The organism is Streptoalloteichus tenebrarius, from assembly GCF_024171885.1.
Classification (GTDB): domain Bacteria; phylum Actinomycetota; class Actinomycetes; order Mycobacteriales; family Pseudonocardiaceae; genus Streptoalloteichus; species Streptoalloteichus tenebrarius.
Window position 1 is genome coordinate 1 of the sequence record NZ_JAMTCP010000006.1, and the last position, 224,473, is coordinate 224,473.

The 224,473-nt window shown below is 72.4% G+C and carries 211 protein-coding genes, 7 tRNA genes, 1 other RNA gene, 1 pseudogene and 1 riboswitch; of the genes and pseudogenes, 89 read left to right on the plus strand and 131 right to left on the minus strand.

Translation table 11 applies throughout. From position 1 onward, the window contains the following. Positions 1–288, plus strand: a pseudogene (locus LX15_RS08000) (integrase core domain-containing protein); the annotation flags it as partial. Here LX15_RS08000 and LX15_RS08005 read toward each other — a convergent pair. Next, positions 285–1,469 carry a PrsW family intramembrane metalloprotease gene (locus LX15_RS08005; protein ID WP_253669051.1) on the minus strand — a complete coding sequence of 395 codons (1,185 nt, stop codon included), beginning with the start codon at positions 1,467–1,469 and terminating at the stop codon, positions 285–287. The pseudogene LX15_RS08000 and the gene LX15_RS08005 sit on opposite strands and share 4 nt — an antisense overlap. 121 nt (positions 1,470–1,590) lie before the next feature. Between LX15_RS08005 and LX15_RS08010 the strand changes: the two genes are divergently transcribed. Then, positions 1,591–2,613, plus strand: a complete 1,023-nt coding sequence (locus LX15_RS08010; protein WP_253668866.1) for an SAM-dependent methyltransferase — start codon at positions 1,591–1,593, stop codon at positions 2,611–2,613. Between the two features lie 62 nt (positions 2,614–2,675). Beyond that, a complete protein-coding gene (locus LX15_RS08015) occupies positions 2,676–3,830 on the plus strand; it encodes an NADH-quinone oxidoreductase subunit D (protein WP_253668867.1) in 1,155 nt (384 codons plus the stop codon). Positions 3,831–3,971: 141 nt separating this feature from the next. Here LX15_RS08015 and LX15_RS08020 read toward each other — a convergent pair whose 3' ends face one another. From LX15_RS08020 to dacB, 11 genes are all read right to left on the minus strand, one after another. Continuing rightward, a complete protein-coding gene (locus tag LX15_RS08020; RefSeq protein WP_253668868.1) occupies positions 3,972–5,534 on the minus strand; it encodes a DUF6779 domain-containing protein in 1,563 nt (520 codons plus the stop codon). Positions 5,535–5,570: 36 nt separating this feature from the next. Further along, positions 5,571–6,041, minus strand: a complete 471-nt coding sequence (locus LX15_RS08025) for a DUF3180 domain-containing protein (protein ID WP_253668869.1) — start codon at positions 6,039–6,041, stop codon at positions 5,571–5,573. Positions 6,042–6,108: 67 nt separating this feature from the next. Further along, positions 6,109–6,612 carry a 2-amino-4-hydroxy-6-hydroxymethyldihydropteridine diphosphokinase gene (gene folK / locus LX15_RS08030; protein WP_253668870.1) on the minus strand — a complete coding sequence of 168 codons (504 nt, stop codon included), beginning with the start codon at positions 6,610–6,612 and terminating at the stop codon, positions 6,109–6,111. After that, on the minus strand, positions 6,609–6,998 hold the full coding sequence (gene folB / locus LX15_RS08035; RefSeq protein ID WP_253668871.1) for a dihydroneopterin aldolase: 390 nt from the start codon (positions 6,996–6,998) through the stop codon (positions 6,609–6,611). The genes folK and folB overlap by 4 nt, the downstream gene beginning before the upstream one ends. Before the next feature lie 165 nt (positions 6,999–7,163). After that, positions 7,164–8,009, minus strand: coding sequence for a dihydropteroate synthase (gene folP, locus LX15_RS08040; protein WP_253669052.1), 846 nt, complete (start codon positions 8,007–8,009; stop codon positions 7,164–7,166). 2 nt (positions 8,010–8,011) lie between these two features. Then, positions 8,012–8,641 carry a GTP cyclohydrolase I FolE gene (folE, locus tag LX15_RS08045; RefSeq protein WP_372502482.1) on the minus strand — a complete coding sequence of 210 codons (630 nt, stop codon included), beginning with the start codon at positions 8,639–8,641 and terminating at the stop codon, positions 8,012–8,014. 28 nt (positions 8,642–8,669) lie between these two features. Then, positions 8,670–11,093, minus strand: coding sequence for an ATP-dependent zinc metalloprotease FtsH (gene ftsH / locus LX15_RS08050; RefSeq protein ID WP_253668872.1), 2,424 nt, complete (start codon positions 11,091–11,093; stop codon positions 8,670–8,672). 382 nt (positions 11,094–11,475) lie between these two features. Beyond that, entirely contained in the window at positions 11,476–12,027 is a 552-nt protein-coding gene (gene hpt, locus LX15_RS08055; RefSeq protein ID WP_253668873.1) for a hypoxanthine phosphoribosyltransferase, read from the minus strand. 126 nt (positions 12,028–12,153) lie between these two features. Continuing rightward, complete coding sequence (gene tilS / locus LX15_RS08060) at positions 12,154–13,197, minus strand: tRNA lysidine(34) synthetase TilS (protein WP_253668874.1); 1,044 nt, start codon at positions 13,195–13,197, stop codon at positions 12,154–12,156. Positions 13,198–13,200: 3 nt separating this feature from the next. After that, complete coding sequence (locus tag LX15_RS08065; RefSeq protein WP_253668875.1) at positions 13,201–14,274, minus strand: Rv3626c family coenzyme F420 biosynthesis-associated protein; 1,074 nt, start codon at positions 14,272–14,274, stop codon at positions 13,201–13,203. 185 nt (positions 14,275–14,459) lie between these two features. Continuing rightward, positions 14,460–16,823: a D-alanyl-D-alanine carboxypeptidase/D-alanyl-D-alanine endopeptidase gene (gene dacB / locus LX15_RS08070; RefSeq protein WP_253668876.1), complete on the minus strand. Its 2,364-nt coding sequence runs from the start codon at positions 16,821–16,823 to the stop codon at positions 14,460–14,462. A gap of 260 nt (positions 16,824–17,083) precedes the next feature. Between dacB and LX15_RS08075 the strand changes: the two genes are divergently transcribed. After that, the gene (locus LX15_RS08075; RefSeq protein WP_253668877.1) at positions 17,084–17,575 is read left to right on the plus strand and encodes an inorganic diphosphatase; all 492 of its coding nucleotides are present in this window, start codon (positions 17,084–17,086) and stop codon (positions 17,573–17,575) included. Positions 17,576–17,694: 119 nt separating this feature from the next. Here LX15_RS08075 and LX15_RS08080 read toward each other — a convergent pair whose 3' ends face one another. The 4 genes from LX15_RS08080 to LX15_RS08095 all read right to left on the minus strand — a co-directional run bounded on the left by LX15_RS08080 (position 17,695) and on the right by LX15_RS08095 (position 22,323). Beyond that, a complete protein-coding gene (locus LX15_RS08080; protein ID WP_253668878.1) occupies positions 17,695–19,386 on the minus strand; it encodes an MDR family MFS transporter in 1,692 nt (563 codons plus the stop codon). Next, entirely contained in the window at positions 19,386–19,976 is a 591-nt protein-coding gene (locus tag LX15_RS08085) for a MarR family winged helix-turn-helix transcriptional regulator (protein ID WP_253668879.1), read from the minus strand. Before LX15_RS08085 ends, LX15_RS08080 begins: the two co-directional genes overlap by 1 nt. A 336-nt stretch (positions 19,977–20,312) precedes the next feature. After that, on the minus strand, positions 20,313–21,575 hold the full coding sequence (gene glyA / locus LX15_RS08090) for a serine hydroxymethyltransferase (protein WP_253668880.1): 1,263 nt from the start codon (positions 21,573–21,575) through the stop codon (positions 20,313–20,315). 30 nt (positions 21,576–21,605) lie between these two features. After that, a riboswitch (ZMP/ZTP riboswitch) is annotated at positions 21,606–21,692 on the minus strand. A 157-nt stretch (positions 21,693–21,849) separates the two neighbouring features. Next, the gene (locus LX15_RS08095) at positions 21,850–22,323 is read right to left on the minus strand and encodes a MarR family winged helix-turn-helix transcriptional regulator (protein ID WP_253668881.1); all 474 of its coding nucleotides are present in this window, start codon (positions 22,321–22,323) and stop codon (positions 21,850–21,852) included. A gap of 83 nt (positions 22,324–22,406) precedes the next feature. Between LX15_RS08095 and LX15_RS08100 the strand changes: the two genes are divergently transcribed. Then, positions 22,407–22,823, plus strand: coding sequence for a hypothetical protein (locus LX15_RS08100; protein WP_253668882.1), 417 nt, complete (start codon positions 22,407–22,409; stop codon positions 22,821–22,823). 106 nt (positions 22,824–22,929) lie between these two features. After that, positions 22,930–23,382, plus strand: a complete 453-nt coding sequence (locus LX15_RS08105) for a DUF4442 domain-containing protein (RefSeq protein ID WP_253668883.1) — start codon at positions 22,930–22,932, stop codon at positions 23,380–23,382. Here the strand turns inward: LX15_RS08105 and LX15_RS08110 are convergent. The 5 genes from LX15_RS08110 to LX15_RS08130 form a co-directional block, all read right to left on the minus strand. Then, the gene (locus LX15_RS08110) at positions 23,366–23,803 is read right to left on the minus strand and encodes a CGNR zinc finger domain-containing protein (protein WP_253668884.1); all 438 of its coding nucleotides are present in this window, start codon (positions 23,801–23,803) and stop codon (positions 23,366–23,368) included. The two genes, LX15_RS08105 and LX15_RS08110, sit on opposite strands and share 17 nt — an antisense overlap. Continuing rightward, complete coding sequence (locus LX15_RS08115; protein WP_253668885.1) at positions 23,803–24,228, minus strand: uL11 family ribosomal protein; 426 nt, start codon at positions 24,226–24,228, stop codon at positions 23,803–23,805. The genes LX15_RS08110 and LX15_RS08115 overlap by 1 nt, the downstream gene beginning before the upstream one ends. Before the next feature lie 397 nt (positions 24,229–24,625). Beyond that, positions 24,626–25,618, minus strand: coding sequence for a 2-hydroxyacid dehydrogenase (locus LX15_RS08120; RefSeq protein WP_308213426.1), 993 nt, complete (start codon positions 25,616–25,618; stop codon positions 24,626–24,628). A gap of 69 nt (positions 25,619–25,687) precedes the next feature. Continuing rightward, a complete protein-coding gene (locus LX15_RS08125) occupies positions 25,688–26,068 on the minus strand; it encodes a PH domain-containing protein (RefSeq protein WP_253668886.1) in 381 nt (126 codons plus the stop codon). Between the two features lie 127 nt (positions 26,069–26,195). Beyond that, complete coding sequence (locus LX15_RS08130; protein WP_253668887.1) at positions 26,196–26,579, minus strand: hypothetical protein; 384 nt, start codon at positions 26,577–26,579, stop codon at positions 26,196–26,198. A gap of 78 nt (positions 26,580–26,657) precedes the next feature. Here LX15_RS08130 and LX15_RS08135 point away from each other — a divergent pair, with 78 nt between their 5' ends. Then, positions 26,658–27,083, plus strand: coding sequence for a TIGR03668 family PPOX class F420-dependent oxidoreductase (locus LX15_RS08135; protein WP_301304250.1), 426 nt, complete (start codon positions 26,658–26,660; stop codon positions 27,081–27,083). A 14-nt stretch (positions 27,084–27,097) separates the two neighbouring features. Here LX15_RS08135 and LX15_RS08140 read toward each other — a convergent pair whose 3' ends face one another. Together LX15_RS08140 and LX15_RS08145 are read right to left on the minus strand one after the other, a co-directional pair. Beyond that, positions 27,098–27,862: a MerR family transcriptional regulator gene (locus tag LX15_RS08140; protein WP_253668889.1), complete on the minus strand. Its 765-nt coding sequence runs from the start codon at positions 27,860–27,862 to the stop codon at positions 27,098–27,100. Between the two features lie 234 nt (positions 27,863–28,096). Beyond that, a complete protein-coding gene (locus LX15_RS08145) occupies positions 28,097–29,347 on the minus strand; it encodes a hypothetical protein (RefSeq protein ID WP_253668890.1) in 1,251 nt (416 codons plus the stop codon). A 273-nt stretch (positions 29,348–29,620) separates the two neighbouring features. Between LX15_RS08145 and LX15_RS08150 the strand changes: the two genes are divergently transcribed. From LX15_RS08150 to LX15_RS08165, 4 genes are all read left to right on the plus strand, one after another. After that, complete coding sequence (locus tag LX15_RS08150; RefSeq protein WP_253668891.1) at positions 29,621–29,830, plus strand: hypothetical protein; 210 nt, start codon at positions 29,621–29,623, stop codon at positions 29,828–29,830. 1,395 nt (positions 29,831–31,225) lie between these two features. Next, positions 31,226–31,411 carry a hypothetical protein gene (locus LX15_RS08155; protein ID WP_253668892.1) on the plus strand — a complete coding sequence of 62 codons (186 nt, stop codon included), beginning with the start codon at positions 31,226–31,228 and terminating at the stop codon, positions 31,409–31,411. Positions 31,412–31,765: 354 nt separating this feature from the next. Beyond that, positions 31,766–32,032, plus strand: a complete 267-nt coding sequence (locus LX15_RS08160) for a hypothetical protein (RefSeq protein WP_253669055.1) — start codon at positions 31,766–31,768, stop codon at positions 32,030–32,032. Further along, entirely contained in the window at positions 31,960–32,217 is a 258-nt protein-coding gene (locus LX15_RS08165; protein ID WP_253669071.1) for a hypothetical protein, read from the plus strand. The genes LX15_RS08160 and LX15_RS08165 overlap by 73 nt, the downstream gene beginning before the upstream one ends. Here LX15_RS08165 and LX15_RS08170 read toward each other — a convergent pair. The 5 genes from LX15_RS08170 to LX15_RS08190 form a co-directional block, all read right to left on the minus strand. Continuing rightward, positions 32,211–32,687: an NUDIX hydrolase gene (locus LX15_RS08170; protein ID WP_253668893.1), complete on the minus strand. Its 477-nt coding sequence runs from the start codon at positions 32,685–32,687 to the stop codon at positions 32,211–32,213. The genes LX15_RS08165 and LX15_RS08170 overlap by 7 nt on opposite strands. An 80-nt stretch (positions 32,688–32,767) precedes the next feature. Then, positions 32,768–33,418 (minus strand): YdcF family protein, encoded by a 651-nt coding sequence (locus tag LX15_RS08175; RefSeq protein WP_253668894.1) that lies wholly within the window; start codon positions 33,416–33,418, stop codon positions 32,768–32,770. A 284-nt stretch (positions 33,419–33,702) separates the two neighbouring features. Continuing rightward, positions 33,703–34,935, minus strand: a complete 1,233-nt coding sequence (locus tag LX15_RS08180) for a helix-turn-helix domain-containing protein (protein WP_253668895.1) — start codon at positions 34,933–34,935, stop codon at positions 33,703–33,705. A 258-nt stretch (positions 34,936–35,193) separates the two neighbouring features. Beyond that, positions 35,194–35,991, minus strand: a complete 798-nt coding sequence (locus tag LX15_RS08185; protein ID WP_253669056.1) for an inositol monophosphatase family protein — start codon at positions 35,989–35,991, stop codon at positions 35,194–35,196. A gap of 8 nt (positions 35,992–35,999) precedes the next feature. Beyond that, entirely contained in the window at positions 36,000–36,896 is an 897-nt protein-coding gene (locus LX15_RS08190) for a DUF5919 domain-containing protein (RefSeq protein WP_253668896.1), read from the minus strand. Positions 36,897–37,170: 274 nt separating this feature from the next. Here LX15_RS08190 and LX15_RS08195 point away from each other — a divergent pair, with 274 nt between their 5' ends. From LX15_RS08195 to LX15_RS08255, 13 genes are all read left to right on the plus strand, one after another. Next, positions 37,171–37,611, plus strand: a complete 441-nt coding sequence (locus tag LX15_RS08195) for a hypothetical protein (protein ID WP_253668897.1) — start codon at positions 37,171–37,173, stop codon at positions 37,609–37,611. 250 nt (positions 37,612–37,861) lie between these two features. After that, the gene (locus tag LX15_RS08200) at positions 37,862–38,182 is read left to right on the plus strand and encodes a WhiB family transcriptional regulator (RefSeq protein ID WP_253668898.1); all 321 of its coding nucleotides are present in this window, start codon (positions 37,862–37,864) and stop codon (positions 38,180–38,182) included. Further along, the gene (locus tag LX15_RS08205) at positions 38,182–38,682 is read left to right on the plus strand and encodes a hypothetical protein (protein ID WP_253668899.1); all 501 of its coding nucleotides are present in this window, start codon (positions 38,182–38,184) and stop codon (positions 38,680–38,682) included. The genes LX15_RS08200 and LX15_RS08205 overlap by 1 nt, the downstream gene beginning before the upstream one ends. A gap of 64 nt (positions 38,683–38,746) precedes the next feature. Further along, entirely contained in the window at positions 38,747–39,604 is an 858-nt protein-coding gene (locus LX15_RS08210) for a hypothetical protein (protein ID WP_253668900.1), read from the plus strand. Between the two features lie 7 nt (positions 39,605–39,611). Further along, on the plus strand, positions 39,612–40,130 hold the full coding sequence (locus tag LX15_RS32310) for a hypothetical protein (RefSeq protein ID WP_301304230.1): 519 nt from the start codon (positions 39,612–39,614) through the stop codon (positions 40,128–40,130). 2 nt (positions 40,131–40,132) lie between these two features. After that, on the plus strand, positions 40,133–40,426 hold the full coding sequence (locus tag LX15_RS08220) for a hypothetical protein (protein ID WP_253668901.1): 294 nt from the start codon (positions 40,133–40,135) through the stop codon (positions 40,424–40,426). Next, complete coding sequence (locus tag LX15_RS08225; protein ID WP_253668902.1) at positions 40,426–40,677, plus strand: hypothetical protein; 252 nt, start codon at positions 40,426–40,428, stop codon at positions 40,675–40,677. The genes LX15_RS08220 and LX15_RS08225 overlap by 1 nt, the downstream gene beginning before the upstream one ends. Beyond that, entirely contained in the window at positions 40,674–40,919 is a 246-nt protein-coding gene (locus LX15_RS08230; protein WP_253668903.1) for a hypothetical protein, read from the plus strand. Before LX15_RS08225 ends, LX15_RS08230 begins: the two co-directional genes overlap by 4 nt. Further along, positions 40,916–41,137 (plus strand): hypothetical protein, encoded by a 222-nt coding sequence (locus LX15_RS08235; protein ID WP_253668904.1) that lies wholly within the window; start codon positions 40,916–40,918, stop codon positions 41,135–41,137. Before LX15_RS08230 ends, LX15_RS08235 begins: the two co-directional genes overlap by 4 nt. A 165-nt stretch (positions 41,138–41,302) precedes the next feature. Then, positions 41,303–42,901 (plus strand): FtsK/SpoIIIE domain-containing protein, encoded by a 1,599-nt coding sequence (locus tag LX15_RS08240; protein WP_253668905.1) that lies wholly within the window; start codon positions 41,303–41,305, stop codon positions 42,899–42,901. A 60-nt stretch (positions 42,902–42,961) separates the two neighbouring features. After that, positions 42,962–44,656, plus strand: a complete 1,695-nt coding sequence (locus tag LX15_RS08245; RefSeq protein WP_372502491.1) for a replication initiator — start codon at positions 42,962–42,964, stop codon at positions 44,654–44,656. 16 nt (positions 44,657–44,672) lie between these two features. Beyond that, positions 44,673–44,954, plus strand: a complete 282-nt coding sequence (locus LX15_RS08250) for a helix-turn-helix domain-containing protein (RefSeq protein WP_253668907.1) — start codon at positions 44,673–44,675, stop codon at positions 44,952–44,954. Next, a complete protein-coding gene (locus LX15_RS08255; protein ID WP_253668908.1) occupies positions 44,854–46,152 on the plus strand; it encodes a tyrosine-type recombinase/integrase in 1,299 nt (432 codons plus the stop codon). The genes LX15_RS08250 and LX15_RS08255 overlap by 101 nt, the downstream gene beginning before the upstream one ends. Positions 46,153–46,244: 92 nt before the next feature. On the opposite strand, the gene LX15_RS08260 is transcribed toward LX15_RS08255, so the two are convergent. Then, positions 46,245–46,321, minus strand: a tRNA-Thr gene (locus LX15_RS08260). 479 nt (positions 46,322–46,800) lie between these two features. Between LX15_RS08260 and LX15_RS08265 the strand changes: the two genes are divergently transcribed. Further along, positions 46,801–47,592, plus strand: a complete 792-nt coding sequence (locus LX15_RS08265) for an SDR family oxidoreductase (RefSeq protein ID WP_253668909.1) — start codon at positions 46,801–46,803, stop codon at positions 47,590–47,592. Between the two features lie 19 nt (positions 47,593–47,611). On the opposite strand, the gene LX15_RS08270 is transcribed toward LX15_RS08265, so the two are convergent. The 6 genes from LX15_RS08270 to LX15_RS08295 all read right to left on the minus strand — a co-directional run bounded on the left by LX15_RS08270 (position 47,612) and on the right by LX15_RS08295 (position 58,616). After that, complete coding sequence (locus LX15_RS08270; protein ID WP_253668910.1) at positions 47,612–48,829, minus strand: DNA polymerase III subunit delta'; 1,218 nt, start codon at positions 48,827–48,829, stop codon at positions 47,612–47,614. Between the two features lie 38 nt (positions 48,830–48,867). Beyond that, positions 48,868–50,982, minus strand: coding sequence for a bifunctional MFS transporter/dTMP kinase (locus tag LX15_RS08275; protein ID WP_372502492.1), 2,115 nt, complete (start codon positions 50,980–50,982; stop codon positions 48,868–48,870). A 351-nt stretch (positions 50,983–51,333) separates the two neighbouring features. Continuing rightward, on the minus strand, positions 51,334–54,057 hold the full coding sequence (gene topA / locus LX15_RS08280) for a type I DNA topoisomerase (RefSeq protein ID WP_253668912.1): 2,724 nt from the start codon (positions 54,055–54,057) through the stop codon (positions 51,334–51,336). Positions 54,058–54,449: 392 nt separating this feature from the next. Continuing rightward, positions 54,450–55,031 (minus strand): hypothetical protein, encoded by a 582-nt coding sequence (locus tag LX15_RS08285; RefSeq protein ID WP_253668913.1) that lies wholly within the window; start codon positions 55,029–55,031, stop codon positions 54,450–54,452. Between the two features lie 348 nt (positions 55,032–55,379). Beyond that, entirely contained in the window at positions 55,380–56,027 is a 648-nt protein-coding gene (locus LX15_RS08290) for a hypothetical protein (protein WP_253668914.1), read from the minus strand. A gap of 300 nt (positions 56,028–56,327) precedes the next feature. Next, on the minus strand, positions 56,328–58,616 hold the full coding sequence (locus tag LX15_RS08295) for a sodium-translocating pyrophosphatase (protein WP_253668915.1): 2,289 nt from the start codon (positions 58,614–58,616) through the stop codon (positions 56,328–56,330). 377 nt (positions 58,617–58,993) lie between these two features. Between LX15_RS08295 and sftH the strand changes: the two genes are divergently transcribed. Further along, positions 58,994–61,339, plus strand: coding sequence for a DEAD/DEAH box helicase (gene sftH, locus LX15_RS08300; RefSeq protein ID WP_253668916.1), 2,346 nt, complete (start codon positions 58,994–58,996; stop codon positions 61,337–61,339). Between the two features lie 67 nt (positions 61,340–61,406). Here the strand turns inward: sftH and LX15_RS08305 are convergent, their stop codons facing one another. The 8 genes from LX15_RS08305 to ssd all read right to left on the minus strand — a co-directional run bounded on the left by LX15_RS08305 (position 61,407) and on the right by ssd (position 67,761). Then, a complete protein-coding gene (locus LX15_RS08305) occupies positions 61,407–62,045 on the minus strand; it encodes a bifunctional DNA primase/polymerase (RefSeq protein ID WP_253668917.1) in 639 nt (212 codons plus the stop codon). 715 nt (positions 62,046–62,760) lie between these two features. Continuing rightward, positions 62,761–63,171: an Rv3654c family TadE-like protein gene (locus LX15_RS08310; RefSeq protein ID WP_308213427.1), complete on the minus strand. Its 411-nt coding sequence runs from the start codon at positions 63,169–63,171 to the stop codon at positions 62,761–62,763. Next, the gene (locus tag LX15_RS08315; RefSeq protein ID WP_308213428.1) at positions 63,168–63,677 is read right to left on the minus strand and encodes a TadE family type IV pilus minor pilin; all 510 of its coding nucleotides are present in this window, start codon (positions 63,675–63,677) and stop codon (positions 63,168–63,170) included. The genes LX15_RS08310 and LX15_RS08315 overlap by 4 nt, the downstream gene beginning before the upstream one ends. Next, positions 63,677–63,868 (minus strand): DUF4244 domain-containing protein, encoded by a 192-nt coding sequence (locus LX15_RS08320; protein WP_301304234.1) that lies wholly within the window; start codon positions 63,866–63,868, stop codon positions 63,677–63,679. Before LX15_RS08320 ends, LX15_RS08315 begins: the two co-directional genes overlap by 1 nt. Before the next feature lie 80 nt (positions 63,869–63,948). Then, the gene (locus LX15_RS08325; RefSeq protein WP_253668921.1) at positions 63,949–64,677 is read right to left on the minus strand and encodes a type II secretion system F family protein; all 729 of its coding nucleotides are present in this window, start codon (positions 64,675–64,677) and stop codon (positions 63,949–63,951) included. Then, positions 64,674–65,501, minus strand: coding sequence for a type II secretion system F family protein (locus LX15_RS08330; protein ID WP_253668922.1), 828 nt, complete (start codon positions 65,499–65,501; stop codon positions 64,674–64,676). The genes LX15_RS08325 and LX15_RS08330 overlap by 4 nt, the downstream gene beginning before the upstream one ends. After that, on the minus strand, positions 65,495–66,682 hold the full coding sequence (locus LX15_RS08335) for a TadA family conjugal transfer-associated ATPase (RefSeq protein ID WP_253668923.1): 1,188 nt from the start codon (positions 66,680–66,682) through the stop codon (positions 65,495–65,497). The genes LX15_RS08330 and LX15_RS08335 overlap by 7 nt, the downstream gene beginning before the upstream one ends. Next, on the minus strand, positions 66,679–67,761 hold the full coding sequence (ssd, locus tag LX15_RS08340; protein WP_253668924.1) for a septum site-determining protein Ssd: 1,083 nt from the start codon (positions 67,759–67,761) through the stop codon (positions 66,679–66,681). Before ssd ends, LX15_RS08335 begins: the two co-directional genes overlap by 4 nt. A 568-nt stretch (positions 67,762–68,329) precedes the next feature. Here ssd and LX15_RS08345 point away from each other — a divergent pair. The 4 genes from LX15_RS08345 (at position 68,330) to LX15_RS08360 (ending at position 74,663) form a co-directional block, all read left to right on the plus strand. Further along, complete coding sequence (locus LX15_RS08345) at positions 68,330–69,181, plus strand: HAD family hydrolase (protein WP_253668925.1); 852 nt, start codon at positions 68,330–68,332, stop codon at positions 69,179–69,181. Between the two features lie 636 nt (positions 69,182–69,817). Further along, positions 69,818–71,626, plus strand: coding sequence for a glycoside hydrolase family 3 protein (locus LX15_RS08350; protein WP_253668926.1), 1,809 nt, complete (start codon positions 69,818–69,820; stop codon positions 71,624–71,626). A gap of 8 nt (positions 71,627–71,634) precedes the next feature. Further along, positions 71,635–72,903, plus strand: a complete 1,269-nt coding sequence (locus LX15_RS08355; RefSeq protein WP_253668927.1) for an exo-beta-N-acetylmuramidase NamZ family protein — start codon at positions 71,635–71,637, stop codon at positions 72,901–72,903. A gap of 8 nt (positions 72,904–72,911) precedes the next feature. Next, positions 72,912–74,663 carry a serine hydrolase domain-containing protein gene (locus LX15_RS08360; RefSeq protein WP_253668928.1) on the plus strand — a complete coding sequence of 584 codons (1,752 nt, stop codon included), beginning with the start codon at positions 72,912–72,914 and terminating at the stop codon, positions 74,661–74,663. Here the strand turns inward: LX15_RS08360 and LX15_RS08365 are convergent. Genes LX15_RS08365 through LX15_RS08380 form a run of 4 tightly spaced genes read right to left on the minus strand, consistent with a single transcriptional unit; the run spans position 74,660 to position 77,794 of the window. After that, positions 74,660–75,445 carry an ESX secretion-associated protein EspG gene (locus LX15_RS08365; RefSeq protein ID WP_253668929.1) on the minus strand — a complete coding sequence of 262 codons (786 nt, stop codon included), beginning with the start codon at positions 75,443–75,445 and terminating at the stop codon, positions 74,660–74,662. The genes LX15_RS08360 and LX15_RS08365 overlap by 4 nt on opposite strands. Positions 75,446–75,455: 10 nt before the next feature. After that, positions 75,456–76,790, minus strand: coding sequence for a hypothetical protein (locus tag LX15_RS08370; protein ID WP_253668930.1), 1,335 nt, complete (start codon positions 76,788–76,790; stop codon positions 75,456–75,458). A gap of 11 nt (positions 76,791–76,801) precedes the next feature. Then, on the minus strand, positions 76,802–77,401 hold the full coding sequence (locus LX15_RS08375) for a DUF3558 domain-containing protein (protein ID WP_253668931.1): 600 nt from the start codon (positions 77,399–77,401) through the stop codon (positions 76,802–76,804). A gap of 36 nt (positions 77,402–77,437) precedes the next feature. After that, the gene (locus tag LX15_RS08380) at positions 77,438–77,794 is read right to left on the minus strand and encodes a hypothetical protein (RefSeq protein WP_253668932.1); all 357 of its coding nucleotides are present in this window, start codon (positions 77,792–77,794) and stop codon (positions 77,438–77,440) included. A gap of 370 nt (positions 77,795–78,164) precedes the next feature. Here LX15_RS08380 and LX15_RS08385 point away from each other — a divergent pair, with 370 nt between their 5' ends. Both LX15_RS08385 and murQ read left to right on the plus strand, forming a co-directional pair. Further along, the gene (locus tag LX15_RS08385; RefSeq protein WP_253668933.1) at positions 78,165–79,100 is read left to right on the plus strand and encodes a MurR/RpiR family transcriptional regulator; all 936 of its coding nucleotides are present in this window, start codon (positions 78,165–78,167) and stop codon (positions 79,098–79,100) included. After that, complete coding sequence (gene murQ / locus LX15_RS08390; RefSeq protein WP_253668934.1) at positions 79,097–80,029, plus strand: N-acetylmuramic acid 6-phosphate etherase; 933 nt, start codon at positions 79,097–79,099, stop codon at positions 80,027–80,029. Before LX15_RS08385 ends, murQ begins: the two co-directional genes overlap by 4 nt. Here the strand turns inward: murQ and LX15_RS08395 are convergent. Next, positions 79,984–81,153: an MFS transporter gene (locus tag LX15_RS08395; RefSeq protein ID WP_253668935.1), complete on the minus strand. Its 1,170-nt coding sequence runs from the start codon at positions 81,151–81,153 to the stop codon at positions 79,984–79,986. The two genes, murQ and LX15_RS08395, sit on opposite strands and share 46 nt — an antisense overlap. 99 nt (positions 81,154–81,252) lie before the next feature. Here LX15_RS08395 and LX15_RS08400 point away from each other — a divergent pair, with 99 nt between their 5' ends. Continuing rightward, complete coding sequence (locus tag LX15_RS08400; protein ID WP_253668936.1) at positions 81,253–81,606, plus strand: ArsR/SmtB family transcription factor; 354 nt, start codon at positions 81,253–81,255, stop codon at positions 81,604–81,606. Here the strand turns inward: LX15_RS08400 and LX15_RS08405 are convergent. Both LX15_RS08405 and LX15_RS08410 read right to left on the minus strand, forming a co-directional pair. Then, positions 81,570–81,776 (minus strand): DUF5988 family protein, encoded by a 207-nt coding sequence (locus LX15_RS08405; RefSeq protein ID WP_200797352.1) that lies wholly within the window; start codon positions 81,774–81,776, stop codon positions 81,570–81,572. The two genes, LX15_RS08400 and LX15_RS08405, sit on opposite strands and share 37 nt — an antisense overlap. Before the next feature lie 156 nt (positions 81,777–81,932). Then, positions 81,933–82,688, minus strand: a complete 756-nt coding sequence (locus tag LX15_RS08410) for a Fic family protein (protein ID WP_253668937.1) — start codon at positions 82,686–82,688, stop codon at positions 81,933–81,935. 92 nt (positions 82,689–82,780) lie between these two features. Between LX15_RS08410 and LX15_RS08415 the strand changes: the two genes are divergently transcribed. Continuing rightward, positions 82,781–83,410 carry a GNAT family N-acetyltransferase gene (locus tag LX15_RS08415; RefSeq protein ID WP_253668938.1) on the plus strand — a complete coding sequence of 210 codons (630 nt, stop codon included), beginning with the start codon at positions 82,781–82,783 and terminating at the stop codon, positions 83,408–83,410. 162 nt (positions 83,411–83,572) lie between these two features. Further along, positions 83,573–85,564, plus strand: a complete 1,992-nt coding sequence (gene acs, locus LX15_RS08420; RefSeq protein ID WP_253668939.1) for an acetate--CoA ligase — start codon at positions 83,573–83,575, stop codon at positions 85,562–85,564. 86 nt (positions 85,565–85,650) lie between these two features. On the opposite strand, the gene LX15_RS33035 is transcribed toward acs, so the two are convergent. Then, positions 85,651–86,442 (minus strand): sulfite exporter TauE/SafE family protein, encoded by a 792-nt coding sequence (locus tag LX15_RS33035; RefSeq protein ID WP_253668940.1) that lies wholly within the window; start codon positions 86,440–86,442, stop codon positions 85,651–85,653. A 192-nt stretch (positions 86,443–86,634) separates the two neighbouring features. On the opposite strand from LX15_RS33035, the gene nhaA reads away from it, so the two are divergent. The 3 genes from nhaA to LX15_RS08440 all read left to right on the plus strand — a co-directional run bounded on the left by nhaA (position 86,635) and on the right by LX15_RS08440 (position 89,470). Continuing rightward, the gene (gene nhaA, locus LX15_RS08430) at positions 86,635–87,828 is read left to right on the plus strand and encodes a Na+/H+ antiporter NhaA (protein WP_253669057.1); all 1,194 of its coding nucleotides are present in this window, start codon (positions 86,635–86,637) and stop codon (positions 87,826–87,828) included. 160 nt (positions 87,829–87,988) lie between these two features. Beyond that, entirely contained in the window at positions 87,989–88,522 is a 534-nt protein-coding gene (locus tag LX15_RS08435) for a phage holin family protein (RefSeq protein ID WP_253668941.1), read from the plus strand. 15 nt (positions 88,523–88,537) lie between these two features. Next, positions 88,538–89,470: an alpha/beta fold hydrolase gene (locus tag LX15_RS08440; protein WP_253668942.1), complete on the plus strand. Its 933-nt coding sequence runs from the start codon at positions 88,538–88,540 to the stop codon at positions 89,468–89,470. A gap of 18 nt (positions 89,471–89,488) precedes the next feature. Here the strand turns inward: LX15_RS08440 and LX15_RS08445 are convergent, their stop codons facing one another. Genes LX15_RS08445 through nth form a run of 4 tightly spaced genes read right to left on the minus strand, consistent with a single transcriptional unit; the run spans position 89,489 to position 92,722 of the window. Next, positions 89,489–90,673 (minus strand): MarP family serine protease, encoded by a 1,185-nt coding sequence (locus LX15_RS08445; protein WP_253668943.1) that lies wholly within the window; start codon positions 90,671–90,673, stop codon positions 89,489–89,491. Then, entirely contained in the window at positions 90,670–91,371 is a 702-nt protein-coding gene (locus tag LX15_RS08450; RefSeq protein ID WP_253668944.1) for an NUDIX hydrolase, read from the minus strand. Before LX15_RS08450 ends, LX15_RS08445 begins: the two co-directional genes overlap by 4 nt. Continuing rightward, the gene (locus LX15_RS08455; RefSeq protein WP_253668945.1) at positions 91,371–92,024 is read right to left on the minus strand and encodes a TlpA family protein disulfide reductase; all 654 of its coding nucleotides are present in this window, start codon (positions 92,022–92,024) and stop codon (positions 91,371–91,373) included. The genes LX15_RS08450 and LX15_RS08455 overlap by 1 nt, the downstream gene beginning before the upstream one ends. Continuing rightward, a complete protein-coding gene (nth, locus tag LX15_RS08460; RefSeq protein WP_253669058.1) occupies positions 92,021–92,722 on the minus strand; it encodes an endonuclease III in 702 nt (233 codons plus the stop codon). Before nth ends, LX15_RS08455 begins: the two co-directional genes overlap by 4 nt. A 237-nt stretch (positions 92,723–92,959) precedes the next feature. Here nth and LX15_RS08465 point away from each other — a divergent pair, with 237 nt between their 5' ends. From LX15_RS08465 to LX15_RS08475, 3 genes are all read left to right on the plus strand, one after another. Next, a complete protein-coding gene (locus LX15_RS08465; protein WP_253668946.1) occupies positions 92,960–93,208 on the plus strand; it encodes a hypothetical protein in 249 nt (82 codons plus the stop codon). 172 nt (positions 93,209–93,380) lie between these two features. Further along, positions 93,381–94,055 (plus strand): Crp/Fnr family transcriptional regulator, encoded by a 675-nt coding sequence (locus LX15_RS08470; RefSeq protein ID WP_073479947.1) that lies wholly within the window; start codon positions 93,381–93,383, stop codon positions 94,053–94,055. A 1,035-nt stretch (positions 94,056–95,090) separates the two neighbouring features. After that, entirely contained in the window at positions 95,091–96,353 is a 1,263-nt protein-coding gene (locus LX15_RS08475) for an MFS transporter (RefSeq protein ID WP_253668947.1), read from the plus strand. 116 nt (positions 96,354–96,469) lie between these two features. Here LX15_RS08475 and LX15_RS08480 read toward each other — a convergent pair whose 3' ends face one another. Then, positions 96,470–97,966 carry a CehA/McbA family metallohydrolase gene (locus tag LX15_RS08480; protein ID WP_253668948.1) on the minus strand — a complete coding sequence of 499 codons (1,497 nt, stop codon included), beginning with the start codon at positions 97,964–97,966 and terminating at the stop codon, positions 96,470–96,472. A 106-nt stretch (positions 97,967–98,072) separates the two neighbouring features. On the opposite strand from LX15_RS08480, the gene dnaN reads away from it, so the two are divergent. Then, positions 98,073–99,218, plus strand: coding sequence for a DNA polymerase III subunit beta (dnaN, locus tag LX15_RS08485; RefSeq protein ID WP_253668949.1), 1,146 nt, complete (start codon positions 98,073–98,075; stop codon positions 99,216–99,218). On the opposite strand, the gene LX15_RS08490 is transcribed toward dnaN, so the two are convergent. Next, entirely contained in the window at positions 99,196–100,395 is a 1,200-nt protein-coding gene (locus LX15_RS08490; RefSeq protein ID WP_253668950.1) for an MFS transporter, read from the minus strand. The two genes, dnaN and LX15_RS08490, sit on opposite strands and share 23 nt — an antisense overlap. Before the next feature lie 55 nt (positions 100,396–100,450). On the opposite strand from LX15_RS08490, the gene LX15_RS08495 reads away from it, so the two are divergent. After that, a complete protein-coding gene (locus LX15_RS08495) occupies positions 100,451–100,996 on the plus strand; it encodes a CGNR zinc finger domain-containing protein (RefSeq protein WP_253668951.1) in 546 nt (181 codons plus the stop codon). A 73-nt stretch (positions 100,997–101,069) separates the two neighbouring features. Here the strand turns inward: LX15_RS08495 and LX15_RS08500 are convergent, their stop codons facing one another. After that, the gene (locus tag LX15_RS08500) at positions 101,070–101,888 is read right to left on the minus strand and encodes an MBL fold metallo-hydrolase (protein WP_253668952.1); all 819 of its coding nucleotides are present in this window, start codon (positions 101,886–101,888) and stop codon (positions 101,070–101,072) included. Beyond that, positions 101,885–102,760, minus strand: coding sequence for an NUDIX hydrolase (locus LX15_RS08505; protein ID WP_372502523.1), 876 nt, complete (start codon positions 102,758–102,760; stop codon positions 101,885–101,887). The genes LX15_RS08500 and LX15_RS08505 overlap by 4 nt, the downstream gene beginning before the upstream one ends. A gap of 245 nt (positions 102,761–103,005) precedes the next feature. On the opposite strand from LX15_RS08505, the gene LX15_RS08510 reads away from it, so the two are divergent. Together LX15_RS08510 and LX15_RS08515 are read left to right on the plus strand one after the other, a co-directional pair. Next, positions 103,006–103,902, plus strand: coding sequence for a Gfo/Idh/MocA family protein (locus LX15_RS08510; protein ID WP_253668953.1), 897 nt, complete (start codon positions 103,006–103,008; stop codon positions 103,900–103,902). 82 nt (positions 103,903–103,984) lie between these two features. Beyond that, a complete protein-coding gene (locus tag LX15_RS08515; protein WP_253668954.1) occupies positions 103,985–105,250 on the plus strand; it encodes a tetratricopeptide repeat protein in 1,266 nt (421 codons plus the stop codon). A gap of 39 nt (positions 105,251–105,289) precedes the next feature. Here LX15_RS08515 and LX15_RS08520 read toward each other — a convergent pair whose 3' ends face one another. From LX15_RS08520 to sp36, 4 genes are all read right to left on the minus strand, one after another. After that, positions 105,290–106,393 carry a hypothetical protein gene (locus LX15_RS08520; RefSeq protein WP_253668955.1) on the minus strand — a complete coding sequence of 368 codons (1,104 nt, stop codon included), beginning with the start codon at positions 106,391–106,393 and terminating at the stop codon, positions 105,290–105,292. Positions 106,394–106,474: 81 nt separating this feature from the next. Beyond that, a complete protein-coding gene (locus tag LX15_RS08525) occupies positions 106,475–107,074 on the minus strand; it encodes a hypothetical protein (RefSeq protein ID WP_253668956.1) in 600 nt (199 codons plus the stop codon). Positions 107,075–107,078: 4 nt separating this feature from the next. After that, complete coding sequence (locus tag LX15_RS08530; protein WP_253669060.1) at positions 107,079–107,516, minus strand: RidA family protein; 438 nt, start codon at positions 107,514–107,516, stop codon at positions 107,079–107,081. Positions 107,517–107,538: 22 nt separating this feature from the next. Continuing rightward, positions 107,539–107,697 (minus strand): Sp36 family protein, encoded by a 159-nt coding sequence (gene sp36, locus LX15_RS08535; RefSeq protein ID WP_253668957.1) that lies wholly within the window; start codon positions 107,695–107,697, stop codon positions 107,539–107,541. Positions 107,698–107,803: 106 nt separating this feature from the next. Here sp36 and LX15_RS08540 point away from each other — a divergent pair, with 106 nt between their 5' ends. The 3 genes from LX15_RS08540 (at position 107,804) to bagB (ending at position 110,270) form a co-directional block, all read left to right on the plus strand. After that, on the plus strand, positions 107,804–108,055 hold the full coding sequence (locus LX15_RS08540; RefSeq protein ID WP_253668958.1) for a hypothetical protein: 252 nt from the start codon (positions 107,804–107,806) through the stop codon (positions 108,053–108,055). A gap of 71 nt (positions 108,056–108,126) precedes the next feature. Continuing rightward, complete coding sequence (gene bagA / locus LX15_RS08545) at positions 108,127–109,131, plus strand: ATPase BagA (RefSeq protein WP_253668959.1); 1,005 nt, start codon at positions 108,127–108,129, stop codon at positions 109,129–109,131. Continuing rightward, positions 109,128–110,270, plus strand: a complete 1,143-nt coding sequence (gene bagB, locus LX15_RS08550; protein ID WP_253668960.1) for an ATPase BagB — start codon at positions 109,128–109,130, stop codon at positions 110,268–110,270. The genes bagA and bagB overlap by 4 nt, the downstream gene beginning before the upstream one ends. Positions 110,271–110,675: 405 nt before the next feature. Here bagB and LX15_RS08555 read toward each other — a convergent pair whose 3' ends face one another. Further along, on the minus strand, positions 110,676–110,975 hold the full coding sequence (locus LX15_RS08555) for a WhiB family transcriptional regulator (protein WP_253668961.1): 300 nt from the start codon (positions 110,973–110,975) through the stop codon (positions 110,676–110,678). 224 nt (positions 110,976–111,199) lie between these two features. Here LX15_RS08555 and LX15_RS08560 point away from each other — a divergent pair, with 224 nt between their 5' ends. After that, positions 111,200–113,716 carry a penicillin-binding protein gene (locus LX15_RS08560; RefSeq protein ID WP_253668962.1) on the plus strand — a complete coding sequence of 839 codons (2,517 nt, stop codon included), beginning with the start codon at positions 111,200–111,202 and terminating at the stop codon, positions 113,714–113,716. Between the two features lie 122 nt (positions 113,717–113,838). On the opposite strand, the gene LX15_RS08565 is transcribed toward LX15_RS08560, so the two are convergent. Continuing rightward, positions 113,839–114,309 carry a GatB/YqeY domain-containing protein gene (locus tag LX15_RS08565; protein ID WP_253668963.1) on the minus strand — a complete coding sequence of 157 codons (471 nt, stop codon included), beginning with the start codon at positions 114,307–114,309 and terminating at the stop codon, positions 113,839–113,841. Positions 114,310–114,870: 561 nt separating this feature from the next. Here LX15_RS08565 and LX15_RS08570 point away from each other — a divergent pair. From LX15_RS08570 to LX15_RS08585, 4 genes are all read left to right on the plus strand, one after another. Further along, positions 114,871–115,833, plus strand: a complete 963-nt coding sequence (locus LX15_RS08570; protein ID WP_253668964.1) for a metallophosphoesterase — start codon at positions 114,871–114,873, stop codon at positions 115,831–115,833. Positions 115,834–115,849: 16 nt separating this feature from the next. Then, positions 115,850–115,923: transfer RNA gene (locus tag LX15_RS08575), tRNA-Pro, on the plus strand. A gap of 89 nt (positions 115,924–116,012) precedes the next feature. Further along, complete coding sequence (locus LX15_RS08580) at positions 116,013–116,816, plus strand: class I SAM-dependent methyltransferase (RefSeq protein WP_253668965.1); 804 nt, start codon at positions 116,013–116,015, stop codon at positions 116,814–116,816. Positions 116,817–116,874: 58 nt separating this feature from the next. Continuing rightward, complete coding sequence (locus LX15_RS08585; protein WP_253668966.1) at positions 116,875–118,713, plus strand: S9 family peptidase; 1,839 nt, start codon at positions 116,875–116,877, stop codon at positions 118,711–118,713. Positions 118,714–118,851: 138 nt separating this feature from the next. Here the strand turns inward: LX15_RS08585 and LX15_RS08590 are convergent, their stop codons facing one another. From LX15_RS08590 to LX15_RS08605, 4 genes are all read right to left on the minus strand, one after another. Then, positions 118,852–119,340, minus strand: coding sequence for a Dps family protein (locus LX15_RS08590; protein ID WP_253668967.1), 489 nt, complete (start codon positions 119,338–119,340; stop codon positions 118,852–118,854). A gap of 119 nt (positions 119,341–119,459) precedes the next feature. After that, positions 119,460–120,041 carry an NADPH-dependent FMN reductase gene (locus LX15_RS08595; RefSeq protein ID WP_253668968.1) on the minus strand — a complete coding sequence of 194 codons (582 nt, stop codon included), beginning with the start codon at positions 120,039–120,041 and terminating at the stop codon, positions 119,460–119,462. 1,175 nt (positions 120,042–121,216) lie between these two features. Beyond that, on the minus strand, positions 121,217–122,662 hold the full coding sequence (locus tag LX15_RS08600) for a catalase (protein WP_253668969.1): 1,446 nt from the start codon (positions 122,660–122,662) through the stop codon (positions 121,217–121,219). After that, positions 122,659–123,159: a Fur family transcriptional regulator gene (locus tag LX15_RS08605; RefSeq protein WP_253668970.1), complete on the minus strand. Its 501-nt coding sequence runs from the start codon at positions 123,157–123,159 to the stop codon at positions 122,659–122,661. The genes LX15_RS08600 and LX15_RS08605 overlap by 4 nt, the downstream gene beginning before the upstream one ends. A 135-nt stretch (positions 123,160–123,294) precedes the next feature. On the opposite strand from LX15_RS08605, the gene LX15_RS08610 reads away from it, so the two are divergent. Next, complete coding sequence (locus LX15_RS08610; RefSeq protein WP_253668971.1) at positions 123,295–124,503, plus strand: MFS transporter; 1,209 nt, start codon at positions 123,295–123,297, stop codon at positions 124,501–124,503. 134 nt (positions 124,504–124,637) lie between these two features. On the opposite strand, the gene LX15_RS08615 is transcribed toward LX15_RS08610, so the two are convergent. After that, positions 124,638–126,152, minus strand: coding sequence for a gluconokinase (locus tag LX15_RS08615; protein WP_253668972.1), 1,515 nt, complete (start codon positions 126,150–126,152; stop codon positions 124,638–124,640). Between the two features lie 168 nt (positions 126,153–126,320). On the opposite strand from LX15_RS08615, the gene LX15_RS08620 reads away from it, so the two are divergent. Then, entirely contained in the window at positions 126,321–126,896 is a 576-nt protein-coding gene (locus tag LX15_RS08620; protein ID WP_253668973.1) for a hypothetical protein, read from the plus strand. Between the two features lie 78 nt (positions 126,897–126,974). Here LX15_RS08620 and LX15_RS08625 read toward each other — a convergent pair whose 3' ends face one another. Together LX15_RS08625 and LX15_RS08630 are read right to left on the minus strand one after the other, a co-directional pair. Continuing rightward, positions 126,975–128,048, minus strand: coding sequence for an aspartate-semialdehyde dehydrogenase (locus tag LX15_RS08625; RefSeq protein ID WP_253668974.1), 1,074 nt, complete (start codon positions 128,046–128,048; stop codon positions 126,975–126,977). A 7-nt stretch (positions 128,049–128,055) separates the two neighbouring features. Next, positions 128,056–129,321, minus strand: a complete 1,266-nt coding sequence (locus LX15_RS08630) for an aspartate kinase (RefSeq protein ID WP_253668975.1) — start codon at positions 129,319–129,321, stop codon at positions 128,056–128,058. Between the two features lie 203 nt (positions 129,322–129,524). Here LX15_RS08630 and LX15_RS08635 point away from each other — a divergent pair, with 203 nt between their 5' ends. From LX15_RS08635 to LX15_RS08650, 4 genes are all read left to right on the plus strand, one after another. Then, a complete protein-coding gene (locus tag LX15_RS08635; RefSeq protein WP_253668976.1) occupies positions 129,525–130,754 on the plus strand; it encodes a glycosyltransferase family protein in 1,230 nt (409 codons plus the stop codon). Positions 130,755–130,777: 23 nt separating this feature from the next. After that, positions 130,778–131,392 carry a nitroreductase family protein gene (locus LX15_RS08640; protein WP_253668977.1) on the plus strand — a complete coding sequence of 205 codons (615 nt, stop codon included), beginning with the start codon at positions 130,778–130,780 and terminating at the stop codon, positions 131,390–131,392. Between the two features lie 365 nt (positions 131,393–131,757). Next, complete coding sequence (gene leuA / locus LX15_RS08645; protein WP_253668978.1) at positions 131,758–133,551, plus strand: 2-isopropylmalate synthase; 1,794 nt, start codon at positions 131,758–131,760, stop codon at positions 133,549–133,551. A 69-nt stretch (positions 133,552–133,620) separates the two neighbouring features. Then, positions 133,621–134,634, plus strand: a complete 1,014-nt coding sequence (locus tag LX15_RS08650; protein WP_253668979.1) for a DNA topoisomerase IB — start codon at positions 133,621–133,623, stop codon at positions 134,632–134,634. Between the two features lie 12 nt (positions 134,635–134,646). Here the strand turns inward: LX15_RS08650 and LX15_RS08655 are convergent, their stop codons facing one another. The 9 genes from LX15_RS08655 to LX15_RS08695 all read right to left on the minus strand — a co-directional run bounded on the left by LX15_RS08655 (position 134,647) and on the right by LX15_RS08695 (position 142,976). Beyond that, positions 134,647–135,288 (minus strand): class II aldolase/adducin family protein, encoded by a 642-nt coding sequence (locus LX15_RS08655; protein WP_253668980.1) that lies wholly within the window; start codon positions 135,286–135,288, stop codon positions 134,647–134,649. A 100-nt stretch (positions 135,289–135,388) separates the two neighbouring features. Next, positions 135,389–136,486: an ABC transporter ATP-binding protein gene (locus LX15_RS08660; protein ID WP_372502524.1), complete on the minus strand. Its 1,098-nt coding sequence runs from the start codon at positions 136,484–136,486 to the stop codon at positions 135,389–135,391. Between the two features lie 47 nt (positions 136,487–136,533). Then, positions 136,534–137,520, minus strand: coding sequence for an ABC transporter ATP-binding protein (locus tag LX15_RS08665; RefSeq protein ID WP_253668982.1), 987 nt, complete (start codon positions 137,518–137,520; stop codon positions 136,534–136,536). Between the two features lie 20 nt (positions 137,521–137,540). Then, the gene (locus LX15_RS08670) at positions 137,541–138,470 is read right to left on the minus strand and encodes an ABC transporter permease (RefSeq protein WP_253669061.1); all 930 of its coding nucleotides are present in this window, start codon (positions 138,468–138,470) and stop codon (positions 137,541–137,543) included. 52 nt (positions 138,471–138,522) lie between these two features. Further along, on the minus strand, positions 138,523–139,533 hold the full coding sequence (locus tag LX15_RS08675; RefSeq protein WP_253668983.1) for an ABC transporter permease: 1,011 nt from the start codon (positions 139,531–139,533) through the stop codon (positions 138,523–138,525). 28 nt (positions 139,534–139,561) lie between these two features. After that, positions 139,562–141,262: an ABC transporter substrate-binding protein gene (locus LX15_RS08680; protein ID WP_253668984.1), complete on the minus strand. Its 1,701-nt coding sequence runs from the start codon at positions 141,260–141,262 to the stop codon at positions 139,562–139,564. A 127-nt stretch (positions 141,263–141,389) separates the two neighbouring features. Then, entirely contained in the window at positions 141,390–141,995 is a 606-nt protein-coding gene (locus tag LX15_RS08685) for a uridine kinase family protein (RefSeq protein ID WP_253668985.1), read from the minus strand. Next, entirely contained in the window at positions 141,992–142,588 is a 597-nt protein-coding gene (gene recR / locus LX15_RS08690; protein WP_253668986.1) for a recombination mediator RecR, read from the minus strand. Before recR ends, LX15_RS08685 begins: the two co-directional genes overlap by 4 nt. 16 nt (positions 142,589–142,604) lie before the next feature. After that, complete coding sequence (locus LX15_RS08695; protein WP_372502506.1) at positions 142,605–142,976, minus strand: YbaB/EbfC family nucleoid-associated protein; 372 nt, start codon at positions 142,974–142,976, stop codon at positions 142,605–142,607. Between the two features lie 380 nt (positions 142,977–143,356). On the opposite strand from LX15_RS08695, the gene LX15_RS08700 reads away from it, so the two are divergent. Next, complete coding sequence (locus LX15_RS08700; protein ID WP_253668987.1) at positions 143,357–145,192, plus strand: S9 family peptidase; 1,836 nt, start codon at positions 143,357–143,359, stop codon at positions 145,190–145,192. Between the two features lie 54 nt (positions 145,193–145,246). On the opposite strand, the gene LX15_RS08705 is transcribed toward LX15_RS08700, so the two are convergent. Further along, on the minus strand, positions 145,247–147,343 hold the full coding sequence (locus LX15_RS08705; RefSeq protein WP_253668988.1) for a DNA polymerase III subunit gamma and tau: 2,097 nt from the start codon (positions 147,341–147,343) through the stop codon (positions 145,247–145,249). 36 nt (positions 147,344–147,379) lie between these two features. Further along, positions 147,380–147,474: signal recognition particle sRNA small type (gene ffs, locus LX15_RS08710), an RNA gene on the minus strand. Positions 147,475–147,809: 335 nt separating this feature from the next. On the opposite strand from ffs, the gene LX15_RS32325 reads away from it, so the two are divergent. Both LX15_RS32325 and LX15_RS08720 read left to right on the plus strand, forming a co-directional pair. Then, positions 147,810–148,442, plus strand: coding sequence for a lytic transglycosylase domain-containing protein (locus tag LX15_RS32325; RefSeq protein ID WP_301304236.1), 633 nt, complete (start codon positions 147,810–147,812; stop codon positions 148,440–148,442). 65 nt (positions 148,443–148,507) lie between these two features. Beyond that, a tRNA-Ser gene (locus LX15_RS08720) sits at positions 148,508–148,595 on the plus strand. 424 nt (positions 148,596–149,019) lie between these two features. On the opposite strand, the gene LX15_RS08725 is transcribed toward LX15_RS08720, so the two are convergent. The 10 genes from LX15_RS08725 to LX15_RS08770 all read right to left on the minus strand — a co-directional run bounded on the left by LX15_RS08725 (position 149,020) and on the right by LX15_RS08770 (position 155,720). Continuing rightward, on the minus strand, positions 149,020–149,403 hold the full coding sequence (locus LX15_RS08725) for a hypothetical protein (protein WP_253668989.1): 384 nt from the start codon (positions 149,401–149,403) through the stop codon (positions 149,020–149,022). A gap of 19 nt (positions 149,404–149,422) precedes the next feature. After that, complete coding sequence (locus LX15_RS08730) at positions 149,423–151,891, minus strand: DUF8508 domain-containing protein (RefSeq protein WP_308213430.1); 2,469 nt, start codon at positions 151,889–151,891, stop codon at positions 149,423–149,425. 190 nt (positions 151,892–152,081) lie between these two features. Next, positions 152,082–152,168: transfer RNA gene (locus tag LX15_RS08735), tRNA-Ser, on the minus strand. Positions 152,169–152,264: 96 nt separating this feature from the next. Then, complete coding sequence (locus LX15_RS08740) at positions 152,265–152,621, minus strand: hypothetical protein (protein ID WP_253668990.1); 357 nt, start codon at positions 152,619–152,621, stop codon at positions 152,265–152,267. Then, positions 152,618–153,046: an Asp23/Gls24 family envelope stress response protein gene (locus LX15_RS08745; RefSeq protein WP_253668991.1), complete on the minus strand. Its 429-nt coding sequence runs from the start codon at positions 153,044–153,046 to the stop codon at positions 152,618–152,620. Before LX15_RS08745 ends, LX15_RS08740 begins: the two co-directional genes overlap by 4 nt. Next, complete coding sequence (locus tag LX15_RS08750) at positions 153,043–153,621, minus strand: Asp23/Gls24 family envelope stress response protein (RefSeq protein WP_253668992.1); 579 nt, start codon at positions 153,619–153,621, stop codon at positions 153,043–153,045. The genes LX15_RS08745 and LX15_RS08750 overlap by 4 nt, the downstream gene beginning before the upstream one ends. After that, on the minus strand, positions 153,612–154,196 hold the full coding sequence (locus LX15_RS08755) for an RNA polymerase sigma factor (RefSeq protein ID WP_308213431.1): 585 nt from the start codon (positions 154,194–154,196) through the stop codon (positions 153,612–153,614). The genes LX15_RS08750 and LX15_RS08755 overlap by 10 nt, the downstream gene beginning before the upstream one ends. A gap of 238 nt (positions 154,197–154,434) precedes the next feature. Continuing rightward, positions 154,435–154,650: a CsbD family protein gene (locus tag LX15_RS08760; protein WP_253668993.1), complete on the minus strand. Its 216-nt coding sequence runs from the start codon at positions 154,648–154,650 to the stop codon at positions 154,435–154,437. A 108-nt stretch (positions 154,651–154,758) separates the two neighbouring features. Next, complete coding sequence (gene tadA, locus LX15_RS08765; RefSeq protein WP_253668994.1) at positions 154,759–155,235, minus strand: tRNA adenosine(34) deaminase TadA; 477 nt, start codon at positions 155,233–155,235, stop codon at positions 154,759–154,761. Then, the gene (locus LX15_RS08770) at positions 155,232–155,720 is read right to left on the minus strand and encodes a tRNA adenosine deaminase-associated protein (protein WP_253668995.1); all 489 of its coding nucleotides are present in this window, start codon (positions 155,718–155,720) and stop codon (positions 155,232–155,234) included. The genes tadA and LX15_RS08770 overlap by 4 nt, the downstream gene beginning before the upstream one ends. A 79-nt stretch (positions 155,721–155,799) precedes the next feature. Between LX15_RS08770 and LX15_RS08775 the strand changes: the two genes are divergently transcribed. From LX15_RS08775 to LX15_RS08785, 3 genes are all read left to right on the plus strand, one after another. Then, positions 155,800–157,062: a M20 metallopeptidase family protein gene (locus tag LX15_RS08775; protein ID WP_253668996.1), complete on the plus strand. Its 1,263-nt coding sequence runs from the start codon at positions 155,800–155,802 to the stop codon at positions 157,060–157,062. A gap of 59 nt (positions 157,063–157,121) precedes the next feature. Beyond that, positions 157,122–158,132 carry a prephenate dehydrogenase gene (locus LX15_RS08780; protein WP_372502509.1) on the plus strand — a complete coding sequence of 337 codons (1,011 nt, stop codon included), beginning with the start codon at positions 157,122–157,124 and terminating at the stop codon, positions 158,130–158,132. 188 nt (positions 158,133–158,320) lie between these two features. Continuing rightward, a complete protein-coding gene (locus tag LX15_RS08785) occupies positions 158,321–159,520 on the plus strand; it encodes a thiolase family protein (RefSeq protein WP_253668997.1) in 1,200 nt (399 codons plus the stop codon). A 200-nt stretch (positions 159,521–159,720) separates the two neighbouring features. On the opposite strand, the gene LX15_RS08790 is transcribed toward LX15_RS08785, so the two are convergent. From LX15_RS08790 to LX15_RS08800, 3 genes are all read right to left on the minus strand, one after another. Further along, positions 159,721–160,308 carry a putative glycolipid-binding domain-containing protein gene (locus LX15_RS08790; protein WP_253668998.1) on the minus strand — a complete coding sequence of 196 codons (588 nt, stop codon included), beginning with the start codon at positions 160,306–160,308 and terminating at the stop codon, positions 159,721–159,723. Between the two features lie 24 nt (positions 160,309–160,332). Continuing rightward, positions 160,333–160,524 (minus strand): antitoxin, encoded by a 192-nt coding sequence (locus LX15_RS08795; protein WP_253668999.1) that lies wholly within the window; start codon positions 160,522–160,524, stop codon positions 160,333–160,335. Positions 160,525–160,934: 410 nt separating this feature from the next. Further along, positions 160,935–162,137 carry a Cys-Gln thioester bond-forming surface protein gene (locus LX15_RS08800; protein ID WP_253669000.1) on the minus strand — a complete coding sequence of 401 codons (1,203 nt, stop codon included), beginning with the start codon at positions 162,135–162,137 and terminating at the stop codon, positions 160,935–160,937. Positions 162,138–162,633: 496 nt separating this feature from the next. Between LX15_RS08800 and LX15_RS08805 the strand changes: the two genes are divergently transcribed. Further along, entirely contained in the window at positions 162,634–162,906 is a 273-nt protein-coding gene (locus LX15_RS08805) for a hypothetical protein (RefSeq protein WP_253669001.1), read from the plus strand. A gap of 494 nt (positions 162,907–163,400) precedes the next feature. Here LX15_RS08805 and LX15_RS08810 read toward each other — a convergent pair. The 4 genes from LX15_RS08810 to LX15_RS08825 form a co-directional block, all read right to left on the minus strand. Continuing rightward, positions 163,401–163,473: transfer RNA gene (locus LX15_RS08810), tRNA-Arg, on the minus strand. Positions 163,474–163,505: 32 nt separating this feature from the next. Beyond that, positions 163,506–163,596 (minus strand) — tRNA-Ser (locus LX15_RS08815). Between the two features lie 190 nt (positions 163,597–163,786). Further along, on the minus strand, positions 163,787–165,820 hold the full coding sequence (locus tag LX15_RS08820; protein ID WP_253669002.1) for an acetoacetate--CoA ligase: 2,034 nt from the start codon (positions 165,818–165,820) through the stop codon (positions 163,787–163,789). A gap of 173 nt (positions 165,821–165,993) precedes the next feature. Further along, positions 165,994–166,698 carry a dienelactone hydrolase family protein gene (locus tag LX15_RS08825; RefSeq protein ID WP_253669003.1) on the minus strand — a complete coding sequence of 235 codons (705 nt, stop codon included), beginning with the start codon at positions 166,696–166,698 and terminating at the stop codon, positions 165,994–165,996. Between the two features lie 123 nt (positions 166,699–166,821). Here LX15_RS08825 and hisC point away from each other — a divergent pair, with 123 nt between their 5' ends. Then, on the plus strand, positions 166,822–167,874 hold the full coding sequence (gene hisC / locus LX15_RS08830) for a histidinol-phosphate transaminase (RefSeq protein ID WP_253669004.1): 1,053 nt from the start codon (positions 166,822–166,824) through the stop codon (positions 167,872–167,874). A gap of 144 nt (positions 167,875–168,018) precedes the next feature. On the opposite strand, the gene LX15_RS08835 is transcribed toward hisC, so the two are convergent. Together LX15_RS08835 and LX15_RS08840 are read right to left on the minus strand one after the other, a co-directional pair. Beyond that, complete coding sequence (locus LX15_RS08835) at positions 168,019–168,486, minus strand: PIN domain-containing protein (protein ID WP_253669005.1); 468 nt, start codon at positions 168,484–168,486, stop codon at positions 168,019–168,021. Then, entirely contained in the window at positions 168,483–168,752 is a 270-nt protein-coding gene (locus tag LX15_RS08840) for a hypothetical protein (RefSeq protein WP_253669006.1), read from the minus strand. Before LX15_RS08840 ends, LX15_RS08835 begins: the two co-directional genes overlap by 4 nt. Positions 168,753–169,045: 293 nt before the next feature. On the opposite strand from LX15_RS08840, the gene LX15_RS08845 reads away from it, so the two are divergent. Next, the gene (locus LX15_RS08845) at positions 169,046–170,254 is read left to right on the plus strand and encodes a beta-ketoacyl-[acyl-carrier-protein] synthase family protein (RefSeq protein WP_253669007.1); all 1,209 of its coding nucleotides are present in this window, start codon (positions 169,046–169,048) and stop codon (positions 170,252–170,254) included. 57 nt (positions 170,255–170,311) lie between these two features. Here LX15_RS08845 and LX15_RS08850 read toward each other — a convergent pair whose 3' ends face one another. Together LX15_RS08850 and LX15_RS32330 are read right to left on the minus strand one after the other, a co-directional pair. Further along, positions 170,312–171,211: a putative protein N(5)-glutamine methyltransferase gene (locus LX15_RS08850; RefSeq protein WP_253669008.1), complete on the minus strand. Its 900-nt coding sequence runs from the start codon at positions 171,209–171,211 to the stop codon at positions 170,312–170,314. A 252-nt stretch (positions 171,212–171,463) separates the two neighbouring features. Next, positions 171,464–171,586, minus strand: coding sequence for a hypothetical protein (locus LX15_RS32330; RefSeq protein WP_301304237.1), 123 nt, complete (start codon positions 171,584–171,586; stop codon positions 171,464–171,466). Positions 171,587–172,119: 533 nt separating this feature from the next. On the opposite strand from LX15_RS32330, the gene LX15_RS08855 reads away from it, so the two are divergent. Then, positions 172,120–172,368, plus strand: a complete 249-nt coding sequence (locus tag LX15_RS08855; protein ID WP_253669009.1) for a hypothetical protein — start codon at positions 172,120–172,122, stop codon at positions 172,366–172,368. 149 nt (positions 172,369–172,517) lie between these two features. On the opposite strand, the gene LX15_RS08860 is transcribed toward LX15_RS08855, so the two are convergent. From LX15_RS08860 to LX15_RS08885, 6 genes are all read right to left on the minus strand, one after another. Continuing rightward, positions 172,518–173,042, minus strand: a complete 525-nt coding sequence (locus LX15_RS08860; RefSeq protein WP_253669010.1) for a DUF6624 domain-containing protein — start codon at positions 173,040–173,042, stop codon at positions 172,518–172,520. A gap of 52 nt (positions 173,043–173,094) precedes the next feature. Then, positions 173,095–173,985: a methyltransferase domain-containing protein gene (locus LX15_RS08865; protein ID WP_253669011.1), complete on the minus strand. Its 891-nt coding sequence runs from the start codon at positions 173,983–173,985 to the stop codon at positions 173,095–173,097. A 322-nt stretch (positions 173,986–174,307) separates the two neighbouring features. Beyond that, complete coding sequence (gene tgmB / locus LX15_RS08870) at positions 174,308–175,264, minus strand: ATP-grasp ribosomal peptide maturase (RefSeq protein ID WP_253669012.1); 957 nt, start codon at positions 175,262–175,264, stop codon at positions 174,308–174,310. Continuing rightward, positions 175,265–175,528, minus strand: a complete 264-nt coding sequence (locus LX15_RS08875; RefSeq protein WP_253669013.1) for a hypothetical protein — start codon at positions 175,526–175,528, stop codon at positions 175,265–175,267. A gap of 317 nt (positions 175,529–175,845) precedes the next feature. After that, complete coding sequence (locus tag LX15_RS08880) at positions 175,846–176,310, minus strand: hypothetical protein (RefSeq protein ID WP_253669014.1); 465 nt, start codon at positions 176,308–176,310, stop codon at positions 175,846–175,848. Positions 176,311–176,566: 256 nt separating this feature from the next. Beyond that, positions 176,567–177,187: a bifunctional DNA primase/polymerase gene (locus LX15_RS08885; protein ID WP_372502514.1), complete on the minus strand. Its 621-nt coding sequence runs from the start codon at positions 177,185–177,187 to the stop codon at positions 176,567–176,569. A 149-nt stretch (positions 177,188–177,336) separates the two neighbouring features. Between LX15_RS08885 and LX15_RS08890 the strand changes: the two genes are divergently transcribed. From LX15_RS08890 to LX15_RS33495, 3 genes are all read left to right on the plus strand, one after another. After that, entirely contained in the window at positions 177,337–178,542 is a 1,206-nt protein-coding gene (locus tag LX15_RS08890) for a helix-turn-helix domain-containing protein (protein WP_253669016.1), read from the plus strand. Positions 178,543–178,859: 317 nt separating this feature from the next. Beyond that, positions 178,860–179,603 (plus strand): GntR family transcriptional regulator, encoded by a 744-nt coding sequence (locus LX15_RS08895; protein ID WP_253669017.1) that lies wholly within the window; start codon positions 178,860–178,862, stop codon positions 179,601–179,603. Between the two features lie 235 nt (positions 179,604–179,838). Continuing rightward, positions 179,839–180,624 (plus strand): DUF397 domain-containing protein, encoded by a 786-nt coding sequence (locus LX15_RS33495; protein WP_372502515.1) that lies wholly within the window; start codon positions 179,839–179,841, stop codon positions 180,622–180,624. Positions 180,625–180,872: 248 nt separating this feature from the next. On the opposite strand, the gene LX15_RS08905 is transcribed toward LX15_RS33495, so the two are convergent. From LX15_RS08905 to LX15_RS08920, 4 genes are all read right to left on the minus strand, one after another. Further along, positions 180,873–181,178, minus strand: coding sequence for a hypothetical protein (locus LX15_RS08905; RefSeq protein WP_253669018.1), 306 nt, complete (start codon positions 181,176–181,178; stop codon positions 180,873–180,875). Next, positions 181,175–181,348 carry a hypothetical protein gene (locus LX15_RS08910; RefSeq protein WP_253669019.1) on the minus strand — a complete coding sequence of 58 codons (174 nt, stop codon included), beginning with the start codon at positions 181,346–181,348 and terminating at the stop codon, positions 181,175–181,177. The genes LX15_RS08905 and LX15_RS08910 overlap by 4 nt, the downstream gene beginning before the upstream one ends. 120 nt (positions 181,349–181,468) lie before the next feature. Beyond that, positions 181,469–181,553, minus strand: a tRNA-Ser gene (locus LX15_RS08915). Positions 181,554–181,585: 32 nt separating this feature from the next. Continuing rightward, on the minus strand, positions 181,586–182,017 hold the full coding sequence (locus LX15_RS08920; protein WP_253669068.1) for a MarR family winged helix-turn-helix transcriptional regulator: 432 nt from the start codon (positions 182,015–182,017) through the stop codon (positions 181,586–181,588). A gap of 181 nt (positions 182,018–182,198) precedes the next feature. On the opposite strand from LX15_RS08920, the gene LX15_RS08925 reads away from it, so the two are divergent. Further along, complete coding sequence (locus LX15_RS08925) at positions 182,199–183,920, plus strand: bifunctional metallophosphatase/5'-nucleotidase (RefSeq protein ID WP_253669020.1); 1,722 nt, start codon at positions 182,199–182,201, stop codon at positions 183,918–183,920. 90 nt (positions 183,921–184,010) lie between these two features. Here the strand turns inward: LX15_RS08925 and LX15_RS08930 are convergent, their stop codons facing one another. Next, complete coding sequence (locus LX15_RS08930; protein ID WP_308213432.1) at positions 184,011–184,619, minus strand: MarR family winged helix-turn-helix transcriptional regulator; 609 nt, start codon at positions 184,617–184,619, stop codon at positions 184,011–184,013. A 94-nt stretch (positions 184,620–184,713) separates the two neighbouring features. Here LX15_RS08930 and LX15_RS08935 point away from each other — a divergent pair, with 94 nt between their 5' ends. Beyond that, positions 184,714–185,685: an EamA family transporter gene (locus LX15_RS08935; protein WP_253669021.1), complete on the plus strand. Its 972-nt coding sequence runs from the start codon at positions 184,714–184,716 to the stop codon at positions 185,683–185,685. Here LX15_RS08935 and LX15_RS08940 read toward each other — a convergent pair. Next, positions 185,599–186,756: an endonuclease/exonuclease/phosphatase family protein gene (locus LX15_RS08940; protein WP_253669070.1), complete on the minus strand. Its 1,158-nt coding sequence runs from the start codon at positions 186,754–186,756 to the stop codon at positions 185,599–185,601. The genes LX15_RS08935 and LX15_RS08940 overlap by 87 nt on opposite strands. Positions 186,757–187,022: 266 nt before the next feature. Next, positions 187,023–188,198: an alpha-hydroxy-acid oxidizing protein gene (locus LX15_RS08945; RefSeq protein ID WP_253669022.1), complete on the minus strand. Its 1,176-nt coding sequence runs from the start codon at positions 188,196–188,198 to the stop codon at positions 187,023–187,025. Between the two features lie 351 nt (positions 188,199–188,549). On the opposite strand from LX15_RS08945, the gene ypfJ reads away from it, so the two are divergent. Beyond that, positions 188,550–189,482 carry a KPN_02809 family neutral zinc metallopeptidase gene (gene ypfJ, locus LX15_RS08950; RefSeq protein WP_253669023.1) on the plus strand — a complete coding sequence of 311 codons (933 nt, stop codon included), beginning with the start codon at positions 188,550–188,552 and terminating at the stop codon, positions 189,480–189,482. Between the two features lie 161 nt (positions 189,483–189,643). Here ypfJ and LX15_RS08955 read toward each other — a convergent pair whose 3' ends face one another. Next, a complete protein-coding gene (locus tag LX15_RS08955) occupies positions 189,644–191,173 on the minus strand; it encodes a M28 family metallopeptidase (RefSeq protein WP_253669024.1) in 1,530 nt (509 codons plus the stop codon). An 89-nt stretch (positions 191,174–191,262) separates the two neighbouring features. Beyond that, positions 191,263–191,934 carry a GNAT family N-acetyltransferase gene (locus LX15_RS08960; protein ID WP_253669025.1) on the minus strand — a complete coding sequence of 224 codons (672 nt, stop codon included), beginning with the start codon at positions 191,932–191,934 and terminating at the stop codon, positions 191,263–191,265. A 63-nt stretch (positions 191,935–191,997) separates the two neighbouring features. On the opposite strand from LX15_RS08960, the gene LX15_RS08965 reads away from it, so the two are divergent. Beyond that, positions 191,998–192,987 carry an NAD(P)H-quinone oxidoreductase gene (locus tag LX15_RS08965; protein ID WP_253669026.1) on the plus strand — a complete coding sequence of 330 codons (990 nt, stop codon included), beginning with the start codon at positions 191,998–192,000 and terminating at the stop codon, positions 192,985–192,987. A 210-nt stretch (positions 192,988–193,197) separates the two neighbouring features. Here LX15_RS08965 and LX15_RS08970 read toward each other — a convergent pair whose 3' ends face one another. Further along, positions 193,198–193,893, minus strand: a complete 696-nt coding sequence (locus LX15_RS08970) for a class I SAM-dependent methyltransferase (protein WP_253669027.1) — start codon at positions 193,891–193,893, stop codon at positions 193,198–193,200. A 55-nt stretch (positions 193,894–193,948) separates the two neighbouring features. Further along, on the minus strand, positions 193,949–195,148 hold the full coding sequence (locus tag LX15_RS08975; RefSeq protein WP_253669028.1) for a cysteine desulfurase-like protein: 1,200 nt from the start codon (positions 195,146–195,148) through the stop codon (positions 193,949–193,951). A gap of 116 nt (positions 195,149–195,264) precedes the next feature. On the opposite strand from LX15_RS08975, the gene LX15_RS08980 reads away from it, so the two are divergent. From LX15_RS08980 to LX15_RS09005, 6 genes are all read left to right on the plus strand, one after another. Further along, positions 195,265–195,822 carry a bacterial proteasome activator family protein gene (locus LX15_RS08980; RefSeq protein ID WP_253669029.1) on the plus strand — a complete coding sequence of 186 codons (558 nt, stop codon included), beginning with the start codon at positions 195,265–195,267 and terminating at the stop codon, positions 195,820–195,822. A 591-nt stretch (positions 195,823–196,413) separates the two neighbouring features. After that, the gene (locus LX15_RS08985; RefSeq protein WP_253669030.1) at positions 196,414–197,274 is read left to right on the plus strand and encodes a TylF/MycF/NovP-related O-methyltransferase; all 861 of its coding nucleotides are present in this window, start codon (positions 196,414–196,416) and stop codon (positions 197,272–197,274) included. Between the two features lie 47 nt (positions 197,275–197,321). Next, entirely contained in the window at positions 197,322–198,191 is an 870-nt protein-coding gene (wzm, locus tag LX15_RS08990) for a galactan export ABC transporter permease subunit Wzm/RfbD (RefSeq protein ID WP_253669031.1), read from the plus strand. Between the two features lie 15 nt (positions 198,192–198,206). After that, on the plus strand, positions 198,207–199,007 hold the full coding sequence (gene wzt, locus LX15_RS08995; RefSeq protein WP_253669032.1) for a galactan export ABC transporter ATP-binding subunit Wzt/RfbE: 801 nt from the start codon (positions 198,207–198,209) through the stop codon (positions 199,005–199,007). Next, a complete protein-coding gene (gene glfT1 / locus LX15_RS09000; RefSeq protein WP_253669033.1) occupies positions 199,004–199,945 on the plus strand; it encodes a galactofuranosyltransferase GlfT1 in 942 nt (313 codons plus the stop codon). Before wzt ends, glfT1 begins: the two co-directional genes overlap by 4 nt. A gap of 230 nt (positions 199,946–200,175) precedes the next feature. After that, on the plus strand, positions 200,176–200,424 hold the full coding sequence (locus LX15_RS09005) for a hypothetical protein (RefSeq protein ID WP_253669034.1): 249 nt from the start codon (positions 200,176–200,178) through the stop codon (positions 200,422–200,424). Positions 200,425–200,541: 117 nt separating this feature from the next. On the opposite strand, the gene LX15_RS09010 is transcribed toward LX15_RS09005, so the two are convergent. The 5 genes from LX15_RS09010 to LX15_RS09030 all read right to left on the minus strand — a co-directional run bounded on the left by LX15_RS09010 (position 200,542) and on the right by LX15_RS09030 (position 208,404). Next, positions 200,542–202,794, minus strand: a complete 2,253-nt coding sequence (locus tag LX15_RS09010) for a putative glycosyltransferase family protein (protein WP_253669035.1) — start codon at positions 202,792–202,794, stop codon at positions 200,542–200,544. Between the two features lie 147 nt (positions 202,795–202,941). Next, a complete protein-coding gene (gene glf / locus LX15_RS09015; protein WP_253669036.1) occupies positions 202,942–204,156 on the minus strand; it encodes a UDP-galactopyranose mutase in 1,215 nt (404 codons plus the stop codon). Continuing rightward, positions 204,153–206,417: a glycosyltransferase family protein gene (locus tag LX15_RS09020; RefSeq protein ID WP_253669037.1), complete on the minus strand. Its 2,265-nt coding sequence runs from the start codon at positions 206,415–206,417 to the stop codon at positions 204,153–204,155. Before LX15_RS09020 ends, glf begins: the two co-directional genes overlap by 4 nt. Continuing rightward, positions 206,414–206,938: a GtrA family protein gene (locus LX15_RS09025; protein WP_253669038.1), complete on the minus strand. Its 525-nt coding sequence runs from the start codon at positions 206,936–206,938 to the stop codon at positions 206,414–206,416. Before LX15_RS09025 ends, LX15_RS09020 begins: the two co-directional genes overlap by 4 nt. Continuing rightward, positions 206,935–208,404, minus strand: coding sequence for a glycosyltransferase family 2 protein (locus LX15_RS09030; RefSeq protein ID WP_253669039.1), 1,470 nt, complete (start codon positions 208,402–208,404; stop codon positions 206,935–206,937). Before LX15_RS09030 ends, LX15_RS09025 begins: the two co-directional genes overlap by 4 nt. Before the next feature lie 232 nt (positions 208,405–208,636). On the opposite strand from LX15_RS09030, the gene LX15_RS09035 reads away from it, so the two are divergent. Further along, on the plus strand, positions 208,637–210,601 hold the full coding sequence (locus tag LX15_RS09035) for a PIG-L family deacetylase (protein WP_253669040.1): 1,965 nt from the start codon (positions 208,637–208,639) through the stop codon (positions 210,599–210,601). Between the two features lie 638 nt (positions 210,602–211,239). Here LX15_RS09035 and LX15_RS09040 read toward each other — a convergent pair. The 3 genes from LX15_RS09040 to lhgD all read right to left on the minus strand — a co-directional run bounded on the left by LX15_RS09040 (position 211,240) and on the right by lhgD (position 215,243). Beyond that, positions 211,240–212,148: a glycosyltransferase family 2 protein gene (locus tag LX15_RS09040; protein WP_253669041.1), complete on the minus strand. Its 909-nt coding sequence runs from the start codon at positions 212,146–212,148 to the stop codon at positions 211,240–211,242. Next, positions 212,145–213,791, minus strand: coding sequence for a glycosyltransferase (locus LX15_RS09045; protein ID WP_253669042.1), 1,647 nt, complete (start codon positions 213,789–213,791; stop codon positions 212,145–212,147). Before LX15_RS09045 ends, LX15_RS09040 begins: the two co-directional genes overlap by 4 nt. A 264-nt stretch (positions 213,792–214,055) precedes the next feature. Then, positions 214,056–215,243, minus strand: a complete 1,188-nt coding sequence (gene lhgD, locus LX15_RS09050) for an L-2-hydroxyglutarate dehydrogenase (protein WP_253669043.1) — start codon at positions 215,241–215,243, stop codon at positions 214,056–214,058. Between the two features lie 121 nt (positions 215,244–215,364). Here lhgD and LX15_RS09055 point away from each other — a divergent pair, with 121 nt between their 5' ends. The 6 genes from LX15_RS09055 to LX15_RS09080 all read left to right on the plus strand — a co-directional run bounded on the left by LX15_RS09055 (position 215,365) and on the right by LX15_RS09080 (position 221,124). Next, positions 215,365–216,522 (plus strand): DegT/DnrJ/EryC1/StrS family aminotransferase, encoded by a 1,158-nt coding sequence (locus tag LX15_RS09055; protein ID WP_253669044.1) that lies wholly within the window; start codon positions 215,365–215,367, stop codon positions 216,520–216,522. A gap of 70 nt (positions 216,523–216,592) precedes the next feature. Further along, the gene (locus tag LX15_RS09060) at positions 216,593–217,528 is read left to right on the plus strand and encodes an NAD-dependent epimerase/dehydratase family protein (RefSeq protein WP_253669045.1); all 936 of its coding nucleotides are present in this window, start codon (positions 216,593–216,595) and stop codon (positions 217,526–217,528) included. Continuing rightward, positions 217,525–218,010 (plus strand): acyltransferase, encoded by a 486-nt coding sequence (locus LX15_RS09065; RefSeq protein WP_308213433.1) that lies wholly within the window; start codon positions 217,525–217,527, stop codon positions 218,008–218,010. Before LX15_RS09060 ends, LX15_RS09065 begins: the two co-directional genes overlap by 4 nt. A 607-nt stretch (positions 218,011–218,617) precedes the next feature. Continuing rightward, on the plus strand, positions 218,618–219,679 hold the full coding sequence (locus LX15_RS09070; protein ID WP_253669046.1) for an ATP-grasp domain-containing protein: 1,062 nt from the start codon (positions 218,618–218,620) through the stop codon (positions 219,677–219,679). Next, the gene (locus LX15_RS09075; RefSeq protein WP_253669047.1) at positions 219,676–220,311 is read left to right on the plus strand and encodes an HAD family hydrolase; all 636 of its coding nucleotides are present in this window, start codon (positions 219,676–219,678) and stop codon (positions 220,309–220,311) included. Before LX15_RS09070 ends, LX15_RS09075 begins: the two co-directional genes overlap by 4 nt. Positions 220,312–220,320: 9 nt before the next feature. Continuing rightward, the gene (locus tag LX15_RS09080; protein WP_253669048.1) at positions 220,321–221,124 is read left to right on the plus strand and encodes a polysaccharide deacetylase WbmS family protein; all 804 of its coding nucleotides are present in this window, start codon (positions 220,321–220,323) and stop codon (positions 221,122–221,124) included. A 75-nt stretch (positions 221,125–221,199) separates the two neighbouring features. On the opposite strand, the gene LX15_RS09085 is transcribed toward LX15_RS09080, so the two are convergent. After that, positions 221,200–223,338 carry a N,N-dimethylformamidase beta subunit family domain-containing protein gene (locus tag LX15_RS09085; RefSeq protein WP_253669049.1) on the minus strand — a complete coding sequence of 713 codons (2,139 nt, stop codon included), beginning with the start codon at positions 223,336–223,338 and terminating at the stop codon, positions 221,200–221,202. Between the two features lie 86 nt (positions 223,339–223,424). After that, on the minus strand, positions 223,425–224,473 hold a 1,049-nt coding region (locus LX15_RS09090; RefSeq protein ID WP_253669050.1), incomplete at its 5' end, for an FG-GAP repeat domain-containing protein.

The window sequence follows — 224,473 nt, forward strand, 5'->3', positions numbered from 1 at the left end:
CAACGGCGCCTGCTACCGCTCACACGTGTGGCGGGACTGCCTGGCCACGAACGGGATCGTCCACCACCGCACCCGCCCGCGCCGGCCAGGAGACCAACGGCAAGGTCGAACGGTTCAACCGCGCTCTGATCAACGGGTGGGCCTAGGCCCGTCCCTACCGGTCAGCAACCGAACGCCGTGCGGCACTGCCGCGATGGCCGCACACCGACCATCACCACCGCGGTCACCGCGCACTCGGGTCTCTCACCCGCCAGCCGCGTTCCTCACCTCTCGGGACAGCACACCTAGGCGGTGGCGTGGCCCCGGCTCGCCGTCGTGCTCGCGACCACGACCGCCCTGGCCTCGCGCAGGGCCGCGAGCAGTTCCTCCTGCCGCCGCTCGGCCTCGGTCCCGGTGGTGCCCCGGTCGACGCGGTGCCGCAGGAACGCGAGTTCCGTGGCCGTGGACTGGTAGGCGGCGACGGCCCTGGCCGCGACGTCGCCCCCGCGTCGGCGCACCGCCCGTCGCCAGGCGCGACGGCTGGGCAGGCTGCCGAGCAGCGCGACCTCGCTGCTGGGGATCCAGCCCCGCTCGGCGAAACCAGGGAGCTGGGCGGCCAGGATGCGCTGCTCGCGCCGGCGCTGCCACACGACGAGCGCGGCCGTCCCGCCGAAGATCGGCACCATGACGAGGAAGTAGAAGTTGATGAACACCGCGCCGCTGCCGAGGGTCGCCGAGCCGTTCCACAGCGCGTGCAGCACGACGGCCAGGAGGTAGCCCAGCAGCGGCGCGAGCCACCGCGCGCTGCGGCTCCGCGCCGCCGCCGCGACCCCCACCCCGAGGCCAGTCATCACCGTGAACAGCGGGTGCGCGAACGGCGCGAGCACACCGCGCAGCACGAACACCGCGACCACGCCCTGGCTCATGCCGCCGAAGCCGCCCTCGGAGAAGGCGCGGCCGAAGTAGAAGATGTTCTCGGTGAAGGCGAACCCGGCCGCGGTGAGGCCGGCGTAGACGACCCCGTCGACCAGGCCGTCGAACTCCTGACGCCACTTCCACAGCAACGCGACCACGAACACGCCCTTCGTGGCCTCCTCGACGAACGGCGCGGCGACGACGGCCTTGACGGTGTCGCCGCCGTCGGCGCCCAGCACGGCGTCGGCGAGCACCTGGGCGCTGTCGTTGAGCAGCAACGACGTGATGGTCGCGACGCAGGCGCCCCACAGGAACGCCAGGAGCATCAGCTTCGGCGGTTCCGGCTCCCACCGGTCGATCCACAGGAACGTGCCGACCACGGGGCCGACGGGCAGCGCCGCGGCGGCGGCGCCGACGAGCACCGCGGCCAGGCCCACCCGGTCGGTGGCCACCCCGAGCAGCACCAGCCCGCACACCCCGAGGGCGATCATCCCGACGACGGGGAGCAGCACGACTGTCCGGCGGCGGGGACGGCGGACCAACCGGTCGGGCGGGTTCGACGGCGCTGCGGTGATCACGAACAAGCACCCTACGTGGCGGCGGGTGTGCCGCGGCTTCGTCCACCACACCGGGGGAACGCGCTCGGGGACGGCGACGCGCGCCGCCGCGGCCTCCTCGGTTCCGTACGGTCGTGCGGTGGCACGGGACTGGCAGCGGGCATGGCAGGACGCGCTCTACGGGCCGGAGGGGTTCTTCCGCCGAGGGGAGCGCCCCTCGGCGCACTTCCGCACCGCGCCGCTGGTCGGGCCGGAGTTCGCCGAGGCCGTGCTGGCCCTGCTCGACCGGGTCGACGCCGGTCTGGGCCGGCCGGAGCGGCTGGACTTCGTGGACGTGGGCGCGGGGGGTGGGGAGCTGGCGGCCGCCGTGGCGGACCTCGCGCCGGTCGCGCTGCGCCGGCGGTTGCGGGTGGTCGCGGTGGAGGTCCGGCCGCCGGACGAGGGCCCGGCGGCCGTGGACTGGCGTCGGGAACCACCTGAAGAGGTGACAGGTCTGGTGCTCGGGCACGAGTGGCTGGACGCGGTGCCCTGCCCCGTCGTCACCCTCCACTGTGGACAGATATGTCACGTGACCGTGGACTCCGAGGGGCGGGAGGGCGTCGGTGATCCGGTGTCCGACGCCCACCGGGCGTGGCTGGACCGCTGGTGGCCACTGTGGACGGAGGGGCAACGCGCCGAGGCCGGGGTCGAGCGCGACGCGGCGTGGGCCGACGCGGTGCGGCGGGTCCGGGCGGGCGCCGCCCTCGCCGTCGACTACGGCCACCGGCGCGCCGACCGCGTGGGCGGCCGGCACCGGTCGGGGACCCTCGCGGCCTTCCGGGGCGGCCGGTCGGTCCGGCCCGTCCCCGACGGGAGCCGCGACATCACGGCGCACGTGGCGTTGGACGCCTGCCTCGACGCCGGGACGCGGGCCGGCGCGTCGAGCGGGGTGCTGGTCGGCCAACGGGAGGCGCTCGCCGCCCTGGGCCTGACCGGCACGGCCCCGCCGCCCGCGCTGGCCGCCACCGATCCCGCCGGGTGGCTCGCCGCGACCGCCAGGGCCGGCCGCGTCGCCGAGCTGCGCGACCCCACCGGGCTGGGGCGGTTCGGCTGGTTGCTCCAGACGACGGCGGGGGCGCGCGCCGAGGAGTTGCTGCCCGGCCTGCCGCCCTGGCGCCCGTAGCGGGGTCGGGCGGCGACCGGGGCCGGAGCGACCCGGTCGGCCCTCGTGCGAGCATGACCACCGTGACCAGGCAGGAGACAGTCGGCGTCGGCGCGGGAGCCGCCCACCTCGGGGTGGATCGGGTGATCGACCTCGGCCCGTTGCACCCCTCGGCGCACGGGGCCTACCGGCTGCGGCTCACCCTGGAGGGCCCGGACGAGCGCCCGGTGGTGGCCCGCGCCGAACCCCTGGTCGGCCACCTGCACCGGGGCGCGGAGAAGCTGTTCGAGGTCAGGGACTACCGCCAGGTCCTCACCCTGGCCAACCGCCACGACTGGCTGGCCGCGTTCTGCAACGAGGTGGCCGTCGCCACCGCCGTGGAGCGGATGACCGGGATGGACGTCCCGCCCCGCGCGGTGTGGCTGCGCACCCTGCTCTGCGAGCTGAACCGGCTGATGGCGCACCTGGTGTTCCTGGCGCCGCTCACGCGCGCGCTCGTGGGCGAGCCCACCGCCGGCACGGTCGCCGCCCAGCGCGGCCGCGAGGCGGTGCAGGGCGTGCTGGAGGCGGCCTCCGGCGGCCGCATCCACTTCATGGCCAGCCGGATCGGCGGCCTGCGGGAGGACGTGCCGGCCGGCTGGGCGGACGCCACCCGCCATGCTCTGTCCACTGTGGAGGAAGCACTGCCCGCGATTGTTGCGTCCACTGTGGACGATGACGCGTTCGTGGAGCGCCACGCGGGAGTGGGCGTGCTGCGCGGGGAGGACGCGCTCGACCTCGGCGTGACCGGGCCGGCCGCGCGCGCGAGCGGCGTCGACCTCGACCTGCGCCGGGACGACCCCGGCCTCGCCTACGGGGAGCTGTCGGTGCGCCCCGTGCTCGACACGGCCGGCGACGCCCTGGCCAGGGTCCGCTGCCTGCTCGGGGAGGTCGGGCAGTCCGTCCGGCTGGCGCGGGAATGCCTGGACCGGCTGCCCTCCGGGCCGGTCAACGTGCGACTGCCCAAGGCGGTCAAGGCGCCGGAGGGCTCGGTCTACACGTGGGTGGAGGCCCCGCTGGGGATCTCCGGCGTGCACCTGTCCTCGCGCGGCGAGAAGACCCCGTGGCGGCTGAAGCTGCGCACCCCGTCGTTCAACAACGTGCAGGCGCTGGCCCGCCTGCTGCCCGGGACGCCGGTGGCCGACCTGCCGGCCGTGCTCGGGTCGTTCGCCCTCGTCGTCGGCGACATCGACAAGTAGCGGCCGGCAGGACTCCCCCGAGACAGGAGGACGCCCCCACGGTGGCCGACAACGGGCCGCCGTGGGGGCGTCCCACCGTGATGACGGTTCTCGGACGGTCCAGTCGTCCTCGCGACCGGCTCAGTCGTCCCCGCGACCGGCTCAGTCGTCCCCGCGACGTCGCCGGCGTCGCGGTGTCTCGGCCGCCCCGCCGTGCGCGGCGAGCAGCTCGGTCACCGACCGGCCGGAGGCGTGCGCCCCGGCGGGCTCGGACTCCTCGGCCCGCGCGCCGTGCGCGCTCGCCGCCGGCTCGGCGCGGTCGGACTCCTCCGGCGACCACCCGCCGACCACGCCCCACGTCGGCCCGGCGGCGTCGGACTCGTCGTCGCGGTGCCGACGCCCGCCACCAACCCCCGGCGCGGCGACCATCCGCGTCCGCTCGTCGGCGACCGACGACACCGGCTCGGCGGGACCCGCGACGCGCGGCGCCTCGGCCCTGGCAGCGGGGGGCACGCCCACCAGGTCGGGCCCCACCAGCTCGGTGCGCGGCTCGGCCGGCGCCGGCTCGCGGAGCCGCCGCGCGGCGGGGGCCTCCTGGTCCAGCGGCGGCCCGACCACCTCGGGCGCCTGCGGCTCCCCAGGGCGGCGGGGCGGCTCCACCGTCGGCCGCACCGGGTCGCGGCGCTGCTCCGGCCGGCTCGGCGTGGGCATCGGCTCGTGCCGGATGACCTCGGTGCGCGCCGCCTCGGCCTTGAGCATCTGCGTCCTCGGCTCCGGCGGCGCCTTGACCGCCGGCTTGGGCTTGGGCGCCTGCGGCTTCACGGTCTGCGCCCTGGCCGGCTGCGGCTTGACCGGCTGCGCCTTCGGCGGGTGCGGCTTGACCTGCTGGCCCTTCGGCGGCTGCGCCGGCTCCCTGCGCACGGTCGGGCCGGGCCGCACCGGCTCCCGGCGCACCGGCTGCCGCTGGCGGTCCAGCCGCTCCGGCTCGGGTCGCTTGGGCCCCGGCTGCTTGCCGACCGGCTGTTTGGGCACGGGCTGCTTGAGGTCGGGGCGCTTGGGCTCGACCCGCTTGACCTCCGGTCGCACCGGGCGCTGCTCCTTGCGGCCGGGCGAGTCCGCCCTGATCGGGCCGAGGAGCTGGGTGACCTCCTCGGGGTCCACGGTGTCGACCGCGTTGCCCGCCGGCAGCCCGCGCCGGTCCCCGCCGCCCTCGACGATCCGGTCCTCGCCCACGGCGAGCAACCGCGCCTGGTCCGACAACGACCGCATGCGCGTGGACTCCGCCCGCAACGCGACCCGCTCGACCAGGACCTCGCCGCCCAGCAGCGCCTCCAGGTTCTCCCGCAGCGTGCGCAGCTCGGAGCGCAACGCCGTCAGGTCCTCCCTGGCCTCCTCCTCGAGTCGGCGCCGGGTCTCGGCCTCGACCTCCAGCTCGTACTCCCGCCGGGCGGCCACCTCGCGCTCCAGTTCGAGCTCGTAGACCGTGCGCAGTTCGGCCGCGTCGTCGTCGCGCTCCATCACCTCGCGGCGGTACCTGGCCGCGACGAACGCGCCGACCAGCGCCGCCCACAGCGCCGCGACCATGCCCAGCCGCAGCCACCGGGCGTCGTTGCTGAGGACGAGGACCGCCGTGGCGCCCGCGGCGAGGACCAGCATCACCAGCCAGACCCAGGGGGAACCACGGCCGCTCGTGCGCTCACGGGTCGCACCGCCGGAGCCGCTCATGCTCATTACGGTACCCGGGGGTTATCAGTCCGAGACCTACTCGCGTCCGTTCGGCGCATCACGGTCCTCCGGCCCTTCGGGCGTCTTGCAGCAGTACTCCAACCACAACGCCGCACCCAGCAACAGCAACGCGCAGACCACACCGATGATCGCCGTCGTGCTGTCCCGCGCGGCGGACGCCAGGTCTCCCCGGCGCGGCAGAACATAGCCCAGCACGCCGGCCCACACACCCACCATGAGGGCGCCCAGGAGCGACGAGGCCTTGGCCAGCGCCACCGACCGGGCGGCGGTCAACGGCTGCACGGGACGGGTACCCGGCCGGCGGTGGATCCGCGCCCGGAGCGCGAAACCCAGCACGACCTCCACGACTGCCAGCAGGAACAGCGTGACGCCCGCGAACGTGGGGAGCGCGGGCAGCGAGCCGTAGGCCAGCCGCACCACCAGGTGCGTCACCACGCCGGCGACCAGGGCCACCCAGACAAGATCACGCGCTCTGGTGAACCTCACGGCAGCTCCCTCCCCGTCGTCCGTCGTGCCCGTCGTCCCCGGAGGCCCGGTCCCTCCCGGTCCACGCTCAGTGTCCGACCCCCAGCGCGAGGTCGTCCCTGCGACGCACGCCCGCCCGCTCGTCCTCGGGCAGCGCGGCCAGCAGCGCGGCCACCGGGCCGTGGCCCGGCAGCTCCGCCGTCGGCTCCACGTCCAGCCACGGCCGCAGCACGAACGCCCGTTCGTGTGCTCTCGGGTGCGGCAGCACCAGCTCGGGCTCGTCGGAGACGACACCCTCGACGTGCACGACGTCCACGTCCAGTGTGCGGGGACCCCACCGCACGTCGCGGGTGCGGCCGGCCGCGCGCTCGCAGGCCCACGCCCGCTCCAGCCAGCCCCGCGCGGTCACCTCGGGGTCGTCCACGACGACGACCGCGTTCAGGTAGTCGTCCTGGGGCACCGGGCCCCACGGGGCCGTCTCGTAGACCGGGGAGACGGCCCGCACCGCGGGCCCCAGCGTCTCCAGCGCCAACCGCAGGTGGCCCACGCGGTCACCCAGGTTGGAGCCGACGGACAGCACCGCCCGGGTCACGCCGGCACCACCCTGCCTCGACCGCCCTTGCGCGAGCGGCGGATGGTGACCGCCACGTCGGCGAAGTCCAGCGGGATCGGCGCGGAGGGCTTGTGGATGGTGACCTCGACGGCGTGCGCCCGCTCGTCCGCCATCACCTCGTCGGCGATCCGGCCGGCGACGGTCTCGATCAGGTCGCACGGCTCGCCGCCGACGATGGCCGCGGCGCGTTCGGCCAGCTCGCCGTAGTGCAGCGTGTGCGCCAGGTCGTCGGTGGCGGCGGCCCGGTCGAGGTCGATCCAGACCACGATGTCGACCAGGAAGTCCTGGCCGTCCCGCCGCTCGTGCTCGAACACCCCGTGGTGTCCCCGCACGCGCAGCCCGGTCAGCGTGATCCGGTCGGTCATGCCATCGCCTCCCTGCCGAGGGTCCCCGGGCGCCACCCGCCGGGTCGAGCCGTCACCTCGCTGTTCGAGTGACACTCGTTCGCGCAAGACCGGCGGCGGGGAACCATGATCAACTATTGCGGTCCGTCGGGGCCCGCCCTGGCCGGGCGGCCCACCACGACCCGCTCACGACGCGACCAGCCGGCCGCCCCACGCGTGCGCCACGGCGACCGCGTCCAGCGAGGCGTCCACGTCGTGCACCCGCACGCCCCACGCGCCCGCCGCCGCCGACAACGCCGAGACCACCGCGGTCGCGAGCTCCCGCCCGTCCGGCGGCCGCGGCCGCCCGTCGGCGTCGGCGAGCAACGCCCCGAGGAACCGCTTGCGCGACGCGCCGACCAACACCGGCAGCCCCAGCGCGAGCAGCGCGTCCAACCTGTTCAGCAACGCCCAGTTGTGCGCGGCGTTCTTGGCGAAGCCGAGCCCGGGGTCCAGCACCAGCGCCGCCGGGTCCACCCCGGCGGCCAGCGCGGCGTCCACCCGCGCCCGCAGCTCGTCCCGCACCTCGACGACCACGTCGGTGTACCGGGCCAGGTCGTTCATCCGCCGGCTGTGCCCGCGCCAGTGCATGAGGACCCACGGCACGCCCGCCTCGGCGACCAGGGGCGCCATCCGCTCGTCGGCCAGGCCACCCGACACGTCGTTGACGACCGTCGCGCCGGCCTCCAGCGCCGCCTCGGCCACCTCGGCCCGCATGGTGTCCACGCTGACCGGCACGCCCTCGGCGACCAGCTCGCGGATCACCGGCACCACCCTGGCCGCCTCCACCGCGGGCGCCACCCGGTCCGCGCCCGGCCGCGTGGACTCCCCGCCCACGTCGACCAGGTCGGCGCCCCGCCGGAACATCGCGACGCCGTGCCGCACGGCGTCGTCCCGGTCGAGGTAGCGCCCGCCGTCGGAGAACGAGTCGGGGGTCACGTTGAGCACGCCCACGACGGCGCACCGGCCCGGCTGGGGCAACAGGGGGTGCACGCTCACCGCCGCTGGTTGATCAACGCCAGGGCCTCGGCCCTGGAGGAGGCCGACGAGCGCAGCAGGCCGCGGACGGCCGACGTCGTCGTCTTCGAACCGGCCTTGCGGATGCCCCGCATGCCCATGCACAGGTGCTCGGCCTCGACCACGACGATGACGCCCCTCGGGTCGAGCTTGCGCACCAGGGCGTCGGCGATCTGCGAGGTGAGCCGCTCCTGCACCTGCGGCCGCTTCGCGTAGAGGTCCACCAGGCGGGCGAGCTTGGACAGCCCGGTCACCCTGCCGCGCTCGTTCGGGATGTAGCCGACGTGGGCGACCCCGTGGAACGGCAGCAGGTGGTGCTCGCAGGTGCTGTACATCGGGATGTCGGTGACCAGGACGAGCTCCTCGTGGCTCTCGTCGAAGGTCCGGTTCAACACCGCGTCCGGGTCGGTGTGCAGGCCCGCGAACAGCTCGCGGTAGGCCCTGGCGACCCGCGCCGGGGTGTCCCGCAGGCCCTCCCGGTCCGGGTTCTCGCCGCAGGCGAGCAGCAGCTCGCGCACCGCGGCCTCGGCGCGGGCCTGGTCGAACGCCCGCCGGCGGGGCAGTGCCCCGCCGGCGGCGTTGGTGACGTCGTCGACCGTGCTGGTCACAGGGTCCTCCGCAGGTAGAGACCGCAGGTCAGCGGCCGTCCCACGAATCGTTGTCGATCCGACGGGTCTGGTCGCCCTCCGGCCGAGCCTGCGGCCGGCTCTGGTCGGGCTGGCCCTGACCGGGAGCCTGGCCCTGGGCCTGGCCCGGCTGCTGGGCGCCCGGCTGCCACTCGCCGGAGCCCCACGAGGCCGGCGGCCAGTCCCTGCCGGTGGGCGTGGTGGCCGGCGTCCACCCGGGGGGCGCGCCGTAGTACGGCGGGCCCTGCGGGTTGGGCTGCTGGACGCCCTGCGGGGCGACCGGCGGCGTCGGCATCTGGGCGGTCGGCGGGTACGGCGTGGGAGCGCCCTGGCCGCCCTGCGGCGGGGCGACCGGAGCCGGCGCGCCGTGTGGCTGCTGCTGGGGCGGCGGCGGGAACGCGCCGACCCCGTTCTGGCCGGGGGACGTCGGCTGCGGCGACGGCAGCTCGTTCCCGCCGGGGGCGGTGCCGACCGGGGTCGGCTCCTTCTCCTCCACCGGCGGCCACGGCTCGCCGCGCTCCCTGGCCAGCTCCGCCGGGGTCTTGATCGGCGGCTGGTCGGACGGCGTGCGCCCGCCGAAGTCGTTGAACAGCGTGATCCTCGGGCGCTTGCTGACGTCGGCGAAGATCCGCTCCAGGTCCTTGCGCTGGAGGGTCTCCTTCTCGATCAGCTCCAGGGTCAGCGCGTCGAGCTGCGCCCGGTAGGTGTTGAGGATCTCCCACGCCTCGGTGTGCGCGGCCTCGATGAGCTTGCGCACCTCCTCGTCGATCTCGTGCGCGACCTCGAGGGAGTAGTTCGGCGCGTGGGCCATCGCCCGGCCGAGGAAGGGCTCGCCCTCCTGCTCGCCGTACTTCACCGCGCCCAGCCTGGCGCTCATGCCGTACTCCATCACCATCGCGCGGGCGATCTTGGTCGCCTGCTCGATGTCGGAGGACGCGCCGGTGGTCGGCTCGTGGAAGACCAGCTCCTCGGCGGCCCGGCCGCCGAGCGCGAACACCAGCCGGCCGATCATCTCGGAGCGGGTCATGACCTGCTTGTCGTCCTCGGGGACGACCAGGGCGTGGCCGCCGGTGCGGCCGCGCGGCAGGATCGTGACCTTGTACACCGGCTCCAGGTCCGGCATGGCCCACGCGGCCAGGGTGTGGCCGGCCTCGTGGTAGGCGGTGATCTTCTTCTCGTGCTCGGAGATCACCCGGCTCTTGCGCGCGGGGCCGCCGATCACCCGGTCGACCGCCTCCTCCAGCGCGGGGCCGGTGATGATCGTGCCGTGCTGGCGCGCGGTGAGCAGCGCGGCCTCGTTGATCACGTTGGCCAGGTCGGCGCCCGACATGCCCACGGTGCGCTTGGCCAGCCCGTCGAGGTCCACGTCCTGGGCCAACGGCTTGCCCTTGGCGTGCACGCGCAGGATGGCCTGGCGGCCGCGCAGGTCGGGCGAGGACACCGGGATCTGCCGGTCGAAGCGGCCGGGGCGCAGCAGCGCCGGGTCCAGGATGTCCGGCCGGTTCGTGGCGGCGATGAGGATGATGCCGCCGCGCGAGTCGAAGCCGTCCATCTCGACGAGGAGCTGGTTCAGCGTCTGCTCGCGCTCGTCGTGGCCGCCGCCGAGGCCGGCGCCGCGGTGCCGGCCGACGGCGTCGATCTCGTCGACGAAGATGATGCAGGGCGCGTTCTGCTTGGCCTGCTCGAACAGGTCCCGGACCCGGGAGGCGCCGACGCCGACGAACATCTCGACGAAGTCGGAGCCGGAGATCGAGTAGAACGGCACCCCGGCCTCGCCGGCCACGGCGCGGGCCAGCAGCGTCTTGCCGGTGCCCGGAGGGCCGTAGAGCAGGACGCCCTTGGGGATCTTGGCGCCGAGCGCCTGGTACCGGCCGGGGTTCTGGAGGAAGTCCTTGATCTCCTGGAGCTCCTCCACGGCCTCGTCGGCCCCGGCGACGTCGGCGAAGGTGGTCTTCGGCATGTCCTTGGAGAGCTGCTTGGCCCGGGACTTGCCGAAGTTCAGGACGCGGTTCCCGCCGCCCTGGACGTTGTTCATCATCCACATCAGCAGCAGCAACAGCAGGCCGAGCGGGATGATGTAGATCAGGATCTGGAACAGCAGGGACTCCTGCGTCACCTTGGTGTTCCAGCCCTTGTCCATGTTCTTGGCGTTGGTCAGGGACTGGACGACCTGGTCGACGGCGCCGGCCGGGTACTGCGTGATCAGCCGGTCGCTGCCGTCGACAGGCGACTTCAGGGTGAGCCTGAGCCGCTGCTCCTTGTCCTCGAGCGTGGCTTCCTGGACGTTGTTGTTCGCAAGCTGCTCGATGGCCTTCGAGGTGCCGACCTGCTTGTACGCGCGTGTGTCGTCGAGCAGGTAACTGAAGGACATGTAGAGCAGCACCACCGCCAGGATCCAGAGCAGTGGGTTGCGGAGCAGGCGCTTGCGGTCCATCCAACTGCGGCCGCGGTGCGGCCTCGACCCTCCCTGACTTGCATGTCGGGCGACGGGGTCCCACCGCCCGCGGGCTGGACGGGACCTCCGATCTGACCAGCGTACCGCCCGGCCCAGCGGGGCTTCTCCCGACGAGTGGCGATGGGCGGGTTCTTCCGGCCGTCCGTCCCCCAGCGCAACGGGCGTGGTGCGGCTGGTGTTCCCGCGGTGAGCGGAGGAACTGGCGACGTCGACGGTGCGTGCCCGTTCCCCGACGTTCGGTCACCGAACGCCGTCGGGGCGCGTGACGCAGCTCACGCCCTTTTCGGACGTCCCTCCACGGATCGGGCGCGGGAGACGGCCGGGGACGGCGGGGCGCCGGTCCGGGCGCCCCGCCGCGCCCTCACGAGTAGACCCTGGGGTCCAGCGTGCCGATGTACGGCAGGTCGCGGTACCGCTCGCCGTAGTCCAGCCCGTAGCCGACCACGAACTCGTTCGGGATGTCGAAGCCCACGTACCGCACCGGCACGTCGACCTTGACCGCGTCCGGCTTGCGCAGGAGCGTGCACACCTCCAGGGAGGCGGGTCGACGCGAGGCGAGGTTCTTCAACAACCACGACAGCGTCAGGCCGGAGTCGATGATGTCCTCGACGATCAGCACGTCCCGACCGGCGATGTCCCGGTCCAGGTCCTTCAGGATGCGCACGACCCCCGAGGACGAGGTCGACGAGCCGTAGGAGCTGACCGCCATGAATTCGAGCTGCGCGGGGACCGGGAGGGCCCTGGCGAAGTCGGTCATGAACATGACGGCGCCCTTGAGCACGCCCACGAGCAGCAGGTCCGACGGCCGGCCCTCGGCCGGGTAGTCGGCCGCCACCTGCTTGGCCAGTTCGTCGATCTTGTCGCGGATCTGCTGCTCGGAGATCAGCACGGAGGCGATGTCGCCCTCGTACACGGCCGGCTTCCCCTCTCCCTCGCCGGAAGGACTGCGTCTACGCCGCCGCCCGCTCCCCCGGAGCACCCGCACCCGGTTCGGCGCCGACACCTCGCGCCCGGGACCGGCCCACGGCCACCGCCTGGCTCAGCCCCGCTGCTGCGGACGGTCGAGGTGCAGCCTGCCATGCGCCCGCCGCACCACCAAGCCGCCCGGCAACGCGACCCCGCCCTGCCCCCGCCACGCGCCCAGGAGGGCGTCCACCCGACGGAGGTGCTGGTCAGTGAGACCCGTCACTCCCCTCCCCAGAAGCCAAGCACGCAGGGCGCGGCGGCGCAGCGCGACGGGGGCGGCGGCGAGGGTCGGCGCGTCCACCCCCGCGCCCTCCGTCTCCGACCCCGTGTCCAAGCCCACGTCCGTCGTGTCGGCCCCGTCCCCGGCCCCGGCCGCGCCCAGCGCGTCGGCCAACAACCCGGCCGCGAGCTGGTCCAACGCCTCCGCGTCCTCCCGAAGCTGGGCCGCGGTCCTGGCCAACGCCTCGGCCACGCCGCCGCGCAGGACCTCCTCCAGCAGCGGCAGCACCTCCCGGCGCAGGCGGACCCGGGTGAACCGGGGGTCGGCGTTGTGCGGGTCGTCCCAGGGGCGCAGCCCGAGCGCCGCGCAGGCGGCGGCGGTCGTGGTCCTCGACACGTCCAGGAACGGGCGGGCCCACGGCGGGTCCAGCGGCCGCATCCCGGCGATGGAGCGGGGGCCGGAGCCCCGGCCGAGCCCCAGCAGCACGGTCTCGGCCTGGTCGTTCCTGGTGTGCCCCAGGAGCACGAGCGCGCCGGGCGGGCGGGCCGCGTCGAGCGCGGCGTAGCGGGCGCGTCGGGCGGCGGCCTCCGGCCCGCCCCGGCCCGTCACCCGCACGGTGAGCACCCGCGCCTCCGCGCAGCCCAGCTCCCGCAGCCGCGAGGCGGCCTCCTCGGCGATCCCCGCCGAGCCGGGTTGCAGGCCGTGGTCGACGACCAGCCCGTGCACGGAGAGGTCGCGGTGCCGGGCGACGTGCGTGGCGGCGGCCGCGAGCGCGAGCGAGTCCGCGCCGCCGGAGCAGGCCACGGCGACCGCGCCCGAGCGCAGGTGCTCGGGCGCGGTGTCGAGGAGTCGACGCACCGCCGTCCTGGTGGCGGCGACGGCGGGGTGGGGTCCCACGGCCTACCCGTGCACCCGCCGCACCCACGCCGAGGGGTCGGCGATCTCCGCCCTGGTCGGCAGGGTGTCCCTGCTGGTCCACACCGCGTTGAAGCCGTCCATCCCGACGGCGTCGACGACGTGCCTGGTGAACTCCGCGCCCTGGGCGTACTGGCGGACCTTGGCGTCCACGCCGAGCAGCGCGCGCAGCACGCGGTCGGCGAGCCCCCCGCCTCTCCGCCGGGCGGTGAACCGGGCGCGGATGGTGGCGACGCTGGGCACGACGGCGGGGCCGACGGCGTCCATGACGTGGTCGGCGTGCCCTTCGAGCAGCGTCGACAGCGCGATGAGCCGGTCGAGTACGGCGCGTTGCTCGGGGGCCTGGAGCAGCTCGACCAGGGCCGCTGTGGGGCCGCCGACGCGCTCGCGGCGCAACAGCTCCCTGACGGCCTCCGGGAGGCGGGACAGCGCGCCCACGGCGGTGTCGTCGAGGCGCTCCAGCAGGTGGCCGACCTCGGCGGCGAAGTGGTCGCGCAGCCAGGGCACGGCGGTGAACTGGAGGCGGTGGGTGGCCTCGTGCAGGCAGACCCACATGCGGAAGTCCTCGGGCGGCACGTCCAGCGCGCGCTGGGCGGCGACCACGTTGGGCGCGACGAGCAGCAGCCGACCGCCCCCGTCGGGGCCCCCGAACGGGTCGTACTGGCCGAGCACGCGGCTGCCGAGGTAGGCCAGCACCACGCCGGCCTGCACGCCGGCGGTGCCGGAGAGCAGCGCGGGCAGCCGGCCGCCCGGCGCGGGCAGCGCGTCGCCGGTCAGGGCGGCCAGCCCGTCGGCGGCGGCCCGCACCCATCCCGGCCGGTCCACCACCTCGGCCGGCAGCAACGGCAGCCCGTCACCCAACCCGGTGAGTTCCCTGACGTGGCCCTCGGCCTCCCCCGCCAGGTCGCGGAGCCGGGCGACCGTGGCCTCGGCCTCGGCCCTCGGCACGACCGGGCCGGGTCGGACCAGTCGGCTGGCGGTCAGCGCGGCGACGTTCCAGTCGACCGAGGCCGGGCCGTCGGTCGTGGGAAGCGCCCGGGCAGTGGACCCCGCGTTCACACCGGCGACGCTACCCGGCGCCGCCCGGAAGCGCGACGAACCGGACGTACTCCCCGACCATCCCGGGATCGCCACTCGGTCGAGGATGCCCCGAACGAGTCCTCGACCACGCCCCGTCAGGTCCGCGGGCGGTGGGGGCCAGGGTGGGGGCCAGACGGACCCGACGCGCCGGCGGCGGGGCGGCGTCAGCCCTGGCAGCCGCAGCCGCGCAGCGCCGAGGTGATCACGTCCAGCGCGGCCCGCCCCTGCTCCATCTGCGAGCCGTTGGACACCAGGGCGAAGACGAGCAGGCGGTTGTCCCTGTCCAGCACCACGCCGGACAGGCTGTTCACCTGCTTGCCCTCGCTGAGGGTCCCGGTCTTGGCCCTGACCCAGCCCCTGCCCTGCGCCGCGGCCTCGCCGGCCCGGTAGCGGCCGCCGCCGAGGGTGCCGCCGGGCGCGCCGGCGACCGGCAGCCCGCGCAGGAGCGGACGCAGTTTCGCGGTGCGGGCGTCGGCCTTGGGCGAGCCGTCGGGGGCGGCCGCGACGGCGAGGATCTCCGAGAGCACCCTGGCGTTCAGGCGGTTGGCGAGGCCGAGGCCGCTGCCGTCGACGGTCGTCGTGCCGGTGAGGTCGAAACCGTTCTCCGTCAGCGTCTCCCGCACGGCGGCGGTCGCGTTGGCGAAGGTCGTCTCCTTGCCCCTGGCCTTGGCGACCTCCTTGGCCAGCGTCTCGGCGAGCACGTTGTCCGAGATCATCAACGCGGTCTCGACGAGCTGCTGCACCGTGGGCGACCGCACCTCGCCGAGGACCTTGGCCCCGGAGGGCGCGCTGCCCGCCACGACCGACGCGCCGGTGGCGCCGAGCGCCTCGGCCAGCTCGGTCGCGGTCTGCCCGGCCGCGTCCTGGTACCGGGGAGCGTCCTTGTTCAGCGGCATCCTCCTGCCGCCGTCGAGCATGACGGGCGTGATCGGGGTGATGGAGCCGCCCGCGACGTCCCTGGGGTCCCAGGTGTCGCCGGCCGGCCACGGCTCGGCGTAGCGGCTGTTGTCGACGAGCACCCGCTTGACCGGGCCGGTGAGGTGGGGCTTCACCTGTGCCGCGAGGTCGGTGAGCCGGGCGGCGCCGGGGTAGAGCGAGTCCTTGCCGCTGGCGATCGTGGGGTCGCCGCCGCCGACCAGCACGATCGTCTCCGGGTCAGGGCCAGCGACGACCCTGGTCGTGAACCGCGCCTGCGGGTCGAGCGCCAGCAGGGCCGCCGCGACGGTGAGGATCTTGTTCGTCGAGGCGGGCACGATCTGCTCGGTCGGCGACTGCTCCCACAGCACCTCGCCGGTGGCCGGGTCGAGGACGACGCCGGCGAGCTTGGCGAGGTCGGGGTTGGCCAACGGCTGCTGGAGGGCCCTGGCCACGCCGGCCTTCGTGGGCGCCGGCGCGTCCGAGCCCACGCCCCGGATGGCCTGCTTCGCCTCGACGGGCGGGGGCGGGGCCGCCGTGCTGGCGTCGGCGCTGAGCAGCCCGAACCGCCGCGCGACCGGCTTGCCCCAGACCGCGGCCCCGACGGCGAGCCCGGCGACCACCACGAGGGCCACCGCGCCCAGCACGAGCCGCCGACGCCGGCGGGGTCGTCCGGCGGGCGCGGGCTCGCCCTGGTCCGGCGGGGCGGGCTGCTCGCCGGCGGATGGCGGCACGGGGGGCTGAGGCCCGGTGTCCCCTGGCCGGGGTCGCGGAGCCGGCGGCACGGGGCCTTGCCGCTCCGGAGCGGGCGACTGAGGCAGCGTCTGACCGCCGGAGGGGGTCTGGCCGCCGGAGGGGGCGGGTTGCGCAGGGAGCACCCGCACCGGCATGGCCCTGGGCGGCTCGGGCGGCGGCCACGAGGGCTCGGGCCTCTTCATCCGGAGCGTGGCCGGGTCGAGCCGGGCGGTGGCGTTGTCGATCCGCACCGGCTGCTGGTACCGCACGGTGTGCTGGTCGGTCGGCCGCTCGGTCAGCTCGGTGTCGGCCTTCGCCTCGTCCGCGCCGGTCGTGCCCGTGGGGGTCTTCTCGGTGTCGGATGTCCCCGGGTCGCTCTTCCCGGTGTCAGGCGTCCCCGGGTCGGTCTTCCCGGTGCCAGAGGTCCCCGCGTCGTCGGTCCCGGTGCCAGAGGTCCCCGGGTCGGACGTCCCGGTGCCAGGCGTCCCCGGGTCGATCTTCCCGGTGCCAGAGGTCCCCGGGTCGTTGGTCCCCGTGTCGGTCTCCCCGGCCTCAGAGGTCCCCTGGTCGGTCTTCCCGGTGCCGACCAGCTCGATGTCGACCAGCTCGGTGTCGACGTCGACCCGTTCGGTCTTGTCCGGGGCGGGGTCGGGGGCCTCGGCGGGACGGTCCCGCGCGGCCGGCTCCGATCCGGCCGCCGGGGTCGGAGGAGCGGGCGGCCACTCCACCCGCTGGGTCGGAGCGGACCCGTCGACCGGGACCCGCACGGTCTCCTGGTCGGCGCCGGTCGGGCCCGCACCCTCCTGCGCGCCACCGCCGGCCGGCGGCCACCCGCCGTTCGGGGCGTCCTGCTCGCGCGGCTGCTCGGGTCCGGGCACGCGGTCCTCCTCGCTCGGCTTCGTCGTCCCCCTCCGGCCCGGCCCGCCGCACCGGGAGTCCGCCGGGGGAGCCTCCCCGTTCCTGTTGACGCCCGGGGGCCGCCGGCGTTCGGGCCAGCCGACGACGACGTGACGTACGGCACGGTCCGGACGGGGGGTTGCCGCGCGGGTGCGGGCGGATCCGGACGCTTAGTCCACACTAGTGACAACGTGGCGGGCGGGTGTCGCCGCGCGTCGAGGACCTGAAGCGAGGAAATCCGGTGGAGTTCGACGTCACGATCGAGATCCCCAAGGGGGAGCGGAACAAGTACGAGATGGACCACGAGACCGGCCGGATCCGTCTCGACCGGACCCTGTTCACGGCGACGCAGTACCCGGCCGACTACGGCTTCGTGGAGGACACCCTCGGCGAGGACGGCGACCCGCTGGACGCGCTCGTGCTGGTCCAGGAGCCGACCTTCCCCGGCTGCCTCATCCGCTGCCGCGCCATCGGCATGTTCCGGATGACGGACGAGAAGGGCGGCGACGACAAGGTGCTGTGCGTCCCCGCCGAGGACCCGCGCACCGAGCACCTGCGCGACATCCACCACCTGCCCGAGTTCCACAAGCTGGAGATCCAGCACTTCTTCGAGGTCTACAAGGACCTGGAGCCGGGTAAGAGCGTGGAGGGCGCCACCTGGGTCGGCCGCAGCGAGGCCGAGGCCGAGATCCGGCGCTCGTTCGAGCGGCTCAAGGAGCACGGCGGCCACTGAGCCCGCCCGTCCCGCCCGGCGTCGCGCCGGGCGGGACGCGTGCGCCGCGAAACGAACGGGTCCGCCCCGTCACCGACCGGTGACGGGGCGGACCCGTTCTTCGGTACGTCTGCCGCCGATCAGTGGCCGATGGTCGGCATGGCGTCGCGCTCCTCGGACACCCGCTCCAGGTTGGACTTGCTGGGCAGCGGGACCTCCTTCAGGAAGAAGTTGAGCACGAAGGCCACCGCCGTCACGATGGCGCCGGCCAGGAACACCGTGTCCATCGAGCTGGAGAAGCCCTCCAGGAACGGCCTGGCCAGTCGCGGGTCGAGGTTGGCCAGGAACGACGTGTCGTCCAGGGACGGGCCGCCGCCGGTCTGCTGCCCCTTCAGCATCTGGAGCACCGGCTGGTTGGCCGGGTTGCCCAGCACGGCCGGGTCGGCCAGCGCGGCCTTGAACGACGCGCTCTGGGCGGCCTCGCGGAAGGCGTCCGCGATGCGGTCGCCGACCACGCCGAACAGGATCGACATGAACACCGCGGCGCCGACGGTGCCGCCGGTCTGCCGGAAGAACGTGGCGGACGCGGTGGCCACGCCCATGTCCTTCGGCGCGACGTCGTTCTGCACCGCCATGACCAGGGTCTGCATGCACAGGCCGAGGCCGGCGCCCATCAGGACCATGGTCAGGCACGGCTCCCACAGCGGCGTGTCGACGCCGATCCGGGAGAACAGCAGCAGCGAGACCGTCATGGCGCCGGCGCCGATGATCGGGAACACCTTGTAGCGCCCGGTGCGGGAGATCATGGTGCCGCTGATGCCGGTGGCCAGCATGATGCCCAGCGTCAGCGGCACCATGAGCAGGCCGGACTCGGTCGGGCTGGTGCCCTTGACGATCTGGAGGTACAGCGGCAGCGACAGCAGGCCGCCGAACATGCCCATGCCGACGATGAAGTTGAGGATGTTGCCGAGGCTGAACACCGGGCTGCGGAACAGCCGCAGCGGCAGCACCGCCTCGTCGCCCATCCGCCGCTCGGCCAGCACGAACAGCGCCAGGCCCACCACGCCGACCACGTACATCGCGATCGAGTTGCCGGAGGTCCAGCCCCACTCGCGGCCCTGCTCGGCCACGATCAGCAGCGGCACCAGGCCCACGGTGAGGGCCAGCGCGCCCAGGTAGTCCACGCGGTGGTTCACCCGGTTGTGCGGCAGCTTCAGCACCTTGGTCACCACGATCAGCGCGACCACGCCGATCGGCAGGTTGATCAGGAACACCCAGCGCCAGCCGGCGAAGCCGAGGAAGGTGTCCAGGCCGGCGAAGAAGCCGCCGACGACCGGGCCGAGCACCGAGGCCGACCCGAAGACGGCCATGAAGTAGCCCTGGTACCGCCCCCGCTCGCGCGGCGGGATGATGTCACCCATGATCGCGATGGCCAGCGAGAAGAGGCCACCGGCGCCCAGGCCCTGCACCGCGCGGAACGCGGCCAGCTCGTACATGGAGTTCGCCACGCCGCACAGCGCGGAGCCGACGAGGAAGATCGAGATCGACGCGAGGTAGAACGGCCGGCGACCGTAGATGTCGGACAGCTTGCCGTACAGCGGCGTCGAGATCGTGGACGTGATCAGGTAGGCGGTGGTGGCCCACGCCTGGGCGCTCTGCCCGTGGAGCTGGTCGGCGATGGTGCGCATGGCCGCGCTGACGATGGTCTGGTCGAGCGCGGCGAGCAGCATGCCGAGCATCAGCCCGGACAGGATCGTCACGATCTGCCGGTGCGACAACGCACCGGAGCCCCCCGCGGGCGCCGGTACGGCGCGCGCGTCGGTGTCCGACATCAGTTCTCCCCTCCCGAGCGGGCGTCCGCCACCAGCTCGGCGATCAAAGTCGGTAGGTAGTTCTCGTAGGAGGTGGCGAATCGGCCGAGCAGCTCGGCGAACCGCCGCCGGTCGGGCTCCGGCCAGTCCGAGACGATCAGCGCGATGTGCCGGTTGCGCAGCCGTCGGTTGCGCTCCAGCAGGCGCAGGCCCGCCTCCGTGGCGACCAGCACGCTGGCCCGGCCGTCGGCCGGGTCGGCGCGCCGCTCGACCAGCCCGGCCCTGACGAGCTGGCCGACCTGGCGGCTGATCGTCGACGGGTCGGCGTGCACCTTCTCCGCGAGCGCGCCGGAGCGGAGCGGCCCGTGCTCCACGACGGCGCACAGCAGGATGAACGCCGCCTTCTCCAGACCCTCGGGATGCGCCTTCGTCACCTGGGCGTGGGCGTTGCCCATCACCCGCATGAGCCGGATGAGCTGCCGCCCGATGTCATCCCCCAGCAGGAGTTCCGCCTCGGTCAGCTCGCTCGTCCCCGGGGTGTCCGCCCGCCCGGCGTCCACCGTCCCGGGGCCCGACGGGTCCCCCGTCTCCGTCGGTACCGCGTGGCCCACGACACACCTCGTTGCTTGCATCATCCAAGTACTTGGTCGATACAAGCATGCTGTTGGTTACTTGAGTTCCGCAAGTTCTTTCTTTGTGAGCTATGTCCCCGATCGAACTAACGGAGCGCAGCAGTGATCACGCGACGTGACCATTGTTGCGCCGGTCGGGGGTAGGTCCAACTGGTTTTCCCCCGCTCAGGGAGGCCCTCGATCGGGTGGAGGCAGTGCACGGGAAGCTCCAACCCCGAAGCCCCCGATCTTCTTCCCGCACCGTCAGGCACCCGCGCGGTCAGGCGCCGCGCGACCACGCGGCGCCTGACCGGACCGGGGTCGGGTGCGGGGCGCTCAGGCCCAGCCGGGCATCGGGTAACCCGCGAGCAGCTCCGCGACCTCGTCGGCGATCCGGTCGAGAACCGCGTCGTCGCCCCGGTCGGCGGCCTGGATGGCCTCGTCGATCCAGCCGGCCAGCGTCGGCATCTGCTCGACGCCCAGCCCTCGGGTGGTGATGGCCGGGGTGCCCAGCCGGATGCCCGAGGGGTCGAACGGCTTGCGCGTGTCGAAGGGCACCGTGTTGTAGTTCAGCTCGATGCCCGCGCGGTCCAGCGCCTTCGCCGCCGGTTTGCCGCCAATGCCCCTGTTGGTCAGGTCGACCAGGATCAGGTGGTTGTCCGTGCCGCCGGACACCAGGTCGTAGCCCCGCTCAACGAGCGCCTCCGCGAGCGCCCTGGCGTTGGCCACCACGTTGTGCGCGTAGGTCCGGAAGTCCTCGGACGCGGCCTCCCGCAGCGCCACGGCGATGGCGGCCGTGGTGTGGTTGTGCGGCCCGCCCTGGAGACCGGGGAACACCGCCTTGTCCAGGGCCGAGGCGTGCTCGGCGTCCGACATCAGCATCGCGCCCCGGGGGCCGCGCAGCGTCTTGTGGGTCGTGGTCGAGATGACCTGCGCGTGGCCCACCGGCGACGGGTGCGCGCCGCCGGCGATCAGCCCGGCGATGTGCGCGATGTCGGCCACGAGCACCGCGCCGACCTCGCGCGCGATCTCCGCGAACGCGGGGAAGTCGATCGTGCGCGGGATCGCCGTGCCGCCACAGAAGATGATCCTGGGCCGCTCGGCCAGCGCGAGGTCCCGCACCTCGTCCATGTCGACGCGCCCGGTGTCCCTGCGCACGCCGTACCGCACCGCGCGGAACCACTTGCCGGTGGCCGACACGCTCCAGCCGTGGGTCAGGTGGCCGCCCATCGGCAGCGCCATGCCCATCACCGTGTCGCCCGGCTGACAGAAGGCCAGGTAGACGGCCAGGTTGGCCGGCGAGCCGGAGTACGGCTGCACGTTGGCGTGGTCGACGCCGAACAGGTCCTTGGCGCGCTGGACGGCCAGCCGCTCGACCGGGTCGATGACCTGCTGGCCCTCGTAGTACCGGCGGCCTGGGTAGCCCTCGGAGTACTTGTTGGTCAGCACGGTGCCGGTCGCCTCCAGCACCGCCGCGGAGACGTAGTTCTCCGACGGGATCAGGCGGATCTTCCGGTGCTGGCGCTCGGCCTCGGCCTCGACGAGGCGGCCGATCTCGGGGTCGGCGCTGGCGAGGTGCGGGATGGGCGGCTGGTGCATGACTGCCTCCTGGGGGCGCGTGGTGACCCGGCGGAGCACCCAGGCGCACGGTGCCGTTCCGCTCGTTCGCTCCCCGGTGGTTGCTTCCACCCGATCACGCCAGTCGCGACGTCCCGATCCTAGGCGAGGCAGGGGTGCGCGGGGACGACCCGGAGCCGCGACGTGCCCACCGCCACCGACTCCGGCATGTCCGCGCCGACCTGCCAGTGGAACACCCGGGTCGCCCGGATCGTCACCGTGATGAAACTGGCGAAGGCGAGGGGCCGCCGACCGCTCAACGGGCGCGGCGCTCGGCGATCCGGTCGACGAACCGCTGGAGCTGGCGGGAGAACCGCTCCACCTCCGCGTCGGACCAGTCCGAGACCAACTCGGCGAAGATCCGGCGGCGGGACTCCCGCAGGCGTTCGGCGACGCGCCGGCCGTGCGGGGTGAGTTCGACCAGGGCCACGCGGGCGTCGGTCGGGTCGTCCGTGCGGCGCACCACGCCGAGGCGTTCGAGCTGGCTGAGGTGGCGGCTGCCGGTCGTCGGGCCGATCCCCGCCGCCGAGGAGATGTCGGCGACCCTGGCGGGGCCGAGCGTCGCGACGGCGCTGATCACCGGGTAGAGGGCGTCCTCCACCGCCAGTCCCGCCGCGCGCAGCATCTCCCCGTACAGGTGGACCCGGTTGGCCCGTTGCACCATGGCCCCCGCCGCGCGGTCGAGCGCGCTTAGCGCCCGTTCCCGCGTCTCGCCGTCGTCTTCGACCATGCCCCGATGATACGTGCACCTTGCACGCATCATTGTCCGGGGACTAACGTGCATGCTGCACGCATTCTTCACGGGGAGGCGCGATGAGCCAGACCATCCAGGGAATGAGCCCGCGCGAGTTCGTCGCGGCGTTGCTGCGGGACGTGGTACTCGGCGGCGTCGAGGACGTCGAGCAGGCCGTGAGCACCTACTTCGCCCCGGGTTACGAGCAGTACGTCGACGGGAACACGCTCGACCACACCGAGTTCGCGCGCCACGTCCACGCCGTCCGCGAGATCCTCGACCGCGGCGAGGTCGAGGTCCGCGAGGCGCTCTTCGACGGGACCACCCTCGCCGACATCCACACGGTTCGCGCCCGGAAGACCGACGGCAGCCACGTCGAGCTGGAGGTCCACATGTTCGCCGAGATCGACCACGACGGCCGGGTCCGGCGGGTGAGGGAGCTGACCCGGCTCGTGACCGGCGACCAGGCCGACCACTCCCTCGGCCACGTGCGGTAGCCCGGGCGCGCGGGCTCCCCTTCCGGGCACCTTTCCGACCTCCCGTCCGGGACGGAATCCCCCCGCTTCCTTCCCCCCGAAACTACTGACCAGTAACATCCGCGCGGTGGACATCGACAACAAGCAGCTCGGCGAGCTGATGACCCAGGCGGTGCCGTGGGTGCGCACCGCGGGGATCGAGTTCCTGGCCACCGAGCCGGGCAAGGTCGTGGTGGGCCTGCCGGACCACGAGGACACCCGCAACCACGTGGGCGGCCCGCACGCGGCGATGATGTTCGGCGCCGGCGAGACCGCCTCCGGCGCCGTGGTGATGGCGTCGTTCGCCGAGCAGCTCGACCGGGCGACGCCGCTGGTCGCCAGGGCGGAGATCCACTACCGCAAGCTCGCCCTCGGCCCGTTGCGCGCGGAGGCGGTGCTCGGCCGCACGGTCGAGGAGATCGTCGCCGAACTCGACGCCGGGGAGCGGCCGGAGTTCCCCGTCCACGTCACGATCACCAACGGCGAGGGCGTCACCACCGGCGAGCTGACGGTCGTCTGGACCCTCAAGCCCCGCCGCTGACCCCTCGACGGCCCCCTGTCCCGCGGGCGTGGGCCGCACAACGACGCCGGGAACGGCCGTTCGTGCGGTCCACGAACGCGGCGGCACACCCGGGGGCGGCGCACCGTTTCACCCGCTGCCACCCGGTGGCGGAGACCAGCAGGGCCAACGCCCCCGCCGCCACCGCGACCCTGCTCCCCGCGTCCCCGTCGCCGACGACGACCACGCGCCACCGCGCGCCTTCCTGACAGAGCCGGGGCGCGGCGCCGACGCGCGCCAGCACCGCGTTGAGCCGCCGGGCGGCGAGAAGCTCGTCAGGAAGGGCGGCGACCACGTCCGCCAGGCCGCCGCCCCCGGAGGCCATCAGCGACTCGGCGTCGGCCAGGCCGGGATCGAGTTCCCGGAACGGCGGCGCCGTCCACCGCCGCGCTCCCCCGCCCATCAGTCGTCGGCGATCGTCACGCCCATGGACCGGGCGGTGCCGGCGACGATCCGCATGGCCGTGTCCACGTCGTCGGTGTTGAGGTCCGGCAGCTTGCGCGACGCGACCGCCCTGAGCTGCTCCCTCGTCAGCACACCCGCGCTCTCGTGCCCCGGGCGCGAGGACCCCTTCCCGCCCAACGCCTTGCGGATGAGGAACGACGTGGGCGGCGTCTTGTACCGCAGGACGACCGACCGGTCCTCGTGCACGGTGATGACCACCGGCACGACGTCGCCGCGTTGCGCGGCGGTCGCCTCGTCGTACTCCCGCTTGACCCCGATGACGTTGACCCCGGTGGGGCCGAGGGTCTTGCCCAGCTCGGCCATGGAGGCGTTGCCCGCCTCCAGGTTCACCGTGGTCTGGAAGACCTTCCGCTTCGGTGGCATGTCCGTCCCTCCTGCCTCGATCGGCTTCTGGGGCGGACGCTAGGGACTCCCGTCACGTGAGGTTCAAGTCGGAATTCGCTCCTCCTCGCCGGGTTCGCCACCCCCGAGGAAACAGCGCTGTCCACAGTGGACAAGCGAGGCTCCGGCGCCGTCGTCGCCCGACACGGGGCTAGTGTCGGTGTCGGAGTGGACGTCGGTGTCAGGTTTCTTGTGACGCCCGGTGTCGGTACCGGGGTCCTCGTGACGCCCGGTGTCGGTATCGCGTTGTTGTGCCCCCGGTGTCGGTATCGCGTTGTTGTACCTCCGGCGTCGGTGTCGGGGTCGCTGTGGCGGCCGGTAGGGGTAACGGGATTGTTGTGGCCGGCGGTGTCGGCTTCGGTATTCCGTATCGCGCCGGTCAGGCGGTCACGGGAGTGAGCGGCGCCCTGCCCGAGAGGACGGCGGCGACGTTGTCGACGGCGAGCACGCCCATCGCGTCCCTCGTGGCGAGGCCGGCGCTGCCGATGTGCGGCACCAGCACCACGTTGTCCAGCTCCAGCAAACCGGGGTGCACCTCGGGCTCGTCCTCGAACACGTCCAGCCCGGCCCCGGCGATCACGCCGTCCCGCAGTGCCTCGACGAGCGCCGCCTCGTCCACGACCGGGCCGCGCGCGGTGTTCACCAGGATCGCCGTGCGCCTCATCCTGGCCAGCGCAGCCCCGTCGATCAGGTGGTGGGTGTCCGGCGTGAGCGGGCAGTGCAGGCTCACCACGTCGGAGCGCTCCAACAGTTCGTCCATTGTGGAGGGTCGAACGCCGAGCGCGGCCGCCTCGGGCCCGTGCGCGCGGCGACCCGTGGCGAGCACCCGCATCCGGAACGCCCGCGCCCGCCGGGCGACCGCCGTGCCGATCCTGCCGAGCCCCACGATCCCGAGCGTGGCCCCCGCCGAGACGTCCAGGCCGGTGAACATCGTGGGCGCCCAGCTCCACGGGGCGCCCGTCCGCAGGAAACGGTCGGCCTCGACGATCCGGCGGGCGACCGCCAACACGAGCCCGAACGCGAGATCCGCGGTGGCCTCGTCGAGCACACCGGGGGTGTTGGTCACCACGACCCCGCGACGCGCCGCCTCGGCCACGTCGACGTTGTCGAAGCCCACCGCGACGTTGGCCACCACGCGGAGCTGGTCGCCGGCCGCGTCGAGCAGTTCCGCGTCGATCCGCTCGGTCAGCAGGGCGACGACCGCGACCGCGCCGGGCACGCCGGCGAGCAGCTCGGCGCGGGTGGGTGGGCGGTCCGGGTCGGGGTGGACCACGACGGGCACGTCCAGCTCGGCCAGCCGGCGCATGGCCGCGTCGGTGAGCGCGCGGCTGACGTAGACGTGACCGGCCGGGGGCACATGTGTCTCCTGCACGGGTCGGAGCGTGCCCGATCCGCGCGCGGGCGTCGACGTCGTGACGGGGCGGCGTCAGGCGACACCTGGTCACACCGGGTCGGGCAGTCCGGCGGCGTGCCGAACGGCGGCCACGAACACCTCGGCGGCGTGCCGTGGGGAGCGCAGCGCGAGGACGCGCCCCGCCGCGTGGATGGTGACGGTGCTGGGCCGGGCGAGCCGCCGGTCGGCGACGACCCCGCTGAGCTGCCCGTACGGCACGGACGTCGACCACGCCTTGCCCGTGCCGACGATGCGCCGGTCGGTGACGGCCACCAGGACGTTGCCCTGCCCGAGCAGGGGGCCGGCGGCGACGGCGCTGACCCGCTCGTCCGGGGCGAGCATCAGCGCCAGCCGCCGCGCGTCGTCGCCGTGTCGGACGCGCAGGCGGCGCGGCATCGCGGCCAGGCGTTGTTCGAGGTCGGGACGCATGGCCGCAGCGTCTCCTCACTCAGAGGAAGACCACCATCACCCAAATGGACGCACAGAGTTGACACGCCCACTCGAACAGACCAACCCGCGCGGGGCTTTGCTCACGCTCCGCCAGCGGTCTGGTAGGTCAGGCGAGGGCGAGCACCCCGGCGCGGACGGCCGCCGCGAAGTCCTGGGCCTGCCGGAACGGCATGTCCGCGAGGCGCAGCGTGCCGGAGGGCCCGTGCACGGCCACCGCCCCGCCCGCCCGCGAGTCACCCGAGGTGGCCACGTAGGCGACCTCGGCCAACGGAACGGTCAGGACCCGGTCGTCGCCGGCGATCCCGACGAGGCGGCGGTCGGTCACGGCGAGCAGCAGCGTGCCGGAATGGTCGTCCGACCGGCCCGTGGTCACGGCGCGGACCGGCTCACCGGGGACGAGCAGCCCGGCGAGCCGACGCACCCGCGCGCGGTCCTCCGGCTGCCGAGGGACGGGGAGGGTGTCGAGGAGCGGGGCGATGACGTCGGCCACCGCGCCAGGATCGCCGCGCCCCGCCTCCCCGGGAAGGGGCCGACCGGGTGTGATCACGACTACGCTGGGTGCGTGCGGATGGACCCCGCGTCGGCCCGTGGACGGTTCGCCGCCGCCCGCGTCGCCCGGCTCGCCACCGTCGGCGCGGACGGCGCGCCCCACCTCGTGCCGATCGTGTTCGCCGTGGCCGAGAACGACGCCCTCGACGACGTCTGGAGCGCCGTCGACACCAAGCCCAAGGCGTCCCGCTCGCTGCGTCGGCTGCGCGACATCGAGGAGAACCCCGCCGTGAGCCTGCTGGTGGACCACTACGAGGAGGACTGGCGCCGCCTCTGGTGGGTCCGCGCCGACGGGGACGCCGAGATCGTCGGCGGGTGGCCGGAGGCGGAGGACGCCCTGCTCCTGCTGTGCGCCAAGTACCCCCAGTACCAGGACGACCCACCTCCTGGCCCTGTGCTGCGGATCCGCGTGCGCCGGTGGGTCGGCTGGTCCGCCGCCGGCTGACCTCCCGGCGCCGGTCAGCGCGACCGGACCCTGGCCGCGTTCGCCCGGATCGCGTCCCGCACGTACTCGGCGAGCCCGGCCGCCACGACCTCGAAGTTCCGCCGGAACCTCTCGTCGGCGACGTACATCTCGCCGAGCCCTTCGTGGATCTCGTGGGAGCAGTCGTAGAACCAGCGCGTGATGTGCTGGCGGTGCTCCTCCGCGAGGTCCGTCGACCGCTCGCTGTCTGCCGGCACGCCGGCCGCCATCGCCTCGGCGAACCGCCGGGTGACGTCCGCCGCCTCCTCCTTGATCCGCAGCCAGGTGGCCTTGTCGTACCCGGCGACCCTGCGCTGGGACTCGCGGTACGCGTCGGTGCCGCCCCACCGCCGCCGCGCCTCCTCCTCATGGTCCTCGGGGCGGAAGTCCCCGAACACCTCGAACCGCTCCTCCGGGGTCAGTGAGATCCCCATCTGCCGTGCCTCCATCGCGTGCTCGACCGCCGCGACCATCCCCCGCAACCGCGCGAGCCGCTCGGTCAGCAGTCGGTGCTGCCGCCGCAGGTGCGCGAGCGCGTCGACCCCGGGGTCGTCCAGGAGGGTCGCGATCTCCTCCAACGGGAAGCCCAGCTCTCGGTAGAACATGATCTGCTGCAACCGCTCCAGGTCGGACTCCTCGTACCGGCGGTAGCCGGCGGAGGTCCGCCCGCTCGGCGTCAGCAGGCCGATCTCGTCGTAGTGGTGCAGCGTCCGCACCGTCACGCCGGCGAATCCGGCGACCTGGCCGACCGAGTAGCCCATGGCTCCCCTCCCTTGCCCGACCAGCCTCCAACCTCACGTCACGTGAGGGTCAACCCGCTTGTCGACACAGCCCTGCCAGAGCCACCCTTGATTCCCCGAGGCCCCCGTGGAGGTCATCAGGTCCATCGGACGGGCCCCCAGCGCCCAGTGCTCGATGTCGGCGTCTGGGGCAGGGTTGTCGGAGAAGGCTTCGCTGTTCTCAGCCGCGATGGAGCGGACGTGCGCTGCGCGGTGTCAGCTTCCGCAGCCCTCCAGCCGATGGTAGCCGGGAGCCTGGCACGTGAAGGGCCACAGGACGTCCGTGACGCCGGCCCGCTGGAGCAGTCGGGAGACCCAGCCACGGTCAGCCCCGACGGCCTCGGCGATGGCGACCACCAGCGGCGCTTGGACCAGTCCCGCGTTGAGCGTGCTCCGGATCGCCTCGACGGGAGCGCCGACCTTCTCAGCGAGCCTCGCGTAGCTGGTGAAGGGGTCGTGCTTGAAGAGGCAGATGAACAGGTAGAGGGCCAGGGCGCGGCGCTCGGGTGAGGCCGTGACGCGGAGCCCCCGCAGGTGCTGGCTGACCTTCAGCAGCAGGTCGCTGAGCTGACTGATCTCGGTCCCCTCGCCGAGGACCCGCTCGGCCACGGCCTGGACGGGGTCCGTCAGTTGGATCGCCACACCCGTGTGGCGAGCCTCCCGACCAGCGACGGCCAGGGACATGGCGATGAAGGGAACGAACTCGTCGGCCCATCTCTGGACGCTCGCATTGCGAGAGATCTCGTACTCCACCATCCCCATCAACGCTTCCTTCTGGAGCACGACGCGCTGCTCGTTGCGCCGGGCGTCCTCCCAGGCTCGACGAGCGAGGTCCCGTTCCTCGGCGAGGACCCGGGCGGCGCGGATCATGGAGTCCAGATTGCCCTTGTAGAGGACGTTGTCCGCTTGGCTGCGCTCAAGCTCGGCTCGGAGCTTGACGACGACCAGCTCAGTGGCGGCCTCCAGCCGATCATCGTCCAACGGCGGTGTCGGCGATTCGCCGTCCTGGGTGTCCGAACGGGAACCGCCGTCGCGAGCCTGCCTCCACAGGCCCTTCAGGACCTCCAGTTCGCTGTCAACGCCCTCGTCGCAGCAGCAGCGGACGATGACTTCCACGTAGTGCCAGTCGGGGCCGCAAGGGTGACGGTCACTGCCGAGTTGGGCCGAAATCCGCTTCACCGCCCCTTTGATGTGCCGCGAGCGTTCGTCCGGGTGTGCCGACCCGATGTCGGAGGGCATCCCGAGCTTGCCGTGCAGGCCCAACGTGATGGCACGTTCCGCCAACGACCGGAGTGTTCCGGAGGGGCCGAAACGGCTGTGCAGGTGCTGATGCAGCCACGCGATCAGGACGATCGCGGCGTAATTGCGGCCAGCCTCGTACATCTGCTGCACGGTGCGCAGGCGGCGCCCTCCCTTGAAGACGGACTTGTCGGCGTTGTTGGCCTGGTTGTCGGCATCCGCATGCAATGCCGGTGATCCCTTCGCTGTCGGCGCCGACCGTGCAGGTTGTCGGCGGATGCCCGGTAGACCGTGGCCAGACAATCGCGACCACGGCTGACTGGATGTGGCGCTCCCACCTCGGGGCGTTGGTCCCCGGTGCGGGGCGTGAGTGAGGCCGTCATCAGGGCGGCTGGACCAGCGCATCGTTCGCGGGGAACCAGGCCCGAGGCCTGTCGGGCGGATGGCCCGCACTCCGGAGCGCGCTCATCCATCTCGCTCCCGACCGGAAGGAATTCCTTCGTGTCCCTGTGGACCTGGCTGTGGATCGCCGTGCTGCTGGTCCTGTTGCTCATCGCCGTGTACGGCGTGGACCTGCGCGTCCGCCGGCGGACCGGTGTCCGCTCGACGGCATGGGCGCTACGGCCGCGCCGACGCCGAAGCGGTCGCCACCGCCGCCGCGGCGCCCGTCCGTCCCTGTCGCCACCCCCGGACTCCGACGCCGACGCGTAGAACCGCGACCCGGACCTCGTGACCGCCTGGGTTGACAACGCCATGACACGCGGAGCCGACCAGTATGAGCGAACGACTCCCGCTGCTCGTCGCACCGTAACGCGCGCTCACCGCACGGACTGGGCTGGAACATTGCATGTCGGCCTAAATTCATGGCGCTCCGTTCTCCCAACTACCTGATGGCGCCCACCGCGGTTTCGAGGTCTCACATCGCGCGCCGCGGGGCGGGCGCCGTGAGCGGAAGCCAGCTCCCCCCTCCTGGCCACGGGAGGGGGGAGCGTCCACTCAGGCTGAATGTCTCTCTGTAGCCACGTTCATCCGACAGGGAGTCGCTGACCGGTGTGAACGCAGCAGTGAGCGGTTGGTACCCAATAGTCGCACAGGTCACTCCGCAGGGTCGCCGCGAACACGTTGACACAGCGACAACCGACGTAGGGGCAATTGCCAGAAGGGTAGCCCCAGTGCGACCAGGAAGCCGAAAAGGAGGGCCTGACCACCGGTTCGGACCGCCTACCAGGCACTTCGCCCACGTCGCGCCTCACGGCGCCACCGCCAGCCCTCACCCACCCGATGGTTGGTTGACGGTTGGGGGTCACACCATACCGGTGAACGCCGTGATCTCCCTGAGATATCACGATCAGCCGCACCTCCTGATGAGGCGGGCCAGCGCCTACCAGAAAAACTACCTGTTCGAGTGAGAACAATGCCCGCTGGCAGGAATTTCCCCTTCAAATCCAGCGGCACTGTCACTCATAGTGTCCACAGAGGACGGCTCACCCCGCCAGCGCATAGGCCGATCGAGTGACCCAAGAATGAGGTCAGCGGAGCAGAGGCGAATCGCAGACTGCCGAACCCGCGGCCCGGACCGACTTCGGGCCGGTGGCCTCATACGGTTTCCGGCGGACCTCCCGGTTTCCCGCCCAACGCTCCCCGCCCTCGTTGCGCCGGTCTTGCGACCGAGTCCGGAGCGTGAGGCGGGTTCTGACCCCGGACGGGCGCGGAGCGGACGCCGGACTGAGGACCAAGCAGGACAGCGGACACGACGAGGGCCCTTCCGTGATCCGGAAAGGCCCTCGTCGGCTGCTGGAGCCGCCTGTGGGAATCGAACCCACGACCTACGCATTACGAGTTCTGCCGGTGGTCGTTCGCCCTCGTCCGCGAACGTTCCGCCCCTGGTCGGCGGGGTTGTGGTGGACGCACGCGAACGGGGAGGTTCGGGGACGAACTGCAACCCAAACTGCAACCCTGATCAGGGCTCTGACCTGCGCTGCTGCGTCTCCCAGACCTCTTCTCACCTTCCACGCTGTACCCGCTGGCGTCGGTCACGCGGCCCCCCGGCTTGGCTGCGGGTTCCTCGTCGGCCTGGCCCTCGCCGAACCCGGTCCCGGTGCCCGCGTGCCCCGCACGGCCGGTGGCAAGCCGGCCCCCGGCCGGCGCGGCAGCGATCGCCCCGGCCACCCGAGCACGGCGACCACCCACGCGATCGGCACGGTCTGGTGCCGGTGCCCGGCCGTGCCCTCGCTTCGGGAGCTGCGCGCCGCCGGCCGGCTGGCGCACTACGGCACCCGGTGCCCCTTCTGAGAGGGTCGGCCCGGCCGGACGCGTCAGCGGCCCGGCCGGTGCCGCGCCCTCTCAGAACGGGGCCATGGCCGGGCCGCCGCTCTACCGCGCGCCGCCGGCCAGCGGCGCGCCTTGATCCCGTAGAGCGGAATTCGGCAACGAGTTGCCGTGGTGCCTGCTCGTCGCACGGTGGTGGCGACAGGTCGTGGTGGGGCTGCTCGCGTAGCCCTCACCCCGACGGGTGGTTACGTTGCCGGTGTGGAGGTGCTGGGGAACTGGGCGCGGGAGTTGGCGCGGGAGAAGCTGGCTGAGGCGTTGCCTCGGCGGTGGCGACATGTTCAGGGGGTGGCCGCTGAGGCTGAGCGGATCGCGGACGTGTACCAGCCGGACGGTGACCTCCTGGTGGCCGCTGCGCTTCTCCATGACGTGGGTTATGCCCTACGGTCACGGTTACGGGGTTCCACCCCCTCGACGGAGCGCGCTTCCTTCGCGGCATCGGTGCTCCCTCGCGGTTGGTTGCCCTGGTCGCCCGGCACTCCTGTGCCTGGCGGGAGGCGGAGTTGCGGGGCTTGTCGACGGAGCTGGCGGAGTTCCCGGACGAGGGCGGTCCGGTCCGGGACGCGCTGTGGTACTGCGACATGACGACGACGCCGGATGGCGACCCGTGTGGGTTCGATGAACGGGTGGACGAGATCCGGGCACGTTACGGCCCCGAACATGTGGTGGCCCGGTTCATCACTCAGGCGAAGAACGAGATCGGCGCGGCCGTGGAGCGGACGCAGCGACGGCTTGCCTCCGCCGGCCTGACGGTCGGGGAGCGTCAGTAGCTGAAGTAGGGCTCCGATCGACGCTGGAAGCCGTGATCGATCCGGAGGCGGATCGAGGGGTGGATGGTGAGTTCGGGCAGACGTTCCCGCTCCACCCAGTGGACCCGCTTGGACTCGCTGCTTGTGGCCAGTTGGCCGCCGATCGGCGTGGCGCGGAAGCAGATGGAGAACTCCTGGCGGACCTCGCCGTCACTGGTGTACTCGATGACGTGTCGGGGGTCGGTGTAGACGCCGATGATGCTGGTGGGTTCGACGTCGATCCCGGTTTCCTCTTTGACCTCGCGGGCGACGGTTCGGCCGATGGTTTCGCCGATGTCCTGTGCGCCGCCGGGGATGGACCAGAGGTCGTTGTCGGTGCGCTGGATCATGAGCAGGCGCCCGTGCTCGTCCTGCACGAAGGCGGTGACCGCGACGACGATGCTGGTGGCGGCTGGGGCGCTGGGGTCGTTGTAGTAGTCGTTCCGAGCCATGATCTCCCTGCCACCTGGGCGTGTTCCTGGCAAGCACGAAGGGGCGGACCGACGCCCGCCCCTTCCTTTCCCAGTTTGGGCTAGATCAGCCTGCTGGTGTAGCCCGCGGCGACAAGCCGTTCGTAAGCGGCGTGCACCTCGCCGGGCATGTGCTGAGGGATCGCAAAGCCACGCTCGGCGTAGACCGTGATTCGTTGGGTGTCGCCGACCAACATGTCCACCACGCGCTTGGTGTCCCCGATGCTGCGTACGTAGTCGGCCAACGGCAGTGGCCGGGACGAACAGATGACGTCGACTTCGGGCCACAGCTTCTTGCAGGTCGCGTAGGCCCGGCGCTGCTGGTATGGCCGCGAGATCAGGACCAGCGACCGGACCTCGATCCCCTCGCTGGCCAGCAACTTCCGCGTGAGTTCGATGTTCTCCCCGGTGTTCTTGGCGTGGGGCTCCACGAGGATCGCCTCGTCGGGCACACCGAGTTCGAGCGCGTGTTCCCGGTAGTGCACCGCCTCTCCCCTGGGGAAGCGTTCCACAGTGGTGGGCGCGTTCGCGCCCGTGAAGACGATCCGTGGGAACACTCCCTGGTGAAACAGGTCGGCGGCGTGGATCGCCACGCCCAGGTCATGACTGCCCAAGCCAACACCGACGTCGCACGGTCGCAGATCGTGGTGCATGTTGTGGTAGTCCCACAGCGCCTCAACATCGGCGCGGAGGTGTTCCGGCAGCTCGTGCATCTCATGCACTGGTATGCGCCCTTTCGCTCACGTCATGTTGAGTAGCTCGGCCATGCTCGTCACGATCACGTCGGCATGGGCAGAGGACAGCCGCGTGTCCTTGCTGGGCTTGTTGGCAAGAATGAGATTCGCGAACCAGCTTGCATCCGATTTGGATGGCCGATTGGGCAACCCCAACCAGAAATCCCATGTCGCGCATTAGTCGATCTCCTTTGCTCGATGGTCCCTTCTTTGGGATCGAGCCGGTCCATGGAGCGGAATTCGACAACGGGCCTCTAAGCCCGTCACGCGGGTGGGAGTGCGCGGCGGGCGGTGAGAAGGTGGTCAAGCAAGGCTGCGGCGGCCGGGTCCTTGTCGTGCCGTTGGCGAAGTTCGGAGACCATCTCGCCGGTGAGCAGCGCCAGGGACATGACGGAACGCCGGTCGGTGCTCAACGCGTCCTCGGTCCAGCTTTGTGCCGCTTCGAGGTCGCCTTCACGAAGCGCGATGATGGCCAGGGTCAGCCGCGCTTCGAGAGCGCGCATGGGGCTTCGCTCGGTGCCATCGGGACGTTGTGCCAGGTGGATGACTTCGTGGGCGTGCTCTGCGGCCTTCTTGTGCTCACCGACCAGGCGGTAGCAGTCCATGGCGTAGAAGTCCCACTTCGTCGGGTCGATGACGAAGTGGTTCTCGGGCCGCGACGGGCGGTCGTGCTTGTCGAGAAGCCGGAACCCTTCGTCCAACATCTTCTGAACCTGGTCGTGGTCGCCCATTCGGGCGTGTGCCTTGGCGGCCTGGGCGGCGAGTTGGACGGCGACGGAAGCGTGGGGTGCTGCCTGCTGCCCGGCACGGGCGTAGCTGGGGACGGAGCGCAACCGGTCCTGGGTGAGGGCGAACCAGGCGCTTAACTCGTGCGACCAGGCGATGATCTCTCCATGCCCGGTCTCGCGGCCAAGCTGGAAGGCGGCGTTGCGGCTGATCTCGGCGGGCCGTTTGAGCCCCATGTCGTACTCAAGGCAGCCGATGAGCAGCGTGAGCCAGCCGGCGGCGACCAACAGTTCACGGTGCTCCCGGAAAGTCACGCGGCTGTCGAGCAGCTTCGCCGTGTACTCCAGCCACACCTTGGCTTCCCCCCGTAGGGTTGCGGGGTCGCGCCAGGGGTACTCACAGCAGAGGTTTTCGACCGTTCCCCGGAGCTGTTCCAGGGTTTGCGGCCCGACGTCGGTGCGGTGGAGGCGGCGGGCGACGTCGCTGACACTCCACGGCTCGTCGATGGGCAGGACGAGGTCAGGTGCCCGCTCCGCCCGCTCGGGCGGCATGAGCACACCTCGACGGTCGTGTTGTTGCAGGGTGAGAAGAAGGCCGCCGGCCTGGAGGACCGTGTCCAGCAGCCTGGTGGTGGTCTCGTCGGGGATGCTGTTGCCGCTCTCGGCCCTGCTGATCTGGCTCTGGCTCCACTTCGTGGCTCTGGACAGCTCGGCCTGGCTGAGGCCAGCCTGTTGCCGTAGCCTCCGGAGAGCCTGACCGAAGGTCTCCATGCAGCGCATCACCCCAGCTCATGGCCTATGCGCATGCGATGCGCATAGGGCGCATAACGCGGTCATGGGCAGCCTAGTTCGTGATCCTAGGGACGTACACGTCACGTCTGCGGGCTGAGGGCCTGCGCAGCACCCCATGGGGGCGGTCGCATGGGTTTCTACGTCACGGAGGCGTGGGGTGCTGCCTGCTGTCCGGCGCGGGCGTAGCTGGGAACAACCCGTCTCCTCAGCGGGGGAGACGGGTTGCCAGGCGTACCACTAATTAGGTGAACCAGTGCTGACGCGGACGAGCTCAAGAATTCGATCAACCAGGGCTGGGTTGGCCGCGATGGTCTCTGTTGAGCCGACGTTGTGGGGGTTGCCATGGCGGTCAACCACTACTGCCCCGGCTTCTCGTGCGATGAGGACTCCGGCTGCGGTGTCCCACGTTTTGTTCGAGAGAATGACGGTGGCGTCAATTCGGCCGTGCGCGAGCCAGGCGAGGTCGATCGCGGCAGAGCCGAACATTCGGACTCGTTCGACCTGCTCCGCCAAGCGGGCGGTGAGGTTGAGTCGCGCTCTGTTCTTCTCGGCCGCGTCTTGGCCAACGGCGTAGTCGCCAATGGAGACCATCGCGTGGGGAAGGCTGTCCGTCGTGCTGACGTTCAGACGCTTACCGTTGACGAACGAGCCCAACCCCTTGGCGGCCCCGTACTGGAGGTCGAGGAAGGGGAGCGCGATCGCGGAAACCAGGGCTTCTCCGCCCTGGATGAGGGCCAAGGATATGCCCACAAGTGGAACGCCGTGCACAAGGTTGGCCGTGCCGTCCAACGGGTCCAGAACCCAGAATCCATTCTCGACCGTGCCGGCCCCGCTCTGCCCGCCCTCCTCTCCAAGAAAGCCGATCTCTGGAGTGGACTCAAGTAGGAAACCGCGAACTCGCCGCTCTACCTCCAGGTCGATCTCGGTGACGAGGTCTCGATCTCCCTTGGAGTACACCTCCATCGAGCTGGACTCCCGTACTAGCTTGTATCCGATCTGAATCGCTGATTGAGCAACCCCGACCAGAAATCCCATGTCGCGCACTAGCCGATCTCCTTCGCTCGGTCCCACATGGAAGCGAACACCTGACTGAACGTGACGAAGAGCCCTCGCACCCCTTCTTGTTTCTCGATGACAAGGGTCGGGCTCTCCACTCCGCGCGCGTCGGGTAGATAGGGCTGCACAACACACTTACGTCTGTCGATGAGAATGATGTTGAACCGGATCGCCTCGTCGTAGGTCCGAATCCTGAGGCGCGCCCGAGCGCCGTCGGAAAGCTTGCTCGCCAGCCTGCGTAGGGCCTGGATGTTCAGGCTGGTGAGCGTTGCCAAGACTCCCGGCGGGTGCGCTTCTTCGCGCTCGCGAACCTTGATGTTCTCCCCCTCGGGGTCGAGGAACAGGCAGTTGATCTCGGTTCCCGTTTCCAGGGAGTCAATGAGGTTTCTGTCGGAGTACTGTTGGCAGATCATGTTCAACGACAGGCCGGAGACGCATAGTTCTTTGGCCCCATCGAAGAGTTGCTGTGGCGGCATTTGGTGTAGAAACTCGGCACGCGTGGGAAAGACGGCTGTGACGTCCGCGAGCTGAGCGCCCAGGACAAGCGTGGTGCCTGCCGTTGGTGTCGCTGGCGCGTGAGATGGTTTTTCAGATTCGCGTGGCAGGTCGGGCGGATTGTCAATGTCTCCGTCGTAGGGTGAAAGTAGTTGCTCCGCTGTCCAGCCGGGAAACATGCGTTCGAGGATGCGACAGTGGTCCGCGTAGGGGAGGCCGAGAAGCTCCCCGGAAAGCCAACGGTAGAACTGCGCCTTGCTCGGGTGGTGTCCAACAAGGTCGGGCTCGAACTGTCGCGCAACTCTGTCGTACTCCTTACAAAACGCACGGTGCCCTTGGAGGTGCCGCTGTCGGAGCAAGACCTTAAGGAGTGTTGCCGACGTCGTCATCCGCTCTCCTGTGTCGCGTGACGAGACGAGACGAGACTAGCACACAGACGAGACATAGACGATACCACGTGAGACAAAGCGGTTTTAAACGCGACAGCGACGGTGTCGTGATGTGACCACGCGTCCGGTGAAGCTGGTTCCACAGCCGCTGAAGAGCACGGAAGTACCGATGCGGCAACTACGACAAAGCGCGGCATGGAAGCCGTAGAAGTTTCACGATGAGGAGTCACGTCATGGCGATGCCGAAGGGTACCGGTTCGCGATTCCGTTCGAGGTGGCGTTCCCGAAGGGCCTGGTGCTGGTGGGGGAGCTGGGGCCGGACACCGAGTACCAGTCGCGGGAGGACCGGGCGGCGGGCAAGCCGGTGCGGCAGCGGGTGGATGAGGCCACCGGGTTGCGGCAGTGGAAGGGCACGTTCACCGACCCGAGCGCGGAGAAGGAGCGCGACACCACCGTCACGGTGACGTTCCTGGCGGAGGTGCAGCCGGTGCCGACCACGCCGGAGTTGCTGCCGGGAACGGGGATGCGGATGGTCGAGCTGGACGGCTTGGCCGTCGTCCCGCGCGTGGTGGGCAGCGGGGAGTTCAAGACCCAGGGCTGGTCGTACTACGCGACCGGGTTCAAGGCGACTGGCGCTGCGGGCGGCGCGGCGGCGGGTCGGGCTGGTGGCGCGGGGAGCAAGCCGGCGGAGAAGCCGGACGGCAAGGCGGCGTAGCCGATGTACGCGGGGCGGGAGGGCGCGGTCCGGGTCTCCGAGCGGGCGCGTGAGGTCTTGGCGGCCTACGAGGTGGCGGCGCGGGTCGGAAACCGGTCGCTGTGTGACTCCTACGCGCTGTGTCTGGTGCGGTGGGTGTGCACGGTGCTGGGTGTTCGGCCGGGGTTCGCCCGTCTGCTGGTGGACGGCTGGATCGCGCTCACCGTCCCCGCGTCAACCGATGCGGGAGAGGACAACGGTGAACAGCAACATGACCAGTCCGAGCGGCCTGAGCGGGTGCGTGTCCGCCTCGCTGCTGGCCGGGTTGGAGGCCGGGCGGCCGGCGGCCGTTCCGGAGCGGTGGTGGGAGCAGGCGGCGTGCGCGGGTCTGGACCCGCACATGTTCGATGACGCCTCGCCGAGGGCGCGGGCGGTGTGCCGGGGGTGTCTGGTGCGGGTGGCGTGCGCGCGGGACCAACTGGCGTGGGAGGAGGCCTACAAGGTCCGGCGCAGGACGCGGGTGGGGATGTTCGGGGGGTTCACCCCGTACGAGCGGGCGGCGGCCAGTCGCCGGGCACGGGGGGTGGCGTGATGCGTTGGGAGTGGGAGCGGCTGCCGTTGTCGGTGGTGTTGGAGTGCAACCGGATCGTCGCGGAGTCGATGAACGCCCTGGCCGAGCTGGCCGCGCGGGCGAATGAGCCGTTCGAGGCGACGCGCGGGCTGTGGTCGATGGTGATGACCGAGCGGGACCGGTTGACCCTGACGCTGGTGCGCAATGCCGGCCTGGATGAGGACTCCGCCTCGCAGTTGGCGGTGCGGTGGATGCGGGGTGGTTCGTGGCTTCCGCCGGAGGTGGCGGAGTGGGCGAAGACCGTTGAACACCCGGAGTCGGTGGTTCTGGCGCCGCGTGAGATGCGGGACGGGCACGGTGAGCTGCTGGTGGTCCCGGTCGGCGACGACGACCCGGAGCGGTTGTCGGTGGTCTGCCGGCGGTGCGGGTTCGAGATGGCGTCGGGGCCTGCGTCGATGCGGCCGGTGCTGCTGGGCCTGTTCGGCCTCCGTGTGCCCGACACCGATGGGGGTGCGGCGTGAGTTGGGTGTCGGAGTACGTGGTGCTGGATTCGGCGGCGCAGACCCGGGCACGGGGGGTGGGGTGATGCGTCGGGAGTGGGCGCGGCTGCCGCTGTCGGTGGTGCTGGAGTGCAACCGGATCGTCGCGGAGTCGATGAACGCCCTGGGTGAGCTGATCGGACGGGCGCATCAGCCGTTCGAGGCGACGCGCGGGTTGTGGTCGGCGGTGATGACCGAGCAGGACCGGCTGACCCTGACGTTGGTGGGAGACGCCGGCCTGCATACGGACATCGCTTCGGCTCTGGCGGTGCAGTGGATGCGAGGCGGTCCGTGGCTGCCGCCGCAGGTGGCCGAGCAGTCGGAGTCGGTTCTCCTGGCGGCACCTCCGCTGTGGGTTGGTGCTGACGAACTGTTCGTTGTCCCCGTCAATGAGGACGCCCCGGAGTGGTTGTCGGTGATCTGCCGGCGGTGCGGGGCCGAGGTGGAGTCAGGGCCGGCGTCGACGCTGCCTGCCTTGTTGGGTCTGTTTGGGCAACCGCATCAGGGATGCCCGTGGAGGTGTCTCGTGCGTCGGTTGTCGGAGTACGTGGTGCTGGATTCGGCGGCGCAGACCCGGGCGCGGACGGTGCTGCACAACCTGCGGATCTATCAGGACGCGGTGCGGGCGTTGGTTGACGCCGGGACGTCGCTCGGTCCGGAGGGGCTGGAGTCGGAGCAGGACTGGGCGATGGCGTTGGACCGGGCTGCCGACGGGGAGGGGTTGTGGGCGGACCTGGTGGAGGTGGTCACGGCCCGGTGGTTGGCGTGGCGGGCGTTGTGGCGGTCGTTGGAGGAGGACCACAAGCGGTGGTTGGCCGCCCAGCAGCGGGAGGGGGAGTCGTCGGAGACACGACCGGTGCTGCGGCTGCTGAACCCGATGGAGATGCCGGACGGAAGGGAGTGAGGAGACCGTGTCGGTGGCGTTGGCGTGGCGGGTCGCTCGCGACCCGGGGGCGCTGGGTGAGGCGTTAGACGAGGTCGGGCAGGTGGCCACGGCCACGGGTGAGGCCAAGATCAGCCTGCGCTACGCGCGGGTGCAGGTGGCGGTGACCGCGAAGGACGTGGCGGCGGAGTTCGAGGCGGCCCGGCGGTGTCTGGAGGCGGCAGCTCAACGGTTGGGCTCGGCCACCAACGCGGTGCGGGTGGCAGAAGACGAGGTGAGGTCGGTCCGGGACAGGGCAGGGGCGTTGTGCTCGGAGTGGGCGGCTGGGTTGTCGGGGGTCGCGGCGACGGCGGTGGAGGCCCTGGAGGCGGTGGAGACGCTGCGGGCGACGGCGACGGCGTTGGAGGAGATGGCCGGGCAGGCGTTGCGGCGGGCTGAGGACGCGGACCGGTCGCTGCTGGCGGCGTTGAGGGTCGCCGGGGACAAGGTCGACGTGGTGGCGGAGGACCTGGACGCGGTCCGGACCCGGCTGCGGGAGGCGTTGTAGCCATGAAGATCCGTCTGGAGGGAACGCAGAACGAGATCGCGGCGGCGGCAGTGCTCATCGCGCGGGTGCTGAACGTGCGGGAGGTGAGCCGCTTCTACCCCAACCATGGTGAGTCCACGCTCGGGCGGGTCTACCTCACCGTGGGTTCGCCGGTGACCCGGTCGGTGCGGGCGGAGGCGACGCGGTTGGACCGCCGACAGCGGCCGGTGCGGGCGGAGGCGACCCGGTTGGACCGCCCGCAGCGGCCGGCGCTGCCCGGCGGGGAGTCCGGTCGTGACGGCGGGGGCGGTGCGTGATGGCCAGCGTGAGCGCGGCGGACGTGATCGGGGTGATGCGGGACGTGGAGACGTTGAAGGACGCGGCCGTGACCGCCCGGCGGGTGCTCGCGGCGTTGGAGGACGCGGCCGGGGTGGTGGAGCGGGCGCGGGGTGACGTGGCCGGTATCGCCGGCTACGACTCCGGTGCTGGGGCGTTGGCCCGGGAGATCCTGGAGGTCTACGGGCAGGTGAAGCCGATCGCGGACCGCCTGGCGAAGTGGGCCGGGTGAGTGCGGTGTTCCTGGCCAAGCACGCGGAGCGGCGTCGTCGGATGTTCGCGTTGCAGAACGCCGCCCACCGCATCCGGTTGGGGCAGTTCCATCTGCGGCAGGCGGCCACGGCGTTGGCGGCGGCGGAGGTCGGCCCGGAGTCCCCGGAGTGGGAGCGGCTGCATACCGCGATCGGTGCCGCTCACGGGCTGGAGTTGGAGTGGCGGTGGGCCGCCCTCGGTCGGAGGAGGCCACGCCGGTGAACGCGGATGAGGACCTGGCGGTGCTGGGCCGGCTCCTGGGGGAGTTGGACGCCGCGCGGGACGAGTTGCGGGCGGTGACCGCGCCCTTGGTGGACGAGGTGGACGGCCCGGAGTGGGAGGCGGTGGACCGCGTCCGGCGGGGCCTGGGCGAGTTGGCCGCCTGGGTGGAGGACCTGCGGTCACGCGTCATGCGGGAGATCGAGTCCCGCGACCAGTGAGGGAACAACCCATCTGAACCCCTTGTGGCCGGGGCGCGGGTGGTCCGGTGAGTCGTTGGCAGCGAAAGACCGGACTGTCCGTGCCCCTGGCCGGGGTCTCCCGTGGTGTCAGGAGGGTTTCAGGTTATGGGCGCGGGTGGGGACGTGTCCAACATCGTTGCGTGGTTGAGCATCCATGGGGCCACGCTGGTGTGGTTACTGGTCGCGCTCGTCGGCGTGGCCGTGCTCTACAAGATCGCGACGTTGCTGCGGGCGGCCGGGGAGGTCGTCCGGGCGGTGGTCTGGGTGCTGGCGGCACCGTTCGTCGGTGCCTGGTGGGCGGGCAAGGGTCTGTGGTGGCTGGGCCGGCAGGCTCGCCGGTTCTGGCGGACCAGTCTCGGCTTCGTCGGTGCCGGCGGCCTGGTGCTGCTCGTCGGGGTGCCCCCGGCTGGCGTGCTCGCCACGCTCGCCCTGGTGGCGGGGATCGCCGGGTGGTGCTGGTGGTTCGCCTGGCGTGAGTCGTTCACCCACTACATGGCGGGTCCGCTGCGGGGCTGGTGGCGGCGCTGGGCCGTCTACGCCCCACGCTGGGACCGGTGGATGCGCCGGCTGGACCTGGTGGTCAGGGACGTGGTCGCCGAGACCAGCGAGGGTGTGCAGACGGTGGCGGCGGTGGCGGTGCCCCGGCTGGTGTGGGTGCGCTCCGACCCGTGGTGGGACACCCTGCGCGTCGCCCTGGCGGTGGGGCAGGCCCCGGAGGATGTCACCGGCAAGATCTCCCCTCTGCGGGCCGCGCTGCGCTCGGACCGGGTCCTGGTGCGGGAACCGGAACCGGGTGTGGTCGATATCGCGGTGCAACGCCGGGACCTGCTGGCCACCACGATCCCGGCCCTGCCGATCCCGGACGTGGCCGGGGACCAGGTGGACCTGAGGACGGCCACCATTGGGCTGACGGAGTTCGGTGAGGCGTTCACCGTGCCCCTGCTCGGCGGGCACCTCCTCGGGGCCGGGGAGACCGGCGGCGGCAAGAGTTCCCTGCTGTGGTGCCCGATCCGGGCTGTCGCCCCGGCGGTGCGGGACGGCCTGGTCCGGCTGTGGGGGGTGGACCCGAAGGTGCTGGAGATGGCCATGTGCCGGCCGATCTTCCATCGTCTCGGGTTCGGCCCGGTCGACGCGCACGCGATCCTGCTGGAGCTGCTGGACCTGATGCAGCAGCGCAAGCGGGAGTTGGCGGGCCGTTCCCGGCAGGTGACGATCAGTCGGGGCACGCCGCTGGAGCTGCTGTTTCTCGATGAGATCGGCGCGTTGTTGAAGTACCTGGGCACCCGCCAGCAACAGACTGTGCTGGCGCAGCTCCTGGCGCTGGTGCAGACCCAGGGGCGGGCGTTGGGGTTCGGGGTCTCCGCGTTCGTGCAGGACCCCTCGAAGGAGACGGTCCCGGTGCGGGACCTGTTCCCCAACCGGGTGTGTCTGCGGGTGCGGACCTCCTCCCAGGTGGACATGGTCCTGGGTGAGGGCATGCGGGACCTCGGGGCGCTGGCCGACCGCATCCCCCACCACCTGCCCGGCGTCGGCTACGTCCGGTCGGAGGATCAGAAGGAAGCCGTGCGGGTCCGGGCCGCCCACGTCACCGATGACGACCTGGCCGACCTCGTCGCCCTCATCTGCCCCGGCGGGGCCTCGTTGAACTCCCCCATCCCTGAGGAGTACTTGGCCGCCGCGCGGGGCGACGACGGCGACGGCGGTGGCGGTGCGCGCCGGTCGAACCTGCGCCCGGTGGCCTGACCCTCTCTCGGGCTCGCTGCCCGTTTCCTTGCTCCGTGTGACATGTCTCGGGGGACTGTCATGTCTTCGCACGTCATCTCACCGAACACAGTGGACACCGAGTCTGTCCACACTGGTCAGCCTGAGTCGGACGGGTATGAGACCCGGGCGGACCGGCTGCGGAAGCCGAAGGCCTTGGACGTGGCCCGCGCGGTCGCCGAGCAGCACGGCGTGTGCGTGCGGCCGGTGGTCCGCGAACGCGTCGACCTGGACACCGGGCGGATCGACTACGTGCCCGTGCCCTGCGGGTCCACGCTCACGTCGACGTGCCCGCCGTGCGCGGAGAAGAACCGCCGGCTCCGGATGGCCCAGTGCCGGGAGGGCTGGCACCTGGACACCGAACCGGACTTCACTCCCGACCCGCCGACGGCGGAGCAGCGGGAGGTGCTGGAGGTCCGGGCGGACCTGGCCGCCGAGTACACCGAACTCCGCGACGCCGGGGACGTGGTGGGGGCGGAGTCGGTCCGGGACACCGTGGCCGAGCTGGACCAGGTGCTGCGGCAGCTCGGGGTCCGGGGCACGCTCCCGCCCCTCGATCCGCCGATCCGGCCGGTGCGGAAGCGGTCGACCCGTCGGCGGCAGGACGTGCCGAACCTGCCCCGGCGGCCGGTCGCCAAGCGCACGGTGGGGCGGGTGTTCGCCGGGCGCTACCGGCCCTCCACCTTCGTGACCCTGACCTTGGACTCCTACGGCAAGGTCCACCCGGACGGGACCCCGGTTGATCCGGACACCTACGACTACCGGCGGGCCGCGCGGGACGCGGTGCACTTCGCGCGCCTGGTCGACCGGTTCGTGCAGAACCTCCGCCGTGTCGTCGGCTGGGACGTTCAGTACTTCGCCACCGTCGAACCTCAGCGGAGGCTGGCGCCGCACTGGCACGCCGCGATCCGCGGAGCGATCCCCCGCGCGGACCTGCGTGCGGTGGCGGCGGCCACCTACCACCAGGTGTGGTGGCCGCACCATGACGAGCCCGTCTACGGCGGGGACCGGCTGCCGGTGTGGGACGACCGGGCCAAGGGCTTCGTCGACCCCACCACCAGGGTCGGGCTGCCCACCTGGGATGAGGCCCTGGACGCGATCGGGGCCGACCCGGACGCCACCCCGGCCCACACCGTCTTCCTCGGCCCGCAGGTCCACGCCAAGGGCGTCCTGGGCGGCACCGAGGAAGCCGGCCGGCACATCGGCTACCTGACCAAGTACCTGACCAAGTCCATCGATCAGGTGGTGGAGCCGGTTACCGACCGGCAGCGGCGGCACGCGGACCGGCTCCTGGCGGAGCTGAAGGTCACCCCCTGTTCGCCGCGCTGCCCGGTGTGGCTGCTCTACGGGGTCCAACCGAAGGGCGCGCGGCGGTCGATGGAACCCGGCGTGTGCCGGGGCAAGGCCCACCGGGCGACCACCCTGGGCATCCCCGGCCGGCGGGTCCTGGTCTCCCGGAAGTGGTCCGGCAAGTCGGTGGCCGACCACCGGCACGACCGGAAGGCGTTCGTCCTCGCGATGCTCCGCGAGATCGGCATCACCAAGCCCGACACCCCCTCCGCGCGGGTGTCGTGGGCACCGGTGCGGCCCGGTGACCCGGCCGTCCCACCCCGGGACCTACTGCTGCTCAAGGCCGTCGCGGAGCGGGTGCGGTGGCGGCGGGAGTACGACGCCGCCTTGCTGGCCGCCCACGGCCAACCACCCACCGACAGTTCGGCAATCCCACACGCCGCGTGATCACCAAGGGGGAGGTATGGAGAAGCTGTTGTACCGAGTGGAAGACGCTGCCCGGGCGCTGAGCCTGGGTAGGACGCAGGTGTACGCCTTGATCCGAGCGGGCGAGCTGGAGTCGGTAAAGATCGGTTCCAGTCGGCGTATCCCGGTGAGCGCTCTTCAGAAGTTCCTGGCTGGGTTGCGGCGGGAGCTCGCGACTGATGGGCGAGAAGCGCAGTCGGAAGCCGAACGGGCGTTCCAGCATCTATCTGGGGTCCGATGGCTTGTGGCACGGCTACGTGACCATGGGTGTGAAGCCTGACGGCTCACCGGACCGGCGGCACGTGAAGCGGAAGACGGAGAAGGCCGCAACTGACGCTGTTCGTCAACTGGAGCAGCAGCGAGACGCAGGGAAGGTACGCAAGGCCGGGCGGGCACCGACCGTGGCTGAGTGGATGGCGACGTATCTGGACACGATTGCGGCTCAGAAGCTCGCGCCCCGGACATTGGACGACTACTGGTCGAAGACGCGGAACTGGATCATCCCCTGTATCGGGGAGCACCGACTGAACCGGCTGGCTCCGGAGCACCTGGACCATCTGTACGCGCAGATGTACAAGGCCAAGAAGGCTCCTTCGCACGTGCTCAAGGTGCACCGCATCCTGTCGCGAGCACTGAAGATCGCCATGCGCCGGGGCAAGATCGGGCAGAACGTCTGTGACCTGGTGGACCCGCCGACGGTGGATCGACAGGACGCGGACCGACTCCACCGGGACGAGGCCAAGAAGGTCTTGGGGGTGGCCGAGAGGCGGCGCAACGGGGCGCGCTGGTCCGTGGCGTTGGCGTGCGGGCTACGCCAGGGCGAGGCGTTGGGGCTGCGGTGGGAGTTTGTGGACCTGAAGACCGGCGACGTACGGGTCTGGTGGCAGCTTCAGCGAAACACCTGGAAGCATGGCTGCGACGATCCGCACGCCTGCGGGGAACGGTTCCACAAGAAGGCGTGCCCGAAGCGGTGCACCAAGCACAAGGCGGGGTGCCCGAGACCTTGCCCACCGAAGTGCGAGCGGCATGCTCACAAGTGCCCGAAGCGCCAGGGAGGCGGGATGGTCTTCCGCCGGCCGAAGGGCAAGAGCAGGCGGACCGTTACCCTCCCGCCCCCGCTACTGGCCAAGCTCTGTGAGCACAAGATCCGCCAGGACGTGGAGCGGCAGGCAGCCGGGTCGGACTGGGAGGACTGGGACCTGGTGTTCTGCCAGCCCAACGGCAGACCGATTGACCCGAAGGACGACTGGGAAGAGTGGGGCCACCTGCTCGAGGAGGCGGGCGTTCGGTACGTCCGGGTTCACGATGGGCGACACACTGCCGGGACCCTGCTGGTGGAACAGGGTGTGCACATGCGGGTGATTCAGATGATCCTGGGTCACTCCGACGTGCGAACCACGGAGCTGTACACGGTGGCCAGTAACGAGACGACCAGGGATGCGGCGGCCCGGATGGGGTCGGCTCTGTGGGATAGCTGAACAGCGACGGTCAGGGGCGAACTGCAACCCAAACTGCAACCCCAGACGTGACGAGGGCCCTTCCGTGATCCGGAAAGGCCCTCGTCGGCTGCTGGAGCCGCCTGTGGGAATCGAACCCACGACCTACGCATTACGAGTGCGTCGCTCTGGCCGACTGAGCTAAGGCGGCGAGGCGGGACCCAGTGTAGCGGGCGCGAGAAGGGATCACCGACGGGTATCCCCTCCAACGGGGCCAACGTGACCGGAGTCTCACTCCCGTGTCGGCTTCGGCGGCCGGTTCCCCCAGGTCGTGGACATCCGGGCTAGTCCGGACGGATTCCGGATCAGGACCGCGTCCCGCGTGTCGCGGGAAGCCCGTTCGGCCGAGCCGCGCACCGCTGAACGGGCGCGCCCCGCATCCCCGCCGTGACCCCGACGCCTCTGGTCGCCGGCGGTCCAGCCGGCCCCCCACGCCCGGCCGCGGAGGCAGGACGCGGACGGGTGGCTGAGTCGTTACGACGATCACCGGATCAGCCGTCACACACCGTCACCGGAATGTGTTCCCCTGGGAGGGAGCGCACGCGCGAGCGAGCGCTGCCCGGACGCCAACCGGGGATGCGGCCGACCGGTGCCGGGCGCGTTCTCGGCCGTGGAAGCGGGGCAGCGCCAATGAGCACCGAGCTGTTCTCCCTCGTGGGCCGCACCGCGTTGGTGACCGGGGCACGCACCGGCATCGGCAGGGCGATCGCGGTGGGCCTCGCCCGCGCCGGAGCCGACATCGTCCTGCTCAGCCGCACCAGGGACCTCGACGGGGTGGCGGCCGAGGTCGCGGCGACGGGCCGCCGGGTCGAGCGGCTCGCGGTGGACCTGGCGGACCTCCCCGGCGTCGAGCCGGCCGTGTCCCGGCTGCTCGCCAGGCAGCAGATCGACATCCTGGTCAACAACGCCGGCGTCGTCCACCAGGAACAGGCGACCGAACTGGAGCTCCGGCACTGGCGGCGGGTGCTGACGGTGAACCTGGACTCGGTCTTCGTGCTGTCCCAGGCGGTCGGGCGGCAGATGCTGGCCCGCTGCCACGCGGCCGACAACCACCCCCACCGACCGAGCAACGGCAAGATCATCAACATCGCGTCGCTGCTCAGCTTCCAGGGCGGCATCCGGCTGTCGGCGTCCACCGCCAGCAAGAGCGCGGTCGCCGGCCTGACCAAGGCGCTGGCCAACGAGTGGGGGCCGCACGGCGTGCAGGTCAACGCGATCGCCCCCGGGCACATCGCGACCAGGAGCACGGCGCCGATCCGCAGGGACGGCGACCGCGAGGCCGCGATCCGCTCCCGCATCCCCGCCGGCCGCTGGGGCCGGCCCGCCGACCTGGTCGGCGCGGCGATCTTCCTGGCGTCGGCGGCGTCGGACTACGTCAACGGCCACGTCCTGGCGGTGGACGGTGGCTGGTTGGCGCGGTGACCCGGCTCGGGGGGCGCGGTCAGTCGCCCGTGTGCAGGGCGGTGAGCAGCGCCTCGATCGCGATCCGCGGCTTGACGTTGCGCTCCAGCGCCTCACGGCAGGCCAGCACGGCCTCCAGCCGGCGCAGCACCGTCTCCGGCCGCCAGCGGCGGGCGGCGGTGGCGACGTCGTCGGCGTGGTCCGGGTGGGTCAGGGCGGCCCGCGCGCCCGTGGCCGTCACGAGCACGTCGCGGTAGAAGCCGGCCAGGTCGACCAGCGCCCGGTCGAGGGCGTCCCGCTGTGTGCGGGTCGCCCGCGACTTCTGCCGCTTCTCCAGATCCTTGATCGCGCCCTTGGCGCCCCGGGTCGCCGACGCGGTGCCCTTCCCGGTGCCCCCGGCCCCCAGCGCCGTCTCCAGCGCCTGGCGCTCGGCCTCGTCCAGCGCCCCGCTCACCGCGGCCGCCTCGGACTCCGCCGCCCTGACGAGGTCGTCGGCGCGGGCGAAGACGTCGGCGAGCCGACGCAGCCCCAGCGGGGCCGCGAGCACGGCGTCCCGCCGGGCGCGGGCCTCGGGGTCGGTGGCCAGCCGGCGGGCGCGGCCCACGTGACCGCCGCAGACGCTCGCCGCCCACCGGGCGGTGTCCTCGTCCAGCCTGTCCCTGCGGTGCAGCACGTCGGCGATCGCGTCGGCGGACGGCGTGCGCAGCGCGACGACCCGACAGCGCGACCGGATCGTCACCGAGACGTCCTCCGGGTGGTCCGAGGGCGCGCAGAGCAGGAACACGGTCCGCGCCGGCGGCTCCTCGACGGCCTTGAGCAGCGCGTTCGCCGCGCCCTCCGTGAGGCGGTCCGCGTCCTCGACCAGCACCACCTGCCACCGGCCGGTGGTCGGCCGACGCGCGGCGAGCTGCACCAGCGACCGCATCTCCGAGACGGAGATCGACAGGCCGTCGGGCACCACGACCCGCACGTCGGCGTGCGTGCCCGCCATCGCCGTGTGGCAGGCGGCGCACTCGCCGCAACCGGGTCCGCGCTCGTCGGGACGGGTGCACTGGAGCGCGGCGGCGAAGGCCCTTGCCGCGACCGACCGCCCGGAGCCGGGCGGCCCGGTGAACAGCCACGCGTGGGTCATGGCGCCGGGCGCGACGGCCCGGCCCGCCACGAGGTCGTGGGCGGCCCTCGCCGCCGCCCCGAGCACGGCCACGGCCTCGGGCTGTCCGACGACGTCGGCCCACACCCCGTCGGGAGTCATCGTCATGGGCGCCACGGACCCGCTGGGCGCGCTGGACGCGGTCGTCACTGCGCCTCCGCGCCCGCCGCCAGCGAGGACGGCCCGTCCGGCATCACGACCCGCCGCTCGGCCAGCACCGGCCGCACGGCCTCCCGGACGCGCCGGGCCACCTCGTCCGCGGCCCCGTCCCCGTCGACCACGACGTACCGGTCGGGGTCGGCGGCGGCCATCTCGGTGAGGATGCGCTGCACGCGCCAATGGTGCTCCATGCCGTCCCAGCCGTTCGCGTCGGGACGGGCGTCCCCGAGGCCCGCGGGGTCGCGGTCGAGCAGCACGGTGACGTCGGGCCGCAGCCGCCCGGTCGCCCAGTCCGCGAGCCCCTCCAGCTCGGCCGCGCCGAGCCCGCTGGACGCGCCCAGGTGCGCCAGGGGGCTGTCGACGAACCGTTCCATGACGACCAGCGCGCCGGAGGCCAGGGCCGGCCGGATCCGCCGTTCCACCACGTCCGCCCGCACCGCCGCCGCGACCAGCGCGTGCGCCCTGGCCCCGGACAGCGACGCGCCCTCCAGCACGCCCCGCAGCCGCCGCTCGTCCAGCGCCGGGTCCCCGGCGAGGACCACGTCGCGTCCGCCCGCCCGCAGCCACTCGGCGAGCCGCTGGGCCTGGGTGGCGGTGTCGGCGATCGTGTCGCCCTCCACCGCGATCAACAGGCCGCCCCCGCCCCTGCGGCGGTCGTCGCCGCCCCGCAGGGCGTGCAGCAGGTCGGACAGGATCGGCTCGGAGCGCCGGTCGTCCATCTGCCGGTAGGCGACCACGCCGACGACGGCCGCGACGAGCCCGGCCCCCAGCAGCACCGGCCGGGTGCCGTCGATCTGCATCTCCTCGCCGAACACCGTGACCGTGCGCGGCCGCACCAGGCCGACCAGCAGCGGGACCACGGCCGTCGCCCCGAACAGGATGATCTTCATGATGAGCTGGACCATGGCGTTGGTCCGCCCGCGCACCGCGTCCTCGACCTGCGAGCCGATGATCGTCTGCCCTGTCAGGAAGGCCGCGCCGGCGCAGTAGCCGACCAGCGTCACCGCCGCCAGCGCGACCCACAGGTGCGGGGCCAGGGCGACGACGACCAACGCGAGCGCCGCGAGCACGATGGCGATGCCGAACAGCCGGTTGTGCGGCAGGCGCTGGGCCAGGCGGGGCGCGGTGGCCATGCCCAGGCCCAGCCCGAGGAACACCGCGAAGAAGAGCATGCCGTAGGCGGTGTCCCCGCCGGACAGGCTGGCCGCGTACAGCTTGGCGCACGCGATCACCGCACCGCCCGCGGCGAACGCGCCGGCGATCCCGACCAGCAGGCCCCGGATCAACGGGGTGGTGCCGATGAACCGCACGCCCTCGCGGAGCATCGCGAACAGGCCGGGCTGTTCGAGGCCCTCCCTGGGGGTGCCGACGGGGGCCTGTGTCGGCCCGCGTCCCCTCCGCCGCCCGGAGATCTCCTTGATCCGGGTCGCCAGCACCACGGCCGAGGTCAGGTAGAGCAGGCCGTTGATGATCACGATGATGTAGGCGAGACCGAGCTCGCTGCGCAGGTTGAGGGTCGGCCCCACCGCGGAGATCGCCGAGAACAACCCGGCGGCGGTGATCACCGAGATGCCGTAGGTCATCACCAGGCCGAGCTGGTTCGCGGTCTCCACCTGGTCCGGCCGGCGCAACAGGTTCGGGATCGACGAGTCCTTCGCCGGGATCCAGAACAACGCGCAGACGCCGATGAGGAAGTTCGCGATGAGCAGCCACCACAGCTCGCCGACGAACGCGATCGACAGGAACAGGCCGCACCGCAGGAGGTCGGCGACCACCATCACCTTGCGCCGGTCGAACCTGTCCGCGAGCACGCCGCCCAACGGGCCGAGCAACATCGCCGGCAGCAGTTGGGTGGCCACCACGGCGCTGAGCGCGAAACTCTTCACCAGGTAGATGTCGGTCATCTTGGTGACGAGCGCGGACAACGCGAGCAGCGACAACCAGTCACCTATGCTGCACAGGGCGCAAACCATCCACAGTCGACGGAATGCGGGAATGGCGAGAACACTGCGTACCCGGTGCGCGGTGGACGCGCCGGAATCCGCCGGCCGCGCGGAGCCGGAACTCGCGTTCGCGTCCTGACCCGTCCGGATGGTCCTCACCCCCGATCCGACCAGCGAACTTCGTGTTCGCCTGCGCCCAGCGTAGCCGGGGCGGGGGAACGGCAGGACACGGTCGCGTCGGACCTGGTCGGGACGGGCGGCGGGCGTTCTCGGAAAAACGGCGCCCGCGCCGGTCCGCCGCGAAGTCGAGATCGGAATACATCACGTCCCGCGCACCGACCGGTCACGATTCCCGCACGAATTCAAGATCACGAATAGCCGTGTGTTTCTCGCGGAGACCGGCGCGCGGCGGGACGGCGCTCGGGAAGCCGAAACGACCGGTGCCCGGCACCACGTCAGAAGACGCGGCGCCGGGCACCGATGTCGGAGGGCGGTGAAGGACCCGCCCGCTCAGGAGGACTTCGCGGCGGCCTTGCGCCGGGTCGTCGTCTTCTTCTGGGCCGGCCCCTTCGCCCGCTTCTCGGCCAGCAGCTCCGCAGCCCGGTCGAGGGTCAGCGACTCCACGTCGTCCCCCTTGCGCAGCGACGCGTTGGTCTCGCCGTCGGTCACGTAGGGGCCGTAGCGCCCCTCCTTGACCACGATCGGCTTGCCCGAGGTCGGGTCGTCGCCGAGCTCCTTCAACGGCGGCGCGGCCGCGGCGGTGCGCCGGCCCCGCTTCTTCGGCTCGGCGTAGATCTTCAGCGCCTCCTCGATGGTGACGGTGAAGATCTCGTCCTCGCTGGCCAGCGACCGGGAGTCCGACCCCTTCTTCAGGTACGGCCCGTACCGGCCGTTCTGCGCGGTGATCTCCTCACCGCTCTCCGGGTCGACCCCGACCACCCTCGGCAGCGACAGCAGCCGGAGCGCGTCCTCCAGGGTGAGCGTGTCCAGCGACATGGACTTGAACAGGCTGCCGGTGCGCGGCTTCTCCTTCGCGCCCTCCGGCAGCACCTCGGTCACGTACGGGCCGAACCTGCCCTCCTTGGCGACGATCTCGTGCCCGGTGGCCGGGTCGACCCCCAGCGACCGCCCCTCCTGCGGGGTGGCGAACAGCTTCTCGGCGATCTCCGAGGTCAGCTCGTCCGGCGGCAGGTCGTCGGGCAGGTTCGCCCGCTGCGACTCCCCGTCCACCTCGCGCTCCAGGTACGGGCCGTACCGCCCCACCCTGACCACGACCGTGTGCCCGGCGTCGTCGGTGAACAGCGGGATGGAGTTGACCTCCCTGGCGTCGATCTGCTCGACGCTGGAGCCGACGAGCTTCTTCAGCCCGCCCGCACGGCCCACCGAGCCCTCCGGGCCAACCGCGCCGCCGAAGTAGAACCCGGACAGCCAGGTCGTGCGCTCCTGCCGACCGGCCGCGATGGCGTCCAGCTCGTCCTCCAGCGCGGCGGTGAAGTCGTAGTCCACCAGCCGGCCGAAGTGCCGCTCCAGCAGCCCGACCACGGCGAAGGCCACCCACGAGGGCACCAGCGCCGAGCCCTTCTTCCACACGTAGCCGCGGTCCTGGATGGTGCTGATGATCGACGCGTAGGTGGAGGGACGCCCGATGCCCAGCTCCTCCAGCGCCTTGACCAGGCTCGCCTCCGTGTAGCGCGGCGGCGGGTTCGTGGTGTGCCCGTCCGGGGTCAGCTCGGTGGCGTGCACGCCCTGGTCCCGGCGCAGCCGGGGCAGCCGGGTCTCGGCGTCGTCCGCCTCGCCACCGGCCTCGGCGTCCACCGCCTCGACGTAGGCCTTGAGGAACCCGGCGAACGTGATCGTCCGGCCGGACGCGGCGAAGGTGCACTCCTCGCCCGACGCGGCCGTGCCGGTGATCCGCACACTGAGCGTGGTGCCCTTGGCGTCGGCCATCTGCGAGGCGATCGTGCGCTGCCAGATCAGCTCGTAGAGCTTGAACTCGTCGGCCTCCAGCTCCCTGGCCACCTCGCCGGGGGTGCGGAACACCTCGCCGGCCGGCCGGATCGCCTCGTGCGCCTCCTGCGCGTTCTTGACCTTGCGCGTGTACTGGCGGGGCTTGTCGGCCACGTGCTGCGCCCCGTACAGCTCACGCGCCTGCGTCCTGGCCGCCGCGATCGCCGTGTCGGACAGCGTCGTGGAGTCGGTCCGCATGTAGGTGATGTAGCCGTTCTCGTACAGGCGCTGCGCGGTGCGCATCGTCCGCTCCGCCGAGAACCGCAGCTTGCGGCTGGCCTCCTGCTGGAGCGTGGAGGTCATGAACGGCGCGTACGGCTTCCGCGTGTACGGCTTCTCCTCGACGTTGGTCACGACCAGGTCGGCGTCGGCGAGGCCCGCGGCCAGCCGGCGCGCGTCGGCCTCGTCCAGCCGCCGGACCTCGTCGGAGCGCAGCCGGCCGTCCGGGCCGAAGTCCCTGCCGGTCGCCACCCTGGCGCCGTCCACCGCCACCAGGCGGGCGCCGAACGTGCGGGGCTCGTCCTCGCCGCCGGTCGCGCCGTCGGCCCGGAGCACGGCCGAGATGTCCCAGTAGGAGGCGGGCACGAAGCGCATGCGCTCCCGCTCGCGCTCCACGACGATCCGCGTCGCCACCGACTGCACCCGGCCGGCCGACAGCTTCGGCATGACCTTCTTCCACAGGACCGGGCTGACCTCGTAGCCGTAGAGGCGGTCCAGGATGCGGCGGGTCTCCTGCGCGTCGACCAGGTGCTGGTCCAGCTCCCTCGGGTTGGCCGCGGCCTCCCGGATCGCCGGCTCGGTGATCTCGTAGAAGACCATCCGGCGCACCGGCACCTTCGGCTTGAGCGTCTCCAGCAGGTGCCAGGCGATCGCCTCGCCCTCGCGGTCGCCGTCCGTCGCGAGGTAGAGCTCGTCGACCTCCTTCAACGCCTCCTTGAGCTCGCTGACGGTGGCCTTCTTGTCCGGGGTGACGACGTACAGCGGCTCGAAGTCGTGGTCGACGTCGACGCCGAGCCGGGCCCAGGGCTGCCCCTTGTACTTGGTGGGCACGTCGGCGGCGCCCCGTGGCAGGTCGCGGATGTGGCCGCGCGAGGACTCCACGAGGAAGTCCTTGCCCAGGTAGGAGGCGATCTTGCGGGCCTTCGCGGGGGACTCCACGATCACCAACCGGCGACCGCTGGAGCCTCCGCTCCCGCCGCTTCTCCTCGTCCGTGTCGACCCAGCCACGCTGCCCTGCTCTCTGCTCTACCTGTTGTCCCGGCCCGCCAGTGTGCACCGAGTGCAGCCCCGCTCGCTGCGCCGGGTGACGGAAGAGGCTCGCACAGACACGCGGGGAGAGCAGCCCCTCCCTGCCCCGTCCACCCGTCCGGGGTGGGCCGCGTCACCTCGTCACGGCCCCGCGCCGCCGGCGGTCGCCGGGACGGGCACCCCTCGACCAACCTGGCGTCCTTCACCAGCTCACAGTGGTTCTCCCCCACCCGTCTCCCCCGGTCCGGCCGCCCTCCCGGGCGCGCCAGGAACGCGGTCGCGGGCGCCGGCCGGGGCGACGAGGAGCGACCCACCGGAGCGAGCCCGACAGTAATTCGTCCGTTTGGGTGAAGATCGCCGTGGGGAACGGGTCACGTCACCGGCCAGTCCTCCGGGCCGCAGCCCGCCGGCGGGCCACCGACCAGCTCCACGAGCCGCCCCAGGCGACGCCGGCCCGACACCCGGAGGCCGGGACCACCCCCTCGGGGACCGACCAGCGTGGCGGGCAGGCCGGCGCGGGCCAGCGTCGCGGCCAACGACCGGTGGGTGTCGGGCGCGTGCGGGTCCAGCCCCATCAGGTAGCCGCCGGGAACCGCGCGCCCCGCGACCAGCGCCCACAGCCGGAGCACCGGACCGTCCAGCTCGAAGTCGGGCGGAACAGCCTTGACCGCGCCCCGCAGCCATCCGGCGGCGAGGGGCACGAGATCCGCGCGGACGGCGGTGCGCACCAGCGGCGAGCCCTCGTCGGAGGTGGCGATCTCCGCCTCCACCCCGCGCTCGGCACACGCCGCCAACAGCGCGTCGGCCCGCCAGCGATCCGGCACGACGGCGGACACCCTGGCCGCGGTGCCCCTGCCGAAACTCACCGCCTGCCCCGGTCCACACAACGGACCGGCCAGGTCGGCCACGCGGGGCCCTCGGGCGTCGGCGGAGAAGAAGGACAACTGCCCCACACCCGGGAGCGTAGAACGTTTGTTCGAAACCGGAAACCTCGGTCCCCGCGACACGCCACCCCCTCCCCGTCCTCCCCACCTGACCTTGTCCGTCTTCCTGTGCTCGTTGTCTCTTCCTGCGCTTGTTGTGTCTTCCTGTGTTCGTTGTGTCTGCCTGTGTTCGTTGTGTCTTCCTGTGTTCGTTGTGTCTTGCCGCGTTCGTTGCGCCTGAGTGTGTTCGTTGTGCCTGCGTGTGATCGCCGCGTCTGCCTTGCTGCTTGCCTGGCGGCGCTGACGGCACTGTCCTGCCTGTCCGTGCCGACCTGTCCACCCGTCGCCCCCTCGGTCGTCACGGGACCGACCGCGAGGTCAGGAGGGCGTGGGCGAGGTGGGTGAGCCGCCGGCACGGGAGGGGATGGGCGCGCTCGACCGCACCGCGTCGAGCGCCCGGCAGCTCGGGGCGCGCTCACGCGCCCGCTCGAGGTCACGGCTGACGCGCAACTCGTCGGTCGGGTCGCGGAACTGGTCGAGCTGCTGCCGCAGGTCCCGGCTCACCCCCTGCACGACCTGCTGGAACTGCTGGGGGTTGGCCGGGTTGGCCTGGTCGATCCGCACCTTGGCCCCGTCGACGCTCTGCTTGACCCCGGCCAGGGCCTCCCCGGTCCGCCGCGCCACCTCTCCTGCCGCCGGCTCCGGTGGCGACTGCTGCAACTCGCGCAGCGTGCCCATGGCCCGCTCCAGCGCCGTGGACCCCTCCCCCAGCGACTGGCTGTAGGACGCCTTGAGCTGGGCGGTGTCGGCTCCGGTCGGCTGGGTGCCCAGACTCCTGGTCAGCGCGGTGCGCAGTTCCAGGTCCACACCGCAGAAGCTGTTCACCCACCGCACGCGGGGGTCGCCGGTGGGCGCCGCGCTCTGCTCGGTCAGGGCGGTCGTCTGCTCACTGGGCCCCTGGTTCGCGGTGCACCCCAGGAACGGGAGTGTCACGAGGGCCAGGAGCGGGATCAGCTCACGTCGCACGGGCTCCCCCTTCGCGCCGGCCTGCTCGGCCGCGTGGGCGTGCTGTCGGGTCGGCGTCGCGCGTCGAGGACAGGCGCCCGGGGCGCGCACGACCGCCGACCACGGCGAACGTACCGCCGGTCCCCGCGTGTCGCCGGTCGACGCCGGCGGTTCACCCGCCCGTGCCGTCCCTCCTCTCCCTCCCCCCGCACGACGACCGGGGCCGGCCCCGTGTCAGGGCCGACCCCGGCGGCGGTCGACCAGGCGTCCTGGCGCGTCCTGATCAACCGCGAGTCGTGCGCGCTCCCGTCGGGCGACGGGTCAGACCACCGCGCTGTTGGTCTCGTGCGCGGGCGATGACTCGGCGATCGCGGTGCTCCGCCGCTTCGACACGGTGATCGCGCCGACGATGACCGCGACGGCCACCAGGGCGATGACGGCCCGCACCGCCGGGGAGGCGTCCGCGCCCACCGAGAAGGTGACGATCGCCGGCGCGATCAACACCGACACCAGGTTCATCACCTTGATCAGCGGGTTGATCGCCGGGCCGGCCGTGTCCTTGAACGGGTCGCCCACAGTGTCGCCGATGACGGTGGCGGCGTGCGCCTCGGAGCCCTTGCCGCCGTGGTACCCGTCCTCCACCAGCTTCTTGGCGTTGTCCCACGCGCCGCCGGAGTTCGCCAGGAAGATCGCCATGAGGGTGCCGGTCGCGATGGCGCCGGCCAGGTAGCCGGCCAGCGGGCCGACCCCGAGACCGAAGCCCACGGCGATCGGCGCCAGGACCGCCAGCAGCCCCGGGGTGGCCAGCTCGCGCAACGAGTCCTTGGTGCAGATGTCCACGACCCGCCCGTACTCCGGCCGCGTCGTGCCGTCCATGATCCCCGGGTTGTCCCGGAACTGGCGTCGCACCTCGAAGACCACCGCGCCGGCGGCACGGGAGACCGCGTTGACCGCGAGCCCGGAGAACAGGAAGACCACCGCGGCGCCGACGGCGAGGCCGACCAGCGTGCTCGGACTGAACACGGCGTAGTCCTCGAGGTCGAACACGCCGCCGACCTTGCCGAGCGCCTCCTTGATCGCGTTGTTGTACGACCCGAACAGGGCACTCGCCGCGAGCACCGCCGTGGCGATCGCGATGCCCTTGGTGATCGCCTTGGTCGTGTTGCCCACCGCGTCCAGCTCGGTGAGGATCTGCGCGCCCTGGCCGTGCACGTCGCCGGACATCTCCGCGATGCCCTGCGCGTTGTCGCTCACCGGGCCGAAGGTGTCCATCGCGACGATCACGCCCACGGTGGTGAGCAGACCGCAGCCGGCGAGCGCGATGGCGAACAACGCCACCGTCACCGAACCGGAGAGCAGGAAGGCCCCGTAGACCGCGCCGCCGATGACGATCGCCGTGTACACGGCCGACTCGAAGCCCACCGAGATGCCGGACAGGATCACGGTCGCCGCGCCGGTCAGCGAGGTCTTCCCCACGTCGCGCACCGGGCGGTGCTCGGTGCCGGTGAAGTAGCCCGTCAGCCAGAGGATCACGCCGGCGAGCACGATGCCGATGATCACGGCGACGGCGGCGATCAACGCCGGGTTGCCCTCGGTGCGCTCGCCGCCGTTCAGCGCGGAGAAGCTCGCCGGCAGGTAGGCGAACGCGGCGACGGTGCACAGCACCGCCGAGATGACCGCGGAGATGTAGAACGACCGGTTGATCGCGGACAGGCCGTTCTCACCGGTCCTGGCGTTGGTGACGTACACGCCGATGACCGCGGTCAGCACCCCGATCGCCGGCACGATGAGCGGGAACAGCAGACCCTGCACGCCGAACGCCGCGGTGCCGAGGATCAGCGAGGCGACCAGCGTGACCGCATAGGACTCGAACAGGTCCGCCGCCATTCCCGCGCAGTCGCCCACGTTGTCGCCCACGTTGTCGGCGATCGTGGCCGCGTTGCGCGGGTCGTCCTCGGGGATGTTCTGCTCCACCTTGCCGACCAGGTCCGCGCCGACGTCGGCCGCCTTGGTGAAGATGCCGCCGCCCACCCGCATGAACATCGCCAGCAGCGCGGCGCCGAACCCGAAGCCCTCCAACACCTTCGGCGCCTGGCCCGCGTAGACGAGCACGACGACGGCCGCGCCGAGCAGGCCGAGGCCCACGGTGGTCATGCCGACGACGCCGCCGGTCCGGAACGCCACCCGCATCGCGCGCTCGCGACCGCGCTCCTCCCTGGCCGCCGCCGCGACCCGCACGTTCGCGCGGGTGGACAGCCACATGCCCAGGTACCCGATGGCCGCCGAGAACCCGGCGCCCACCACGAAGAACAGGGACCGCCCCACCCGCTCGCCGACATCGTCCGCCGGCAGCAGGAACAGCAGCAGGAACACGATGACGACGAACACGCCGAGCGTTCGGAACTGGCGGTTGAGGTAGGCCGCCGCGCCCTCCTGCACCGCCCTGGCGATGTCCTGCATGGTCGGGGTGCCCTGGCCGGCGGCCAGCACCTCCCGGAGCAGGACGTACCCGACGGCGAGGGCGGCCAGGGCGACCACGGCGACCACGGCGACTACGCCGCGGTCACCACCGGAGAGCTCGAGGCCCTCCGCGAGGATCAGCCGGGACATCCGTCCTCCTGGTGATGACAGCTATGGAGGCGCCAGGAGCCGGCGGTTGCGTCGGCTCCGACGCCGGGGAAGAAGCGCGCCGCCCGTGTGGGCGGCGTCACGAGCGCGGAGTCTATTCCGCCGCCTAGTGGCTCAGTTCACTGTGTGACCCTCACCGCTCTCGAACGGCCGATTTTCGGGCGTTTGTATCGATCAAGAACGACAGAAAGAGAGCAGTCAGGCGCTCTCCGCGACGGGTGAGGGTCCACATCGGACCGCGTTGACGACTCTCGGTTTCTCGATCACCCATATGGTCGTCTACATTGCGGGGTTTTCCTTCGTCCGGGTTGGTCCAGTCGTCGGTTCCGCTGTCGGTCCGATGTGACACGCTCGACGTCGTGGGTGGACAGGACCGCGGACACGCGTTGCTGAACCGGGTACTGGCCGGTGTTCCCGCCGGCGAGGACCCCGTGACCCACGTCGCCCACATCCCCGAACGACGGGCGCGGACGGTCGAGTGGCCGAAGTGGACGCCGACCGAGCTCCGGGACGCCCTCCGGGCGCGGGGTGTCGAGCGCCCGTGGACCCACCAGGTGGCGGCCGCGGAAGCCGCGCACGGCGGCCGCCACGTGGTGGTGGCGACGGGCACCGCGTCCGGCAAGTCCCTCGCCTACCAGCTCCCCGTCCTCTCGCGGCTGCTCACCGACCCCAGGGCCACCGCGCTCTACCTCGCCCCCACCAAGGCGCTCGGCGCCGACCAGCTCCGCTCGGTGTCCGACCTCGACCTCGCGGGCGTCCGCGCCGCGGCCTACGACGGCGACACCCCCATGGCCGATCGCGACTGGGTCCGCGCCCACGCCCGGTGGGTGTTCACCAACCCCGACATGCTCCACCGGGGCGTGCTGCCCGCCCACGGCCGCTGGGCGACGTTCTTCCGGCGCCTCGCCTACGTCGTCATCGACGAGTGCCACGCCTACCGCGGCGTGTTCGGCTCCCACGTCGCGCTGTTGCTCCGCCGGCTCCGGCGCGTCGCCCGCCGCTACGGCGCTGACCCGGTGTTCGTGCTGGCGTCGGCGACCGTGGCCGAACCGGCCCGCTCCGCCTCCGTCCTGTCCGGAGTGGACTGCGTGGCGGTGACGGAGGACGGCTCACCCCGGGGCGCGCGCACGATCGCCCTGTGGGAACCGCCGCTCCTGGAGGACCTGGCGGGCGAGAACGGCGCCCCGGTTCGCCGCTCGGCGGGCGCGGAGGCGGCGCGCATCCTGACCGACCTCGTGGTGGAGGGGGCGCGGACACTCACGTTCATCCGCTCCCGGCGCGGGGCGGAACTCACCGCGCTCGGCGCCCGTCGACACCTGTCCGAAGTAGACAGTGACCTGGTGGAGCGGGTCGCCGCCTACCGCGGCGGATACCTGCCCGAGGAACGCCGGGCACTCGAACGGGCGCTGTCGGACGGCCGGCTGCTCGGCGTCGCCACGACCAACGCCCTGGAACTCGGCGTGGACATCGCCGGTCTCGACGCGGTCGTGGTCGCCGGCTACCCGGGCACCCTGGCCTCGTTCTGGCAGCAGGCGGGCCGCGCGGGCAGGGCAGGGGACGGCGCGCTGGTGGTGTTCGTGGCCAGGGACGACCCGCTCGACACCTACCTCGTGCACCACCCCTCCGCGATCCTGGATCGCCCGGTGGAGGCCACGGTGCTCGACCCGGGCAACCCGTACGTGCTCACGCCCCAGCTCGCCTGCGCGGCGGCCGAACTCCCCATCACCAGCGAGGAGCTGCCCACCCTGGGCGGCGCCGCCGCCGTCGAGGCACTCGACGCCCTGACCAGCGACGGCGTGGTCCGCCGCCGCCCGGCGGGCTGGTACTGGGTCGCCCACGACCGTCCGCACTCCGACGTGGACATCCGGGGCTCCGGCGGGGAACAGGTCGCCGTGGTGGAGGCGGACACCGGACGACTCCTGGGCACCGTCGACCCGGCCTCCGCGTGCGCCAGCGTCCACCCGGGAGCGCTGTACCTCCACCAGGGATCGTCCTACGTGGTGGACGACCTGGACCTCGACAACGGGTTGGCCCTGGTCCACGCCGAGGATCCGGAGTGGACCACGGTCCCCCGCGACCTCATCGACATCACCGTCGTGCGCACCCTCCGCGAGGAGCGGCACGCCGGGGTGTCGGTGTGCCTCGGCGAGGTCGACGTGACGACCCAGGTCACCAGCTACCTCCGCCGACTGCCCTCCGGCCGGGTCCTCGACCAGGTGCCGCTCGACCTCCCGCCCCAGACCCTGCGCACCCGCGCCGTCTGGTACACGGTCAGCGCCGACCTGCTGCACGGCAGCGCGCCGGGGGGCGCCGGACTGGTCCCGGCGCGTGTCCCCGGCGCGCTGCACGCCGCCGAGCACGCGGCGATCGGCCTGCTACCGCTGTTCGCGACCTGCGACCGGTGGGACATCGGCGGTGTGTCCACAGCCCTGCACGCTGACACCGGGGAGGCGACGGTGTTCGTGCACGACGGTCACCCCGGGGGAGCCGGCTTCGCCGACCGCGGCTTCGCCGCGCTGGTCCCCTGGTTGTCCGCGACGCGGGAGGCGATCTCGTCCTGCGAGTGCCCGGCGGGTTGCCCGTCCTGTGTTCAGTCGCCGAAGTGCGGGAACGGCAACGAACCACTGGACAAGGCGGGCGCGGTGGCCGTCCTGGACGTCGTGCTCCGGGCCATCCGGGCCGACGCGACGGCGACCAGCGCCTGAGGTGTGTCGGGCGGCCCGACGGCTGCGGGGGCCGGCGGCCACCCGACGCACACCTCCAACATCGTCATCAGGCCGCCCTGCTGGCCGCCAGGGGCTGCCCGACCATCGCCTCGTCCTTGCGGCAGGCCGACAGCAGGGCGTCCCGCACCACGTCGATGTGCGGCAACTGCCAACCGCACACCTGGGGCTTGACGCGCCAGTGCACCACGCCATGCTGGAACGGCGAAGGCGGCAACGGAATCCAGCTCCCCCTGCCGTGCAGGACGACGTCCGGGTGCTCCGACAGCTCCGAGCGGGAGGGGCTCCCGTGGTCGGCCGGATCCGACGCGGTCAGGAACAACCAACGGCCGGTGGGAGTGGCGGCGATAGGCACCGGGACGCCCGCGGCGCGCAGGGCGGCGGCGGTGCGGCGGCCGAGTTCCCCGCCCACTTCCACCGCGTCCACGACGAACCCGGTCGCGACGAGGAGGGTGTAGGGCCGACCGCTCCACCACGAGGCGACGTGCTCGGGGTCGGTGCCGACGCGCTGGGCCCAGTCCTGGTGCACCGGCACCGGTCCCTCGTTCCGCGCGCCGTCGCGGCCCTCCCACCGAAGCCCCGCCGGATAGGTACCGGGCAGGACCGGCCAACCACGCCACGCCAGGCCGATGGCCTCCGCGCGCAGCTCGATCCGGAACGCCCCGCGCCAACTATCCGACCACTCCATCGCCCGTCGCCTCCTCTGTTCCGGGGTGCCGTCCGGCGCCCTCGCCACACACAACGGCAGCCCGGACGCGCTCGATAACGCCGCGTCGGCAACCGGTCGCTCCGGCACGGTGAACGCCGTCCCGCGCGGTCGGCGACTGATAAGGAACCCCCTGCGGCTGCCGCCGCCCGCCCACCCGGCCGGGCGCAGGCTCCCGCCGCTCGTCGCGGGCAGCCGACCGTTCGTCGCGTTTCCCCACTCGACGGTCTTTTGCCGAGCCATTCCCGTCCATCTCAGCCGATCGTGTTTCGTTCTCGCGCATCGCACGCGTGCCCGCGCGTGCGCCGACGTTGCTCTGAGCCAGTGGGCGGAATGAGGGCGTGCTGGAGTGGCCCCGTGGCTGGTTGACTGGGGTTGGCTGGCCTTCCAGCCACGGGGCACCCTCGTTGGTCGTTCATGGGAGTGCGCATCACCTCCTTTCTCGCCCGACGGGTCGGGCGGTTGGTCGGATGGGTGGAACGGCGTCCCCTTGACCCCGAAGCCCCCTCGACCCCAGGCCGTTCCGGTTCCCCGATCCCCTGTCCTCTTCCATGGCCCCTGCGCGCCCCGCCTCGGCGAGATGACGTCGGTTCCTGCCCGAAGTCCGCGCTGGGGCTCCCCATGCGGTGACATCCGTCAGGACGTCACCCGTCGTGGAGCGCTCAGTCAGCCACGCCACCCAGGTGTGGCTGATCTGTCAGGCCGGATCTCCCGGGCCCGCGCGAGCTTTCGCGTGGGTCGCGGGAAAACCGCCGAGTGGGCCGGACACCCCGGCTTCGATCTCGACCAGGGCGTCCCACTGTTCGAAGCGGCAGTTCGTGACCTGGGTCCGCATGCTCTCGGCGATCCATCGGGCACGGTCGCATGCCGCCTCGGGCCCGGACAGGGCGTGGGCGGCCGCCGCGAGGGCGGCCAGGTCGGCGGCGCTTTCGGCTCGGCGCCGTGTGATGGTCGCGACGGCGATCTGGACCACCACAGCCGTGACGACGAGAACGGCGAAGACCGTCGCGACGGCCAACAGCGTGGCCGAGCCGTCGTCACGATTCGTTCCGTGCCGCCATGTCCGTCGCATGCGGCGTGGGATGACCGGTGGGGGCAGGGACGTCATCTGGGGGTCTCCCGTTGATCTGTTGTTCCTGGTTCCAGGACCGCGTAGGCCTCGGCCCTGATTCGTATGCCGGGGAGCAGGACCGTGGGGCGATGGCTGACCCGCACCCGCACCGTGTCCCCGTCGACGTGGATGTCGAGATCCGCTTCTCCTGGGATGATCTGCCGAGCGGCTTCCGTCGCACGAGCGCGCTCTCCTCGTGCGGTCAGGCGGGCCGCCTCTCGTGCGGCGTCGGTACACCGCAGTTGAGTGATCAGAGCGGTGATCCCGGCCAGGGCCAGGGCAAGAACCACGACAACGGTGCAGATCCCGAGGGCGGTTTCGACCGTGACCGCTCCTCGGTCGCCGTGGCCGCGCCGCCGCACCCACCAGCTCATCCAGCGCCGCCAACAGTGCGATAAGCCACCTCTGCCACCGACGCCAGGGTTCGCCCTCGCGTCGGCACCAGGATTTCGGGGCTGGCGAGAGGGGCCCTCCACGGCCGGGGAACGTTCTACGCGCCTCATCAGAAGTTCACCGACAAGGCGCGGTTGATGAGCGAGGTCAACGCGGAGACGATCCCGTCTCCCTTGACGATCGCGTAGAGCACGGCGGCGAACGCCGCCGCGGCGATCGTGCCGATGGCGTATTCCGCAGTGCTCATGCCGTCGTCCGCGTTGGCCGCCGTGGTCACACGCCTGAGGATTCGCTGGAACATCGTGGGCTCCTTCCTGGCACCGGGTGGTGCCGTGACTGTGTTGTTCTTCCGCGCTGTGCGGGGATCAGAGGGGTCAGGCGTCACCAGGTATCGATGAGGCGATGGGCGAGGCCGAGGACGACGGGCACGACTCCCAGGCAGAGGAACGCCGGGAGGAAGCAGAGTCCGAGGGGCCCGGTGATCAGGACTCCCGCGCGTTGGGCGCGGGCCTCCGCGGTGTCCCTGGCCTCTGCTCTGAGTTCGGTGGCCAGTTGACGGGCGACGTCGGCCAGCGCGGACCCTGATCGTGCGGTCCGGCGGGCTGCTCGGGCGAGTTGGGCGGTGTCGGTGTGGTCCAGGGCGGGTGTCCACGCCGCGACGGGGTCCGCGCCGAGTGCGAGCAGTTCCCCCACCCGACGGAGGACGGCCGCGGCGGGCGGGGGCAGGCTGGTGGTCGTGGCGCGGACGGCGGCGGGGACGGGGAGGCCGGCGGCGAGGGACGCGGCCAGAAGGTCCCAGCCCGCGGCCAGCCGCAGCGGGTCAGACGGGGCGAGTCGCGAGGCGCGCCTGGAGTGCCGCCGCCAGGCGATGAGGCAGGTGGCGGTTGAGGCGCATCCGATCAACACGCCGGTCGTTCCCGTGACGAGGCTCGCGACGAGGAGTCCCACCGTTCCGGCGACCAGGACCGGCGCCCACTCTCGTCGTGGTCGGTGGGGCGCGGGCGGGTCGTGGCGCAGAAGGCTGGTGAGCCGAGTGCGGGAGACCACCGGGCCGGGAGCGACGAGCAGGACGACTGCCAACGTGGCGAGCGAGGCTGCCTGGGTCATCATGGCCGCGCCGCCTTGGCGGTGAGGCGGTTGCTCCAGCTCAGGCCGGCGCACACGAGGCAGGCTCCGATTGCCAGGAGCGCCTGGCCAGGCGCGCTCGTCGTGAGCACGCTCCACGGACTCGCCCCGATGGCCTCGCCGAGCAGGAGTCCCAACAGGGGCAGGGCGGCCAGGACCGCGGCAGTCGCGCGGGGGCCAGCCATTCCGGCGTGGACCTGACGTGCGAACCGGACCCGGTGTTCGAGATCGGCGCAGAGCGCGTCGACCAGGTCCGCCAGCGGGACCCCGAACCGTTCGGACAGGGCCCAGGCGTTGGCGAGCCCCTCCAACGCGTCCCCGAGGACGGGCTGTTGTTCCGAGATCGTCCGAAGCGCGGAAGCCATGTCCCCGCCCAGACGGGAGGTTGACGCGAACGCCGTGAGCACACCCGCGACCTGGGGGTCGGTGTCCGCCGCGGCTCCCTCCGCCGCGGTCGCGGGGTGTGCGCCGGCGCGGAGTTCGGCCACCAGGAGCCGGAGCGCTCGGGCGAGGTTCGCGAGGGCGGACACTCGGAGGGCTTCGGCGCGCCGGGCCCGCCAGCGGGACCACAGGGTGCCGGCGGACACCGCGCCGGCGACCCCGCCACCCGGCCCGGCGACGAGTGCCCCCGCGAGAGCTCCCGCCACGGCCAGTGAGGGCGTGGAGAGGGGAACAGCGGCCACCCACCGGTGGGCGAGACGACGGGCGCCTCGGCCGAGCGGGGAACGGATGCCACGCAGTCGGGAGCGGGCCGGGGCGGCGGGCCACAGGAGAACCGCCATGACGAGCAGGAGAGTGGTGGTCAGCATGTCGGCGGTTCCCCTCGCTCCGAGAGAAGGGCGTTCAGCCGCTCCCGTCCGGGTCCCCATCCGGTGGCGAGGGTCCAGGCGGGCGCGATCCGCACCCAGTCGCCGTCTCGTTCCAGCACGCCGACCGCGCTGAGGACGCGGCTTCCTCCGGGCTCACGCCGCATGTGCAGGACGAGTTGCACCGCTGCGGCGAGTTGGCTGTGCAGGGCGGCCCGGGACATGCCAGCGAGGGCCGCCAGGGCTTCGACCCTGGCCGGCACCTCCGCCGGGGAATTGGCGTGCAGTGTGCCCGCTCCCCCGTCGTGTCCCGTGTTGAACGCCGCGAGGAGGTCGCTGATCTCCGCGCCGCGCACCTCGCCGACCACCAGTCGGTCGGGCCGCATGCGCAGGGCCTGACGAACCAGGGTGCGCAGGGTGACCTCGCCAACCCCCTCGACGTTGGGTGGCCGGGCCACCAGGCGGACCACGTGGGGGTGGTCGGGGGCGAGTTCGCCCGCGTCCTCGACGCACACCACCCGCTCCTGGTGGGGGACGCAGCCCAGGAGGGCCGCGAGGAGTGTCGTCTTTCCCGAGCCCGTGCCGCCGACCACCAGGAAGGACAGTCGTGCGCGGACCACGGAGCGCAGCAGGTGCGCCGTGCCGGGGCCGAAGGCGCCGAGACGGAGGAGGGCGTCCAGGTCGTGGGCCGCCGGTCGGAGGACCCGGAGGGACAGGCAGGTGCCGCGGGACGCGATCGGTGGGAGGACGGCGTGGAGCCGGACCGATCCGCCCGTTCCGCCGGCGGGGCCGGCGGGCGCGGGAAGCCACCCGTCGACGAAGGGCTGTGCGTCGTCGAGCCTCCGTCCGGCGATCAGGGCGAGCCGTTGGGCGAGACGCCGAACGGCGTCCTCGTCGGCGAAGTGGACGTCGTGGACCCTGCTCAGTCCGCCGCCCCGGTCCACCCAGACCTCACCCGGCGCGCACACGAGGACGTCGGTGGTGGCGGGGTCGCGGAGGAGCGGTTCCAGCGGGCCGGCCCCGACGAACTCCCGTTGCAGCAGGCGGAGCGCGTCGAGCATGTCGACGTCGCCCACGACGCCCCCGGTCTCCGCGCGGACGGCGTCCGCGACCACGGCCGGGGTGACCTCGACGCCGGCTCCGGCGAGGCGTTGGCGCACGCGGTCCACGAGATCGGCGCTCACCGGGCACCTCCCGCGCCGGCCGCGTCGAGGGCGGAGAGGATCTTGCGGGCGGTTCGGGCGAGCGGTCCTCGGGGCCGGTGGGGGAGCCGGCCGCGATCGAGCGCGCTGGCCAGACCGGGTTCGGGGCGCATGGCGGCCAGCAGGGGCAGGTCCAGCGTGTTGGCGACGTCCCGCACGCCGAGGCCGCCGGGCGCCGGTCCCCGCACGACGAGGCGGAGGTGGGCCCCGCGTTCCGTCGCCATCCGCGCGACGGGCCCCGCGGCCGCACAGGCCCTGACCTCGGCGGGAACGACCAGGACCGTCAGGTCGGCGCGGTCGAGCGCCGCCAGGGCCGTGTCCGGCAGGTGTCGCGGCAGGTCGCACACGACGGTCTCGCCGGCGCGTCGTCCGGCCTCGACCACCGTGGCGACGGCGTCGGGCTCCGGCCCCCTGCCCTCCCGGTCGCAGGACAGGACGGTGAGCGGGGTGCCGTCCAGCACCGCGGTCGGCAGGGCCGCGTGCAAGGATGACGCGGCGACCCGTCCCCCGGTGAGCGCGAGTTCCGGCCACCGCATGCCTTCCGCTTCCTCGACGCCCAACACGAGGTCGAGTCCGCCGCCCAGGGGATCGCAGTCGACGAGCAGGGTGCGTTGGGCGCGACGGGCGGAGGCGATCGCGACGGCCGAGGCGAGCACGGAGGCTCCGCCGCCGCCCCGACCACCGAGCACCGTCAGCACCCGGCCGGCCACCGGTCCCGGTGACTCGTGGGCGTCGGCGAGGGCGCTGACGAGCCAGTGTTCGGCGGCCGGCAGGGCGAGCACCTTCTCAGCGCCGACGGCGACCGCGGAACGCCACACCGGTGGGGGTGGCTCGCCGGGGCAGACCACGAGCACGCCGCCTCGTCGGGGCATTCCGGCCGCCGCGCAGTCCGCGGCGGCGGTCGGGTCCAGGACCACCATCGGCGCCGCCGACCACCGTTGCCGCGCGGCCTCGGCGTCCGGCGCGCGCTCGAGTTCGCAACCGGCGGCGGCTGCCAGGCGCAGCAGGTCGTCCAGCAGGTCTCCGTCGTCGGCGAGGACGAGCGGTTTGGTCGTGTCCATCTGATCCCCCCGGATCGGTCCCCGCAGCACGGTCGCGGACCCTCGTCCGCCCTGGCCCGTCTGCGCCGTCCTCACGGTGGACCGGCGGCGGCCGCCCGCCAAGGACGCAAGATCAACATGTGGACAACCGGAGCGGCTGTGGATAACTACGTGCCCGTTGGAGTGACCTGGCCGGTTTCTGTCGGACTGTTCCGGCAGGATCGACCGGGGTGCTGTGTCCTCCGGGAAGACGAGGACGCGGACGACATCCCGACAACGACACGAAGCGAAGCCGACAGCATCCCGAAAGAAATCCGCTCAGGTGAAGACGGACCCCAACAGGGCGAAGGAAGGCTTACGGGACGTATCGGGAGACCAGGGCGCGCCGCCGAGGCGGGAGGCCGGAACCACCCCGGACATGGGACGACCCCCGCCAGGGGGGAGGGACGGGGGTCGCCGGAGTTCAGCCCCGGGGGGTCGAGCTGAACCCGTCCGGTGCAACACCGGACGCTTCTACTGTATCCCTCCGCTGCCGGGTGACGCCTCCCGTCCGTTCGAGGGACGCACGGAAAGGTGGTCACCCCCACCTATGCTGGGCGGCGTGACCGATGTCAGCAGTGGCCCGGCGTCGTCGGCCGACCGTCGGGTCGCGGCGTTCTTCGACCTGGACAGGACGGTCATCGCGAAGTCCAGCACCCTCGCCTTCAGCCGGCCCTTCTTCCAGGAGGGCCTCATCAACCGGCGGGCCGTGCTCAAGAGCGCGTACGCCCAGTTCGTGTTCATGCTCGCCGGTGCGGACGAGGACCAGACCGACCGGATGCGCGCCCACATCACCGCCCTGTGCGCGGGGTGGGACGTCGAGCAGGTGCGGGCGATCGTCGAGGAGACGCTGCACGACGTCGTCGACCCGCTGGTCTACAAGGAGGCCGCGCAGCTCGTCGCCGAGCACAGGGAGCGGGGCCACGACGTGGTGGTCGTCTCCTCGTCGGGCGAGGAGGTCGTCGGCCCGATCGCGCAGATGGTGGGGGCGACGGACAGCGTCGGCACCCGGATGGTCGTGGAGAGCGGCCGGTACACCGGGGAGGTCGACTTCTACTGCTCGGGCGAGGGCAAGGCGGAGGTCGTCCGCAAGCTCGCCGCGGAGCGGGGGTACGACCTGGCCGACTGCCACGCCTACTCCGACTCCATCGCCGATCTCCCCCTCCTGGAGGCGGTGGGCCATCCGACCGCCGTCAACCCGGACCGGGGGCTGCGCAAGGTGGCCGTGCAGCGCGGTTGGCCCGTCCTGGCCTTCTCGCATCCGGTGTCGCTGCGCGCGAGGATTCCCACCCCCTCCGGCACGGCCGTCGCCGCGGCGGCGGCCGCGGTCGGTCTCGGGGCCGTGGCCGCCGCCGGCGTGGCCTGGTACGGCCTGCGCCGCCGGCGGCGCTGCGAGGACTGAGGCGGCCGCTCGTCCTCCGTCCGGGGTGCCGTCGGAGTACGCGGTTACGGCGTGCAGCCGGAATCCGGGGAGGGCGTGCGCCATCCGTACCTGTACCGGTGCACTCGTCCGAGCCCTTGATGTGACGGCGCACACGGATTACAAAGGAGGTGCGGACAACCTGAAGGCCAGGGGCGATGCGAGGAGAAGCACCGCCCACCCCTGAAGGGCTCCGCGCGCGAGCCGCGGGCACCCACGCCTAGCACGCCGCGGGAGGCTTGTCGACAAGGGGCTGCGTATCGGGACGCCGGACGCCGAGCCCTGGAAGTACGACACGAGTGCACGCCTGGTAACCCGCACGCTCGCGCTGACTGGCGGCGCCCCCCGGAGTCTCACCGGGTGGGCGCCGTCGTCGCGTCCGGGGGCCGGGCCGCTCCGCCAGTCCCCGCGACTCACCTCATGGGTGCCTTCCCCCGCCTGTCCCCTTGCTGGCGGTTGTCTGGCGGCCGATGCCCTCGTCAAGGTGGTCCGAGGACCCCGGACGGGGGGCTGGCGCGCCGGCCAGGAGCCCGCTGAACGGCCGTTGACCCACCCCTGGGGCGTGAGTAACTTCCAGGGAAAATCTTGCAGTTGGTGAAGAGTTCTCAGGGGGCACCCGTGGCCAAGGCCCGCACCACCAGCCGCCGTGTCCTGACCACACTCGCCGCGGTGACCCTCGCCGGCAGCCTCGCACTGCCCTCCGACGCCGACCCCTCCTCACGCGCCGCCGCCGGAGCCCACGGCGCCTCCGCGTGGGCGAACGCCACGTTGCGCCGCATGTCGCTGGAGGAGAAGGTCGGCCAGCTCTTCGTCACCTACGCCTATGGCAGCGGGGCCGACAGCCGACATCCGAAGAACCAGGAGGAGTTCGGCGTCGACACTCCCGCCGAGGTGGTGCGGCGGTACCACCTGGGCGGGGTCATCTACTTCTCGTGGACGGAGAGCTTCGTCGACCCCAAGCAGGTCGCGGGCCTGTCCAACGGTCTCCAGCGGGCCGCGCTCACCTCGGGCGCCGGGGTCCCGCTGCTGGTCTCCACCGACCAGGAGCACGGCGTGGTCACCCGCTTCGGCGCGCCGGCGACGCAGTTCCCCGGCAGCATGGCCCTGGGCGCCTCCCGCAGCGTCGACGACGCCCGCGGGGCGGCCAGGATCGCGGGGGCCGAGTTGCGCGCGGTCGGGATCAACCAGAACTACGCGCCCGTCGCGGACGTCAACACGAACCCCGCGAACCCCGTGATCGGAGTCCGGTCGTTCTCGTCCGACCCGGGCCTCGCGGCCGAGATGGTGGCCGCCCAGGTGCGGGGCTACGAGGGCGAGGGCAGCCCCCGGCGCGGGGTCTCCGCGACCATCAAGCACTTCCCGGGCCACGGGGACACGAACGTCGACAGCCACAGCGGGCTGCCCGTGATCCACCACGACCGCGAGCAGTGGCGCCGGCTGGACGCGCCCCCGTTCCGCGCCGCCATCGCCCAGGGCGTCGACATGATCATGAGTGGGCACCTCGTGGTCCCCGGGCTCGACGACTCCCAGGAGCCCGCCACGGTGTCGCCGAAGGTGCTCACCGGGATCCTCCGCGAGGAGCTGGGCTTCCGAGGCGTCGTGATCACGGACTCGCTCCAGATGGACGCCGTGCGCGCGCGGTACCCCGACGCCGAGCTGGCGGTGCGCGCCCTGTTGGCCGGCGCCGACCAACTCCTGATGCCGCAGAACCTGCGCGCCGCCTACGACGGCGTGCTCGCCGCCGTGCGCTCGGGTCGCCTCTCCGAGCGCCGGATCGACGACAGCGTGCGACGCGTCCTCACAGTGAAGTTCAACCGGGGAATCCCGCACCAGCCGTTCGTCGACGAGACGGCGGTGGACAGGGTCGTGGGCACCCGGGAACACCTGGCCGCGGCCCAGGAGATCACCGACCGCACCCTGACCGCGCTGCGCAACGACGACGGGCTGCTGCCCCTGCGCACCAAGCCCGGCCGTGTCCTGGTGACCGGGTGGGGTGAGAGCGCGACGAAGGTCCTCACGGAGCGGATCTCGGCGCGGGGCGTCGCGACGACGCGGAAGACGACGGGTCCGAAGCCGAGTCCGACGGCGATCGGCGACGCGGTCGCCGCGGCACGCGACCACGACCTCACCGTCGTGCTCACCCATCAGGCGTGGGACGACAGCCAGCAACAGGACCTCGTGCGCGAACTGGCCCACTCGGGCAAGCCCGTGATCACGGTCGCTGTGCGAGACCCCTACGACGCCGCGTACGTCGACCAGGCCCGCACGTGGCTGGTGACCTACTCCTACGGCAGCCCCGCGATGGAGTCGCTGGCGAAGGTGCTGTTCGGCGAGTCGTCGCCCCGGGGCAAGCTTCCGGTGACGGTGCCCGAGCCCGGCAGGCCGGACACCCCGCGGTTCCCGTTCGGCCACGGCCTGAGTTGGTGACCGGCGCGATGAGTGGCCTGTCCCGACGGGGGTTCCTCGCCGTGTCCGCCGCGGCGGGGCCGGTTCTCGCCGGCGGCGCCGCCAGTGCCTCGCCGGAGGCTCCTCGCCGGCACACCGTGTCCACCGGCGCGGACGTGCTCGCCGCCGAGGGCTGGCGTCGCCTGGCCGGGCGTCGCGTGGGCGTGGTGACCAACCCGACGGGCGTGCTCCACGACCTCCGTCATGTCGTCGACGCCATGCACGAGTCCGGCGCCGTCCGCGTGTCGGCGGTGTTCGGCCCCGAACACGGGTTCCGGGGAACCGCCCAGGCGGGTGGTTCGGAGGGCGACTACCAGGACCCCCGGACGGGGATTCCCGTGTACGACGCCTACGGCGTCACCGCCGACAAGCTCGCCGAGATGTTCCGGAAGGCCGACGTCGAGGTGGTCGTCTTCGACATCGCGGACGTCGGCGCGCGTTTCTACACCTACATCTGGACGATGTACACGGCGATGCGCGCGGCGGTCGCCACCGGCGCCGCCTTCGTCGTGCTCGACCGGCCGAACCCGCTGGGTGGCCAGGCGTTCGGGCCGCAGCTCGACCCGGCCTTCGCGTCGGGCGTGGGGCGCAAGCCGATCGTGCAACAGCACGGCATGACGACCGGCGAGTTGGCCCGCCTGTTCGACGCGGAGTTCCTGCCGGCCGACGCCAACGGCCATCGTCTGTCCTCTTTGGACGTCGTTGCCGTCAGGGGCTGGCGCCGGAGCGCCCGCTTCGCCGAGACCGGCCTGCGCTGGGTGCCGCCCAGCCCCAACATGCCGACCCCCGACACCGCGCTGGCCTATGCCGGAACCTGCTTATTCGAGGGCACCTCCTTCTCCGAGGGGCGTGGAACGACCCGGCCGTTCGAGACGGTCGGCGCGCCGAAGGTGGACTGGCGGTGGGCCGAAGACCTCAACGCGCTCCATCTGCCCGGAGTGGCCTTCCGCGAGACGTTCTTCGTGCCGACCTTCGGCAAGCACGAGAAGCAGACCTGCGGCGGAGTCCAGCTCCACATCACCGAGGCCGGCGACTTCGACGCGATCCGCACGGCGGTGGCGATGCTCGTGACGGCGCGCCGGCGCTACCCCGACCTCTTCTCCTGGCGGTCGGACAACTGGATCGACCGGCTGTCGGGGTCCGACCGGCTCCGCCGTCAGGTGGACGCCGGGGCCGGGGTCGACGAGGTGGTGGGCGCGTGGAACGCGGAGCTGAGGGCCTTCCGCCGTCAGCGCGAGCGGTACCTGCTCTACCGGTGAGGTGCGCGATGCGTGGTCTGGCCCTGGTGTTCGTCGCCCTGCTCGCCCTGACGTCGAGTTCGGCGGCGGCCGACCCCGACGCGGAGTCCGCCGGCTGGACCGGCCGCTTCGACCGGCCCCGAGGAGCGTTCGCCCCGCCCCACACCGTCCTGCTGGACGGCACGGCGGAGCGGGTGGGGCTGGACCCGGCCCCGCTCGACGAGGCCCTGTCCCGGGTGCGGGCCTGGACCGAGGGAACACCGCACCCCCTGTTCTCCGGGGCGGTGACCCTGCTGGCGCACGACGGGGTGGTCGTGCGACGGGACGCCGCGGGCTACGCGCTGCGCTACGAGGGCACGCGCCCGGACGGCGGCGGGCAGGAGCTGCCGAGGGACCGGTGGGAGCCGGCCAGGACCGACACGATCTTCGACCTGGCCTCGATCTCCAAGCTGTTCACGTCCATCGTGGTGATGCGCCAGGTGGAGGCGGGCCGCGTCGACGTCGAGGCGCCGGTGTCGCGGTACCTGCCGGAGTTCGCCGCGAACGGCAAGGAGACGGTGACCGTCCGACAGTTGCTCACCCACACCTCGGGTCTGGAGCCGTTCCTGCCACTGTGGCGCGACTGGCCGGACAAGCCCTCCCGGATCCGCGCGGTGCTGGAGGCGAAACCTCAGGCGGCGCCGGGGACCAGGTACGTGTACTCGGACCTCAACCTCATCACGCTGGGTGTGTTGGCGGAGCGGGTCTCGGGGACGGACCTGGCGTCTCTGGTGCGCGAGGGCATCACAGAGCCACTGGGGATGCGGGACACGGGCTACAACCCGCCCGAGTCGGTGCGGCACCGCGTCGCGGCGACCGAGTACACGACCACCCCGCCGAGGGGAGTGGTGCGGGGCGAGGTGCACGACGAGAACGCGTGGTCGCTGGGCGGGGTCGCCGGCCACGCCGGTGTCTTCTCCACCGCGCAGGACCTCGCCGTCCTCGGCCAGACGATCCTCAACGGGGGCGTCTACCGGGGGCGCCGCGTGCTGCGGCAGGAGACCGTCCGGCAGATGCTGACCGACTACAACCCGGGGTTCCCGGACAACGCCCACGGTCTCGGCTTCGAGTTGGACCAGCGGTGGTACATGGACGGCCTGTCCGGGCCGCGCACGGCGGGGCACACCGGGTTCACCGGGACCTCGCTGGTCATCGATCCCGCGTCGCGGTCGATCGCCGTGCTGTTGACCAACCGGGTTCACCCCAGCCGGGAGTGGGGCAGCGTCAATCCCGCTCGCCAGGCCGTGGCCGGGGGCCTGGCGCGGGCGCTGGCCGTCCGTCCCGTCGCGGGTGACCAGGCCTGGTTCTCCGGTGTCGGGAACGGGCGGACCGCCACGCTGCGCTCCCCCGCCCTGGCCCCGAGGACCGGCCACGTGTCCGTGTCCTTCGACGCCTTCGTCGACACCGAGCCGACGGACACCCTCACACTGGAGTCCAGTGTGGACCGTGGGCGGAGCTGGGCCGCGGTGCCCGTCAGGGCGAGCGGACCCGGCGCCCCGGACGGGGAACGCACCGCGCTCGCCGGCGCCGGCCACCGGAACTGGTGGCGGGTCCGCGCCGATCTCCGCCCCGACGGGCGCGAACTGTGGTTGCGGTGGCGCCACACCACCGACGCCAGGTACTCGGGCCGAGGCGTGTACCTGGACGGCATCCGGATCCGGGACGGCCGGGGTGTTCTGCTCGACGACGAGCGGGAGCCCGGCCGGCTCACCGCGGAGGGGTGGCGGCCGGCCGGGCGTTAGCGCGTGGAGCTCGCCGAGCGGATCAGCTCGTTGACCCGCTCGGTCAGCCGGTTGCGGTCGCCGGGCGCGAGGGTGAACCACCGCCGCCCGTCACCCGCCGGCTTGTGTTGCACGAGGTAGCGGCCGTCGGTCGTGTCGATGAAGTCGACGGTGAACGGCACCCGCGTCGTGCGGCCGGTGACGTAGTCGAAGCTCTTCGCCCCGAACTGGCCGCCGCGCAGCCGCTGGGCGGTCAGCACCCGCGCGAGGTGCTGGGCGTCCTCCTGGCGCAGGCCGACCGAGGCGAAGCCCGCCGCCATGGCGTTCGCGGATCCGGCGGACCGCCGCACGACGTCCTCCAGCGCGTCGGTGGCGGCCGTGACGGAGACCCCGGTTCCCGCGGGGGCGTCGGGCAGCATCCCGACGAGCGTCCGCGCCGCGGAGGGCGCGTAGAGCCGCTCCAGCACGAACTCGCCGTCGAGGATCGCGGCGAGCACCGCCTTGTCCCCGTCCATGCCGACGACGGCGGCGCGCTCGTCGTCGGGGTGTTCGCCGAAGATCACGTGCACGCCGACCGGGGGCCGGGCGAGCAGGTGGAACGCGTCCTCCACGAACGGGTCCAGCTCACCCGGCCGGCCGAGGCCCCTCTCCTGGATCTCCGCCCAGCCGCGGCGCAGCAGGCCGGGGCGCTCGTCCAGGGTGTCGCCGTGCGAGGGCACCTCCAGCAGCACCGGCAGCTTGACGTCCAGGTGCTCGCGGAGCGCGTCCACGGCCAACAGCGACAGCGTGATCCTCGTGCTCACCAGCGTCCCCTCAGCCGCCGATCACGGGCGGCGCGACCTTCGTGCCGTCGTCGTAGATGTCCTCCATCTCGACGAGGTAGTTCGGGCGCTTGTGCTCCTTGTCCTCCCCGCCCTGGCCACGGGCGCCGTGCGCGCCCGCGGCGCCGGCGGGACCCGAGGCGCCGGGACGACCGGCCGACGCGCCCTGACGCCCGTTCTCCTCGGGGCCGAAGGCGCCGACTCCGGACGTGCCGCCCGGGCCGAGGCCGGACCGCGAGCCCATGTCCGCGCCGCCGCCCATCGGGCCGAACCCGCCGGGTCCGAACCCACGGCCACCGACACCACCGCCGCCGGGGCCGAAACCGGCGCGGCCGCCGGGACCGCCAGGACCGCTGGGGGCGCCGGGGCCACCGCCGGGGCCGAAGAGCGCACGGCCCCCGGGGTTCACCCGGCCGCCCGGACCGGTGTTGCGCCCAGCGCCGGTCCCGGGACCGGTCGGACGACCGGGCATGGGCGTGGGACGCGGACCGGGGTTGGGGCGCGGCGTGGGCGCCGGGCCAGGACGCGGACCGCCGGCCGGCGGCGGGAACGGCATCGGAGTGGGAGTGGGCTTGGGCGTCGGCAGGGGGTTGGTGTGGTTCGGCGGCGTCCAGCCACCACCACCGCCGCCGTTCGGCACGGTCGACGGCGACGTGAAGTTCGGGTTGACGACGGCGGGCGGCGGCGCGACGGCCGACCCGCCGCTCCCGCCGGTCGAACCGGCGCCGCCGACCGACGTGCCGGTCCCGTAGTCGCCGTTCCAGGCGGGGGTCTGGCCGCCGGAGGGCACCTCCACCGAGAAGGCCATCGGGGGCGGCGGCTCGAACGTCGGCATCGACGAGAGGTTCGCGTTCGTGCTGGTCTCGTAGGTCTGCATGACCTTGCGGGCCTGCTCGGTCCGCTCGTCGTACTGGGCCTTCTCCAGCTCGTGGTTGACCAGGCCCGGCAGGGTGATCGCCTCGTACCAGTTGAGCTTGGGCTTGTCCATCTTCTCGGGCAGGCTGACCATCGCCGTGACCCGGTGGCCGCCCTGCTCCTGCACCGCGTTCGCGGTCATCTCGGCGTAGCCCTTGCAGGCGTCGGCGTACTGCGCGAGCGGCTGCATCGCCTGCTGCTGCGCGTCGGCCGCGGCGCCCTCCTGGACGACCCGCGCCTGGCGGAGCGAGGTGTCGATGTACTGGCCGATCGCCTCGAACTCGGCGGCGACGCCCTTCCAGTCCTGGACCTTGTCCTCGAAGGTGGCCTCGCCGTCCTTGACCCGGTACAGGTCGTCGAGCTGCTTGGCCTGCCAGTTGACGTTCGTCTTGTTGAGCCCCAAGTCACCCATCGGTGCCCCCATCACTTCCCGGCCGGCAGGCCGGCGATCACTGCCTCGGCCACCAGTTTGGCCTTGTCACACGGGTTGCCGCGGTCGCCGGTCGGGCGAAGGTGGCGCACCACCACCGCCTGCGAGTCCGCCACCCCGGCGAAGATGGAGCACTCGATCTCCGGGTCGGAGACGTTGGCGTAGGCGGCCGGGTGTCCACCGGCGAGCGTGACCGGCCGGAAGTCCTTGTACCGGGACTTCTGCTTGTAGACCTCGGACAGCCCTTCCCGCCTGGTGTCGGCGAAGACGCTCACCGAGGCGCCGTTCGGCCCCCGCCACTGGCAGGGTTTGAACGAGGGGTCGGAGAGCGGCTGGCCGGGCGGCGTGAAGCCCAGGGCGGTGGCCGCCTCCGGCTTCAGCAGGTCGCAGGGGGCGACGCCGCTGGCGTCCCTGGGGTCGCTGACCGGCGGGGCGAGGCGCTCGCCCCCGGCCGCCGACGTGCTCGTCGCGGAGGAGCCCCCCGACTCGCCGGCGGGGCGGGCCTGGCCCGGCTGAGCGTCCCCGCACCCGGCCACCACGGCCAGCAGGGCCACGCCGGCGACGGCGGCGCCGATCCTCGTCGTGTGCCTCATACCTTCATCCACGCTGCGCGTCACGGGCCGGGTCGATCACGTGTAGGGGTCGACCCAGGGCTTCGGCCCCTCGTAGGGGCGGGCGTGGTAGGTGTTCAGCTCCTCGGTCGTCATGTGGGTCCTGATGGTCTCGTTCATCGCGTTGATCGCGTCCTCGATCGCCTTCAGGTAGGCCGCCGTGGCGGTCGCCAACGACCCCTGCGACGAGTCCGTGGCGAGGCGCTGGAGCTGGTTCTTGGCGTTGACGCTGACCTCGTCCTTGCCCGGGTCACCGGAGTAGGCGAGGTTGTCGATCTTCCCGCGGAGGTTCTGGAGCTGGTTCCTGGCCTCCTCGAGGTCCTTCACGACCTGTGGAGCCCGCGCGAGGTCGATGCGGAAGTGTCCAGCGCTCATAACCGCCCCCCCTGGCGAGGTTCACCCATACGGCCGCCACATCATGCCGCACCAGTCGCAGATGCAACGACTGTTTCGGTGAACTTGTGACGCCCCCGGGTCAACTTCGGTTCCACTCGGGTAGTGACATGCACCACAGCACGCCGTCTCCATCGCGACGCGTTTCGTTCCGATGGAGAGGGGCGACCCACGCGACGTGGGGGAACGGCGAAGCGGTGCGTTTTTGTTGGAAAACTTCCGACCATAAACATCAAAAGATCGTTAACTCTTCATGAGATGGTTAGTTGACGGCAGCAACCGCAGGTGCGAACCGCGCCAGGATCGTTCACAATGCGTTGACCCTGGAGCTACTTGTTAGTAAGTTTCCCACGTGAGCACGCAAAGCGGTCCCCACACCGACACCGCGGAGACGAGCCCCCTGGTCCGGATCCGATCGCTGCTGCCCGGCCTGGCCAGGGCGGAGCAGCGGGTCGCGAAGGTGGTGCTGGACGACCCCGCGGCCGTCGCGCACCGCAGCATCACCGAGGTCGCCGAGGCGGCGGGCACCAGCGAGACGACCGTGACCCGGTTCTGCAAGGCGATCGGGGTCGGCGGCTACCCGGAGCTGCGCATCGCGCTGGCCGCGGACACGGCGCGCTCGGCCGCCCGCGCCGACCGGGACCTCGGCGGCGACATCGAGCCCGAGGACGACCTCCACAGGGTGGTCGCGAAGGTCGCCTACGCCGACGCCCGCGCGGTCGAGGAGACCGCGGAGCAGCTCGACGTGGGAGTTCTGGAGGAGGTCGTGCGCCTGGTCGCGTCCGCGCGCAGGGTGGACGTCTACGGGGTGGGCGCCAGCGCGTTCGTCGCCCTCGACCTCCAGCAGAAGCTGCACCGGATCGGGCTGACCAGCTTCGCCTGGAGCGACACGCACGTGGCCCTGACCTCGGCCGCGGTCCTCCGGAAGGGCGACGTCGCGGTCGGCATCTCGCACACCGGGTCCACCACCGAGACCGTCGAGGCGCTGCGCGTCGCCCGCGAGCGCGGCGCGACGACGGTGGCGTTGACCAACTTCCCCCGGTCCCCGATCACGGAGGTCGCCGACCACGTGCTCACCACGGCGGCCAGGGAGACCACCTTCCGCTCGGGGGCGATGGCCAGCCGCATCGCCCAGCTCACGGTGATCGACTGCCTGTTCATCGGCGTGGCCAGGCACCACCTCGACGCGGCGAAGGCGGCGCTGGCCTCGACGTACGAGGCCGTGAGCGGGCACCGGCTCGGCCCGAGGCCGGACGGGCGCCGGCGGCCGAGGGAGGCGGGCAAATGATCCCTGCCGCACGACGGCGGGCGGTCGACGTGAACTCCCCGACCGAACAACGCAACCCCCGCACGCTGGAGATCGACCGCCTACCCACGCTCGACGTGCTGCGCCTGATCAACGACGAGGACCGCGCCGTGGCCGACGCGGTCGGCGCGGCCCTGCCGGACCTGGCCAGGGCCGTGGACATCGCGGTCGACGTGCTGCGGGGCGGGGGGCGGGTGCACTACGCCGGCGCCGGCACCTCCGGCCGGCTCGCCGTGCTGGACGCCGCGGAACTGGTGCCGACCTACAACGTCCCGCCCGACTGGTTCCTCGCGCACCACGCCGGAGGTCCCGCGGCGCTGCTGCGCGCCGTGGAGAACGTCGAGGACGACGACACCGCCGGCGCGGCCGCGATCGAGCGGCACGCCAGCGGCGCGGACTTCGTCGTGGGGGTCGCGGCCTCCGGCCGGACGCCGTTCGTGCTCGGCGCGCTCGCCGCGGCCAGGAGGATGGGCGCGCGGTCGGCGATGATCGCCGGCAACCCCGGCGTCTCCCGCCAGGTCGACGTGGACGTCATGGTGGTGCTGGACACCGGCCCCGAGGCGATCGCCGGGTCCACCAGGATGAAGGCGGGCACCGCGCAGAAGATGGCGTTGACGGCCTTCTCCACGGCGGTGATGGTGCGGATGGGCCGGACCTACTCCAACCTCATGGTCAGCCTGGTCGCGACGAACGCGAAGCTGCGGGGGCGGATGGTGCGCATCCTGCGCGAGGCCACCGGCCTGGGCGAACGGGAGTGCGCGACGGCCCTGGCCGAGGCGAACGGCGACGTCAAGACCGCGCTGGTCCGACTGTTGTCCGGTGTGGACGTCCAGCGCGCCGCCGCCGCCCTGGCCAAGGCCGACGGTCACGTGCGGGAGGCGCTGGCCAGGCTCGCCGCCGGCGACGACTGAGCCGCGCGCGCCGCCCGCCGACGCGGCAGGACGACCAGCCCGAGCGCGAGGGCGCACGCGGCGGCTCCGACGGGGCCGAGCCAGGCGGCTCCGGCCACGTCGAGGACGACGCCACCGAGCAGGGAGCCCAACGCCGTGCCCGCGTAGGTCGCCGAGGAGCTCCAGCCGAGCGCGACCGGCGCCGCGTCGGGCACGGTCTCGATGAGACGGTGCATCTGGGGCGCGGAGAACATCCAGCCGAGCGCTCCCCACAACAGGAGGAGCGCGGTCGCGGCGACCAGGTGCAGCCGGGCGGCCGGCCACGCGAGGAGCAGCACGCTGAGGCTGGCCAAGGCGACCACCACGACCGCGCGGGCGCCGTGTCGGTCGGTGAGCCGCCCCGCCGCGGTGTTGCCCGCGACGCCGGCCGCGCCGTAGACGAACAGCAGCACGCCGAGCGTTCCTCCCGCGGCGACCGGGGAGAGCAGCTCGGAGAGGTAGGTGTAGACGGTGAACGCGCCGGCCATCGTCATCATCGTGGTCAGCAGGGTGGTGAGCACGCCGGGTCGGCGGAGCACCGTGAGCCGGGAACGCGGGTCGGCGACGGGCAGCCGGACGGGGGGCACGACGACGGTGCCCAGCGCGGCGACGACGCCGAGCGCGGTGACCACCAGCAACGTCGTCCGCCAGCTCCCCCACCCGCTGAGCAGGACGCCGAGCGGGACACCGAGCACGGTCGCCAGGGTGAGGCCGCCGAGGACGGTGGCCAGCGCCCGGCCTCGGCGTTCCGGTGGCGCCAGCGCGGACGCGACGGAGGAGGCCGTCGGCGCGTAGGCCGAGGCTCCGACCGCGGCCACGGCCCTGCCGACGGCGACGACCGTCATCGACTCGCCCATGGCCTGGGCCAGCATGCCGGCCGCGAAGACCAGTTGGGCGCCGAGGAGCACGGCCCGGCGGTTCCACCGGGCGGTGACGACCGCGACGACCGGCGCGGAGATCGCGTAGGTGACCGCGAACAGGGTGACGAGCTGCCCGGCGACCGCCACCGGGACGTCCAGGTCGGCGGCGATCGCCGGGAGCAGGCCGGCGAGCACGAATCCGTCGGTGCCCACGGCGAAGGTTCCGAGGGCCAGCACCGCGAGCACCGACGAAAGGTTCGATGACTGTCGAAGTGTCACCGGCGCATCGTGAACCAACACTTCGATGCCTGTCAAACCTTCGAAGCGTTGTGGCACCCTGGGGGAGTGGACAGGACCCTGCCGCAGCCGGACCGGGACCGCATCGACCTGGTGTCCGTGCTCCACGCGCTGGCCGACCCCGTCCGGTTGACACTGGTGCGCCGGCTGGCCGCGAACGGCGCCCAGAGCTGCGCCGTGGCGGCCGAGGGCATCGGTGTCACCGCGTCGACGGCGTCACACCACTACCGGGTGCTCCGGGAGGCCGGAGTGATCAACGTCCGACTGGAGGGCCGGCTGCGCTACGTCCAGCTCCGCCGCGAGGACCTCGACGCCCGCTTCCCCGGCCTGCTCGCCTCGGTGGTCGCGGCGGCCGGCGGCCCGTCCTACTCCGCCACCTCCGTGCGGGAGATCCACTCGTAGACGGGGAGCCGTCCCTCCGGCGTCTCCTGGTAGCGCGGGGTCACCTTGAAATGCTCGTATCCGCCGCGGAAGGGCAGCTTCAGCTCGAACCCGGGCGGGGTGATCGGCACAACCCGGTCGGTCAGGTCCTCGGGGCCGCCTTCGAGGACGGCCTTGGTCGCGATGCTCATGCCTGAACCGTCCCGCCCGGACGGAGTGAGCAGCAATTACCCGGCTAGGTGACCGTCGGTGTCATCCGGGAACGAGGCCGTGACCGTCACTCGTCCGTGGTCGTCCCACCCGCGCGCGGCCCTCCCACCGGGCGCACCGGGCGAGCGCGGGGCGCCTCAGCCCTGCGCCGCCGCGTCCGCGATGGACCGGGCCTCACGCGCGCCCGCCTCCATCGCCCGGCAGCAGTACCGGATCCACTCCCCCACCCCGTCGGCGGTGCCGGTCGCGAAGCCGGCCGCGGCGGCCCGGTACTCCTCGACGCGACGCAGGTACGCCACCTCGGGCACGGCCAGCCCCTTCGGGTCCAGACCGGAGGCGATGCCCACCAGCCGGCCGGCGGCCCTGGCGACGACGCCGTCCCCCGAGCCGAAGGGCGCCAACGTCAACAGCTCGCCGTGCACGACGGCCGCGACGATCGGCCCAGGAGCGGTCGTTCCTCCGGTCACCACCCTGGCCAGCAGGTTCAGCCGCGCGGCGATCTCCTCGCCGGGCCGCGGCCGGCCCAGCTCCTCGGAGCGGCCGGCCGGCACGAGGTCGGCCGCGGCCAGCACGTGCATGCGGGCGAGCGCCTGGAGCGGGGCCCGCTCCCAGGTGGTGAGCAGGGGCCCGATCGACTCGGCGACCCGCAACGCCCCGGCGAGGACGGGGTCGGTGACCTCGCCGCCGGCCGGGATCTCCACGCTGCCCCCGTCGAGCGCGGCCGACGCCCTGGCCGCCCGCACCGACGCCTCGGCGGCCGTCGTCGGCCACCCGCGCCGGTTGGTCGGGTGCCGGTGCACCTCCGCCACGGCGTCCCTCGCCGCCCGCACGGCCTCCGGCACACCCGGCAGGTCGAGCAGCCGTCCCAGCGGGTCTTCCGCCACCGCGCTCACGCCGGCGCACAGTACCCGGTGCGGGGTGGCCCGGCGATATCGGTCCGGAGTGGACGTTCCCTGGGTGGCGGTCGCGTTCCTAGGGTCCGGGCATGAGCGTTGATCACGGTGCGTGGTGGGAGCAGCCGGTCCTGACCGGCCGGCACGTCCGGCTGGAGCCCCTGACGGCGGATCACGCGCCCGGGCTGCACGCGGCCGGCGCGGACCCGGGGATCTGGACCTGGCTCAGCGCTCCCCAGCCCGCCGACCTCGCCGCCACCCGGGAGAGGGTCGCGGACGAGCTGGCCGCCGCGGCGCGGCGCGAGCGGCTGCCGTGGGTGCAGGTCGACCTGGCCACGGGCGCGGTCGCGGGCACCACCTCGTACTACGCGATCGACCCCGTCCACCGCGCCCTGACGATCGGTTTCACCTGGTTGGGCCGGCCGTGGCACCGCACGGGCATCAACACCGAGGCCAAGCTGCTGCTCCTGTCGCGAGCGTTCGAACAGCTCGGCGCGCTGCGCGTCGGGTGGCAGACCGACATCCGCAACGAGCGTTCCCAACGCGCGATCGAGCGGCTCGGGGCGCGCCGCGAGGGCGTCCTCCGCAAGCACCGGATACGACCGGACGGAACCGTCAGGGACACCGTGCAGTACTCGATGACCGACGACGAGTGGCCCGAGGCCAGGGCGCGCCTGCTGGACCGGCTGGCCAACCCGACCCGAAATCACTCCATCGAGTGACGGCCGGCGCGGGCGTCGCGGGAATGGTCTAAACCTCTTTCGGTATTGCCCTGTTCGAGTGGCGTGGATCGCACTAGGTTGGGCGCAGGTCACCTGGCCCCGCCGACGTGGCCGAGGACCGAGACCGGCTTGTAGGCCGAGAACCCAGGGAGGTCTTCCGCGATGACCCGAGCGACCGGCCCCGACGGGTCCGGGCAGAGCGCAGCCTTGGACAACCTGCTCTCCGAGGACCGCGCGTTCCCGCCGAGCGAGGAGTTCGCCGCCCAGGCCAACGCCGGCGCGGCGCTCTACGACGAGGCGGCCGCGGACCGGGAGGCGTTCTGGGCCAGGCAGGCCGACCGGCTGCACTGGGAGACGCGCTGGAGCCGGGTCCTGGACTGGTCGGACGCCCCGTTCGCCCGCTGGTTCGCGGGCGGGCGGCTCAACGTCGCCTACAACTGCGTGGACCGGCACGTGGAGTCCGGCCACGGCGAGCAGGTCGCCATCCACTGGGAGGGCGAGCCCGGCGACACCCGCACCATCACCTACGCCGACCTGCTGCGGGAGGTCTGCAAGGCGGCCAACGCGCTGGCCTCGCTCGGCCTGCGCGCCGGCGACCGGGTGGCCGTCTACATGCCGATGGTCCCCGAGGCGATCTTCACGATGCTGGCCTGCGCCCGGCTCGGCGTGACGCACAGCGTGGTCTTCGGCGGCTTCTCCGCCGAGGCGCTGCGGTCCAGGATCGAGGACGCCGAGGCCAGGGTCGTGGTCACCACCGACGGCCAGTACCGGCGCGGCAAGACCGCCCCGCTCAAGGCGTCGGTGGACGAGGCCGTCCAGCACACCCCGAGCGTCGAGCACGTGCTCGTGGTGCGGCGCACCGGCGAGGAGGTGGCCTGGACCGAGGGCCGCGACCTGTGGTGGCACGAGCTGGTGGACGGACAGTCCGAGGAGCACGCGCCCGAGGCGTTCGACAGCGAGCACCCGCTGTTCATCCTCTACACCTCGGGGACGACCGGGCGGCCCAAGGGCATCCTGCACACCTCGGGCGGCTACCTCACCCAGACCGCGTACACGCACCACGCGGTGTTCGACCTCAAGCCGGACACCGACGTGTACTGGTGCACCGCCGACATCGGCTGGGTGACCGGCCACTCCTACATCGTCTACGGCCCGCTGGCCAACCGCGCGACGCAGGTGGTCTACGAGGGCACCCCGAACACCCCGCACGAGGGCCGGCACTGGGAGATCATCCAGAAGTACGGCGTCTCGATCTACTACACCGCGCCCACGCTCATCCGCACGTTCATGAAGTGGGGCGCGGACATCCCCGCCAGGTACGACCTGTCCTCGTTGCGGGTCCTGGGCAGCGTGGGCGAGCCCATCAACCCCGAGGCGTGGATGTGGTACCGGGAGCACGTCGGGGCCAACCGCTGCCCGATCGTGGACACCTGGTGGCAGACGGAGACCGGCGCGATCATGATCTCGCCGCTGCCCGGCGTCACCGCGACCAAGCCGGGGTCGGCGATGGCCCCGCTGCCGGGGATCTCGGCGAAGGTCGTCGACGACACCGGAGCCGAGGTCGGCAGGGGCGGTGGCGGCTACCTCGTGCTCGACCAGCCGTGGCCGGCCATGCTGCGGGGGATCTGGGGCGACGAGCAGCGCTACCGCGAGACCTACTGGTCGCGGTTCGAGGGCCGCTACTTCGCCGGCGACGGCGCCAAGTACGACGCCGACGGGGCGATCTGGCTGCTGGGCCGGGTGGACGACGTGATGAACGTGTCCGGCCACCGGATCTCCACCACCGAGGTGGAGTCCGCGCTGGTCTCCCACCCGAAGGTGGCCGAGGCCGCGGTCGTGGGCGCGTCGGACCCGACGACCGGTCAGGGGATCGTCGCGTTCGTGATCCTGCGCGGCGGCGGGGCCGAGGCCGGGGAGGACGTCGTGGCCGCGCTGCGCGAGCACGTGGCGCGGGAGATCGGCCCGATCGCCAAGCCCCGGCAGATCATGGTCGTGCCCGAGCTGCCGAAGACGCGCTCCGGCAAGATCATGCGCCGGCTGCTGCGCGACGTCGCGGAGAACCGGGCGCTGGGCGACGTGACCACGCTCCAGGACTCGGCGGTGATGGACCTGATCAGCGCGGGGCTGCGCAAGCCCTCCTCATCGGAGGAGTGACGGACGCATCGATGGGTGGGGGCGGCGGGACCGGGTCCCGCCGCCCCCACCCGTCGGTCGTCATGACCTCGGTCGTCAGGCCTCCGTCATGATTCGGAGGGGGCCTTCCCTCGGCTGACGAGCTTCCGCAGGTCGCCCCAGATCGTGCGGACGGCGACGAACACCAGCAGGCAGCCGAACAACACGTCGGACAGCGTCTGGTCCATGACCACGGCCCACTGGCTGGTGGCGACGGTGGCGACCACGCCGGAGCCGCCGATCCACGCGGCGTCGCGCAGCGAGCCGTTGCCGTTGCGCAGGTTCCGCCAGCCGCCGAGGGCGGACGTGGGCAGGATGACCAGCAACGACGTGCCCTTGGCCAGCGCCGCCGGCACGTGGAACCCGAGCTGCATCACCGGGACCATGACCGCGCCGCCGCCGATGCCGGTCAACGCGGCGAGCACGCCGATCAGGACGCCGACCGGCAGCAGGAGCGCCAAGCGCCACCACTCGTGGTCGACCTCGCCGGGGGCCATGCCGGGGTCGAAGGCGAGCTTGGCCGCGGTGGCCAGGGCGACGACCGCGAACAGCCACCGCAGGAAGGCCAGCGGCGCCCGGCTGAGCAGCGCCGCCCCGATCCACGCTCCGATCATCGACCCGGCGGCGAGGGGGACGGCGATGAGGACGTCGACCTGGCCGTGCAGGGCGTAGCCGACGACACCGGCCAGCGCCAGGGGGCCGAGCGCGAGGAACGAGGTGGCCACCGCCTGTCTCTGGTCGCGGCGGCACCAGGCGACCAGTGCCGGGACGATCACCACGCCGCCGCCGATGCCGAACAGGCCCGACATCGCGCCGGCGACCAACCCGATGAGCGCGAGCTTCCACCGTGGTGCGATCACGCTCCGCACCCTATTCCCCCACGCGGTGTGCACGAATCGTGATAATTAGCTCGTCTAAGAATCTGTTTATCACCCGTTCGGACCGTTAGGATTGCGTGAGGGTGTGCCGGGAAGCCTGGTCGGCAGGATGGACGACTGCTAGCCGACCCCCGGGAGTGGATCTTGCGCCGCGCACCCCGCACCACCCAGGCCATGGCCGAGTTCGCCCGCTACCTGCGGACGGAGACGGTCGGCGGCATGATCCTCCTCGCGGCCACCGCACTCGCGCTGATCTGGGCGAACTCACCATGGGGCGGTCAGTACGAGGCGATCAGGGACCTCCGGGTGGGGCCGGTAGCGCTGCACATGGACCTCAGCCTCGCCGAGTGGGCCAAGAACGGACTACTCGCCCTGTTCTTCTTCGTCGCGGGGCTGGAGCTCAAACGCGAACTCGTCGTCGGCGAACTGTCCGACCTGCGCTCCGCGCTACTGCCCGTGATCGCCGCCGTCGGCGGGATGACGATCCCCGCCGCGCTCGCGCTCTCGGTCGCGTGGGGCTCCCCCGGGGCCGGCGAGGCGTGGGCCATCCCGGTCGCCACCGACATCGCGTTCGCGCTCGGCGTCCTCGCGATCACCGGGTCCGGGATGCCGAACAGCGCGCGGGTCTTCCTGCTCAGCCTCGCCGTCGTTGACGACCTCGGCGCCATCCTGGTGATCGCGATCCTGTTCACCAGCTCGTTCAACCTGGTGGCCTTCGCGGTCGCGATCGCGCTCTGCGCGGTGTACGCCTACCTGCAACGCAGGCGGGTCACCACTCCCTGGCTTTACGTCCCGATCGCGGTGGGCACGTGGCTCGCCGTCGAGTTCTCCGGCATCCACGCCACCATCGCCGGAGTGGCGCTCGGCCTGCTCACCAGGGTGCGACGGGACCCCTACGAGAAGGAGGCCCCGGCCGTGCGGCTGGAGCACCGCCTCCAGCCCTGGTCGGCCGGGCTCGCCGTGCCGGTGTTCGCGTTCTTCGCCGCCGGCGTGCCGGTCAACGGGGCCGCGTTGCGCGCGCTCACCATGGACCGGGTGGCGATCGCCGTGATCGTCGGACTCGTCGTCGGCAAGCTGGTCGGGATCTTCGGCTCGTCGCTGCTCGCGGTGCGGCTGGGGGTCGCGAGCAAACCGGACGACCTGGCCTGGCGGGACATGGCCGCGGTCGCGATGCTCGGGGGCGTCGGGTTCACGGTGAGCCTGCTGATCGCGGACCTCTCGCTGGACACGGACGCCGCGGAGCGCGCGAAGGCGGCGGTGCTGCTGGCCTCCGCGGTCGCCTCGCTCCTCGCCGCGGCGATGCTCGTGCGCCGGAGCCGGGTCCACCGCAACAACGGCGGCGGCCCGAACGCCGCGGACGACGAGTGAAGGCCGCGGCGGCGGTGACGGCACCTGGGCCGGCGGGGTCACCAGGGACCGCGAGGACGCCGAGGAAACCGAGGACACCGCCGGCGCAGCCGACCGGGGAAACGCTTTCCCGCCACCGTGCGGCGCGGTCAGGCGGGGCGACGAGGGGACACATGGCACGATGACCGACGTGACCAGCGGCCAGTACCCACACAACGGCAGCCGGGCCGACGGCGGGCTGCCGCCCGTCCCGTCCATCCCGCTGACCGAGGAACGGGTGGGCGACGCGCCCGGAGACCAGTCCCTCGGCAGCCTGGTGCGCGACGCGACCACGCACCTGTCCACCCTGGTCAGGTCCGAGGTCGAGCTGGCCAAGATGGAGATCGCCGCCGAGGTCAAGAAGGGCGTCCGCGGCAGCGTCTACTTCATCCTCGCGCTGGCGGTGCTCGTCTTCGCGTCGTTCTTCCTGTTCTTCGCGGTCGCCGAGCTGCTCGCCGACCTCGGCCTGTACCGATCGGCCGCGTTCGGCATCGTCTTCGTCGTCATGCTGCTGACCGCCGGTTTCTTCGGCTACCTCGGCTACCGCAGGGTCCGCAGCATCCGCAAGCCGGAGCGGACCATCACCACGGTGCGGGAGACCGCGGAGCGGCTGACCAGCCTCGGCGACCAGCACCCGGCCGAGGCGGAGCGACGCTCCTCGGCGCCGACCGCCTGACCCGCCCTGGCCGCCGTGCCGACGCCACCCGACCCGGCCACGGTTCGGATCAGCGGGCCGTGGACGCACCGCGACGTGTCCGCCAACGGGATCCGGCTGCACGTCGCCGAGGCCGGGGACGGTCCGCTCGTGCTGCTGCTGCACGGCTTCCCCGAGTTCTGGTGGTCGTGGCGGCACCAGTTGATCGGACTGGCCGACGCCGGGTTCCGCGCGGTGGCCGTGGACCTGCGGGGGTACGGCGACTCCGACAAGCCCCCGCGCGGCTATGACGGATGGACGCTGGCCGGCGACATCGCCGGCCTGGTCCGCGCGCTCGGCGAACGCCGCGCCTCCGTGGTCGGGCACGGCTGGGGCGGGCTGTTGGCGTGGACGGTCGCCGCGATGCACCCCCGGCTGGTTCGGGACGTCGCGGTGCTCGCCGCGCCCCACCCGCTGGCCCTGCGCCGAGCCATCTGGCGTCATCCCAGGGGCCAGGGCCGCGCCGCGCGGCACGTGTTCGCGGCCCAGTTCCCGATCCTGCCCGAACGCCGGCTCACCCGGAACGACGCCGGGGCCGTCGAACGCATGATGCGCGCCTGGTCCGGTCCGAAGTGGACGGTGGCTCCCGAGTTCGACGAGGCGGTGCGCCGCAACCGCGAGGCCATGCTCGTGCCCGGGGTGGCGCACTGCTCCCTGGAGTACTTCCGGTGGGCGGTCCGCTCGCAGCTCAGAGGCGAGGGCCGGCGCTTCGCCGAGGTCGTGGACCGTCGGCTGGGCGTCCCGGTCCTGCGGCTCCACGGCGCGCTGGACCCCTGCATGCTCGAACCCACGACCCGGTCCTCCGCGATCTGGACCGGGCCGCGGTCCGACTACCGCCTGCTGCCCGAGGTGGGGCACTTCCCCCACCAGGAGGCGCCGCACACGACGAGCCGCATCCTGGCCGAGTTCCTCTCCGCCTCCGTGTCCTGACCGGCGCGGCCGGCGCGGTCAGGCCGCGCAGGACCCGGTGGACTGGCGGGTGGTGAGCTGGGGCGCCATCCGCACCTCCTGCGCCACCTCCGCCGCGGTGAGGACGAACCCGGTCTCCCGGTTGTCCACGGCCGCGCCGAAGACCACGCCGAGCACCCTGCCCTCGGTGTCCACGAGCGGGCCGCCCGAGTTGCCGCTGCGCACGGTCGCCCGGACCGTGTAGACCTCGCGCTGGACGGTGCGCGCCTCGTAGATGTCCGGCCCCTTCAGGTTGATCTTCTCCCTGACCCTGGCCTCGCTGGCCGTGTACGGGCCGTCGAGGGGGTAGCCCAGGACGATGCCGTCCTGCCCGGACCGCGCCTCGCCGGGCGCCCACTCCAGCGGTCGGGCGGTGAGGTCCGGCACGGCGAGCACGGCGACGTCCTTGCCGGCGTCGTAGTGCACGACCTTGGCCGGCAGCTTGCCCCGCCCGATCTCGACGGCGACCTCGTCGGTGCCGGCGACCACGTGCGCGTTGGTCATCACCCGCTCCGGCGAGACCACGAACCCGGTCCCCTCCAACGCCCGCGAGCAGGACGGGGCCTTGCCGCGGATCTTCACCACGCTGGCCCGCACCCGCTGCACCGTCGGGCTCTGTTGCAGCTCCGGGTTCGGCGGCTGGACCTCCTGGACCGGGGTGTTCGCGAACGGGGCGAGCGCCGCGGGAAACCCAGAGACGTCGAGCAGCTTGCGCAGGTCGTCGGGGAGCTGCCTGGCCGCGGACGGCATCGCCGAGTCGACCGTGCCCAGCACCCGCGAACCCTTCAGCGCCGAGGTCAGCCCCGGCAGGCCAGGCGCGTTGGTGAGCGGGAGCGCGACCAGCCAGGCCACGACGAACACCACCAGGCCCTGCACGACCGCGCCCAGCACGTTGTCGACGCCGGCCAACCGGCGGGAGGTGATCCGGTCCCGCAGGGTGCGGCCGAGCCACACCCCCAGCGTCTCGCCGAGCGCGATCAACAGCACCAGCACGGCGACGCCGAGGGCGACCCTGGTCACCACGTTGTCGAAGTGCGACACGATCTGCGGCGCGAGCCACAGGCCGAGCACCACCCCGGCCAGCACTCCCACGAACGCGGGGAGCGCGATGAGCACGCCCTGGCGGGCCCCGGAGACCGCGGCGAGCAGGGCGAGCAGCACCACGACCAGGTCGATCCAGTTCACCGGACCTCCTCCGGGCTCCGGGCGGCCCGCCAGGCGACGTCCAGGTCGCGCACGTCGTCGGTGTCCCACTCCCGTTCCCAGCCGCCCAGCGCGAGCAGCGAGGACAGCAGGCCGCCGGTGAACCCCCAGACCAGCATCCCCGGCACGTGGAAGGCCGGGCCGACGTAGCCCGAGGGGTGCCGCACGCGGAACCGGTTGACCGGGTCGACCAGGTGGGCCACGGGCACCCTGGCCACCGCCGCCGTCTCGGCGGGGTCGACCGGGCGCACCGGGCAGGGCTCGCGCCAGTGCGCGAGCACCGGGGTGACCAGGAACCGGGACGGGGTCACGTAGAGCTCGGGCAGCACCGCCACCGGGCGGACGCCTGAGGGCAGCACGCCGACCTCCTCCTCGGCCTCCCGCAACGCCCCCGCGACGGGCCCGTCATCGGTGGGGTCGAGCGCGCCACCGGGGAAGGCGACCTGGCCGGGGTGGGCGTTGAGGTGGTCCGCCCTGCGCAGGAGCAGCACGTCGGGACCCGTGCCCTCCCCCATGCCGTCCTCGCCGAACAACATCAGCACGGCCGCCGGCCGCCCGCGGTCGGACGGCGGGGGCAGCACCCTGGTCAGCGCACGCGCGTCGAGCCCCTCGGTCGCGGCCACCAGCCGCCGCATCCACTCCGGCACCTCGTCGGGGTCCACCAAGGGTCCCGGTCGCATCAGCCGCCCTCCCCCAGCACCCGGTCGACCTCCTGACGCACCTCGTCGGCGGTCCGGAACACGGTCAGCCGCAGGCGCTTCACCTCGCCCTTCGCCGTCACCACGTACGACGAGGGCAGGGTGGTGAACTTCAGGACACCCTTGACGACGTCGTCGCCGTCGTACACGGAGGGCAGGCGCACGCCGAGGTCGGTGAGCAGCGTCAACCCGTCCGCCTGCGCGCTCTGCACCTGGACGCCGAGGACCGGCACCGCGTTCGGCTGCACGGCGTAGGCGGCGAGGGCGGGCAGCTCGGCGCGGCACGGCTGGCACCACGAGGCCCAGACGTTGACCAGGGTCGCCCGGCCGGCCAACGCCGCACCCAGGTCGACGGGCGTGCCGTCGCCGAGGCACTGGACCCGCAGCCCGGCCAGCTCGGCCGGCGCGGCGGCTCCCGGTTGGCCCGGCGGGCACGGCGGCAGCGCCGCCTTCTCCCGCAGCGGCGCGAGATCGGGCTCGGGGCGCGCGCTCGCGGCGGCGCTCGCCGGCGGACCGGCGGAGTCGGACGCCCGGTCCCTCGGCCACAGCGCCACCGTGGCGGCGACCACGAGCACCACGGCGACCAGCGCCCACCGGAGAAGGGCGCGACGGGGTGGCGCGGCGGGTCCGCTCACCGGGCCGCCCCGCCGTTGACCGTGGCGGCCAGGTCGATCAGGTGCTCGGTCTCCGGTCCCCGCACCAGTTTCGCCGCCTCCGCGGGGTCGGTCGGGCCCGTGCCGAAGGACGGGCAGTCCCTGGCCAGGAAGCAGGCGCCGCACGCCGGCTTCCTGGAGTGGCAGACGCGGCGGCCGTGGAAGATCACGCGGTGCGAGAGCAGGGTCCACTCCTTGCGCGGGACCAGCTCGCCGACGGCGTGCTCGACCTTGACCGGGTCGGTGTGCTCCGTCCAGCCCCAGCGCCGGACCAGCCGGCCGAAGTGCGTGTCGACGGTGATGCCGGGCACGCCGAAGGCGTCGCCCAGGATCACGTTGGCGGTCTTGCGGCCGACGCCGGGCAGGGCCACCAGGTCCTCCAGCCGGCCGGGGACCTCGCCGTCGTACTTCTCGACCAGGGCCGCGCCGAGCCCCATCAGGGAGGCGGCCTTGTTCCGGAAGAACCCGGTCGGCCGGATCATCTCCTCCAGCTCGGCGCGGTCGGCGCCGGCGTAGTCGGCCGCCGTGCGGTACTTGGCGAACAGCGCGGGGGTGACCTCGTTCACCCGCTTGTCCGTGCACTGGGCGGACAGGATCACCGCGACCGTGAGTTCGAGGGGGTTGGTGAAGTCCAGCTCGCAGTGCGCGTCCGGATATCCGGCGGCCAGGGCCCGCACCATCCGGCGCACCCTGCGGACGAGCGCCACGCGGCTCTCCGCGACCGGGCGGTCTGCGCCGCGCTGTCCTGCTCCGCGGGTCGTGGGGGGCACGGCGACCAGCCTACGGGTCCGCGCCGACGCGGGGTGCGGGCGCGACGGCGAGACGCCGGGCACGACGGAGAAGATCGAGATGTGACGCGGGTCCCACCCGACCCGGGGGTGCGCGCACGCCGGGGATGCGCAAGGATCGGCGGCACCATGACTGCTTGGCTCGTCGTCGTCGTTCCCCTCGTGGTGATGTTCTTCGCGCTCTTCATGGAGCGCGTCGAGGCTCGCCTCCGACACGTCGCGGTCCGCGAGGACGAGGTCGGGGAGCTGCTGGACAACGCCCGACCGGACGAGGTGCGCGCGTTGTTCCGGTTCGGCATCGGTCGCGCCCTCGAACTGTTCCGCCTCCGCCGCGTGGGCGGCCGGGCCGCTCGGCGGCCCAGGGGGCCGCGCGGCTAGCCCTCATCCATCAGGGTGAAGCCGCCCCGGGGCGGGACCCGATGGTGCCGTGGCGTGGATCGCGCGGACAGGGCCTAGACTGCTCTGAGTGATCGGCGGCACCTCGCCGGCTCCTGCGCAGGAGAGGGCCGGCACTGGACAGACGGCCGCCGCGTCTCATAGGAGGGACGAGGTGGACGAGACCCTGGCCCGCGCGGGCATTTTCCAGGGCGTGGAGCCGGCTGCTGCGGAGGCGCTCGGGCAGTCGCTGGAGCCCGTGGAGTTCCCGCGGGGCCATGTGATCTTCTCGGAGGGAGAGCCCGGCGACCGGCTCTACATCATCCAGTCCGGCAAGGTGAAGGTCGGACGGAAGTCGCCGGACGGCAGGGAGAACCTGCTGGGCATCTTCGGTCCGGCCGACATGTTCGGCGAGCTGTCGATCTTCGATCCCGGCCCGCGCACCTCGACCGCCACCGCGGTCACCGAGGTGCGGGCCTACACGATGGACCGCCCCGCGCTGCGGGAGTGGATCGGCAAGCGGCCGGAGATCGCCGAGCAGCTACTGCGGGTGTTGGCCCGCCGACTGCGCCGGACCAACAACATGCTGGCCGACCTGATCTTCACCGACGTGCCGGGCCGGGTGGCGAAGGCGCTGCTCCAGCTCGCCCAGCGCTTCGGCAGCCAGGAGGCCGGCCTGCTGCGGGTCACCCACGACCTGACGCAGGAGGAGATCGCGCAGTTCGTCGGCGCCTCGCGGGAGACCGTGAACAAGGCGCTGGCGGACTTCGCGCACCGTGGTTGGCTCCGGTTGGAGGGCAAGAGCGTGCTCATCCTCGACCCGGAGCGCCTGGCCCGCCGGGCCCGCTGACCACGGCGCCGGGCGGCGCCCGGCGGTGATCTCGGTCCTCCCCGGTGGGGAGAGGGCCACTGGCCGCGCGGCGCTCTCCCGATGCCGCGCGGTCCTCGGGAACGACGACGTGAAGGCCATGCGCGCTCGCGCATGGCCTTCACGTCTGTCTCGGGCACGGACGACGGCGGTCCGGGGAGGAGGGCACTGGATCTCCCTCTCACTCGGTCGAGGGGGTGACGACGTCCCCCGGAACAGGGGTCGCCGCCCAGGCGTGATCGCGAGCGACCGGTCCGTCCGGCCTCGCGTGGAGCGGGTGCGGCGATATGGGAGGGAGTGGGTGCTGGCGCGGCCGACGGCCATGAAGGCGCCCAGCCGCGACGCCCCTCCTGGTCACCGGGAAGACCACGGCGCACGCTTCCAGAACTCCTGGTCAGGACGGTGAACCAACGGTTCCGGACATGACACGGGGGGTCGGGCGCCGCCCCCGACGCGGCGCACCGACCCCCCGTGTGTGGCGTGGTCCGTCCCCCGACCGACCACGCTCCCCCGCCTCCGGCGCTCTCGGCCCCGACCCGTTGCGCCGGAGGAAGCGACGGGGTGCGGCTGTCTGCGAACCTGCTGTGATCGGGATACCCGCTGAAGACACGACCGACACCGTCACCATGGCGGCGCGGGACCCGCCCACTCAAGCGTTGTCACCCTCCAGGACGGCCAAAAACCGCCATTCGTTGCCTGGATTCACCCAGAACACGCATCGTCGTGACCCTTTCGCAACAAATCTCACGGTGTGTGACCGCATTTTTCGGACCGCCCGCGGAAACTCCCCCCTGACGGACCAGCCGCACCGGCGGTCACCGAGGCGGCCGGAGAACGACGGAATGTCCCGTCGACGCCGCCTGTTCTGACCTACGACGAGGTTGGCCGCCGCGGTCTCAGGAGTGCGCGCCAGAACCGCTCCGCCGCTCGCGCGCCACCAGGGCCGGCGGCCGGGCGTGACGAATCCCACCAGTAAAGAGTGGTACGCCCGTACCACTCTTTGGCAGACTGGTACGCATGTCCCACTCTGCCTCCCTCGCGGACTACCGCGCCGCGCTGACCACGCCGGGCGCGCGCGGACCCGTCCTCGCGTCCCTGCTGGCCCGCCTCCCGGTGGCGATGGTGGGGCTCTCGCTCCTGCTCTACGTCGAGCGGACCACCGGGTCGTTCGCCGCGGCCGGCCTGGTCGCCGCCGGGGCGCTCGTCGGCGTGGCGACCGGGTCCGTCGTCCAGGGACGGCTGTACGACCGGTTCGGCCCGACGCGCCCTCTCACGATCACGGTCGCGTTGTTCGCCGTCGTCGTCGCCATCGAGGTCACGGCGATCGAGCTGCGCGCGCCCGTGCCCCTGCTCGTGGTGCTCGCGGCGATGACCGGCCTGACCGAGCCCATGGTCAGCCCGGCCTCCCGGGCGATGTGGTCCCGCCTGCTCCCCGCCGGACAGGCGCGACACGCGGCCTACGCCTACGAGGCCATCAGCATGGAGGTCTTCTTCATCCTCGGCCCCGGCCTGGCCGGCGTGCTCATGGCCGCGCCGTGGCCCGGCACCAGCCTCGTCGTCGCCGCCTCGCTGATGGCGCTCGGCGGCCTGGGCTTCGCCAGGACGGCCACCGTCCGCTCCTGGCGGCCGGAACGGGCGGAACGCTCGCGTGGTTCGCTGCTCGGCCCGCTGACCAGCCCCGGCATGCGCACCCTCGCCGTCGCCGCGTTCGGCTTCGGCGTGACGATCGGGTTCGTCGAGGTCGCCGTGCCGGCGGCGGCCCGCGACGCCGGCCACCCCGGCATGGGCGGCCTGCTCCTCAGCATGTGGTCGCTGAGTTCCGTGGTCTTCGGCGTCCTCTACGGCATGCGCCCCTGGCCTCGGCCGATGCACCTGCGGCTGCCCGCCCTGCTCGCCGGGTTCTCGCTGCTGCTGTTGCTGCCGGCGCTGCCGTCCTCGCTGCTGGGGCTCGCGATGGCGCTGCTCGCGGTCGGCACCCTGATCACGCCCCAGTCGACGGCGCACTCCGCCACCATCGAGCAGGTGGCCCCGCCGGCGATGGCGGCCGAGGCGTTCGGCTGGGTCGTCACCTCGGTGACGCTGGGGCTGGCCGCCGGCCAGTCGCTGAGCGGCCAGCTCGTGGAGGCGCACGGACCGAGCAGCGCCTTCCTGGCGGCCGCCGGCTCCGGGCTGGTGCTGGCCGTGGTCGTCTGGCTCTTCCGCGACACCGTCCGGCGCGGCGCGCCGAAGGCGAACGAGTCCGCCACGTCGCGGAACGACCGGACCCTCGTCGCCCCCTGACGCCCGTCCCCCACCCCGCTTCCGGCGCCGGAACCGGTCTCCTCCCGAGGCCGGTCCGGCGCCGGAGCGCTGGAGGGCTCCCCCACCGCCAGGCGGGACCGGTCGCCGAGAGCGGCTCAGACTCCCAGGAAGATCGGGTTGGTCAGGGCGACCATCGTGTCGGGAGTGGTGTCCGTGGGCACCGGGCGACGCACCTCGGCCCGCACCCACGCGGCCTCCCGCGCTCTCGTCGACCACCGCACCACGGCCGAGCCGGACGCGGGCACCGCGGCGCTGTGCGCGACGCCGCCCGGGGTGATCAGCCGGACCTCGCACCCCGGCGCCCCGGAGACCTCCAGGACCACGTCGACGGGCGCGCCTGGTCCCACCCGCAACCGCTGGCCGATCCCGGCGGGTCGCGCGCCGTGCGCCCCGGGACCCGAGGCCCGCAGGGCGAGCCCGACCCGACTCGACTCGGCCAGCCACGCCCGCCCCGCGCGCAGCCCGGCGAGGATCGACCGGGTCGCGAGGTCGTCGGCGAACACCACGGTCTGGGGCAACCCCACCACGTCCGACTCGCTGTGCGCGTCGCTGTTGCCCATCGCGGGCACCCAGTGCCCCGCGCACAGCAGGTCGTGCCAGGTGCGGACCGCGTGTTCGTCGTCGGCCGTCCACGGGCCGTTCCACACCTCGACCAGGTCCACGTCCCGGTAGCCGAAGCCCCAGGAGCAGCCCACGTAGGGGCAGTACGGGTGCGCCGCCACCGTCAGACCGCCCACCGCGCGCACCTCGTCCCGGAACCGCCGGAACCGGTCGGGCTCCTCGGCCCGGTACCGCCAGTCGATCCAGTGCCCGACGGGCAGGCCCAGCGCGAGCCAGTGGCCGGACCGCGTGGTGACCTCCTCTCCGTCGATGATCAGCAGGTCGGGCCCGGCGTGCTCGCCCCACCGCAGTCCCGCGGACGGGGTGTTGTGCTCGGTGGAGGCGACGAAGTCCAGCCCCGCCGCCCTGGCCGCGGCCGCGAGTTGGCCCGGTGTGCGGTGTCCGTCGGAGTGCATGGTGTGCAGGTGGCAGTCACCGCGGTACCAGGCCCGCCCCCGGCCGCGCGCCCGTTCCGGCGCCGGGACCGGGATGTGCGGGGGTCCCGACGGGCCGTACCGGAGCGTGACGTCGACCGCGTAGTTCATCCCCTGCGGGGCGACGGTGTACGGACCGAGGATCACGTGCCAGGTCCCCGGCTCGATCGGTCCGGGGAGGTAGCCCGGGGTCGCGTCACCGGCGTTGATGACGAAACCGTCGCGGAACCCTCCGGACCAGCCGCGGAAGCCGCGGTGGTCGCCGAGATCGTGCCCTGACGGATCGAAGCAGCCGATGTCGAGGGCGTTGCCGGGAAGTCCGGGTGGAGGTTGCGGCCGATCGTAGCGGTACCGGACCTCGATCTCCCGCACGCCGGCCGGCACTGTCACCGGAAGGTAGTACCAGTCCGGGGCGCCCGGCTCGAAGCGCCCGGTCACCGTGCGGGTCTCCTCCGCCTCGGCCTCCGCCGCCGCGGGGAACACCGTCCCGACCAGGGCCGCGCCACCGGCGACGAAGAACGTCCGCCGGCTCAGGTGGGCGCCGTGTCGCTCACACATGACCGCCTCCCGCCCCCTCGTCGTGACGCTACGGCCCTGGCCTTCCCCGGGGAAACCTCCATTCGGTGAACGGGAAATGTCGGGGCCGCTGCCTACCGTCCACGTCATGACCGTCGCCACGTCCGTCGCCGCGGAGGTCGCCATGGACGTCACCGTTCGGACCTCGGACCTGGCGGAGGCGGCGGGGAACGTGGTCCGACTGCTTCCCCCGCGTCTGCTCGACCCCGTCCTCGCCGGCCTGCTGGTCCGGGCCGAGCCGGACGGCCTCGTGCTCGCGGGCACGGACCGGGACCGCGCCGTCCGTCTGCGGCGGGACGCCACGACCCGCCTGGCGGGCGCGGCGCTCGTCCCGGCCCGCCCGCTCGCCGCGACCGCGCGCGCCCTGGACGCGCCGGACGTCCGACTCGTCGTGGAGGGCTCCCGGCTCGCGGTCCGCACACCCGGCGCCCGGTTCGCCCTCCCCCTGCTCGACCTCGACGCGCACCCCGGTGTGCCCGAGCCGCCGGAGGTGGTGGGCCGGGTCCCCGGTTCGCTCCTGGCGGCCGCCGCCCTCCCGGTCGCCGGCGCCGCGTCGCGGGATGACACGGTGCCGGCGTTCACCGGCCTCCGGATCCGGGCCGAGGGGGAACGCCTGGTGCTGGTGGCGACCGACCGCTACCGGATGGCGGTCGCCTCGCTCTCCTGGGAACCGGTCCGGGGTGGGCTTGACGTGCTGCTCCCCTCAGCGCTGGTGGCGGAGGTGGCGCGACAGGTCTCGGCCGCGTCCACGGTCGAGGTGCGGCGGACCGGATCCGGCGCCGACCGCGTCGCCGTGTCCTGGTCCGGGACCACGGTGGCCTGCGGCGTGCTGGACAGCCCGTTCCCCGACGAGAGCCGCTATCTTCCGTCCACAGTGGACTGCGAGGTGCTGGTGGACGCCGACCGGCTCGCGGCGGCGGTCCGCAGGGTCGCCCCGTACGCCGGCCCGTTCTCGTCCGTTCGGCTGGAGGTCGGGGACGACGCGCTGCGGGTCCAGGGCTCGGACCCGGCCTCGGGCGAGGCGGAGGAGACCGTGCCGGCGACCGTGGACGGAGACCCGGTGGCGCGGGTGTTCCGGGCGCGGTATCTGGGCGAGGCGCTCAGCGCGTTCTCCGGCTCCGCGGTGCGGCTGGGGATGCGAGGTGTCCACCAGGCGTCGCGGATCACGGCCGCGGAACCGGCGGCGAACGGCGTCGACCTGCGGTACGTGGTCATGCCGATCCGACCTCGGTGATCGTCGCCGTCGAGGGCCGCCGCAACTCCCACGCCGCGGCGACGGCGGTCACCACCAGCGCCAACGCCGTGCAGCCCAGCACGGCCCCTCGGGGTCCGGACAACTCCAGCCCGGCCGCCACCAACACGCCCGCGGCGCCGTATCCCAGGCCGCCGGCCGCGTAGATCGCGGAGAACGCCATGCTCCAGTGCCGTTGGGGAACACCCCGCTGCACGGCGAGCGACCGGGCCGCGTTCGTCGGCGTCTCCAGCAGGCCGACCAGCACCACCAGACCGAACGCGATGCCGGCCGCCGGGACGAGGAAGACGCCGGCGACGAACACCGCCATCAGCGCCAGCAGCAGGGCGGACTGCACCTCGGCGCGCCCAGGCCACTGTCGTCGCCCCCAGACCAGACCGGCCAGCACGCCCCCGACCGACATGGCGGTCAGCCAGCCACCCGACCATCTGCCGTCCACACCGAGCAGGGGCAGGAGGTCGGGCAGGGCGACGGTGGCCGCGCCCACGACGAGCATGGCGGCGAACGACTGCGCGCACGCCGGAAGCACCGTCGTCCAGCCGGCGCGCTCACCACCGGACGCGGCGGCGACCGCAGGGAGGTCGCGCAGCCTCAGGCTGGCGAGCACCCCGAGCAACGCGATCACCGCGATGAGCACCGTCGGCGCGACGGGGCCGACGGCGACCTGGACCCCGGCGACCACGGCGGGAGCCGCGGTCCACACGGTCGTGCTCACCGCGGACTCGACCGCGAGCACCGGCTGGGCCGCCGAGGGTGGTGCGAGTCGGATCGCGATGGCGCGCAGGCCGCCGTGGGCGCCCGCGGCCACGGCCCCTCCGAGCGCCACCAGCACGACGACGAGCGCCTGGGGCAGGACGTGCGCCCCCAGCGCCACCACGCCGAACAGAACCCCCTCCGCGCCGAGAACGAGCGCCAGCTCGCGGCGCGCGTCGACGCGGTCGAACCGGCGGCCGAGAGGCCCGGCCAGCACGGCCTCGGCGACCGCGTAGACGCCGACGAGGAGCGCTCCGAAGGCCGTGGAGCCGGCGACGGCCTGCCCGAGGTAGAGGATGCCCAGGGGGGCGAGCGCGACCGGGAAACGCTGACACAGCAGCACCAGCAGCCACGAACGGAGACCAGGGTCGCGAAGCAGGTCGCGGTAGGACGCGTTACCAGTCACAGGTTTGGACGGTAATCAGGCCGGGCGTTACCGGTCAATGGTTACGCTGGTAAGCATGGGAGCACCCAGCACGGCGCCCGGCGCCCTGGAACAGGTGCGGACGTTCCTCAACACCTGGCGCATCCCCAATGACACGCGCCAGGTCCAGGACCAGTTGCCGGAACTCGTGGCCGACCACCGGGCGTGGGCGGCGGACCTCCCCGACGTTCCCCCGCCCACCGACCTCGGCGAACTCCTCGACCTGCGGACGGCGCTCCGCGCCGCGCTCGGCGAGACGCACCCGTCGGGTCTCGACGACTGGCTCGTCCGCCACCCCGTCGTGGCCCGTGTCGGCGACGCCGAGCCGCCGGTCGTCCACAGGCCGGTGTGCCCCGACACGACGGGAGAACTGCTGGCCCTCGTCGTGGACGCGATCCAGCAACGCCGGTGGGCCCGGCTCAAGGCCTGCCCGGACTGCCAGTGGGTCTTCTACGACCACTCCCGCAACGCCAGCCGAACCTGGTGCGGGATGTACGCGGAGTCCGCCCACGGCAGGGCGTGCGGCAGCATCGCCAAGGTCAGGGCCTACCGGGCGCGCAAGGCTCAGGGCAACACCGCCTGAGCCCCGGCACTGGTGTGGACGGGCGTTCGCTCGCCGACCGCCCAGAGGGGCAACACCTGTCAGAACGACGGGCTCAGCGCTGCTCGCGCAGGTATTCGAGCTGCGCGCGCACCGACAGCTCCGCGGCCGGCCACAGCGCCACGTCGACCTCGGCGTAGACCAGCTCGACCACCTGGCGGGCGGTGGCGTCGGGACCCAACGTCACCAGGGCGTCGCGGACCTGCCCCAGCCGTTGTTCCCGGTGGGCCAGGTACGCCAGGGCCGCCTGGCCCGCGTCCGCCAGCTCGGGGCCGTGGCCGGGGAGAACGGTCGTTCCCGGGGGCAGGTCGGCGAGCCGGCGCAGGGACTCCAGGTAATCGGCCAGCCGGCCGTCCGGGTGCGCGACCATCGTGGTCCCCCGCCCCAACACGGTGTCCCCGGTCAACACGGAACCGGGGTCGCCCTCACCGGACACCAGGAAGCACAACGAGTCGGAGGTGTGCCCCGGGGTGCCGAGCACGCGGATGACGAGACCGGCCTCCTCCAGCACGTCGCCGTCGGCCAGTCCTTCGGACCCCCAGCGCAGCGCGGGGTCGAGTGCCCGCACGGGCGCGCCGACCATCTCGGCGAACCGCCTGGCGCCGGCGGAGTGGTCCGCGTGGCCGTGGGTCAGCAACACCTGCGACACCGGGCCGTGCTCGGCGATCCGTCGCAGGTGGACCTCGTCGTCCGGGCCCGGGTCCACGACGACGCACGCCGTGGCGTCGGGTGCCCGCAGGACCCACGTGTTGGTGCCGTCGAGCGTCATGGGCGACGGGTTCTCGGCCAGGAGCACCGAGGCGCACGGGGTCACCGGGCGCAGGACGCCGTAGGCGGGGTGCTCGGCCCGCACTCCTTCGACCAGCCCACTCATCGGCGCTCCAACCGGTCGCCCGGCCGGGCGTCGAGATGGCCGGCCGCCCCGTCGTACTCCGGATCACCGGGAAGGACGACGCACAGCGAGTCGCCGCGGCGCACGACCCGTGGCACGATCTTCTCGATCGTCCGGTCACTCGTCAACGCCGTCGACAACGCCACCGCGACCGAGCCGCACTCGGCCAGTTCCGCCAGGGTCATCCAGGTCGGCGGGAGCAACGCGCGTCGTCCCTCCCGCCAGTCCTCCAACGCCTCGACGGGCCGCTGCCACGCGGCGTCCTCCGCCTCCGTCGTGGCCCCGTCGGCGTGCTGGCCCGCGGGCAGCGCGGCCAGGAAGAACCGGGTGTCGTAGCGGCGGACCTCCTCCGCCGGCGTCACCCAGTTCGCCCACGGCCGCAGCAGGTCCGAGCGCAGCACGAGGCCGGCCTCGGACAGGAACTGGGCCAGCGACACGTCCCGGGACACGAGGGCCTGCCGCGCGTCGGCGTACTCGGTGGTGTCGGCGACGACCGAGGTCGCGTCCGGTCCGGCCAACAGGACGCCGGCCTCCTCGAAGGTCTCCCGCACCGCCGCGCACACGAGGGCGGTGGCCAGCTCGGGCTCGCACCCGAAACGGCGGGCCCACCACGCGGGCTCGGGTCCGGCCCAGGCCACCGAGGTGTCGGCGTCCCTCCGGTCGACTCCCCCGCCGGGGAACACGCTCATGCCTCCGGCGAAGGCCATGCCCAGGACGCGACGCAGGAGGAACACCTCCAGCCCGGCGCCGCCCTCCCGGACCAACACCACGGTGGCCGCGTCCCTCGGCTGGACGGGCGTCGCGGGCGGAACGTCCGGGATCAGGCCTTGCGGCAGGGTCAGGTCCTCGGGCAACTGGGGCACGCCCCGCACCCTAGACAGGTCACCGGTCGGTTGGCGACAGAACGCCAGGCGCGGCACGAAGATCTTCCCGTGCCCTGTCCGTTCCGTTCCGCGCGCTGTCGCCGTCGACAGGCCCCGGCGGCTCCGGAGCTCCTGGCGTGCCGCGCGGCCGTCGACCCGCGCGTGGAGTCGACCCGGCTCCGCGAAGCCGGGTGTCCTGGTGGTCGCGGCGACCCGCGCCCGGTGCTGGAGGCAGGATGGACGACGTGGACGAGCAGCTTCGGGTTGGGCTGGTGGGCGCGGGGCCGTGGGCGCGCCGGGTGCACGCTCCTGGTCTCGCGGACCATCCGGGAACCAGGCTGGCGGCCGTGTGGGCTCGCCGACGCGGCGCGGCGGAGGAGCTGGCCGGCGGCTACGGCGCCGAGGTGTGCGACAGCCCCGACGAACTTCTGTCCACTGTGGACGCAGTGGCGTTCGCGGTCCCGCCGTCGGTCCAGGCGGAGATCGCGCCCCTCGCGGCGCGCGCCGGCAGGCACCTGATCCTGGAGAAGCCGGTCGGGTCCACTGTGGACGAAGCACTGCGCGTGGCCGACGCGGTGTCCGCGACCGGGGTCGCCTCCCTGGTCATGCTCACGCGGCGTTTCGCGCCCGAGACCCGGTCCTGGCTGGCCGAGCTGGACCGGCTCGGCGGGTGGGCCGGCGGAAACGCGCGCTGGCTGTCCGGCGCCCTGCTGTCGGAGACGTTCGCCAACTCGGAGTGGCGCCACAGCGCGGGAGCTCTGGCCGACATCGGCCCGCACGCCGTCGACCTGATCGACGCCGCGCTCGGCGAGGTGACGGACGTGCTCGCCGCGCACCGCTCCCGCGGCGACCTCTGGCAGCTCATGCTCGGCCACACCAACGGCGCCACGAGCACGCTGACCATGTCGTTGCACCTGCCCGTGCGGCCGACGATCGTGGACTTCTCGGTCTACGGCCAGCACGGTGACCGGACGCTCAGCGGACGCGCCACCCCCGCCGAGGAGTGCTACACCAACCTGCTCGACGACTTCGTCGCGATGGTGCACAGCGGCACGGTCGAGCATCCCTGCGACGTGCGCCGGGGCGTGCACCTCCAACGCGTGCTCGACGCCGCGCGTCGGCTCGCGGGTTAGGACAACCGAGGTAATCGCGTTAACGCCACCGCTCCCCGGTCGATCACTAGGGTATCCGCCCGTGACCGCCCGAGGACATCTGGTGACTCCACAGCAGACCGAACTCCTCGCCCACACCCTCGACCCGGAGACCCTCCAGGAGCGGCTCCAGCGCCCGGACCGCGTGGCGGCGTGGTTGGAGGAGGCGCTGCGGAGACCGGAACCCGCGGACCCGACGGCCGCCCGGGTCCACCACGAACACATCGGCGTGGCCGCCCGGGTGCTGCGCCGCCTGGACGTCGCCGAGGAACACCTGCGCATCGCGTTGCGGCTGGCCGAGCGGCACGGCCCCGAACCGTCGGCGGTGCTGGCCCGCTGCCGGCTGGCCCACGTCCTCCAGTGGCAGGGGCGGTTGGACGAGGCGATCAACGAGTTCGACCGGTGCATCGAGGACGGCAGGCGGTTGCCCGAGCTGGCCGAGCACTACCACTTCGTCTTCCACCACGCGGGCAAGGCGCACTTCGACGCCGGGAACTGGGACCAGGCGCGGGAGCTGCTCGCCGTCGCGCTGCGGCTGCGCCTCGACCTGGCCGACCAGGGCGGGGTGGGCGAGGACGAGGTCCCGGCCGACGAGCTGGTCGAGGCGTCGCGGCTGGCGTTGGACACCGCCGACGCCTGCGGAACCGCCGCCGACGTCGACACCGAGGTCCGGCGGCTCGTGAACGGCATCACCGAGCGCGTGTCCGAACGCCGTGACGCTCTGTTCGCCGAACACCGCGTCTCCCGGCACGGCGACGTCCTGGTCGGCCTCCGGACGTTGTTACTTTCGGGCCCGGTGCACACGGACCTGGTGAGCGCCCTCTTCCCGGAGCACGCCGGCCTCGACGTCGCGCTCGCCGAGCTGGCCGCCGACGGCATGCTGCGCACGAGCGGCGACCACCTGGAGGCCACCGACGCCGCCCTCGTCCTGTTCCGCGCGCTCCTCGACCTGATCGACGACGTGGCGCGCTCCGTGTGGGGAGAACCCTCCGAGCTGGCGTCGGATCTGGACGACCTGGTGTGCTGCGCCACCGGCACCTCGCCCGGACCGACGTTCGACGCCTGGGTCGCGGCGAGCCCCGCCACCGGGGTGGCCGGCAGGGTGTTCGACCGCCTGTGCGCCCTGGCCGTCCACCGGGCCGACGCCCTGGCGGACGTGCTGGTCGCGGAGGGCCTCACGGCGGCCCAGCTCCGGGCGTTGTTGCCCGACGACCCGGTCCGACGGCGGATCGACGCGGCGAGCGGCAGGATCACCTCACGCGTCTACCGCCCCCTCGACGTCGAGCGGCGGGTGCGGATCACCGACGCGTTGCGCGGCCTGCCGAGCTGAGCCCCGGCCCGGACCACGCGCACGCGGCCCCGCCGCGCGTCACGCCGTCGACCCACCGGAGAGGTGCGGATACCCGTTGGGCGCGGGGACGGTGGGGCCGGTGGTCCACGAGCCGACACCGGGCGCCGGCTCGTTCGTCGCCAGGGACTCACCGGACGGGCGGGCGAGCTGCCACTTCCCGCTCTCCCGGCGGCCGCTCTGCTCCCGTTGCGCCAGTTCCTCGTGCAACCGGGCCAACAGGTTGCGTTCCCGGTCGGTGAGCTTGGCGTCGACGGCGGCTGGCAGCCGAGTCGCGGGCACCCCGCCGGGCACTGGATCGGACCCGTTGACAGCGGGAGCCTCGACCGCCGAGGGCTCGGCCGCCTCGTCCTCGACCAGCTCCGTCCCTGGATCGTCGTCGGTCGCGTCGGTCGCCGCCGGTTCCTCGACCGCGGAGGGAGGCTCCGCCTCCGCGACGGGCTCGTCCTCGACCTCCAGGGGCGACGTGTCGCCGACGGGCACCAGAGAACGGAACCGTCGTGGCTCGGGCCGGGGAGTGACACCGACGCCGTCCAGGTGGACCGGTGTCGCGGCGGCCAACGCCTTGCGGTGGTAGTCGGGCAGCTCGTCCCCGGTGCGGTAGACCTCCACCGCCGCCCACGTTCCCGCGGCCTGGAAGGCGGCCGTCATCTGGTAGCTGACCGCCGCCGGGTAGGCCTCCCCGTCCAGTTCGACGAGGACGACCCGGGCCGGCACCGCGCCCGGCGTGGCGCCAGCGGGCGTGACGCGCCAGGTCGCCCGGACCGACCGGACGCCCGTCAGCCGGTCGACGACCGGGCGCAGGGCCTCCTCCAGCCCGGAGGCCGGCTCGTCCCTGTCGTGGAACCGGTGCGGATCGGCCGGCAGCTCGTCGATCACCGTGAGCCGGTCGACGAGCGTGACGGGGGACCGCGTCGCGTCCAGGAGCTGGCGGAGCTGGTACCGCTCGCCGGGAGTCACCGGAACGCGGCCGGCCACCAGGCAGCCGACCAACAGCTCGACGGCGCGGTCCTGCTCGGCGACGGCGACCAGCTCGCGGACGGCCGCCGCCGCGTCGTCGTCGATCCGTCCGGCCAGGGAGAGCGACAGGTGGTGGAGCCGGTCCGTCAACGTTCGTCCGTCCACGGCGTGCCTCCATACTCGGGCCCGTGCGCGCGGGCCGGTCTCGTCGGGAACGAGGGGGCGGCGGAGGGAGGAGCTGGGCGGCTAGGCGCGGACGACGTCGGCGCCCACGCCCACCAGCTCGGACGACGCCAACGCCGCCCGGTGGTAGTCGGGGAGGTCGTGCAGGTCGGTGGGCAGGACCTCGACGCGCGGAACGCGCTCGCCGAGCGCCCGCAGCACGCGCTGGAGCTCGCCGGCCAGTCCGGCGTGGTCGGCGGTCGCGGTCACGAGCAGGACCCGTCGCGCCGCGCCGTCCGCGTCCCGGCGCCAGGAACACCTGATCTCACGCACGGTGGACCGCCCGCGCAGGGCGGCGGTCACCACGACGAGGGGCTGGTCCGCGTGGTCGGCGCCGCCGGGCGGTGTTCCGTCGAAGACGTGGGCGGGCGCGGGAGGCCCGTCCCGCACCGGCAGCGCGGCCACCATCGCCGGGTCGGCGCCCTCCGGCACGAGCGCCAGCGCCAGCCGATGCTCGTGGGCCGTCAGGCCGATCCGGTCGTGCAGCAGGGTGCGCGGCAGGGCGCGGACCAACACGTCCGACGCCCCGCCGGCCAACCAGTCCCGATACCGCCACAGCGGCTCGTCCGGCAGACGGCCGGCCAGCCGGAGCAGCAGCTCATGGCACTGCCGCGCGGACCGCACGGCCTCAGCCGACCTCGACGACGAGTTCGACCTCGACCGGCGCGCCCAACGGCAGCTCCGCGACCCCGACCGCGGACCTGGCGTGCTGGCCCGCCTCGCCGAACACCTCGCCGAGCAGCTCGGAGGCCCCGTTGACCACGGCGGGCTGCCCGGTGAACCCCTCGGCGGAGGCCACGAAACCGACCACCTTGACGACCCTGGTCACCGAGTCGAGGCCGACCAGGGCGTCAACGGCGGCCAACGCGTTGAGCGCGCACAGCCGCGCGTGCTCCTTGGCCTCCTCGGGGCTCACCTCCGCCCCGACCTTGCCGGTGGCGGCCAGCGTGCCGTCGACGAACGGGAGCTGTCCCGAGGTGAACACGAGCGATCCGCTGCGCGCGGCGGGCACGTAGGCGGCGACCGGGGCGGCGACCTTCGGCAGGTCGACGCCCAGCTCCGCCATGCGCTGCTTCCAGCCGCCCACGTCAGTTCCCCTTCGGCCGCTTCAGGTAGGCGACGTGCTGTTCGCCGGTCGGGTTCGGCAGCACCGTGACCAGCTCCCAGCCGTCCTCGCCCCACTGGTCGAGGATCTGCTTGGTGGCGTGGATCAACAGCGGGACGGTGGCGTACTCCCACTTGGTCATGGCGCGGAGCGTAGCCGGCCGCGCGGCCGTCCGGGTGGGCCGCCGGCCGAACGGCGGCCCGATCGCGGTCTCCCCGTGACGCCGGGGCGGCGCTACCGTGATCGGCGTGGAGACCTGGCGGATCGTGGCGACCTGCCTGCTCACGCTGGGTGGGCTCGTCCTGGTGCTGGTCGCGATGGCCCAGGCCCGCGACCGCAAGGGCAGCACGCGGGGCGACGTCGCGCGGTCGGCGTTGATCTCGCTCGGCGTGCTCGCGGTCGCCGACGCGCTGGCCGCCACGGTCCTGCCGTCGACCATCACCTGGGGGATCGTCGCCGCCGAGTGGATCCTCATCGGGGTCGTCACCCTCGCGGACTGAACCCTCCCGCGCGCACCGCCGCCGTGTCCCCGTGTCGGGCATCGCCCGGCCGGGACGCCTACGCTGATCGCGTGACGACCCCGCCCTCCGGCTGGACCGACGAGCTGGCCCGCGTCCGGCTGCACGTGGTGACCGGCAAGGGCGGGACCGGCAAGACCACCGGCGCCGCGGCGCTGGCCGTCGCCCTGGCCCACGGCGGCCGGCGGGTGCTGCTGGTGGAGGTCGAGGGGCGCCAGGGCCTCGCCCAGCTCTTCGGCCGGTCCCCGCTGCCCTACGCCGAGGAGCACCTCACGCGCGTCCCCGGCGGCGGCGAGGTCCGCGCCCTGGCCGTGGACGCCGAGGCCGCCCTGCTCGAGTACCTGTCGATGTTCTACAACCTGGGCTTCGCCGGGCGGACCCTGCGCAAGATGGGCGCGATCGAGTTCGCGACGACACTGGCCCCGGGCCTCCGCGACGTGCTGCTCACCGGCAAGGTGAAGGAGTGCGTCACCCGCACCGACTCCCGGGGTAGGCACGCGTACGACGCGGTGGTGCTGGACGCGCCGCCCACCGGGCGGGTCGCGAAGTTCCTGGACGTCACCAGGGCCATGGCCGACCTGGCCAAGGTCGGTCCGATCCGGGACCAGAGCGAGGGCGTGGTGCGGTTGCTGCACTCCGGCGAGACGGCCGTGCACCTCGTCGCCCTGCTGGAGGAGCTGCCGGTGCAGGAGACACTGGAGGCCGTGGACGAGCTGGACGCCGCCGACCTGCGCCCCGGCGCCGTGCTGGTCAACCGGGTCCGCCCGGTGCGACTGCCGGCGGGCGAGGTGGACACGGCCGCGCGGGGGGCGGTGGACGCCGAGCACGTCGTGTCCGGCCTGAGGAACGCCGGCCTGGACCCCGCCCCCGCCGTCGTGACCGGTCTGGTCGACCAGACCGTCGAACACGCGTTGCGCGTCCGCTCCGAACGCGCGGCCATGACCCAGCTCGCCGCGGCCGGCCTTCCCGTGCTGGAGCTGCCCGACCGACCCGACGGGATCGACGCGGGGGTCGTGCACGAGCTGGCCGAGCTGCTGATCGAGCAGGGGGTCAGATGAGCTCGCCCAGAGCGGGGCGCCCGCCCATGCTGGACGTCGACGGGCTGCTGGACGACCGGGGGACCAGGGTCCTCGTGTGCTGCGGATCCGGCGGGGTCGGCAAGACGACCACGGCGGCGGCGCTCGCGCTCCGCGCGGCCGAGCGGGGACGCCGGGTGGTGGTGCTGACCATCGACCCCGCGCGCCGGCTCGCCCAGTCGCTCGGACTGCGCCAACTCGGCAACCACCCCCGCCGCGTCCAGCTCGACGGGGACTTCCCCGGCGAACTCAGCGCGATGATGCTGGACATGCGGCGCACCTTCGACGAGATGGTGATGACGCACGCCGGGCGGGAGCGCGCGGAGCAGATCCTCGCCAACCCCTTCTACCAGACCATCTCCACGTCGTTCTCCGGCACGCAGGAGTACATGGCGATGGAGAAGCTGGGGCAGCTCGCGGCGACGGGGGACTGGGACCTGATCGTCGTGGACACCCCGCCGAGCCGGTCGGCGCTGGACTTCCTCGACGCGCCGCAACGGCTGTCCTCGGTGCTCGACGGCCGGATCATCCGCATGCTGTCGGCGCCGGCGAGGGCCGGCGGCCGGGGCATCGCCCGGCTCGTGGGGGCCGGTTTCGGTCTGTTCGCCAAGGCCGTGTCCACGGTCGTCGGCGGTCAGCTACTCGCGGACGCGTCGGCGTTCGTGCAGGCGTTCGACAGCATGTTCGGCGGGTTCCGGGAGCGGGCCAAGGCCACGTACCGGTTGTTGCGGTCGCCGGGGACCGCGTTCCTCGTGGTCGCCGCGCCGGAGCCGGACGCCCTGCGGGAGGCGGCCTACTTCGTCGAGCGGCTGGCGGCCGAGGGCATGCCGTTGGCCGGTCTGGTCCTCAACCGCACCCACCCCGTGCTGGCGGATCTGCCCGCGCCGAGCGCGCTGGCGGCGGCGGACGAGCTGGACCGCTCGGGGGACGACCCGGTCGTCGCGGCGGTGCTGCGCCTGCACGCGGACCGGGTCGCGGTGGCCGAGCGGGAGAAGCGCCTGCTCGGCCGGTTCGTCGACGCGCACTCCGAGGTGCCGTTGATCGGCGTTCCCGCGTTGCCGACGGACGTGCACGACATGGAGGGCCTGCGCGAGATCGGCCATCGCCTGGCCGGCACCTGAGGCGTCCCGCACCCGGCGACCACTCCGGACGTCTGACCCCCTCGCGGCCACCCGCCCTCACTGGCCCGCCCCGAGCGCCAGGAATCCCCTTCCCCCAGGTCAGCCCCCACCCGCCCGGGGGGCGAGCCCCGCTCCAGCCTATCCAGCGCCGATCAGCCGAGCCACCCCGAACCCCGAGCCTGTGGACAACTCGGGCACCTGTGGATAACTCGCCTGGCCGGCACGGGAAACCCCGTGCTGGCAACACTTTCCGGTGACTGATGCCCCGACCGGGCGACCCCGGTGCGGCAACCACTCGAAAGAGGGCGCGTCACTCGAATTCGTGGCCAGTGACGGGCCGCAGGAGCCGCGGTCGGCCGGCGACGGCGGAACGCGCCGGCCGACCGCGGGACAGCCGGTCCCCCGCTAGCTGACCTTGGCCTCCGTGTCGTCGTGGTCCCGCCGAGCCGCGTCGAGCAGCTCGTGCCACGACTCCACGTCGGGCCGGCGGCGCAGCAACGCCCGCCGCTCACGCTCGGTCATTCCGCCCCAGACACCGAACTCGATCCGGTTGTCCAGGGCCTCGGCCAAGCACTCGGTCCGCACCGGGCAGGCGAGGCAGACCAACTTCGCCTTGCGCTGCTCGGCGCCGCGGACGAACAACCTGTCGGGGTCCTCGTCACGGCAAGCGGCGCGGGTGCGCCAGTCCCCCTGGTCGAACACCATGTCCCCCAGCTCCTGTCGTCGTCGCGACGAACCCGGCACCCCCCGGCACCGGGTCGACAGCACACTTTCGGGGAGTGCGCTGACGCGTGTGGTCGTGAAGACGTTGACGGACTGTAGAGCCATCTGGTTCCCGGTCCAACACCGGGTTGCTCACCCGTTACGTGAAGTCACCGCTTTGGGCAAGACGACAGGTCACCATCAGAGGCCGCAGTTACCCTGGCCCCGTGCGAGTCAGGGACGGCCTGCTCCAGCTCCTCGGGCTCTGCGTCCTGGCCGGCGTCCTCGTCGCGGGGATGCTGTTCCCGGTCGTGGGCTCGATCGGCGTCGTCTCCAACCGCGCCAGCGACACCGTCGACAACATCTCGGCCGACCTGGTCGGCGTCGACCCGCCCCTGGTCACGACGATCACCGACGTCACGGGCAACGCGATCGCCTACCTCTACGACCAGTACCGGGTGCTCACGCCGCCGGACAAGATCGCCGACACGATGAAGGCGGCGATCGTCGCCATGGAGGACAAGCGGTTCTACGAGCACGACGGCGTCGACTGGCGGGGCACGATGCGCGCCTTCGTCACCAACCAGCTCCACGGCGAGATCGCCCAGGGCGGGTCGTCGCTGACCCAGCAGTACATCAAGAACTACCTGGTCCACGTGGTGGCCAAGACGCCGACCGAGCGGGCGCGGGCCACCGAGCAGACGCCGGCCCGCAAGCTCCGCGAGATCAGGGTGGCGTTGCAGCTCGAGAAGAGGCTGGGCAAGGACGAGATCCTCACCCGCTACCTGAACGTCGTGCCGTTCGGGAACCAGACCTACGGCGTGGCCGCCGCGGCCAGGACCTACTTCGACACGACGCCCGACCAGCTCACCATTCCCCAGGCCGCCATGCTGGCCGGACTGGTGAACCAACCGGGCTACCTCAATCCGGTGACAAACCCGGACGGCGCGGTCAAACGGCGCAACACCGTGATCGACAAGATGGTCGAGTACGGCAGCATCACCCGCGAGATGGGCGAGGAGGCCAAGCAGCAGCCGCTGGGCCTCGTGCAGCCGCTCAACATGCTCCAGAACGGGTGCATCGGCGCGGGGCCGTCCGACGGCTTCTTCTGCTCGTACGTCCTCCAGTACCTCGAACGCGCCGGCTTCTCGCTGGACAACGTCAAACGCGGTGGCTACACCATCAGGACCACGCTCGACCCGCTCATCACCAAGGCGGCCAAGCAGGCCGCCGAGGCCCAGGTCCCCAAGCAGACCAAGGGAATCGCGAACGCGATGGCCGTGGTCCAGCCGGGCAGGGACCGGCACCGGGTGCGGGCGCTGGTCGCCAACCGGGACTACGGGCTGGACGTCGAGAAGGGCCAGACCCAGTACGACCTGCCGAGCGGCGTGACGAAGTTCGGCGCCGGCTCGATCTACAAGATCTTCGTGGCCGCCGCGGCCCTGGAGAAGGGCATGGGAATCCACAACATCGTGGACGTGCCCTCGAGCTACACCTCCCGCGTCTACCTGAACAACCTGGGCCCCTACACCGTCCACAACGCGCCGACCGCCTCCTACCGCAGCTCGATGACGCTCCAGGACGCCCTGGCCCAGTCGCCGAACACCACGTTCGTCAAGCTCCAGGAGCGCGTGGGACTGGACGCCGCGGTCGACATGGCGATCCGCCTGGGGCTGCGCGAGGGCATGCAGGGGGTCAACCGCAGCGGCGAGCCGCTCGCCCGCGACGGGTCGAACGGCCCGTCCCAGGCGCAGTTCATCAAGGACAACAAGATCGGCCCCTTCACCCTCGGGTTCGGCCCGACCAGCGTGTTGGAGCTGGCCAACGTCAGCGCGACGTTGATGAGCGGCGGCATGTGGTGCCCGCCAAGCCCCATCGAGGAGGTGCTCGACCGCCACGGCCGGCCGGTGCCCCTCACCGAGGCGCCCTGCGAGCAGGTGGTGGCCAGCGGGCTGGCGAACACCCTCGCCATCGGGCTGAGCAAGGACGACCAGCAGGGCGGCACCGCGTTCAACGCGGCCAAGGAGGTCGACTGGAACCGGCCGATGATCGGCAAGACCGGGACGACGGAGAACTACCACTCGGCCGGCTTCACCGGCTCCACCCCGCAGTTCTCCGGAGCCACCCTGATCTTCACGGACGGCGTCGGACCGCAGGGCATCTGCGACGGCAAACCGCCGAGGCTGTGCGGGAACGGCGGCCACATGTTCGGCGGCATGGTGCCGGCGCGCACCTGGTTCGCGGCGATGAAGGAGATCCACGCCGGGCTCCCCGCGGAGCCCCTGCCTCCCGCCGACCCCCGGTACCTGCACGGCGGAAGCGAGGTGCGGGTGCCGGACGTCGTGGGCAAGGCGGAGAACGAGGCGCGGACGCTGCTGGAGCAGGCCGGCTACAAGGTCGAGCGGCGGTCGATCAACAGCTCGTTCCCGAAGGGCGTGGTGGCCAGCCAGAGCCCCCGGGGCGTGGCGCTGCCCGGCGAGATGGTTACGATCTGGGTCAGCAGCGGGCACGTGCCCCAGCCGTCGCCGAGCGAGGGGCCGTCGGCGACCAGCCGTCCGGAGAGCCCGGGGCGCAACGCCCCCGACCAGGGGAGCACTCCGCCGTCCCAGTCGCCGACGTCGCCGCGGACGACCGAGGGCGGGCAGTCGACGAACCCGCGCTTCAGCGAGCCTCCGCCCGACGGCCCGCCCCCTGGCGGCCCACCGCCGTACCGGATCCCCACGTTGTCCCCGTATCGGCGCTGACGCCTCCGGGGTGGCCCGGAACGAGGCAACGCCCCCTGTCTGTCCTTTTTGGACAGACAGGGGGCATTGCCGTTCCGCTCCTGGGGACCTTCTGCCGCGCTGGACGCGGCGCGCCGCCGGCCTCAGCCCTGGAGGTGGCCGCGCACGGCCGCCGCGATCCTGGCGCCCTCGGCACGGCCCGCGACCCTGGCGTTGGCCGCCTTCATGACCTGCCCCATCTGCTTCGGGCCAGGGCGTTCCCCGAGCAGGCGGGCGACCTCATCGACGGCCTCGCGCACGAGTTCGGCCAGGGTGGCGTCGTCGAGCTGCGCCGGCAGGTAGCGGGCCAGCACCTCGCCCTCGGCGCGTTCCTTGGCCGCCAGCTCGTCCCGTCCCGCGCCGGCGAACGCCTCGGCCGCCTCCCGGCGCTTCTTGGCCTCCCTGCGGAGGACCCTGAGCACCTCGTCGTCGGACAGCTCACGGGCGGCCGAGCCGGCCACCTCCTCGGTCGTGATCGCGGCCAGCGCCATCCGCAGCGTGTCCACCACGGTGGTGTCCCGCTCCTTGATCGCCGCGGCCAGATCGGCCTGCAACCGCGCCTTCAACTCCGCCATGAATCAGACCCTACTCGGCATCCCGCCACTCGGCGCCCGGCGTTTTCCCGGCACGAACAGGGAAAGCAGAGGACATCGAACGAGACAGCCCTGCGCAGCAAGCGGTTGTGAATGCCTTTCACGCAAGCTTCTGGGTCTGGCAGCAGGCCACACCCTCCTCGATGCGGCAACTGCCACGGACGGCGTATTCCCATCCGAATCTCGCGCTCGGAGCGGGGCCGAACCCCAGCTCGCCGCGGCCACACAGCCAGAAGAACTTTGGGAAGAGCACAATTTTGTCCCATCCGCACTCCCTTTTCGCCAGCAGCGTCCCGAAGTTCCCGGTCCTACTGGTGACGCACCGCGCGTCGTCTCCGTCGGAGAACCGACGGAAAGCAGCCAAATCGAAGAGGGTCTGAGCCCTCGGAGCAGAGACACCGCTTTTGGGTGACGCTGACGACTCCGAAGGACCGGTCCCCGCTCTCCCCCATCCTGACCACGACACTCGCGCTCGGTCAGCACCCTCGCCGCCGAAGGCGGGCTACGTCAGGCCGCCGTGACGCGCGCCGTAGTCTCGGAGTCGTGAACACCTTCGGTCGGATCCTGCTCGGCACCGCCGCACTCGGCGTGGGCACGCTCGCCTACTCCGCCGGATACGAGCGACGACGGTGGACCCTGCGACAGGCCACCCTGCCGGTGCTCGCGGCGGGCTCCCAGCCGATGCGCGTGTTGCACATCTCCGACCTGCACATGACCCCGGGGCAGGAGTCGAAGCAGCGCTGGGTGTCCTCCCTCGCCGATCTCCGCCCCGACCTCGTGGTGAACACCGGCGACAACCTCGCGCACCCCCAGGCCGTCCCTGCCGTGCTGCGGGCGCTGGGGCCGCTGCTGGAGTTCCCCGGGGTGTTCGTCTGGGGCAGCAACGACTACTACGCGCCGAGGCCGAAGAACCCGGCGCGGTACCTGTTGCCCTCCAGCAAGACCAAGCGCATCCACGGCGTTCCCCTGCCCTGGCAGGACCTTCGCGCGGCGATGGCGGAGCGGGGATGGCTCGATCTGACCCACGTGCGCCGTCGGCTGACCGTCGCCGGGCAGGCGGTCGTCGCCGCCGGTCTGGACGACCCGCATCTCAAGCGGGACCGGTACGAGCAGATCGCCGGGCGGCCGGACCCCAGGGCGGCCCTGCGGCTGGGCGTCACCCACTCCCCGGAGCCGCGCGTGCTGGACGGGTTCGCCGGGGACGGCTACGACCTGGTGCTGGCCGGGCACACCCACGGCGGACAGCTCCGCCTTCCCGGGTACGGCGCGATCGTGACCAACTGCGAACTCGACCGGAGCAGGGCGCGGGGCGCGTCCCGGTGGGGCGCGCACACCTGGCTGCACGTCTCGGCGGGCCTGGGAACGTCGCCCTATGCGCCGGTGCGGTTCGCCTGCCCGCCGGAGGCGACCCTCCTCACGCTCGTGCCCCGAGACGAAAATCCTGGTCAGGGCGGTGTGACGGAGGCTACGGGGGCCCGATTCGGTGCTGGGGCCGACTACCTGTAAGCTAAGTCCCGTCCAACGGGGTGTGGCGCAGCTTGGGAGCGCGCTTCGTTCGGGTCGAAGAGGTCGTGGGTTCAAATCCCGCCACCCCGACAGGACGCAGGGCCGCGGAGCCGGAAGGCACCGCGGCCCTGCTGCTTTTCACCCGTTCGGCGCGGCCACACTGCGGTAGGAAGATCACCGTGGATCCCACGGAGCTCCGGGACCGGATGTACGGGCCGGAGGATCTCGCCACCCGGGACATGTTCGCGGGCGGTTTCATCAACTTCGGTTACTGGGCCAGCATTCCGCTCGACGGCCCGCTGAGCGTCGAGCAACGGATCACGAGCCAACGCCGGCTGTACGAGGTCGCGCTGGACGCCCTCGGGGTCTCGCCGGCGACCCGACTGCTGGAGGTCGGGTGCGGGCGGGGGCTGGGCACGGCGTTGGCCGCCGGCGCGTACCGGGCCCGGTCGGCCCACGGCGTCGACATCCACCCTGACCAGGTGGCCAGGGCGCGGCGGGCCAACGCCGAGGCGATCCGCGCGGGGAGAGGACGGCTCGACTACCGCCAGGGAGCGGCCAACGACCTCCCGTTCCCGGACGGTTCCTTCGAGCGAGTGCTGTCCGTCGAGGCGGCCCAGCACTTCGACGACGTCCCCGGGTTCGCCAGGGAGGCGTTCCGGGTGCTCTCCCCCGGTGGGCGTCTGCTCGTCACGACGTTCTTCGCCACGGGCGAGTCGTACGCGGGGGAACTCGCGAGCCTGTTGGAGACGATGCGCATGGGCATCGACCACGCCACGAGTGTGGGGAGCATGGCGCGTGCGCTCACCGCCGCGGGCTTCTCCGAGGTCAGCACCCGCAGCATCGGGGAGCACGTGTGGCCGGGCTGGGACCGCTGGCTGGCGCAGACGGAGGGCGCCAACCACTGGACGAGGAACTGGCTCACCGCCTACCGGCTGGGGCTACTCGACTACTACGTGGTCGTCGCCCAGCGAGCGGCCTGAGCACGGGGCCGACCGGGGGAATCCGTCGCCCGGAGGGACGCGGTGGCAGGATCGGGGCGTGACCGACCACCCCGTTGCCGAGGTTCCCGAGCGGCTGTTCGACGACCCGGAGGCCGAGGCCCGCTGGCGGACCCGCTTCACCGCGCCCCGCACGTCGCTGCCGGACTGGGCCCGTGACGAGCCGGACCACTCGCTGTACCTGTCCAACGCCAGCGGCGTGTGGGAGATCTACGCGTGGGACCGGGCCAGCGACACCCACCGCCGGGTCACCAACCGCCCCAACGGGACCTACCACGGCCTCATCAGCCCCGACGGCAAGTCGATCTGGTGGTTCGACGACACCGACGGCGACGAGTTCGGCATCTGGCGGATCGAGAGCTTCGACCTGGTGCCCGAGGGCGCGCGGCCGCGGTCGGTGCCCGGCGTCCACGCCGGCTACCCGGCCGGCGTCGAGGTCGGGCTCACCCTGGCCGCGCTGGGCGCCTCGACCGACGACGGCACCACGATCTGGGTCGCCGACGGCGAGGGCGAGGCCCGCGTGGTCTACCAGCACGAACAGGACGCCGGGGTGTCGGCGCTGTCCCGGGACGAGGCGCTGCTGGCGATCTCGCACTCCGAACACGGCGACAGCAGGCACCCCGCGCTGCGCGTCCTGCGCACCGCCGACGGCGGAACCGTCGCGGAGAAGTGGGACGGCCCGGGGAAGGGGCTCGAAGCCCTGGCCTTCAGCCCGGTCCCCGGCGACCAGCGGCTGCTCGCGCTGCACGAGCGCCGCGGCCGTGAGGAACTGCTGATCTGGGACGTCGCCACGGACACCGAGACCGAGATCGAGCTCGACCTGCCCGGCGAGGTCGCGGCCGACTGGTACCCCGACGGACGCGCGTTGCTCGTGGTGCACACCCACCAGGCGCGCACGACGCTGCACCACTACGACCTGGAGCGGCGGGAACTCACTCCGCTCGACATCCCCGCCGGCACGATCGGCTCGGCGAGCGTCCGCCCCGACGGCGTGATCGAGTACTCGTGGTCCTCCGGCGAGCACCCGCCCGTGGTGCGCGCCCGGCACCGGGACGGCAGCGACCACGTGCTGCTGGAGCCCGCCGGCGCCCGCGCGGCCTCGTCGCAGCCCCTCGTGGACGTGTTCGTGCCCGCGCCCGGGGGCGACGTGCACGCGCTGGTGGCCCGACCGGCCAACGCCGGGGACGGACCCCTGCCGACAGTGTTCAGCCTGCACGGCGGGCCGCACGCCGCCGACGAGGACCGGTTCTCCGCCTACCGCGCGGTGTGGCTCGACGCCGGGTTCGCGGTCGTGCACGTGAACTACCGGGGTTCGACGGGCTACGGCTCGGCGTGGCGGGACGCGATCGAGGGGCGGCCCGGACTCACCGAGCTGGAGGACGTCGCCGCGGTGCACGACTGGGCCGTGCGCACGGGGGTCGCCGATCCCGCGCGGTGCGTGGTGTCCGGGGCCTCCTGGGGCGGCTACCTCACCCTGCTCGCCCTCGGCACCCAGCCCGAGCGCTGGGCGGCCGGCGTGGCCGGGGTGCCGGTGGCGGACTACGTGTCCGCGTACGCCGACGAGATGGAGCCCCTGCGGGCCTACGACCGCGCGTTGTTCGGCGGTTCCCCTGACGAGGTGCCCGAGCGGTACCGCGCGTCGTCCCCGATCACGTACGTCGACGCGGTCCGGGCTCCCGTCCTGGTGCTGGCCGGCGAGAACGACCCGAGGTGCCCGATCCGGCAGATCGAGAACTACCTGGGCAGGCTCGCCGAGCGCGGCGCCCGGTACGAGGTGTACCGCTACGACGCCGGTCATGGTTCGTTGGTGGTGGCGGAGACGATCCGGCAGACCGCGGCCGAGGTGGCCTTCGCCCGCCGTGCCCTCCAGCTTTCCTGACCTTCCTGAAGGCGAGCTGAAGGCTCTGCGGGGAGACCGCGACGTCGAAGGGGCCGGAGACCGCGTGCGGTCTCCGGCCCCTTCGGACTGGTCTGGCCTCTGACGCCCCTGGGACGCACCGGCTCCAGACGCCGCGGGTCAGCTCTCCACGAGCTTGGCCTGCCACATCCAGCGCGCCTTCTCGAGCTCCTGGGTGATCTCGATGAACAGGTCCTGGGTGACCGGGTCGGGCCGCTCCGACTCCTCCACCCGGGTGCGCATCCGCAGCGCGACGACGTCGAGGGCCTCGACGATGGCCCGCACCACGCTCTTGTCGGTCTGCCAGCCCTCCGGGAACTCCGGGACGCGGGAGCCCGCGGCGACCGTGCGCACCCGACCGTCGGGGGACACGCCGATCGCGGCCGCGCGCTCGGCGACCTCGTCGGTGTACTTCCTGGCGAGCGCGACCAGTTCGTCCAGGTGGAAGTGGACGTCGCGGAAGTGCCGGCCCACGACGTTCCAGTGCGCCTGCTTGGCGACGAGCGAGAGGTCGATGAGGTCCAGCAGGGCGGCCTGGAGCAGGGCTCCGGTGGACTCCCGCTCCGACTGTCCCAGGGTGCTGGTGATGGGGTGGCTCATGGTGGTCATGCGTGTCACTCCTCGGCGGTAGCGACTCACGAGAGGTCCGGTTCGAGCGTCGCTCGCCCACGGCGTTCCCGCAGCCCGAACCGCCCCCTCCCCCCACGTCGAGGCCGCCCGACCTGGAGTTATGTCGCGCTGTGCGCCTTCTCACCCTGTTGGGCCAACGCGAACTCGACCACCTGGCGGCCGACCGTCCGCAGGTTGTCCGCGACGCGTTCGTCGGAGGACGCGCCCGCCGGGCCGAGCCGGGTCTCGTTCGAGTTGAGGGCCACGCCGAGCGGGGTGGGCCAGCCGCGCAGCGCGTGCACGATCGACCGCAACGCGGTGAGGGTCGTGACGGCCGCCTGCCACCCCTGGGCGGTCGCGACGCACCCGACCGCCCGCCCGTCCAGGTACGGCCGCGCCTCCGAGCGCAGGTCCTCCACGTAGTCGAGGGCGTTCTTGACCAGCCCGGACACCGTGCCGTGGTAGCCGGGGGAGACGAGGACGACGCCGTCCGCGCCCCGCAGGGTCTCCACGAGGTGCCTGGCCTCCCGGGTCCGCTCCGGAACAGCCGGGTCGTAGAACGGCAGCACGAGCTCGGCGCCGGTGATGACCGTCGTCCTCGCGCCGGCCTCCTCGGCTCCGGCCAGCGCGATCCGCAGGGCCCGCTCGGAGGTCGAGTCGGAGCGGATCGACCCGCCGATGCCCACCACGGTCAGACTCATATGGGGAATCCTCCCATCACCGAGGAAGCTGAGAAGGTAGGCGGAGAACCGCTGGTAGACGGTCGGGTCGGGTTCGACACTGGTCGTCGGACGTCGCTGGGGCGGGCGCGTGGTGGGCGGTGCGCGGAGGCAACCCCTCACTCGCGGTGGGACTGGGTGGAGCGCTACGGTCTGGCGATCGAACAGTCAGCGTCTGCGGTGCGGTGACGTCACCACGATGCCATCGACCACCGGGCGGCGCGGCGGTCCTGTCGCGTTCCTGCCTCGACCGTCCGGGTGGGGCGATGCGCTGCTGACTGCGGTTGAGCACTTGCGCACGCTAAGAGTTCGAGCTGGCTCGAGGTCAAGCCGGTGCGACGGGCGCCACCCTCGCCGCCTTCCCGTGGGCCCCGGGATCCGCGTGTCCACGCCGATCAGGAACTCCGTGATCAGCCCGGCGATCATGCCGACTACCCTCACGGATGGACGCGAGAGGCGCCCACGGTCCCGTGGCAGAGAAGGCGATTTCCCCTCGGGCACGCCTGCTCGCCGGGTGCCGCAGAGGATTCGTCGACCTCGCGACCCGATGCCCTCACCTGGAGCATGGACGGGGACGACGTGATCGCGGGGAGGGCGTTCGTCGCTCGTCCGCATGAAGTCCCGGCTTCATGGTCGAACAGCGGTTCGACTCTCTGGCACCATCGGCCACGGGGTTCGTCGGGCACGAGAACGGCCCAGAGTCAGGTGGAACGCACGTCGGACGGTCGACGGTGGAGCGGCATCGGCCATCGCGGAGCACCGGTCACCGAGATCCGAGGCGAAGGACCTGCGGGCGAGGACGTCGTGCCGACGCCGCGGAGTCGGACACGAGGGCTGCGATGTCCACTGTGGACATGCCGTCGCCTCGTCTCCGGCGAGCCCTCCCGACCGGTCGGGGCGTCACGGCGCCGTTTCCGCGCCAGTCACGAGGACAAGGAGGTGAGCAGATCGGACCATGAGCACGGCCGCGACCGAGGTCCCCGGACGTTCGTCGTGGTGGAGGAGTCGGGGGGCGTTCCCCGTTCCCGGGAACGAGGAACGCCCCCGGGACCCGGCCGTGGGGACGAGATGTCCTCACGACCGGGGTCCCGAGGGCGTCGGGGGTGGTGGGAACGACGCGACGGTCGGCCGACGCGAGGCCGGCACGACCGGCGCGGTCAGTGCTGGAAGGCCTCGGCGATCCGGTCGCCGATCTCCTTGTCGATGTTCCGCCAGTACTCGAACGCCCGCTCCAGGACCGGCTGCGAGACGCCGTTGGACAGGTGCCCCACGACGTTCTTCACCAGGCGCTCCCGCTCGGCCTCGTTCATCACCTCACGGATGAGGGCGCGCGGCTGGACGAAGTCGTCGTCCTCGGCGTGCTTCTCGTAGGCGGCGCGCACCATCTCGCCGCTCGCGTGCCAGCCCGCCACGTCGCCGTAGCGCTGGGTGTCGGCACGCGGGCCGCCGTACGAGTTCGGCGCGTACACCGGGTCGGCGACGTTCTCGTACCGCATCGCGCCGTCCTTGGAGTAGGTGTGCACCGGCGACTTCGGACGGTTGACCGGGAGCTGTGCGTAGTTCGTGCCGATGCGGTAGCGGTGGGCGTCCGCATAGGAGAACAGCCGGCCGAGCAGCATCTTGTCCGGCGACGGTCCGATGCCCGGGACCAGGTTCGAGGGCTCGAACGCGGCCTGCTCGATCTCCGCGAAGTAGTTCGAGGGGTTGCGGTCGAGCACCAGCCGGCCGACCTTGATCAGGGGGTAGTCCGCGTGCGGCCACACCTTGGTCAGGTCGAACGGGTTGAACCGGTAGGTGGCGGCCTCCTCGAAGGGCATCACCTGCACGTACAGGGTCCAGCTCGGGTGCTCGCCACGCTCGATCGCGTTCCAGAGGTCGGCGATGTGGTGGTCGGCGTCCTCGCCGGCGATCCGCGCGGCCTCCTCGGACGTGAGGGTCTTGATGCCCTGGTCGGTCTTGAAGTGGTACTTGACCCAGAAGCGCTCACCCGAGGCGTTGACCCACATGTAGGTGTGCGAGCCGAAGCCATCCATGTGGCGCCAGGTGGCGGGGATGCCCCGGTCACCCATGAGCCACGCCACCTGGTGCGCCGTCTCCGGCGACAGGGTCCAGAAGTCCCACTGCATGTTGTGGTCGCGGCGGCCGTTGTCGGCGCGGCGCTTCTGCGAGCGGATGAAGTCCTGGAACTTGATCGGGTCGCGGAGGAAGAACACCGGCGTGTTGTTGCCGACGAGGTCGTAGTTGCCCTCGGAGGTGTAGAACTTCACCGCGAAGCCGCGCGGGTCGCGCCAGGTGTCCGGGGAGCCCAGCTCGCCGGCCACGGTGGAGAACCGCAGCAGCGTGTCGGTCCGCACGCCCGGCTGGAACAGCGCCGCCTTGGTGTACTGGCTGACGTCCTCGGTCGTCTCGAAGAAGCCGAACGCGCCACCGCCCTTGGCGTGCACCACGCGCTCGGGCACGCGCTCGCGGTTGAACTGCGCCATCTTCTCGATGAGGTAGTGGTCCTGCAACAGGATCGGCCCGTTCGGGCCAACGGTGAGCGAATGCTCGTCGCTGGCGACCGGGATGCCCGCGTTGGTCGTGGTGTACGGCGCTGAGGTCACGCTCGTCCCTCCTCCTCGTGGTGGGCGTGGGAGCCCGGTGCGGCACCGGTGCTCCGGCAGTCGGGGCACAGCCCCCAGAACAGGACCTCCGCCTCGTCCACCTCGAACCCCGCCGTGTCCGACGGGTCGAGGCAGGGCCGGGCGCCGACGACGCAGTCGACGTCCTCGGTCCGTCCGCACTGCCGACACACCAGGTGGTGATGGTTGTCACCGGCGCGGGTCTCGAACCGGGCCGGGTGGCCGGCCGGCTCGATCCGCCGGAGCAGCCCGACGCGGGTACAGGCGTTCAGGACGTCGTAGACGGCCTGGGTGGACACCGTGCCCAGTCGCTGCCGGACGGCGGTGGCCACCTCGTCGGCGGTGGCGTGCGGATGCCCGGCCAGCCAGTCCAGGACGGCCAGTCGGGGCGCGGTCACGCGCAGTCCCACCGCCCGCAGCCGTTGCCGGGGGTCGGGCACGCGGTCGGCGTGGTCGCGTGGGGAGGTCGTGGAGGCCATGACAGGAACCAGCTCACCACCTAATCTGGAGTAAGTCAAGAAAACGATCGAGGTAAATCTCTGTCCGTACCGTGGGCCGAGGGTAGCCAGGGAACTCGGTCGGAGACTCCCTGTGGTGTGACCGAGGATGAACCGGTGAGTTTTGCCCGTTACCGCGAGGTGCTGTCCCTGCCCGGACTGCGCCCCCTGCTGCTCGTCGCGATCCTGGCCCGCCTCCCGGTGAGCGCGATCGGTGTGACGCTGACCATGCACGTCGCGCTGACGCTGGACCGGGGCTACGGCGCGGCCGGCGCCGTGGCCGCGGCGAGCACGGTGGGCGCGGCCCTGGGGAACCCGCTGGTGGGCCGGCTCACGGACCGGTACGGCGCGCGTCCGATGCTCGCGCTCACGACCGCGGCACAGGTTGTGGTGTGGCTCGTGGGCCCGTGGCTGCCCTACGAGGCGCTCCTCGTCCTGGCGTTCCTCGGCGGCCTGCTGACGCTGCCGGTCTTCGGCGTCGTCCGGCAGTCGCTGGCCGCCATGGTGCCCGAGGAGCAGCGCCGGACGGCCTACTCGCTGGACTCGATGTCGGTCGAGCTGTCCTTCGCCGTGGGCCCGGCCGTCGGCGTGCTCGCCAGCACGGAGGTGTCCAGCCGGCTCACGATGGTCGGCATCGCGGCCGCGATGTTGGTCTCCGGCCTGCTGCTGTACCTGCTGGACCCCCCGATCCGCAACGCGGCGGAGCTGGCGGCCGGCGCCGAGCCCCTCCCCCGGCGCACCTGGATCACGCCGCGGCTCGTGGTGGTCCTGTGCGTGAGCGCGGGCGCGACGGTCGTCCTCTCCGGCACGGACGTCGCCATCGTGGCGCTGTTGCAGCCGAGGGGCGAGGTGGGCTGGGCGGGCGTCGTCATCGCCCTGTGGTGCCTGTGGTCCCTGCTCGGCGGCTTCGTGCACGGCGCGGTGCCCCGGCCGCTGCCGCTGGCCGTGCTCCTCGGTGTGCTCTGCGTGGCCACGATCCCGGTCGGGCTGGCCGACCACTGGGGCGTGCTCGCGCTCGCGCTCCTCCCGGCCGGCCTGGCCTGCGCGCCGACGCTCGCGGCCGGCAGCGACCAGATCAGCCGGCTGGCGCCCGCGTCGGCGCGTGGTGAGGCGATGGGGCTCCACGGTTCCGCGCTCACGATCGGCAGCGCGATCGGCGCGCCGCTCGTCGGGTTCGTCGTCGACAGGACGCCGCACCCCGCCTGGGGTTTCGTGGCCGCGGGAGCCGGCGGGCTCCTGATCGGCGCCGTCGGCCTCCTGCTGCGACTGGTGTGGCGGGGCCGGACGGAAACCGTGTCCACAGAGGACACCCGCGTCAACGCCTGATCGTCTGTCCATTGAGGACTTCCTGTCCGTGGCCATGAGCGTGGACGCGCCCCGTCTCGCCCCTCCAACACCGCCCTGGGGGAGACGGAATCTTCCCCGCCACGACACGGAGTCAGTCGTGCCGATCACCCGCATCACTCCTCGGAGAGCCTCGCCAGATCCACCGACAGGCCCTGGAGCGCCTCGTGGGCCCGTCGCACGAGCGGGCGGGCCGACCCCAGGCGGCGAGCCAGGGCCGGGTCGGGCTCCACCACGTGGTCCGGACGGAGCTGGTCCCCCACCGCTGCCAGTGACGGGATCTCCCCCAACGCGCGCCAGCCGACCAACGCCGTCCCCAGCGCCGCGGGGTCGCGTTCTCCGCACAGCTCCAGAGGGGTGTCCAGGGCGGCGGACACGACGTCCCTCCACAACGCCGCACGGAAGGACTCACCCGAGGCCCGAACCGTGCGCACGGGGGCGCCCGTGGCGAGCACCGCGTCGCGGACCAGGGCGAGTTGTTGCCCAACCCCCTCCACGAGCGCCCTGGTCAGCTCGGCCCTGCCGTGTTCGCGGCGCAGTCCGAGCACCGCGCACCGGGGCAGCGGGTCCCACCAGGGCGCGCGCTCGCCGAGCAGGTAGGGCAGGACCACCAGGCCGCGTGCCCCACCGGGGACCAGGGCGGCCTCGTCGAGCAGGTCCTCGGGCTCCTCCGCACCGAACGCGTCGGCCGCCCACTCGCCCACCACGCCGCCGTTGCTGATCGCGCCGCCGACCGCCCACAGGCCGTCCACCACCGAGTGGCAGAACAGCTCGCAGCGCTCTCCCACCTCCGGTGTGTCCCGGACGACCCGGAAGGCTCCGCCCATCCCGAGGCTGAGCGCGCCCGTGCCCGGTGTCGCGGCGCCGACGCCCACGCTGGCCATGGGCCCGTTGCCGCCGCCGACCACCACCGGCAGTCCCGGCGGCAGTCCGGCCGCCCGCCCTGCCGGTGCGGAGAGGGGGAGCGCCGCGGTCGGCGCGACCAGCTCGGGGAGCTGGTCGGCCCTGACCCGGGCCACGTCGAGCGCGTCGGGGTGCCACGCGAGACCGCGGAGGTCCAGCAGACCCGTGGCCGAGGCGGACGAGTGGTCCGTGACCATCCGCCCCGTGAGGCGGTACGCGGCGAGGTCCTTGATCCCGCACCAGCACCGGACCCGCGCGGCCAGGTCCGGCTCCCGTTCGGCGAACCAGGCGAGCTTGGACCGGGGGGCCATCGGGTGCGCCGGCGTGCCGGTCTCCCGGTGCAGGGTCCGACCGCGTGGCTGGCCGCGCAGGCGCTCGGCCTGCTCAAGGGCTCTGTTGTCGGCCCAGCTCAACGACGGGGTGAGGGGCTGGAGCGCGTCGTCGAGGGCGATCACGCTGTGCAGGGAGCCGGTCAGCGCGAGCCCGACGACGGGGTGGCGCGCCTCGGCGCACAGCCGGACGCAGTCGCGCAGCGCTCCGAGCCCGGCGACCAGCACCTGCTCGGGGTCGTGCACGACCTCGTCGGCCCGGTCGGCCCGCAGGGCGTATCCCCGCTCCGCCCTGGCGCGCACCCGCGCCCCTCGGGTCGCGGCGACCACCTTCGCCGCCGTCGACCCGAGGTCGACGCCGAGCAGGACCGCCTCCCCGCCGTCGGGCGCACCGGCCATGCGCCGCACGCTAGGCCACAACCCCGGGGAGCAGCCGGAAGACCAGCCGAGCGGTTGACCCGGTTCCGCCCCAATGACCGAGGCCGGCGGCCACGTCGGTGGCCCACCCTCACAGGCGGGTCCTGCTGGACCCGACGACCCAACCGGACACGGACGGGGGAGGCGGGAGTGCGGGGAACGGCGGTCGCGATTGGGCTGGTCGGCGCGCTGCTGGTGGGCGCGGTCGGTGGTGAGGCGGCCCGGACGAACCAGCTCAGGGCCGAGGCGTCCCGCCAGGTGCGGACCATGCTGCCCGCCGTCGCGGTCTCACCGGTCAGCGTGCGGGGCTTCCCCCTGCTGCTCACCGCCGCCGACGGGGTGGTGTCGCAGGCCGACACCGCGCTCACCACCAGGGACGGTCACCGGGGCTACCTGGTGCTCAGCGAGTTCGACGTCGCCTCCGGCCACGCCAGGTCCGCGTCGCTCGTCGTCCGGCTCGCCGCCCTCGGCGACGACGTGCGACCGCCGTCGGGGTCGGCGGCCGGGGAGCCGGCGACGGTGGAGCGCGACGGCAGGCTCTGGCACGTGGCCGCGTGGATCGACGGGGACACCGTCCGGGTCGGGGCGGAGGAGCCGGAGAGCGGCCTCACCACCGTCGCCGCGGTCGTCCCCGAGGGTTTCCGGGGCGCCACGCCCCGCGTCCGTCGGGTGAGCGACCGGGAGACCTTCGTGGAACTGAGGGTCGAGCGACTGGGCGGCGCATGAGAGGCGCATGAGGAACGGGGTGGTCCGCACGCGGCTGGTGCCGCGCGCGGGCCACCCCGAGTCGTTCCCGTGTCGACGTCAGCCGGCCAGTTCCGCGGCCAGCTTCTCGGCGATCTCGTAGGTGTTCAGAGCCGCGCCCTTGCGCAGGTTGTCCCCGCACACGAAGAAGTCCAGCGTGTTCGGGAAGTCCAGCGCCTGGCGGATGCGGCCGACGTACGTCGGGTCCTCGCCCACGACGTCCGCCGGCGTGGGGAACGCCCCGCCGTCGGCGTCGTCGACGAGCACCACGGTCGGCTGCGCCTCCAAGATCTCCCTGGCCCCGGCCACGGTCACCGGGCGCTCGAAGGTGGCGTGCACCGCGAGCGCGTGCGTGGTGACCACGGGGACCCGGACGCAGGTCGCGGAGACCTTCAGGTCGGGGATGCCGAGGATCTTCCGCGACTCGTTGCGGACCTTCAGCTCCTCGCTCGTCCACCCGTCGCCCTTGGCCGAACCGGCCCACGGCACGACGTTCAACGCGATGGGCGCGGGGAACGGCGAGTCCTCCGCGGACAGGCCGGCCGCGGCGAGCAGCTCCCGCACGTCGCCGGCGCGCGTGCCGACCTGCTTGCCGGCCACGGCGACCAGCTCGGCGTAGAGGCGGTCGATGGCGGCCTGGCCCGCGCCGGAGACCGCCTGGTAGGACGCGACGACCAGCTCGCGCAGCCCGTGCTCGCGGTGCAACGCGCCGAGCGCGGCCATCATCGACAGCGTCGTGCAGTTCGGGTTCGCGATGATCCCCCTGGGGCGGTTCGCGATCTGCTCGGGGTTCACCTCGGGCACGACCAGCGGCACGTCCGGGTCCATCCGGAACGCCCCGGAGTTGTCGACCGCCACGGCGCCGCGCGCGGCCGCGACCGGCGCCCACTCGGCCGACACCTCGTCCGGCACGTCGAACATCGCGATGTCGACCCCGTCGAACACCTCGGGGGCCAGGGCGCGCACGGTGATCTCCTCGCCGCGCACGGTCATCTTCCGGCCGGCCGAGCGCGGCGAGGCCACCAGCCGCACCTCGCCCCACGGCCAGTCACGCCGGGCGTTCATGATGTCGATCATCACGCCGCCCACGGCGCCGGTCGCCCCGACCAGCGCCAACACCGGCTTACGCGTCATCGTCGGCTCACCTTCCCGTCCCGGCGTAGACCACGGCCTGCTCCTCGCCGCCGAGGTCGAACGCGTCGTGCAGCGCCCGCACCGCGTCGTCGAGCTGGGTGTCGCGGCAGATGACGGAGATGCGGATCTCCGAGGTCGAGATGATCTCGATGTTCACGCCCGCCCTGGCCAGCGCCTCACAGAAGCTGGCGGTGACGCCGGGGTGCGAGCGCATGCCGGCGCCGATCAGCGACACCTTGCCCACGTGGTCGTCGTAGAGCACCTGGTCGAAGCCGATCTTGTCGCGCTGCCGCTCCAGCGCGGCCACGGCGCGGGGGCCGTCGGTCCTGGGCAGCGTGAAGGTGATGTCGGTGCGGCCGGTCGAGGCGTGCGAGACGTTCTGCACGACCATGTCGATGTCGATCTCGGCGTCGGCCACGACCCGGAAGATCTGCGCCGCCTCGCCGGGGTGGTCCGGCACGTTGGTCACGGTGATCTTGGCCTCTGACCGGTCGTGCGCGACGCCGGTGATCATCGCCTGTTCCACGGGGAGGGCCTCCATCGACCCGGAGACGGTCGTCCCGGGCTTGTTGCTGTACGACGAGCGGACGTGGATCGGGACCTCGTAGCGGCGGGCGTACTCCACGCACCGCAGCATGAGCACCTTGGCCCCGGCGGACGCCATCTCGAGCATCTCCTCGTAGGTGATGGCGTCCAGCCGCCGCGCGTTCGGGACGATCCGGGGGTCGGCGGTGAACACGCCGTCCACGTCGGTGTAGATCTCGCAGACGTCCGCGTTGAGCGCCGCGGCGAGCGCGACGGCGGTGGTGTCCGACCCGCCGCGCCCGAGCGTGGTGATGTCCTTGGTGTCCTGGCTGACACCCTGGAAGCCGGCGACCAGCACGATGTTGCCCTCGTCGAGGGCCTGGCGCACCCGGCCGGGGGTGACGTCGATGATCCGCGCCTTGCCGTGCGTCGAGTCGGTGATGACGCCGGCCTGCGAGCCGGAGAAGGACCGCGCCCGCGCGCCGAGCGAGGAGATGGCCATCGCGACCAGCGCGTTGGAGATCCGCTCCCCCGCGGTCAGCAGCATGTCCAGCTCGCGCTCCGGCGGCACCGGGCAGACCTGCTTGGCCAGGTCGGTCAGCTCGTCGGTGGTGTCGCCCATCGCGGAGCACACCACGACGACGTCGTGGCCGGCCTTGCGGGTCTCGACGATGCGCTCGGCGACTCGTTTGATCCGTTCCGCGCTCTCCAACGATGAGCCGCCGTACTTCTGGACGACGAGCGCCACGTGATCAAACCTCCCTCAGGCCGGGCGGATCCGCCCGCGGGCGCGCGGACGGCTGGAACGTGCCTGGAACGTGCCGAGGACAGCGCCGTCCCGCTGATCCGGCAGCGTACCCGCCCGCCGACCTGCGGTGTCGTGTGCAAGCTCACGGAGGTCAGCGGACACTAGCCTGACCGAAGCAACGGCCGGCGGCTGTGGAGGATCGTGTGTCGGCGACCCAGGTGGACAACGAGCCGGTCACACCGGCGAGCGCGGCCGGAGGCGCCGCGGCGGACCGGCGGGGTCCGGCGTGGCTGACCCGCGGGTACTGGACACGGAGGCGCGTGGCGGCCCTGCTGGCCCCCGCGGTGCTCTACCTCGCGGTCCGGGAGCTGGGCCTGCTCGTGCTGGAGTGGATGGCCGTCCGCAACCGGGTGTCGGTGAACTCGGCGCTGACGTCGTGGGACGGCCTGTGGTACCTCGGGATCGCGGCCGGGGGCTACGACGGCGTGTCACCGCGTCTGGTGGACGCCTTCGGCCACCGCAGCGCCGAGACGCCGTTGGCCTTCTTCCCCGGGTACCCGGCCCTGGTGCGGGTGGCGGCGGCGTTGCCCGGCGTCGGGCTGGTGACCGGGGCGTTCGCGGTGAGCGTGGCCGCCGGCGTGGCCGCCGCCTACGGCCTCACCCGGCTGGGCGAGTTGGTGGGGGGAAGCCGCCGGGTGGGGCTGGTCCTGGTGGCGTTGTTCGCCGCCTCCCCGATGGCCGTCGTGTTGTCGATGGCCTATTCCGAGGCGTTGTTCTGCGCCTTCGCGGTCTGGGGGCTCGTCGCGACGCTGGAGCGGAGGTGGCTGCTCGCCGGCGCGTGCTGCGCGTGCGCCGGGCTGGTCCGCCCGACCGCGGGCGCGCTGGTGGTCGCGGTCGGCCTGGCCGCGCTGGTCGCCGTGGTGCGCCGCCGGGACGGCTGGCGGCCGTGGGTGGCCGGGCTGCTCGCGCCGAGCGGCCTGGTCGGCTACCTCGCCTGGGTCGGCGTGCGCACGGGCCGGTGGGACGGGTACTTCGCGTTGCAGGAACGCGGGTGGGCGTCCCGCTTCGACGGCGGCGCCGCGACCTGGAAGTTCGGCCTGGACGCGCTCGCCTCGGCCCGGTCGGTGCTGGAGGTGGCCACCGTCGGGTTCCTCCTGGCGGCCGTGGCGCTGGTGGTGGTCGGGATCAGGATGCGCCTGCCGTGGCCCGTGCTGGTCTTCTCGGTCTGCGCGCTGGTGATGGTCGTGGGCTCGAACGGCCTGATGAACTCCAAGGCCCGCCTGCTGGTGCCGGCTTTCACGCTGCTGCTGCCGATCGCGATCGGGCTCGCCCGGCGGCGCACCGGGACGGTGGTGGCGGTGGGCGCGGCCGTCGCGGTGTTCAGCGCCTGGTTCGGCGCGTACTCCATCACCTCCTGGGGTTACGCCATCTAGGTGGCGAGGTACCGTCCGGCGACGTGACCACCGACGCCGTTCCCCAGTCCGACCGCGTGGCCGCGTCGAGCGCGCCGCTGCACCCGCTGATCGCCCAACGGTGGAGCCCGCGTGCGCTGGACCCCACCGCCACCCTCGGCGACGACGAGCTGCGCGCGCTGTTCGAGGCGGCCCGGTGGGCCCCGTCGTGGGGCAACAGCCAGCCGGCGCGGTTCCTGGTCGGACGGCGCGGGGACGCCACGTTCGAGGCCCTGTTCGGCACCCTGTCCCGGGGCAACCGGGGGTGGGCGGGCGCGGCGGCCGCTCTGGTGCTGGGCGTGGCCGTGGCCAGGGACGACGAGGGGGAGCCGGTCCCGTACGCCGAGTACGGGGTCGCGCTGGCCACGCAGAACCTCGCGCTCCAGGCCGTGGCCGAGGGGCTGGTCGCGCACCAGATGAGCGGGTTCGACAAGGACGCGGCCCGCCGGGCCGTCGACCTGCCCGCGCGTCTGGAGCCGGTCATCATGGTCGCGGTGGGCCGGCTCGCCGCACCGGGGACCGCCGCGCCCGATCTCGCCGAGCGGGACGCGCGGCCGCGCCGCCGACACCCGTTGGGTGAGCTGGTCTTCGCCGGGGAATGGGGCCGCCCCGCCTTCTGACCTTCTGACCACGTGTCCCGGGTCCGGGGTCGCACGGACTCCTGGCCCGGGCGGCGGGTGCCGCGACCAGCGGCCGCCCGGCGGCGACGCGCTGGACGCCACCGACGCGGGGACCGACCTCGGGCGTGGGGCATCGCGAGGACCCCCGTGATCACCGGGAGTGAACGCCCCTGGTCAACGAGCCCCTGTTCCCGCGATACGGGAACCTGTTCCCTGTGTCCGAACGGAGCGGCTACTCTCGCCGCGTGGCTCGTGGGCGCCTCCTGCTTCGTCGCCGCGACGGGGTCTGACCAGACCGGCCTCCCGTCGCGGAGTTCGAGCTGTGCGCGGCCGGTCGACCCCCCGTCCCCAGGAGCGCACCCCGCATGAGCAGCCACTCGGACGCCTTCGTCTCCGCGAAGGGCTCCATCCGCACGCCCTCCCGTCCCGCCCCCGCCGACCAGCCGGCCTGGAACCCGCAGCGGGGCAGCTCGATGCCCCACCACCGGTACCGGCCGTTCCACGAGCTGGTCGAGCCGATCTCGCTCCCCGACCGCACCTGGCCGGACCGTCGCATCACCCGCGCGCCGCTGTGGTGCGCGGTGGACCTGCGCGACGGCAACCAGGCCCTGATCGAGCCGATGTCCCCCGCCCGCAAGCGGAAGATGTTCGACCTGCTCGTGCGGATGGGCTTCAAGGAGATCGAGGTCGGGTTCCCCGCCGCCAGCCAGACCGACTTCGACTTCGTCCGCGAGATCATCGAGGACGGGGCGATCCCGGACGACGTCACCATCCAGGTGCTCACCCAGTGCCGCCAGGAGCTGATCGAGCGCACCTTCGCCGCGCTGCGGGGCGCGCCCCGGGCGATCGTGCACATCTACAACTCCACGTCCGTCCTCCAGCGGCGGGTCGTGTTCCGGCAGGACAGGGCCGGCATCAAGAAGATCGCCACGGACGCCGCGCGGCTCGTGCTCGACCTGGCCGAGCAGCACCAGGAGACGCGCTTCCGCTGGCAGTACTCGCCGGAGTCCTACACCGGGACCGAGCTGTCCTACGCCCTGGAGGTGTGCGACGCGGTCACGGAGATCTGGCAGCCCACCCCGGACAACCCGGTGATCCTGAACCTGCCGGCGACCGTCGAGATGGCCACGCCCAACGTGTACGCCGACTCGATCGAGTGGATGCACCGCAACCTCGCGCGGCGGGACTCGGTGATCCTCAGCCTGCACCCGCACAACGACAGGGGCACCGGCGTGGCCGCCGCCGAGCTGGGCTACCAGGCCGGCGCGGACCGCATCGAGGGCTGCCTGTTCGGCAACGGCGAGCGCACCGGCAACGTCTGCCTGGTCACGCTGGCCATGAACATGTTCAGCCAGGGAGTGGACCCGCAGCTCGACCTGTCCGACATCGACGAGATCCGCAGGACCGTGGAGTACTGCAACCAGCTCCCGGTGCCCGAGCGCCACCCCTACGGCGGCGACCTGGTGTACACCGCCTTCTCCGGCAGCCACCAGGACGCGATCAAGAAGGGGCTGGAGGCGCTGGAGGAGGCCGCCAAGGAGGCGGGCGAGCACGTCGACGACTTCCCGTGGGAGGTGCCGTACCTGCCGATCGACCCGAGGGACGTCGGTCGCAGCTACGAGGCGGTCATCCGGGTGAACTCGCAGTCCGGCAAGGGCGGCGTGGCCTACCTGATGAAGACCGAGCACCACATGGACCTCCCCCGCCGGCTCCAGATCGACTTCTCCCGCGTGGTGCAGGAGGTCACCGACTCCGAGGGCGGCGAGGTCACGCCCAAGGAGATGTGGGACGTCTTCGCCACCGAGTACCTCACGCCCTCGGCCCCGCTGGCGCTGCTGCGCCACCACGTCTCGGACTTCGGTGACGGCCGGCACGAGATCGTCGCCACCGTCCGGGTGGACGGCGAGGAGCACGAGATCACCGGCAGCGGCAACGGCCCGATCGCCGCGTTCGTCGACGCCCTGGCGACGGTGGGTTACGACGTCCGCGTGCTGGACTACGTGGAGCACGCCATGAGCGCGGGCGACGACGCCCAGGCCGCGGCGTACGTCGAGTGCGCCATCGGCGACAAGGTGCTGTGGGGCGTGGGCATCAGCGGGTCGACGGTCACCGCCTCGCTGCGGGCCGTGGTCTCCGCGGTCAACCGCGCGTGCCGCTGACACCCACCACGGGTCGCCCACGACGCGCCGGCAGGACGTCCTCCGGCGCGTTGTGGGTACCCCCGTCCCATGGGTCGGCTCCGCCGCAGCGACCCCAGTGAACCGGGTCTGACCCGGCGCCGGCGTGGCCGTGGCTTCAGCTACCACCACCCCGACGGACGGCCGGTGACCGAGCCCGAGACGCTGGAGCGCGTCGCGCACCTCGCCATCCCGCCCGCGTGGCGGGACGTGTGGATCTGCCCCGACGCCCAAGGGCACATCCAGGCGACGGGCACCGACGACGCCGGCCGGCGGCAGTACCTGTACCACGAGGACTGGGTCACCAAGCGGGACGCGGAGAAGTTCGAGCGGGTACTCGCGCTCGGCGCCAGGATGCCCCGGGTCAGGGCGCGGGTCGCCGAGCTGGTCGCCGGCCGGGGCCTCGGCAGGGAGCGGGTGCTCGCGGCCGCGCTGCGGATGTTGGAACTCGGGATCTTCCGGGTGGGCGGGCACGAGTACGCGCAGGAGCACGGGAGCTACGGCCTCTCCACCCTGCTCAGGGAACACGTGGAGGTGCACAGGGGTCGGATCCACATCGCCTACACGGCCAAGGGCGGCATCGAGCGGCGCACCGTGCTGGACGACGCCGACCTCCTCGTGGTGGTGCGGGCCCTGCTCCGGCGCAGGGACCCCAACCCGGAGTTGCTGGGCTACTGGAACCAGGGGTGGCACAACGTCCGGGCCGAGGACATCAACGACTTCCTGCGCGAGCTGGCCGGCGACGGCTTCACCGCGAAGGACGTGCGCACGTGGAACGCCACGGTGCTGGCCGCGGTGGCCCTCGCCGTCGAGGAACGGCCGGAGAGCCGACGCGGGCGCAGGCGCGCGGTCGCGAACGCCCTGTCCGACGTCGCCGAGGAACTGGGCAACACGCCGGCCGTCTGCCGGAAGTCCTATGTGGACCCCCGGGTGCTGGAGGCGTACGAGCGGGGGCTGACCATCCGCCCCGCCGTGCTCCGGATCGGCTCGACCGAGCTGACCAGGCCCGAGGTGCGCGACAGCCTGGAGCGCGCCGTGCTCCGCCTGCTCAGGGGCCGGCGCTGACCAGGGGCACGCTCAGCGCGGCGGCTCCTGCCCGTAGCGCGTGATCTTCCCCGCGTCGGCCATCTGCTCCGGGGTGAGCAGGCGCGGCGAGCCTCCGGCCGAGAGCACGCGCAGCGCCACGTCGCACACCCACTCCAGGTAGCAGGCTCGCTCGTACGCCTGGGTGAGCGTCGCCCCCGTGGTGAGCGCCCCGTGGTTGGCGAGCAGGCACGCCGACGAGCCGCCCAGCGCGGCGAGCACCGACTCGGCCAGCTCCGGCGTGCCGTAGGTGGCGTACTCGGCCACCCGCACCCGGCCCCCGAACAACGCGAGGTAGTAGTGCACCGGGGGCACCTCGTCGACCAGACAGGACAGCGCCGTCGCCGCCGGGGAGTGCGTGTGCACCACGGCCGTCGCGTCGGTGCGCTCGTACAGGGCGAGGTGCAGCGGCAGCTCGCTGGTGGCGGCCAGCGGGGCGTCGACCGCCTCGCCGTCGAGGCGGTGCACCCCGACCAGCTCCGGCGTGAGCCGGTCGTAGTCGACGCCGCTGGGCGTGACCGCGACGAGGTCGTCGACGCGCACGCTCAGGTTTCCCGCGGTGCCCACCACCAGCCGGTCCCTGACCAGCCGTCGGCACGCCACCACGATCGCTTCCCGTTCGGTGAAGAGCTGCACTCCCCCTCTTTACCTCTTCGAGGGGGAAATCGCCCACTGGAACCGGTGGTCTCGTGCTGCGCGGCGAGCCCGGTCGCCCGACGACCGCGACCGGCGCGCCTCAGGGGCCGAGGACCTCGGTCACCGAGGCCGGGCCGGTCAGGGCGGTGTCCGGCGAGAGCAGGCCGTCCTCCTCGACCAGCTCCGGCCGCACCTCGTGCGGCTGGATCCGGCCGTCCCGGATCTCCTCCGCCCAGTGGCAGGCCACCCGGTGGCCGCCCGCCACCTCCCGCAGCGCCGGCCGCTCGGTGTCGCACCGCTCCGGCTGGCGCCACGGGCACCGCGTGTGGAAGCGGCAGCCGGAGGGCGGCGCCGCCGGCGACGGCAGGTCGCCGGTGAGCAGGATGCGCTCCCGCCGGTCCTCCAGCAGCGGGTCGGGCACGGGCACGGCCGACAGCAGCGCCCGGGTGTAGGGGTGCAGCGGCTGGGCGTACAGCTCGTTCGACCCCGCCTCCTCCACGATCCCGCCCAGGTACATCACGCCCACGCGGTCCGAGATGTGCCGGACCACGGCGAGGTCGTGCGCGATGACCAGGTAGGTCAGCCCGAGCTCCCGCTGGAGGTCGGCCAACAGGTTGATCACCTGCGCCTGCACCGACACGTCGAGCGCGGACACCGGCTCGTCGGCGACGACCAGGTCCGGCTCCACGGTGAGCGCCCTGGCGATGCCGATGCGCTGCCGCTGGCCGCCGGAGAACTCGTGCGGGTACTTCCGCAACGCGGTCGTCGGCAGGCCCACCGAGGTCAGCAGCTCGCGCAGCCGGCGGCCCGTGGTCTCCCTGCCCTGGTCGAGCCCGTGCGCCCGCAGCCCCTCGACCAGGATGGACTCCACGGACTGCCGAGGGTCCAGGGAGGACAGCGGGTCCTGGAAGACCATCTGCATCCGACGGCGCATCCGGCGCAGCGACTCGCCGCGCAGCGTCGACAGGTCGACCCCGTCGAACACCACCCGGCCGCCCGTGGGCTCGACCAGCCGGAGCATGGCCCGGCCGAGCGTGGACTTCCCGCACCCGGACTCGCCCACCAGGCCGTAGGTCTCGCCCCGGCGGATGTCGAGGTCGACGCCGTCGACGGCGTAGACGTGGCCGACGGTGCGGTCCAGGACGATCCCGCGCCGGATCGGGAAGTGAACGGCCAGGCCGTCGACCGCGACGAGCACGTCGCTGTCCGAAGTGGACTTCTGTGTGGTGGAGTCGACGCCGGAGGTCACGCCGGCACCTCCTGATTCTCCTGGACCGGGTTGTGGCACCGCAGCAGCCGGCCGCCCTCTTCACCCATATGAGGCGTGATCTCCACACAGGCCTCCAACGCGCGAGGGCACCGGGGCGCGAACGCGCAGCCGTGGTCCCACGGGATGTTGTCGGCCACCGACCCCTGGATCGGCACGAGCCGCTCGCCGCGCGGCGCGTCAAGCCGGGGAATCGATGCCAGCAGCCCGTGCGTGTAGGGGTGCCGGGGGCGGCGGAACAACTCGTGACGCTCGGCCCGCTCCACCACGCGGCCCGCGTAGAGCACGTTCACCTCGTCGCACAGCCCGGCCACCACGCCCAGGTCGTGCGTGATCATGATGAGCGCGGTCCCCGTGTCCCTGACCAGCTCCGCGAGCAACGCCAGGATCTGGGCCTGGATGGTCACGTCCAGCGCGGTCGTCGGCTCGTCGGCGATGAGCAGGCGCGGGCGGCAGGCCAGCGCCATCGCGATCAGCGCCCGTTGCCGCATGCCGCCGGAGAGCTGGTGCGGGTACTCGTCCAACCGCCGCCGGGGATCGGGGATGCCGACCTTGTCCAGCAGGTCGGCCGCCTCCACCATCGCCTGCCGGCGCGGCATCCCCCGGTGCCGCTCCAGCACCTCGGTCACCTGGAGCCCGATGGAGACCACCGGGTTGAGGGAGGACAACGGGTCCTGGAACACCATGCCGAGATCGCGCCCCCTGCGGTCCCGCATCTGCCGGGGCGACAACGACAACAGCTCCGTGCCCTCGAAACGCACCGAGCCCATGACGGTGGCCCCCCGCCTCGGCAGCAGGCCCATGATCGCCAGCGAGGTGACCGACTTGCCGCAGCCGGACTCCCCCACCAGCCCGACCGTCTGGCCGGGCTCCACCGCGAAGCTCACGCCGTCGACCGCGGTGAAGGGCGCCTCGCCCCTGCGCCGGAAGACGACGGTCAGATCGGAAACCTCGAGCAGCGCCATGTCTTCTCCCAGGGCGCCGGTCAGCGCCGGTTCTTCGGGTCGAGGGCGTCGCGCATCGACTCCCCGACGAGGGTGAAACCCAGCGCGACGACGATGATGCAGCCGGCCGGCCAGAACGCCAGGCTCGGGTGGCTGTCGATCACGTTCTGGGCGCCGCCGAGCATCTGGCCCCACTCCGGGATCGAGTCGTCCGGGTTGCCGAGGCCGAGGAACGACAACGCGGCCGCGTCGATGATCGCCACCGCCAGCACGAGGGTGGCCTGCACGATCACGGGCCCCAGCGAGTTGGGCAGCATGTGCCGGAACACGATCGCCCTGGGGCGCACGCCCAACGCTCGGGCGGCGAGGACGTGGTCGCTGCCCCGCTGCGCGAGCATCGAGCCGCGCAACAGCCTCGCGAAGATCGGGATCTGCACGGTCGCCACCGCCAGGATCACGGTGAACTGCGAGGGCCGGGGGAACAGCGCGCCGATGGAGAAGGCCAGCAGCAGGCTCGGGATGGACAGCATGACGTCCACGACCCGCATCACCAGCGAGTCGACCCAGCCGCCGAGCGCGCCGGCCAGCGTGCCCAGCACGAGCCCGCCGGCCAACCCGATCACCGTGGCGAACACGCCGACCATGAGCGTCTGCTGCGAGCCGACCAGCAGGCGGGACAACAGGTCCCTGCCCACCTGGTCGCCGCCGAGCGGGAACCCCTCCTGCGCCGGCGGGATCTCGTTGCGCGCCCGCGACACCTGGCCCTCCAGCAGCCGCGCCGAGGGGTCGTGCGCGGCCAGCCACGGCGACAGCAACGCCACCACGACGAACAGCACGATGATCGCGGCGCCCACCAGGAACACCGGGTTGCGGCGCAGCCGTCGCCACGCCGAGGCGGCGAGGCTGACGCCGGCGTCGCCCTTCCCCGAGGACGCGGCGAGCGCGTCGAGCCGCTCCTTGCGCCCGCCCAGCAGCGGGGGACGGGCCCCGGAACGTGACACCGAACCAGTCACGACGTCCCCCTCACCGCGTCCGCACGCGCGGGTCGATCACCGCGTAGGACAGGTCGACGACCAGGTTGACCAGGACGTACACCATCGCCGCCATGACGATCAGCAGTTGCAGCACCGGGTAGTCCCTGCGCTCGAAGCCGAGCGCGAGCGCCTCGCCGAGCCCGGGAAAGGCGAACACCTTCTCCGTGAGCACCGCGCCGGCCAACAGCGCGCCCGTCTGGAGGCCGATGGTGGTGACCACCGGGAGCATCGCGTTGCGCAGCACGTGCCGACGTCGGATGACGTCGGTCGTCAGGCCCTTCGACTCGGCGGTGCGGACGTAGTCCTCGTCGAGCACGTCGAGCACGGCCGCCCTGGTGATCCGGAAGATCACCGCGAACGGGATCGTGGCCAGCGCCATCGCCGGGAGGACCAGGTGCGCCAGCGCGTCGAGGGCGGCGTCCCACTCCCTGGTGAGCAGGCCGTCGAGCACGAAGAACCCGGTCACCCGGGTGGCCTCCAGGCCGCCGGTCTGCCGCCCCGAGGCGGGCAGCCACCCGAGCTGCACCGCGAACAGGTACTTGAGCAGGAAGGCCAGGAAGAACACGGGCACGGCCACGCCGACCAGCGAGCCGACGACGCCGAGGTTGTCCAGCCAGCCTCCCCTCCTGCGGGCGGCCAGGTACCCGAGCGGGATGCCGAACAGCACCGCGAGCACGATCGCGAACGCGCTCAGCTCGACCGTGGCGGGAAAGCGCTGGAGGAAGATCTCGACCGCCGCGTCGCCCGGCTGGACGCCGGTGGACATGCCGAAGTCGCCGGACAGGGCGCGGCCGAGGAACTTCCCGTACTGCACGAAGATCGGTTGGTCCAGACCGAGCTGGGCGGTGAGCTCGCGTCGGCCCTCCTCGGTGCCCCGCTCCCCCAGGAGGGCCGAGACCGGCCCTCCCGGGAGCGCGCGCAGCCATCCGAAGATGAGCATCGACAGCACCAGCACCACGCCCAGGAGCTGGAGCAACCGTCGCAGGGTGTAGCGGAGCACCGCGTCTCCCCCCTCGCCGCGCCTCTCGTCAGCCCTTGCTGACCTGTGCGAACGACTCGCCGGTGGACGTCAGCGGGCTGGCGGTGAAGCCCTTGACGTCCTTGCGGAACACCACGGCCGGCGGCGAGTGCGAGAGCGGGACCGCGGGCAGGTACTCCTCGACGATCTTCCGGTTGAGGTCCTGGTACCTCTTCGTCCGCTTGCCGGCGTCCGGCTCCTCGTCGGCGCTCTTCAGCTCGCTCGCGAGCTGGGCGCCCCAGCTCGCCGACGCCGTGTGGAAGCGGTTGGTCGGGTCCCCGAAGAAGGTGCCGATGAAGTTGTCGGGGGTGTTCTGGTCGCCGGTCCACCCGAGCAGGAACAGGTCCGCCTTGGCCTGGTCAACGTCCTCCAGGTAGCCGCCGTTCCACGGCTTCGTGACCGGGTTGACCTTGATCCCGACCTTCTCCAGGTCCGCCTTGATCGCCCCGAAGATGTCCTTGGGGTTGGGCATGTACGGCCGGGTGACCTCGCTGGGCCAGTAGAAGTTGACCGAGAGCCCACTGGCCCCGGCCTCGGCCAGGAGCTGCTTGGCCTTCTCGGGGTCGTAGGGGATGGCCTTGAGGTCCTTGTTGTACCCGTCGACGGTGTCGGGGAAGAACTGGGACGCGACCTGCGCGCGGTCAGGGAGCTGCGTCTTCACGAGCTGCTCGCGGTTGACCGCGTGGGCGATGGCCTGGCGGACCTTCAGGTCGCGCAGCTTCTCGTTGTTCTTCTGGGTGAATCCCAGGTACATGATGTTGAAGGCCGGGCGCTTCAGGACCTGGAAGCCGTCCTTCTCCAACTGGGCCCAGTCGGCGGGCGCCGGGTAGTCGTAGCCGTCGATCGCGCCGGACTGGAGCTCCTGCTTGCGGGCCGTCTCGTCGGGAATGATCTTGTAGACGAGCTTGTCGAGCTTGCTCTTGCCGCCCCAGTAGTCGTCGAAGCGGACCAGCTCGACCGTGTTGTTCGCCTTGTCATACTTGCTGAACCGGAAGGCGCCGGTCCCCGTGGGGTGTTGCAGCGCGTACTCGGGGAAGCTGAAGCTGTCGCCCTGCGCCTGCACGTTGTTCGCGTTGTACTTCTCCAACGCCGTCGGGCTCTGCATGGCGAACGGCTTCAGGCCGAGCACGCCGGGGAACTTGGAGGTCGAGCGGGTCAGCTCGATGACGGCCGTGTGCGGCTCCTTCGCGGTGCAGGACCGGAACAGCGAGGGCTTGGCGCCGTCGGCGAAGCCGCCGAAGTTGTCCACCCAGTACTGCGAGACCGCCGAACTCTGCCCCGCGCCGGTCTGACCGGCCATCCGCTGGAAGTTCCGGCACACGGCGTCCGCGTTGAACTCGGTGCCGTCGTGGAACTTCACGCCCTTGCGGAGCTGGAACGTCCAGGTCCTGCCGTCCGGGGTCTGCTCCCACCTCTCCGCCAGCGCGGGCGTGACCTCGGCGGTCCCCGGCTTGAACCCGGTCAGCCCCTCGAACATCTGGTGGGCGATCCGGAAGGTCGGACCGTCGGTCGCGTAGAAGGGGTCGAACAACTTGGGCGCGCCCTCGGAGCCGAAGGTGAGGGTGCCGCCGACCTTCCCGCCGCCCGACGACCCGTCGTTGTTCCCCCGCTGCGACTGCGCGCAGGCGGCCATGCTGAGCGCGACCGCGCCGGCGACGCCGACCGCCGCCAGCCTCCGCAGCCCCCCTACGGCCGTTCGGGTGTTGACCATGCCCGCACCTCGCGTGTCGTGTTCCTCACATGTGGTCGACGACACTAGCCCGAGGGGCGGGCGACGCGCGTGCCTCTCCAGGTCACGATCCCGCTACGTCATCACCCGATTTGGTTACAAGGTCACTTCATTCCGTGACAACCAGTTGCCGGTCGGCGCGGTGTTTCGCGCCGTCGGCCGCGAACCAGCCGCGCTCGAAGCGCTGCCACGCGACGAGGTGGGGACGGGAGGACTCACCGTCCCGGCGCACCGCGCGCTCCAGGCGCGCGGCCGGGTCCGGGTGCTCGACCCAGACGGAGTAGGACAACAGCGGGGCGACCTCCGCCCTGGCGGAGGAGACCCCCTCCACCACCAGGACGTCCGGGACCTCGACGTCGACGAACGGCCCAGGGAACGGCTCGCCGTCCCGCCACACCACACGCCGGTACCGGCCCCGCTCGCCCCGGCCCAACGGCGTCAGCACGCCCTCGACCAACCGCGGCCACCAGTCGACCGGGTCGTCCCAGGTCGCGAAGAAGTCGGTGCGGACGAGTCCGACCACCACTCCCCGGGTGGCCAGCTCCCGCACCAGGGCGTCGGCCAGCCGGGACTTGCCCGAGCCCGACGGCCCGTCGACCGCCACCAGGCGCACCGCGCCGAGGCGGGCGGGAGCGGCCAGCACGGCGTCGGCGACGTCCCGGACCGGGCGCCGCTCCTCGGCGGCCCCGGGTCCGGGACGTCCCCGTCCGGTCATACGGCGCGTCGGCCGGACAACGCGCGCCCCAGGGTCAACTCGTCGGCGAACTCCAGGTCGCCGCCCATCGGCAGGCCGGAGGCCAGCCGGGTCACGCTCAGCCCGGGGAAGTCCCGCAGCATCCGCACCAGGTAGGTCGCGGTGGCCTCGCCCTCGGTGTTCGGGTCGGTGGCCAGGATGACCTCCCGGACGTCCTCCGAGCCGATCCTGGCGAGCAGCTCACGGATGCGAAGCTGGTCGGGGCCGACGCCGGACAACGGGTCCAGCGCCCCGCCGAGCACGTGGTAGCGCCCCTTGAACTCCCGGGTGCGCTCGACGGCCAGCACGTCCTTCGGCTCCTCGACGACGCACACCACGGTCGGGTCGCGTCGGGCGTCCCGACAGATCCGGCACCGCTCCTCCTCGGAGACGTTGCCGCAGACGTCGCAGAAGCGGACGCCCTCCTTGACCCGTTGCAGCACCTCCTGGAGGCGGGTGACGTCGGCCGGCTCCGCCGCCAGCAGGTGGAACGCGATCCGCTGGGCGCTCTTCGGCCCGATCCCCGGCAGCCGGCCCAGCTCGTCGATCAGGTCCTGGACAGGTCCCTCGTACACCCCGTCCGCCGTCCCGTCAGAAGCCCGGCAGGCCGAGACCGCCGAGGTCGCCCATGCCACCACCGAGGCCGCCGGCCAGCGGGCCCATCTTCCTGGCCGCCAGCTCCTGGGCGCTGTGGTTGGCGTCCCGGACCGCGGCCACCACCAGGTCGGCCAGGGTCTCGGTGTCCTCGGGGTCGACCGCCTTGGGGTCGATGGTCAGGGACTTCAGCTCACCGGTGCCGGACACGACCGCCGTCACCAGACCGCCGCCGGCGCTGCCGCGCACCTCGGCCTCGGCCAGCTCCTGCTGCGCGGCCATGAGCTGCTGCTGCATCTTCTGCGCCTGCTGCACGATCTGCTGCATGTTCGGCTGCCCACCAGGTCGCACCGCGGCTCCTCTCGTCATCGACACGCCCTGGCTCGGATGCCGTTCGTGGGCGCACTGACCAGCGTAGTCGCGCCCGGGCCACCCCGTCGGCGGCCTCCGCCCCGGAGCCGGCGCGGCCAGCGCGGGTCGTCTCGGACGCGCGCCCGCAGCGGCGCCACCAGGACGAACGTCGGTCCTGACCAAGGACGCCCGACGGTGTTTCCGGCCGCACGCCGAGAACACCCGGGCTCGCCTCCGTGAGGCTTCCGTGCTCGAACGGCTGGAGCGCTGCCTGGTGACGGCGGTGTGGTGAAGGAGGAGTGAGGCGCGGACAGCCCCTGGGACCGCCGAACCACTGCCATGGTCCACCCGAGGAGCACCCCACGGCATCGCTCGAACGGGTATGCGAGGGTGTGATCATGGGGCTCGGCATCGAACACCTGGTGGAGCTGCGGACCTGGCGCGCGTTCGACGTCGACGAGCACGGGCGGGTGCTCGCCGGATGGGACGAGACGGGCTCGACGCAGCTCGTCGAGCTGTCCCCCGAGGGACGGGCGACCCCGCTGACCGCGCTGCCGGGGGCCTGCGTCGGCCGTTATCTCCCCGGCGAGCGCGCCGTGGTCGTCCAGCACGACGACGGCGGCAACGAGCGCGGCCAGCTCTCCCTGCTCCGGCTCGACGGGGCCACGCCCCTGCCGGCGGGCCTGGAGGACCTGGAGCCGCTGGTCCACGACCCGAGGTTCGTGCACCGGCTGCTCGACGTGCTGCCCGGCCGCGTCGCCTACGCGACCAACCGGCGCAACGGCACCGACTTCGACGTGGTGATCCGGAACCTCTTCAGCGGCGAGGAGGAGGCGGTCTACGACCGCGGGGGCTACGTCGGCGAGGTCGCGATCGCGCCCGACAGCCACTACGTCGCCGTCACGGTGCCCGGCCGGCCCGCGCTGTCCGACCAGCTCGTCCTCGTCAACACCATCCCGGAGACCGAGGACGACCACGTCCTGCCGGTGACGGACGCGGACGAGGACGCCCGCCACGACCACCTCTTCTGGCTCCCCGGCGACCGCGGCCTGGTCGTCACCACGGACCGGGGCCGCGACCTGCTCGGCATCGCCCGCTACGAGCTGGCCGACGACGCGTGGACCTGGCTGGTGACCTCCGACCGGCACGAGCTGACCGGGTGGCTCTCCCCCGACGGTCGCCTCCTGCTGGTGGAGGCCAACGATGACGGCGTGGCCCGGCTGTCGGTGCACGACGCGGCCACCGGCGCGAAGCGGCACGACGTCGCCCTCCCCGGCGACGGCTGGGTCAGCTACCCCCTGCCGGAGCCGATCTGGTCGCCGGACTCGCGCCACGTCGCGCTCACCTACTCCTCGCCGGTGACGCCCGGCGACGTCCTGCTGCTCGACGCGCACACGGGCCAGGCCAGGGCGCTGACCTCCTCGGCGGCCCAACTCGGGGGCGAGACCCTGGTCGAGCCCACCGCGCACCGCGTCCCGACGCCCGACGGCGAGGCCGTGCCCTGCGCCGTCTACTCGCCCGCGTCCGGCGCCGGCGACCCGCTCGCCGGGTCGGCGGTCGTGCTCGTCCACGGCGGCCCCGCGGCTCAGTCGGTGCGGGTCTTCAACCCGATCATCCAGGGGCTGGTCGCCCGCGGCCACACCGTGGTCGTCCCGAACGTCCGGGGTTCGGTGGGCTACGGGAAGCGCTGGTACTCCGCGGACGACGTCCGGAAGCGCCTGACCTCCGTCGCGGACCTCGCGGCGGTCCACGACTGGCTGCCCGAGGTGGGGGTCGACCCCGCGCGCGCCGCGCTGTGGGGCGGGTCGTACGGCGGTTACATGGTGCTCGCCGGCCTGGCGTTCCAGCCGGAGCGCTGGGCGGCCGGCGTGGACATCGTCGGCATCTCCTCGCTGGTCACGTTCCTGAGGAACACCGCCGACTACCGCAGGGCGCACCGGGAGCGCGAGTACGGCTCCCTCGAACACGACCACGACTTCCTCGTGGAGGTCTCGCCCATCACGCACATCGACCGGATGCGCGCGCCGCTGTTCGTCATCCACGGGGCGAACGACCCCAGGGTGCCGTTGTCGGAGGCGGAGCAGATCTCCGCGGCGCTGCGCGACAAGGGCGTGGAGTGCGAGCTGCTCGTCTACCCGGACGAGGGCCACGGGCTCGCCAAGCGCGCCAACCGCCTCGACGCCTACCCGCGGGCTTTCGACTTCCTCGCCCGCCACCTCGCGGCGCGGCCCTGACGCCCCTGGGTGGCTCGGCGTCGACGTCGGGCCACCCGGACCGCGCCGGAGGTGTCAGCGCCCTTCGATCCGGTGCGCGCCGAGGTGCTGTTGGAGCAGCGCGATGGCCGCCTCCTCCGGATCGTGGCGTTCCGCGGTGGGGTCGTTGGCCAGCCGGTCCGCCTCGGCGAGCATCGCCTCCTCGTCCATCGGCGGCTCCGGTTCCGGCTCCGGCGGGAGCGGAACGTCGTCAGCCGGCGGCTCCGGTGGCGGGGGGATGTCGTCCTCGGGCGCGGACGGGCGGGGCGGCTCAGGGCGGCGCTCGGGTTGCGGCGCGGCCGCGGAGCGACGTTGCGGGGCGGGCCGGGGCTGGGCGGGGCGCGCCGGAGCCGCGGATCGCCCGCCGTTGCCGCCGGTCGCGCCGGCGGCCGGGTCGCCGTGGACGCACCGCACGTCCCAGGTGCCGTTGAGGACGTCGCGCAGCGCGGCGCGCAGCACCTCCAGCCGCCGTTCCTGGGCGAGCTGGCGCGCGAGGCCGGCGGTGGGCATGGCGAGGACGAGCGTGTTGCCCTCGATCGACTGAACGGTGGCGTTGAGCAGCAACGCCTGGGTGGGGCGGTTCCGGCCCGCGACGACCTTGAGCACCTCGGGCCAGACCCTGCGCACCGCCGCGGCGTCCATCCCCCCGGCGGTCGCGCCGGCGGCCGGAGCGACGGGCTCGGGTGAGGGGGCGGGAGCCGGAGGGGCGGCGACGGGAGCGGGTGCCGACGGCGGCTCCGGCGTGGGGGCCGCCTGGCGCACCGGCTCCTGGCGCGCGGGCTCGGGCCGCGGCTCCTCCACCGGAACCGGGGCCGGGGCGGGCGCGGACACGGGCGCCGCGGGCGGCGGGCTCGCCGCGGCCGACCGGGCGGAGGGACGTTCGAAACGACGCGCCCCGGGCCGTTCCTCCACGGGCGCGGCGGGGGCGGGCGCGGCGGCCGGAGCAGCGCCATTAGCCGCGACGGCCCCAACGGCCACTCCGCCGCGCTCCAGCCGTTCGAGCCGCTGGAGCAGGGCGGCCTCGGAGTCCGAGGCCCCTGGCAGGAGCATGCGCGCGCACAGCAGTTCCAGCAGCAACCGCGGCGCGGTGGCCCCCCGCATCTCGGTGAGGCCGGTGTGCAGGATCTCGGCGAACCGGGACAGGGTCGCCGGCCCGATCCGCTCCGCCTGCGCGGTCATCCTGGCGAGCTGGTCGTCCGGCACCTCGACCAGACCGCGGGCCGCGGCGTCGGGCACCGCCCTGAGCAGGACGAGGTCCCGCATGCGGTCCAGCAGGTCGGAGGCGAACCTACGCGGGTCGTGGCCGGCGTCCACCAGGTTGTTCACCGTGCTGAACACGGTCGCGCCGTCGCCGGCGGCCAGGGCGTCGACCATGTCGTCGATCAACGCCACGTCGGTGACCCCGAGCAACGCGATCGCCCGGTCGTAGGTGACGCCCTCGGGGCCGGCCCCGGCCAGGAGCTGGTCCATCACCGACTGCGTGTCCCTGGCCGAACCACCGCCGGCCCTGATCACGAGCGGGAACACGGCCGGCTCGACGGCCACGCCCTCGGCGGCGCAGTTCCGCTCCAGCAACGCGCGCATCGCCGCCGGCGGGATCAGCCGGAACGGGTAGTGGTGCGTCCGGGACCGGATGGTCGGCAGCACCTTGTCCGGCTCGGTGGTGGCGAAGATGAAGATGAGGTGCTCCGGCGGCTCCTCCACGATCTTCAGCAGGGCGTTGAAGCCCTGCGTGGTGACCATGTGGGCCTCGTCGATGATGAACACCCGGTAGCGCGACTCGGCGGGCGCGTAGAAGGCCCGGTCGCGTAGCTCGCGGGCGTCGTCGACGCCGCCGTGGCTGGCCGCGTCCAGCTCGACCACGTCGACCGTGCCCGGCCCCTCCGGGGCCAGCGCGTGACAGGACGAGCACTCGCCGCAGGGGTCGGGGGTGGGCCCGCGCTCGCAGTTGAGCGAGCGGGCCAGGATGCGGGCGCTGGAGGTCTTGCCGCAGCCCCTGGGCCCGGAGAAGAGGTACGCGTGGTTGATCCGCCCGGCCGCGAGCGCGGTGCGCAGCGGCTCGGTGACGTGCTCCTGCCCGACCACCTCGGCGAAGGACGCCGGTCGGTACTTGCGGTAGAGGGCGAGCGCCACGGGACGACCCTACGCGGTGGGGACGACGACACGGACAAAAGGGGACCCCGCGCACCCGCCAGAGCCCGCTTATCCTTGCTGCCTTCCGGCCCTGGGGAGGTTCACGGGATGGACGCCGCGCGGGGTCCGTGGACCAGTGTAGCGGTCCCCGTCCGTGGCCCGCGCCACCCCCACCAGGGGATGGTGGGATGTTTTCTCCGAGGTGACTCTGCGCAACCCCCGGGCGCTCCGCCGACCCACCCTCCCGGGCCGAAAACGAGACTGAGCAGTGCAGTATCGGAGGGACGTTTTCCCCGACGGCACAAGGACTTTCTCCCCTCTCGCCCGCACCCGAAAACGATGTTGAACAGGGTCGTTAGTTAATCACGGAAGGATCACAACACCCCGTCTGACCTGCGTGATCGCGTTGTGGCATGCGGCACTCAGTGTTGAACGATCAACGATGCGCCCGCACGGTTGTCGGGTCATGAAAATCGTTTCGATCATTTCGGCGGTCGGCCTCTGGGCGTCGCTCAGCGCCGGGAGCGCCCTCGCCGCCGAAGCCTCCCCCGACCATCCCCACCCCCGACCCAACTACGGTCCGCACACGGCCGAGGCCGCCGCGGTCCTGGCCCAGGCCCCCGCTCCCGCCGCGGCCGTGACCCCGCCGGCGGCCCCCGTGGCTCCTCCGCCCCCCGCCCCGGTCACCCCACCCCCGGCGCCGGTCGCTCCCCCGCCTCCGCCCCCCGCCCCGACGTACCCGAACAACCTCGACGGCTGGATCGCCCAGGCGTTCGACATCCTGGCCGCGCACGGCTACCAGCGCGGCGCGCTGGACCCCGCCGCGGTCCGGATGATGGCCCTGCACGAGTCGAGCGGGAACCCGAACGCGATCAACAACTGGGACTCCAACGCCGTCAAGGGCACCCCGTCCAAGGGCGTGCTCCAGGTGATCGACCCGACGTTCCGCGCGCACGCCCTCCCCGGCTACGGCAACATCTGGAACCCGGTGCACAACATCATCGCCGGGGTCCGGTACTCGATCTCCCGCTACGGCTCGCTGTCCAAGGTGCCGGGCGTCAAGGCCATGCGATCCGGTGGCGCCTACCGCGGCTACTGATCGCCACGCCGGCCGCGCCGGGGCCGGTTTTGGCCGGTCCTCGGTCAGTCGGTACACTCGCCGACGGAGGATTCGCCTAGTGGCCTAGGGCGCACGATTGGAAATCGTGTTGGGGTTGATAGCCCCTCGCGGGTTCAAATCCCGCATCCTCCGCAGGTCAGAGGCCCCGGACGTGAGATGCGTCCGGGGCCTCTGTCGTCGTGGCGAGGAGATCTCCTCTGGGCTGCGCGAGCGCGCTGACGACGGGGGAATGCGCGCTGGTGGCGGCTACGGGCTTTCCGGAACCGTCCACCAGCCCACCACTGGGCATGAGACGCGTCACAGCCGAACCGTTGACGACGACCGACAGGGATCATCCACTGTGGACCGACATCGGGGCGTACGGTTCGGGCCGCACGGCATCCCGACCCACGATCGAGCGTGATACGGCTTCGATCATCGGCGGGAGAGGGGCTTCCCAGTACTCTGAGGGCACCTCCACCGACGTCCGAGCCGTACGGACAGGCGCATCCGCCTCTCTCGACGACGTGACGGGTTCAGCGACCCGGCGCCCCCGAGTTCCGTGCCCCCACCGTGGTCACCCCGGGCTCGCGCTGGCCAGTGCGGCCCCGAGCGTGACGGAGGCCAGGGAGGCCACCACCAGACCGGGGGCCCACCACGGGCCGCCGTCCAGGACCGAGACGAGGGCGGAGCCGAGTCCGAAGCCGCCGAGCAGGGCGAGGACGAACAGGGGGCGGTCGCCGAGGCGGCGCCGGACCGCGGGCAGGTACCGCACGACCAGCGCCACCAGCCAGGCCAGCCCGAGCCCGACCCCCGCCAGGCCCAGGAGGTCGACGGAGGACGGGCCGTGCCCCCACGGCAAGCCCGGCGGCCGCGTGCCGTCCGCGGCCGGGGCGAGGAGCACCCCCACCCCGGCCACCACCGACGCCGTGGCCACCAGGAACTGGGCGCGGACCCGCATGATGACCCCGCCGGCCCCGTCAGCCCGTCGTCCCCGCCGGCTCGCCGAACGCCCGCCACGGCCCCGTCGGCGGGCGGAACCGCAGGACCTGCGGGTCGTGGTCGCTGGCCTGGTCGTGGAACTCCGCGTTCAGGTGCACCACGTCGAGTTCGTACTGGCGCACGTTGCCGCTGACCAGGATGTGGTCCAGCACCTGCGAGTTGCCCTCGAACACGTAGCTGTAGCGCTCCCCCTCGGGGAGTCGCTCCAACGGCGATCGCAGCGCGCCGCCCCGCACCAGCGTCCGCACGGCGGGCGAGAACACGTAGTCGTTCAGGTCACCCACGACCAGCACCGCCGAGCGCTGGTCGACGCGCTGGATCTGGTCGACGAAACCCCGGACGACGGCGGCCTGCTGCTGCCGTTGCACCTCGGAGACCCGGTTCGGCGGCTGGTAGCGGCCGTGGATCGGCTGGTCGCCGCCCTTGGAGTTGAAGTGGTTGGCGATGACGAACACCGTACGGCCGTGGAAGACGAACTCGCCCGCCAACGGCTTCCGGCTGTCCTGCCACGCCGGGTTGGCCGGGTCGATCCGCCCCGGTGAGACGCTCAGCGCCGCCCGGCCGTGGTCCGACCGCACCCGGACGGGGGTGGTCGCGTCCCCACCCGCGCGGTCCACAAAGGACACCCGCTTCGGGTTGAACAGGAACACCTGGCGGATGTTGCCGCCCGGCTGTCCCCCGTCCTGCCGGTTGGCCGGGTCGATCTGACGCCACTCGTAACGGGGGCCTCCGGCGGCGGCGACCGCGTCCACGAACCGGCGTAGGGTGGCGTCCGCGGCGACCACGCCGTCGTCGGCGGGACCGCTGTTGTCCTGGATCTCCTCCAGGGCCACGACGTCCGGCGACGCCAGGTGCCGGACGACGCCGACGGCGAGCCGGTCGACCTTGGTCTGGTCGTCCCGCGCCGACAGGTTCTCGACGTTGTAGGTCGCCACGGCGAGCTCGGACGGGTGCTGCGGACGGGTCGTCTCCCTGGTCAGCCCCTTCGAGACGTGCTCACCCAACGCGCTGGCCTGGAGCACGTAGCCGCCGAAGCGCGTGTAGTCCAGCGGTCCCTCCGTGACGCCCCGCAGCAGGTCGCCCACGTCCGCGCGGGGAAAGGGGCGCTGCGCGAACGGGATCAGCGACTCGACCTTCAGACGCCCCGAGTTCGCGTCCTCGTAGGAGAGGTAGACCGTGCCACCCCTCGGCGTCCGGTTCTGCTCCGGCTTCGTCGTGATCCACAGGCCGTTGTGCCCGTCGGTCGGTCCGATTACGCGGGCGTCGTCCACCCGCACCCGCATTCCCTCGCGCGACTCCAGGAAGTCCAACGCGAACCGGCGGGGCTCCAGCGGCAGCCCCTCGATGCTGCCGCCCCTGGCGTCCGGCGCCATGGCGGTCGGGACCGAGTCGGGCCGCAACCGCTCCGCCGCCGGCAGGGGGTTTCCGGCACTGGTCACCGTCCACCGCGCGTCCGTGATCTGGGTGACGGTCTGGTTCGGGGAGGAGTCGGGCGTCTCGCCGTTGCCCACGGGCCGGAACTCGGCGACCGTCCCGCTGACCAGGACGGCGTCCCCCGGCTTGACCTGGGGAGCCTGGTTTCCCGTGAAGACGAACAGGCCCTCGCTGGTGCGAGGGTCGTCGTCGGGCTGGGGGTCCTGGAACCAGAAGCCCCGGGAGGCTCCGAACGCCCTGACCGCCGTCACCACTCCCGGGACGTCGCTCACCTTCCGCCCGACCAGCGGGGAGATCCGCGAGACGCCCTGGATGTCGTGGATCCTCCTGCCACCCTGCCCGGGGTCGCCCCCGCCGCCCGGCCCCTCGCCCCTGCTGTTCGTCGGGGTGGGAGGGCCGGAGACCAGGTCGGCGGCGTTGTCGTCCGTGTCGGGGAGCCGGTCGGCGCGCGCCACGGACGTCCCGTTGCTGGCCGCGGGCGCCGGCCTGCCCTCCCTGACCACCGCGTCGCCGTAGCCGACCAGGTCACGGACCCGTCGGTCGGCCGCGCAGTCCGCCGTGGTCAGGCAGCTCAACGGCTCGGTGCCGGCGACGAGGGCCACCGTCCCGGCCGACGCGGAGAGGTTGACGGAGCCGGTGGCGTCCGGGGTCGGCAGTTCCGCCCCGCCCGAACCACCCCTGGCCTGCGCGACGAGGTATCGACGGCCGGGCTGGAGGTCTCCGGTCAACGGGGTGACCTGCCACCTGCTGGTGGGTTTCGGAGCCGCGGGAAGGTACTGCACGCTCCAGCCGGAGAGGCGCACGGCGGCCCCGCGGGTGGCCAGCTCGACGAAGTCCGCGGCGATGGGGGATCCGCTGTTGCCCCCGCCGCCGTACACCTCGGCGATCAGGGCGTCGGTGCTCGGCGCGGCTGCCGCCGTCGGGGCGGCCAGGACGTGGACGGACAGTGCCGACAACACGGTTGTCGCGGCCAGGGCGAGGCCGGCGGCGGAGCGATGGCGGGGTGAGGTCACCTCGTCCTCCAGTGCGTGGGGAGTGGAGGCATCCTGCACTGATCGCGTGAACGAGGGAAGAAGATCGAGCAACGCGACGGGTGCCGGCCTCGGAGTCGCGGGCCCTCGCGTCGCGATCGCGAGGCCGGGGAGAACGGCCGCCGAACAAGCGACAGGGCCGGCCCCGGAAGGGGCCGGCCCTGTCGACCAGCGGTAGCGGTGGGATTTGAACCCACGGAGGGCGTGAACCCTCACACGCTTTCGAGGCGTGCTCCTTAGGCCGCTCGGACACGCTACCGCGAGCCAGAATAGCGGACGTTGGTCCGCGCCCGTGCCCCCACCCCCCTCCCGGGGGCGCAAGTGGGGCGCAGAACACACTCCGACCTCGGTCCGGTCAGGGCAGGGCGGCCGAACCGGTGGAACCGGCGTCGTCCGTGGGCCGCTCCTCTGGCGCGTCCGGCGGCCGCTCGACGACATCGACCACGCGCAGTTCCACGGCGCGGCCGAAGGCGTCGGCCAGGTGGTCACGCGCGTCGAGCAGCCTGGCCAGGGCGGGCAACGCGTCCTGGTCCACGACGAGGTCGACGGTCACCCGCTCCGCGTCGACCGTCAGCCAGGGCTCCTCGACGCCCGGCACCTTCGTGACCGGCGCGTCCTCCGCCACCGCGGGATGCAGTCCGCCGACGCGGCGCAACACCTCGCGGGCCACGTCCGCCTGGTCGGAGCCAGCGGCCCCTGGCGGCCCGGTCACGTCGAGGCCCCCGGCTCCTCGGCCGCCTCCGGCGGGATCAACGCCACGTCGACGACGACCACCTCGACCCGGTCCACCCGGACGCCGAGCTGGCGGTCCAACGCCTCGCGCACCCCGTGGACCACGTCCACCGAGACGTCCCGCGCGGACCGCCCTCCGACCGACAGCGCCACGGTGACCACGACCGACTGCCCACCGGCGGTGGTCTCCACCCGCACGCCGTCCACCGGGTCCGCCGCCTCCCTGCCGGTGGCGACGTCGCGCACGCGTCGACCCAACTCCACGACGAACCCGGTCAGCGTGGGTTCGAGCCCGACGACGCCGGCGACGCGTCGGGTCGCCGCGGCCGCCACCCTGGCCACGGCCCTGGGTTCGACGAGGACCCCCTCGGCCACGCACACGGCTCCGCCGCCCACGCCCGTCACCGGGCCTCCTCACCCGGCTCCAGCGGCACCACGTCCAGCTCCAGCCGGCGCACCCGCACTCCCACGTGCGCCGACACGACGGCCGCGATCCGACGTCGGAGTTCCGTCTCGTCCCACTCGGCGGCCGACGGGCTCAGCACCTCCACGGACACGTCGAGGACATCGACCGTTCCCGGTGGGGCCTGAACCCGGCAGCGCCGGGCCCGCAACCGCTGGCCGGGCAGGGTGTCGACCGCGAACCGCACGACAGCGGCGACGGCGGTGGTGGACACGCTCGCCGGGTCGGGTCCCGTCACCAGCGGAACGGTGTCGCCGCGTCGCGCCTCCGTCCGCACCACCCGCATCACGCGGTCGAACAGGCCGGGAGGCGCGGACACCTCCTCGGCCGCCAGTTCCTCGGTCGCCGCGTGCAGCGCGCGCAACCCCTCCAGGGCCGTCTGGCAGTGGCGGCAGCGCGCCACGTGCTCGTCCGGCACGGCCGACGCTCCGGACCGCACCCTCTCCCAGAGGGAGTCGATGGTGTGCCCGCAGGGCAGTCGGCCGGACCGGGCGAGCCGGCCCCGGTTCAGCGCCACGGCCGCATCACCTCCGCCAACCTCGTCCTGGCCCGGGACAGGCGGCCCCGCACGGCCTGCTCGCTCGCCCCGACCACCTCGGCGATCTCGGCGTAGGACAGCCCGTCGACCTCGGCGAGCAGCCACACGGCCCGTTGCGGCGGCGGCAGCCCGCCCAGCGCCCGGCGCAGGGCCTCGACTCCCGCTCCAGCCTCCGCGACCCGCGCCGGGTCGGCCACCCCGCCGGCGCCCACGCCCACCGCCCTGCCCCCGGTCTCCGGCAGCTCCTCGACGGGATCGGTGCGCCGGTCGCGCCGGCGGCGCAGGACACCGAGGCAGTGGCGGTGCGCGATCCGGAACAGCCAGGTGCGGACGGCGCCCGGCTCGGCCAGCTCGGCGAGCCGTCGCCACGCGGTGACGAAGACCTCCTGGGCCACGTCCTCGGCCTCGGCGCGGTCCCCCAGCATGCGCAGGGCCAACCCGAACACCCGGTCGGAGTACCGGCGCAGGAGCATCTCGAAGGCGGTGGTGTCGCCGTCGGCGGCCCGGGTGGCCAGGGTGGCGTCGTCCACGACGTCCGCCGCCGAGTCTGCCACTCCACACCCCCTGGCGCCCGGGGCGCGTCCGACGGCGGGGGCGGCGCGGGCCGTGCCCGCGACGGCCGCACGGACGTCGAGAGGAGCTGGCGCCCCCGCCGCCACGGCCGGGACGCCCACCGGACACGCCCGCACACAAGACTGGGTCCGCCTCCGTGACGGAGACGGACCCATCGTGTCAGTCCCGGCGTCGCTCCGCGGGGCGACAGGCCCCCGCGTCACCAGGACGGGTCGTGCGTCAGCGGTCGTCGCCGCTCAGCCTGTCCTTGACGTCCTTCGCGGCCCCGGCGGCCCTGTCCTTGAGGTCGTGGCCCGCCTCCTTGGCCTCGCCCGAGAGCTGGTCCCGCTTGCCGGCGTCGCGCAGATCCTCGTTGCCCGTCGCCTCGCCGAGCTTCTCCTTGGCCTGGCCGACGACCTGCTCCAGCTTGTCCTTGGCCTTGTCGAACATGCTCATGTGGCGGTCCCTCCTCGAGCCGCGCCCGGCCGGGCGCCGGGGGCGTCTGGGAAAGGGATGCCCAGGCCGGGGCAACGTCATGCCCCGGAGGGACGCGCGTGGCCCGCTTCACACGATCCGGTGATGCGCGAAGAAGTCGTCGAGCAGCGCGGCGCACTCGTCGGCCAGAACCCCGCCCACGACCTCGGGCCGGTGGTTCAGACGCCGGTCGCGGACGACGTCCCACAGGGACCCGGCCGCGCCGGTCTTCGGCTCCCACGCGCCGAAGACCACGCGGGCCACGCGGGCCAGCACCAACGCGCCGGCGCACATCGTGCAGGGCTCGACGGTGACGGCCAAGGTGCAGCCGTCGAGGCGCCACCCGTCGCCGTGGGCGACGGCCGCCGCGCGGAGCGCCAGGATCTCGGCGTGCGCCGTCGGATCGCCCAGCGCCTCCCTCGCGTTGCAGGCGCTGGCGAGGACCCGCCCGTCGGGCGCGACCACGACGGCGCCGATCGGGACGTCGCCGGTCTCCGGGGCGCGGCGGGCCGCCTCCAGGGCGGCCCGGACGAGCGCGGCGTCGGCGGGGGTGTGGTGACCGGTCACGCCCCCATCTTCGCCATCAGCTCCCCGAACTGGTCGGCGAACCCGCAGCGCTGGGCGATCATCGCGAGCTGCTCGTCCGGGTACAGGTCGGGCTCGGCGACGATCACGTCCAGCTCGCCCTCGGGCAGACCGAGGTCGGCGAGGATGGCCAGGTCCCCCTCCGGCCACACCTCCTCGTCGTCCTCGTCGGGCGGGTCCACCCGCAGGAGGTCGAGCACGTCCGCCGCGATGTCGTAGTCCAGCGCGGCCGCCGCGTCCGAGAGCATCAGGTCGACCCCGCCGGGCACCGGCCGGACGATCACGAAGAACTCGTCGTCCACGTTCAGCAGGGCGAACACGGCGCCGGTCGACCGGATGCGTCGCAGGTCCGTGATCGCGGCGTCGAGGTTCGCGAGGACGGCGCGGTCCATCGGATCGCACCGCCAGTGCCCGTCCTCACGCACCACCGCCACGGCGAAGCCCCGGACGGGGTCCTCCAGCGCCATGGCACAACCGTAGGCCCGTGCGCCGTAACACGAAAGCACTATCGCCGGTCGGGGGTCACCCAGTGCGAGGATCGGTGGCATGACCACCTCGTCGCCGTCCTCTCCGCGGCCCGTCACGGCCCCGTCCGCCACGCCGGACCCGGCCGACGCGCGCCTCACCGGGCTGCTCTCCGAGGCCCGCGCCCTCCAGCCACGGACCGTCGCGCTGCGGCGGGCCCTCCACCGCAACCCCGAACAGGGGCTGCGGCTGCCCGCCACCCAGGCGGCGGTGCTCCAGGCCCTGGAAGGGCTGCCGTTGGACGTGCGCACCGGGGAGTCGGTCAGCTCTGTCATCGCCGTGCTGGAGGGCGGCCGGCCCGGCCCGACCGTGCTGCTGCGGGGCGACATGGACGCGCTCCCGCTCCAGGAGGACACCGGGCTGGAGTTCGCCTCGGAGGTGCCGGGGTCGATGCACGCGTGCGGCCACGACACCCACGTGGCCATGCTCGCCTCCTCCGCCCGGCTGCTCTGCCAGCGACGGGAGGAGCTCGCCGGCCGGGTCGTGTTCATGTTCCAGCCGGGCGAGGAGGGCCACCACGGCGCCCGGTACATGCTCGACGAGGGGCTGTTGGACGTGACCGACGCCCCGCCGGTCAAGGCCTTCGCCCTGCACATCACGTCGACCCTGCGCTCCGGCGTGGTCCAGTGCCGTCCCGGCCCGATCATGGCCTCGGCGGACGTGCTGCGGGTGACGGTGCGCGGACGCGGCGGCCACGCCTCGGCCCCGCACAACGCGCTGGACCCGGTGCCCGCGGCGGCGGCGATGGTCGGCGCCCTCCAGAGCATGGTGACCAGGAGGATCAGCGTGTTCGCCCCGGCCGTGGTGACCATCGCGCACATCGAGGCGGGCACCACCAACAACGTGATCCCGGAGACGGCGTTCCTCGAGGGCACGCTCCGCACGCTGTCCGAGGCGACCCGCGCCCAGGCGCACGAGGAGATCCGCCGGGTGTGCGAGCACGTCGCGGCGGCGCACGGCTGCTCGGCGGAGGTGAGCTTCGAGTACGGCTACCCCGTGACGGTCAACGACGACGCGGTCGGCCCCGGCGTCGTCGACCTGGCGGCGGCCGTGCTGGGACCGCGGTACGCGGAGCCGATGGCGGACCCGTTGATGGGCGCCGAGGACTTCTCCTACGTCCTCCAGAAGGTCCCCGGCGCGATGGCGTTCCTGGGCGCGTGCCCGCCGGACTCCACGCCCGAGACCGCGGCCGCCAACCACTCGAACCGGGTCGTCTTCGACGAGAGCGCGATGGCGCACGGCGTCGCGCTCTACGCGGCGTTCGCCCTCGACACGCTGCGCTGAGCCTGCTCCCCGAGCCCCGCGCGGCCGGAACGCGCCGGCGCGCTGCCAGACTGGGCGGCGTGCGGCGGCCGGTGTGCGTGCTCGGGTTGGGCCTGATCGGTGGATCGTTGGTGCGGGCGGCGGCGGCCGCCGGCCGACGGGTGTGGGGGGCGACCACGTCGGCCGAGGACGCGCGGGCCGCGCGGGCCGAGGGGTACGACGTGGTCGCCTCCACCGAGGAGGCGGTCGCGCGGGCTGGGGTCGAGGACGCGCTCGTGGTCCTCGCCGTGCCGCTGCCCGCGGTGGAACCGGTGCTCCGGGAGATCGCGTCGGTCGCCCCGGAGTGTCGGCTGACCGACGTCGTGAGCGTCAAGGAGCCCGTCGCGGACGCGGTCCGCCGGTTGCTCCCCCGTGCCCGTTACGTGGGTGGGCACCCGATGGCCGGCACGTCGGCGTCGGGGTGGGCCGCCGGCGACGCGGCCCTGTTCCGGGACGCCGCCTGGGTCGTCACGGCCGAGGTCACCGAGAGCGACGAGGAGGACGACGAGGACGAGGCTGGTGCCGAGGGCGACCCGGGCCTGTGGGCGGAGGTCGCCCGCCTCGCGCTCGACTGCGGCGCGCGGGTGGTGCCGGCGACGCCCGCCGAACACGACGCCGCCGTCGCGCGCGTGTCCCATCTCCCGCACGTCCTGGCGGCGGTGTTGGCCGCGGTGGGCGCGGACGGCGGCCCCCTGGCGCTCTCCCTGGGCGCGGGCTCGTTCCGCGACGGCACCCGGGTGATGGGAACCCGGCCGGAGCTGGTGCGAGCCATGTGCGAGGGGAACCGCTGGGCGCTCCTGGACGCCGTGGACGACGCGCTCGGCCGGCTCGGCGCGGCGCGCGGGGCGCTGGCCTCCACCGGATCGCTCGCGGCCACCGTGGCCGCGGGCCACGCCGCACGGCGCTCCTGGGAACGGCTTCGCTCGGCGGACGCGGGGTCCCGCGTGCGGGTGAACTCCCACGACCTGCGCTGTTTGGTGGAGCTGGGGCGGCACGGCGGGCGGGTGGTCGCGCTCGACGACGACGAGGCGGTCGTCGCGCTTCCGGAGTGACATCCGGCGTCTCCGGCTCATGGGTCGGAGGCTCATGGGTCGAAGGCTGCCTGGGTCGGAGGGGCGGTCCGCACGCGGGCACGCGATCTCCCCGCGGCGGCGCCCTCCCGCCGCGTCCACGGCATGGTTTCCCCACCGATCCGCCCGACGGGTGTTACAGCCGAGCCCGAATCGGCAAGATGACTGTTATGCCGCGCGCACTCCTCCTGGACGCCGCCAGAACGCCGTTCGGCCGCTACCGCGGTGGTCTGTCCGGCATCCGCGTCGACGACCTCGCAGCCCTGCCGATCACCGAGCTGTTGCGGCGGCACGGCCCGGCTGGCTCCGGCCGGCTCGACCCCGCACGGATCGACGACGTCCTCTACGGCAACACCAACGGCGCCGGCGAGGAGAACCGGAACGTGGCCAGGATGGCCGCGCTGCTCGCCGGCCTGCCGACCAGCGTCCCCGGGGCGACGCTCAACCGGCTCTGCGCCTCCGGGGGCGAGGCGATCGTGCAGGCGTCCCGGGCGCTCGTCGCCGGCGACGCCGACCTCGTGCTGGCCGGCGGGGTGGAGGGGATGAGCAGGGCGCCGTTCGTGCTGCCCCGACCCGACCGCGCCATGCCGGACCGCATGGACCTGGTGCCGACCGCGCTGGGCTGGCGCCTGGTCAACCCCCGCATGCCCGACGAGTGGACGGTCCCGCTGGGACGGGCGGCCGAGGAGGTCGCCGTCCAGCTCGGAATCACGCGGGAGGAGATGGACTCCTACGCGCTGCGCTCGCACCGCCGCGCCACGGCGGCCTGGGACGCCGGAGCGCACGACGGCTTCGCCTTCGCCGTCCGCACCCCCGACGGGACCACGGTCCGCCGCGACGAGTCCGTCCGCGCCGACACCACGCCGGACAAGCTCGCCCAGCTCAAGCCGGCGTTCTCCCCCGACGGCCCGGTCACGGCGGGCAACTCCTCACCGCTCAACGACGGCGCGGTCGCCGTGCTGGTCGGCACCGAACAGGTCGCGGCCGACCTGGGGGTCGAGCCCCTGGGCGAGGTGCTGGGCAGCGCCGTGGCCGCCGACAGCCCGGAGCGGTTCACGCTCGCGCCGGTCCCGGCGATCCGCAAGCTGCTCGCCCGGCTCGGCGTGAGCGAGGAGGACGTCGACCTCTGGGAGATCAACGAGGCGTTCGCGGCCATGGTCCTCTCCGTGCTGCGGCACCTGCCCGGCGTGGACCGGACGAAGGTGAACGTGCACGGCGGGGCCATCGCCTACGGCCACCCGCTGGGCGCGTCCGTGCCCCGGGTCGTGGTCGACCTGTGCCGACACCTCAGGGTTCGGGGTGGCGGCCTGGGAGTCGCCGCGGCCTGCGTGGGGGTCGGTCAGGGCATCGCGATCGCGGTCCGGGTGTGAGCGGGCGCGACCCTTCGGGATGCCCGGGAAGGAGGTCGTGCGGGACGTTCGCCAGATCTCGGCGAGCTGTGGTGGAGGTGGCACCAAGTTAGGGGTGCTGGCCGAGGCCGAACAACCCCGAACGACACAGTCGCCCCGATCGTGGGGCGCTCCCTCTCGGCGAATCCCCTGACGGGGCAAGGAAAACCGGCTTCAGGCGGTCAGACGCGGTGGGCGACGCCGGGATAGTCGACCACGAGGCCGTCGCTGTCCACCGTGATGTCCGAGGTGAACGACCCGGAGGCGAAGTTGACCACGGCGCTGTCGTCCAGCGCCCCCACGCTCCGGTAGGTCTGCCGGACGAGCCGGACGGACAGGTCCGGAAGCGACACCCACACCACCGGGAACTCGTGCTCACCCGGCGCCAGGTGCAGGCCCAGGCGGCGCACGGGCAGGGAGTTGAACAACACGCTGTCCCGCACGTCGACGTCGTGCGCGCCGTCGAAGGCGAGGCGCCGCACGTCGTCGCCGCCCCGGTCAACGAGCCAGAAGCCGTCGTCGCCACGGCTCAGGGAGAGGTGACGCTCGTCGCTCCGGGTGGTGGTCCCCAGAGTCAACCGGCGGGTCACCCCGGTCTCGTCGACCAGCAACTCGTAGTAGGCGCTGTACGCCTCCATCTCACCGGCGGCGGCTACCGCCCGGCCCGCCGCGCGCAGGCGTCCGGTGTCGGTGAGCACCAGTCGGGCCGACTCCAGGCGCGGCGAGCCGAGGCCGCGCCAAGTCGCCAGCACGGAACGGCGGGCGTTCACCGCGCCGCTCCGCGACCGCGGCGCTCAGCCGTGCTCGGCACCGTCGTTCCCGTCCGGGATCAGGTCCTTGATCTTCTGCACGCCCTGGTCGATCTGCTCCTCGTGGCCGAAGCGCTGCTTGGCGAACTCGCCGGCCTTCTCCACGGCCATCTCGACCTTGTCCCCGTGCTCCTGCAACAACCCCTCGGCGGCCTTCTTCAGCTCGTCGAAGTTCATGGCGCTCCTCCACGGATGAACGGCCGGGCCGGCACGGCGGCGACGGTCACGGGCGGTTGGCGTCGACCACGGACACCACCCCAGATCCAATACGCAGGGTACCCGAATCACCAACATCCGCCCGATGACGTAACCCGTCATCGTGAGCGGTCAGCGCACTGCGTAACCACCTCTGGCCAGCGGGAAGTAAGCCACCCAACGGCCCTCTGACCACGAGAAATCCAGTAGCGAGCCGTGCGCGGAGACCGGCCCGCTCCAGGGGGGAACCGGCAACAGTCAGCCGTTGCGGTGACCGTGGTTCGGGTCATGGTCTGGTGCGAGGGACTCCAGACGTGGAGGGGCCCTCCCCGCTCCTGGCGAGGAGGGCCCCTCGTTGTCGATCAGCGCGCTAGGGCCGGTCGTTCAGCCTGTCAGGCCTTCTTGCGGCGCCGCTGGAGGATGAGCGCGGTCGCGCCGCCACCCACCAGGACGATGCCCACGCCGATGGCGCCGAGCACCGAGGCGCCAGTGTTGGCGAGGTTGTCGTTGTTGCTCGCCGGGACCGGCTGGGCCTGGGTGGTGCTGGTGACCGGGGCCGGGGTCACCGGCACCGAGCTGGGCGGCTGCGAGGCCGAGGTCGAGACCGACGTGGTCGGCCCACCCGGGTTGCTCGGCGTGGTGGCGCCGGACGAGCTGGACGGGGTGGTCTTCTTCTTCCACGCCGCCTCGGCGTGGGCCTTCACCGAGGTCTTCATGCTCTCGGCGGTGATCAGCGTCTGGGTGCGCTTGTTGCGGTCGGAGCCGACGAACAGGCGGCCCTTCTCGACCGTGGCCTCGGCCTCGGCCTGGACGGTCGCCTCACCGGTCCCGCCCTTGGCGTCGGCGGGGACCTGGACGAACACCTTGTCGCCGCCCTTGGCCGAGGTCACCGGCTTGCCCTCGGCGGTGACGACCTGGACGCCGTCGGCGGTGCTCTTCTTGACCGACAGCTTGGCCTCGCTGGCGGTGGTGTCGACCGTGAACGGGCCGATCTTGTCGCCGGGCGCGCCCTCGGCCTTCTCCGGGCTCAGCTTCAGCGAGACCGGCGGCTGCGTCTTCTGGCCGACGTTCTTCTCGCCGGTCAGGTACTTGTAGAGCTTCTTGACGTCGTCGTCGTTGCCCTGCTCGTCCAGCTTGGCGCCGTTGCTGAAGTGCCAGATCGCGGCCTGGGTGCCCGCGATGGCCTCACTAGGGGTCAGGTCCTTGGCCTCGATCACCTTGCCCAGCGCGTCGGTGTCGACGTTGGGGTAGGAGTGGTTGAGGATCCACAGCACCTTGTCGGGCTGCGACTTGAAGGACTTGGAGCCGTCCGGGTACTCGTCCCAGTGCGCCTCCTTCATCGGGAAGCCGTTCCGCGCGGGCTCGGTGAGCTCCACGCAGTACGTCTTGAGGAGACGGCCGTCGCTGAGCCGGAGACCGATCAGCGAAGTCGGCTCCGGCTTCCCGTTCATCCTGACGTGCTCACCACCGGCGTTCGGGTCGAGGGCGACCTCGCCGGTGGCCTCAGCGGAAGCCGGCAACGCGCTCGCGAGCAGCGCCACGGCCGTGCCGAGGAACGCGGCCCCGAGACGCGCGGGATGCAGCCTGGATGCCATTTCTCTCCTTCCCACCTGGGGGAACAGCGGGTTCAGGAACAGTGGGCACGAAGTCACTTCGTGTTGACACGCTCGCTCTGCCGGGGACGGATCCGGGCGCCCATGCGGTACGTCCGAACGGGCTAGCGCCGATGATCCGTCATACACCCTGCGAACGATTGCGGCGGAACACTACTCGATCGGGCAATACCTTGTCTCCACCGGGGTGCGGTTTCGGCGGTTTCCGACCCGCGCCGAACGAATTGGTGATTTGGACACAACCCAGGGTCACCCCTGAACGTCCACAGGTGATACCTGTCGCCCGAGGTGGCGGCTTGCCGCCTCTTTCCCGGAGGAATAGGTAACGAAGCGATGTCGAGACGGCGACGGAATCCCCTGAATGGGTGACGGCCGGCCAGGGAAGACACCGGGCGTCACCCCGCCGACGTCCTCCGAGCCCCGGGAACAACCGGATCGGGCGAGGCGGGATGCTCGCGAGGTCGGCCAGGCTTGCGGGGTGACCATCGAGCCCGACCACCGGAACCACCGCCAGCTCGCCGAGCAGTACGCCGCGTGGGCCGAGGACGCGCGGCGGGCGGCGGACAACGAGCGCAAGGAGAGCGTGCGGTCCTACCTGCTCCAGGCCGCGACCGCCGACGCCGTCCTGGCGATCTACCACGAGCTGCGCCACGCCCACGACCACCCGCCCGAGGGACCACCAACCGAGGAGTACGGTTCCCACGGCGCTCGGACCTCCGACATTCTGCCGCCGCGCGGTTCCACTTCCTGACCGACCCGGTCGGACATGCCCCGTCATCTGGACGGGAATGCGCCCGCGCCCGCCCCATACCCCGCCCAAGAAGCAGGTTGGCGCGCCGCACAAGACGACGGAGAGGATCGGCCCGCCGGTCGACCCCTTTCCCGCGCCAACCGGCGAACAAGATCAAATACCGGGAACGGTGACGTTCGCGACAACCGGCGTGCGGAAGGCGGGACAAAACGCCCGGCGAGTTCTCACCACTCCCTTTCACCTCCTTCGCTCCAGGTAGGTGAATGACAAACCACCCGAACGCGGAGATGAGCGGCCGCCGGAACGGAGCGCGCTTCCGAGCCGCGCTTCCTTGCCCGGCACCGCCGCGGTGTGGATCGGGAAAGTGGGCCGGGGTTGAGACCGCGCGCCACGCCTGTGGCATCAGACACATCCCACAGATGCCCGGACTCACTCCGGGGGCGAACAAGACCGAGGCCCTGCCGGTGAGTCACCGACAGGGCCTCGGGCCGTTGCGCGCTCGGCAGGACTCGAACCTGCAACCTCTTGATCCGTAGTCAAGTGCTCTATCCGTTGAGCTACGAGCGCATCTTTAGTTGTCCCGGCCGGGACCGGGTCTGCGGAGGCTCCGGGATTTGAACCCGGGAGGGGGTTTGAGCCCCCAACCGCATTAGCAGTGCGGCGCCATAGACCAGACTAGGCGAAGCCTCCCGGGGCCACCGCGGCCACCGGACGCAAAGACTACACACAACTCGCCGGAAGAAGCAAAACGGCTGGTCAGACCCCCTGTAGGCGCTCCAGAGAGCCCCACACCCCCACCGGAACGGCCGTCCACCACGAGGGCGGAGGCCGTTCCGGCACGGGATGGGGTGAGCAAAACCACACCGCGAGGTGGCGGAGGTCAGCCGGCGCCCTCCGCGCCCCGGGTCGGGTCCTGCCCGGCGAAGGCGAGGAACGGGCGCAGCGCGTCCGGGTTGGCGAGCGCGTCCCGACTGACGGCGCGCTCCGGCGGGGTGCCCGCGAGGATCTTCTTCACCGGCACCTCGCACTTCTTGCCGTTGAGGGTGCGCGGCACGTCCGCGACGACGACGAACCGGTTGGGCACGTGCCGGGGCGACAACTGGGACCGCAACGCCGCCCGCAGCTCCGGCTCCACGTCGGCCAGCGCCACGCCGGGCGCGAGCACGAGGAAGCACAGCAGCTCCCCCTCCGGCTCGCCGGCGCCGGAGGTGTCGATCACGAGCGAGTCGAGCACCGCGTCGAAGCCCTCGACGACCCGGTAGAACTCGCTGGTGCCCATCCGCACGCCCCCGCGGTTGAGCGTGGAGTCGCTCCGCCCGTAGATCACGCAGGAGCCCCGGGGCGTGACCCGGATCCAGTCGCCGTGCCGCCACACCCCCGGGTAGGTCTCGAAGTAGGCCTCCCGCAGCCGGGCGCCGTCCGGGTCGTTCCAGAAGCACACCGGCATCGACGGCATGGGCTTGGTGATCACCAGCTCGCCCACCTCGTCCCGGACCGGGCGCCCCGACTCGTCGTAGGCCGCGACGTCGGCGCCGAGCATCCGGCAGGAGATCTCGCCCAGCCAGACCGGCACGTCCGGCGCGGAGCCGACGACGGCGGTGCAGACGTCCGTGCCGCCGGACACCGAGCAGATCTGCACGTGCCGGCCGACCGAGTCGACCAGCCAGCGGAACCCCTCCGGGGTCAGCGGCGCGCCGGTCGAGCCGACCGCCCGCAGGGCGGAGAGGTCGAACTCCTTGGCCGGGTGGAGGTCCTGCTTGAGACAGGACTGGATGTAGGGCGCCGAGGTGCCGAAGAACGTGACCCGGTGCTCCTCCGCCATCCGCCACAGCGCCCGCAGGTCGGGGTGGCCGGGGCTGCCGTCGAACAGCACCACCGTCGCGCCCACCAGCAGACCGGAGATCAGGAAGTTCCACATCATCCAGCCGGTGGTGGTGAACCAGAAGAACCGCTCCCCCGGCCCCAGGTCGCAGTGCAGCGCCAACGCCTTCAGGTGTTCCAGCACGATGCCGCCGTGGCCCTGCACGATGCCCTTGGGCAGGCCGGTCGTGCCGGACGAGTACAGCACCCACAGCGGGTGGTCGAACGGCACCGCCTCGAAGGCCAGCTCCGCGCCCGCGTGCCGGGTCAGCAGGTCGGACCAGGGCAGGACGGGGTGCGGCTGGTCGGGCAGGGTCGCCCCGTCGCCGAGGTAGTCGACGAGCACGGTCCCGCGCAGGCTCGGGATCGCCGCCCTGAGCTGCTCGATCGTCGGGCGGACGTCGAAGCTCCGGCCCGCGTAGCGGTAGCCGGCGACCGCGACCAGCACCGTGGGCTCGATCTGCGCGAAGCGGTCGGTGATCGCCCTCACCCCGAAGTCCGGCGAGCAGGACGACCAGACGGCGCCGAGGCTGGCGGCGGCCAGGAACGCGACGAGCGTCTCCGGGCAGTTGGGGGCGAGGGCGACGACGCGGTCCCCCCGGCCCACGCCGAGCCCCGCGAGGGCGGCGCGCACGGCCGCGACCCGCGACCGCAGCTCGCCGTACGTGAGCCGCTCGGTGTGCCCGTCCTCGCGGAGGAACACCACGGCCTCGTCGGCGTCCGCGCGGCCCTCTCCTGGGCGGAGCGCGTGTTCGGCGTAGTTCAACGTCGCGCCGGGAAACCAGCGCGCCCCGGGCATCGTCTCGCTGTCGAGCACCGCGCGCGGGCGCTCGTGGAACCGGACGTCGGCGAACTCGGCGAAGGAGCCCCAGAAGCCGGACAGGTCGTCCACCGACCACTGCCACAACGAGGAGTAGTCGGGAAGGTCCAGGTCGCGGTGCTCGCGGAGCCAGCGGCGGAACGCCGCGACCCGGCTCCGCGCGACCCGTTCGGGATCGGGCTGCCACAGCAACTCCGGTGCGACGACGCCGTTGTCGGCCGGGTTCTCGGTCATGCCCCGTTCCTAGCCGATCAGGACGCCCCGGAGAAGGGGTCGGAGCCACACCACCGCCAGGGGCGGGCTGTCGGTGTGAGCAGGGTGTTCGCTCGGCGGACAGCACGCCGCCGCCGACGGCGGCCGCTCCGGCGCGGAGGCGGCAGGGGAGTCTCCCCTCCCGCCCCCGCGCGTCAGCGCAGGTGCGAGTCGAACCAGTTGAGGGTCCGCTGCCAGGCGTCGGCCGCGGCCTTGGCGTCGTCCTCGGCGGGGTCGACCGGCGCCGGGTACCGCACGACGTCCGTGGCGACCCCGGCCGTCGAGGCCGCCTCGCGCAGCTTCTCCACGTCCTCGTGCCGGACCGACGGGTCGGCGTCGGTGTAGATCCCCAGCCAGGGGCAGGTCAGCTCGCCGGCCACCTCGACCAGCGACGGCAGCCCCTCGGAGACCGGGGACAGGATCCCGCCGCCGCTGATGGTCACCGCGGCGCCCAGGGTCCGGCTGGCGGCCACGACCATCGCCACGGACCCGCCGAGCCCGTAGCCGACGACCCCCATCTGGTCGTCCCGCACGCCGTGCTCGGCCAGCCACACGAACGAGGCGTCGGTGTCGGCGAGCACCGACTCGCCGGACAACCGGTTCACCTGGTCGCGGACCCGGTCGTCCCCGTCCGCGGCGTCCAGCTCGTCCGCGCCGTCCCGGTGGTAGAGATGGGGCGCGACGGCGAGCCAGCCCTCCTCCGCCAGGCTGCTCACCAGGCCGCGCACCGCGTCCGTGACACCACGGGCCTCGTGCAGTACAACGAGTCCGCCGCGGACGGCGGTCTCCGGCTCGGCGACGGTCAGCCGGAGCTCGCTGCCGTCGGTGAGCGGGAAGGTCTCGGTCCGGATCTCCGTCATGGTTCCACCCAACCACGCCGGGGTGAACTCCAGTCAACGTCAGCGGCCCGTGTCACCCCCTGTGCACCGGCGGATCGGACCGATACCGTGCGCGGCGAGCGAGCGACACAGCGAGGAGCTGACATGATCGTGCGGATCCGCGCCGACCTCGACCGGCTGCCCGGCTACGTCCCGGGACGTACCGTCGCGGGCGCCATCAAGCTGGCCAGCAACGAGGTCTCCCTCGGCCCGTTGCCCAGCGTCGTCGAGGCCGTCGCCAGGGCCGCCACCGAGATGAACCGGTACCCGGACACCGCGGCGACCGCGCTGGTCGACCGGCTCGCCACCCGGCTCGACGTCGCCCCGGAGCGGATCGCGGTGGGGTGCGGCTCGGTGACCCTGTGCCAGCAGCTCGTGCAGGCGACCTGCGGCGAGGCCGACGAGGTGGTGTTCGCCTGGCGCTCGTTCGAGGCCTACCCGCTCATCGTGCAGGTGGTCGGCGCGCGGCAGACCCGGGTCCCGTTGACCGAGGAGCACGGCCTCGACCTGGACGCCATGGCCAGGGCGATCACCCCGGCCACGCGCCTGGTGTTCGTCTGCAACCCCAACAACCCCACGGGCACGCCGCTGCGGCGGGACGCGTTGGAGCGGTTCCTCGACACGGTGCCGCGGGACGTGCTCGTCGTGCTGGACGAGGCCTACCGCGAGTTCGTGACCGACCCGGACGTGCCCGACGGCGTCGAGCTGGCCAGGGGCAGGGACAACGTCGCCGTCCTGCGGACCTTCTCGAAGGCGTACGGCCTGGCCGGGCTCCGGGTCGGGTACTGCGTCGCCGCGCCCGAGGTGGCGGCGGCCCTGCGCAAGGTCTACGTGCCGTTCAGCGTGAACTCGGTGGCGCAGGCGGCGGCCATCGCCTCGCTGGACGCCGAGGACGAGCTGCTCGCGCGGTGCCGCGACGTCGTCGCCGAGCGGGAGCGGGTGCGCTCCGAGCTGCTGTCGCTGGGCTTCGCGGTGCCGGAGACGCAGGCGAACTTCGTGTGGCTCCCGCTGGGCGAGCGGACCCAGGCGTTCAACGAGCACTGCCTGGAGAACAAGGTCGTCGTGCGGGCGTTCGCCGGTGACGGCGCACGCGTGACCATCGGCACCCGCGAGGAGAACGACGCGTTCCTCTCGGCGGCCCGGTCCTTCCCGGGCTGACCCGGCTGGGCGGGGCTGCGACGGACGGGGTTCCGGCTGGCCGACGGGCTTCGGTTGAACGACGGGCTTCGGTTGAACGACGGGCTTCGGTTGAACGACGGGACACACGGTTCACACCGAGCCGCGCCGACACGCGGCGGCAGGTCAGGTCCGCAGGTCGGCAGCGCGGAAGTCGAACACCGGCACCGGCAGCCCGGCCGCGGCGACGGCCAGCCAGTGCTTGTCGCCGGTCAGGACCGGCAGACCCGTGCTCCACGCCCTGGCCAGGCAACAGACGTCGCCGAGGGAGAGCCCGCCGGCCGCGCCGACGCCGGCGGCTCTCCGCGCCTTCGCGTCGAGCCGTCGCAGCTCGGGGAAGCGCAGCGCGTCCGCTCCGTCGACCGGGTGGACGGTGAGGCCCGTGGCGGCGAGGTCGAACTCCACCTGCTCGGGTGACAAGCCGGCCAGGTCGTGGAGGGTGTGCAGCACCTCGCCGTAGTTGATCGCGGTGATCGCCGCGCGGGAGAGGACGTCCGCGAACCGCCCGGCGTCCCGGTCGTCGTCGAGCAGCGCCAGCACGAAGGAGGCGTCGACCAGGACCGGTCCCCGGGGGAGCTGGCGGCGGGCGGTCATTCCCGGCTCGCGTCGGCGGACCGGTCGGTGAACAGGGAGGTCTCCAGGTCGTCGGCGCGGCGTCGGCGGCGCTTGCCCTCGGCCACCGCGGCTCGCAGGCGCGCGAGCGCCGCCCCCGGCGCCTCCAGGACGATCCGGCCGGGGCCGGCCACGTACGCCACGAGCTCCCCGGCGGCCGGCAGCCCGGCCTCGTCGAGCAGGGCGTCCGGCAGCGACGGACGGCGATCACTCCCCAGCGCGAGCCGGTAGGTGCCCACGTCGCTCACGGTACGCCCGGCTCTCCTCCCCCGGGTCCGCCCGTGACACGGCCGGGAGACGCCCTCCCGGGGGACAGCGCTTGACCAGCGCTCGGCCCGCCCGCGTGGTTTCTGACCGATTGGGCGTTTCACCGGCCGGGAATTGTGAACGGCCGCCAAGTTTCGCGGGGCAAGTCGGTCAGCGCGCCACCTCGTTCCCGCGCTCCGGCGCTGGCAGAGTCGAAGCCCGAGATCACGGGCCGTCCCTCGGCGTGGACGCCTGGTCTGTCCCTGTCGTTGTCCCCTCACGGAAGAGAACCGACGTGCGTGACGTGGTGGTAACCGGGATCGGCGCGACCACCCCCCTGGGGGGCGACGCGCCGGCCACCTGGGCGGCGATGCTGGCGAACGAGTCCGGCGTCCGCGCGCTCGACGCGGAGTGGGCCGAGGAGCTGCCGGTGCGGCTGGGCGCCCCGCTCAGGGTGGAACCGAGCACGACGCTGGACAGGGTGACGGCGAGGCGGATGGACCGCTGCGAGCAGATCGCGCTGGTCAGCGCGCGGGAGGCGTGGGCGGACGCCGGCCGGCCCGAGGTCGAGCCCGAACGGTTGGCCGTGGTGGTCGGCACCGGCGTCGGCGGAGTCCTGACCCTGCTCGGGCAGAACGAGGTCCTCCAGCGGTCCGGCCCGCGCCGGGTGTCGCCCCACGCGGTGACGATGCTGATGCCCAACGGGCCCGCGGCGTGGGTGAGCCTGGAACTCGGCGCGCGTGGCGGAGCCAGGACGCCGGTCAGCGCCTGCGCGTCCGGCGCCGAGGCCATCGCGATGGGGCTGGACCTCATCCGGCTCGGCCGGGCCGACGTCGTCGTGGCCGGCGGGGCCGAGGCGTGCCTGCACCCGCTGCCGCTGGCGGCGTTCGCCCAGGCGCGCACGCTGTCGCGGCGCAACGACGACCCGGAGGGCGCGTCGCGCCCGTTCGACGTGGGGCGGGACGGCCTGGTGCTCGGCGAGGGCGCCGCGATGGTGGTCCTCGAACGCGCCGAGTTCGCCCGGGCCCGGTCGGCGCGCGTCCACGGCGTGCTCGCCGGCGCGGGGCTGACCTCCAACGCGTACGACATCGTGGCGTCCGAGGCGTCGGACCAGGCGCGGGCGATGCGCCTGGCGTTGGCGTCGGCGGGGTTGCGGCCGGAGGACGTCGACCACGTGCATGCCCATGCCACCTCGACGCAGCACGGCGACCCCGTCGAGGCTCAGGCGATCACGGAGGCCGTGGGGAAGCACGCGGCCGTGACGGCCACGAAGTCGATGACGGGCCACCTCCTGGGCGCCTCCGGCGCGTTGGGAGCGATCAGCGCGTTGCTCGCGCTGCGCGACGGGGTCGTTCCCGCGACCAGGAACCTGGAGGAGCTGGATCCCCAGGTCGACCTCGACGTGGTGCGGGACAAGGCGCGACACGGTGACTGGAGGGCCGCGTTGGCGAACTCCTTCGGCTTCGGCGGGCACAACGTCTGTCTGGCGTTCACGCGCGCCTGACCGCGCCCTGTCCGCTTCCTCCCGGCCGATGCCGGCGGGGAGGAAGCGGACGGGGGCTCACGCGGAAACCGGACGGGCGGCGCGCCGGGCATCGGCCGCCGCCTTCGCCCTCAGGGAATCTCCACCATCGCTTCCTCTGCTCCGAGCACGACGCGAACCGCTGTTCGCCACTCCGGGCGCGGTTCCGATGACGACGGTGGCGTTGAGGTCCTCGGACCTGGTGATCCGGGCCGCGAGACCGTTGTCGGCGAAGATCCGTGCCGTTCCGCGGGCCTGACGGGCGCTCGTCTCGACCAGGAGGTGCCCGCCCGGGGTCAGCCAGCGGGAAGCCGACGCGGCCACCCGGCGGTGGATGTCGAGCCCGTCGGCTCCCCCGTCGAGCGCCACGGCGGGCTCGTGGAGGCGGGCCTCCGGCGGAAGGAGGTCGATCTCGTCCGTCGGCACGTAGGGTGCGTTCGCGACCAGGACGTCCACGCGGCGCCGCAGCGCGGGCGGCAGCGGTTCGTAGAGATCGCCCTCGTGGACGTGCCCGCGACCAGCGATGTTGCGGCGGGCGACGCGCACGGCGACGGGATCGACGTCGACGGCGTGCAACTCGATCCGCCCGAGGGCCGCGAGCAGGGCCGCGCCCACCGCGCCCGACCCGCAGCACAGGTCGACGACGACAGCGCCCGGCTGGGCGAGGGCGGCGGCCTGGCGGACCAGGAACTCGGTGCGGTGGCGCGGGACGAAGACGCGGGGGTCGACCGACACCCGCAGGCCGCAGAACTCGGCCCAGCCGAGGACGTGCTCCAGCGGGAGCCCGGCGACCCGCCGTTCCACCAGGGCGGCGAGGTCGGCCGGGGTGCGCGCCTCCGCGACGAGCAACGCGGCCTCGTCCTCGGCGAAGACGCAGCCAGCGGCGCGGAGCCGGGAGACGACGGCGGACAGGGCGCGAGTAGACGGGGAGAGTGACACGAGAGCCTTTCGGGATACCCAAGGGCGCTCTCCGGTCACCTGGTCGTGACGGCCTCGCGGGTGTGAGGCGAGAGCACCCGGCCTGACATGGCGTTGATGGGTCTCACCTCCTCGAAGGATCCGCTGAACGACGTCGGACACTACCCGAACGGGGGCATGGGCGCTCTCCCTCCCGCTCGGGCGAGGGCGAACCGGCCGATCCCGGTGAGGCCAGGTCATCCCGGGTGCCCCCGCCCGGGCGCGAGGCTGGCGTCAGTCGCGGAAGGACCCGTCCGCGCGGAGCTGGTGCTTGAGCATCGTGTGCGAGCAGTGGGGGCACGTGCGCATGACGAGCTTGAAGATCCAGACCCACCACACCACGAGGAACACCCGCACGAACTTGATCAGAGCGGAACGGGTACACGCCGAGCAGTCGCGGCAACCGGACACACGGACCCCCTCAGTTGATCACCTGTGCTCCTTCGTTGATGCCACAGGTTCGGCGTCGGGGTCGACAGGAGTGACAGAGACAACGCCGTCGGACGCGAGCTTCTGGACGTGCGCCGACGCGGGAGCGCGCCCAGTCACGAGCGGAGGGCGGCGCGCCGATCGAGCGGCCGAGCCGGAGTCGGACGCGCGGCGCGACGAAGCCCCTGACCGGCCGTCGTGGCAGGTCAGGAGCCTTCTGCGAAAGCGGACGGATTCGACCCCCCGGTCCCTCGTGGGTCTCCCGCTTCCGTGTTCTCAGACGATCAGTTCAAGCCGTTGTCCCTGGATCCTCACCGGCCTCGAAAGGCCGGTGCTGCGCGCGGCGAACACGCCGTGCTGGCCGGGGTCGGACCCCGAACATCCCCATCGAACACTCGTTCGAGTTATCCCCACCGTTGTCCCCACCCTGTGGAGAACTCCATGCCCGATCGTGTCGTCGCATGGCTGCGGACCCTCGTCCCGGCCGGGTGGTCGGCTCTCGTCGCGTAGCTGGTGAGCGTCGGCGCCCCCGCCTACCTCACCGGGCGCTCGGCGGTGTCGCCGAGGTGCTCGTCGTCCCCGTGGTCGTCGGGGTCGTCTACCCGCTCGCCCGCGCCGTCGAGGACCGACTGCCCACATGGCTCCCGCGAGTGCTGCTCGGCTCGGCGCGACCCCCGACCTACCTCACCGGACCAAAGCGATCCGGGTGAACGAACGGCGCCCCCACCCAGTCGGGTGGGGGCGCCGTTCGACGTTCCTCTCTCATTTCCTCGCGTGGCCAGCGAGCGCGCCGTCGACCTCGGTCAGCACGCCGGGCGCATCGTGTACATGGTTCTCTCCTGTTAGCCCCTTGGCGGAGTCATGGGGCCGAGTCGGAGTGTGGCCACACGTCGGCGAGGTCGGCGGTACTGATCGGGGAAAGCCCAAGCGTGCGACGCCGGTCGTTGAGGTGTTCGGGGTCGTCAACGGGTTCAAGGCGGCGTTCTCCACCTCGGACGCGCCATTGCGTGCCGTACCGCTGGGGTCGTCCTTCCCCTGTCCGCACCCGGTCGTCGAGGTAGGCGAGATCCACGGGGTCGGCCGCACCTCGTTCGACGGCGTTCCGCAGCAGGGGAAGCCACTGCTGTTGCAGGTTGTGTGGTGCGTGTTGAGCGATCAACCAGGCGGCGTGTGCGCCGTCGGCTCCGACGAGATCGGCATCTGGCCATCCATGCTCGGCGATCAACCCGCGAAGCCACGTGTAGTTGTCGAGGTCGATGACACGGCATGCCTCCCACTCGTCGGGGGTGGGAGGGATGCTCAATGCGCGCCGTGCCCGCTGGTCACGGTCGGCTCGCTGGCGTAGCTCAGCGGCGAGGTCGGGTCGCTGGGGCGTGCTGGCCATGCTGCTGGCATACCCGGCCGCCGACGACGACGAGCGCTGGCGCACGGTCGGGTCACACGAGTGGGAGCGGCCACCGGTGCCATGCGTCCCGGTGACGCAACCACACGAACTGTGTGTCGTTGTTCGCCACGAGTCCGAACTCGTCGGGTGTGGGGCGACCGAGGTCATGCCATAGCAGTGCTGTGGCTTCGACGGTGTCCCACAGCCGTCGGGGACCAGTTTGGGCGACGCGGCGGAGACCGTCTGGCTCAGGTTCGATGAGGACTTCCGCCCGTGATCGGTCGGAGCCGGCAAGCAGAACGAACTCGCGGTCGCCGCCGTCAACGGGGTCGGGTTGGCGTCCACGCCCTATCGCCCGTACGCGGCGGAGCGCGAGTTGCAGCAGGAACCGGAACCCGTCGTCGTCGAGGTCGACGGGGTCGAGCCGGGTGGTGGTGCGGCTACCCTCCCGGTCGATGACCGGCTCGACGGGGTGTTCGTCGGGGCCGTGCGGGTTGTCGACGTCCGAGCGCAGCCACATGAAGTGGCCACCCATCGGGAGAAACCGCCCCATCACCTCGTCGTCGTCCTCTTTGGTCAGCAGGCACAGCGTGCCGCCGGCGAGGTTGCCGCGCACGTTGGCGAGGATCTTCCCGCCGGGGGCGAGTTGCTTGATCCACGCGGTGGGGATCTCGGGCACTGCCGCCGTCGCGATGATCCGGTCGTACGGGCCGTGCTCGGCCACCCCGTCGGCGCCGTCGCCGGTGACCAGCGCGGGGCGGTAGCCGAGGGAGGCGAGCCGGTCGCGGGCGGTGTCGACGAGGTCGGGGTCGATATCGACGCTGGCGACAGCGTGGTCACCGAGGCGGTGACACAGCAACGCCGCGTTGTAGCCGGTGCCGGTTCCGATCTCCAACACGCGGTGTTCGTCGCGCACGTCGAGGGTTTCGAGCATTCGGGCCATGAGTGAGGGCATGGTGCTCGAACTGGTCGGCACGTGGAGCGGTTCACCGCTGGGCAGCCGGTACCCGCCCGCGTGGGGCTTGTGTTGGGTCACCAGGGAGTCATCGGAGTAGACCGCGGACAACCACTCCTCCCGGCTCCCCGGACCGTCTCCCGTCAAGGTTCGATAGCCCCCGTCGACCAGGCGCAGCACACGGGGCACAAACAGGTGTCGGGGCGTGGCGGTGAACGCGGCCCGCCAGTGTTGGCTCACGAGGTCACCCCGCTCGACAAGCGTCGACACCAGCGCTTCCGCTCGGGAGCGCCACTCGCTGTCCGGTACGTCAGTCACACGTTGTCCTTCCGGTGAGCACGTCGGCGACCGCAGACGCGATGGGTAGACCGGTGTGGGCGGCGATCCAACCCCACTGGCCGTTCGGGTTGCACTCCAAGAACCACCATTCGCCCTCAGGGGTGACGACGAAGTCGAAGGCGCCGAACACGAGGTCGAAGCGCCGGAGGTACGCCGCGACGGCCTCAGCGATATGGGAGGGCACATCGACCGGTTCGTAGGTGTGGGCGTCGTAGTCGGAGCGCCAATCGAGGTAGGCCGCTTCGGACGCAGCATGGATGGCGACCGCGAACAAGCGGTGTCCGACGGCGGTCAACCGCACGTCGTAACGTTTGGGCACCCACTCCTGAAACTGGTGGGCTGTCAACGCGATGGCGTCGTCGTCGAGGTCGGCGGGGTCGACGACAGTCGCGTAGATCAGACGAGTGGTGTCGCCCTTGATCACGGGAGAGCTGAGCGGCTTGTACACGAGCCGGGAGACTGTGCGGGCGAACGCTCGAACGTCGGTGGCGCGGTTGGTGACGAGAGTGCGTGGGACACGCATCCCGACTTCCGCGGCGATCCTCAGTTGCGTCACCTTGAACTCGGCGTCGGCCACCTTGGACGGATGGTTCACCCACAACACTCCCGGTAACGACAACACGAGTGCGCCCAACCCGTGGCGGGCCTCACGGGCGGCGAACCGGCGAACCTCACCCGTCAGATGGTCGGGAAACCGGAACCCGGTCGGGCGCCGGTAGTAGACGGCGGTGACCTCGGCGAGGGACACCTCGCAGTCGTCGTAGACGAGCCGACCGGCCCAGGACGTTCCTGGGCCGGTCGCCGCGAACGACAGGCGTTCGGGGAAGTCGGCGAAGTCGCATCGCAGGTTGGGCAGGCCGCGCTCGTCGAGCACGGCGCGGACGCGCTCTGCGGTCAGGTCGCCGGCTTGCGTCAAGATGAGAATCACTCAGTCGACCTCGACCTCGACCTCGACGTTGTCCTGAACGGTCACCTCACGGCCGTCCTCGTTGTAGGTGGTCGCCTCTTGGCGGGTTTGGGTTTGATAGGTCTTGTTGTGCTTGCCGCCGGTCAGTGGGGTGGGCACGACGGCGAACCGCATCCCGAACGGGACCACACCGTGGGAAACCTCGGGCTCGGCAGGCCGATCGGCCGGCGAGAGCAGCGGCATACGGTGGCACACCGCCATCACGGGATCATCGATGACCGGCATAACTCACTCCGTTCAGTCACTCCAGGTGTCTACCCGATTACTCTTCTGGTTCTTTGTCGATAGCGCGAGGTCTTTCCGGGCGTTTCGGGGTTCGCTTCACCTCCTGCTTCTCTCGCTTCGTGAGCGTCCGAGCGAGGCCGAGGCAGACTCGGCAAGCCTGCTGAGGGTCGGCAGGGCGACGGATGGCGACCAACGGACGCCACACCTCGCCGCGGCAGCGGTCCCTCACGAGCCTGCTGTCAGGCTCCGGGGTGGCGAGGTGGGCGTCGTGGTCAGCGAGCGAACGCACGTACCAAAGGACTATGCCCACGACGGCATCACCCGCTCGCCACGGGCTGACATCCCGTCGACAGGATCGGAACGGGAAGGCCGGTCGGAAACCAGTCCGCCATCACGAGCGCGGGCAAGTCCGTGTGCTCGTCGAGCCGGGGAAGCTGGGCGGTGGGTGCGCCCACCATGTCGAAGAACCGACCGTCGACCCAGTTGTGGTGTCGGACGTATGGGCGGATGCGGGACGGTGTCCAGTCGGCCGGGTCGATGGGGACAGCAACCGGCTCACTCTCCTCAGGCGCCCATGTGAGGGTTCGCTCGGCCGCTCCGTCGTCGGGCTCATCGTCGACACGCCGAAGGTGGTGACGAGCCGTTGCTCGACGGGCGAGGGTGGCAACGGTGAGCGTCCCCTCACCGGCACCGGCGTGCTGGGGTCGCCGGCGGATCATCGGCCATAACGTCGCGATGACACTGGCACTGACGACCACGGCGAGGATCACGGTGATGTTCATGAGTCTTCTCCCTGGGCACGCCGCACAGCTCGCGGCTGGCCGGAAGTGAGAAAGGAGAAAGGAAGGAAAGGGGAAACTGCGCTACCAGCGGCGGTTCCGCCGCATCCGGCGTTCGTAGGAGCGCCACCAGAACCAGCTAGCGATCCGATCCGCCCAGCGAGCGAGAAGGGGCAGCCTCGCCACAAGGATCAATAACTCGGCGAGCGCGGCACCCATGACGACGGACTGCCACAGGGCGAGCCACACGGGGAACACGTCACCCTCGGCTCGGCGACGTCGTCGGCCACTGCGTGACCGCGACGAGCGCGGCCTGCACCGCCAGCGACGACCCCAGCCGCCATCCCAGGGACGACGGCGAGACCCACCACGTCACCACGCCACAGCGGACCGGGGTCGGCGGCAGCGGCACGAGCGACCCGGCCGGCAGCACCTCGACACCGGGCACGGTGGCAAGGTCAGGGCGGAGGGCAGCGCCCGGGGCGACGAAGAAGCGGACGACGCTCGGCGACACCGCGACTGGGCACGGGTTGTGCCGCCATGGCATCGTGTGCGTGGCTGCCATGGCGACCGTCGTGGGCGCGGTGATCACGTCGAACTTCTCACCCGTGACGGCGAGCACCGACCACGGAGCCGTTCGCCACCACCGCGACACCCGGTACAGGTCGGACGTCGCCCGCTCGACGGGCAGGACCGGCTCAAGATCACTCACTACTCGGGTGTGGTGGCCGCGGGTGTAGTGGCGTCCGTCCCAGATCGCACCCGGTAACAGCTTCCACCCGTGACGGGCGTAGTCCACCGCGGCATCCGCCCGGCGCGCCCACGGATGGACCGTCCTGTCCACTCGGCCGTCTCCCGTAGGAGCTTCGCCACGAGCCATGTGAGGTTTCGTCAACGCGCCTGCCCTCCTCAATGAGAGACAGAAGGTGATCGAGAGAGACGCGAAGCTAGGACGTTGACAGCAGAAGAGGTTTCCTCAGAGGAAACTCGAGGCTGGTGTACCCGTTCGGGCGCACGTACCGTCAGGTCATGACCACTGGCGAGGCACCCCAGATCGGGACGGCCATCCGGCGGATGCGCCGCTGGCGCGGCATGACACTCGACGCGCTTGCCGGCCTCAGCGGCCTGAGCAAGGGGTACCTCTCTCGCATCGAGAACGGGCGGCAGGCGGTCGAGCGGCGTTCGACGCTTGCCAAGATCGCTAATGCTCTGAGGTGTAGCGTCGGCGACCTCACCGGCACCTTCGTGCCCAGCGGCCAAGGCGACAGCGATGTGCACGCCGCGATTCCCGACATCCAGTTCGCCTTGGTGACAACCAGCCTTGACCACACACGCGTCGCGCCTCAGCGCCCGGTCACTGAGCTGAAAGCCGAGACAGCTAGGGTCGCCGACGCACGGCAAGCCTGCGAGTACGTCGAGGTGGGCCGCGCTCTGCCATCGCTTCTGGTTGACCTGCACGCAACCGCTGTGAAGGGCACCGGAGACGACAGGCATGAAGCCCTACGGTGCTTGGTCCTGGCTTGTCAGGTCACGACTCTGCTCGTCCGCAACCTCGGGGAAGGTTTGCTCGCGTGGAACGCGGCGCAGCGGGGATGCCAAGCCGCTGACCGCTTGGGCGACCCGCTGTGGGGAGGCGTTGCGGCTTTCGCCTACACGCAGGCGCTCATCTCACTGGGTGCCTACGACGAAGCACACGAGCACGCCCGGCAAGCGGCGGAGGGGCTCCGGGCAGACGACGACAAGAGCATCCAGGTCTACGGCACGTCCATTCTGACCGCCGGCTTCTGCGCCGTCACGGCGGAGTCCGGGCAGGCTGACGCCGAGATCGCTGAGGCGAGGAACCTTGCCCAGCGCGTGGAACACCCGAACGCGTTCTGGCTGGGATTCAGCACCGCCAACGTCGACCTCTGGCGGATGTCCATCGCGTTGGAAGCAGAGGACCCGGTCGTGGCAGCCGAGGTCGCTGAGCAACTCGCCCCGGAGACGATCCCGCTGCGGTCTCGCAGGGCGGCGTTCTTCATCGACTACGCCCGGTCCCTGGCAGGACTCCGGCGACCGGACCGGGACGTGGTCGAGCTGCTTCGCCGCGCTGAGCAACTCGCGCCGCTGCGTACTCGAAACAACGTCTTCGTCCGGAGCATGGTCACGGAGATGATCGAGCGATCGCGTCGCGACTCAGGCGGGCGCGAGCTGCTCGGACTGGCCGAACGGATGGGGCTGGTCAGGACCGTCTGAGGCGCCGACCCTTCGCCGGTGAACTGGACATCGCCGGGGCGCTCTCCGTTCTGCCGCTTCGCTCGTTGGTGGTAGCGCCCCTTGGAACCTGATCCTCACAGTCGCCCTCCTGTGGTTGTGGGGTGCGGCACCGGTGACCGGTCAGGGGCGGGGTCAACGAGCCCGCTTGGCTGGCACGTTGGTACGTGCCAACCAATGCAAGTAGTAAAAGGGCGTGTCGGTTCAAGAGGGGAGTAGACCCGAGGAAGAGCTGAGCAGGCGGCCCCGGGCGAGAGGGTCATGGCAGGTACGTCGGGGCCACACGGATGGAGCAGAGCATGACCAAGTGGCGGCAGATCGCCGACGCACTCCGCGAGAAGATCGAGGCGGGTGAGTACCGGCCTGGTCAACGACTTCCCACGGAGCCGGAGCTTCAAGAACAGTACGACGTAAGCCGAAACACCGTGCGTCAGGCTGTGTCTTCGCTCGTCGCCGAGGGCCTGCTTCTGGTCGAGCGCGGTCAGGGGACACGTGTCCGCCCTCGAAGCGAGGTTCGCCGCTTGGCTCGGTCGCGGCTCTCGCGTGAGGAACGCAAGCAGGGGCGCGGCGCGTTCCTCTCCGATGCGACACAGGCAGGCTTCACGCCGTCTGTGCAGGTTCGAGTGTCAGTTGGACAGGCTGACACACGCACCGCGGAGCTTCTCCAAATCGCCGAAGGCGACAGTGTCCTTCGCCGTGAGCGGATCATGAGCGCAGACGGAAGGCCGATGCAGCTCGCCACGTCGCAGCTCCCAAGGTCGATCACCCATGGCATGCAGATCGAAGAGGAGGAATCGGGGCCGGGCGGAACGTACGCACGACTGGAAGAAGCAGGCCACCATCTCAGCCATTTCGTCGAGGAAGTCGCGGTGCGCATGCCGTCGGCCGCCGAGGTTGAGACGCTGCAACTGTTGCCCGGCACACCTGTTTTCGCGATCACGCGCATCGCGTACGCCGGGAGCCCAGCGAAGCCGGTGGAGCTGAACGACATCGTCCTCGCGGGGGATCAGGTCCGGCTCGTCTACGAGATCCCCGCCGAGTAGCACCGGTAGACGCCCACGTACCAAAACGTCCAACCTCAACCAACCCCCGGCTGTCGAACAAACACCCCGCCGAACCTCGTTCGTCGGGGTGTTCACCTTGTCCAGGAAGTCGCTAGTCTCACGCGGTAGCTATCTGACTACTGAGCGCCATCATCGTGTACGGGCTAACCGAAGACCGGTCAAGGCGGACGAGGTGCCATGCATCAAAACGGACCGCACGAACATAAGGTTTCACATGAACCTTGGAAGAAGGTTCGCCTCCACCATCCGAGCGTTTGAACTTGTAATTGTTCCTGGACTGGTTCAGATAGCCGAATACACACGGCACGTTTTCGTCTCTTTGGCGAAGTTTCATCAAACGCCACGCGACACCGACGAAGCGGTTCGTATTCGACTCGAACGGCAACGCGCCCTGTATGACAGTGCGAAACGTATCGAGCTGCTCATGTGCGAGTCTGCCGTTCGGTACTTCGTCTGTCCACCTGACGTCATGGTGGCCCAGATCGACCGACTCCTCGCGCTGCTCAGTCTACCCACGGTGCGGTTGGGGATCATCCCTCTGGACACGAGGCTGCCCACTGTCCCCATCAATGGATTTCTCTGGCCGCCTACAATGGCGGCAAGCCACAGTGCCGGCAACCCGGAACAGTGCGTCGAGGTGGGGTCCTGTCGCACCTCAACCATGGTCCGCGACAGTAAGAACCTCGCTGGGCCGGTCCTGGCGTTCACGCATGGTTCCTGGTCCGCGTTCATCGAGACGGCAAAGTCCGGTGCCCTCGACCTCGACCAGTGGACCACTAGACGGGCGCCCCCCGGCGAACACGCGTTCGCCGGGGGGGCGCTCGCTGTCTACGGTCAGTCGCGGAAGCTGACGTGGTGGCTGTGGATGCTGAAGTTCTTCGTCAAGACTGTCCGCAGTGCTCCCACGTTGACCGGATCGTGTTGTAGCCGAGCGGGATCACGCGATCACGACGCCCCTTTCCATGCACGAGGATGCAGTCACGGTCGAGGTCGAGGGTGAGCGATCCGATTTCTTTGCGACGCCCGCCGGTATCCCACAGGGTACGCAGAATAGCCTCGTCTCAACGGTCGACGAAATCTTTTCCTGAGCACGTCGACAACAAGGCCCCATCATCTCATAGGTGACGATGCGGATGTTTTTCCTCGACGTGTGGCGCCTTCATGGGATGCATGGGGGAGCGGTCAATTTCCCCCTCTTCTTCCAACCAGTTCCAGAAGGTTCGTAGACTCCGGAAGTGAGTGTGCGCGTTACCCGCGGATGTCTTTCAAGCAACGCCGCATATACGCGCGCATGACCGAGGCGGTCATCTCGGCAGGCGCATACCCAGCGGCGACACTCTTACCTTGGGGGGTGGTCTGAGCCGATGCCCATTCGCCAAGCTGACGCAACGCGTGCATGTAAATACGAATAGTATTTTCCGACTTGTTGTCGGCGAGCAGGGACCGGCCCCACTCCTTCGCGATGAGCCCCCACTCACCCGGAGGTAGGGGGATGTAGGCGCCCGAGCGGAGCCGGAGCGTCATCCGTTCGGTACCGAGCAGGACGGTGGTCACTGGGCCGCCCCCTCAGTCCCGGACAACGCCCCCTCGCCGAGCAGTCGCCGCCGCTGAAGGTGGACCCGCACCGTGTCGAGCGACTTGTCGCCGAACCCCAGTGACGTTCGCCACTCCCGCGCCAGGGGCCCCCACTTGGGGGACGGGAACACGTAGTCGATCTTCTTCATGGTCTCCAACCTGGTGTCGAAGTGTCACCAGGCGTGTGCACTGGAAGCGCTGTGCCGCTCAACCGTGCACTACGGAAACTCCCCTCTGACCCGGGTATCCCCAGGTCAGAGGGGCCGCAGCGGAAGCGGAGGGATTCGAACCCCCGGACCCTCGCGGGTCTCCCGCTTTCAAGGCGGGTGCATTCGGCCGCTCTGCCACGCTTCCAGGTCCGGGAGCGTAACTGGCTGCGCGGACAATCAGCAGCCGGAACCCCGGAGGTGACCGATCACACGCTCGAAGATCCGGGCCAGCACGGCCCGCTCCTCCGGATCGAGCAGGTCGATCAGGTTCTTCCGCACGCCGTCCACGTGGGTGGGGGCGGCGGTCTGGAGCAGCTCCCACCCCTTCCTGGTGAGATGGGCGAACACGCCCCTGCCGTCGCTGGGGCACTCGGTCCGCTCGACCAGCCCCGCCGCCTCCATCCGCGCGATCTGGTGCGAGACCCGGCTCTTGGACGAGGCGACCGTGCTCGCGAGCTGGCTCATCCGCATCCGGTGGTCGGGCTCCTCGGACAGACGCACCAGGATCTCGTAGTCGGCCAACGCCAGGTCGTGCGACTCGGCGAGATCGCGGTGCAACCGGTACTCCAGCATCTGACTGCCGACGATGTACGCGCGCCAGGCGCGCATCTCGTCGTCGTCGAGCCAGCGCGGTTCCGATCCAGCGGCAGCGGTCACCCCACCAGGCTAGGCCCTTCACCGCGGCCGGCCACGGGCTTCGACGTGTTCGCCGCCACGCCCTGGTGCGGGCGGGACAGGGCCGGCACACTCCTGCGCCATGCGCCCTCTCCGGGCGCGAGGGGAGGAGACCATGGCCCTGTCCGCTCGGCTGCTCCGGCGCGCGTCGGCGCTGGCGGCCGCGCTCGCGCTCGTCGCCGCTCCCGCTGCTGCCGCCGCCGCCGACCAGGGGAGGGGCGCGGGAGCCGAGGAGATCCGGCTGATCGCGTTCAACGACCTCCACGGGAACCTGGAGCCGCCGTCGGGCTCGTCGGGGCGGGTGACGTTATCCGACGGCAGCACCGTGGAGGCGGGTGGCGCGGCATACCTCGCGACGCACGTGCGCCGGTTGCGGGAGCAGTCGCGCGCGTCGGTCGTCCTGTCGGGCGGTGACAACATCGGCGCCTCGCCCCTCGCCTCGGCGTTGTTCCACGACGAGCCCACGATCGAGCTGCTGAACCAGCTCGGCGTGTCCGCGTCGGCCGTCGGCAACCACGAGCTGGACGAGGGCTACCGCGAACTGCGGCGGGTCCAGCACGGCGGCTGCCATCCCGTCGACGGCTGCCGCTTCCGCCCCGACTTCCGCGGCGCGCGCTGGCCGTACCTCGCGGCCAACATGACCTTCGCCGACTCGGGCCTTCCCGCCGCGGCCCCGTTCACGGTGACCTGGGTGCGCGGAGTGCCGGTCGGGGTGATCGGCCTGCCGCTGGAGGGCACGCCGAGCGTCGTGTCGGCCGACGCCGTCAAGGGCCTGCGGTTCGCGGGAGAGGTGGAGACGATCAACCGCTACGCGGACCTCCTCGACCGGATGGGCGTGCGCTCGATCGTCGTGTTGTTGCACCAGGGGGACAACACCGAGGGCGGCGGTCCCAACGACTGCCGCACCACGCCGGGGCCGGCGCGCCTCATCGCCGAGAAGGTGACGCCGAAGGTCGACGTCGTGTTCACCGGGCACAGCCACCAGCAGTACGTGTGCACCGTGACGGATCCGGCTGGCCAGCCCCGGCCGATGGTGCAGGGCGCCTCGTTCGGCCGGATCCTGTCCGTCGTCGACGTGCGCGTCGACCGGAGGACCAGGGACGTCATCCGCCCGGCCACCAGGGCGTTCAACCAGGTGGTCACCAGGGACGTCCCCGCCGACAGGGCGGTCGAGGCGCTGGTGGGCGAGGCGCGGGCGAAGTCGGCGCCGATCGCGAACGAGCGGGTGGGCGCGATCACCGCGGACGTCCCCCGGTCCCCGGTCGCCTCCGGGGAGTCCCCGCTGGGGAACCTCCTCGCGGACGCGCAGGTCGAGGCGACGAAGGGCGCGAACGCGCGGATCGCCCTCATGAACCCTGGCGGGGTGCGCGCGGACCTGGTGTTCGCCTCCTCGGGCGCCGGCGAGGGCGACGGTGTCGTGACCTACGGCGAGGCCTACGCGGTCCAGCCGTTCGGGAACATCCTGCAAACACTCACGCTCACCGGTGCGCAGCTCAAGGCCGTGCTGGAGCAGCAATGGCAGACGACGCCCGACGGGAAGATCGTCACCCGGGTGCTCCAGCCGTCGGCCGGGCTGCGCTACACGTGGTCGGCGTCCGCGCCCGTCGGTTCCAAGGTCTCCGGGCTCACGATCGACGGTCAGCCCGTCCTGGCGGACGCGAAGTACCGCGTGACGGTGAACAACTTCCTCGCTGGAGGCGGCGACGGGTTCACCGAGCTGACCAAGGGAACCGAGGTGACCGGAGGGGCGGTCGACCTGGACGCGTTCCTGGCGTACCTGAGGGCGCGGCCCGGTGTCGCTCCCCCGCCGACCGACCGGATCTCCGTGGCGGCCTGACCACGCGTCGACCGGCGGGCTCGTGGGTCCTCGCGGCCCACGGGCCCGCCTTTCTCGTAGCCGGCCCTCCGCGGGTGCCGGCGACCCTGGTCAGGCCTGCGTGCTGGTCGGGGTGTCCCCGAGGTGCACCAACAACCGCCGGAGCAGGTCGGCGAGCTGCCGCTGCCCCGACTCGTCCAGGCCGGACAGGAGCTGCCGCTCCCGGTCCAGGTGGGCGACCACCGCCTCGTCGACCACCTCCCTGCCGCCGGCGGTGAGCTGGACGAGCACGCCCCTCCGGTCCGTCGGGTCCGGCGCCCGCTCGACCAGACCCCGCTTCTCCAGCCGGTCCAGCCGGTGGGTCATCGTGCCGGAACTGATCATCATGGTGCTCTGGAGGCGGCCCACGGTCAGCCGGAACGGCTCGCCCGACCTGCGGAGCGCGGCCAGCACGTCGAACTCCCACCCGGACAGGTCGAAGCGGGCGAAGTTCTGGGCGAGGCCGCGGTCGATCAGGACGGCCAGGCGGCCGAGCCGGCCGACGACCCCGATCGGCGACGGGTCCAGGTCCGGCCGTTCCCTCCGCCACTGCTCGATGATCGCGGCGACCGCGTCCTCGAACGGGCTCTGCCGCCGCCGTCGTCCCCGCTGTTGACCCGTCCCCGCCGGCTCCTGGCCCTGCGGGGCCGGCCCCGGGTCTCCGTTCACACCTTCGCGCACATTCCCATTCTGCACGGCGTCGAGTTTCTTGACATCGAGGCACCCGTGCGCCCACACTCCTCGACGTCGAGAAACTCGAATTCGAGAGGACGTCATGGGCACCACGGCTCTGCTCCTGCGCACCGCGCTCGCCCCCGCCCTGTGGGGCACGACCTACCTGGTCAGCGCGACCCTGCTCCCGCAGGGACATCCGCTCTGGGCCGCGGCGCTCCGCGCCCTGCCCGCCGGCCTCCTGCTCATCGCCCTGAGACCGGGCCTGCCGAGAGGGTCCTGGTGGTGGCGCTCGCTCCTGCTCGGCACGCTCAACATCGGCGCCTTCTTCGCCCTGCTGTTCGTCGCCGCCGAACGGCTCCCCGGCGGCGTCGCCGCGATCCTGGGCTCGGTGCAGACACTGCTGGTCGTGGTGCTCGCCGCGGCACTGCTCGGTGAGCGGGCGCGCGCGGGGCAGGTGGTCTCCGCGCTCGTGGGGACGGCCGGCGTGGCCCTGCTCGTGCTGCGCAGCTCGGCCTCGCTCGACCCGGTCGGCGTGGCCGCGGGCATCGGCACCGCGCTGACCATGGCGTTCGGTGTGGTGCTCACCCGCCGCTGGGGCCTGCCCAGCGGGGTGCACAGCCTCACCGCGGCCGCGTGGCAGCTACTCGGCGGCTCGCTGGTGCTGGTCGTCCTCGCCGTGGGCGTGGAGGGAGCGCCGCCGGCGCTGGACGGACGTGCCCTCGCCGGGTTCGCCTGGCTGTCGGTGCTGGGCGGAGCGTTCGCCTACGCGGTGTTCTTCGCCGGCCTGCGGCGGCTGCCCGCCACGGTCACGTCCCTGCTAGCGCTGGTCAACCCGCTGGTCGCGACGCTGCTGGGGTGGGCGGTGCTCGGCCAGGCGCTCACGGCGGCGCAGGTGGTCGGCGCCGCCCTGGTGCTCGGCGCGGTGCTGGTGGGCCAGCGGGCGGCCACCCAGGCCCCGCAGCCAGGCAGGCAGCGGCACGCGGCCTCACCGCGCCCCGGGGACGAGCAGGTCGACCCAGACGAGGTGGTGGTCGGAGGCGTCGTTCAGCCGGGACAGCGGGTCTCCGTGTAGCGGCCAGAACACGCCGGAGCGCACCGGCGACAGGGGGTGGGACGGCAACACCCAGTCCACCCGGAGGTTGCCCACGGAACGGTCGTCGAAGTCTCCCGTGTCGAGGAAGGAGGGGCCGCGATGCCTGGAGTTCGCGCCACCCTGAAGCACGGCGGCCCACGCCGCGCCCGCGCTGCCCGGGAACGGGTCGATCACCCGGGGAGCGCGTCGGATCTGGTCGATCGCCGCGTCGACGCTGTCCCCGTCCAGCAGGTCCGCGTTCTGGTCCCCGGCGACCACGAACGGCTCCCCGGCCGGGAGGCCGCCCCGTCGGCCCGCGTCGTCGTAGACGTAGTCGGCCCGGCCGGGCCGCACGTAGTCCGCCCAGAACCGGATCTCGTCGTGGTTGCGGCGGCCGTTCCGGTCCTCCGGCCCGTCGAAGGTGGGCGGGGTCGGGTGCGACACCAGGAGGTGGACCCGGCGGCCGCCGACCAGGACCGGCAGGTCCCAGTGCGACTTCGAGGAGAGGGGGAACCGGGCGAGTTCCTCGTCCGAGTACCAGTCGGCGGGCCGCGCCGTGCCGACGTCGTCCGGCAGCGACGCCCCCGGCATGTCCCGCCACCGGAAGTGCTGGAAGGTGCGCGCCGCGGCGGTGTCGATCGGATGCCGGGACAACACGACCATGCCGTACTGGCCGGGGAACAGGCCGAAGCCCCACGCGTCGTCTCCCCCGCCGACACGTCCGTCGTTGTTCAGGTCGAAGCCGGAGGGCACCCCGGTGTTGACCGGAGCGGTCCACGCGTACGGGTACCGGAGGGGACTGGCCCCGCCCTGCCCCACCTCCAGGTAGTTGCGGTGGAACGCGTCGACCGCGCGCCCGCCCTCGACGAAGTCGAACTCGTTGAGCAGCACCACGTCCGGCCGGGTCCGTTGCAGGACCTCGGCGACCTTCCTGGCCTGCGGATCGTCCGGAGTGGACAGATCAGCGAGGAGACGGCCCTCCTCCGAGCGGTTCAGGGAGGCGTTGAAGGTGGCGAACCGCACCGCGCCGGACCCGGCGCGCGGCTCGGCCGCCGCGGTGGCCGTGGGCATCGCCGACACGGCGGCGAGCACACCGGCCACCACACCGGCGGCCCACACGACGATTCGCTGGCGACGACCCACGACCACACCTCCTCGGCGGGGCGCGACCGGGGAACCCGGCCGGACGGCCGCCCCTGCTCGGCCGACCAGGCCGCCGATCCCCGCGTCGCCCCTGGTCCACCCTGGCAGAGCCGGCCAACGCCGAGGCGAGCGCCGGATGAACGTCAGGTGTTGTCCGGGGCCCGGCCGGGCGCGGCCCCGGGTGGGCGCGCCGGTCACCGGTCGTGGGACAGGGCCTTCCGGTCGAGGTCGGCGGGGCTGCGGTACCCGGCCAGCCCCATCGTGAGGTCGAGTTCCGCGAGCAGGGCGCGCAGCGCGTGGACGACGCCCCGGTGGCCGGCGAGCGCCAGCCCGTACGCCCAGAGCCTGCCGACGAGCACCGCGTCCGCCCCCAGGGCCAACGCGACCAGGACGTCCGCCCCGGAGCGGATCCCCGAGTCGAAGAGCACCGGTCCCCTGGCGGCGACGGCGTCCGCCACGTCGACCAGGCAGTCCAGCGCCGCCCTGGCGCCGTCGACCTGGCGCCCGCCGTGGTTCGACACGATCACCCCGTCCGCTCCGGCGTCCAGGGCGGCGCGGGCGTCGTCGGGATGGCAGATCCCCTTCACGAGGACGGGCACCGCGGTCCACGAGCGGAGCATGGCCAGGTCCGCCCAGGTCAGGGAGGGGTTGCCGAACAGTCCGGTGAAGGCGAGGACCGCCGCCCGCCGGGCCTCCTCGCCGGCCTCGGGCGGCGCGGCGAGGCGCGACCGGAAGACCGGGTCGGAGAAGTAGTTGCCCAGGCCGTGCCCGTGCAGGAAGGGAAGGTGGCCGAGGGCGAGGTCGCGGGGACGCCAGGCCATGGTCCAGGTGTCGACGGTGACGACGATCGCGCGGTAGCCGGCGGCCTCGGCCCTGCGCACCAGCGACTCCGCGAGCTCAGGGTCGTTCGGCCAGTAGAGCTGGAACCAGCGGGCGGCGTCCGGCGCGGTGGCGGCGACCTCCTCCATCGGCGTGGAGGACGCCGTCGACAGGACGCTGACCAGACCGAGGTCGGCGGCGGCGCGGGCCTGCGCCCGCTCCGCCTCGGGATGGATGACGCTGGCGGTGCCGACAGGGGCGAGCAGCACGGGCGCGGCCATCGTCGTGCCCAGCACCTCGGTGGCCAACTGCCGTTCGGTCACCGAACGCACCATCCGGGGCACGAGCCGCCACCGGTCGAACGCGGCCCGGTTGGCCCGCAGGGTGCGCTCGCTGCCAGCGCCTCCCGCGACGTACGCGAAGGCCTTCGTGGACATCGCGCCCCGGGCGGCGCTCTCCAGCTCGTCATAGGTGATCGGCAGCTCGGGACGCTCCCCGGCCGCGCCCCTGAGGTAGATCTCCAACTGGAAGTCGCCGAAGTGGCCGGCCACGCTCGCTCCCCTCCCGTGGGGCCGCGCGCGGGCACCCGGCGCGGCGGGACACGGGCCCGACCTTCGCACGTCGCCCGCCGGAAGATCCAGATCATCGCCCGAAGGGTGTAGAAGCGCCCCAGCCCGCGTCCGGTCGCCGGCCCGGGTGCGGACGCGAGGGTCAGATGCCGACAGGAAGGGAGGTGATGACGACCGAGGCCTGGGAGCAGGGGGCGACGGCGGGGGCCGGACACGCGGCCCGGCGCGCGGGCCTATCGTCGAGGGTGCACCGCGCCTGGGCCGGGCGCCGAGGCCGGGGCACGCTGACGTCGACAGCCCGCCCTGCGGGCGCTCTCGCTCCGGGAGGATGCGGTGCGGTTCAACGAGGACGCCGAACTCGACACCTCGCAGGTCGAGGACCTGCGGGGGTCCGGTGGCGGCATCGGTGGCCGAGTGGCGCTCGGCGGTGGCGGGTTGGGCCTCGTCGGCCTGCTGCTCTTCGTCCTGCTCAACCAGTTCGGGGGCGGCGGGGGCGCGGGGACCGGCGCCCCACCGGGGCTGTCGCTCGACCGGCTCTCGCCGGGCCAGCAGGCGGACAACAGCCAGCTCCAGGCGAAGTGCAAGACCGGGGCCGACGCCAACCGGGACCAGGACTGCGCCCTGGTGGCGACCATCAACTCCATCCAGGGTTACTGGTCGGACTACTTCGCCCGCTCCGGCCGGACCTACCGGCAGGCGCCGACGAACTTCTTCACCGGCGGCGTGAACACCGGCGGCTGCGGCGGCGCGACCTCCGACGTGGGCCCGTTCTACTGCCCCGCCGACTCCGAGGTCTACATCGACCTGTCGTTCTTCAAGGACCTGCGCTCGCGGTTCAAGGCCCAGGGCGGCCCGTTCGTGGAGGCGTACGTGCTCGCCCACGAGTACGGCCACCACGTGCAGAACCTGCTCGGCACGTCGGGCAGGGTGCGGCCGGGGGAGACCGGCCCCACCTCGGGCTCGGTCCGGCTGGAGCTCCAGGCCGACTGCTACGCCGGCGTGTGGGCGCACCACGCGACGCGGACCCCGACCGCGAGCGGCAAGCCGCTGATCGCGGAGATCACGCAGGACGACGTGAACCGGGCCCTCGACGCCGCGGCCAGGATCGGAGACGACTACATCCAGAAGAACCTGGGCAGTGGACGGGTGAACGAGAGCAAGTTCAGCCACGGCAGCTCCACCCAGCGCCAGAAGTGGTTCACCACGGGGATCCAGTCCGGCGACCCCGCGCGGTGCAACACCTTCGACACCCACGACCTGGGCTGAGGTGGCGGGCGCCGCGGCGCCCGCGACCCTCTGTCCACTGTGGACGTCCTAGGTGGACCGTGGCGCGCGGGGACGGACGACGGGAACGGCGAGGGGGTCGGGCGCATGGCACCCGACCCCCTCTTCCCGTCCTCGGCGCGCCCATCCTCGGCGCACCGTTCTCAGCGCAGGTTCTCGCCCTTGCTGGCGTGCGTGGTGGCGACGGTGGCGTGCTGCTTCGCCCGCGCCTCGGCCCGCTTGGCCCTCGGCGGCACGCCGTTGACGTCCTCCGTGCTCACACCGTAGGACGCGATGACCCAGGCGACCGCGTCGGCGTTGCGGTCCAACGCCGTGCGGTCCAGGTTGCCGAGGTTGTCGCAGGCGTGGTGGTAGCACGGGTCGTAGGCCACGCCGGCCTTACCGCCCCACTTGGCCGCCTGAGCCTGCGTCTTGATCCCCTCGGCACCGCTGTACACGCCGCCCGCGGGGATGCCCTTCGCGATGAACTCGCCGTAGTCGGAACGGCCGTCGAAGTCGGTGCCCTCCGTCTGGATGCCCCGCGAGGCGTAGTAGTCGGTGAAGGCCTTCTCGATCTGCGCCGAGCCGTAGGGGCCGGGACCGGAGCCGGTCTTGTCCGAGTTGTCACCGTCGTAGACGAAGTACGCGGCGTTCGGCGAGCCGAGCATGTCGAAGTTCAGGTAGAGCGCGAGGTCGAGCTGCTGCTCGAAGCCGAGGTTGCGCACGTAGTACGTGGAGCCGACCAAGCCGTACTCCTCGGCGCCCCACCACGCGAAGCGCACGGCGTTGTTCACCTTGGGCCGGCTGCCGAGCTGGAGCGCGGTCTCCAGCAGGGTGGCCGAGCCGGTGCCGTTGTCGTTGATGCCGGGGCCCTCGGTGACGCTGTCCAGGTGCGCGCCGGCCATCACGACGTTGTCGGTGCGTCCGGTGCGCGTCTGCGCGATCACGTTCTTCGTGGTGCGCTGCTCCTGGAGGGACCGCAGTTCGAGGGTGGCGGACTGCCCGGCCTGCCTGACCAGTTCCTCGCCGGCGGCCTTGGTGACGCCTCCGGTCGGGATGCGGGCCGCGCCGGGCTCGCCCAGGGTGCCGTTCAGCTCGCCGTCCTCGTTGTTGTAGATCACGGCGGCCACCGCGCCGGCCTCCGCGGCGGCCTGCTGCTTCTGCGCGAAACCGCAGCCGCCCCGCCGGATGAGCGCGATCTTGCCCCTGACGTCGACACCGGCGTAGTCGCCGGCCTCGCACCCCGAGGTCTCGTCCACGGGCACGGCCGCCAACGGGGCCGTGACGCCGCCCTTCTGGGTGGACGGCGAGTACCGCATGAGCAGGATCCGGTGGTCCTTCCCGCCGACCGTGAGGCGCTCGGCCTGGGTCTCCGTGTAGGTGAACGGGAACTCCTGGACGGTGACGTCGAAGCCGGCGTCCCGGAGTTTGCCCGCGACGTAGTTGACCGACGCCTCGTGCCCCGGCGTGCTCGACGCGCGGCGCCCGCCGTTGCTGTCGGCGATGCGCTGGAAGGCGACGAGGTGCCGGTTCACCCCCTCCACGCTGACCTTGCGGACCAACTGCCTGGCCAGGGCTGGCCCGTCCTGAGCCGCGGCGGCCGCCTCGGCGTGGGCTGGCGCGGCGGCCAGGGTGATCGCGGCGCAGGACACCGCGCCGAACGCGCTCCACAGCACGCGTCTGGCAGAAGCCATGGACAGCTCCCCTCATCACTACTCTGGGTAACGAAACACATCGAATCGGTACCCGATCCGGCGAAGCCTGTCGCCTGGGTCACTCCGGGTCAAGGGGTCGATCGTCGGTGTCGCACCCCGAGCACCGGCAGGCATCCGTCCACTCCGGCGACGTCCACCCGCCATCCGGGCGAGTGCTCGGCGAACCGCTCCCCGGTCAGCAGCAGCCGGCGCTGGACCGCCAGCCGGCCGCGACGGGCCTGGCAGTCCGTGCCGTCGTCGACGTAGCCGAGCTTCCGGCTCACGGCCAGCGAGGCGGCGTTGTCCTCGAACGCGTCCGACCGCGCCTGACGGGCGCCCAGGAACGAGAACGCGAACTGGAGCACGGCGGCCCGCATCTCGACGCCGTAGCCCCTCCCCTGGTGTCGCCGCCCCAGCCACGACCCCGTCCGCACCTCGCCGGTCACGGCGAAGTCCTTCGCGCTGATCCCCTGCGTCCCGATCACCCTGCCGTCCCGCCGCACCAGGAAGTGCACGGACCAGTCGTCGGGTCGGAGCGCCGCCCGCTGCGACCAGTGGAACTGGAGGATGTTGCGGCCGAGCTCCTCGGCGGGGGCGTCGCTCCAGGGCACCGCGAACGGCATCTCGTCCGGTGGGTGGACGCCGAGTCGGGCCTCCTCGGCCAACTCCAGCAGGCCGGGGTCGTCGTCGGGCCTGAGTTCCAGGCGTGGGGTGCGCAGCACGAGATGGCGCAAGGGCCACGGGTCGGGAGTTTCCGCCATCCGGCGATCCTGACCACCGGGCCCGTCGTGCGGCCACGGAGTTTCCTCCGTTAGCGTCGACACATGTACGCGATCACGGTCCGCGAGCCTGGTGGTCCCGAAGTGCTGCGGTGGTCGGCCCTGCCCGATCCGGTGCCCGGCCCCGGCAAGGTGTTGGTCGACGTCGCCGCGACGGCCGTGAACCGGGCCGACCTCCTGCAACGGCAGGGCTTCTACCCGCCGCCCCCCGGCGCGTCCAAGGTCCTCGGGCTCGAGTGCTCGGGCACGATCGCCGCGATCGGCCCCGGGGTGACCGGCTGGCGCGTCGGCGACGAGGTGTGCGCGTTGCTGGCCGGCGGCGGGTACGCCGAGCGGGTCGCCGTGCCCGCGGCGCAGCTCCTGCCGATCCCCTCCGGCGTGGACCTCGTCACCGCCGCGAGCCTGCCGGAGATCGCCTGCACCGTGTGGTCGAACGTGGTGATGGGCGCGCGCCTGCGGGAGGGCGAGGTCCTGCTCGTGCACGGCGGCTCGGGCGGCATCGGCACCCACGCGATCCAGGTCGGCAAGGCGCTGGGCGCACGGGTCGCGGTGACGGCCTCGGGCCCGCGCCTGGAGCGGTGCCGCGAGCTGGGCGCCGACATCACGATCGACTACCGCGAGCAGGACTTCGTGTCGGCGCTCAAGGAGGCCACCGACGGGCACGGCGCTGACGTGGTGCTGGACAACATGGGCGCCGCGTACCTGGCCCGCAACGTCGACGTGCTCGCCATGGACGGCCGGCTCGTGGTGATCGGGATGCAGGGCGGCCGCAGGGCCGAGCTGGACCTGGGCACCCTGCTGACGAAGCGGGCGAGCGTGACCGGCACCGGGTTGCGCGGCCGGCCGGTGGAGGGCCCGCACGGCAAGGCGGAGATCGTGGCCGCGGTGCGGGAGCACCTGTGGCCGCTCATCGCCGAGGGCAGGGTGCGGCCGGTGGTGCACACGACGCTGCCGGTGCGGGAGGCCACGCGGGCCCACCAGATGATGGAGGACGGCGGGGTGGTCGGCAAGATCATCCTCAAGGTGCGCGACTGAGCCCCATTACTCCCGAGCGGCGATGCCCGCAACCCGTTTTCGCTGTTCGACCCCTGGTTATCCACAGGGGCGCGAGTTGTCCACAGGCCAGTGGCGCGTCCTTGGCCCGGGGGGCGAGCCCGGATAGGCTGGAGCAGGGCTCGCCCCCCAGGGCGGGTGGGGGCTGACCACAGGGAGTGGGGAGCGCCGGGGAGCCGGGGTGTGACGGGCTCAGACCGGCGCGAGCACGCAGTGGGCGAGGCCGGACGTTGGGCTCCGCCGGAAGGTCGTGCCGTACTCGTCCGCCCACCGGTTCAGCACCGCGGCGCTCGCCTCCACGTCGTCCACCAGCAGGCTCGCCCCTGGCGCCAGTGCGCCCCGCAGCACCGGCATCGCCGGGTACCGCACCAGTCCGGGGTTGCCCTCCCCCAAGGGCGCTGACGGCGTTGTCGGTGCTGGCGGCGCGGTCGGCAGATCCGGTCCGTCGACGAGCAGCAGGTCGATCAGGCCGAAGCGCTCCACGTACGCCGTCACCTCGTCGCGCACGAGCGTCGGCGAGTACCAGGGGAGGCCGTCGAGCGCCGCGGGGTGTGGCGTCAGCGGCGCGTGCACGACGCGCACCAGGTGGTGCAGCCCCTCCCTGCGGAGCTGGAGGTTCACGAACGCCGCCCACCGCTCGTCGTGTTCGATCGACAGCAGCCGGCCGAAGCCGCGTCGCGCCAGCAGGCGGGCGAGCACCACCGACGACGGGCCGCTGCCCAGTTCCACCAGCACCGTGCGGTTGCCGACCAGCACCTCGTCCAGCAACGCGGCCAACGCCGACGGCCGCAGCGCCCGCTCCGGGAAGGGCAGGTACTCGGTGAGCAGCGGCGCCAGGCGGAGCCACGCGCCGAGGTCGGCCACCGCCCGTGCCAGCGACCCGTCCACGTGACCTCCCGCGACGCTCCTGGCGCGCCGGTCGGGCCGGCGGCGCTCGGACCGGCTAGCCCAGCTCGGCCACCGCCCGCACGAGCTGGTCGACCTCCGCGGCGTTCGTGTAGTGGGCCAGGCCCACGCGGACCGCGCCGCCGACCTCGCCCACGCCCAGCGCGGCGAACACGCCGTGCTGGCCGGGGTCGGAGAAGGCGCACACGCCCCGGTCGGCGAGGTGCTCGACCACGTCGCGCGCCTTGGTCCCGGTGACCGTGAACGCGAGCGCGGGAATGCGGCGCATGGCGTCGCCGATGACCATCACGTGCCGCTGGGCCCGCAGCTCGCTGATCAGGTTGGCCAGCAGTCCCGCCTGGTAGGCCTTGACCGAGCCCAGCGACGTGAGCAGCCGCTCGCGGCGCGGGCCCACCGCGGCGTCGTCCAGCTCGGCGAGGTAGTCGACGGAGGCCACCAGACCGGCCAGCAGCGGGTAGGCGTGCGGCCCCAGCTCCAGTCGCTCCGGGCCGCGCGCGCCCGGCTCCAACGCCACGGAGGGCAGGCGGTCCAGCATCCCGGCGTCCCGGAACACCAGCGCGCCCACCGGCGGCCCGCCCCACGCGGAGGCCGACACCGCGACCACGTCCGCGCCCATGGTGGCCATGTCCAGCGGCACGAACGGCGCCGCCGCCGAGGCGTCCACCACGACCAGCGCGCCGACGCCCCTGGCGGCCTCGGTGATCGCCCGCAGGTCGGGCCGGGTGCCGACCACGCCGGACGCGGCGGTCAACGCCACCACCTTGGTGCGGGTGGACAGCAGGTCGTCGTACTGCCACGCGGGCAGCTCGCAGGTCTCGATGTCGATCTCGGCCCAGCGGACGGTGCCGCCGGAGCGCTGCGCGGCGCGTTGCCACGGCGCGATGTTCGCCGGGTGGTCCAGCCGGGAGACCACGACCTCGTCGCCCAGCAGCCAGCCGTCGCCGAGGGCGTCGGCCAGCCGTTGGAGCAGCACGGCCGCGCTCGGCCCGAGCACGACCCCGCCCGGCTCCGCGCCCACCAGGTCGGCGACGGCCCTGCGGGCCGCCTCCACGATCGCCTCGGCCCGTTGCGAGGCAGGGAAGATCCCGCCCGGCCCGGAGACGGGTGCGCGGAGCGCTGTGGACACCGCGGTCGCCACCTGTTCGGGGACCTGCATGCCCGCGGGCGCGTCGAGATGCACCCACCCGTCGCCCAGCGCGGGGAACAGCCCACGTACCCGAGCGACGTCGAACGCCATGCGTGACACCGTACGGAGGACGCCAAATCTTGTGACGGCCGGGGCTGGCAGTCGGCGCCGCCCCGCCCCCGCCGACCCCCTCGCCGGCGTCCTCGCCCACGGGCCAGGATGGGGGTATGAACCAGCCCAGCGAGAGCACCGCAGGTCAGGAGCAGGAGCACCGCATCGTGGTGATCGGCCAGGACGGCACGCCGATCGGCACGGCGCGCGTGCCCCAGCCCACCGAGTCGGCGGGGTCCGGCGAGGGCCAGGACGTCAGCGACCTGGTCGAGCAGCCGGCGAAGGTGATGCGCATCGGCACGATGATCAAGCAGCTCCTGGAGGAGGTGCGGCACGCGCCCCTGGACGAGGCGAGCCGCAACCGGCTGCGGGAGATCCACCGGTCGTCCATCCACGAGCTGGAGCAGGGGCTCGCGCCCGAGCTGCGGGAGGAGTTGGAGCGGCTGACGCTGCCGTTCAACGAGGAGACGACGCCGTCCGAGGCGGAGCTGCGGGTGGCGCAGGCCCAGCTCGTGGGGTGGCTGGAGGGCCTGTTCCACGGCATCCAGACCGCGCTGTTCGCGCAGCAGATGGCCGCGCGGGTGCAGCTTGAGCAGATGCGCAGGGGCGCGCTGCCGCCGGGCAAGGCGCAGTCCGAGACCGGGCACGGCCACAGCACGGGCCAGTACCTGTGATCCCGTGGGGGCCGGCGGCCCCCGGGACGGGCGATGGGCTGACGAGAACGGGCCGCCTCTGGCGTCGGGGAGGCGGCCCGTCGTGCTTCCCGGAACGGGGCCGTACCGGAAGTGCGGCCTCCGACCAGCGGAAACGGGTGTCCCCAGGACTCACCCTGTGGACAACTCGGAGTTATCCCCAAGTTATCCACAGTGCTGTGGATAACTGTGTGGACAACTGGGGACGTTCCTCCCCGGCGGTCGCGACAGCGGATCGACGGGGTTCGGCCGGTGGACCAGCGTTCGACACGGTGGAGAGGGGCTTCGACGGGGAGCGGACCACGTGGCCGTGCTGTCCGACACCTGACGCCAGCGCGAGCTTGACGCGCGGTCGGGGTAGTCGGAGAGCGTGGGGAAGGGGCCGCGGGCGAGATCGCGGAGGTGATGAGGCGGGCCGACGTCGTGAGCAACTCTCTGTGGCAGCACTCACCTCGTCGTCACCTAGGATGCACGACCAACTACTCACTGGAGTGGACGACCCCATGCCCTCCTGCCCTCCCCGCAACGGAAGGCGGGACGGGAGCGGCAGTGGAACGCGGAAGGACGTCAACCGTGCGGTACCCGGCCATCGACCACCTTCGTCTCACCCTCCGCGCCAAGGCGGCGCGGGTCGTCGACGAGGTCGTCGGCAGATACCACCGACGTCAGGCTGACCAGATCGACACGCTCCGCGCCGAGACCAGGGAGCTGCACGAGGAGCTGCGCGCCGTCCGCCGCGAGCTGGCCGAGACGCGGGACGAGGCCGACCGCATGCTCCAGGCCATCGCCGGGTTCGAGCACCGCGCGCGCCGGGACCTCGCCTACCACGACGAGTACGCCGCCGCCATGACCAGCGCGGAGTTCGCCAGGGCCGTGATGGGGACGGTGCCCACCTTCCCGCACCCGCTGGCCACCCTGGAGCACGGCCTGTCCCTGGCCGCCGAGGTGGAGGGCATGGCGCTGGAGTTCGGGGTGTTCGGCGGCACCACGCTCAAGGTCATCGCCGCCGCCCGCGAGGGCAGGGAGGTGTACGGGTTCGACTCGTTCCAGGGCCTGCCCGAGGACTGGCGCACCGGCTTCCCCGCCGGCTCCTTCGACCGGGACCAGCTCCCGGACGTGCCGGGCGCGGAGCTGGTCGTGGGCTGGTTCGACGACACCCTGCCCTCGTTCGTGGCCGAGCACGAGGGGCCGGTGGCGTTCCTCCACCTGGACGCCGACCTCTACTCCTCCACGCGCACGGTGTTGCGCCATGTGGGGCCACGCCTTCGGGTGGGCAGCGTCGTCGTGTTCGACGAGTTCTTCAACTACCCCGGATGGCAGCACCACGAGTACCGCGCCTGGCAGGAGTACGTGGCCGAGTCGGGTATCGAATTCCGTTACGAGGGGTACACGGTCGACAACGAGCAGGTGATCGCTCGGATCACGGGTATGTGATGGACCACTGACAGGTCAGCCGAAACCCGCCGGTACCCTCACTAACTGTGCAATCCCCCAGCACCGTCGAGCAGCCTGACCAGGCACCTCCGCCCGCGCCCTCACGCAGCTTCGCGCGGGCTCGTCACGACCTGAGCCAGGGCTGGAAGAGCCGCCAGCTCTGGGCTCACCTCGGCTGGCAGGACATCAAGCAGCAGTACCGTCGCTCGGTCATCGGTCCCCTGTGGATCACGATCAGCATGGCCGTCACCGCGACGGCGCTGGGCATCCTGTACTCGGGCCTGATGGGCCAGCCGCTGGAGCGCCAGCTCCCCTACGTCGCGGTCGGCTTCATCGTCTGGAACTTCATCGGCGGCTGCGTCAACGAGGGCGCGAACGTCTTCATCGCCAACGAGGGCCTGATCAAGCACCTCCCGGCGCCGATCAGCGTGCACGTCTACCGGCTGGTGTGGCGGCAGACCCTGCTGTTCCTGCACAACCTGGTCGTCTACGTGGCCGTGCTGTTGATCTTCCCGCCGTGGAAGTACGGCGGGCACATCAGCTTCAGCATGCTGCTCGCCATTCCGGCGCTCGTGCTGCTGATGATCAACGGCCTCGTCGTGTCGATGTTCGTCGGCATCGTCAGCACCCGGTTCCGCGACATCCCGCCGATCACCGGCAGCGTCGTGCAGATGCTCTTCTTCATGACCCCGGTCGCGTGGATCTACGACTCGACGCTGCTCAAGAACAGCCCCCGGGTGAAGTACGCGGAGCTGAACCCGTTCCTGCACTACGTGGAGATGATCCGGCAGCCGATGCTGGGCCAGACGATCGTCTGGCGGCACTGGGCCGTCGTGCTGGTGGCCACGGTGCTGCTGACCGGGCTGGCGGCGATCTTCCTCCGGAACTACCGTGCCCGCGTCTCCTACTGGGTGTGAGTGAGGCCGAAGAACATGGTCAGCATCGACGTCTGGAACGCGTCCGTCGAGTTCCCCATCTTCGACGCCAAGACGCGGTCGTTGAAGAAGGCCGTGCTCGGCAAGGCCGGCGGCAAGATCAGCAACGACACCAAGGTGCCGGTCATCGAGGCGTTGCAGGACATCAACATCTCGCTGCGCCACGGTGACCGGGTCGGCCTGGTCGGCCACAACGGCGCCGGCAAGTCCACCCTGTTGCGTCTGCTCTCCGGCATCTACGAGCCGACCAGGGGCAACTCCCGCGTGGTCGGCAAGGTGGCGCCGGTGTTCGACCTCGGCGTCGGCATGGACCCGGAGATCTCCGGCTACGAGAACATCATCATCCGTGGCCTGTTCCTCGGCATGACCCGCGCCCAGATGGAGAAGCGGGTCGACGACATCGCCGACTTCACCGAGCTGGGCAACTACCTGAACATGCCGCTGCGCACCTACTCCACCGGTATGCGGGTGCGCCTGGCGCTGGGCGTGGTGACCTCGATCGACCCGGAGATCCTGCTCCTGGACGAGGGCATCGGCGCGGTCGACGCGGCGTTCCTGGAGCGGGCGCGGGACCGGCTCAACGACCTCGTGCGCCGCTCCGGCCTGCTGGTCTTCGCCTCGCACTCCGACGAGTTCCTGATGGAGCTGTGCAACTCGGCGATCTGGATGGACCAGGGGCGGGTCAGGATGCAGGGCGGGCTGCGCGAGGTGCTCACCGCCTACAAGGGCCACGACCCGTTCGAGAACATGCCGCAGCACGTGCTGGAGCGGCTGTCGGCGGTCGGCGGTACCGCATGAGCGAGTCGGCGTCCCCCGCGCGGCCGCAGACCCCCCTGCCCGGGGGCGCGGTGGTCGCCGTCGTCGTCACGCGGCACCGCAGGGAGCTGCTCGCCGAGTCGCTGAAGGTGATCGGCGCGCAGACCAGGCCACCCGACCACCTGGTGGTCGTGGACAACGGCCCCGACCAGCCGGCCGAGGACGTCGTGGCCGACTGCCCGATCCCCAGCACCTACCTGGCCTCGCACCGCAACCTCGGCGGCGCCGGCGGCTTCGCGCTGGGCATGCTGCACGCCCTCGCGATGGGCGCGGAGTGGATCTGGCTGGGCGACGACGACGGCAGGCCCGCCGACGAGCGGGTGCTGGAGACCCTGCTGGAGGAGGCGCGGCGCCGCGGGCTGGCCGCCGTCTCCCCGGTCGTGGTCGACATCGAGCGGCCGGAGCGGCTGGCCTTCCCCATGCGCAGGGGCCTGACCTGGAAGCGGGGCACGGGCGAGCTGGAGGGGCCCGGCGCGGAGGACGGCTTCCTGCCCGGGATCGCCTCGCTGTTCAACGGCGCCCTGTTCCGCGCCTCCACCCTCGACGTGGTGGGCGTCCCGGACTACCGGCTGTTCTTCCGGGGCGACGAGGTGGAGATCCACCGCCGCCTGCTGCGCAGCGGGCTGCCGTTCGGCACCACGCTGCGCGCGGTGTTCGCCCACCCGAACGGCTCCGGCGAGTTCAAGCCGATGCTCGGCGGCCGGCTGCACGCGCAGGACCCGGAGAACGAGGTCAAGCGCTACTACACCTACCGCAACCGCGGGTACCTGCTCTCCCAGCCGGGCATGCGCAAGCTGGGGCTGCTGGAGGTCCTGCGGTTCGGGCTGTACTTCCTCGGCGTCCGCCGGGACCCGAAGGCGTTCCTGGAGTGGCTGCGGCTCGTGCGGCTCGGCCGGAGGGAACGCTTCTTCCGGAAGTGAGACGAGGGCATGTCCCCGCCGGCCCGTCGACCGCCTCGTGCCAGGTCGGCGGGCCGGTGTCGTCAGGGCGCCCGCTCCCGCCCGCGGCGCCCCCTCCCGCCCGCGGCGCCCCCTCCCGGCCGGGGAGCCCGCTCCCGCCCGTGTGGCGCGGTGGTTCGCCCCTGGCTGAAGGTGTCTGCCCGGGGTGAACCGGCCTTCCCCCTGGGGACCCGATGTGGTGCCGTGGGCGCATGAGCGCAGCCAAGCAAGCCCTCGTCCTGCACCTCGTCGGCGGCGGGGAGCCGGTCTGGATCGCCCTGGCCGAGGACAGGGCCGCCGACCTCGACCAGCGACTGCACCAGCTCGTGAAGACCGGGCAGACGTGGGACGTCGCCGGGGCCGACGGCACCACCTTGGTGGTCAACTTCGCTCACGTGGCGACGGCGCACATCGCGCCGCTGAACGGCACCAGCCGGATGTACGGCTACGGGCAGAAGTGAACGTCCCCACCAACGCCACGTCCCTGACGCGTTGACGGCCTGAGGGCGTCCCCCGGAACGACCGAGGGGGGCGTGAGGCGTTCCTCGCCTCACGCCCCCCTCGGGGCCGCTCACCGATCAGGCAGGAGATCCGGCCGGGGACTCGGCCGGGGCGGAGGTCCGCCGGCGGCGCCGCAGCACCGGCACGAAGTGGAGCAGCAGCGCGCTCAGCACGCCCACGCCGAAGACCGCCATGCCAGGGCCGAAGCCCGGCGGCGCCCAACTGACCTCGACGTCACCCTGCCGGGCGTCGTCGGGCAGGTCGACCGTGAGCAGGCCGGCCGGGCCGGTGCGCCACTCGACGGCCCTGCCGTTGACGGTCACCGAGTAGCCGGGCCAGGCGAGCCGGGCGAAGGTCAGCGAGGCGCGGCCCTCGCCGGTGCGCCGGAAGCTCACCTTCTCCCCGATCCGGTCGGTCATCCGGTCCGCGGTGACCTCGACGCCCGTCGCGGCCGACACGCGGCCCTCGGGCAGCGGCAGCGGGGCGATCCGCCGCCACACCGTCACCCGGTCGGTGACCTCGGCCCGGCGCCAGCCCTGCGGGGCGGGCGCGTTCCTGGTGTCGGTGAGGGCGTTCTGCACCACCACGGTCTCGGCGCGCAGCAGGTCGGCCAGTGGCCGGTCCGCGCCGGCGGGCTTCTTCCACAGCGCGTCCCACGCCTCGGGGCAGGTCGAGCCCTGGAAGATCATGCAGAGCGTGTTGTCCATGGCGTTGAAGCCAACGCCGCTGTAGGCGTTGAGGGCCTCGACGCCGGCCGCGCTGTAGTTCGAGCCGAAGAGCATGTCGCGGTAGGCCCCGTCCGGGTACCGGTCGCCCAGCGGCACGTGGCCGAAGTCCGCGATCTGCACGGTGACGCCCGGGTAGCGCTGGTCGAACCGGTCGCGGACGAGCTGCTGGCTGGTCGGGAACTGGTAGGCGTCCACGTTCTGGTTGGTCGGGGTCCAGAAGAGCTGGAGGTTCAGCACGGCGAGGGTGCCGACCATCATCAGCGCGACGCCGGCGCGCTTGCTGACACCCAGCCGGACCAGCACCAGGACCAGCGCGAGGACCACGAGGGCTCCGACGAGGTGGCGGGCCCAGAACTGCGGGGTATCCGACCAGGCCAGGTACGCGCCGAGCAGGACGATGACGACGGACGCGCCGGTGCGCCGCGCGGCGTGCGTGCGCTCCAGCCCCTGGCTGGCCAGCACCGCGAACAACGCGGCGACGGCGACCAGCAGGTACGGCAGCAGCCGGGCCGGCCACCGGAACATCCAGAGCTGCTCGGGGCCGAGCACCATCAGGAGGAACACCGCGCCGAAGGTGAGCAGCCCGCCGAGGTCGCGCCACCGCTCGACCAGCGTCCGCCACCGCAGCCACGGCACCAGGGGCAGCACGAACCAGGCCAGGTAGACCCCGGGGAAGGTCATGTACCCGGTGCCCCAGATGTTGACGTAGGGCTCGAAGCTCGGCGTGCTCAGGCCGAGCAGGTCGCTGAGCGTCGGGGAGAGGAACTCGCTGTTGTGCGTGCCCTGCTCGGCCCGGAAGCCGACCGAGGAGGTCAGCAGGAACGGCAGGTAGACGACGACGCTGAGGAGCACGATGGTGCCCCCGGCGAGCACGAGGCCGCCGATGCGGTTGCGCCGGTGGTTCACCCACGCCTCGACCAGGGCGGCGAAGATCGCCACCGCCGTGCCGAGCAGGCCGTAGGGGTTGCCGGTGCCCGCGCAGAGGAAGCCGCAGACCACGACCGGCAGCAGGGAGCCGCCGCCGGCGAGCGCGCGCCGCGCCGCCCACAGGACCCAGGGCAGGAACGCCGTGACCATGACGGCGTTGACCCACGCCTCGGCGTCCATGAACAGGTTGTAGCCGCTGAACGGCATCGCGGCGCCGAGCGCGGCGGCCAGCCACGGGGTGGCGCCGTAGGAGCGGCTGAGCAGGTACACGCCGCCCGCCATGACCAGGAAGAAGGTCACCTTCACGACGGTCATGGCCAGCGCCATGTTGTCGATCTGGTAGGTGGTCACGGCCAGGGCGTCGACCAGGGGGTTCCAGATGCCGGTGGCGGCCTCGGCGGCGAAGTTGCCGCCCCGCCACATGTCGAGTTCGAGGAACGGGACGCGGCCCTCGGTCAGGGCCTGCCCCATCCTGCGCCACACCGGGATGCCGACGGCCGCGGTGTCGTCGATCGCGTAGAAGATCCGGTAGCGGAGCAGCGGGAACACCGCGCCGATCACCACCAGGACCAACATGGACAGCGGGGCGGCTCTGCGCCCCACGTCGCCGGCCGGGCGCTGCGCCGCCGGCTCGTGCCCGGCCGCCTCGGCGGCCTCCGTCCTGGTCAGGCTCATCGGGATTCCCTTGACTCGCTCACGGTTCGGGGTAACGGGCGGTCCGCCGGCGCGTCCTCCCGAGGGGGAGGGCGCGCCGGCGGACCGGTGGCGTTCGTCGTCGCCGGCGTCCGGGGTTCCCGTCACGCCGGCCTCACCGGACTGGGGTCAGTCCAGCGACCCGTCGAGGGTGGCGCCGTCGGTGAAGTACGGGCTGATCTTGTTGTCGAACACGCTCAGCGCCGACCCGATGGCCATGTGCATGTCGAGGTACTTGTACGTGCCGAGACGGCCGCCGAACAGGACCTTGTTCTCCCTGGCCTCGCGGCGGGCCAGCTCGCGGTAGCGCTCCAGCTTGGCGCGGTCCTCGACGGCGTTGATCGGGTAGTAGGGCTCGTCGCCCTTCTCCGCGAACCGGGAGTACTCCCGCACCACGACCGTCTTGTCCCGCGGGTAGCGGTCGGCCCGCTCGGGGTGGAAGTGCCGGAACTCGTGGATGCGCGTGTAGGGGACGTCGGCGTCGGCGTAGTTCATCACCGACGTGCCCTGGAAGTCCCCGGTCGGCAGGACCTCGGTCTCGAAGTCGAGGGTGCGCCAGCCGAGTTCGCCCTCGCTGTAGTCGAAGTACCGGTCCAGCGGGCCGGTGTAGACGACGGGCACGCCGGCCGGGAGCTGGTCGCGCACGTCGAAGAAGTCGACGCCGAGCCGGACCTCGATGTTCGGGTGGTCGGCCATCCGCTCCAGCCACGCGGTGTAGCCGTCGACCGGCAGGCCCTCCCACGTGTCGTTGAAGTAGCGGTTGTCGAAGGTGTAGCGGACCGGCAGCCGCGAGATCGTCGAGGCGGGCAGCTCCTTGGGGTCGGTCTGCCACTGCTTGGCGGTGTAGTCCCGGATGAACGCCTCGTAGAGGGGGCGGCCGATCAGGCTGATGGCCTTCTCCTCGAGGTTGCTGACCTCGGCGCTGTCGACCTCGGCCGCGTGCTCGGCGACCCACGCGCGGGCCTCGTCCGGGGTCAGGTACCGGCCGAGGAACTGGGAGATCATCCCCAGGCCCATCGGCATCGAGTAGACCTGCCCCTTGTGGATCGTGTACACGCGGTGCTGGTAGTTCGTGAACTTCGTGAACTGGTTCACGTAGTCCCACACCCGCTTGTTCGATGTGTGGAACAGGTGCGCGCCGTACTTGTGCACCTCGATGCCGGTCTCCGGCTCGGGCTCTGAGTAGGCGTTGCCCCCGATGTGGTCGCGCCGCTCCAGCACGAGCACGCGCCTGTCGAGCTGGGTGGCGGTGCGCTCGGCGATGGTGAGGCCGAAGAACCCGGAACCGACGATGATCAGGTCATAGCCTGCGAAGCTCACGGAGCGCCAGGGTACCGGCGTCATTCGGACACCCCGAACCGGGCCGGGTGACGGCGCGACCGCAGTTGGTAACCGGACAGCGCGAGCGCGACCAGCAGGCCGGCCCCGATCGTGACCAGGCCCACCGTCACGCCGGGCGGGCTCCAGTGCAGGCGCAACTCGCCGCCGCGCACGCCGTCCGGGATGTCGACGACGACGAGCCCGCCCGGTCCGGTGCGGACCGGGACGTCCACGCCGTTCACCTGCGCGGTGTAACCCGGCCAGGCGAGGCGGGCGAACACGAGCTGGCCCTGTCCGGCCCCGGAGCGCTCGAACCGGACGTTCTCGGTGCGCTGGTGGTCCTTGACGTCGGCGGTGACCCTCAGGTTGGCCGAGGCGAACGACAGCCGCCCGTCCGGCCAGGGCAGCGGGGCCTCGCGGCGCAACACGGTGACCGCGTCGTTGCGCTCCGCGACCCGCCAGCCCGCCGGGGGCGGCGGCGAGTCGAGCAGCGGGCGCTGCACCACGATCGTGTTCACCCGCATCAGGTCCGCCAGGGACGGGCCGACCGGGGTGGGCCGGGTCAGCCGCTCGTACGTCGGCGGCTTGGCCTGGGCGTGGACCCCGCCCAGGTAGGTCAGCATCAGCTCCTCGGCCATGAAGCGGTTGCCCATGCCGGTGTAGGCGGTCGTGCTCGCCACGCCGGCCGCCCGGTACATGTTGCCGAACAGGACGTCCCGCCACGGCTCCGCGGGGCGCGTGGAGGGGTTGCTGATGAACCAGGGGTCGGCGATCTGGAACGTGGTGCCCTGGTACCGCTCGGCGAAGTCGTGGCGGATCGCCGCCACGGAGTGCGGGAAGTCGTGGTTGGTGACGTCCCTGTTCCCCGGGAACCAGGTGATCATCAGCAGCAGGGTGACGACGGTCCCGCCGTGCAGCGCGACGGCCAGCCATCGGCGGGCGCGCAGGAAGACCACGACCGCGGTCGCGGTCAGCAGCGCCAACAGCCCCATCGACACCAGGTGCCGGGGCGACAGCTTGGGCCACGCGGCGAACGCCAGGTACCCGCTGACCAGGATGACCAGCGCGGTGACCGCGATCCGCCGGCGGGCGTGGTCGGTGCGCAGGCCCGCGCCGAGCACGACGGCGAGGACGACGCCGAGCCCGAGGAAGACGCACTCGACCAGGCGCAACGGCCAGCGGAACATCCACAGGTTCGACGGGCCGACGGTGGCGGCCAGGTAGCAACCCCCGACGACGAGCGCGCCGGCGAGGCTCCGCCAGCGCCGCCGCAGCACCCCCCAGTCGAGCCAGGCGGCCAGCGGCAGGACGAACCACGCGAAGTAGGTCGCCGGCACCGTCATCCGGATCGAGCCCGGCGCGAACGAGGTGATCGACGGGACGAAGCTGGGCATGCTCATGTTGAGCACGTCGGACAGCGTCGGCACGAGCTGGCGGTCGTTGCGCAGGGAGTTGCCGCCCCGCCAGCTCACCGAGGAGTTGCCCAGCAACGGCAGGAACACCAGCAGCGCGAATCCGACCATCGTGAGCCCGACGAGCAGCACCCGCAGAATGGCCCGGCGCTGCCCGCGCAGGGCGAACTCGACGAGCAGCCCCAGGAACACCACGCACACCGCGAGCAGGCCGTAGGGGTTGCCCGCGGTGATGGCGAGCCCACCGAACAGGAACGGCCAGACGGCGAGCATCCGGCCCCGCGCGCTCCTGCGGACCGACCACCAGACGTAGGGCACCCAGGTGAACGCCATCAGGCCGGCGGCCCAGGTGCTGGCCTCGAAGTAGAGGGTGAAGCCGGAGAACGGCAGCGCCACCGCGATCACGGAGGCCGACCAGCGCGCCGCGCCGTACTCCCGGCACAGCAGGTACACGCCGAGCGCGAGCAGGACCAGGAACTCGGTCTTGACCACGGCCCCGGCGACGGCGAGGTCGCCCAGGGACGCCACCAGGACGTAGTTGGCCGCGTTGACCGGGTTCCAGACGCCGAACAACGCCTCGGCGGCGAGGTTGCCGCCCATCCAGGCGTCGAGGTCCAGCAGCGGCGGCCAGTTGCCCTCCAGGATGCGCTCGCCCAGGGCGTTCCACATGGGCACGAACTGCGCGGCGCTGTCGTCCCAGAAGTAGAAGGTGCGGTTGCCGAGCAGCGGGATCAGGGCGAGCGCGGCGACGAGCAGGCACACCCCGAGCGGCACGGCCACGGCGCGCCAGCGGCCACCGTCCGGCGCGTCGGAGGCGTCGGTGGCCACCGGGGTGGCCGGCTCGACCTCGGGCGGGTCGGACACGGTGGTCACTGGGTCTTCTCCACTTCTTCGTCGGGCAGCCGCCGGTCCGGCGCGGCGCGCCGCCCCTCGGCGGCGGGCGGCCCCTCGGCGGCGGGCGCGGCCGGTGGCGGGGCGGCCCCGGGCGCCGGGCGGGTGGCCGCCCGATCGACGAGCACGAACTGGGCCACGAGGAAGGTGATCGGGATGGCCGCCGCGGCGGCCAGCAGCGGCGCGATGCGCTCGTTCGTCCCCAGCACGTCCACCAGCAGGTACAGCCCGACGGTCTGCACCACGAAGTTGGTCAGGTTGGACAGCGGGAAGAGCAGGAACTTCCGGAGGGTGGGCCGGGTGCGGAAGGTGAAGTAGCAGTTGAGGAAGTACGAGCCGACCATCGCCAGCACGAATGCCAGCACGTGCGCGGCCAGGTACGGGATGACCGTGCGGGACAGCAGGTAGAGGCCGTAGTAGACGCCGGTGTTGACGACGCCGACGGCGCCGAAGCGCAGCATCCTGGCCAGGCGTGTCGCGCCGGTTCCGGTCGACTGGCTCACCGCCGCGTGCCCTCCCGCACCGCGTCCCTCCCGGCCGCGTTCGTCTCCGCGTCCTCCGCGCGGTCCGCGTCGTCCTCGTTCATGATGCGGGTCGCGGTGTTCGCGCCGGTCGCGTTCTGTGTAGCGGTCGCGTTCTGTGTAGCGGTCGCGTTCTGCGCAGCGGTCGCGTTGTTCTCACCAGTCGCGGTGTTCGCGCCGGTGACGTCCTTGCCGCTGGTGACGTCGTTCGCCCCGTCGAGGGCGCCGGGGCTGGTCTCCTGTGCCCGGGCACGTCCTGGGAGATCGTCTCCCGACGGGGCCTCCCGCGGCGATCCCACCCGCGCCGGGCCGGCGGCTCCCGGGCCGACCACCGCGGGGTCCAGCGCTGACGGCGCCGCCACGGCCCGGTCCGCCGTCGTGGGCGCGTGCGCCGGACCGGAGGCCGCCGCCGCGCCGGCGGCGGCGCCGTGCTGGAAGGCGGGGGCGTGGCCGTGCAGGTCCAGGTGGTCGGCGAACTCCGCGATCTGCTCGGCGTGCGGCCCCAGCGGCACGCTGACCGGGGGGTCGGCCACGCCGCTGGCCTCCTTCACCAGGAAGTGCGGCCGGCGCTTGGTCTCGTAGTAGATGCGGCCGAGGTACTCGCCGAGGACCCCGAGGAACAGCAGTTGCAGGCCGCCGAGGCCGGCGACGCCGACCATCAACGTCGCGTACCCGGGGACGTCCACTCCCCTGGTCAACGAGTCGACCAGCACGAACGCCGCGTAGGCGAAGGACAGGACCGTGACGAGGCCGCCCAGGTAGATGGCGGCGCGCAGCGGTTTGTTGTTGAACGAAACAACGCCGTCGATGCCGTAGTTGAGCAGCTTCCGGAATGTGAACTTGCTGCTGCCGGCCGCGCGCTGGACGTTGTCGTAGTCGACGACCGCGGTGTCGAAGCCGATCCAGGCGAACAACCCCTTGGAGAACCGGTTGTACTCGCCGAGGGAGAGCAACGCGCGAACCGCGCGGCGGGACAACACGCGGAAGTCGCCGACCCCGTCCTCCAGTTCGACGTCGACGACTTTGTTGATCATGCGGTAGTACAGTCGGGAGAGCAGGCGGCGCACGGTCGGCTCGCCGGACCTGGTCCGCCGCGCGACCACCTGGTCGTGGCCCTGCCCGAGCAGCGCGACCATCCCGGCGAGCAACTGGGGCGGGTGCTGGAGGTCGGCGTCCATGATCGCGACGACGTCGCCGGTGGCCTGGCTGAGGCCGGCGAGCATCGCGGCCTCCTTGCCGAAGTTCCTGCTCAGCGCCAGGTAGCGGAACCGGGGGTCGGCCGAGGCGAGCCGGCGCAGGGCCGGCAGGGTGCCGTCCTGGCTGCCGTCGTCGACCAGCAGGACCTCGAAGTCCTCGCTCACCCCCGGCAGCACCTCGGCGAGCACGACGTGCAGGCGATCGATGCCGTGCTCCTCGTTGAAGCACGGGATCACCACGGAGAGCCGCATGTCACTCCCCTGACGTCAGGCATGAACCGCTCCGCCACGAATTTCGTCGACCGTCCGGCGGGACGCCACGGACCCCCGCCACGTCGTATTAGGACGCAACCGCCAACCCAGGGTTGTCTATCACCCACTGTTGCGTGCGCCAACGGCAGCCCTGTGCCCGTCATTGACCCATGATGGCTAAGGTTCGCCCAAAAGCAGGCAGCAACGCGGACACCGTCAGGAGGAGCGATTGGTGCGGGGAACGTGGCGCCGTTTCGACGCTCCCGGCCTCCGCCGTGCCCTCGGCACCCTCGCCGCCCTGACCGCCGTCGCGGTCGTGCTCGCCTGCTCCGGCCCGGCCGAGCCGGCCCCCGCGCCGGGGCCGACCGAGGAGCGGCCGGCCGTCCAGGCCAGGTCGGTGCAGGTCGTGGCGCACCAGGACGACGACATCCTGTTCATGAACCCGGACCTGAGCGCGGACGTGCGGGCGGGCCAGCCCACCACCACGGTGTTCCTGACGGCGGGCGAGGCCGACGTGCCGGACCGGGCCGAGTACGCGGCGAACCGGCAGGCCGGCGCGCGGGCCGCCTACGCGCGAATGGCCGGCGTCGCCGACGACTGGCGGGCCGAGGCGTTGCCGGTCGGCGACCGCCAGGTCGAGCTGTACACGCTGAAGGCGCGACCGGACGTCCAGCTCGTGTTCGTGAACCTGCCCGAGGACGCCGACCCGCTCCCGCGCGGCGGTCGGGGCACGCTGACGCGGCTGTGGCACGACCGGACCAACGAGCAGCAGGTCGAGAGCGTCGTGCCGGCGCGCGCGGCCGTGCCGAGGGCGTTCACCTACAACCGGGCGGCGGTGGTGGACGTGCTCACCGGCCTGCTCGACCGATTTCACCCGACCGTGGTACGGGTCCAGGACCCCCAGCCGGACCCCCGCTACACCACCAACTGGAAGCCGTTCCACGACCACCCGGACCACGTGATGACGGCGCGGTTCGCGGAGGAGGCCGTGCGGCGGCACGGGGCCGGCGGGCAGCAGCCCCGGTTCGTCAAGCTGAACTACCGGGACTACAACGTCGCCGACACGCCGGTGAACCTCGGCCCCGACCAGCGCAGGGACAAGGCCGAGGTGTTCGCCGACTACGTGCGGCACGACCGGCTGGCGTTCACCACGGGGATCTACGCGGCGTGGCAGGGGCGGATGCGTTACCGCTGGTCACGCGGCCACTCCTGGGTGGGGCGCAACGCGGACGGGCGCCTTCAGGCGTTCGCCGTGCTGGGGCTCGGCGTTTTGAGCTGGCGGCAGCGGGAGGACGGGCGCTGGGACGCGCCCAGCGCGCTGCCCGACGCCGGCGGCCCGCTCGCGCCGTGGCTGTCCACCGCCACCGGGCAGGACGGGCGGCTGCGTGTCTTCGGCCGGCGGCTGGACACCCACGAGATCGTCACGCTGGCCCAGTCCGAGCCCAACGGCGCCTGGGCGCCGACCTGGACCAGCCTCGGCAACCCGAACGCCCAGACCGGTCAGACCCAGCAACGGGACATCGGCGTGCCCACCGCCTTCACCGACGCCGACGGCCGGGTCACGGTCGTCGTGCGCAACGGCGGCGGGGGCGTCAGCGCCCGCGTCCTGGAGGAGCGGGACCGGTGGTTGGAGTGGGACGACCTGGGCGGTTCCGACGTGCAGGACGGCCTCGCGGCGGCGGTGGACCGGGACGGCAGGGCGCAGGTGTTCGGCCACACGCGGGGCGGCATCGCGCACTGGGCGCAGCAACGGCGGGGCGAGCGGATGAGGCTGCGCCCGAAGCTGGGCGACGGGCCGGTCCCGGCGGGCCCGCCGGCGGTGGCGCGGCGGCAGGACGGTCGGCTCGCCGTCGTCTACCAGGCCGCGGACAGCCTGGAGCTGGTCAGCTTCCTGGAGCAGGCCGACGGCCAGCAGTGGCGGAGGGCGGCGGCCAGCGCCCCGACGGCCGGCAGCGGGTGCGCGCCGGCGGTCGTGGCGGGGCGGGACGGGCTGCGGGTCTACCTGCGGGGAAGCTCGGGTCGGGTCGACACGACCACCCTGTCCTCGGCCGACGGTTCCCCGAAGGGGACGGAGGCGGTGGACCGGGCGATCGTGGACTGCCCGGCGGCGGCGACCGACCGGAACGGCGGCCCGGTCATGCTCGGCATCGGCCCGGACGGCCAGCTCGTCACGGACCAGCGGCACAACAACCGCTGACCCACCCAACATCACTCGATCGAAGGATCTTCGACGCCGCACCGCGCCGACCCCGGCAAAACTGTCAGACCCCACCGGAAGAATAAATAATGGGGGTTCCCCCTCTACTAAAGGCTAGAGGGCCACGATCGGGTCACTAAATCGCACCATTGCCCGCACGCTCGCGGAGCCGTTTTCAGCAGCAGCCCCGATTTTCCCCGGATCGCGGGCAAGGATTCGTCGCAATCGAACATCCTCCCGCTTGTTCTCACAAGCCCACCGCAGCGGTAACCGCTCATTCAGGAAAGCCATCTCACTCGCCCCGGGCCACGCTGGGCACGCCGCGTCCAACCCCTCGGCGCAGCGTCCACCCAGCTCGGCACCCTTCCCGCACGGCCGGGCGAACCTCCAGCCATGCACCCCAGAACACGGCCACAACGTCAGACCACACCGGAAGAATAAGAAAAGGGGGCTCCCCCTACTACAGGGCTGTAGGGGCCTCGTCGAGGTCGGTCGGGGCCGCGCGCCGAGCACAAGTCGGACATTCACCCCGAAGATCACTAAACGGGTGGTCCGGGAGTCAGGGGAACACGACAAAAGGGGCGGGCCGACGATCGTGTCGTCGGCCCGCCCCTCGAAGCGGTCGCGTGCCCGCGCGCTCAGAGCACCGAGCGCGGGAACTCCGGCTTCGGGTTGAACCGCACGCCCCGCGCGAGCGCCTTGAGCACGCGCAGTCGCAGCGGCCAGGCCACCCTGCCCTCGCGCATGCCCCGCAGCGCGCGCTGCACCACCCGCAGGAACGCGCCGAAGTCCTCGTGGTGCAGCCGGTAGGACGCCTCGTTGCGGGCGCCGTACTCGAACTTCCAGATGTTGCTGTGGTTGATGTCCGCGAAGTTGACGCCGCGGTTGGTGCCCAGGTCGTGCACCACGACGCTGCGCAGGCACTGCACGCCGGGGCCCGCCTTGCTGAGCCGCAGCGTGTACTCCGCGTCGTCGAACCAGATGAAGTACTCCTTGAGCGGCAGACCGAAGCGGGTCATCGCCCAGCGGGGCACCAGGACCGAGACGAACGAGCAGTACGTGGTGAGCACGCCGTCGACGCCCTTGGCGAGCAGGCGGCCCCAGTCCCAGGTGGTGCCCGGGTTGTTCATCTCGCAGATGTCGCCGTCGGTCCACTTCACGACGGAGCAGGCGTAGGGCAACTGCATGCCCATGGCCTCCTCGGCCTTGGCGTGGCCGTTGACCAGCTCCTCCAACGCGTCCTCGTTGGGGTAGCAGTCGTCGTCCATGATCCAGACGAAGTCGGCGCCCAGCTCGTAGGCCTTGGACATGCCGTGCGCGAAGCCGCCGGCGCCGCCGGTGTTCTCCTCCAGCCGGAGCAGGCGGACGTGCTCGTGCTCGGTGTAGCGGGCCAGCACCTCGGGTGTGCCGTCGGTCGAGGCGTTGTCCACGACCAGCACCCAGTCCGGCTTGCGCGTCTGGGACAGGACGTGGTCGAGGACCTTGGTGACCTTGTCCTTGCGGTTGTAGGTGACGACGACAGCGGCGACGCTGGCTGGGGTGCTCACGTGAGCCATCCTTCGTAGAGGTCGCGGGTCCAGGTACGGGCGTCCGGGAGCTTGGCGAAGGCCTCCGCCTTGACCGCCTGCTCGTCCACCCAGGTCTTGCGCTGGTCCGGCGAGGTCATCATCGCGCGCAGCCGCTCGGCGGCCGTCCGCACGAACGGGAACGGGTGGCGGGGGCAGAGCAGGTCGTCGGCGATCAGCGACGCCTGCGAGCCGACGTCGGTGGACACCACGGGCACGCCGGCGGCGGTGGCCTCGAACGAGGTCAGGGTCAGCCCCTCGTTGTCGGAGGAGATCACCAGCGCGTCGGTCTCGGCCAGCGTGCGGGCCACCGGCTGGTCGGGGCCGCGCACCTCCAGCACGTCGCTGAGGCCCAGCCGGGCGCGGCGCGCCATGACCTCGCCCGCCAGCTCGCCGTCGCCGTGCATGACGAACCGCACCGGGCCGGGCGCGGTCGCCCGCAGCTCGGCCGCGAGCTGGAGGAACAGGTAGGGCCGCTTCTGCTGGGTGAACCGGCCGACGAAGGACACCGTGAACGGGCCGGACGCCTCCTGGGCGCGGCCCGGCCGGTCGATGTCGGCGGTGGTGAGGTTGGCGAGGGTGGCCAGCTCGACCTTGTCCGGCTCGACGCCCTGCCGGCCGATGAGGTAGTCCCTGAGCTGCGGCGAGATCACGTGGTGCTTGTCGATCATGTTCGACATGCGGACCGCGATGTCGACGAAGCCGCCGGTGCGCCACTCCAGGATGTGCAGCGAGTCGACCACCGGGATGTCGGGGCGCACGGACTTCAGCCAGGGCAGCCGCTCGTACAGCCACGTGCAGTGGTGCAGGTGCACGCCCCGGACGTCGTAGGCCGAGAGCAGGCCGTTGAGGAACGCCGACTCCTGCTCGGGGCTGATCGGGTGGGTCAGCGGCACGACCACCGCGTCGTCCAGCTCGGGCCGCTCGATCCACGGGTGGGTGGAGGGGCGGTCGGTGAGCACGATCGGCACCATGCCGGCCTCGCTCGCCATCCGCACCGTCTCCAGGGCCCAGCGCTCGGCGCCGCCCAGCTCCAGCCAGTGCAGGCCGAACAGGACGGCCCGCTTCGTGGACGGCCGGCGGGCCATGGTGCCCCTGGTCAGCCGGACCGGCGCCTTCCTGGGCACGGGCCGGCTGCGGTGGCGGCGCTCGACCACGTCCGTGCGGAACTGGCGGAGCGCGTCGAACTGCACCGGCGCGAGGAACCGCGCCGTGCGCCGCGCCCTGCCGAGCAGGCCGGTGAGCTGGTCGTAGGCCGAGGTGGTCTGCGGGGCGCCGCCCACGTCGACCACGAGGTCCACCAGCCCGTCGGACGGGGAGAACTTGGCCGTGGTGTGCACCAGGCTGCGGACGACCAGCGAGCCGACGACCTCGCGGTCGTCCTTCCAGTCGATCTGGTGGCAGGCGGTGTCCGTCAGGGAGGGGAGCGTGCCGTCGGGACCGCGCAGCACGGTGAACCGGAAGGTCCGGCCCGGCCCGGCGAGCGCGTGGAAGTTCGCGGCGCCCACGAGCAGGCGGCGTTCCCGCTCGTCAAGCAGACCGCCGGCACCATCAAGCCCGATACCGCTCTCGTCGAGCAGCTCGAAGGTCTTGGGAAGCTTCACGTTGTCGGCTTTTTCCGTCACGTCTCTTCGAGGGGGGTTGGGTCGGCGCTCACCGCGAGCGGGAGCCGGAAGCGAAACCGATGCTACAGCCGGACGGCGGGTGTGCTCGGTCACCCCCGGGTTCCCCCGCGGCCGATCACGCCACTCACCTGCGGCGAAGCCGTCGGACCCTCCCCCACCGGCGATCATGGGCCGGCGGGGCCGGGGACGGGGCCGCTCCCCGCCTCCGCGCCCCTGCCTCACCCTGCCGCGTGACAGCGGCGGGCTGGGGCGGGGCGGCCGGGGTCAGAGGACGTCCATCACCCTGTCGGCGACGTGCCGGGCGATCTCCAGGCTGGCGGTCGCCGCCGGTGACGGCGCGTTGAGCACGTGCACCTGCCTCGGCCCCATCTCGAACAGGAAGTCGTCGACGAGGGAACCGTCCGGCAGCATCGCCTGGGCGCGCACGCCCGCCTCGGCCCGCACGAGGTCCTCCTGGCGAACCGCCGGCACGAGCCGGGCCAGGCTGGCGGCGAACCGCCGCTGGGAGAAGGAGCGCAGCACCTCGTCGACGCCGGTGCGCGCGTACTTCCTGGCCAGCCGCCACGAGCCGGGGAAGCGCGCCACCTCGGCGAGGTCGCGGAGGGAGACGTCCCGCCAGCGGTAGCCCTCCCTGCGCAGCGCGAGCACGGCGTTCGGGCCGGCGTGCACGCTGCCGTCGATCATCCGCGTGAGGTGGACGCCGAGGAACGGCAGCGTCGGGTCCGGCACGGGGTAGATCAGGCCGCGGACCAGGTGCCGCCGGTCGTGGCGCAGCTCGTAGTACTCGCCGCGGAACGGCACGATCCGCGCCGCCGGCCGGAGCCCGGCCAGCCGGGCGATCCGGTCGCTGTGCAGGCCGGCGCAGTTGACCAGGGCGTCCGCCCTGACGATCCCGCCGGGGGTCGCCAGTTCGACGCGGCCGCCCCTGCCGCGCACGCCGAGCACCTCGGCGCCGGTCCGCAGCTCAGCGCCCAGCTCGCCGAGGCGTCGCACGAGCGCCTGGCACACCGCCCCGTAGTCGACGATGCCGGTGGTCTCCACCCGCAGCGCGGCCAGGCAGTTCACCTCGGGCTCGTACTCGCGGGCCTCGGCGGCCTCGATCCGCTTGGCCGGGACGCCGTTGGCCTCGGCCCGCTCGGCGAGCACCTGGAGGCGGGGCAGCTCGTCGGGCTCGGTGGCGACGACGAGCTTGCCGCAGACCTCCACCGGAACGCCGTTCTCCTCGGCGAACCGCACCATGGACCGGTTGCCCGCCACGGCCATCCGCGCCTTGTGGGAGCCGGGCTTGTAGTAGAGGCCGGCGTGGATCACGCCGCTGTTGTGGCCGGTCTGGTGGGCCGCCCACGCGGTCTCCTTCTCCAGCACCGTGACGGAGACGCCGCGCTCGGCGGCGAGCTCGTGCGCGACCGCGAGCCCGACGATCCCACCACCGACAACCGCCACGTGCTGCATCCAGCGATCACCCCTGAGCTGCGGTTCATGACCCGGTACCGTGCTGGTCGAGCCTACGGTCCGCCATCGGGCGGCTCCCATCCGCTCCATATACTCGCGTCCGACCAACCCGGGGAGAGGTATGTCCGACAGCAACGCCCAGGGTCCGATCGCCCTCGGTCAGCCGACCGTCGGCGAGGCCGAACTCGCCGCCGTGGCATCGGTGTTCGAGTCGGGCTGGCTGTCCGGCGCCGGCCCCACCTGCCGCGCCTTCGAGGAGCGGTTCGCCACCGTCGCCGGCACGGCGGGCGCGCTGGCGACCAGCAACTGCGGCACCGCGCTGCACCTGGCGCTGCTGACGCTGGGCGTGAAGCCGGGTGACGAGGTCATCGTCGGCGACTACACGTTCCCCGCGACCGGCCACTCGGTGCTGTGGACCGGCGCGAAGCCGGTGTTCGCCGACATCCGCCCCGACATCTGGTCGGCCGACCCCGCCGCCGTCGAGGCCGCGATCACCCCGCGCACCGTCGGCATCATCGCCGTGGACGTGTTCGGCCAGCCCGGCGACTTCGACGAGTACCGCGCCATCGCCGACCGGCACGGGCTGTTCCTCGTCGAGGACGCGGCCTGCTCCGCCGGCGCCAGCTACCGGGGCCGGCCGGCCGGCTCGCTGGCCGACGTGGCCACCTTCAGCTTCCACGGCCGCAAGGGCATCACCGCCGGCGAGGGCGGGGCGCTGACCAGCGACGACGTCGAGCTGGTCGCCAGGGCCCGCAAGCTGCACACCTACGGCATCGAGCCCGCGCTGACGCGTGAGGGCGCGCGCGAGCTGCCGGTGCCGTCCTTCGACGAGCTCGGCTACAACTACCGGATGTCGGACGTGGCCGCCGCGATCATGCTGGCCCAGCTCGACCGGCTGCCAAGCCTGCTCGCCAACCGGCGCCGCGTCGCCCAGGGCTACGCCGAGCTGCTCGGCGACCTGGAGGCGGTCACCCTGCCCGTGGAGCTGCCGGACCGGGTGCACCCGTGGCAGTCCTACGTGGTCACCCTCGCGCCCGGCGTCGACCGGGGCGAGGTCGCGCTGCGCCTGCGGGAGCGCGGCGTGCAGTGCAACTTCGGCACCTACGCCTCGCACCTCCAGCCGCTGTACGGGTCGACGGCGCCGTGCCCGGTCTCGGCGGACCTGTTCGGCCGGCACCTGGCCATCCCCATGCACGCCAACCTCACCGACGACCAGGTGGAGCGGGTCGCCAAGACCCTGCGCGAGGTCGTCACCGAGGTCGCCTCCGCCTCGGCGTAGGCGACCGGCGCCCCACCAGCCTCACCGGAAACGACACGCACCGCACCCGACACACAGGAGCGATCCCCGGATGTCTTCCCGCACCGTCTTCTTCACCGGTGGCGCCGGCTTCATCGGCATGCACGTCGTGCCCATGCTGCTGGAGAAGGGCTACAAGGTCCGCATCTTCGACAACATGTTCCGCGGCGACAGGGACAAGGTGGCCGAGCTGGTCGCCACCGGCGACGTCGAGCTGATCGACCAGGACGTGCGGTACGGCGGCGCGGTGCACAACGCGATGAAGGGGTGCAGCCACGTCATCCACTTCGCCGCGGTGTCGATCAACAAGAGCCAGGCCGACCCGTACGAGTCGATCGACATCAACATGGTCGGCAACCACAACGTGTTCGCGGCGGCCGCCGACCACGGCGTGGAGCGGCTGGTGTTCGCCTCGTCCGCCTCGGTGTACGGCGACCCGAAGAAGCTGCCGATGCACGAGGACGACGAGCTGGACCCGCTGACCCCGTACTGCATCAGCAAGCGGGCCGGCGAGGACCTGCTCGGCTTCTACCAGCGGCGGGCCGACCTGTCCTGGATCGCGCTGCGCTTCTTCAACGTGTACGGCCCCGGCCAGAAGACCACCGCCTACTACACGTCGGTGATCAACCACTTCGTGAACCGGCTGCGCAACGGCCTGCCGCCGGTGATCGACGGCAAGGGCGAGCAGTCGATGGACTTCATCCACGTCCACGACATCGCCAGGGGCACCGTCGCGGCGCTGGAGGCCGAGCGGGCCAACATGGCGGTCAACCTGGGCACCGGCATCGACACCTCGGTCGCCGACCTGGCCAAGATCCTGATCGACGCGGTGGGCGTGGACGTGGAGCCGCAGTTCAACCCGCGCGAGGTCCTGGTGTCGCGGCGCGCCGCCGACATCACCCGGGCCAGGGAGGTCCTGGGCTGGGAGCCCACGATCTCGGTGCAGGACGGCATGACCGACCTGGTCAAGCGGACCATGGCGTCGTGACGTCCCCTGACGGCGTCGGGGTTGGCTGGGACGCCCGGCACGGCATCCCGGCCAACCCCTACAACCCGCACGCCTGGATCATCGGCGAGCCCGAGATCGGCCCCGGCACGTGGATCGGGGCGTTCACCGTCATCGACGGGTCGGGGGGCCTGACCATCGGCGCGGGCTGCGACATTAGCTGCGGCGTGCACATCTACACCCACAACACGGTGCGCCGGTGCGTCACGGGCAGGGAGTACTCCACTGTGGACCGTGCCCCGGTGAGGATCGGCGACCGGGTCTTCCTCGGTGCCAACGCCGTCGTGATGATGGGCGTGTCCATCGGGGACCAGGCGGTCGTCGGCGCGGGCGCGGTGGTGACGAAGGACGTTCCGCCGCGCACCCTCGTCACCGGGGTGCCCGCCCGGCCCACCGCGCGGGTCGTCGTCGACGGCGACGAACTCCGGTTCGACCCGCTTCCCACGGACGCCGAGAAGGGCTGAGTTCGCCCGAACGGCCCCACTGTCGTCGCGCCGAAGGGCGGGCACCGGGTCGGCGCCCGGGTTCTGGTCCGCTCGTCCGCTCTTCGGCGGCGGCGGTGTTGTGGCGGCAGGTCAGGTGTCAGCTCGTCGCTCTGGGTGCCCTTCGCTGTCCAACGGCCCTGGTCGGGTGGCGGCCGGAGTGTCTCCTGGGTGATGCCGGCCTCGGAGTTGTCCACAGTCACCCGATTTCCTCCACAGGTCTGGCGCGCGCCTTGGGGGCCGGGTGGTGGGCCGATAGGCTGGAGCAGGGCTCGCCCCCCAGGGCGGGTGGGGGCTGTACCTGGAGTGGTGCGAGGTTGAGGGCGTCGTGCTCCCTCGCGTTCTCCTGGCCGTGCCCGTGGGACACGGAGAGTGTGCGTCGCGCCACGCGGAGGGCACGGGGAGAGAGATCGCGCCCCATGTACCGTGTTTTTCGGGCACCGAGCCGAACACGGCGCCCCAGCCGCCCGAGGTCCGTGGCGGGGAACAGGTTTCCGGCGAGCCTGTCCGCCAGCACCACGTCGGTGGGCTGGGAGGAAGCGCACCAGCACCGGGAGGTGCTCACGAGCATGGTTGAGGAGGGCACGCAGTGAGCCTGCGTCCGATCACCGTCCTGGCGACCAGCGTCGGCAACGACGGTTTCCCGTCCGTCATCGAGGCGTTGAAGGACAACGGGGAGCGGGAGGTGACGGTCGTCGGGGTGGACGTCCGGGAGTCCGCCACCGGTCTGCACCTCGCCGACCACGCCGCGCTCGTGCCGCTGCGCGACGAGCCGGACGCGCTGGTGGACGCGTTGCTCGACCTCGCGGACCAGCACCGCGCCGACGTACTCCTCCCACTGTCCACTGAGGACCAGCCCTTCTTCGCCGCCCGCGCCGAGTTCTTCCTGGAGCGCGGCCTCCCGGTTGTCACGTCCACTGTGGACGCCATCGCCAACGCCAACGACAAGCTGGCGCTGCTGGAGACGTGCGCGCCCGGCGGCGTCCCGTGCCCGAAGTACGTCCCCGTGCGGACGGTTCCGGAGCTGGAGGCGGGCGCGCGGAAGCTCGGCTGGCCGGAGCGCGGCTTCGTGTTCAAGCTCAACCGCGGCACCGGTGCCCAGGGCGTGAAGGTCGTCGACCCGACGCTGGACCGGATGACCCGGCTGTTCGACCGGGACAACCTGCGCATCCGCTACGACGACCTGATGAGCGGCCTGGCGGAGACGACCGAGCTGCCGCCGGCGCACCTCGCGGAGTTCCTGCCCGGCAAGGAGTACAGCGTCGACGTGCTGTGCGACGACGGCCGCACCCTCGTGTCCGTCGTGCGGGACCGGCTGGCCACCCTCTACGGCCTCGCGACCCACTCGGTGGTGGTCGACCTCCCGGCGGCCGCGGAGGCCGCCGAGCAGGTGGTCCGGCTGCTCGGGCTGAGCCACGTGGTCAACGTGCAGTTCCGCTGCGACGACGCGGGCGTGCCGCGCCTGCTGGAGGTGAACCCCCGGATCCCGGGAACCATCGGCCTCTCCGTCGCGGCCGGCGTGAACATGCCGTACCTGGCGGTGAAGCAGGCGTTGGGCGAGGAGTTCGCCGTGCCCACGCCGAAGATCGGCACCGAGCTGCTGCGGACCTGGCGGACGGTGGTGCCGACCCGCCGGGTCGAGCCGCGATGAGCCGGCCGGCCCTGTTCGACCTCGACGGCACCCTGGTCGACCTCGCCGCGCCCCGGGACGACCTGGAGGCGCTGCGGGCGGGGCTGCGCGCGCTCGCGGAGCGCGAGGGCGTTCCCCTGGACCACTTCGGGATCTTCCCGATGTACCGGGCGCTCAGCGTCGCCGGGCGCGGTGTCGCCGAGGCCAGGGAGTTGATCGACTCCTACGAGGTGCGGTGGGCCCGGGCGACCGCCCGCGCGCTGACCTCCGACGACGCGCTCGGCAGGCTGCTGGCCTCCGGGGCGCCCGTCGCGCTGGTCACCAGCAACGGTCGGGCGTGCGTACGGGCGTTGCGCGAGGCGGGGCTGCTGCCGGGCGCGTTCCCCGTGGAGATCACCCGTGACGAGTGCGGGCTGTTGAAGCCCGATCCGGAGCCGGTCCGCCGCGCGGTCACGGCCCTGGGCGACGTGGCGGACGGCGACGAGCTGCCGTTCGTCGGGGACAGCAAGGCGGACCGCGAGGCCGTGGCGGCCTACGCACGGGTGTGGGGACGCCCGCCGGTGCGGTTCGTCCCGGTGCGTGAGGGCACCGGAGCGGTGGAGCCGGCACGGTCGATCGACGCCGTGCTGGCCGACTTGGCCGGAACGAGCTGAGGGGAAGTCATGACGACTGGGTCTCCGTGGGGGGCGTTGGCCTCCGAGAGACGGTTCGCCGTCACCGCCGACCAGGACTGGGCCCCGGAGTGGGCCACCGAGGTGATGCTGGAGTGGGTGCGGCGGCTGGACGTGCCGCTGCACGTGTTCCAGACGAACCCGTCGCCGGCGCTGGACCGGGCCGCCGAGGAGGGTCTGGTCACCCGGGGCTGGCACCCCAACTTCTTCCCGGGTTCCACGCACGGCGACGACGAGCCGTCGGTGGTCCGGCACATGGCCGAGTTCCTGCCCGGGGTGCGGACGGTGCGCACCCACGGGTTCCGGGAGAGCTACCTCGCGTTGACCGAGTTGGCCAACGCCGGGATCCGGTTCGACTCCCAGTTCCCCTCGGCGTTCTCGGGGCATCTGGTGCCGTCGGTGCACGCCAGCGGCATCGTCCGGCTGCCGGTGTACTTCGAGGACGACGTGTGGATGCGGATGTTCCCCGACTCGGGGCCGGAGCTGGGCATCACGCCGTTGCGCGCGACCCTGGCCGCCCCCGGCCTGAAGATCCTCAACGTTCACCCGATCCACCTCGCGCTGAACAGCCCCAGCATGGCCTTCTACGACTCGCGTCGGTCGGGCATCTATGGGGAGGGCGCGGACCCGGCGGCGTTGGCGCACGACGGGTTCGGTGTGCGCGACGTGGTCACCGCGATCATCGACGCGGCCCGGGCCGACGGTGAGAAGTGGCGGTCGTTCGAGGACCTCTGCGACGAGGCCGCCGCGATCGTGGACAGCCAGGACACGCTCGCGGTGCTGCCCTCGGCCTGAGCCCGTGCCGTCCGGGTGGGTCCGCGGTCGACCGTGGACCCACCCGTCGTCGTCTCCGGCCCTGTTCGGCGCGCGCTACCGGAGGGCCAAATCGAACACGTTCCTCAGGATTCGCCGGGCGGCGGCGTCGTAGGGCAGGGCGCCGTTGAAGGACATGGAGCTGGCGCTGAAGACCCAGCCCCCGTTGTTCTTGGGGAAGAACAGCATGTCCGCGCCGCCAGCGGGGTTCTCGCCCCGCGCGATGACCTCGACTCCCGGCACCCCTGACGCGGGGACCGCGTCGACCTCCCAGCCGCTCGCGGCCCCGTTGTAGGCGACGGCGCCGAACCTGTCGCCGGGACGCAGCCCGGTTCCGGCGAGCAACGGGTGGTCCGCGACGACGCGGTAGGGGTGGAAGTCCATGTAGGCCGGGGACAGGATTCCCCCGATGATCTGGGACTCCGACAGGCCGAGCGCGCCGAGGATGTCCCGGTCCCCGTTCTTCGCCCGGTGGATCGCGGCCGTGTGCCCGGCGTGGAAGCTCATGCGCTCGTAGAAGCCGTTCCCACCGGTGTAGATCAGGCGACCGCCGGCGTCGAGGTAGTCGACGACCCGCTGACGCATCGTCTCCGACCAGTACTCGGGGTGCGTGCCGAGAACCAGCGCCCGGTACCCGCCGAGCCAGTCGCCGTCAGCGTCGAGATCCGCGTCGACGTAGCAGTCGTAGTCCACGCCGTTGGAGTCCATCCACCGCAGGAGGAGCAGGTCGCTGTAGAGCGTGTGGCTGATCCGGCCGGCGGGCTCGATCTCGGTGGACGTGCTCGGCCGCAGGAAGGTCACCAGGCGTTGGCGTCCGTCCTCCCCCACCGAGTACTGGTTGTGGCCGCCCCACATGTTGTAGGCGTTGTAGGTGTTCGTCGGCATGAGGAACGCGCACCGGGCGCGGGGGCCGCTCGGCCGCACGACGAACGGCACGTCGTACCGCAGGTTGGCGGGCCCCGTGAGGCGCAGCGCGTAGACCCCGGAGGCCCAGTCGGCGGGCACCGTCAGGCCGATCGTCTCCGGCCAGCCGCATCCCCGCTCCCGGTAGGCCTCGGGCAGGAGGTGGAGGGCACGGGGCACCTGGTGCGGGCCGCCCACCGCCGTGGGTTGGGGGACTCCGGTGAGGCGCAGGACCGAGCCGGTGACGCCGTCGTGGGTGGTGGAGACCGAGAAGCCGAGGTGCTGGCCCGGCCGGACCGACCAGGCGCTGGCGTACCCCTGTAAGGCGCCGGTGCGTTCGACGGAGAAGCCGGTGCTGACCGCGAGCCCGTTGCCGCCGTTGGCCCAGTTGGGCTTCCCGTCCGCGGCCACGGTCGTCGCGTTGAGCAGGCGGTACCACATGAGGGTGTCGTCGTCGCCGGGCCGCGGTGTGCGGTCCACGGCGACGGCGTAGACGACGCCGGTGTCGTCGCTGAAGACCTGCTTGTGGACGCCGTCTCCCCAGCCTCCGCCGATCTCGACGGCGGTGCCGCCGTGGTCCCACCGGTCCTTCGCGGCGTCGTGGCGGTACCAGTGCAGGGCTCCGCCCTGGAGCACCCCGAAGATCACGCCCTCCGGGCCGGCCGTGAGGTGTTGGTAGGGCTTGAACCCGGCGCCGGCGCCGCCGATCCGCACGCCCGAACCCCCGTTGGCCCAGGCTTTCCCGCCGCCACCGCCGTCACCGGCCAGGTACTGGTACCGCCACAGGCCGCCGTCGACGTCGACCCCGTAGATCACACCGTCCCAGCCGCCGAACAGCCGGGGGAACCGGTCGAAGCCGGTGCCGATGACGGGTCCGGCGCCGTTGACCCAGCGGCCCTCACCCGTCGCGAGGTTCGAGACCTCGTACCGGTACCACCGGATCGTCCCGTCCGCGCCGCACGCGAAGATCTGGCCGTCCGCCGACGCGAGCACCGTGCGGAACTGGTGGAAGCCGGCGCCGATGGGACGACCGCCGTCGGGCGCCCAGCGGGAGCCGCCCGTGGCCACGTCCAGGTGTCGGTACCACCGGAGTTCGCCGTCGGCCTGGACGGCGTAGAGGATTCCCCGCCCACCGCACAGGAGTTGGAGGAACCGCTGTCGCGGGTCGTAGCGCGGCCCCTCCGCGACCGCCGTACCGGCGGAGAAGGAGGGTAAGAGGGTCGCGGCGCCCAGAAGGGCGGCGCCGCGCAGCACCTGGCGACGGCCCACACCAGGATTCGAGTTGTGCGTCACTTTTTCTCCACACGACAGTGGCGGGGCCGGGCGCACCCCGGGAGGTCCGCCCAGCCCCGCACCGGAAACAGGAGGAAGAAGGTGGATCAGAGGATTCGGTCGTACCCGCGCCAGTCGCTGCCCGGCGTCTCGACCCGCGTGGTGAACGGAATGCCGTTCGGGTCGCTCTTGGAGTTGTTGGGGTAATACCAGAGCTTCCCGTCGAGATCGACCCCGACGAGGTCGGCGTGTCCGTCGCCGCTGTAGTCGCCGGCCGCCACGCCGCCCATCCAGTTCCAGCCGGAACCGATCTTCGTTCCGCTGGTGAACGGGACGCCCTTGTTGACGACGATCCCGTTCACGTAGTACCAGAGGTCGCCATTGGCGTCCGTGGCGAGGATGTCCGCGTACCCGTCACCGCTCACGTCGGCGGCGATGATGCGCGTGAAACCACGCCAGTCGCCACCGATCGCGACTCCGCCACCGAACGGCTTGTGCTCCGGGCCATTGATGTTGTTCGGGAAGTACCAGAGCTTGCCGTCGGCATCGACCGCCAACGCGTCCGCGTACCCGTCACCGGTGACGTCCGCGGCGGCCACCAGGCGGAACTTGTCCTCCTTCCAGTCGGGACCGCCGACGGCAACCGCCTTCTCGAAGGGGTGGCCGGTGTAGATGATCCCGTTCATGTAGCACCACAGCGTGCCGTCCGACGACGTCGCCAACAGGTCCGCGTGGCCGTCGCCGCTCACGTCTCCCGCCACGACACGCTGATGCGTGTGCCACATGGAGTTGTCGAACGACACCGAATAACCCGGACCGAACGGCAGCCCGTTGTTCCCGGGGCTCTTGATGTTGTTCGGGTAGTACCAGAGCTTCCCGTCCCGCGTCGTCGCCAGGACGTCGGCGAAACCGTCACCACTGACGTCGGTTCCCGGGTTCCCCCTGGTCCGGTGGTCCCACAGGGCGTTGGCGATCGTGACGGCGTCCTCCGTCTGTTTCGCGTACTCGCCCTTGAGATCACTTCGGGGACGCTGGACGTCGGCCGCGACCTGGCCGATGGGCAGGGACGTCCACGAGTTGTTCGGGAAGAGCCGCTGCATCTCGTTCAGAAACGCGTTGGTCGCCCAGACCGGGTCCATCCGTTGCTCATACGACC

What these genes read in the sequence shown, in the direction of transcription:
- LX15_RS08020 (WP_253668868.1), bottom strand. Translation starts at nt 5,534, where the DNA reads ATGAGCGGCTCCGGCGGTGCGACCCGTGAGCGCACGAGCGGCCGTGGT.
- folB (WP_253668871.1), bottom strand. Translation starts at nt 6,998, where the DNA reads ATGACCGACCGGATCACGCTGACCGGGCTGCGCGTGCGGGGACACCAC.
- ftsH (WP_253668872.1), bottom strand. Translation starts at nt 11,093, where the DNA reads ATGGACCGCAAGCGCCTGCTCCGCAACCCACTGCTCTGGATCCTGGCG.
- LX15_RS08080 (WP_253668878.1), bottom strand. Translation starts at nt 19,386, where the DNA reads ATGTCGGACACCGACGCGCGCGCCGTACCGGCGCCCGCGGGGGGCTCC.
- glyA (WP_253668880.1), bottom strand. Translation starts at nt 21,575, where the DNA reads ATGCACCAGCCGCCCATCCCGCACCTCGCCAGCGCCGACCCCGAGATC.
- LX15_RS08095 (WP_253668881.1), bottom strand. Translation starts at nt 22,323, where the DNA reads ATGGTCGAAGACGACGGCGAGACGCGGGAACGGGCGCTAAGCGCGCTC.
- LX15_RS08100 (WP_253668882.1), top strand. Translation starts at nt 22,407, where the DNA reads ATGAGCCAGACCATCCAGGGAATGAGCCCGCGCGAGTTCGTCGCGGCG.
- LX15_RS08110 (WP_253668884.1), bottom strand. Translation starts at nt 23,803, where the DNA reads ATGGGCGGGGGAGCGCGGCGGTGGACGGCGCCGCCGTTCCGGGAACTC.
- LX15_RS08115 (WP_253668885.1), bottom strand. Translation starts at nt 24,228, where the DNA reads ATGCCACCGAAGCGGAAGGTCTTCCAGACCACGGTGAACCTGGAGGCG.
- LX15_RS08125 (WP_253668886.1), bottom strand. Translation starts at nt 26,068, where the DNA reads ATGCGTCCCGACCTCGAACAACGCCTGGCCGCGATGCCGCGCCGCCTG.
- LX15_RS08135 (WP_301304250.1), top strand. Translation starts at nt 26,658, where the DNA reads ATGGACCCCGCGTCGGCCCGTGGACGGTTCGCCGCCGCCCGCGTCGCC.
- LX15_RS08140 (WP_253668889.1), bottom strand. Translation starts at nt 27,862, where the DNA reads ATGGGCTACTCGGTCGGCCAGGTCGCCGGATTCGCCGGCGTGACGGTG.
- LX15_RS08170 (WP_253668893.1), bottom strand. Translation starts at nt 32,687, where the DNA reads ATGGCTCGGAACGACTACTACAACGACCCCAGCGCCCCAGCCGCCACC.
- LX15_RS08175 (WP_253668894.1), bottom strand. Translation starts at nt 33,418, where the DNA reads ATGCACGAGCTGCCGGAACACCTCCGCGCCGATGTTGAGGCGCTGTGG.
- LX15_RS08180 (WP_253668895.1), bottom strand. Translation starts at nt 34,935, where the DNA reads ATGGAGACCTTCGGTCAGGCTCTCCGGAGGCTACGGCAACAGGCTGGC.
- LX15_RS08185 (WP_253669056.1), bottom strand. Translation starts at nt 35,991, where the DNA reads ATGGGATTTCTGGTCGGGGTTGCTCAATCAGCGATTCAGATCGGATAC.
- LX15_RS08190 (WP_253668896.1), bottom strand. Translation starts at nt 36,896, where the DNA reads ATGACGACGTCGGCAACACTCCTTAAGGTCTTGCTCCGACAGCGGCAC.
- LX15_RS08200 (WP_253668898.1), top strand. Translation starts at nt 37,862, where the DNA reads ATGACCAGTCCGAGCGGCCTGAGCGGGTGCGTGTCCGCCTCGCTGCTG.
- LX15_RS08205 (WP_253668899.1), top strand. Translation starts at nt 38,182, where the DNA reads ATGCGTTGGGAGTGGGAGCGGCTGCCGTTGTCGGTGGTGTTGGAGTGC.
- LX15_RS08210 (WP_253668900.1), top strand. Translation starts at nt 38,747, where the DNA reads ATGCGTCGGGAGTGGGCGCGGCTGCCGCTGTCGGTGGTGCTGGAGTGC.
- LX15_RS08220 (WP_253668901.1), top strand. Translation starts at nt 40,133, where the DNA reads ATGAAGATCCGTCTGGAGGGAACGCAGAACGAGATCGCGGCGGCGGCA.
- LX15_RS08225 (WP_253668902.1), top strand. Translation starts at nt 40,426, where the DNA reads ATGGCCAGCGTGAGCGCGGCGGACGTGATCGGGGTGATGCGGGACGTG.
- LX15_RS08245 (WP_372502491.1), top strand. Translation starts at nt 42,962, where the DNA reads ATGTCTTCGCACGTCATCTCACCGAACACAGTGGACACCGAGTCTGTC.
- LX15_RS08250 (WP_253668907.1), top strand. Translation starts at nt 44,673, where the DNA reads ATGGAGAAGCTGTTGTACCGAGTGGAAGACGCTGCCCGGGCGCTGAGC.
- LX15_RS08255 (WP_253668908.1), top strand. Translation starts at nt 44,854, where the DNA reads ATGGGCGAGAAGCGCAGTCGGAAGCCGAACGGGCGTTCCAGCATCTAT.
- LX15_RS08265 (WP_253668909.1), top strand. Translation starts at nt 46,801, where the DNA reads ATGAGCACCGAGCTGTTCTCCCTCGTGGGCCGCACCGCGTTGGTGACC.
- LX15_RS08270 (WP_253668910.1), bottom strand. Translation starts at nt 48,829, where the DNA reads ATGACGATGACTCCCGACGGGGTGTGGGCCGACGTCGTCGGACAGCCC.
- LX15_RS08295 (WP_253668915.1), bottom strand. Translation starts at nt 58,616, where the DNA reads ATGTCCCGGCTGATCCTCGCGGAGGGCCTCGAGCTCTCCGGTGGTGAC.
- LX15_RS08305 (WP_253668917.1), bottom strand. Translation starts at nt 62,045, where the DNA reads ATGGAGTGGTCGGATAGTTGGCGCGGGGCGTTCCGGATCGAGCTGCGC.
- LX15_RS08310 (WP_308213427.1), bottom strand. Translation starts at nt 63,171, where the DNA reads ATGACGTCCCTGCCCCCACCGGTCATCCCACGCCGCATGCGACGGACA.
- LX15_RS08315 (WP_308213428.1), bottom strand. Translation starts at nt 63,677, where the DNA reads ATGAGGCGCGTAGAACGTTCCCCGGCCGTGGAGGGCCCCTCTCGCCAG.
- LX15_RS08320 (WP_301304234.1), bottom strand. Translation starts at nt 63,868, where the DNA reads ATGTTCCAGCGAATCCTCAGGCGTGTGACCACGGCGGCCAACGCGGAC.
- LX15_RS08325 (WP_253668921.1), bottom strand. Translation starts at nt 64,677, where the DNA reads ATGATGACCCAGGCAGCCTCGCTCGCCACGTTGGCAGTCGTCCTGCTC.
- LX15_RS08330 (WP_253668922.1), bottom strand. Translation starts at nt 65,501, where the DNA reads ATGCTGACCACCACTCTCCTGCTCGTCATGGCGGTTCTCCTGTGGCCC.
- ssd (WP_253668924.1), bottom strand. Translation starts at nt 67,761, where the DNA reads ATGGACACGACCAAACCGCTCGTCCTCGCCGACGACGGAGACCTGCTG.
- LX15_RS08345 (WP_253668925.1), top strand. Translation starts at nt 68,330, where the DNA reads ATGCTGGGCGGCGTGACCGATGTCAGCAGTGGCCCGGCGTCGTCGGCC.
- LX15_RS08355 (WP_253668927.1), top strand. Translation starts at nt 71,635, where the DNA reads ATGAGTGGCCTGTCCCGACGGGGGTTCCTCGCCGTGTCCGCCGCGGCG.
- LX15_RS08360 (WP_253668928.1), top strand. Translation starts at nt 72,912, where the DNA reads ATGCGTGGTCTGGCCCTGGTGTTCGTCGCCCTGCTCGCCCTGACGTCG.
- LX15_RS08370 (WP_253668930.1), bottom strand. Translation starts at nt 76,790, where the DNA reads ATGGGTGACTTGGGGCTCAACAAGACGAACGTCAACTGGCAGGCCAAG.
- LX15_RS08375 (WP_253668931.1), bottom strand. Translation starts at nt 77,401, where the DNA reads ATGAGGCACACGACGAGGATCGGCGCCGCCGTCGCCGGCGTGGCCCTG.
- LX15_RS08380 (WP_253668932.1), bottom strand. Translation starts at nt 77,794, where the DNA reads ATGAGCGCTGGACACTTCCGCATCGACCTCGCGCGGGCTCCACAGGTC.
- murQ (WP_253668934.1), top strand. Translation starts at nt 79,097, where the DNA reads ATGATCCCTGCCGCACGACGGCGGGCGGTCGACGTGAACTCCCCGACC.
- LX15_RS08405 (WP_200797352.1), bottom strand. Translation starts at nt 81,776, where the DNA reads ATGAGCATCGCGACCAAGGCCGTCCTCGAAGGCGGCCCCGAGGACCTG.
- LX15_RS08415 (WP_253668938.1), top strand. Translation starts at nt 82,781, where the DNA reads ATGAGCGTTGATCACGGTGCGTGGTGGGAGCAGCCGGTCCTGACCGGC.
- acs (WP_253668939.1), top strand. Translation starts at nt 83,573, where the DNA reads ATGACCCGAGCGACCGGCCCCGACGGGTCCGGGCAGAGCGCAGCCTTG.
- nhaA (WP_253669057.1), top strand. Translation starts at nt 86,635, where the DNA reads ATGGCCGAGTTCGCCCGCTACCTGCGGACGGAGACGGTCGGCGGCATG.
- LX15_RS08435 (WP_253668941.1), top strand. Translation starts at nt 87,989, where the DNA reads ATGACCGACGTGACCAGCGGCCAGTACCCACACAACGGCAGCCGGGCC.
- LX15_RS08450 (WP_253668944.1), bottom strand. Translation starts at nt 91,371, where the DNA reads ATGCGACCGGGACCCTTGGTGGACCCCGACGAGGTGCCGGAGTGGATG.
- nth (WP_253669058.1), bottom strand. Translation starts at nt 92,722, where the DNA reads ATGGTGCGGGCCCTGGCCGCCGGATATCCGGACGCGCACTGCGAGCTG.
- LX15_RS08465 (WP_253668946.1), top strand. Translation starts at nt 92,960, where the DNA reads ATGACTGCTTGGCTCGTCGTCGTCGTTCCCCTCGTGGTGATGTTCTTC.
- LX15_RS08475 (WP_253668947.1), top strand. Translation starts at nt 95,091, where the DNA reads ATGTCCCACTCTGCCTCCCTCGCGGACTACCGCGCCGCGCTGACCACG.
- LX15_RS08480 (WP_253668948.1), bottom strand. Translation starts at nt 97,966, where the DNA reads ATGTGTGAGCGACACGGCGCCCACCTGAGCCGGCGGACGTTCTTCGTC.
- dnaN (WP_253668949.1), top strand. Translation starts at nt 98,073, where the DNA reads ATGACCGTCGCCACGTCCGTCGCCGCGGAGGTCGCCATGGACGTCACC.
- LX15_RS08495 (WP_253668951.1), top strand. Translation starts at nt 100,451, where the DNA reads ATGGGAGCACCCAGCACGGCGCCCGGCGCCCTGGAACAGGTGCGGACG.
- LX15_RS08500 (WP_253668952.1), bottom strand. Translation starts at nt 101,888, where the DNA reads ATGAGTGGGCTGGTCGAAGGAGTGCGGGCCGAGCACCCCGCCTACGGC.
- LX15_RS08510 (WP_253668953.1), top strand. Translation starts at nt 103,006, where the DNA reads ATGGACGACGTGGACGAGCAGCTTCGGGTTGGGCTGGTGGGCGCGGGG.
- LX15_RS08530 (WP_253669060.1), bottom strand. Translation starts at nt 107,516, where the DNA reads ATGGCGGAGCTGGGCGTCGACCTGCCGAAGGTCGCCGCCCCGGTCGCC.
- sp36 (WP_253668957.1), bottom strand. Translation starts at nt 107,697, where the DNA reads ATGACCAAGTGGGAGTACGCCACCGTCCCGCTGTTGATCCACGCCACC.
- bagB (WP_253668960.1), top strand. Translation starts at nt 109,128, where the DNA reads ATGAGCTCGCCCAGAGCGGGGCGCCCGCCCATGCTGGACGTCGACGGG.
- LX15_RS08555 (WP_253668961.1), bottom strand. Translation starts at nt 110,975, where the DNA reads ATGGTGTTCGACCAGGGGGACTGGCGCACCCGCGCCGCTTGCCGTGAC.
- LX15_RS08565 (WP_253668963.1), bottom strand. Translation starts at nt 114,309, where the DNA reads ATGGCGGAGTTGAAGGCGCGGTTGCAGGCCGATCTGGCCGCGGCGATC.
- LX15_RS08590 (WP_253668967.1), bottom strand. Translation starts at nt 119,340, where the DNA reads ATGACCACCATGAGCCACCCCATCACCAGCACCCTGGGACAGTCGGAG.
- LX15_RS08595 (WP_253668968.1), bottom strand. Translation starts at nt 120,041, where the DNA reads ATGAGTCTGACCGTGGTGGGCATCGGCGGGTCGATCCGCTCCGACTCG.
- LX15_RS08605 (WP_253668970.1), bottom strand. Translation starts at nt 123,159, where the DNA reads ATGGCCTCCACGACCTCCCCACGCGACCACGCCGACCGCGTGCCCGAC.
- LX15_RS08615 (WP_253668972.1), bottom strand. Translation starts at nt 126,152, where the DNA reads ATGGCCGGTGCGCCCGACGGCGGGGAGGCGGTCCTGCTCGGCGTCGAC.
- LX15_RS08625 (WP_253668974.1), bottom strand. Translation starts at nt 128,048, where the DNA reads ATGACGCGTAAGCCGGTGTTGGCGCTGGTCGGGGCGACCGGCGCCGTG.
- leuA (WP_253668978.1), top strand. Translation starts at nt 131,758, where the DNA reads ATGAGCAGCCACTCGGACGCCTTCGTCTCCGCGAAGGGCTCCATCCGC.
- LX15_RS08650 (WP_253668979.1), top strand. Translation starts at nt 133,621, where the DNA reads ATGGGTCGGCTCCGCCGCAGCGACCCCAGTGAACCGGGTCTGACCCGG.
- LX15_RS08665 (WP_253668982.1), bottom strand. Translation starts at nt 137,520, where the DNA reads ATGGCGCTGCTCGAGGTTTCCGATCTGACCGTCGTCTTCCGGCGCAGG.
- LX15_RS08680 (WP_253668984.1), bottom strand. Translation starts at nt 141,262, where the DNA reads ATGGTCAACACCCGAACGGCCGTAGGGGGGCTGCGGAGGCTGGCGGCG.
- LX15_RS08685 (WP_253668985.1), bottom strand. Translation starts at nt 141,995, where the DNA reads ATGACCGGACGGGGACGTCCCGGACCCGGGGCCGCCGAGGAGCGGCGC.
- LX15_RS08695 (WP_372502506.1), bottom strand. Translation starts at nt 142,976, where the DNA reads ATGACGAGAGGAGCCGCGGTGCGACCTGGTGGGCAGCCGAACATGCAG.
- LX15_RS08700 (WP_253668987.1), top strand. Translation starts at nt 143,357, where the DNA reads ATGGGGCTCGGCATCGAACACCTGGTGGAGCTGCGGACCTGGCGCGCG.
- LX15_RS32325 (WP_301304236.1), top strand. Translation starts at nt 147,810, where the DNA reads ATGAAAATCGTTTCGATCATTTCGGCGGTCGGCCTCTGGGCGTCGCTC.
- LX15_RS08725 (WP_253668989.1), bottom strand. Translation starts at nt 149,403, where the DNA reads ATGCGGGTCCGCGCCCAGTTCCTGGTGGCCACGGCGTCGGTGGTGGCC.
- LX15_RS08760 (WP_253668993.1), bottom strand. Translation starts at nt 154,650, where the DNA reads ATGAGCATGTTCGACAAGGCCAAGGACAAGCTGGAGCAGGTCGTCGGC.
- LX15_RS08770 (WP_253668995.1), bottom strand. Translation starts at nt 155,720, where the DNA reads ATGGCGCTGGAGGACCCCGTCCGGGGCTTCGCCGTGGCGGTGGTGCGT.
- LX15_RS08775 (WP_253668996.1), top strand. Translation starts at nt 155,800, where the DNA reads ATGACCACCTCGTCGCCGTCCTCTCCGCGGCCCGTCACGGCCCCGTCC.
- LX15_RS08785 (WP_253668997.1), top strand. Translation starts at nt 158,321, where the DNA reads ATGCCGCGCGCACTCCTCCTGGACGCCGCCAGAACGCCGTTCGGCCGC.
- LX15_RS08795 (WP_253668999.1), bottom strand. Translation starts at nt 160,524, where the DNA reads ATGAACTTCGACGAGCTGAAGAAGGCCGCCGAGGGGTTGTTGCAGGAG.
- LX15_RS08800 (WP_253669000.1), bottom strand. Translation starts at nt 162,137, where the DNA reads ATGGCATCCAGGCTGCATCCCGCGCGTCTCGGGGCCGCGTTCCTCGGC.
- LX15_RS08820 (WP_253669002.1), bottom strand. Translation starts at nt 165,820, where the DNA reads ATGACCGAGAACCCGGCCGACAACGGCGTCGTCGCACCGGAGTTGCTG.
- LX15_RS08825 (WP_253669003.1), bottom strand. Translation starts at nt 166,698, where the DNA reads ATGACGGAGATCCGGACCGAGACCTTCCCGCTCACCGACGGCAGCGAG.
- hisC (WP_253669004.1), top strand. Translation starts at nt 166,822, where the DNA reads ATGATCGTGCGGATCCGCGCCGACCTCGACCGGCTGCCCGGCTACGTC.
- LX15_RS08835 (WP_253669005.1), bottom strand. Translation starts at nt 168,486, where the DNA reads ATGACCGCCCGCCGCCAGCTCCCCCGGGGACCGGTCCTGGTCGACGCC.
- LX15_RS08855 (WP_253669009.1), top strand. Translation starts at nt 172,120, where the DNA reads ATGGCTGCGGACCCTCGTCCCGGCCGGGTGGTCGGCTCTCGTCGCGTA.
- LX15_RS08860 (WP_253669010.1), bottom strand. Translation starts at nt 173,042, where the DNA reads ATGGCCAGCACGCCCCAGCGACCCGACCTCGCCGCTGAGCTACGCCAG.
- LX15_RS08865 (WP_253669011.1), bottom strand. Translation starts at nt 173,985, where the DNA reads ATGGCCCGAATGCTCGAAACCCTCGACGTGCGCGACGAACACCGCGTG.
- LX15_RS08875 (WP_253669013.1), bottom strand. Translation starts at nt 175,528, where the DNA reads ATGCCGGTCATCGATGATCCCGTGATGGCGGTGTGCCACCGTATGCCG.
- LX15_RS08880 (WP_253669014.1), bottom strand. Translation starts at nt 176,310, where the DNA reads ATGAACATCACCGTGATCCTCGCCGTGGTCGTCAGTGCCAGTGTCATC.
- LX15_RS08885 (WP_372502514.1), bottom strand. Translation starts at nt 177,187, where the DNA reads ATGGCTCGTGGCGAAGCTCCTACGGGAGACGGCCGAGTGGACAGGACG.
- LX15_RS08890 (WP_253669016.1), top strand. Translation starts at nt 177,337, where the DNA reads ATGACCACTGGCGAGGCACCCCAGATCGGGACGGCCATCCGGCGGATG.
- LX15_RS08895 (WP_253669017.1), top strand. Translation starts at nt 178,860, where the DNA reads ATGACCAAGTGGCGGCAGATCGCCGACGCACTCCGCGAGAAGATCGAG.
- LX15_RS33495 (WP_372502515.1), top strand. Translation starts at nt 179,839, where the DNA reads ATGAACCTTGGAAGAAGGTTCGCCTCCACCATCCGAGCGTTTGAACTT.
- LX15_RS08910 (WP_253669019.1), bottom strand. Translation starts at nt 181,348, where the DNA reads ATGAAGAAGATCGACTACGTGTTCCCGTCCCCCAAGTGGGGGCCCCTG.
- LX15_RS08920 (WP_253669068.1), bottom strand. Translation starts at nt 182,017, where the DNA reads ATGCGCGCCTGGCGCGCGTACATCGTCGGCAGTCAGATGCTGGAGTAC.
- LX15_RS08925 (WP_253669020.1), top strand. Translation starts at nt 182,199, where the DNA reads ATGGCCCTGTCCGCTCGGCTGCTCCGGCGCGCGTCGGCGCTGGCGGCC.
- LX15_RS08935 (WP_253669021.1), top strand. Translation starts at nt 184,714, where the DNA reads ATGGGCACCACGGCTCTGCTCCTGCGCACCGCGCTCGCCCCCGCCCTG.
- LX15_RS08940 (WP_253669070.1), bottom strand. Translation starts at nt 186,756, where the DNA reads ATGCCCACGGCCACCGCGGCGGCCGAGCCGCGCGCCGGGTCCGGCGCG.
- LX15_RS08955 (WP_253669024.1), bottom strand. Translation starts at nt 191,173, where the DNA reads ATGGCTTCTGCCAGACGCGTGCTGTGGAGCGCGTTCGGCGCGGTGTCC.
- LX15_RS08960 (WP_253669025.1), bottom strand. Translation starts at nt 191,934, where the DNA reads ATGGCGGAAACTCCCGACCCGTGGCCCTTGCGCCATCTCGTGCTGCGC.
- LX15_RS08965 (WP_253669026.1), top strand. Translation starts at nt 191,998, where the DNA reads ATGTACGCGATCACGGTCCGCGAGCCTGGTGGTCCCGAAGTGCTGCGG.
- LX15_RS08975 (WP_253669028.1), bottom strand. Translation starts at nt 195,148, where the DNA reads ATGGCGTTCGACGTCGCTCGGGTACGTGGGCTGTTCCCCGCGCTGGGC.
- LX15_RS08980 (WP_253669029.1), top strand. Translation starts at nt 195,265, where the DNA reads ATGAACCAGCCCAGCGAGAGCACCGCAGGTCAGGAGCAGGAGCACCGC.
- wzt (WP_253669032.1), top strand. Translation starts at nt 198,207, where the DNA reads ATGGTCAGCATCGACGTCTGGAACGCGTCCGTCGAGTTCCCCATCTTC.
- glfT1 (WP_253669033.1), top strand. Translation starts at nt 199,004, where the DNA reads ATGAGCGAGTCGGCGTCCCCCGCGCGGCCGCAGACCCCCCTGCCCGGG.
- LX15_RS09005 (WP_253669034.1), top strand. Translation starts at nt 200,176, where the DNA reads ATGAGCGCAGCCAAGCAAGCCCTCGTCCTGCACCTCGTCGGCGGCGGG.
- LX15_RS09010 (WP_253669035.1), bottom strand. Translation starts at nt 202,794, where the DNA reads ATGAGCCTGACCAGGACGGAGGCCGCCGAGGCGGCCGGGCACGAGCCG.
- glf (WP_253669036.1), bottom strand. Translation starts at nt 204,156, where the DNA reads ATGACGCCGGTACCCTGGCGCTCCGTGAGCTTCGCAGGCTATGACCTG.
- LX15_RS09030 (WP_253669039.1), bottom strand. Translation starts at nt 208,404, where the DNA reads ATGCGGCTCTCCGTGGTGATCCCGTGCTTCAACGAGGAGCACGGCATC.
- lhgD (WP_253669043.1), bottom strand. Translation starts at nt 215,243, where the DNA reads ATGCAGCACGTGGCGGTTGTCGGTGGTGGGATCGTCGGGCTCGCGGTC.
- LX15_RS09055 (WP_253669044.1), top strand. Translation starts at nt 215,365, where the DNA reads ATGTCCGACAGCAACGCCCAGGGTCCGATCGCCCTCGGTCAGCCGACC.
- LX15_RS09060 (WP_253669045.1), top strand. Translation starts at nt 216,593, where the DNA reads ATGTCTTCCCGCACCGTCTTCTTCACCGGTGGCGCCGGCTTCATCGGC.
- LX15_RS09075 (WP_253669047.1), top strand. Translation starts at nt 219,676, where the DNA reads ATGAGCCGGCCGGCCCTGTTCGACCTCGACGGCACCCTGGTCGACCTC.
- LX15_RS09080 (WP_253669048.1), top strand. Translation starts at nt 220,321, where the DNA reads ATGACGACTGGGTCTCCGTGGGGGGCGTTGGCCTCCGAGAGACGGTTC.